This window comes from Halobellus rarus (assembly GCF_024494595.1).
GTDB classification, from domain to species: domain Archaea; phylum Halobacteriota; class Halobacteria; order Halobacteriales; family Haloferacaceae; genus Haloquadratum; species Haloquadratum rarum.
Genome location: NZ_JANHDI010000006.1, coordinates 1 through 230,686, shown reverse-complemented (window position 1 = coordinate 230,686; position 230,686 = coordinate 1). Strand labels below are relative to the sequence as shown.

201 protein-coding genes, 1 tRNA gene and 1 pseudogene (1 of these 203 cut by a window edge) are annotated in these 230,686 nt (G+C 64.2%); 109 read left to right on the top strand and 94 right to left on the bottom strand.

Features of this window, described 5'->3' with window-relative positions; all coding sequences use genetic code 11:
- The 4 genes from glmS to NO876_RS07985 all read left to right on the top strand — a co-directional run.
- A protein-coding gene (gene glmS / locus NO876_RS08000; RefSeq protein WP_256421165.1) for a glutamine--fructose-6-phosphate transaminase (isomerizing) crosses the window boundary here: on the top strand, window positions 1-491 show its final stretch. The gene continues 1,321 nt to the left of window position 1, outside the view; only the last 491 of its 1,812 coding nucleotides appear in the window; its start codon lies off the left edge, out of view; its stop codon occupies window positions 489-491.
- A 263-nt stretch (window positions 492-754) separates the two neighbouring features.
- Entirely contained in the window at window positions 755-1,696 is a 942-nt protein-coding gene (locus tag NO876_RS07995; protein WP_256421164.1) for an NAD-dependent epimerase/dehydratase family protein, read from the top strand.
- Window positions 1,697-1,956: 260 nt separating this feature from the next.
- Window positions 1,957-3,171, top strand: a complete 1,215-nt coding sequence (locus NO876_RS07990) for a glycosyltransferase family 4 protein (RefSeq protein WP_256421163.1) — start codon at window positions 1,957-1,959, stop codon at window positions 3,169-3,171.
- Complete coding sequence (locus NO876_RS07985; RefSeq protein ID WP_256421162.1) at window positions 3,168-5,012, top strand: alginate lyase family protein; 1,845 nt, start codon at window positions 3,168-3,170, stop codon at window positions 5,010-5,012. The genes NO876_RS07990 and NO876_RS07985 overlap by 4 nt, the downstream gene beginning before the upstream one ends.
- A 131-nt stretch (window positions 5,013-5,143) precedes the next feature.
- On the opposite strand, the gene NO876_RS07980 is transcribed toward NO876_RS07985, so the two are convergent.
- Entirely contained in the window at window positions 5,144-5,455 is a 312-nt protein-coding gene (locus NO876_RS07980; RefSeq protein WP_256421161.1) for a DUF8044 family membrane protein, read from the bottom strand.
- Between the two features lie 969 nt (window positions 5,456-6,424).
- On the opposite strand from NO876_RS07980, the gene NO876_RS07975 reads away from it, so the two are divergent.
- Window positions 6,425-7,948, top strand: a complete 1,524-nt coding sequence (locus NO876_RS07975) for a hypothetical protein (protein ID WP_256421160.1) — start codon at window positions 6,425-6,427, stop codon at window positions 7,946-7,948.
- A gap of 179 nt (window positions 7,949-8,127) precedes the next feature.
- On the top strand, window positions 8,128-9,216 hold the full coding sequence (locus NO876_RS07970) for a DUF1616 domain-containing protein (RefSeq protein ID WP_256421159.1): 1,089 nt from the start codon (window positions 8,128-8,130) through the stop codon (window positions 9,214-9,216).
- Between the two features lie 92 nt (window positions 9,217-9,308).
- On the opposite strand, the gene NO876_RS07965 is transcribed toward NO876_RS07970, so the two are convergent.
- The gene (locus NO876_RS07965) at window positions 9,309-10,652 is read right to left on the bottom strand and encodes a right-handed parallel beta-helix repeat-containing protein (protein ID WP_256421158.1); all 1,344 of its coding nucleotides are present in this window, start codon (window positions 10,650-10,652) and stop codon (window positions 9,309-9,311) included.
- A gap of 436 nt (window positions 10,653-11,088) precedes the next feature.
- Here NO876_RS07965 and NO876_RS07960 point away from each other — a divergent pair, with 436 nt between their 5' ends.
- Entirely contained in the window at window positions 11,089-12,051 is a 963-nt protein-coding gene (locus NO876_RS07960) for a glycosyltransferase family 2 protein (protein ID WP_256421157.1), read from the top strand.
- Window positions 12,052-12,209: 158 nt separating this feature from the next.
- Here NO876_RS07960 and NO876_RS07955 read toward each other — a convergent pair whose 3' ends face one another.
- Window positions 12,210-13,391: a glycosyltransferase gene (locus NO876_RS07955; RefSeq protein ID WP_256421156.1), complete on the bottom strand. Its 1,182-nt coding sequence runs from the start codon at window positions 13,389-13,391 to the stop codon at window positions 12,210-12,212.
- An 82-nt stretch (window positions 13,392-13,473) separates the two neighbouring features.
- Entirely contained in the window at window positions 13,474-16,200 is a 2,727-nt protein-coding gene (locus NO876_RS07950) for a glycosyl hydrolase family 28-related protein (RefSeq protein ID WP_256421155.1), read from the bottom strand.
- A gap of 627 nt (window positions 16,201-16,827) precedes the next feature.
- Here NO876_RS07950 and aglF point away from each other — a divergent pair.
- The 4 genes from aglF to NO876_RS07930 all read left to right on the top strand — a co-directional run bounded on the left by aglF (window position 16,828) and on the right by NO876_RS07930 (window position 20,669).
- Window positions 16,828-17,589, top strand: a complete 762-nt coding sequence (gene aglF, locus NO876_RS07945) for a UTP--glucose-1-phosphate uridylyltransferase AglF (protein ID WP_256421154.1) — start codon at window positions 16,828-16,830, stop codon at window positions 17,587-17,589.
- A 161-nt stretch (window positions 17,590-17,750) separates the two neighbouring features.
- Window positions 17,751-19,163 (top strand): sulfatase, encoded by a 1,413-nt coding sequence (locus tag NO876_RS07940; protein WP_256421153.1) that lies wholly within the window; start codon window positions 17,751-17,753, stop codon window positions 19,161-19,163.
- Window positions 19,164-19,284: 121 nt separating this feature from the next.
- Window positions 19,285-20,445: a prenyltransferase/squalene oxidase repeat-containing protein gene (locus tag NO876_RS07935; protein WP_256421152.1), complete on the top strand. Its 1,161-nt coding sequence runs from the start codon at window positions 19,285-19,287 to the stop codon at window positions 20,443-20,445.
- Window positions 20,442-20,669, top strand: coding sequence for a hypothetical protein (locus NO876_RS07930; RefSeq protein WP_256421151.1), 228 nt, complete (start codon window positions 20,442-20,444; stop codon window positions 20,667-20,669). Before NO876_RS07935 ends, NO876_RS07930 begins: the two co-directional genes overlap by 4 nt.
- 194 nt (window positions 20,670-20,863) lie before the next feature.
- Here NO876_RS07930 and NO876_RS07925 read toward each other — a convergent pair whose 3' ends face one another.
- Window positions 20,864-21,874 (bottom strand): hypothetical protein, encoded by a 1,011-nt coding sequence (locus NO876_RS07925; protein ID WP_256421150.1) that lies wholly within the window; start codon window positions 21,872-21,874, stop codon window positions 20,864-20,866.
- A 283-nt stretch (window positions 21,875-22,157) separates the two neighbouring features.
- Between NO876_RS07925 and NO876_RS07920 the strand changes: the two genes are divergently transcribed.
- Both NO876_RS07920 and NO876_RS07915 read left to right on the top strand, forming a co-directional pair.
- Entirely contained in the window at window positions 22,158-24,692 is a 2,535-nt protein-coding gene (locus tag NO876_RS07920; protein WP_256421149.1) for a bacterio-opsin activator domain-containing protein, read from the top strand.
- 321 nt (window positions 24,693-25,013) lie between these two features.
- On the top strand, window positions 25,014-25,259 hold the full coding sequence (locus tag NO876_RS07915; RefSeq protein WP_256421148.1) for a HalOD1 output domain-containing protein: 246 nt from the start codon (window positions 25,014-25,016) through the stop codon (window positions 25,257-25,259).
- A gap of 90 nt (window positions 25,260-25,349) precedes the next feature.
- On the opposite strand, the gene NO876_RS07910 is transcribed toward NO876_RS07915, so the two are convergent.
- From NO876_RS07910 to NO876_RS07895, 4 genes are all read right to left on the bottom strand, one after another.
- Window positions 25,350-26,639 carry a nucleotide sugar dehydrogenase gene (locus NO876_RS07910; RefSeq protein ID WP_256421147.1) on the bottom strand — a complete coding sequence of 430 codons (1,290 nt, stop codon included), beginning with the start codon at window positions 26,637-26,639 and terminating at the stop codon, window positions 25,350-25,352.
- A complete protein-coding gene (gene wecB / locus NO876_RS07905; protein WP_256421146.1) occupies window positions 26,636-27,739 on the bottom strand; it encodes a non-hydrolyzing UDP-N-acetylglucosamine 2-epimerase in 1,104 nt (367 codons plus the stop codon). Before wecB ends, NO876_RS07910 begins: the two co-directional genes overlap by 4 nt.
- Complete coding sequence (locus tag NO876_RS07900; RefSeq protein WP_256421145.1) at window positions 27,736-28,851, bottom strand: glycosyltransferase family 2 protein; 1,116 nt, start codon at window positions 28,849-28,851, stop codon at window positions 27,736-27,738. Before NO876_RS07900 ends, wecB begins: the two co-directional genes overlap by 4 nt.
- 455 nt (window positions 28,852-29,306) lie before the next feature.
- Window positions 29,307-29,591, bottom strand: coding sequence for a PadR family transcriptional regulator (locus tag NO876_RS07895; RefSeq protein WP_256421144.1), 285 nt, complete (start codon window positions 29,589-29,591; stop codon window positions 29,307-29,309).
- Between the two features lie 1,163 nt (window positions 29,592-30,754).
- On the opposite strand from NO876_RS07895, the gene NO876_RS07890 reads away from it, so the two are divergent.
- A complete protein-coding gene (locus NO876_RS07890; protein ID WP_256421143.1) occupies window positions 30,755-31,276 on the top strand; it encodes a DUF7344 domain-containing protein in 522 nt (173 codons plus the stop codon).
- A gap of 128 nt (window positions 31,277-31,404) precedes the next feature.
- Here NO876_RS07890 and NO876_RS07885 read toward each other — a convergent pair whose 3' ends face one another.
- A complete protein-coding gene (locus NO876_RS07885) occupies window positions 31,405-32,025 on the bottom strand; it encodes a DUF7344 domain-containing protein (protein ID WP_256421142.1) in 621 nt (206 codons plus the stop codon).
- Between the two features lie 489 nt (window positions 32,026-32,514).
- On the opposite strand from NO876_RS07885, the gene NO876_RS07880 reads away from it, so the two are divergent.
- The 6 genes from NO876_RS07880 to NO876_RS07855 all read left to right on the top strand — a co-directional run bounded on the left by NO876_RS07880 (window position 32,515) and on the right by NO876_RS07855 (window position 40,660).
- On the top strand, window positions 32,515-33,669 hold the full coding sequence (locus tag NO876_RS07880; RefSeq protein ID WP_256421141.1) for a Gfo/Idh/MocA family protein: 1,155 nt from the start codon (window positions 32,515-32,517) through the stop codon (window positions 33,667-33,669).
- A 120-nt stretch (window positions 33,670-33,789) separates the two neighbouring features.
- On the top strand, window positions 33,790-34,266 hold the full coding sequence (locus NO876_RS07875) for a hypothetical protein (protein WP_256421140.1): 477 nt from the start codon (window positions 33,790-33,792) through the stop codon (window positions 34,264-34,266).
- On the top strand, window positions 34,263-34,547 hold the full coding sequence (locus NO876_RS07870; protein ID WP_256421139.1) for a winged helix-turn-helix domain-containing protein: 285 nt from the start codon (window positions 34,263-34,265) through the stop codon (window positions 34,545-34,547). Before NO876_RS07875 ends, NO876_RS07870 begins: the two co-directional genes overlap by 4 nt.
- A gap of 625 nt (window positions 34,548-35,172) precedes the next feature.
- The gene (locus tag NO876_RS07865; protein ID WP_256421138.1) at window positions 35,173-36,399 is read left to right on the top strand and encodes a glycosyltransferase; all 1,227 of its coding nucleotides are present in this window, start codon (window positions 35,173-35,175) and stop codon (window positions 36,397-36,399) included.
- A gap of 1,401 nt (window positions 36,400-37,800) precedes the next feature.
- Complete coding sequence (locus tag NO876_RS07860) at window positions 37,801-39,600, top strand: asparagine synthase-related protein (protein WP_256421137.1); 1,800 nt, start codon at window positions 37,801-37,803, stop codon at window positions 39,598-39,600.
- Between the two features lie 478 nt (window positions 39,601-40,078).
- A complete protein-coding gene (locus NO876_RS07855) occupies window positions 40,079-40,660 on the top strand; it encodes a metal-dependent hydrolase (RefSeq protein ID WP_256421136.1) in 582 nt (193 codons plus the stop codon).
- Between the two features lie 127 nt (window positions 40,661-40,787).
- On the opposite strand, the gene NO876_RS07850 is transcribed toward NO876_RS07855, so the two are convergent.
- Window positions 40,788-41,678 (bottom strand): sugar phosphate isomerase/epimerase family protein, encoded by an 891-nt coding sequence (locus NO876_RS07850; protein WP_256421135.1) that lies wholly within the window; start codon window positions 41,676-41,678, stop codon window positions 40,788-40,790.
- Window positions 41,679-41,813: 135 nt separating this feature from the next.
- Window positions 41,814-42,905 (bottom strand): glycosyltransferase family 4 protein, encoded by a 1,092-nt coding sequence (locus NO876_RS07845; RefSeq protein ID WP_256421134.1) that lies wholly within the window; start codon window positions 42,903-42,905, stop codon window positions 41,814-41,816.
- A gap of 330 nt (window positions 42,906-43,235) precedes the next feature.
- Between NO876_RS07845 and NO876_RS07840 the strand changes: the two genes are divergently transcribed.
- Window positions 43,236-44,738, top strand: coding sequence for a lipopolysaccharide biosynthesis protein (locus NO876_RS07840; protein WP_256421133.1), 1,503 nt, complete (start codon window positions 43,236-43,238; stop codon window positions 44,736-44,738).
- A 186-nt stretch (window positions 44,739-44,924) separates the two neighbouring features.
- Complete coding sequence (locus NO876_RS07835) at window positions 44,925-45,182, top strand: DUF5789 family protein (RefSeq protein ID WP_256421132.1); 258 nt, start codon at window positions 44,925-44,927, stop codon at window positions 45,180-45,182.
- Here the strand turns inward: NO876_RS07835 and NO876_RS07830 are convergent.
- Window positions 45,179-46,789, bottom strand: a complete 1,611-nt coding sequence (locus tag NO876_RS07830; protein WP_256421131.1) for a hypothetical protein — start codon at window positions 46,787-46,789, stop codon at window positions 45,179-45,181. The two genes, NO876_RS07835 and NO876_RS07830, sit on opposite strands and share 4 nt — an antisense overlap.
- Window positions 46,786-47,580: an ABC transporter ATP-binding protein gene (locus tag NO876_RS07825; RefSeq protein ID WP_256421130.1), complete on the bottom strand. Its 795-nt coding sequence runs from the start codon at window positions 47,578-47,580 to the stop codon at window positions 46,786-46,788. Before NO876_RS07825 ends, NO876_RS07830 begins: the two co-directional genes overlap by 4 nt.
- 244 nt (window positions 47,581-47,824) lie before the next feature.
- Between NO876_RS07825 and NO876_RS07820 the strand changes: the two genes are divergently transcribed.
- Complete coding sequence (locus tag NO876_RS07820; RefSeq protein WP_256421129.1) at window positions 47,825-48,823, top strand: DUF7544 domain-containing protein; 999 nt, start codon at window positions 47,825-47,827, stop codon at window positions 48,821-48,823.
- Between the two features lie 27 nt (window positions 48,824-48,850).
- Here the strand turns inward: NO876_RS07820 and NO876_RS07815 are convergent, their stop codons facing one another.
- Window positions 48,851-50,191, bottom strand: a complete 1,341-nt coding sequence (locus NO876_RS07815) for a cyclic 2,3-diphosphoglycerate synthase (protein ID WP_256421128.1) — start codon at window positions 50,189-50,191, stop codon at window positions 48,851-48,853.
- A 110-nt stretch (window positions 50,192-50,301) separates the two neighbouring features.
- Between NO876_RS07815 and arcC the strand changes: the two genes are divergently transcribed.
- Entirely contained in the window at window positions 50,302-51,243 is a 942-nt protein-coding gene (arcC, locus tag NO876_RS07810; RefSeq protein ID WP_256421127.1) for a carbamate kinase, read from the top strand.
- Between the two features lie 81 nt (window positions 51,244-51,324).
- A complete protein-coding gene (locus NO876_RS07805; RefSeq protein ID WP_256421126.1) occupies window positions 51,325-51,762 on the top strand; it encodes a universal stress protein in 438 nt (145 codons plus the stop codon).
- Between the two features lie 186 nt (window positions 51,763-51,948).
- Here NO876_RS07805 and NO876_RS07800 read toward each other — a convergent pair.
- Together NO876_RS07800 and NO876_RS07795 are read right to left on the bottom strand one after the other, a co-directional pair.
- Window positions 51,949-52,032: transfer RNA gene (locus NO876_RS07800), tRNA-Ser, on the bottom strand.
- Window positions 52,033-52,077: 45 nt separating this feature from the next.
- Window positions 52,078-52,518: a DUF2267 domain-containing protein gene (locus tag NO876_RS07795; protein ID WP_256421125.1), complete on the bottom strand. Its 441-nt coding sequence runs from the start codon at window positions 52,516-52,518 to the stop codon at window positions 52,078-52,080.
- A gap of 237 nt (window positions 52,519-52,755) precedes the next feature.
- On the opposite strand from NO876_RS07795, the gene NO876_RS07790 reads away from it, so the two are divergent.
- From NO876_RS07790 to NO876_RS07755, 8 genes are all read left to right on the top strand, one after another.
- Window positions 52,756-53,400 (top strand): phosphoribosyltransferase, encoded by a 645-nt coding sequence (locus NO876_RS07790; protein WP_256421124.1) that lies wholly within the window; start codon window positions 52,756-52,758, stop codon window positions 53,398-53,400.
- A 142-nt stretch (window positions 53,401-53,542) separates the two neighbouring features.
- A complete protein-coding gene (locus NO876_RS07785; protein WP_256421123.1) occupies window positions 53,543-54,766 on the top strand; it encodes a CBS domain-containing protein in 1,224 nt (407 codons plus the stop codon).
- A 202-nt stretch (window positions 54,767-54,968) separates the two neighbouring features.
- Window positions 54,969-55,415, top strand: coding sequence for an Hsp20/alpha crystallin family protein (locus tag NO876_RS07780; protein WP_256421122.1), 447 nt, complete (start codon window positions 54,969-54,971; stop codon window positions 55,413-55,415).
- Between the two features lie 92 nt (window positions 55,416-55,507).
- A complete protein-coding gene (locus tag NO876_RS07775) occupies window positions 55,508-55,726 on the top strand; it encodes a YgaP family membrane protein (protein WP_256421121.1) in 219 nt (72 codons plus the stop codon).
- Between the two features lie 340 nt (window positions 55,727-56,066).
- Window positions 56,067-56,960 carry a HEAT repeat domain-containing protein gene (locus tag NO876_RS07770; protein WP_256421120.1) on the top strand — a complete coding sequence of 298 codons (894 nt, stop codon included), beginning with the start codon at window positions 56,067-56,069 and terminating at the stop codon, window positions 56,958-56,960.
- Between the two features lie 131 nt (window positions 56,961-57,091).
- Complete coding sequence (gene proC / locus NO876_RS07765) at window positions 57,092-57,865, top strand: pyrroline-5-carboxylate reductase (protein ID WP_256421119.1); 774 nt, start codon at window positions 57,092-57,094, stop codon at window positions 57,863-57,865.
- Window positions 57,862-58,692 (top strand): glutamate 5-kinase, encoded by an 831-nt coding sequence (gene proB / locus NO876_RS07760; protein WP_256421118.1) that lies wholly within the window; start codon window positions 57,862-57,864, stop codon window positions 58,690-58,692. Before proC ends, proB begins: the two co-directional genes overlap by 4 nt.
- Entirely contained in the window at window positions 58,689-60,044 is a 1,356-nt protein-coding gene (locus tag NO876_RS07755) for a glutamate-5-semialdehyde dehydrogenase (protein ID WP_256421117.1), read from the top strand. Before proB ends, NO876_RS07755 begins: the two co-directional genes overlap by 4 nt.
- 29 nt (window positions 60,045-60,073) lie before the next feature.
- Here NO876_RS07755 and msrA read toward each other — a convergent pair whose 3' ends face one another.
- On the bottom strand, window positions 60,074-60,610 hold the full coding sequence (gene msrA, locus NO876_RS07750) for a peptide-methionine (S)-S-oxide reductase MsrA (protein WP_256421116.1): 537 nt from the start codon (window positions 60,608-60,610) through the stop codon (window positions 60,074-60,076).
- Between the two features lie 277 nt (window positions 60,611-60,887).
- The gene (locus NO876_RS07745) at window positions 60,888-61,373 is read right to left on the bottom strand and encodes a dihydrofolate reductase (protein WP_256421115.1); all 486 of its coding nucleotides are present in this window, start codon (window positions 61,371-61,373) and stop codon (window positions 60,888-60,890) included.
- Window positions 61,374-61,490: 117 nt separating this feature from the next.
- Between NO876_RS07745 and NO876_RS07740 the strand changes: the two genes are divergently transcribed.
- Both NO876_RS07740 and NO876_RS07735 read left to right on the top strand, forming a co-directional pair.
- Window positions 61,491-61,820 carry a rhodanese-like domain-containing protein gene (locus tag NO876_RS07740; protein WP_256421114.1) on the top strand — a complete coding sequence of 110 codons (330 nt, stop codon included), beginning with the start codon at window positions 61,491-61,493 and terminating at the stop codon, window positions 61,818-61,820.
- 280 nt (window positions 61,821-62,100) lie between these two features.
- Window positions 62,101-63,339: an MFS transporter gene (locus NO876_RS07735; RefSeq protein WP_345780735.1), complete on the top strand. Its 1,239-nt coding sequence runs from the start codon at window positions 62,101-62,103 to the stop codon at window positions 63,337-63,339.
- 51 nt (window positions 63,340-63,390) lie between these two features.
- On the opposite strand, the gene NO876_RS07730 is transcribed toward NO876_RS07735, so the two are convergent.
- Window positions 63,391-66,510 carry an FAD-binding and (Fe-S)-binding domain-containing protein gene (locus NO876_RS07730; protein ID WP_256421113.1) on the bottom strand — a complete coding sequence of 1,040 codons (3,120 nt, stop codon included), beginning with the start codon at window positions 66,508-66,510 and terminating at the stop codon, window positions 63,391-63,393.
- Between the two features lie 100 nt (window positions 66,511-66,610).
- Entirely contained in the window at window positions 66,611-68,380 is a 1,770-nt protein-coding gene (locus NO876_RS07725; protein ID WP_256421112.1) for an L-lactate permease, read from the bottom strand.
- Window positions 68,381-68,745: 365 nt separating this feature from the next.
- On the opposite strand from NO876_RS07725, the gene NO876_RS07720 reads away from it, so the two are divergent.
- The 3 genes from NO876_RS07720 to NO876_RS07710 all read left to right on the top strand — a co-directional run bounded on the left by NO876_RS07720 (window position 68,746) and on the right by NO876_RS07710 (window position 71,983).
- Complete coding sequence (locus NO876_RS07720) at window positions 68,746-69,384, top strand: HTH domain-containing protein (RefSeq protein ID WP_256421111.1); 639 nt, start codon at window positions 68,746-68,748, stop codon at window positions 69,382-69,384.
- 85 nt (window positions 69,385-69,469) lie between these two features.
- Window positions 69,470-71,425 carry an Nramp family divalent metal transporter gene (locus NO876_RS07715; protein WP_256421110.1) on the top strand — a complete coding sequence of 652 codons (1,956 nt, stop codon included), beginning with the start codon at window positions 69,470-69,472 and terminating at the stop codon, window positions 71,423-71,425.
- 150 nt (window positions 71,426-71,575) lie between these two features.
- On the top strand, window positions 71,576-71,983 hold the full coding sequence (locus NO876_RS07710; protein WP_256421109.1) for a desampylase: 408 nt from the start codon (window positions 71,576-71,578) through the stop codon (window positions 71,981-71,983).
- A 136-nt stretch (window positions 71,984-72,119) separates the two neighbouring features.
- Here the strand turns inward: NO876_RS07710 and NO876_RS07705 are convergent, their stop codons facing one another.
- From NO876_RS07705 to NO876_RS07695, 3 genes are all read right to left on the bottom strand, one after another.
- Entirely contained in the window at window positions 72,120-73,244 is a 1,125-nt protein-coding gene (locus tag NO876_RS07705; RefSeq protein WP_256421222.1) for an MFS transporter, read from the bottom strand.
- Between the two features lie 124 nt (window positions 73,245-73,368).
- The gene (locus NO876_RS07700) at window positions 73,369-74,865 is read right to left on the bottom strand and encodes a TrkH family potassium uptake protein (RefSeq protein WP_256421221.1); all 1,497 of its coding nucleotides are present in this window, start codon (window positions 74,863-74,865) and stop codon (window positions 73,369-73,371) included.
- Window positions 74,866-74,926: 61 nt separating this feature from the next.
- Window positions 74,927-75,724 (bottom strand): SDR family oxidoreductase, encoded by a 798-nt coding sequence (locus NO876_RS07695; RefSeq protein ID WP_256421108.1) that lies wholly within the window; start codon window positions 75,722-75,724, stop codon window positions 74,927-74,929.
- 115 nt (window positions 75,725-75,839) lie between these two features.
- Here NO876_RS07695 and NO876_RS07690 point away from each other — a divergent pair, with 115 nt between their 5' ends.
- The gene (locus NO876_RS07690) at window positions 75,840-75,998 is read left to right on the top strand and encodes a hypothetical protein (RefSeq protein ID WP_256421107.1); all 159 of its coding nucleotides are present in this window, start codon (window positions 75,840-75,842) and stop codon (window positions 75,996-75,998) included.
- Between the two features lie 26 nt (window positions 75,999-76,024).
- On the opposite strand, the gene NO876_RS07685 is transcribed toward NO876_RS07690, so the two are convergent.
- A complete protein-coding gene (locus NO876_RS07685; RefSeq protein ID WP_256421106.1) occupies window positions 76,025-77,407 on the bottom strand; it encodes a hypothetical protein in 1,383 nt (460 codons plus the stop codon).
- Window positions 77,408-77,495: 88 nt separating this feature from the next.
- On the opposite strand from NO876_RS07685, the gene NO876_RS07680 reads away from it, so the two are divergent.
- The 3 genes from NO876_RS07680 (at window position 77,496) to NO876_RS07670 (ending at window position 78,644) form a co-directional block, all read left to right on the top strand.
- Window positions 77,496-77,828: a hypothetical protein gene (locus tag NO876_RS07680; RefSeq protein ID WP_256421105.1), complete on the top strand. Its 333-nt coding sequence runs from the start codon at window positions 77,496-77,498 to the stop codon at window positions 77,826-77,828.
- Window positions 77,829-77,913: 85 nt separating this feature from the next.
- Complete coding sequence (locus NO876_RS07675; RefSeq protein ID WP_256421104.1) at window positions 77,914-78,342, top strand: cupin domain-containing protein; 429 nt, start codon at window positions 77,914-77,916, stop codon at window positions 78,340-78,342.
- Window positions 78,339-78,644 (top strand): cupin domain-containing protein, encoded by a 306-nt coding sequence (locus tag NO876_RS07670; RefSeq protein WP_256421103.1) that lies wholly within the window; start codon window positions 78,339-78,341, stop codon window positions 78,642-78,644. Before NO876_RS07675 ends, NO876_RS07670 begins: the two co-directional genes overlap by 4 nt.
- 92 nt (window positions 78,645-78,736) lie before the next feature.
- Here NO876_RS07670 and NO876_RS07665 read toward each other — a convergent pair whose 3' ends face one another.
- The 3 genes from NO876_RS07665 to NO876_RS07655 all read right to left on the bottom strand — a co-directional run bounded on the left by NO876_RS07665 (window position 78,737) and on the right by NO876_RS07655 (window position 80,736).
- On the bottom strand, window positions 78,737-78,949 hold the full coding sequence (locus NO876_RS07665; protein ID WP_256421102.1) for a hypothetical protein: 213 nt from the start codon (window positions 78,947-78,949) through the stop codon (window positions 78,737-78,739).
- Between the two features lie 182 nt (window positions 78,950-79,131).
- A complete protein-coding gene (gene nirK, locus NO876_RS07660; RefSeq protein WP_256421101.1) occupies window positions 79,132-80,208 on the bottom strand; it encodes a copper-containing nitrite reductase in 1,077 nt (358 codons plus the stop codon).
- 261 nt (window positions 80,209-80,469) lie between these two features.
- Window positions 80,470-80,736: a DUF2249 domain-containing protein gene (locus NO876_RS07655; protein ID WP_256421100.1), complete on the bottom strand. Its 267-nt coding sequence runs from the start codon at window positions 80,734-80,736 to the stop codon at window positions 80,470-80,472.
- 124 nt (window positions 80,737-80,860) lie between these two features.
- On the opposite strand from NO876_RS07655, the gene NO876_RS07650 reads away from it, so the two are divergent.
- Window positions 80,861-81,988: a TIGR04053 family radical SAM/SPASM domain-containing protein gene (locus tag NO876_RS07650; protein ID WP_256421099.1), complete on the top strand. Its 1,128-nt coding sequence runs from the start codon at window positions 80,861-80,863 to the stop codon at window positions 81,986-81,988.
- A gap of 240 nt (window positions 81,989-82,228) precedes the next feature.
- On the opposite strand, the gene NO876_RS07645 is transcribed toward NO876_RS07650, so the two are convergent.
- Both NO876_RS07645 and NO876_RS07640 read right to left on the bottom strand, forming a co-directional pair.
- Window positions 82,229-84,511: a nitric-oxide reductase large subunit gene (locus NO876_RS07645; protein WP_256421098.1), complete on the bottom strand. Its 2,283-nt coding sequence runs from the start codon at window positions 84,509-84,511 to the stop codon at window positions 82,229-82,231.
- 207 nt (window positions 84,512-84,718) lie between these two features.
- Window positions 84,719-85,873, bottom strand: a complete 1,155-nt coding sequence (locus NO876_RS07640) for a multicopper oxidase domain-containing protein (protein ID WP_256421097.1) — start codon at window positions 85,871-85,873, stop codon at window positions 84,719-84,721.
- 210 nt (window positions 85,874-86,083) lie between these two features.
- On the opposite strand from NO876_RS07640, the gene NO876_RS07635 reads away from it, so the two are divergent.
- Complete coding sequence (locus NO876_RS07635) at window positions 86,084-86,452, top strand: winged helix-turn-helix domain-containing protein (RefSeq protein ID WP_256421096.1); 369 nt, start codon at window positions 86,084-86,086, stop codon at window positions 86,450-86,452.
- A gap of 97 nt (window positions 86,453-86,549) precedes the next feature.
- Here NO876_RS07635 and NO876_RS07630 read toward each other — a convergent pair whose 3' ends face one another.
- The gene (locus NO876_RS07630) at window positions 86,550-87,263 is read right to left on the bottom strand and encodes a halocyanin domain-containing protein (RefSeq protein WP_390277830.1); all 714 of its coding nucleotides are present in this window, start codon (window positions 87,261-87,263) and stop codon (window positions 86,550-86,552) included.
- 123 nt (window positions 87,264-87,386) lie between these two features.
- Between NO876_RS07630 and NO876_RS07625 the strand changes: the two genes are divergently transcribed.
- Both NO876_RS07625 and NO876_RS07620 read left to right on the top strand, forming a co-directional pair.
- On the top strand, window positions 87,387-88,028 hold the full coding sequence (locus tag NO876_RS07625) for a helix-turn-helix domain-containing protein (protein WP_256421095.1): 642 nt from the start codon (window positions 87,387-87,389) through the stop codon (window positions 88,026-88,028).
- Between the two features lie 168 nt (window positions 88,029-88,196).
- On the top strand, window positions 88,197-88,469 hold the full coding sequence (locus tag NO876_RS07620; protein WP_256421094.1) for a DUF7521 family protein: 273 nt from the start codon (window positions 88,197-88,199) through the stop codon (window positions 88,467-88,469).
- Window positions 88,470-88,504: 35 nt separating this feature from the next.
- Here the strand turns inward: NO876_RS07620 and NO876_RS07615 are convergent, their stop codons facing one another.
- Both NO876_RS07615 and NO876_RS07610 read right to left on the bottom strand, forming a co-directional pair.
- Entirely contained in the window at window positions 88,505-90,325 is a 1,821-nt protein-coding gene (locus NO876_RS07615; protein ID WP_256421093.1) for a cbb3-type cytochrome c oxidase subunit I, read from the bottom strand.
- Between the two features lie 69 nt (window positions 90,326-90,394).
- Window positions 90,395-90,547, bottom strand: coding sequence for a hypothetical protein (locus NO876_RS07610; RefSeq protein WP_256421091.1), 153 nt, complete (start codon window positions 90,545-90,547; stop codon window positions 90,395-90,397).
- Window positions 90,548-90,688: 141 nt separating this feature from the next.
- On the opposite strand from NO876_RS07610, the gene NO876_RS07605 reads away from it, so the two are divergent.
- The gene (locus NO876_RS07605) at window positions 90,689-90,922 is read left to right on the top strand and encodes a DUF2249 domain-containing protein (RefSeq protein ID WP_256421090.1); all 234 of its coding nucleotides are present in this window, start codon (window positions 90,689-90,691) and stop codon (window positions 90,920-90,922) included.
- Window positions 90,923-90,931: 9 nt separating this feature from the next.
- Entirely contained in the window at window positions 90,932-91,363 is a 432-nt protein-coding gene (locus tag NO876_RS07600) for an SRPBCC family protein (protein WP_256421089.1), read from the top strand.
- 268 nt (window positions 91,364-91,631) lie between these two features.
- Here the strand turns inward: NO876_RS07600 and NO876_RS07595 are convergent, their stop codons facing one another.
- The 3 genes from NO876_RS07595 to NO876_RS07585 all read right to left on the bottom strand — a co-directional run bounded on the left by NO876_RS07595 (window position 91,632) and on the right by NO876_RS07585 (window position 93,931).
- Window positions 91,632-92,363: an IclR family transcriptional regulator gene (locus NO876_RS07595; protein WP_256421088.1), complete on the bottom strand. Its 732-nt coding sequence runs from the start codon at window positions 92,361-92,363 to the stop codon at window positions 91,632-91,634.
- 69 nt (window positions 92,364-92,432) lie between these two features.
- Window positions 92,433-92,816 (bottom strand): Rieske (2Fe-2S) protein, encoded by a 384-nt coding sequence (locus NO876_RS07590; protein ID WP_256421087.1) that lies wholly within the window; start codon window positions 92,814-92,816, stop codon window positions 92,433-92,435.
- Window positions 92,813-93,931, bottom strand: a complete 1,119-nt coding sequence (locus NO876_RS07585) for an amidohydrolase family protein (protein WP_256421086.1) — start codon at window positions 93,929-93,931, stop codon at window positions 92,813-92,815. The genes NO876_RS07590 and NO876_RS07585 overlap by 4 nt, the downstream gene beginning before the upstream one ends.
- Window positions 93,932-94,585: 654 nt before the next feature.
- Here NO876_RS07585 and NO876_RS07580 point away from each other — a divergent pair.
- From NO876_RS07580 to NO876_RS07565, 4 genes are all read left to right on the top strand, one after another.
- Entirely contained in the window at window positions 94,586-94,936 is a 351-nt protein-coding gene (locus NO876_RS07580) for a CGCGG family putative rSAM-modified RiPP protein (protein WP_256421085.1), read from the top strand.
- Window positions 94,937-94,991: 55 nt separating this feature from the next.
- Complete coding sequence (locus tag NO876_RS07575) at window positions 94,992-95,585, top strand: DUF7998 family protein (protein ID WP_256421084.1); 594 nt, start codon at window positions 94,992-94,994, stop codon at window positions 95,583-95,585.
- Between the two features lie 186 nt (window positions 95,586-95,771).
- On the top strand, window positions 95,772-96,401 hold the full coding sequence (locus NO876_RS07570; RefSeq protein ID WP_256421083.1) for a TetR/AcrR family transcriptional regulator: 630 nt from the start codon (window positions 95,772-95,774) through the stop codon (window positions 96,399-96,401).
- Complete coding sequence (locus tag NO876_RS07565) at window positions 96,398-97,864, top strand: MATE family efflux transporter (protein WP_256421082.1); 1,467 nt, start codon at window positions 96,398-96,400, stop codon at window positions 97,862-97,864. Before NO876_RS07570 ends, NO876_RS07565 begins: the two co-directional genes overlap by 4 nt.
- Window positions 97,865-98,055: 191 nt before the next feature.
- On the opposite strand, the gene NO876_RS07560 is transcribed toward NO876_RS07565, so the two are convergent.
- Both NO876_RS07560 and NO876_RS07555 read right to left on the bottom strand, forming a co-directional pair.
- The gene (locus NO876_RS07560; RefSeq protein ID WP_256421081.1) at window positions 98,056-98,295 is read right to left on the bottom strand and encodes a DUF7120 family protein; all 240 of its coding nucleotides are present in this window, start codon (window positions 98,293-98,295) and stop codon (window positions 98,056-98,058) included.
- Window positions 98,296-98,351: 56 nt separating this feature from the next.
- A complete protein-coding gene (locus tag NO876_RS07555) occupies window positions 98,352-99,899 on the bottom strand; it encodes a TrkH family potassium uptake protein (protein WP_256421080.1) in 1,548 nt (515 codons plus the stop codon).
- A gap of 106 nt (window positions 99,900-100,005) precedes the next feature.
- On the opposite strand from NO876_RS07555, the gene NO876_RS07550 reads away from it, so the two are divergent.
- The 6 genes from NO876_RS07550 to NO876_RS07525 all read left to right on the top strand — a co-directional run bounded on the left by NO876_RS07550 (window position 100,006) and on the right by NO876_RS07525 (window position 105,817).
- Window positions 100,006-100,515 carry a hypothetical protein gene (locus NO876_RS07550; RefSeq protein ID WP_256421079.1) on the top strand — a complete coding sequence of 170 codons (510 nt, stop codon included), beginning with the start codon at window positions 100,006-100,008 and terminating at the stop codon, window positions 100,513-100,515.
- A 246-nt stretch (window positions 100,516-100,761) separates the two neighbouring features.
- Window positions 100,762-101,391, top strand: coding sequence for a rod-determining factor RdfA (gene rdfA / locus NO876_RS07545; protein WP_256421078.1), 630 nt, complete (start codon window positions 100,762-100,764; stop codon window positions 101,389-101,391).
- Window positions 101,392-102,001: 610 nt separating this feature from the next.
- Window positions 102,002-102,325 (top strand): Rieske (2Fe-2S) protein, encoded by a 324-nt coding sequence (locus NO876_RS07540; RefSeq protein ID WP_256421077.1) that lies wholly within the window; start codon window positions 102,002-102,004, stop codon window positions 102,323-102,325.
- 58 nt (window positions 102,326-102,383) lie between these two features.
- The gene (locus NO876_RS07535) at window positions 102,384-103,448 is read left to right on the top strand and encodes an amidohydrolase family protein (protein WP_256421076.1); all 1,065 of its coding nucleotides are present in this window, start codon (window positions 102,384-102,386) and stop codon (window positions 103,446-103,448) included.
- Between the two features lie 111 nt (window positions 103,449-103,559).
- Window positions 103,560-104,255, top strand: coding sequence for a triose-phosphate isomerase (locus tag NO876_RS07530; protein WP_256421075.1), 696 nt, complete (start codon window positions 103,560-103,562; stop codon window positions 104,253-104,255).
- A gap of 83 nt (window positions 104,256-104,338) precedes the next feature.
- Window positions 104,339-105,817, top strand: a complete 1,479-nt coding sequence (locus NO876_RS07525) for an AMP phosphorylase (protein WP_256421074.1) — start codon at window positions 104,339-104,341, stop codon at window positions 105,815-105,817.
- A gap of 58 nt (window positions 105,818-105,875) precedes the next feature.
- Here NO876_RS07525 and NO876_RS07520 read toward each other — a convergent pair whose 3' ends face one another.
- The gene (locus tag NO876_RS07520) at window positions 105,876-107,255 is read right to left on the bottom strand and encodes a nicotinate phosphoribosyltransferase (RefSeq protein WP_256421073.1); all 1,380 of its coding nucleotides are present in this window, start codon (window positions 107,253-107,255) and stop codon (window positions 105,876-105,878) included.
- Window positions 107,256-107,595: 340 nt separating this feature from the next.
- Here NO876_RS07520 and NO876_RS07515 point away from each other — a divergent pair, with 340 nt between their 5' ends.
- Entirely contained in the window at window positions 107,596-108,000 is a 405-nt protein-coding gene (locus tag NO876_RS07515; protein ID WP_256421072.1) for a secondary thiamine-phosphate synthase enzyme YjbQ, read from the top strand.
- Window positions 108,001-108,161: 161 nt separating this feature from the next.
- Here the strand turns inward: NO876_RS07515 and NO876_RS07510 are convergent, their stop codons facing one another.
- From NO876_RS07510 to NO876_RS07425, 18 genes are all read right to left on the bottom strand, one after another.
- Window positions 108,162-108,701 carry a hypothetical protein gene (locus tag NO876_RS07510; RefSeq protein WP_256421071.1) on the bottom strand — a complete coding sequence of 180 codons (540 nt, stop codon included), beginning with the start codon at window positions 108,699-108,701 and terminating at the stop codon, window positions 108,162-108,164.
- Between the two features lie 62 nt (window positions 108,702-108,763).
- Window positions 108,764-110,029, bottom strand: coding sequence for a site-specific integrase (locus tag NO876_RS07505; protein WP_256421070.1), 1,266 nt, complete (start codon window positions 110,027-110,029; stop codon window positions 108,764-108,766).
- 379 nt (window positions 110,030-110,408) lie between these two features.
- Window positions 110,409-110,972, bottom strand: a complete 564-nt coding sequence (locus NO876_RS07500) for a DUF2238 domain-containing protein (protein ID WP_256421220.1) — start codon at window positions 110,970-110,972, stop codon at window positions 110,409-110,411.
- A gap of 230 nt (window positions 110,973-111,202) precedes the next feature.
- Window positions 111,203-112,174, bottom strand: a complete 972-nt coding sequence (locus tag NO876_RS07495) for an alpha-ketoacid dehydrogenase subunit beta (protein WP_256421069.1) — start codon at window positions 112,172-112,174, stop codon at window positions 111,203-111,205.
- A 6-nt stretch (window positions 112,175-112,180) separates the two neighbouring features.
- The gene (locus NO876_RS07490; protein WP_256421068.1) at window positions 112,181-113,329 is read right to left on the bottom strand and encodes a thiamine pyrophosphate-dependent enzyme; all 1,149 of its coding nucleotides are present in this window, start codon (window positions 113,327-113,329) and stop codon (window positions 112,181-112,183) included.
- Between the two features lie 310 nt (window positions 113,330-113,639).
- A complete protein-coding gene (locus tag NO876_RS07485; protein WP_256421067.1) occupies window positions 113,640-114,662 on the bottom strand; it encodes an ABC transporter substrate-binding protein in 1,023 nt (340 codons plus the stop codon).
- Window positions 114,663-115,091: 429 nt separating this feature from the next.
- Window positions 115,092-116,024, bottom strand: coding sequence for a VOC family protein (locus tag NO876_RS07480; protein ID WP_256421066.1), 933 nt, complete (start codon window positions 116,022-116,024; stop codon window positions 115,092-115,094).
- A gap of 105 nt (window positions 116,025-116,129) precedes the next feature.
- Window positions 116,130-116,915 (bottom strand): HpcH/HpaI aldolase family protein, encoded by a 786-nt coding sequence (locus NO876_RS07475; protein WP_256421065.1) that lies wholly within the window; start codon window positions 116,913-116,915, stop codon window positions 116,130-116,132.
- Between the two features lie 177 nt (window positions 116,916-117,092).
- Window positions 117,093-117,458, bottom strand: coding sequence for a VOC family protein (locus NO876_RS07470; RefSeq protein WP_256421064.1), 366 nt, complete (start codon window positions 117,456-117,458; stop codon window positions 117,093-117,095).
- A 127-nt stretch (window positions 117,459-117,585) separates the two neighbouring features.
- Window positions 117,586-119,157, bottom strand: coding sequence for a class I adenylate-forming enzyme family protein (locus tag NO876_RS07465; RefSeq protein ID WP_256421063.1), 1,572 nt, complete (start codon window positions 119,155-119,157; stop codon window positions 117,586-117,588).
- A gap of 7 nt (window positions 119,158-119,164) precedes the next feature.
- Entirely contained in the window at window positions 119,165-120,247 is a 1,083-nt protein-coding gene (locus NO876_RS07460) for an amidohydrolase family protein (protein ID WP_256421062.1), read from the bottom strand.
- Window positions 120,248-120,600: 353 nt separating this feature from the next.
- Window positions 120,601-121,833 (bottom strand): ABC transporter substrate-binding protein, encoded by a 1,233-nt coding sequence (locus NO876_RS07455; protein ID WP_256421061.1) that lies wholly within the window; start codon window positions 121,831-121,833, stop codon window positions 120,601-120,603.
- Window positions 121,834-122,127: 294 nt separating this feature from the next.
- On the bottom strand, window positions 122,128-123,090 hold the full coding sequence (locus NO876_RS07450; RefSeq protein WP_256421060.1) for a branched-chain amino acid ABC transporter permease: 963 nt from the start codon (window positions 123,088-123,090) through the stop codon (window positions 122,128-122,130).
- Window positions 123,087-123,974, bottom strand: a complete 888-nt coding sequence (locus tag NO876_RS07445) for a branched-chain amino acid ABC transporter permease (protein ID WP_256421059.1) — start codon at window positions 123,972-123,974, stop codon at window positions 123,087-123,089. The genes NO876_RS07450 and NO876_RS07445 overlap by 4 nt, the downstream gene beginning before the upstream one ends.
- A 431-nt stretch (window positions 123,975-124,405) precedes the next feature.
- Window positions 124,406-125,116: an ABC transporter ATP-binding protein gene (locus NO876_RS07440; RefSeq protein ID WP_256421058.1), complete on the bottom strand. Its 711-nt coding sequence runs from the start codon at window positions 125,114-125,116 to the stop codon at window positions 124,406-124,408.
- Window positions 125,109-125,831, bottom strand: a complete 723-nt coding sequence (locus tag NO876_RS07435; protein WP_256421057.1) for an ABC transporter ATP-binding protein — start codon at window positions 125,829-125,831, stop codon at window positions 125,109-125,111. The genes NO876_RS07440 and NO876_RS07435 overlap by 8 nt, the downstream gene beginning before the upstream one ends.
- A 357-nt stretch (window positions 125,832-126,188) precedes the next feature.
- Window positions 126,189-127,043, bottom strand: coding sequence for a methylenetetrahydrofolate reductase (locus NO876_RS07430; protein ID WP_256421056.1), 855 nt, complete (start codon window positions 127,041-127,043; stop codon window positions 126,189-126,191).
- Between the two features lie 267 nt (window positions 127,044-127,310).
- Window positions 127,311-128,657 (bottom strand): hypothetical protein, encoded by a 1,347-nt coding sequence (locus NO876_RS07425; protein WP_256421055.1) that lies wholly within the window; start codon window positions 128,655-128,657, stop codon window positions 127,311-127,313.
- A gap of 124 nt (window positions 128,658-128,781) precedes the next feature.
- Between NO876_RS07425 and NO876_RS07420 the strand changes: the two genes are divergently transcribed.
- Complete coding sequence (locus tag NO876_RS07420; RefSeq protein WP_256421054.1) at window positions 128,782-129,177, top strand: acyl-CoA thioesterase; 396 nt, start codon at window positions 128,782-128,784, stop codon at window positions 129,175-129,177.
- Between the two features lie 205 nt (window positions 129,178-129,382).
- On the opposite strand, the gene NO876_RS07415 is transcribed toward NO876_RS07420, so the two are convergent.
- The 5 genes from NO876_RS07415 to NO876_RS07395 form a co-directional block, all read right to left on the bottom strand.
- Window positions 129,383-130,144, bottom strand: a complete 762-nt coding sequence (locus NO876_RS07415) for an IclR family transcriptional regulator (protein ID WP_256421053.1) — start codon at window positions 130,142-130,144, stop codon at window positions 129,383-129,385.
- Window positions 130,145-130,925: 781 nt separating this feature from the next.
- Window positions 130,926-131,885 carry an NAD(P)-dependent oxidoreductase gene (locus tag NO876_RS07410; protein ID WP_256421052.1) on the bottom strand — a complete coding sequence of 320 codons (960 nt, stop codon included), beginning with the start codon at window positions 131,883-131,885 and terminating at the stop codon, window positions 130,926-130,928.
- 111 nt (window positions 131,886-131,996) lie between these two features.
- A complete protein-coding gene (locus NO876_RS07405; RefSeq protein WP_256421051.1) occupies window positions 131,997-133,349 on the bottom strand; it encodes a hypothetical protein in 1,353 nt (450 codons plus the stop codon).
- Window positions 133,350-133,475: 126 nt separating this feature from the next.
- Complete coding sequence (locus NO876_RS07400) at window positions 133,476-135,029, bottom strand: class I adenylate-forming enzyme family protein (protein ID WP_256421050.1); 1,554 nt, start codon at window positions 135,027-135,029, stop codon at window positions 133,476-133,478.
- A gap of 370 nt (window positions 135,030-135,399) precedes the next feature.
- Complete coding sequence (locus NO876_RS07395) at window positions 135,400-135,975, bottom strand: DUF1684 domain-containing protein (RefSeq protein ID WP_256421049.1); 576 nt, start codon at window positions 135,973-135,975, stop codon at window positions 135,400-135,402.
- Window positions 135,976-136,193: 218 nt separating this feature from the next.
- On the opposite strand from NO876_RS07395, the gene epsC reads away from it, so the two are divergent.
- From epsC to yqeC, 3 genes are all read left to right on the top strand, one after another.
- Entirely contained in the window at window positions 136,194-137,057 is an 864-nt protein-coding gene (gene epsC / locus NO876_RS07390; protein WP_256421048.1) for a serine O-acetyltransferase EpsC, read from the top strand.
- A gap of 90 nt (window positions 137,058-137,147) precedes the next feature.
- Window positions 137,148-137,519, top strand: a complete 372-nt coding sequence (locus tag NO876_RS07385) for a CBS domain-containing protein (RefSeq protein ID WP_256421047.1) — start codon at window positions 137,148-137,150, stop codon at window positions 137,517-137,519.
- A gap of 120 nt (window positions 137,520-137,639) precedes the next feature.
- On the top strand, window positions 137,640-138,413 hold the full coding sequence (gene yqeC / locus NO876_RS07380; protein ID WP_256421046.1) for a selenium cofactor biosynthesis protein YqeC: 774 nt from the start codon (window positions 137,640-137,642) through the stop codon (window positions 138,411-138,413).
- 3 nt (window positions 138,414-138,416) lie between these two features.
- On the opposite strand, the gene mobA is transcribed toward yqeC, so the two are convergent.
- Window positions 138,417-139,031: a molybdenum cofactor guanylyltransferase gene (gene mobA / locus NO876_RS07375; protein WP_256421045.1), complete on the bottom strand. Its 615-nt coding sequence runs from the start codon at window positions 139,029-139,031 to the stop codon at window positions 138,417-138,419.
- 132 nt (window positions 139,032-139,163) lie between these two features.
- On the opposite strand from mobA, the gene NO876_RS07370 reads away from it, so the two are divergent.
- Window positions 139,164-139,742, top strand: a complete 579-nt coding sequence (locus NO876_RS07370; protein ID WP_256421219.1) for a hypothetical protein — start codon at window positions 139,164-139,166, stop codon at window positions 139,740-139,742.
- Between the two features lie 39 nt (window positions 139,743-139,781).
- Here the strand turns inward: NO876_RS07370 and NO876_RS07365 are convergent, their stop codons facing one another.
- The 3 genes from NO876_RS07365 to NO876_RS07355 all read right to left on the bottom strand — a co-directional run bounded on the left by NO876_RS07365 (window position 139,782) and on the right by NO876_RS07355 (window position 142,364).
- A complete protein-coding gene (locus NO876_RS07365) occupies window positions 139,782-141,002 on the bottom strand; it encodes an iron-containing alcohol dehydrogenase family protein (RefSeq protein WP_256421044.1) in 1,221 nt (406 codons plus the stop codon).
- A 169-nt stretch (window positions 141,003-141,171) separates the two neighbouring features.
- Window positions 141,172-141,891, bottom strand: coding sequence for a hypothetical protein (locus tag NO876_RS07360; RefSeq protein ID WP_256421043.1), 720 nt, complete (start codon window positions 141,889-141,891; stop codon window positions 141,172-141,174).
- On the bottom strand, window positions 141,888-142,364 hold the full coding sequence (locus NO876_RS07355; protein ID WP_256421042.1) for a hypothetical protein: 477 nt from the start codon (window positions 142,362-142,364) through the stop codon (window positions 141,888-141,890). Before NO876_RS07355 ends, NO876_RS07360 begins: the two co-directional genes overlap by 4 nt.
- 108 nt (window positions 142,365-142,472) lie before the next feature.
- Between NO876_RS07355 and NO876_RS07350 the strand changes: the two genes are divergently transcribed.
- Window positions 142,473-143,381: an AEC family transporter gene (locus NO876_RS07350; protein WP_256421041.1), complete on the top strand. Its 909-nt coding sequence runs from the start codon at window positions 142,473-142,475 to the stop codon at window positions 143,379-143,381.
- Window positions 143,382-143,421: 40 nt separating this feature from the next.
- On the opposite strand, the gene NO876_RS07345 is transcribed toward NO876_RS07350, so the two are convergent.
- Together NO876_RS07345 and NO876_RS07340 are read right to left on the bottom strand one after the other, a co-directional pair.
- A complete protein-coding gene (locus tag NO876_RS07345) occupies window positions 143,422-144,273 on the bottom strand; it encodes a CDP-alcohol phosphatidyltransferase family protein (protein WP_256421040.1) in 852 nt (283 codons plus the stop codon).
- Window positions 144,270-146,288, bottom strand: coding sequence for an aldo/keto reductase (locus NO876_RS07340; RefSeq protein WP_256421039.1), 2,019 nt, complete (start codon window positions 146,286-146,288; stop codon window positions 144,270-144,272). Before NO876_RS07340 ends, NO876_RS07345 begins: the two co-directional genes overlap by 4 nt.
- 136 nt (window positions 146,289-146,424) lie before the next feature.
- Between NO876_RS07340 and NO876_RS07335 the strand changes: the two genes are divergently transcribed.
- Together NO876_RS07335 and NO876_RS07330 are read left to right on the top strand one after the other, a co-directional pair.
- Entirely contained in the window at window positions 146,425-147,546 is a 1,122-nt protein-coding gene (locus NO876_RS07335; RefSeq protein ID WP_256421038.1) for a glycosyltransferase family 4 protein, read from the top strand.
- A gap of 26 nt (window positions 147,547-147,572) precedes the next feature.
- Window positions 147,573-147,941 carry a DUF7475 family protein gene (locus tag NO876_RS07330; RefSeq protein ID WP_256421037.1) on the top strand — a complete coding sequence of 123 codons (369 nt, stop codon included), beginning with the start codon at window positions 147,573-147,575 and terminating at the stop codon, window positions 147,939-147,941.
- Window positions 147,942-147,954: 13 nt separating this feature from the next.
- Here the strand turns inward: NO876_RS07330 and eif1A are convergent, their stop codons facing one another.
- The gene (eif1A, locus tag NO876_RS07325; RefSeq protein WP_103992336.1) at window positions 147,955-148,239 is read right to left on the bottom strand and encodes a translation initiation factor eIF-1A; all 285 of its coding nucleotides are present in this window, start codon (window positions 148,237-148,239) and stop codon (window positions 147,955-147,957) included.
- A 219-nt stretch (window positions 148,240-148,458) separates the two neighbouring features.
- On the opposite strand from eif1A, the pseudogene NO876_RS07320 reads away from it, so the two are divergent.
- A pseudogene (locus NO876_RS07320) lies at window positions 148,459-149,115 on the top strand (PD-(D/E)XK nuclease family protein); the annotation flags it as partial.
- 176 nt (window positions 149,116-149,291) lie between these two features.
- Here the strand turns inward: NO876_RS07320 and NO876_RS07315 are convergent.
- Window positions 149,292-150,218, bottom strand: a complete 927-nt coding sequence (locus NO876_RS07315; protein WP_256421035.1) for a DUF1641 domain-containing protein — start codon at window positions 150,216-150,218, stop codon at window positions 149,292-149,294.
- A 3-nt stretch (window positions 150,219-150,221) separates the two neighbouring features.
- The gene (locus tag NO876_RS07310; protein ID WP_256421034.1) at window positions 150,222-151,397 is read right to left on the bottom strand and encodes an NAD(P)/FAD-dependent oxidoreductase; all 1,176 of its coding nucleotides are present in this window, start codon (window positions 151,395-151,397) and stop codon (window positions 150,222-150,224) included.
- 420 nt (window positions 151,398-151,817) lie between these two features.
- Here NO876_RS07310 and NO876_RS07305 point away from each other — a divergent pair, with 420 nt between their 5' ends.
- The 3 genes from NO876_RS07305 to NO876_RS07295 all read left to right on the top strand — a co-directional run bounded on the left by NO876_RS07305 (window position 151,818) and on the right by NO876_RS07295 (window position 155,884).
- Window positions 151,818-153,242, top strand: a complete 1,425-nt coding sequence (locus tag NO876_RS07305) for a sodium-dependent transporter (protein WP_256421033.1) — start codon at window positions 151,818-151,820, stop codon at window positions 153,240-153,242.
- 247 nt (window positions 153,243-153,489) lie between these two features.
- Complete coding sequence (locus NO876_RS07300; protein WP_256421032.1) at window positions 153,490-154,920, top strand: DUF8147 domain-containing protein; 1,431 nt, start codon at window positions 153,490-153,492, stop codon at window positions 154,918-154,920.
- Window positions 154,921-154,930: 10 nt separating this feature from the next.
- On the top strand, window positions 154,931-155,884 hold the full coding sequence (locus NO876_RS07295) for a hypothetical protein (protein WP_256421031.1): 954 nt from the start codon (window positions 154,931-154,933) through the stop codon (window positions 155,882-155,884).
- 83 nt (window positions 155,885-155,967) lie between these two features.
- Here NO876_RS07295 and NO876_RS07290 read toward each other — a convergent pair whose 3' ends face one another.
- On the bottom strand, window positions 155,968-156,975 hold the full coding sequence (locus NO876_RS07290; protein ID WP_256421030.1) for a CPBP family intramembrane glutamic endopeptidase: 1,008 nt from the start codon (window positions 156,973-156,975) through the stop codon (window positions 155,968-155,970).
- 137 nt (window positions 156,976-157,112) lie between these two features.
- Here NO876_RS07290 and NO876_RS07285 point away from each other — a divergent pair, with 137 nt between their 5' ends.
- Window positions 157,113-159,098, top strand: coding sequence for a serine hydrolase (locus NO876_RS07285; protein ID WP_256421029.1), 1,986 nt, complete (start codon window positions 157,113-157,115; stop codon window positions 159,096-159,098).
- 101 nt (window positions 159,099-159,199) lie between these two features.
- On the opposite strand, the gene NO876_RS07280 is transcribed toward NO876_RS07285, so the two are convergent.
- The 3 genes from NO876_RS07280 to NO876_RS07270 form a co-directional block, all read right to left on the bottom strand.
- Window positions 159,200-159,880: a LiaF transmembrane domain-containing protein gene (locus tag NO876_RS07280; protein ID WP_256421028.1), complete on the bottom strand. Its 681-nt coding sequence runs from the start codon at window positions 159,878-159,880 to the stop codon at window positions 159,200-159,202.
- A gap of 264 nt (window positions 159,881-160,144) precedes the next feature.
- A complete protein-coding gene (locus NO876_RS07275) occupies window positions 160,145-160,726 on the bottom strand; it encodes a flavodoxin domain-containing protein (protein WP_256421027.1) in 582 nt (193 codons plus the stop codon).
- 148 nt (window positions 160,727-160,874) lie between these two features.
- Window positions 160,875-161,774 carry a CPBP family intramembrane glutamic endopeptidase gene (locus NO876_RS07270; RefSeq protein ID WP_256421026.1) on the bottom strand — a complete coding sequence of 300 codons (900 nt, stop codon included), beginning with the start codon at window positions 161,772-161,774 and terminating at the stop codon, window positions 160,875-160,877.
- A gap of 96 nt (window positions 161,775-161,870) precedes the next feature.
- Here NO876_RS07270 and NO876_RS07265 point away from each other — a divergent pair, with 96 nt between their 5' ends.
- The 4 genes from NO876_RS07265 (at window position 161,871) to NO876_RS07250 (ending at window position 166,127) form a co-directional block, all read left to right on the top strand.
- A complete protein-coding gene (locus NO876_RS07265; RefSeq protein ID WP_256421025.1) occupies window positions 161,871-162,299 on the top strand; it encodes a universal stress protein in 429 nt (142 codons plus the stop codon).
- Between the two features lie 129 nt (window positions 162,300-162,428).
- A complete protein-coding gene (locus NO876_RS07260) occupies window positions 162,429-164,606 on the top strand; it encodes a heavy metal translocating P-type ATPase (RefSeq protein WP_256421024.1) in 2,178 nt (725 codons plus the stop codon).
- Window positions 164,607-164,949: 343 nt separating this feature from the next.
- Window positions 164,950-165,543 (top strand): helix-turn-helix transcriptional regulator, encoded by a 594-nt coding sequence (locus tag NO876_RS07255; RefSeq protein WP_256421023.1) that lies wholly within the window; start codon window positions 164,950-164,952, stop codon window positions 165,541-165,543.
- 227 nt (window positions 165,544-165,770) lie between these two features.
- Window positions 165,771-166,127, top strand: coding sequence for a four-helix bundle copper-binding protein (locus tag NO876_RS07250; RefSeq protein WP_256421022.1), 357 nt, complete (start codon window positions 165,771-165,773; stop codon window positions 166,125-166,127).
- Between the two features lie 106 nt (window positions 166,128-166,233).
- Here the strand turns inward: NO876_RS07250 and NO876_RS07245 are convergent, their stop codons facing one another.
- Window positions 166,234-167,019, bottom strand: coding sequence for a sulfite exporter TauE/SafE family protein (locus NO876_RS07245; RefSeq protein WP_256421021.1), 786 nt, complete (start codon window positions 167,017-167,019; stop codon window positions 166,234-166,236).
- A gap of 302 nt (window positions 167,020-167,321) precedes the next feature.
- On the opposite strand from NO876_RS07245, the gene NO876_RS07240 reads away from it, so the two are divergent.
- The 8 genes from NO876_RS07240 to NO876_RS07205 all read left to right on the top strand — a co-directional run bounded on the left by NO876_RS07240 (window position 167,322) and on the right by NO876_RS07205 (window position 177,535).
- Window positions 167,322-169,106: a bifunctional metallophosphatase/5'-nucleotidase gene (locus NO876_RS07240; protein WP_256421019.1), complete on the top strand. Its 1,785-nt coding sequence runs from the start codon at window positions 167,322-167,324 to the stop codon at window positions 169,104-169,106.
- A gap of 73 nt (window positions 169,107-169,179) precedes the next feature.
- Window positions 169,180-170,328 (top strand): MBL fold metallo-hydrolase, encoded by a 1,149-nt coding sequence (locus NO876_RS07235; RefSeq protein ID WP_256421018.1) that lies wholly within the window; start codon window positions 169,180-169,182, stop codon window positions 170,326-170,328.
- On the top strand, window positions 170,318-171,745 hold the full coding sequence (locus NO876_RS07230) for a multicopper oxidase family protein (RefSeq protein ID WP_256421017.1): 1,428 nt from the start codon (window positions 170,318-170,320) through the stop codon (window positions 171,743-171,745). The genes NO876_RS07235 and NO876_RS07230 overlap by 11 nt, the downstream gene beginning before the upstream one ends.
- Before the next feature lie 229 nt (window positions 171,746-171,974).
- The gene (locus NO876_RS07225; protein WP_256421016.1) at window positions 171,975-172,295 is read left to right on the top strand and encodes a hypothetical protein; all 321 of its coding nucleotides are present in this window, start codon (window positions 171,975-171,977) and stop codon (window positions 172,293-172,295) included.
- A 57-nt stretch (window positions 172,296-172,352) separates the two neighbouring features.
- Window positions 172,353-172,622 (top strand): SHOCT domain-containing protein, encoded by a 270-nt coding sequence (locus NO876_RS07220; protein WP_256421015.1) that lies wholly within the window; start codon window positions 172,353-172,355, stop codon window positions 172,620-172,622.
- A gap of 348 nt (window positions 172,623-172,970) precedes the next feature.
- The gene (locus tag NO876_RS07215) at window positions 172,971-174,038 is read left to right on the top strand and encodes a pyridoxal-phosphate dependent enzyme (RefSeq protein ID WP_256421014.1); all 1,068 of its coding nucleotides are present in this window, start codon (window positions 172,971-172,973) and stop codon (window positions 174,036-174,038) included.
- 328 nt (window positions 174,039-174,366) lie between these two features.
- Window positions 174,367-176,370, top strand: coding sequence for an SLC13 family permease (locus NO876_RS07210; RefSeq protein ID WP_256421013.1), 2,004 nt, complete (start codon window positions 174,367-174,369; stop codon window positions 176,368-176,370).
- A gap of 421 nt (window positions 176,371-176,791) precedes the next feature.
- The gene (locus NO876_RS07205; RefSeq protein WP_256421012.1) at window positions 176,792-177,535 is read left to right on the top strand and encodes a universal stress protein; all 744 of its coding nucleotides are present in this window, start codon (window positions 176,792-176,794) and stop codon (window positions 177,533-177,535) included.
- 275 nt (window positions 177,536-177,810) lie between these two features.
- Here NO876_RS07205 and NO876_RS07200 read toward each other — a convergent pair whose 3' ends face one another.
- Window positions 177,811-178,830 (bottom strand): DHH family phosphoesterase, encoded by a 1,020-nt coding sequence (locus tag NO876_RS07200; RefSeq protein WP_256421011.1) that lies wholly within the window; start codon window positions 178,828-178,830, stop codon window positions 177,811-177,813.
- Window positions 178,831-179,015: 185 nt separating this feature from the next.
- A complete protein-coding gene (locus NO876_RS07195; protein ID WP_256421010.1) occupies window positions 179,016-179,435 on the bottom strand; it encodes a universal stress protein in 420 nt (139 codons plus the stop codon).
- A 296-nt stretch (window positions 179,436-179,731) separates the two neighbouring features.
- Here NO876_RS07195 and NO876_RS07190 point away from each other — a divergent pair, with 296 nt between their 5' ends.
- The 3 genes from NO876_RS07190 to NO876_RS07180 all read left to right on the top strand — a co-directional run bounded on the left by NO876_RS07190 (window position 179,732) and on the right by NO876_RS07180 (window position 183,841).
- Window positions 179,732-181,357 carry a potassium channel family protein gene (locus NO876_RS07190; RefSeq protein WP_256421009.1) on the top strand — a complete coding sequence of 542 codons (1,626 nt, stop codon included), beginning with the start codon at window positions 179,732-179,734 and terminating at the stop codon, window positions 181,355-181,357.
- A gap of 316 nt (window positions 181,358-181,673) precedes the next feature.
- The gene (locus NO876_RS07185; RefSeq protein ID WP_256421007.1) at window positions 181,674-183,104 is read left to right on the top strand and encodes an APC family permease; all 1,431 of its coding nucleotides are present in this window, start codon (window positions 181,674-181,676) and stop codon (window positions 183,102-183,104) included.
- Window positions 183,105-183,106: 2 nt separating this feature from the next.
- Window positions 183,107-183,841: a universal stress protein gene (locus tag NO876_RS07180; RefSeq protein ID WP_256421006.1), complete on the top strand. Its 735-nt coding sequence runs from the start codon at window positions 183,107-183,109 to the stop codon at window positions 183,839-183,841.
- Between the two features lie 60 nt (window positions 183,842-183,901).
- Here the strand turns inward: NO876_RS07180 and NO876_RS07175 are convergent, their stop codons facing one another.
- Entirely contained in the window at window positions 183,902-184,555 is a 654-nt protein-coding gene (locus tag NO876_RS07175) for an AIM24 family protein (RefSeq protein WP_256421005.1), read from the bottom strand.
- Window positions 184,556-185,087: 532 nt separating this feature from the next.
- Here NO876_RS07175 and NO876_RS07170 point away from each other — a divergent pair.
- Both NO876_RS07170 and NO876_RS07165 read left to right on the top strand, forming a co-directional pair.
- A complete protein-coding gene (locus tag NO876_RS07170; protein WP_256421004.1) occupies window positions 185,088-185,963 on the top strand; it encodes a ParA family protein in 876 nt (291 codons plus the stop codon).
- Window positions 185,960-186,343, top strand: a complete 384-nt coding sequence (locus NO876_RS07165; protein ID WP_256421003.1) for a DUF7970 domain-containing protein — start codon at window positions 185,960-185,962, stop codon at window positions 186,341-186,343. The genes NO876_RS07170 and NO876_RS07165 overlap by 4 nt, the downstream gene beginning before the upstream one ends.
- A 305-nt stretch (window positions 186,344-186,648) precedes the next feature.
- Here NO876_RS07165 and NO876_RS07160 read toward each other — a convergent pair whose 3' ends face one another.
- From NO876_RS07160 to NO876_RS07150, 3 genes are all read right to left on the bottom strand, one after another.
- Window positions 186,649-186,825: a hypothetical protein gene (locus NO876_RS07160; RefSeq protein ID WP_256421002.1), complete on the bottom strand. Its 177-nt coding sequence runs from the start codon at window positions 186,823-186,825 to the stop codon at window positions 186,649-186,651.
- A 54-nt stretch (window positions 186,826-186,879) separates the two neighbouring features.
- Window positions 186,880-189,027 (bottom strand): catalase/peroxidase HPI, encoded by a 2,148-nt coding sequence (gene katG, locus NO876_RS07155; protein WP_256421001.1) that lies wholly within the window; start codon window positions 189,025-189,027, stop codon window positions 186,880-186,882.
- 430 nt (window positions 189,028-189,457) lie between these two features.
- Window positions 189,458-190,048, bottom strand: a complete 591-nt coding sequence (locus NO876_RS07150) for a TetR/AcrR family transcriptional regulator (RefSeq protein WP_256421000.1) — start codon at window positions 190,046-190,048, stop codon at window positions 189,458-189,460.
- A 295-nt stretch (window positions 190,049-190,343) separates the two neighbouring features.
- Between NO876_RS07150 and NO876_RS07145 the strand changes: the two genes are divergently transcribed.
- The 3 genes from NO876_RS07145 (at window position 190,344) to NO876_RS07135 (ending at window position 193,125) form a co-directional block, all read left to right on the top strand.
- Window positions 190,344-191,843: an MATE family efflux transporter gene (locus NO876_RS07145; protein ID WP_256420999.1), complete on the top strand. Its 1,500-nt coding sequence runs from the start codon at window positions 190,344-190,346 to the stop codon at window positions 191,841-191,843.
- 147 nt (window positions 191,844-191,990) lie between these two features.
- Window positions 191,991-192,692 carry a YqjF family protein gene (locus NO876_RS07140; RefSeq protein ID WP_256420998.1) on the top strand — a complete coding sequence of 234 codons (702 nt, stop codon included), beginning with the start codon at window positions 191,991-191,993 and terminating at the stop codon, window positions 192,690-192,692.
- Window position 192,693: 1 nt separating this feature from the next.
- On the top strand, window positions 192,694-193,125 hold the full coding sequence (locus tag NO876_RS07135) for a thiol-disulfide oxidoreductase DCC family protein (RefSeq protein ID WP_256420997.1): 432 nt from the start codon (window positions 192,694-192,696) through the stop codon (window positions 193,123-193,125).
- 63 nt (window positions 193,126-193,188) lie between these two features.
- Here NO876_RS07135 and NO876_RS07130 read toward each other — a convergent pair whose 3' ends face one another.
- Window positions 193,189-193,620, bottom strand: coding sequence for a hypothetical protein (locus tag NO876_RS07130; protein ID WP_256420996.1), 432 nt, complete (start codon window positions 193,618-193,620; stop codon window positions 193,189-193,191).
- 176 nt (window positions 193,621-193,796) lie between these two features.
- Between NO876_RS07130 and NO876_RS07125 the strand changes: the two genes are divergently transcribed.
- From NO876_RS07125 to NO876_RS07085, 9 genes are all read left to right on the top strand, one after another.
- Window positions 193,797-194,606, top strand: a complete 810-nt coding sequence (locus NO876_RS07125; protein ID WP_256420995.1) for a M55 family metallopeptidase — start codon at window positions 193,797-193,799, stop codon at window positions 194,604-194,606.
- 141 nt (window positions 194,607-194,747) lie between these two features.
- Window positions 194,748-195,836: a metal ABC transporter substrate-binding protein gene (locus NO876_RS07120; protein ID WP_256420994.1), complete on the top strand. Its 1,089-nt coding sequence runs from the start codon at window positions 194,748-194,750 to the stop codon at window positions 195,834-195,836.
- A complete protein-coding gene (locus NO876_RS07115; RefSeq protein ID WP_256420993.1) occupies window positions 195,833-196,576 on the top strand; it encodes a metal ABC transporter ATP-binding protein in 744 nt (247 codons plus the stop codon). The genes NO876_RS07120 and NO876_RS07115 overlap by 4 nt, the downstream gene beginning before the upstream one ends.
- The gene (locus NO876_RS07110) at window positions 196,573-197,598 is read left to right on the top strand and encodes a metal ABC transporter permease (protein ID WP_256420992.1); all 1,026 of its coding nucleotides are present in this window, start codon (window positions 196,573-196,575) and stop codon (window positions 197,596-197,598) included. The genes NO876_RS07115 and NO876_RS07110 overlap by 4 nt, the downstream gene beginning before the upstream one ends.
- 281 nt (window positions 197,599-197,879) lie before the next feature.
- Window positions 197,880-199,073 carry an MBL fold metallo-hydrolase gene (locus tag NO876_RS07105; RefSeq protein ID WP_256420991.1) on the top strand — a complete coding sequence of 398 codons (1,194 nt, stop codon included), beginning with the start codon at window positions 197,880-197,882 and terminating at the stop codon, window positions 199,071-199,073.
- A 202-nt stretch (window positions 199,074-199,275) separates the two neighbouring features.
- Entirely contained in the window at window positions 199,276-200,451 is a 1,176-nt protein-coding gene (locus tag NO876_RS07100) for an inorganic phosphate transporter (protein WP_256420990.1), read from the top strand.
- Between the two features lie 508 nt (window positions 200,452-200,959).
- Window positions 200,960-201,133, top strand: a complete 174-nt coding sequence (locus NO876_RS07095; protein ID WP_256420989.1) for a DUF7512 family protein — start codon at window positions 200,960-200,962, stop codon at window positions 201,131-201,133.
- Window positions 201,130-202,167 carry a sulfite exporter TauE/SafE family protein gene (locus NO876_RS07090; protein WP_256420988.1) on the top strand — a complete coding sequence of 346 codons (1,038 nt, stop codon included), beginning with the start codon at window positions 201,130-201,132 and terminating at the stop codon, window positions 202,165-202,167. The genes NO876_RS07095 and NO876_RS07090 overlap by 4 nt, the downstream gene beginning before the upstream one ends.
- Before the next feature lie 90 nt (window positions 202,168-202,257).
- Entirely contained in the window at window positions 202,258-202,659 is a 402-nt protein-coding gene (locus NO876_RS07085; RefSeq protein ID WP_256420987.1) for a helix-turn-helix domain-containing protein, read from the top strand.
- 157 nt (window positions 202,660-202,816) lie between these two features.
- Here NO876_RS07085 and NO876_RS07080 read toward each other — a convergent pair whose 3' ends face one another.
- The 6 genes from NO876_RS07080 to NO876_RS07055 all read right to left on the bottom strand — a co-directional run bounded on the left by NO876_RS07080 (window position 202,817) and on the right by NO876_RS07055 (window position 211,919).
- Entirely contained in the window at window positions 202,817-204,736 is a 1,920-nt protein-coding gene (locus NO876_RS07080; RefSeq protein ID WP_256420986.1) for a beta-CASP ribonuclease aCPSF1, read from the bottom strand.
- Between the two features lie 383 nt (window positions 204,737-205,119).
- Window positions 205,120-206,232, bottom strand: a complete 1,113-nt coding sequence (locus NO876_RS07075) for an NAD(P)-dependent alcohol dehydrogenase (protein ID WP_256420985.1) — start codon at window positions 206,230-206,232, stop codon at window positions 205,120-205,122.
- A 278-nt stretch (window positions 206,233-206,510) separates the two neighbouring features.
- A complete protein-coding gene (locus NO876_RS07070; RefSeq protein WP_256420984.1) occupies window positions 206,511-208,106 on the bottom strand; it encodes a phosphohexomutase domain-containing protein in 1,596 nt (531 codons plus the stop codon).
- A 522-nt stretch (window positions 208,107-208,628) separates the two neighbouring features.
- A complete protein-coding gene (locus NO876_RS07065) occupies window positions 208,629-209,888 on the bottom strand; it encodes an orc1/cdc6 family replication initiation protein (protein WP_256420983.1) in 1,260 nt (419 codons plus the stop codon).
- A gap of 1,216 nt (window positions 209,889-211,104) precedes the next feature.
- Window positions 211,105-211,272, bottom strand: coding sequence for a hypothetical protein (locus NO876_RS07060; RefSeq protein ID WP_256420982.1), 168 nt, complete (start codon window positions 211,270-211,272; stop codon window positions 211,105-211,107).
- 215 nt (window positions 211,273-211,487) lie between these two features.
- Window positions 211,488-211,919, bottom strand: coding sequence for a VOC family protein (locus NO876_RS07055; RefSeq protein WP_256420981.1), 432 nt, complete (start codon window positions 211,917-211,919; stop codon window positions 211,488-211,490).
- Between the two features lie 444 nt (window positions 211,920-212,363).
- On the opposite strand from NO876_RS07055, the gene NO876_RS07050 reads away from it, so the two are divergent.
- On the top strand, window positions 212,364-214,118 hold the full coding sequence (locus tag NO876_RS07050) for an anthranilate synthase component I family protein (RefSeq protein WP_256420980.1): 1,755 nt from the start codon (window positions 212,364-212,366) through the stop codon (window positions 214,116-214,118).
- The gene (locus NO876_RS07045; protein ID WP_256420979.1) at window positions 214,115-214,708 is read left to right on the top strand and encodes an anthranilate synthase component II; all 594 of its coding nucleotides are present in this window, start codon (window positions 214,115-214,117) and stop codon (window positions 214,706-214,708) included. The genes NO876_RS07050 and NO876_RS07045 overlap by 4 nt, the downstream gene beginning before the upstream one ends.
- 30 nt (window positions 214,709-214,738) lie before the next feature.
- Here NO876_RS07045 and NO876_RS07040 read toward each other — a convergent pair whose 3' ends face one another.
- Window positions 214,739-216,604, bottom strand: coding sequence for a BCCT family transporter (locus tag NO876_RS07040; protein WP_256420978.1), 1,866 nt, complete (start codon window positions 216,602-216,604; stop codon window positions 214,739-214,741).
- A 102-nt stretch (window positions 216,605-216,706) separates the two neighbouring features.
- The gene (locus NO876_RS07035) at window positions 216,707-217,942 is read right to left on the bottom strand and encodes an NAD-binding protein (RefSeq protein WP_256420977.1); all 1,236 of its coding nucleotides are present in this window, start codon (window positions 217,940-217,942) and stop codon (window positions 216,707-216,709) included.
- Between the two features lie 265 nt (window positions 217,943-218,207).
- On the opposite strand from NO876_RS07035, the gene NO876_RS07030 reads away from it, so the two are divergent.
- The 3 genes from NO876_RS07030 (at window position 218,208) to NO876_RS07020 (ending at window position 221,034) form a co-directional block, all read left to right on the top strand.
- A complete protein-coding gene (locus NO876_RS07030) occupies window positions 218,208-218,618 on the top strand; it encodes a DMT family transporter (RefSeq protein ID WP_256420976.1) in 411 nt (136 codons plus the stop codon).
- A 97-nt stretch (window positions 218,619-218,715) separates the two neighbouring features.
- Window positions 218,716-219,096, top strand: coding sequence for a Rid family detoxifying hydrolase (locus NO876_RS07025; RefSeq protein WP_256420975.1), 381 nt, complete (start codon window positions 218,716-218,718; stop codon window positions 219,094-219,096).
- A 114-nt stretch (window positions 219,097-219,210) separates the two neighbouring features.
- Window positions 219,211-221,034, top strand: a complete 1,824-nt coding sequence (locus tag NO876_RS07020; RefSeq protein ID WP_256420974.1) for an aldehyde ferredoxin oxidoreductase family protein — start codon at window positions 219,211-219,213, stop codon at window positions 221,032-221,034.
- 103 nt (window positions 221,035-221,137) lie between these two features.
- On the opposite strand, the gene fdhF is transcribed toward NO876_RS07020, so the two are convergent.
- Together fdhF and NO876_RS07010 are read right to left on the bottom strand one after the other, a co-directional pair.
- Window positions 221,138-223,252, bottom strand: coding sequence for a formate dehydrogenase subunit alpha (gene fdhF, locus NO876_RS07015; RefSeq protein WP_256420973.1), 2,115 nt, complete (start codon window positions 223,250-223,252; stop codon window positions 221,138-221,140).
- Between the two features lie 329 nt (window positions 223,253-223,581).
- Window positions 223,582-224,523, bottom strand: coding sequence for a VOC family protein (locus tag NO876_RS07010; RefSeq protein WP_256420972.1), 942 nt, complete (start codon window positions 224,521-224,523; stop codon window positions 223,582-223,584).
- Between the two features lie 269 nt (window positions 224,524-224,792).
- Here NO876_RS07010 and NO876_RS07005 point away from each other — a divergent pair, with 269 nt between their 5' ends.
- Entirely contained in the window at window positions 224,793-225,353 is a 561-nt protein-coding gene (locus NO876_RS07005; protein ID WP_256420971.1) for a hypothetical protein, read from the top strand.
- An 80-nt stretch (window positions 225,354-225,433) separates the two neighbouring features.
- Here NO876_RS07005 and NO876_RS07000 read toward each other — a convergent pair whose 3' ends face one another.
- The gene (locus tag NO876_RS07000; RefSeq protein ID WP_256420970.1) at window positions 225,434-227,155 is read right to left on the bottom strand and encodes a formate--tetrahydrofolate ligase; all 1,722 of its coding nucleotides are present in this window, start codon (window positions 227,153-227,155) and stop codon (window positions 225,434-225,436) included.
- 365 nt (window positions 227,156-227,520) lie between these two features.
- Between NO876_RS07000 and folP the strand changes: the two genes are divergently transcribed.
- Complete coding sequence (gene folP, locus NO876_RS06995; RefSeq protein ID WP_256420969.1) at window positions 227,521-230,001, top strand: dihydropteroate synthase; 2,481 nt, start codon at window positions 227,521-227,523, stop codon at window positions 229,999-230,001.
- Window positions 230,002-230,091: 90 nt separating this feature from the next.
- On the top strand, window positions 230,092-230,686 hold a 595-nt coding region (locus NO876_RS06990; RefSeq protein WP_256420968.1), incomplete at its 3' end, for a hypothetical protein.

Sequence of the window (230,686 nt, the reverse complement as noted above, 5' to 3'; positions counted from 1 at the left end):
TCCAGCGTATCCTCGACGAGTCGACCGCGAAGTCGGTCGCACAGGCGTACCACGACAGCGAGTCGTACTTCTTCATCGGCCGCGACATCGGACACCCCGTCGCGTTGGAGGGCGCGCTGAAGTTCAAGGAGATCACGTACGACCACGCCGAGGGGTTCTCCGCCGCGGAACTGAAACATGGCCCGCTAGCGCTCGTCACCGAACAGACCCCCGTCTTCGCGATTTTCACCGGCCGAAACGACACGAAGACGCTACACAACGTCAAGGAGGTGCGCGCCCGCGACGCTCCGGTGGTAGCGGTCGCCGCGGACGGGTACCACGAGGTCGACGACTACGCCGATCACGTGCTCCGGATTCCGGACACCCACCACGACGTCTCCGGCATCCTTGCCAACGTTCAGCTTCAGCTCGTCTCGTATCTCGCCGCCGACGAACTGTCACGACCGATCGACAAGCCGCGGAACCTCGCCAAGAGCGTCACCGTCGAGTGAAGAGACGGCGTGCGGACGTCCGTCAGCTTGATAACACCTGCGCCCGTGGGTACATATGGGACCTGGTCGCGAGATAGTAAACAGCTTGTGTGCCAGCAACTGTGCCCTACGGTCCGGGTCCCGATTTCACTCGCCGAGCGATTGCCGCAGCGATCGAGCGGCGGGTCGGTCCATCCTTCACCCGCCGGATTTCCGGCCGCGAGAACGGCCGTCGCCGTATCAGGCTCCGACTACTAAACCCACTGTCGCCCGGACTGCCGCGTATGGAAGCACGACGCGTCCTGATCACTGGCGGTTCCGGGTTCATCGGCGGTGCGCTCGTCGACGCCTTCCGGTCGGAAACCGACGTTCGAGTCCTCGATATCGATCCCGAAAAGACGCCTCCCGGTGACGTCGAACTGATCGAGGGCGACGTTCGCGAACGGGAGGTGGTCGAAGAGGCCATAGACGGCGTCGACGTGGTCTTCCACCAGGCGGCGCTGGTGAGCGTCGCGGCCTCGGTCGACGATCCAGTCGAAAGCCACACGGTCAACGCCACCGGCACGCTCAGGGTCCTCGAGGCCGCTCGGCGACACGACGCGAGGGTCGTCCTCGCGTCGAGCGCGGCGGTCTACGGCGATCCCGACAGCGTTCCAGTCTCGGAGACCGACCCGCTCGTTCCCACGTCGCCCTACGGGTTGGATAAGTTAGCCTCTGACCACTACGCCAGACTGTATCACGACCTCTACGGGCTGGAAACCGTCGCGCTCCGCTACTTCAACGTGTACGGTCCCGGGCAGACGGGGGGCGACTACGCCGGGGTAATCCAGGTATTCCTCGAACAGGCCAGGAACGGCGATCCGATCACGGTTCACGGGGACGGTGGGCAGACGCGGGACTTCGTCCACGTCGACGACGTCGTTCGGGCGAACCGGCTGGCCGCCGAGACAGACCACGTCGGGGCCGCGTACAACGTCGGGACCGGGACGTCGACGAGTATCACCCGACTCGCCGAACGCGCCAGGGATGCCGTCGGAAGCGACTCGCCGGTCGTCCACACCGAGGCGCGGGATGGCGACATCCGGCACAGTCGCGCCGACGTCTCTCGGGCCCGGGAGCGGCTCGGATACGAACCGACCGTCGGTCTCGAAGCGGGACTCGAAACGCTCGTCCGCGCGGAGTCGCCGACGGATTCGGACAGCGCCGGTAATGAGCGACAAACGTAGCGGTAGTCGAATCGTAACAATGGGCCCCTCGGCGGTACGTCGCGGTAGTGACTCGTCCGAACCGAACGGGAACGCAGCGTCGACCGCGTGGTTCCGTGGGCCGTACCGACCCCCCACTCGAGCGGGAGCGAAGCGTGTCTGGACCCTGCCCTCCGAGCGGTGGGCGCCCGCGTCGAACAGTTCCGGTTCCGGTCCGAGCCGGGGTGGATCGACGTCGGTGGAAGGGTCAGGGGTTCGGTCCCGAATCGATCAGGTAACCTATGTCTGAAGACAACTCACGCGTCGTCGTCGTCTCCCAGCACTATCCGCCCGATCGGTCGGGGAACGCATCTCGGGTCCGCGACACGTGTACGCACCTCAGCGAGGCCGAGTGGGACGTCACGGTCCTCGCGCCCCCGCCGGCGTTCCCGCACGGACAGTTCTCCCGGACGTGGACCCGGCGGACTTCTCACAGGACAAACGGGGTCACGGTCCACCGCCTGTGGTCGTGGCAGCCGACGTCGACCGACCCGAGTTTCTGGAGTCGGATGGCGTATTACCTCCTCTTCCCGCTGCACGCGATCCTGTGGCTGCTGGTTCACTACCGGGAGTACGACGTGGTCATCACGTCGTCCCCGCCGATATTCACCGGCCTCGCCGGGCTCCCGCTCGGCCTCCTGACGGGGAAACCGTGGGTCGTCGACGTCCGCGACCTCTGGATCGACGCCGCTGTGGGCCTGGATTTCATCGACGATGGCGGGCTCGTCGAACGGGCGAGCCGGTGGTACGAGCGAGTCGTCCTTCGGACGGCCGATCGGATCACCGTCACGACGACCGTCCTCGGAGAGCGGCTCGTCGAACGATACGGAGTAGACGAGGGAATCGTCCGCCACATCCCGAACGGCGTCGACACCGACCAGTATCGACCGACTGGGGGCGAGCCCGACCCGACGATCGTCTACACCGGGAACGTCGGCCACGCACAGGACCTCGACGCCTGCGTTCGAGCGATGGCGTCGATCGAAACGGCCGATGCGACGCTCAAAATCGTCGGTGACGGCGACATAACGGATCGGCTGAAGCGACTGGCTGCCGAGGAGGGCCTCGAGGACCGCGTGGAGTTCACCGGGCTCGTCCCGAGGGAGACGGTTCCGGACGTTCTCAACGATGCGATGATCGGCGTCGCCCCGTTGAAACGCGACTCGACGCTCGAATATGCGGTTCCGACGAAGGCGTACGAATATATGTCGTGTGAGCTCCCCGTCGTCGCTACCGGCGTCGGCGAGATCGAATCGCTGATCGAGGAGTCCGGCGGCGGCCTGTTCGTCGAGAACGACGCCGAACGACTCGCGGCGGTGTTCGATTCGCTGCTCACGGACGCAGAGCGTCGGGAGACCTTCGGCGCGAACGGCCGAGAACACATGATCGAACACTACGACCGCGGCGTCGTCGCCCGCAGGTTGAGTTTGGTTCTCGACGAGGTGCTCGATCGATGACTGATCGGACCGAGACGCCTTCAAACCGGGTTCTTTCCGATCCGATCGGGACCGTCCGACAGTCCGATCGATTGGTGACGACCCCCGGCGACTGGCCGTTGGCGTACCACACGGTCCGGAATATGAAACCCGTTCAGATCGCAGGAATCATCGAACGTCGCCTCCGTCACGCTGTCGTCCCCCGCCTGCCTGTGGACTTCAACGCCCGGTATGAACGGCGGGTCCCCGACGAGCTCTCCATCACGCCGGAACCGATCCGTGCCAACCTCACGAAACTCAGAGAGAGTCTAACTGAAGCCGAGCGGGCGCGTTATCGCGAGGCCGCATCCGAGGCAGCCAACGGCCGATTCACCTTTCTCGACCGGGCGATCGACTTCGGGGATCGGATCGATTGGAATCACGAGCGGATCGACGAGTATCCCCGTCTCTGGCGACTCAAGCTCGAATCCTTTCAGGGGTTCGAGTGGCTGGTGTTGAGCGAGGAGTCTGCCTCGACCGTCGACGACCACCGGGCGGCGCTGGAACGGCAGGCGTTCGAGTGGGACGCAGCGAACCCGATCGGCGAGGGTCCGTACCTCCGTCGCTCGTGGATCCCCCACGCGGTGTCGCTACGGGTACTACACTGGTGTCGCTACGCCGCCTGGTGTGCCGGCGACACGGTTACCGTGCCGGATCGGCTGCTGCGTCTCGTCTACAAGAACGCGTTGTTCCTCGAGAACCACGTGGAACACGACATCGGCGGTAACCACCTGATCGAGAACGCCGTCGCACTGGTCGCCGCCGGCGTGCTGTTCGGAGACCACGACACGGGGTGGGAGTCGATGGGTCTCGATCTGCTCGAGGAGGCTGCACGGAAGCAGTTCCTCGCCGACGGCGGTCACTTCGAGCGAAGTCCGATGTACCATATTACGGTGCTTCGCCGGTACGCTACGGCATACGACCTCCTTTCATCGAATGAGCTCTCGACGACTGTTATCGAGACGACTGCGGAACTCGCGCTGGGATTCCTCTCTCAACTTATCAAACCCGGTGGGAAGATCCCGCTTTTGAACGACTCCGCGTACGGGGAAGCGATCGAAGCGACCACGTGTCTCGCGTACTGCCGGGCCTGTTCGTTGACACCGACGGAGCGCTCACTCCATCACCCCGACGGCACGGGCTATCGAACGCTCTCCACGGACACGGGGACGCTCCTCTTTGACGTCGGTGACGTCGGCCCGACGCACCTCCCCGCGCACTCCCACAACGACCAACTGAGTGTCCTTCTCTGGGTGGACGGCGATCCGGTCCTCGCTGACACCGGCGTCTACGATTACGAAGCGAACGAACGTCGACAGTACGCACGGAGCGTGGCGGCACACAATACTGCACAGTACGGCGGGATCGAACCGATTCCGATCGGTGGGAGCTTCCTGATGGGAAAGCGCACGTCCGTTTCAGTCGTCGACGACGACCCCGGACGGATCGAGGCTCGGCACTCTCGGCGCTCCATTGCTGGCACCTCCTACGAACACCGACGGACGGTCGCGACAATCGACTCGGGGTGGGAGATCGCTGATACGGTCACGGGGGATCCCGCCGCGACGTACACCGTTCGGTATCACTTTCATCCGACTACGGACGTCTGTGAGTCGTCCGACGACGCCACCGAGTTCTCTGTGCGTCGCGACGGCGACCGGATCGCGTCGGTTCGGTTTTCCGGGACTGATCGGGTTCGACTCACGCAAACCCCATACTTCGAGGAGTATGGGCGTGAGCAATTCAGGGCGATGATCGCCCTCAAAGCGTCAACGGGGAGCGATGTCGTCACCCGGTTCTCGGCCGACACGGTATCAGGCTGAGCCTCGACTGAAGCGGTGGCGCGGGGTTCCCTTCTGCTCACGGCTTCGCCGTTCGCACGGTCGGTGGACCCGAAGGTTCCGCTCTTTCCTCGAGCGCGTTCGGTCGACCCGGCATCGGATCGGACTGCGGTTCAAATCCCCAGTTCCTGTGCCCGTTGGAAGACCCAGTATCCGAGGACCACGAACCCACCGCGAGAAATCCACACAGAGAGTCTCCACCATCGGCGATTCGATTCAGCAGGTTCAAACAAGAGACTCCCGGAGAGAAATCCGACGAACGCGAGGACGAACACTGATTCTATTGAGGCCATCCCGAACGAAGCGACGATCGGAACCGACACAGCGAGCCACCCGACCTGCGTTGCAATGAACAGTCGGAACCTGTCTATCTCGGATGTTTCGTTATTTCGCATTCGGAGTAGGGATTCCGTGTATTCACCCATCGTGTGTCACCCATTCGTGGACAACGGGCCGCCAAAACCTGATGAGGAGTTTGTACCTGGTCGGCCCGTATAGACCTCGATGGGACACATCGAAATCAGCCACCTGTCTCGTCCTATCCGGGCGATAGCGGAAGTTCTCTCCCGAGCGACGGTGTTCATCGATGATCCTGAGTTGGCATACAGACCACTTAATTAATGAGTTAAAAACGTGTGAACTCACGGGTCGACCCTCCTCGTCCTGTGCTGTCGACGACAACACACTCCCGCCTCTCGAGTACTGGAACGGATGGCTGTATACTACTGGATACAACTGTTTATGATTGCGTGTGTCCACGAGGTAGCGATAACCACTGAGTATCGTAGCCGTTGGAACCGTTTGCACAACCGCTCGTGTCACTGGTCGTAGGAGCAGACTAACAAACCCCCCGCAGCACCAGCATCGACTGAAGAGACCCACTACAATATGAGACGAAAGCGTTGCACGACGACCGGAGGTCGCTCGTTTACCTCACAGCCGAGAGTCCCCTCGGTACCGCGTAGCCAGGATGGATCTGTGGGAGCGTCGTTGGGCCGTGTCTTCTCGCTTGCGGAGCACGGCTGGGCGTCCGAACTGGCGTCTCGTAGGAATCTCTCCGCGCAGTTCGAGCAACCGTCTCCGGGCCAGTTAGGACACCGAACCGATACACGGAGCGAATCGTCGTGAGGCGCATCCCCTCGAAGTTGCTCGTCGGTGGAGGGTTCGGAATCGTCTCGATACTAGCGGGTATCATTTTGCTGACTCCTCCCGCTAACCAGTACGAGATATCGATCTATCGGGTGTTCCCGTGGTACTTTTGGGCGATGCTGATCGCCTCGACAGTTATCGGTCAAGTGCTCATTCTTCGGAGCGCGTTTACCGACGGGAAATCGAGATCGGACTGGCAGTTGGGTGTCCTACTGATACTCCTCTGTAACTCGATTCTCGTCTTTATGCCATACCTTCGAGGCTACACCTACTTCGAGCGAGCAGACGTCCTCACCCACCTGGGACTCATACGAATCATCCAGACTACTGGGACGTTCAGCACCGAAAACATCTATCCGAATATCCATCAACTCGTCCTCAGCCTCTCGTACGCCACGGGCCTCGAACCGATGCGCGTGATCAACGCCGTCTCGGGCGTCATCAGCATCTTTTCGATACTCTCGGCTATCGCATTGGTCGCGACGGTGTACGACAGGCGACGGGCACTGTTCTGCATCCCGTTCGTCTGTCTGTTGATCGGCGGAACGGCACATATGAACGCGTCCCCCTTCGCGCAGAGTATGTTGATTCTCCCGTTCGTGCTCTATTTGTTCGTCAAAGAACAGCAGACGCAGGCGTTCGGTATTCGGCTCGCATTAGCCGTTTCGCTCGTGGCTCTCGTCATCTATCACCCGCTGACGACGCTCTTCGCGCTGATATTCTTCATAATCTACGCCGGTTTCCAGACGTCGATAGTCCGCAATGCACTGTTGTCTTCAGACGGCGCCAACTCCGCCCCAACCGGATCGGGAACTGTTCGTCGCCTCACACTGGGGATGTTCATCGTGTGGTACTACAACTTCGCGGGGATGCTTATCCGAGCGGAGTCGGTTCTGACCACGCTGTTTGGTTCCTCGGGTGGCGAGTCTCCACTCGACGCGGCCAGTTCCACCGTTTCTCGGACGTCTCCTGCGTTAGTCGATCTGCTCAGGATTCTGTTATTAGAGTACGGGATCTCGATGATTCTGCTGGGGGCCAGTGGACTCCATTTCTCGAAAATGCTCGTCAAACGCGCTCGGGGTCGGATCTCGAAGAACGTCTTCGAGCTCTCGTTTTCCGCAACTGCGATGGCGTTCGCCGGCGTCGCCGTTCTGTTTCTCCTCTTCGACCTCATTGTCGGGTTCGGTCGTCCGCTGATGGCCGCGCGATATTTCGCCGTGCTTGTTGTCGGCTCGTTTTTCTTCGACCTCTACAAGCGTGTTAACTGGAATCCAAACGTCCCGCGAGCGATGGTTGTTGTTCTGACAATACTGGTCGTCTTTTCGGTACTCGGGGCTCACCACTCCCCGCTGACGATGCGAACCAACCAGCAGGTGACCGATATGGAACTAGACGGCGCAGGGTGGCACCTGACATCTGGCAGCGAAGATATTCCACACACGGAGTACGGAATTAAACTATATCGATTTGAGGACGCCCTGATCGGATTCCAGTCCGACAACGTCACGAAGGATCCCGATCCACCGCCGGATCACTTCGGATACGCCGACGGTGAGACCCTCGGTGCCAAGTACAACGAAAGCCACTACCTGGTGATCACGTCTGCCGGCCGTCAGTTCTATCCGGAAGTCTGGCCGGATTACCGTCAGTTCTGGCGGTACACGGCCGAGGACTTCGATCGACTCGAGACCGATCCGACGGTCTCGCAGGTGTACGCCAACGGCGGGTACGATACGTATCTCGTCAACGGGACAAACACTCCCGCCTGACTGGAGCGATAGAAAATGCTCAAACCTGTTAGAGACGGAGTAACAATCAGCTCACTAGGGAATTCTCGAACAATAATGACCAGTAGGAGCCACCGCCGGGGCCGGACAGTCGATCGATATAACACGCGTGAGCAACTTCGAACGGAGGACCGCGTTCTAACTCGTGGACCGAGTCGAATATGACCAGGAGCCACTCTTCGAGGAGGACGTTCGCAACCTGGCTGGATCTCGTGGCAACCGTCGTGCTGGCTCTGCTCACGATCGTCCCTGTCTTGATCCCGGGAGAACAGGGCCTCTTGGGACTATTGCGAGTTCCGCTCGGGTTCGTATTCGTGTTCCTCTTGCCCGGGTACGCGGTCCAGTCGGCGCTGTATCCCGCTAGTAGCCTCGACACGCACGACCGGTTCTCTGCGGGGATGGAGAACGCGGAAACGAAGCGTGGACCCACTCCGTTAGAGCGGCTCGTTCTATCGGTCGGATTGAGCGTCGTCACCGTTCCACTAGTCGGCCTCGTTTGGAACTTCACCCCGTGGGGAATCGCGATTCAGCAGGTGCTCGGGAGCCTCGCCGCCGTTGTCGTCGTTGCAGTGGTCCTCGGCGCGTATCGACGGGCTAAACTCCGGCCCGAGGACCGTTTTCGTCTCCCGCTTGAACGGATATCGACGGAGTACTGGCCGGCGCTCGAAGGGAGGACAACTCGCGAGAAGAGGCTCAACATCGCGGTCGCCCTCCTCGTCGTTTTCGCAGTCATCGCTGTGGGAACGGCAATCGCGATGCCCAAGGGGGGCGAAGAATACACCGAACTGTATCTGCTGAGTGAAGACCCCGAATCCGGAACGCTGACTGCCAGTGAGTATCCTGAAACATTCACCCCTGGCGAGCCACAGGAACTCCACGTCGGCATCGGGAATCGCGAAACCCACTCGGCTACGTATACGGTAGTCGTGAAACTCCAGGAGATCGAACCGGTCACCGGCGAACGAAACGTCGTCGAAGAAACGGAACTCGACCGGTTCAGTACGACCGTCGAATCCGGCCAAAGCGAGCGGATTTCGCGAACTGTCACGCCCGACTCGAGCGTGACGGGTCAGAACCTTCGGTTGGTATTTCTCCTGTATGAGGGCACACCAGCTGCCGATGCGTCCGTCGCGAACGCGTATCGGGAGGTCCATCTCTGGGTGACCGTATCACCGTCGAATAGCGAGGACGTTCCGAACGTCGAAGCCGTCAGTCCGTATCCCGCCGACCGGCGCGTAACCGGCATCTAGCAATGAACGACGCGCCGATGACTTCGCTCACAATGCCGTCTCAAACGAGACGAAGTCTTCATTGAGGATTACGTCTTCGGGAGGGTAGCGGTCTACAGCGACGCGCCGACATCGATAGCTCTTGGAACGTCTACTGCCATCGAATCGTCATTGGCGATCGTGTCCACCGCCACGTCGCTGAGCTGTCCCAGGCTGTCGTCGGGACCGTCGTGAACGAGTCGGTCGATCGAACCGGTGCAGTTCTCCAAGTGCATCGCCGATCCGGTGCCCGTCTCGTACACCGCCAGCTCTCCGACGTCGAACTTCCTGCCCTCGTCCGTGACAACGACTGCGGCGGGCTGCGACGCTTCGGTGTTCGTATTTTTGATGAGTATCTGATCGCCGGTGATGGTTCCTCCAGCTGGAAACAGGAGCCCCGGATCGGTCGCGTTCTCGATGCAGACGTTGTTGAGGACCAGGTCGCCGCCGGTTCGGTCTGGGGGAATGTTGTACACCCCGGGCTCAGTTCGGAGGTTCGAGATCCGCGTGTTCTCGATGATCTGTTTATTCGTCGTATCGTTCTGTTTGACGCCGTAGCCGCAGTCGTCGATGACGCACCCGGTTATCACCATATTCCCGCCGCTGTTATCCGCACCCGCGCCGGTGTTTCCCTGCAGGAGGCACCGCTGGATCAGCGTCTGCCCGTTCGGGTTGTTGCCGATAGACGTGGCGACGCCGTGGCCGTCCCTCCCCGTCTCGGCCTCCTGCTTGCGGCCGTTCAGCAGGATTGAACTATCGTAGATACTGGTTCCTGGCTCCCGTAGCTGCAGCCCGTTCGTCGCCCAGTCGTATATCACGCAGTTCCGGATCTCGACGGGGTAGCCGTTCCCGTTGGCGCTCTGAACCTCGATCCCGTTCGCGATGTTGTAATCCTGTTTGAGGCCTTGCCCGTCGAGCATAAGGTCACGAATCGTTATGCCGGTTATGTCGTCTCTCCGGCTCGGCGTGATAACGATACCCCGGTGAACAGAGTTGTGACCCGGCGCCATTTTCAACCGGGTCGCGTCCGGGCCCTCACCGGCGATCGTCACTCCCCGGTGGCGGTGCACTAAGAGGATGGCGTCGGCCAACCCGCTGCCGATGAGTATTTCCCCCTCCGGGAGACGGACCGTCCCGTCCGGGGCCGCTTCATCCAAGGCTGCCATCAGCGCCTCCGTATCGTCCGTCTCTCCGTCGGCGATGCCACCGTGGTCTTCGAGGTGGACTCCCGGTTTAGGTTCCGGCGTGGCGGTTTCCTCCGAGGCGTGCGGCTTGTCTGGGTCCTTCTCTGGCAGTACTTCGCGCGCATCGTCGGTACGGCTGTCGAGGATCGAACTCAATTGATTTATTGCTGTGGCTCCTCCTGCCACCGCGAGGAGAGCGATAACTGCACGGCGGCTGAGGTCTTCGTCGTCCATCGTTCGAGAGTATACGTGCATCCGCGCCCAGAGTATATATTTATACCACTGCTACCTCTCGGGCACCGCATAGGCAACCTTCGAGAAGTGATTAATAACCTCGTAACGGCAGTCGACGTCGCCAGCTAACCGGGACGGGACCGCCTTGCCACCTCGCCGCTCGATGTCCGATACTGTCGGGCGTAACTGTGTGAATCGATTCGACACCACGTGGTTCCGAATCACCCGCGGACGTGCGTCCGACCGTATGAGAGCGGACGACTGGACTCTCTCACCGACGTGCGAAGCCGTGAGTGGGTTAGAATCGATATAACAAACCGGACGACACGCGATCACCGAGCCGTATGTACCCACTCACCACCACGTATCGACCCCGCTGGATAGCTCGCCCGCCGGCGCCTCGACGACGATGACGCGTCGTTCGGGCTCCGATAACGTGGCGGATCGTTCCGACTCGCCGGACGAGGCCGACCGGCCGACGGTGAGCGTCGTCATCACGACGTACGATCGGCCGTCCTACCTCCCGGGGGCGGTCGAGACGGTAGCCGAACAGACGTACGACCCCGTGGAACTGATAGTCGTCGACGACGCGTCGCCGACGATGGCCTCCGAGGTGGTCTCGACGGACGCCCACGGGTTCTCGTCGTTCGAGATCGTTCGCCACGACGAGAACAGGGGGCCGAACGCCGCACGAAACACCGGCATATCGGCCGCAAGCGGCGAGTACATCGCGTTTCTCGACGACGACGACAGGTGGATGCCGGAGAAACTCGACCAGCAGGTCGCCCGATTCGAGGCAGGTGACCCCGATCTCGGTGTCGTCTCGACGGGATGGAAGCGGGTCCACGACGGCTCGATCGAGGAGGTCTGGCTGCCGCCCGATGTCACGGGAGACGTCACTAAAGCGCTCCTGTGTGAGAACGTCGTCGGGACCCAGTCAGCCGTGATGGTCCGCACGTCGATCGCGAAGCGGGTTCCGCTCGACGAGCGGTTTCCCCGCTGGGCGGACCAAGAGTGGTACGTCTCGCTGTCGACGGAGTGTGCGTTCGATCGTATCCGCGATCCGCTCGTCATCCACGAGTTCGAGACGCACAACCGGATCTCCTACGACACGGCGAAACTGTACGAGGGGCACCGGCTTTTCGTCGAGAAGTACCTGCCGCTGGCGGCCGAGTACGGACCGGTGATGAAGCGGAAGATGCGGGGCTGGGCGGACTTCCGCGCCGGCAAGTCCCTGCTCCATATGGGCGAGTACGGGATGGCCCGCCGGTTCCTGATCAGTGCCGTTCGGTGGTACCCACTGGAGCCGACCTTCTACGCGTACGCCGGTTCGTCGCTCGGCGGACGGTGGACGCACTCTGCCGCTCGATCGCTGAACGAGATCACGCCGCTCGGATAGCCCGCTGACGCGCCCTCCCGGACCTTCTCGTCTCTCCTTCCCTTTGGTCCCGGATTAGATCCGTTCTCCGCCTCGGGTTCGTACTGCTGGACCCAGTCCGTGAGACCGCTAGCCATCTCAGGGGCGGCGAGAGTATGAAACAACACTGTGCGAGAGTGTCATTCGATCGCCGCTAGGTGGTGCCGCCGGACCCGTTCGGCGTGGGCTTCCCACGTCCACCCGCGTTCGCGGAGCCGTTCCAGCCCGCGCTTTCCCATCGCTCGGACCCGCTCTCGATCCGCGAGCAGCGACTGCAGCGCCCGGTGGAGCTCGTCGGCGTCGCGTGGCGGCACCAGCAGTCCGGTCTCGCCGTCGACGACTTGTTCGGGAATACCTCCGACCGACGAGGCCAACACGGCGGTCTCGCTCGCCATTGCCTCGTAGATGACGGTCGGCCGTCCCTCGGTGTGGCTCGGGAGCCATAACACGTCCGCGAGGGCGAACCAGCGACGGAGTGCGACCGGGGGAAGGCCGTCGAACACGAGACGCGGCGAGCGGCCCACCGCAGTGAGTACGCGACGCAGATCGTCGTCGAGATCCCCGCCGTGTCCCACGAAGACGAAGACCGTGTCCGGATCATGTATCCGGGGAATGACGTCTATCATCTCCTGAACGCCTTTCCGTTCCAGGAAATGGCCAACGAACAGGACGACGGTCGCGTCCGCCGCAACGCCGAGCTCCCGACGGAGCGTGTCGCGCTGATCGACCGGAAACCGCTCGGGGTCGGCACCGAGCGGGACCGTCGAAACCGTCGATGAGTCAGTCAGTTCGCGGGCCCGTTCGGCGAGTGCATCGCTCACACAGAGGACGCCAGTAGCCTCGTCAACCGTTTCACGGACGTTCCGGCGGACCTCCCGCGAGAAGTCCTCGTAGGAGTTGAGGATCGTCCCGTGGGCGACGACGAAAAGCGGCAGGTCGTGCTCGCGAACGTACGGGAGCATCCCGTACCCGTCGAGGTAAACGTGACAGGCGTGGACGACGTCGGGGACGTCGAAGGTGCGGTTGGCGTACTGCGGAACCCGCTTTCCGAAGGAGTCACCGGCGAACCCGTAGAAGAGCCGTTTCGGAAGCAGATACCAAAATCGGGGATGGTGGACCGCATACGCGCCCCAGTCTTCGACGTCCGGGAGCGAGCGATACGCCGAATACGGACCGATCGGCGGGGCGAACGGTCGCGGGGAGACGACACTCATCTCGACCCCCGTCTCCGCGAGGGAGCGAAGTATCCGGTGGTTGAACAGCCCGTTGTAGCGCTCGATCGTGTCCGGATGGTTCACCGCGCTCGCGAGTAGGGAGTACATTTGAGACGAGTCGCTCCCTACTCCGCGGACCCGGGATAAAATTATACCCCGGCTATCGACGAGCTACTCGGCTCTCGACGAGTTATACGTCGATGGCCTCGCTCACCGTCTCGTTCGACGTGTCGTTAGCCCACAGTCGGACGGTGTCGACGTCGCCGCGGACGCGGAGGATATGGGTGTAACTCGCGCTGCTGCCGCTCACGCTGGTGCTTTCGGCTGCGACGGGCTGTCCCTCGTACTCCAGGGTGGTGATCACCGTATTGAGGTCCTGTTCGTCGTCGCTGACCGTCCAGTCGACGTCGAAGCGTGTCCATTTGGAGCCGCTCCGATCGGTGACGTCCAGCTTCTCGACGGTCGGCGCACTGTCAGGCGCAGGGACAGCAAGGGCCCCAAACTCCACGACGTCTCCTTCGACCGTCTCGCCGTCGGCGTCGGCCACCGCTCGGAACTCGTATTGAGTGTCCCCTTCGAGGCCGGAGACGGTGTGTGCAAACTCCGTCGGAGAATCGAGCGACTGTTCGCCCGCTTCGGTCCACGCGCCTCCGTCGGCCGCTCGCCACTCGAATCGGACGTCCACCGCGTCCGCACCGCCGAGTTTCCGGAGATCGCCGCGCAGGGTCGCTGTCTCCGAAGTCACGTCCTGCGGTTCGAGGGTCGCGACCGTCGGGCCGTTATCGACGACCACTTCGACCGCTGTCTCGGCCGTGTTGTCGTCGGTGTCGGTCACGCGCGCTTCGAGGGGGACCGTTCCGTCGTCGAGGACAGTCGAATCCCACGTCGCCGCGTACGCGCCCGTGTCGGCATCGTATGTCGCCGGCGACCAAGAACCGTCGTTAACGCGGCACTCCACGTTCAGCGCGCTTGCGCCGTCGCTTCCGTCTTCGGCGTCGATCCGGACGGATACGTCCCCGCTGACAGACTGTCCATCCGTCGGGGTCCGGAACGAGGCCGTCGGTCGGCCGCCCGGAATCAGCGGGGCCGACTCACCGCCCGTCGCGACACTGAAGACGTCCGTCTGGACGGTTCCCGTGTCATACGAGCCGAGGCCGACCCAGCCGTCGGTGAGGTCTGAATCCGTGATTTCTGCGTCCCACCCGGCCGGTTCGGACTCGGAGGCCGGCCACGCCTTGGCCTTGAGCGTCTCATCTTCGGCGCGGAAGCGCCGGTAGAAGAAGGTGTTCTCCTGGGGCGTCCCGAAGCGTAGCAGCGTCGCAAACCCGTCTTTGGAGTACTTCCCCAGCCGAAACGAGCTCGCCGCGCTTTCGAGTTCCAACCAGTACCCGAGTCGGTCGCCGTTGTGAGACGATGAGCGAATGTGGACTCTGGCGTGGTAGCCGCGGTCGACACCCTCGGTAAACGCCGGCACCCGGACCTTGTCGAGCACCTCGACGTCGGCGGGTTCGCCGACGGCGTCCCACGAGATGGCTCTGACGGTTCGATCTGTGCCGTCGTGTTCGTGCTCTAGGGCATATCCGCCGTCGAACTCGGAACCGGAGACGACGGCCCAGTCATCCGTCCCCGATTCCCATCGAAGCGTCCACGCGCCGTCGTTGGTGTCGTCCGCGGGAGTCGAGTCCTCACTGTTCGACTCCGTCTCGGTGGTCGTGCTTCCGCTCCACGCGCCGACTTCGTCGGCCGTGGGCACCCCAGAAATATCTGTCTTGGAGCCCGTGTTCTGAGTGTTGTTCGTCAGATTTCGAGCCCGGTAGAGAGCACCTTCGGTGTTGTTTTCGTGGGTATAGACATCGACGACCGAAGTCTGATCTGAGTCGTGATCGAGCCCTTCGCCCTGATTATTATTCGACCAGATCGTGGCGTTAGAGGCGTCCAGTTTCCCGTTGTTTATCACCATCAACGCCGGACGATTGTTCTCTGAGTTGTTACCGGTGATGACGAGTTCCGAATTGTCAACGATGGAGTAATCGAGTTCGGATAACTGCATAATCTCCCCATTGTTCGGCCCGATCACCACATCCTCAAAGGACATAGTGCCGTTGGAAAGATTGACTCCATCGTTCGTTGAACCCGTAGTGTTGATGAACGACTCCGCGTTGCAGTTCTCGATCCTGACCCGGCGATACCTTCCATTGACAGAACCGAAGTCACCTTCCGTCGAGGTCTTCCCTCCTCGACCGCAGTTCTGGATCACGGTATCCTCGATTAGGAAGTCACCATACGCAGAGTCGATCCCATAGAAGTTGTTATATTTCTTGCCGCAATCGTCTGCCAACGAGTTCCGAACAACGATCGAGTTCGTACTCATCTCATCATTCTTCACGCCTATCGAGACACCGTGCTGTAGATTGCTTTGGAAGGTACACCGGTTAAGCTCTACTCCCTGAACCCATATCTGCACTGCGTTTCCGAAGGAGTTGCGGAATACACAATTTTCAAAGTAGTAACTGTGGTTGCCGGGATCTCCTTCGTCAATGTCGATGAGATTCTGGTAGTTGACGCCTGAGACGATGGATTTGTTCCCGTCCCAAACCATATTCTTCATCCGAAAGTTCGACGGACCACCGAGAATCTCAAACATGAGGAACCCGCTGGTGTAGGACCCGCCGTTGTATTTGACCACCGAATCCGCTCCGTCACCACGGTACAGGATATCCTGCGGAGCACCATCAGCGACGTGATGCGCTAAAACCTCTCCGTCACCGGAAGATTCGATAGCGTAGTAGTCGCTCGTCGCGGGGAAGTATATCTCATCCCCTTCAGTGGCTTCGTCGATCGCTGATTGGATCGCATCTCGGTCGTTCGTGGAGCCGTCACCCTTCGCGCCGAAGTCTTGGACGTTTAAGACCGTCATAACTGCCCCGCGCTGAAGTTCGTCCAGTGGACGTTCGTCGCCTCGGTTTCGTCAGCAGCAGCGCTGCTCGCCGCTCCACCGAAGATGAGTGCCGCCACCGCGGCTCCCCCGGCTTTGAGACAGCTCCGCCTGTTAATACGCCATTTACCGCTGCTGTCCATCGAATCCCCGGTCGAGTGGTCGTCACTCTGGGGTCGGTCGCTGCGTACCAGCCTGTGTGCCATGCAATTGGTAGTGAATCGTTAACCGGGATAAGTGTTTTGTTGTTTACATATTCACGCTTCAATGAATTTCAGCTCTGTTTACCAGAGTAGACGTGAACATCGTTCGGAACACGAATCGGGCATCACGCTTCCGTCAGCTAATTATTTCCCTATTATCGCCTCGTTAACACCGTGATAACGGAGGGGACGTCGGTGCGATACGAGAAGTCCGGCCGCTCGATCGTTACCCGGGGCAAGATGGGCACTATCGATTTCAATTCTTTACGTAACCTCGTGCGCAGCGTGCGATCGAATGACGGATCCGTTGCAACCGCTACGACCGGTTCATCGGTGATCGATGGACTCAGCGATACCCTTGATTACGACGTCTATAAACTTACGCCGCAGCGTCGACAGTCCCCGTATGCAAGCAGTGGTACTCGCGGCTGGAAAGGGGACGCGACTTCGCCCCCTGACCGACGACAAACCGAAGGTCCTCGTCGAAGTCGACGGGAAGCCCCTCGTTGAGGACGTCTTCGACAACCTCCTCGAGTGCGGGGCGACGGAGTTCGTCGTCGTGGTCGGCTACAAGAAAGAACAGATCATCGACCGCTACGGAGACGCCTACGAGGGCGTTCCGATAACGTACGCACACCAGCGTGAGCAACTGGGCCTCGCCCACGCAATCCTCCAGGCGGAGCCCCACGTCGACGACGACTTTATGCTGATGTTGGGAGACAACATCTTCCGAGGAAACCTCGAAGACGTCGTGAACCGCCAGCGGGAGGAGCGGGCCGACGCCGCGTTCCTCGTCGAGGAGGTTCCGTACGAGAATGCGAGTCGCTACGGCGTCCTCGACACCAACGAGTACGGTGAAATCATCGAAGTCGTCGAGAAGCCCGACGACCCGCCATCGAACCTGGTAATGACAGGGTTCTACACGTTCACGCCAGCAATCTTCCACGCCTGCCACCTCGTCCAGCCGTCCGATCGCGGCGAGTACGAACTTCCGGACGCGATCGATCTCCTTATTCAGTCCGGTCGGACGATCGACGCTCTCCGTCTGGAGGGTTGGCGCATCGACGTGGGCTATCCAGAGGACCGTGAAGAGGCGAGCGAACGATTGGCAGCGAAACACGGTACCGAAGCCGATCAGGAAGATGAGGACGTAATCGTCGATACCTGACATCGACGAGGCACGTCTCGGTGCAGTACCTGCTACGTTACGCTCGTTCGCTACGCCGTCATTGTTCCTCGGCCAGCCCCTGGCCGTTATATGCGTATTAACTACCCGAGTCCCTCACGAAGGCACTGTACGGACTACTACAGTCCCTGTAAAACTCACTCATGCGACAACACGTTCTCTACATCACTGTCGACTCGATCCGGGCCGACCGGATGGGCTATCTGGGGTACGATAAGCCGACAACCCCAACACTGGACGGGCTCGCTGCCGACGGGACCGTCTGGACGCGGGCGATGGCCAGTGGAATCCCGACCTACTTTTCGTTCAAGTCGCTGCTAGGAGGAGTCTATCCGCTCAGTCACACGTCGGACCTCGGCCTGCCGAGAGAGGTGCCCGCACTGGCGGAAGCGTTCCAGAAGCTGGGCTACCGGACTGCTGGATTCAATTCGGGCAACCCTTGGCTCACGGACGCGGACGGGTACGACCGGGGTTTCGAGACGTTTCGCGATTTCCTGACCGACGACCAGGATGGGTACGGTATCGCTGAACGACTCCGGGAACTGCAGCGGTTTGTCCCCGATCACGATCTCGTCAGGGACTGGGCCGGACGCGTTGCCCGGACGGGGTGTGCACTCACCGGGCAGGTGCCGCTCGAACCGGCGGAGCGGGTGACCGCGGCCGCGACCGAGTGGCTCATTGACGAGGTCGACACCGACCGACCGACGTTCCTGTGGATCCATTATATGGATCCCCACTACCCGTGGGTTCCACCCGCAGCGCTGCTGGAGCGGTTTCACGACGAGCCCCTGTCTCGTCTCGACATTGGCCGACTCTGGCATACAGTCGCAGGGCGGCACGGGGGGGCGGCCGAACAGTCGATCCCCGACAGCGACCTCGAGGCCATCAACGCACTCTACGACGCCGAACTGCGCCGGACCGACGACGCTATCGAGGATCTGTTGACGGTCGTCGACGACACACTCGGCCTCTCAGAGACAGTCGTCGTCGTCGCGGGCGACCACGGAACCGAACTGGCCGACCACGGGAACTTCAGTCACGCACCGCGGTCACTGTACGACGAAGTGGTTCGGGTCCCACTCCTGCTGCGGGGGCCCGGTGTCCCATCGACGACGATGACCGAACCGGTTTCGCTCCTCGATCTGCCTCCGACGCTGCTCAACTATGCCGCCCCGGAACGCGAGGACGCAATCCCGGACGACTTCGAGGGGACGTCCCTATTTGAAGCGGAGGGCGATCCCACGTTCACGAACGTCATATACGGATTCAGCCCGGCGACCAGGGACGCAGGGAACGGCGAGATGCTGACCGCCTGCCTCGATTGGCCTTGGAAACTCGTCGATAGGGAGGGGACGGACGAGCAGGAACTGTATAACCTGGAACGGGACCCGAAAGAACAGCGGAACCGTGTGGCCCAGCGGTCGACGATCACAGACGAGTTACAGTCGAAGATCGAAAATCACCGTGTGGAGACCAGACAGTGCCAGCGAACCGTCGCAGAGAAGTACCGGATCCGCGATAGGGTGGCGATGCTCCACCGGGAGGGAGCGATATAATGCGCGTGAAACGGCGATTCGGGCCTGTCGGATGTACCTGGGACGCGATCGCGAGAGAATCGAGCGACGAGTCCCAAACCGAAGCCACCCTCGAGGCGAGGATACCGGAGGGATCGGTCGTATGAGAGCCAGGGTGCTGGCCGAGGCACTTCGTCGCGACCTGACGCACACGGAGACGACGCCGCGTGCGGACGACGTTCACCTGCGATCGGCCATCGAGTGGCTCTTTCGGTCACAGGACGTGGCGGAGTCAGACGGCTGTTCGGCGACGTACAACCTCGTTCTCGGGTGGGAACGCGCATACCCCGAAACGACCGGCTACATCGTCCCGACGCTGTACGACTACGCGACCCACGCCGACGATTCCGAGGCACGACACCGTGCCGAACGGATGGCGCGGTGGCTCCTCGACGTCCAGTTAGACAGTGGCGCGTTCCCGGGCGGTACCGTCGGTGGGACTCCCGAGCCGAGCGTTTTCAACACCGGCCAGATCCTGTTCGGACTGGCGAGAGCGCACGCCGAAACCGGTGACAACGCGTTCGCGACCGCGCTCCGTGACGCCAGCGGGTGGCTGGCCGACGTTCAGGAACCGGAAGGGTACTGGTCCTCTCACACGTACGAGAGTATGGTCCACGCGTACACGGCCAGAGTCGGATGGGCACTCCTCGTCGCCTACGATGTGACCGGCGAGGACAGAGTCCGGGATGCGGCGGTCCGTAATCTCGAGTGGGTCCAGCGGATCCAGCAGGAGAACGACACGTTCAGACACTGGGCCTTCACTCCGGACGACGACGCGTTCCTGCACACGATCGCCTACACCATCCGTGGACTCGTCGAGGGCGGTCACTATCTGGGGAATCGGGCCATTGTCGAAGCGGGACAGCGGGCTGCGGACCGGCTCATAGCAGATCAACGACGCAACGGAGCACTGGCGGGTGCCTACGACGACGGGTGGAACGGAGTTGACTTCAGCTGTCTCACCGGGGTCGCACAGACGGCAATCATCTGGATACGACTGGCCGAGCTGACCGGTGAGGCCGACTACGCGGACGCGGCGCGCCAGGCGATCCAGGAGCTGAAACTCGCCCAGCCCCTCGACGGGGCTGCGCCGATCCGGGGCGGGCTCGCCGGCTCAAAACCGGTATGGGGGCCGTATATGCGACTTCGGTACCCCAACTGGGCGCCGAAGTTCCTGGTGGATGCGATCCTCACCGCAAACCGACACGACTGTGATACCGACCAGTCGCGTGCGGTTATTACCAAACGTAAATCACAACGATGACTGCAGAAGACACCGAGATCCGACTCCGAGGGGAGATCGTCGAACAGTGCGAAGTGCGCATCGAGGGAACCGAGTTCGAGAGTGTCGAACAGTACGTTGAGTTCGTGATGGAGACCGTGATCGCGAGCGATGATCGGGAGGTAGATACTCGGGACGACCGCGATTCCGACAGGGAGGTCTCTCCGGACGTCGAGGACCGACTGGCGTCGCTCGGTTACCGGTAGCGGGGTCGTCGTACCTTTGAGAAGGACTGTTGTACCTGTGTACCGGTGCTCGCCCTACCCGGTAACGGTGAGTCCGGGAGCGGTTCACTGACGTCGAGATCCGGGGGTGGCCATTCGCGGCGAGGAAACTCCCGAATCTGATCTACTCCGTCTCGGCGCGGAAGGGGTGGACTCGGCCGCCTTGGAGTCCGCCGTCATTTGTACCCTTCACTCGCCAGGTGGTGATTCATCACCGCCTGGATCCCGTCGACGAACGCGTCGGCGTCGATACTCTCGACCTCGGAGGTCCGTTTGCGAACCGTCTTGTTGCGGATCTCCCATTCACGAACGAACTCCGACTCGATGCCGCGTGATTTGATTCGGTCGACCAGCCCGCCGACCGTCGACTCGTCCGCCCCGGATACTTCCTCCGGAGTGATCACGCCCCGCCGGAGCGCACAGACGACCACACCCGAACTGAGGTCCCCCTCCGCGAGTTCGCGTTCCCAGGTCGTGATCCAGTTGCCGATTCGCGCCATCTGCTGCAGATCGCAGATAAGACTCCGGAGCGCACCGTACTCGCCCGGGTCGAACGACGGCGAGTGCATCAGATCGATTCCCGCGTACGGAAACATCGCCATATTGTAGGCGTCGTGTCGCTCCGCTTCGGTCCGGTTCGCGATCATCGGGTTGTCGTTCAGCAGCCCCGAGTACGCCATCGCGTCGAACGTCTGTCGGAGGTCGTACTCGAACACGTCCGAGAAGGCCGTGTGTCGTGGTGCCTCCCGGAGACCACGGTCGATCTCGCCCCAGAGGTCGGCGAGCAATTCCAGAACCGATAGATCGACGCCGGAACGGTCCATCCCGGCGGACGCCTCCTCGACGCCGAAGGGAACGCGACGTCCGATCTCGAAGGTAGCCCGGTCACCGCCTCGTTCCGCGAGGTCGTCCAAGACCGTCACGAAGATCGTTAACAGCGTCTTATGCTCGTAGACGTCCGTCAGAAGATCGCTTTGGACCGATGAGAGCGTGAACTCCTCGAAGAGGTTATGGATCCATTTCCAGAGGAAGCGGTCCCGATCGCCGATGATCCGGTCGTACCGGTTCGCGAACTCACGAACGCTCGATGGGAGTTCGACGTTCTGGACCGTGCGCATGTACTCTCCCCGGTTCACGTCCGCTCCGCCACGGATTGCAGCGACCTGGCCGCGAGCCTCGTGTGCCATACCGAGTTAGTATCACAATAACCCAGTTAAGCCTTTTGTTCATACTTTAATCATAGGCAAAAAAGTACGAATTCGTGACTGTCATTGGTTTTCTGGTAACTTTTGTATCATTATCGGAACATCCGAGTCGCTGAGTTATGGGGTCGATCCGAATTGGTCTCCACGGTCCCGTTTCCCCAGTATCTGTCACCAAAACGTATAATGAGGCGTGAATATGACGGAAAATTTATAAATATCGGCCGGTACTGAACGACGTGTCACGACAACGGACCGGAGATCCGCAATGAGTGGCGATGACGACGGGACGGGGCGTTCGATGAGTGTGGGGTCGTTTCTCGACCGAGCGGTCACGGGATTTCTGTTGATCGACGAGTCCTCGACGGTCACTGCAGCAAACGAGTCCGGCGTCCGCCTGCTCGATATCGACGGTGACCCCGTCGGAACTGACCTGAAAGCGGTCGATCCGATCGTCGGACCCGAACTGGCCGAGACCGTCGAGGAAGTCGCCCGAAGGGGACGTATCGTCGAGAGCGAAACGATGCTTCCCGAGGGAGCGACAGTCGAGGTTCGGGCTGTTCCGACGAGTGGAGGCGTGGCTCTTCTCGTTCGAGACGCCAGCGACCGCGTCGCGATGCGTCGGCGGCTCCAGCGGTCGAATCGTGTCCTCGAAACGCTCGAAGACGGCGTGTACACGCTCGACGAGGCGTTCGTCATCACGTCCGTCAACGAGGCGGTCACGTCGATGACGGGGTACGATCGCGACGAGCTCGTCGGGTCACACGCGTCGATGCTGGCCGGCGAGGAGACGCTCTCGATGGCCGGCGAGATCATCGAGCAACTCCGTGGTGACGACTCCGACGTCGGGATGATCGAGTCCTCGATCCGGACTGCGGACGGGGACTCGCTTCCGATCGAGACGCACTTCTCGTCGGTCGAGTTCGCGACTGGACGCCAACAGCGCGTCGGTGTAATCAGGGACGTGACCGACCGCAAGCAGAACGAACACGCGCTCAGAGAACTCAACAGATCCGCACGTCTGCTGTTGGGCACGGAGGACGAACGGGCGGTCTATCAGACGACCGTCGACGTCGCCACGTCGGTGTGGCCCAGCGCGACGGTCGTCGCCTACTCGCTCGACCGCTCGGCGTCGGTGCTCGAACCCGTCGCAGCGTCGATAACGGATCCCGAGGTGTGCCCGCCCGGGAGTGCGGTCTGGAAGGCGTTTTCGACCGGGGACGGTCTGACTGAACCCCCCGATCAGACGGGTGAACCGGCCGACTCAGCGACGGGCGGGCCGGCCGATCAGTCCCCGACCTTTCACCGTATCAGTTCGCCGTCGTCACTCGAAGAACCCGAAGATCCCGAAGCGGGGACGACCCCGACCGGACACGTGGTCGAACGCTCCGACGGGACGGAGTCGACCGGAACACGAACGCTCTATGCGACGCTCGGCGAGTACGGACTGCTACGAATCGAGTTACCCGACGAGGAGGTCGCCGGCAACGTCGCGGAGTCCGCGGAGTTACTGGCGGCGAACGCGGTCGCGGCGCTCGATCGGGTGGACCGAGAGGCGGAACTGTCCCAGCACCGCGAGACGCTCAGCGAACGGACCCGGCAGCTACAACGGCTCCACGGGTACCACGACCTCCTCCGCCGCATCAACGGGGCGCTCGTCGAGGCCGATACGCTCGAAGGGATCGCGACCGCGGTCTGCGATCCGCTCCTCGAGGCCGAGTCCGTCGCGTTCGCCTGGATCGGAGAGACGTATCGAACGGGCGGAGCCCTGCGACCGGTCGCTTCGGCGGGAGACGGCGAGGGCTACCTCGACGGACTACCGGCCGCGGAGGGTTCCGGAAACGTCCCCGCCGGCCAATCCGACGGAGAACCGAGCCACAGAGCGCTCGGTTCCGGGTCCCCGATCTACGTTCCGGACGTTTCCGACGGCCTCCGCGCGTCCCCGTGGCGCGAGCGAGCACTGGCTCGCGGGTTCGGTTCGGTCCTCAGTGTCCCGCTCTCGCACGACGATCTGAAGTACGGCGTCCTCTCGGTGTACGCCGACGAACGGGGGGCGTTCGAGGGAGAACTCCGCGAGTTGCTCGCAGAACTCGGTGACACCGTCGCCGACGCGATCAGCAGCGTCGAGACCAGGCGGTCGCTACAGAGCGAGTCCGTCGTCGAACTCCGGGTACGGATCGACGGGTCGAATGCGATCCTCTCGCGGATCGCGTCCACGGTCGGCGAACCCCTCCACGTCGACGGAACGGTGAGACAGACTGACGATCGAGCGCTGGTGTACTTCACCACCGAGGCTGACCCGACGGCGCTTTCGGAGACCGTCCACGCAGTCGAGTCGGTTCGATCGCTCGACGGCGACTCGGACAGTCGGATCGAGGTGTCGATCGCGGCGACGACCGTCATCGACAGGGTGACCGCGCACGGGGGCAGCGTCGACCGCCTGATCGCGGACTCCGACGGGTTCGACGCGACGATCACGCTGTCACCCGCCGTCGACGTGCGAACCGTCATCGAGAGCCTGGCCGACCGGTACGAGTCGGTCGAACTCCTGGCGCGCGGTGACCGCGAAGCCGCCGGCGACGACGTCTCCGGTTCGATGGTTACCGAAGCGCTCACCGACCGGCAGCGGGAGGCGGCCCGAACGGCCTATCTCGGCGGGTACTTCGAGTGGCCACGCACGAGTACCGGCGAGGACGTGGCGGCGGCAATGGGGATCACGCAGCCGACGTTCAACCGGCACCTGCGGACGGCCGAACGGAAACTCTTTGCCGCGCTGTTCGACTCCCCTGCGGGCGTCGAGTGAGACGCCCGGACGAGTCCGTTCGGGATTTCGGCACCCGGGGCTACCGAGACTCTTCGTCGGGGCACGTTCGAACGTGCGAGCTGCCGGTTCCTGCGGCACGCCAGTTTCGGTACTAACGTCGAATGGTTCTCACGTCGAGTGTGGGAGGTGGTCGGGAACCCACGATCGACGATGGGACCTGGCATTGGTGCCGGGGCGACCGTCCCACTGTGAGACGTTTCCGGCACCCATACTACACACGTAGTACCCGAACAGTTGACATACGATACGCATCGAAACAAGGTCGATGCCCCCGTATCCGTAGTGTATAGATGGAGCATCATGACACCGGACTTGGCCGACGACCTCTGCTGGCACATCGTTTCGACGGTCGCCGACGAACGCGGCGTCGAGCCCGAACAGATCGAGGACCGTCTCTACGACGTGATCGACGTCGAGTCTCTGGCACGGCTCGTCGATCAGGCGTGCGAGTCGGAATCGATCGACCTGTCCGTCTCCTTTCGGATGGCCGGGTGTTTCGTCACGGTGACCGGCGAAGAGACCGTCCGGGCGACTGCTCCGAACTAACTCGCGACCAGGAAGAGGGAGGGAACGCGCGCGTCGGTGGAATTGCGTCGATAGAACGTCGGGAGGGGAAGAGTCGACGGGGGGAAGGCATCACACTCGCCGCACGTCGAATCCCGCGTTTCGCCACCGATCGACATCGAGCATCCCTTTCGTATCGACGACGTTCGGCTCCGCCATCAGCCCTCGCAACCGACCGGGATCGAGTTCGGTGAACTCGTCGTGGTCGGCTGTGATCACGACGGCGTGAGCGCCCGCCACGGCGTCTTCGGCATCCAGGAGTCGCAACGTCGAATCCACGACGTGGGGATCGTGGATCGCGACCCCCGGCGTATCGGGGGCACCGCCGTCGGTCGCGGGCGTCGACGGCTTCTGTTCGTGCTGTAACTCCCGGACCAGCTCGAGGCCCGGGCTCATCCTTGTGTCGTCGACGTTCCCCTTGTAGGCGACGCCGAACACGGCGATGCGCTTCCCGTCGAGGTCGGAGAGCAGTTCCTCGAGGAGTTCGACGACGAATCCGATCATTCCGTCGTTCACCGCCCGTGCGGTCGGGACGAGATCGAGCGAGTCGGAGCCGACGCCGAGGAACCACGGGTCGATCGGGAGGCAGTGGCCGCCCACGCCTGGCCCCGGCTGGAGGATCTCGACCCGCGGGTGCGCGTTGGCCATCGCGATCGCCTCCCGCGAATCGATCCCGTAGTCGTGTGCGATCCGAGCGATCTCGTTCGCCAGCGCGATCTCGACGTCGCGAGCGGTGTTCTGGATCAGCTTCACGAACTCCGCGGTCGTCGGGTCCGCTGCCGTCCGTATCTCGCCCTCCACGAACGACTCGTAGAGCCGGACCGCCGCGGTCGCGGACCGGTCGTCGACGCCGCCGATGATCCGGTCGTTCTCACGGAGTTCGGCGATGATGTTCCCCGGGAGGACGGTCTCGGGACAGTATGCGAGTCCGAAGTCGCGACCGGCGACCAACCCGGACTCCTCGAGGAGCGGACGAAGGTGTTCCTCGGTCGTCTCGGGCGGAACGGTCGATTCGAGGATCACAGTGTCGCCCTCGCGAAGGACGGACCCGACCGCCTGCGCGGCGTCGGCGACGTAATCCAGATCGGCCTCGCGCCGTTCCTCGTCGAACGGCGTCGGGACGCAAATCACGTGATACTCCGCGGCCGCGACGTCGTCGACGGCCCGCAATCGCCCCGACTCGAGCGCTCGAACGACGAGCGCTTCTAATCCCGGTTCGTCGAGTTTGACGTCGCCTTCTCGAAGTGCGGCCGTGAGGACCCCGTCCGTATCGTATCCGTACACGTCGTGGTCGTGTGTGGCCAGCATCGCAGCCGTCGGCAACCCGATATAGCCCAGTCCGTGGACGCAGACCGAACTCACTGTGCGACCTCCCGGGACTTGATTTCGAGCGGTAGCGCCCGAAGGATCCGTTCGGCGGCGTCGCCGTCACCGAAGGGGTTCTCCCAGTCGTTGCCTTTCAGCAGCATCTCCGTCGCGCTCGCGACGATCTGTCCGGGATCGCACGAACTGAGTCGGTTCGCGCCGACGTCGATAGTCTCCGGTCGTTCGGTGTTGTCCCGCATCGTCACGCACGGGACGCCGAGGATGCACGCCTCCTCTTGGACGCCGCCGGAATCGGTCAGGATCAGGTCCGCCATCGACGAGAGCCGCAGGAAATCGAGGTACTCCAGTGGCTCGATCGTCCGAATCCGATCGGGGACGTCGAGGCCGAAGGCCTCGAGACGGTCACGGGCGCGGGGGTGTACCGGATAGATCACCTCGGCGTCGTGTGCCTCCGCCGCCCGTTCGACGCCTGCGAGAAGCTCCCTGAACCGTGCTTCGTCGTCGACGTTCTCCTGTCGGTGTGCCGTCATCACGAAGAATTCGGTGCCTTCGAGGCCGAGATCCGCGATAACGTTGCTCTTCTGTCGTGCGATCTCTCGGTTCCGCAAGAGCGCGTCGACCACCGTGTTTCCCGTGACTGTGATCCGGTGCTCGGAGAGCCCCTCGTCGAGGAGGTACGTTTTGCTCTGTTCGGTCGGCGCGAAGAGGTACTCAGACACGTGGTCTGAGACCACTCTGTTGGTCTCCTCAGGCATCGATCGATCGAAACTCCGCAGGCCGGCCTCGACGTGGCCAAGCTCCGCGTCCATCTTGCTCGCGGCGATCGCGCCGGCGAGCACGCTGTTGGTGTCGCCCTGTACCAAGACGACGTCGGGTGCAGTCTCGGTGAGCGCCCGCTCGATGCCGATCAGCATCTCACCGGTCTGTTCGCCGTGAGACGAGGATCCGACACCGAGGTTGTAGTCGGGCTCCGGCAGTTCGAGTTGGTCGAAGAAGACCGAATCGAGACTGTCGGAGTAATGCTGTCCGGTGTGGATGATCGTGTAGTCGACCTCGAAGCGCTGACAGGCCTGGACGACCGGCGCGAGCTTGATGATCTCGGGTCTCGTCCCCAGGACGAACGCGACGTCGGTCATTCTGGATCACCCTCCGCCGACGTGGCAGTCGTCCCGCCGTCCTGGTACACCTCGAACCCGGACGGCACCTCCGGAACCTCGTCGGCCTCCGTATCCGGGACCCTCCGTCTCGAGTGTTCGACCTTTCGGACGAGTCCCTCGTTCTCGGAGACGTCGAACCACAGTCCCAGCACGAGCAGCAGCGTGCCGAGCGTTCCGGCGGTGACTGACACCATTCCGCCGAGGAACGTGTTCACGACCGGTGAAGAGAGCGCGTACACTCCGCCAGCGACTCCGGTAACCGTCGCGAGGGTTCCGATCACGTAACAGACGACGAGCGGGTGGAACCGGCGGACGACGTACGAACGAACGAGCCGTTCGAGGAAGTTCCGGCCCAGGAGTAGAGAGACGCTGGGGATGAACGTCCAGTAGTTGATGCCGCTCATCTCGTCCGCGTAGACGGCCGGGTGTGAGACGTCGGCGATCGGCTCTCGGTTGATGTTGAGCGCGAAGAGGACGTGATTCAAGAAGCCGTACTCGTCGTAGAGGCGCTCGAACCCGATAGACCGAAGCCCTTCGTTCGAGATCGCCGTGAACCCGTTCTGCGGGTCGGAGAGCTCCCAGTAGCCGCTGGCGACCCGCGTCAACAGCGTGAGCGAGACGTTTCCGAACAGCCGCCAGTTCGACATCGATTCATAATCCTCCCGGGAGGCGAGCCGATTCCCTTTCGAGTAGGTTACCTCGCCGCTGGTGACGGGTTCTAGTATCCGATCGAGCTGCGCCGGGTCCATCTGTCCGTCGCCGTCCATCACTGCGACCACGTCGATCCCGTCCTCGAGCGCGCACGCGTATCCAGTCTTCACAGCGGCGCCCGCTCCCCGGTTACGCTCGTGCTGGACCGTGACGACGCGCGACGAGTGATCGCTGTCCACGTTGAAGACGTCCTCCTCCCAGGTCCCACCGTTGACACGCCGGGCGGACTCCCGCATTTCGTCCCAGGTACTGTCGGTCGATGCATCGTCGATGGCGTAGATCCGATCGACGTAGGCGGGCATCGTCTCGATCACGTCGCCGACGAGGTCCGCCTCGTTGTGCGCCGGGACGACGACGCCGATCGTCTGTCCGTCGTACATCGTCAGTTCGTACCCTCTCGAAGGGTCGAAAGCGGCCGCAACGCTCGGCCACTAAGCAGAGGGCGGTACAAGCGGTCGGTCTGTGTGCTGAATAGGATCATATAGGATCTTCCGTTGCTACCCGGCGTGCTCGGTGTGGTCACCGGCCGCACGGCGGGGCGTGTCCGTACAACCGCTCTATGTAGGTTTTGTTATACACTGCTTGAGTGTCCACCCCTAGGGACCGATGTAGCCCCTCGGAACGGTGACAAAACCCATCGGATCGCGAGAGTGTGTAGCCGTCATTTGCCACTATCAGGCCACAATAACGGGTCTCGAACCGGTTAACACGCCACTTACTGTGCGGAGCCGCAGCGGACAGATCGACACCCGACCCGGGCGACCGCCGGTGTCGGCGTCGATGGCCGCTTCCCCGAGAACGGGTTCCGCCGATCGTCTCACGGGACGAACGGTACCTAGAGGTTCGCGTACTGGTCTTCCCACTCGCGTCGGGTCCTGAGACTCTCGATCCCTTTTTCGGTGATCTCGTAGACGTTTGTTCGACGGTCGCTCTGTCCCTTTTCCACGTATCCCTTGTTCACGAGCGTGTCCAGGTTCGGATACAGTCGACCGTGAGTGATTTCGCCGATCACTTCCTGGAGTTCGGCTTTGATCTCCTGGCCCGATGGGTTCGACAGCCCTACGATCACGTAGAGCAAGTCCCGTTGGAAGCTGGTGAGTTCGAAAAGAGGCTTGGACATACTCTTGTTCTGTGCCCCCCGACCGTTTTGTTATAAAGAACTAAACGTCCCAACGGGTCGTCAGACGACACGCGCGGTCGATTCGCGCGGAGGGGCGAGAAACAGACCACAGTCTCCTCGGGCGTTGTCGTTACCGCGAGCGACAGTACCTGACCGGTCGCAGCGCGTGGTCGGACTGATGATTGAATAGCCGTCTGCCCCCAACGTGGGGGAGACGGCCGGACAACCTCGGTCGGGATCGACGGTGCGGGCGACCGCGGTTAGCAGCTTATTAAGTACTTGTTGATGCGAGAAACCCAGATCAAATGACCGAGTTCGTCTATCTCTGTGGTCGGAGGAGGAGACGGACGTCTACACCGACACGGACCTCAAACGAGTCGATGGAGATGTGGCGACATAGACTGTATCATTCGTGTCAACTTCCCGAGATGCATAGCGCTCCTACCGCGCTACAGACCCCGTACGTCGAGGTCTCCAACCCGCTCGTCTCCTGGGATAATCCTCAAGACCGTTTGGACGCTCGCGGACGACGTTCGGACGCGAAAAGAGCTGTTTCGCGAGTACATGATTGCCAAGAACCCGCCACTTCCGATCGCGGCCCGAGCGGCGAATCCGGACGACGCATCCGTTCTCGGCCACGAGCTGTCGCGCGGATTCCTGCACCGCGGACTGGATACGACTCATGCTCGGTCCGTGCTCGGGGAGGAGATCGTCGACTACGCGCTCGATGCCATCGATTCATCTCCCGGTCCGGGGACGGAAACACTGTCCGCTGACTCCTTCGGGAACGCGCTGGACGACGTGAAGCGGGTGGGTGGACGAGTCCACCCTCCGTCACTCGTCCGGGGCGTTGAGAGGTACACCAGTAAGTCGACCCGCTGGCACCCTACCTGCCAGGCGCGTGGCGTTCCGTCTGTACGTCGTCCGGTCGACGCTCGATCGATTGACCGTGACCGCTGTCGAACGTCGGCCGGATCGCGAGTGGCGGCTGCCTCCGGAACGCGGCGGCGAGGCCGCCGGCCGCCCGAACTTGTCATCGATCAGTCGGAGCATATCCACGATATGGACGTGATAACAAATTGAATGAAGCCCAATGTGTGTATATTCGGATCGCGCTGCCACAAAGGAGGCGAGCAACCCGCTGTTGGATAACGAGACATGTCATGAACACGACGGAGGAACTCACAAAGGACGAGGTATTCGAGGTGCTGAGCAGCTCGCGACGTCGACGAATACTGTATCATCTACACCGACGTGGCGGGGTCGCTGATCTTCGAACGCTCGCTCGGGATACGGCAGTCGACGAGACGGGAGAACCGGTCGAAGACGACGTCGTAAAACGGTTCTACATCTCGTTGTATCAGACACATGTCCCGAAACTCGAGGAAGTCGGGATCGTGGAGTACGACAGCGACGATAAGTCGGTCTCGTTGACGGACCGCGTCGAGGAGATCGCGCGCGTTCTTAACCACGACGTCGGCCCCGACCGACAGTGGGCGTATTACTACGGCGGGCTGGCGCTTCTCGGTGCGCTCCTCGCGATCGGACAGATCGCCGGGGCGCTTCCGCCGGGAACCAGCCTGCTGTTCGCGGGAGCCGTCTTGGTACTAGCGCTGTATCAGTACTACGAGACGAGGGTCAAAGCGAAGGAGTACTCGTTTCTCGAACACCTCATCAACGACTGATTCATACACCCCCGACCGGTGGTACGGCGGTGGTTATAATCGCGGAAATCTTCACTCGCTCGAACGCTGTCGGGCGATTGAGTCCGCAATCGGTTGCGGGCGCGACGAGAGACGAACGCCCAGCCGTTTCACTCCAGGTATTGAATTCCGACGATGACAGCGATACCGACGACGCTCACCAGCGTCCATCCCGTCGGCGGAACCGCCGAAAGCGGACCGATCCCCAACGTACCCAGAGAGACGACGACGACGAGGCACGCGGCGACCGCCGGAACCGCCCAGTTCCACTCCAACCCCTCGTCTTCTTCCACCGGTTCGATGTACTGAAGCAACTGGGTCACCGAGTCTTGGAGCTCGATCGTTCCGCGATTCTTGTCGTACTCGACGACGCCGAGTTTGTCCATCTTCGGGAGATGACACTGATACAGTCCGATATACACGCGCTTTCGCTGGTCGGAGGAGAGCTGTCTGACCGTCGTGTCGTTCTCTTCTGCCGCGATGTGTTCGGCGATGTCTTTCAGTTCCGCGTTGCCCCCGTGCTCTCTGAGGTACCGAATCGTACTCCGCCGACGGCTGTTTTTCAGCAGATCGAAAATCTCGCCTTTATCCAGACTCGAACCGTTCGACCGGGATGACTGGCCGATCATCTCCAAGTTGGAATCATCGTCGGCGTTCGCCTCTTCTCCGCTCGACTCTTCTGTGCGACCGAGCGAGCCCTCGTCGATTGACCCCGTTTTTCCCGCGCTCATAGAACCCCTTAATCATCCGACTACTATAGATATAACGAACTTAATAGTTCAGAAACAATTGAGAGGGGTTCTCATATCCCGGGAACGCGGCCAACGGAGGAGCCCGAGAACCGGGAGCAGTACTGCACTTTAACGAGTATATGATCTGATTAACGAGCGAGCGACCAGGATCGTGACCCCAACCGGTCCATCATAGCAAGGTTCCGACAAGGCAGATCCTCACCGCGCGACGGTTCAACCGACGTTAGATCGGGTAAAGCGATAATACCGGCGCTATTTCGGTATTAACCGGCGAGGACATCGCTCGTGGTCGTCTCGAGGCCACACGCCGTCGTGGACCGTCGAAGAAGGCCACCGGTTCGGACATCCCGCCAAGTACTCGTAAACGGAGGAAGACGCCGCCCGTCACTCGTCGTCCGTGGGGCCCGATCGCGATGTCAGGGAGTTAGCAGACGTATACTATTCTTTCGACCCGGCGAGCATCCGATAATGACATACCGTGTGGCGATTATCGGAACGGGACCGGATCCCGAGACGAGAGACCGCGACGGATACGCGATGGCGTACCGACACGCCGGGGGATACCGACGACTGGATTCGTGTTCGCTCGTCGCCTGTGCGGACATCGTCCCCGAGAACGCCCAGGCGTTCGCCGATCACCACGACCTCACGGCGGTTTATGAGGATCACGAAACGATGCTCAAGGAGGTCGAACCGGACATCGTGAGCGTCTGTGTTCCCCCGGGGGTTCACGCCGACCTCGTGGTGGACAGCGCGGAGACGCCCTCCGTCGACGCCGTCCACTGTGAGAAACCGATGGCGACCACGTGGGACGACTGTCGCCGGATGGTCTCGACCTGTGACGCGGAGGACGTCCAGTTGACGATCGACCACCAGCGGCGGCTATCCGAACCCGTGCAACGCGCCAAGAAGCTCCTGAAAGACGGCGAGATCGGCGATCTCAAACGCTTGGAGTGGTCGGAAGTCAACCTCTTCGACGCCGGGTCGCACCTCTTCGACCTCTGTGATTACTTCGTCGGCGGTGCGCGCGCCGAGTGGGTACTGGCCGGGATCGATTGCTCGCACGAGAACCGGTGGTTCGGGGCGCTCAACGAGACGCGCGCAATCGCGCGGTGGCGGTACGCCGACGGCACCGTCGGCTTCGCCTCGACCGCCGAGGACGGCGATACCGTCGTCGATGCGTATCTCCGGATCGTCGGCGAGGACGGTGTGATCGAGATTCAACCCGATGACGGGCCGGCGCTCCGGGTCCGTACGGACGGGGGGTGGAAAGAAATCGACACCGACGAGAACGTCTACGGGCCGACGCCCGGCCTCGTCCGTCTCGGACTCGACAAGGTCGCGAGTCTGATACCCGGAGCCCCCTCGCTCACACAGCCACCGACCCACTACGAACAGGCGATCGAACACCTCGTTTCGTCGTTGCAGAACGGAACGGAGCCTATTTTCTCCGGTCGACGGGTCCTCCGCGGAACGGAGTTGATCTTTGCGAGCTGGGAGTCCGCTCGACAGCGCGGCCGCGTGCATCTCCCCATCGACATAGCGGGGAACCCGCTCGAAGAGATGTACGAGGCCGGACAACTGGGTGGAGGGCAACTGGAAGCGACTCCCTCAGCCGAGTAGCCGGCCGCTACGCGCCATAGAGGCAGTAGTCTTCACCTATCGAAGAGAGAGACATTCAGTTAACGGTGAATATATAAAATGCCGAATACTTATTGCGGTTAATTGCACATTAACAGTCGCATGGCACGCAAGCTGGCACACGACCGAAAGTCCGACGAAACTGAAAGGGAATCGAACGGGGACGATCCGCCCGCGGCGCGAGGGGTCAGCGGGCGGATACTGGAACGCCGAACGTACCTCCGACTCGGCGGCACGGTGGTCGCAGCGGTCCTCTCCGCCGCTGGGGCCGTTCCGACGGTCGTAGCGGCCGCCGTCGGGAGCGACGACGACGTACATCGCCTGCGGATCAGCGGCTCGGGGACCGCATCGACGTACGAACTCACCGTCGACGGGAACCTGACGCCCGGCGCGGACGCGAGTCGGGACGCCGAGGCCCGCATCTCCGAGTGCACGGCGGAAGGAGCGATCACGACCGGCGAGCGGCGGTACCGATTCAGCGGCGAACTCCGCGACCTGCAGGTTGATGGCGATGTCGCCGTCACGCTCGACGGCGACAAGGTACGCCGTTCCATCGCTTCGAACGGGGGGCGCCGATGAGCGTCGGCAAGAGCAGGTGGGACGAGGTCGGGTACGTTATCAGTTCGCGGTACAGAGTTCTCGTCCTAGAGCGACTCATCGAGGGTCCGGCGACGCCATCGCGCATCGCCACCGATTCCGGCAGTTCGATTACGCACGTCTCCCGCGCGCTACAGCAACTGCGCGAACAGTCGCACGTCGAGTTGTTAGTGTCCGAGGACCGGAAGAAGGGCCGCATCTACGGCATCACAGGCGTGGGACGTTCGCTCTGGGAGACGGTAAAGCAAAAGAACCTCGGCTAGTTCGCGCGAGTATCTGTTCTCGGGGATCTCGTCAGCGCTAAGAATATATCACCCTCCGGTCTGGCGGGGGATCCGTCTCTCCTCGGATTAACGTTCGAAGCCGGTCTTCCGAGCCGCGACTGCGCCGAGGGGGCCGCTGGTCTACGGGCGAACGTTGAACGCTCACGAGGACTTCTGGTACGAGAACCCCCGGTGGAAGCGCCACGAGGTGGCGGACTAACGGACCTCCGCCTCCTCGAATGCCCTCGCCGACCTCAACGGCAACGGGTCGGAAGATCTCGTCGTCGGACAGGGTATCGGCTTCGGGGTCATTATCTGGTTCGATCGGCCCGACGACCCGCGCGAGCGGTGGACCAAGCGCGTCGTCCAGAGCGACTTCGGAAACTGTCACGACCCCGCGTTCGGTGACGTCGATTCAGGGTTTTCAAATTCGTTCGAGGCTGATGACTAGCATTCCGTTGACGACGGTGCCGAACGGGCGCGACGGCGTCGGTAGCACGTAGTTTCCGATTAACAATGACATAGAACGCAGTACGAAAATCTAATGGATTTGCCTTCGAACGGCTTCCGAGATGGTAGAACGCCTCGGGGACTCGCGCACCGATTCCTCGATTGGGCCGCGAGAGTGTCCGGTGGGGGCTCGCAGGCGACGGAGAACGCAAACGGCGTGACCGGTCCGGAACACTCGGGGCAGGACGGCAAGAGTGACCGACCCCGACTGGCCTTTTACATCCCGAACCTCTCGGTGGGGGGCGCAGAGCAGGTGACCGTCGACATCGTCAACGGTCTCGCGGCACGCGGCCAAGACGTCGAACTGATCATCTCGCACGCCACGGGTGAACTGCTGCCTAAGGTGTCCGACGAGGTGAGGGTAACGATACTTGGATCGACTCGATTGCCGGTGGTGGGTATCGTGGCGCACGTCCCCGCTCTCGCGCGCTACCTCCGCCGGGTCGAACCGGCGGCCATCTTTCCGCAGATGACGCACGCGAGCGTCACCTGCCTCGCCGCCCGCCGATTGGTGGACGTCGAGACGGCCGTCTTCCCGACGAAGCACTGCGCGTTCGGCGAGTCCGACGAGGTGACGCTGAAGTCCGAAGCGCTCAGGCGCTTGGCGACGGCGCTCTTCCCGACGGCTGACGGCATCATCGGCGTCTCTCGGGGCGTCGCCGACAGCCTCATAGAGAAGATGGACCTCGACCCCGACCGGGTCAGCGTCCTACACAACCCTGTCGAAATCGAGTCGATTCGAGAGCGAGCGAACCAACCGGTCGATCACGAGTGGGTTGAGGACGACGACGTCGATATCGTGCTGTTCGTTGGACGGCTCGAACGGCAGAAGGACCTCGAGACGTGGCTCAGGACGTTCGCACGCGTCCAGGAGCAGAATCCCGACACGAGAGGTATCGTGGCCGGGAAGGGGTCCCAGCGCGAGGCGCTCCAATCTCTGGCCGCCGAACTCGGTATCGAAGACGTAGTGTCGATCCCAGGGTATGTCGAGAACCCCTACCGATTTATGCACAAGGCCAGCACCTTCCTCCTCACCTCGCGGTACGAGGGACTCCCGACGGTCATCATCGAAGCGCTCGCCTGCGGGTGTCCCGTAGTGGCGACGGACTGCCCCAGCGGACCCCGAGAGATACTCGCCGAGGGCGAGTACGGACAGCTGGCGGCAGTCGGCGACGTGGACGGACTCGCCGACGCTGTCGTCCAGACACTCGCGGATCCGCTTCCCGCGGCGGTACTCAGAGGTCGGGCAGAGAACTTCGCGCCCGACCCGATACTCGACGAATACGAGCGGTTCATCCGGACGCACGTCCTTGAGAAGCGTCCGGTACCAGAAGCAGCGTGAGTAGACTCGAAAACGGCGACGGTGTCGAATCGAAAACAGACCGGAAATCGGTATCGGGCGGAGTCGGCCGCGCTACTCAAACTGTTCCAGCCACTGTCCAGTTTCAGTACGTCGTCTTCGATCTTCTCGAAGCTCTCGTTGAGCGGGACAGCGGGACGTGTCAGTTGACCATCCCCGTCTCGGACTGGACGTATCCGCCGTAGTTCGCGGTGGAGTCCGTCGAGTTCGGGGAGTCAGTGGTTGAGGAGGCTGTGGCGCCGACTTGATCGGCGGTGGGAACGGAGACGCTCAGCACGCTCCCGGGCTCGACGCTGCTGATGGAAATACCGCTCGCCGGGGCGATATTTCCGTCGTTGCCGCCGTTGACGAGTCGGTCGATGGAAGCCCGGTACAGTTCTGGAAGTAGACGCCAGACCCGCCCACGGTATCCGTGACGTACGCCTCTCCGGGGTATCGTCGTTCTGCTTGACCGCGTAGCCGCAGTCGTCGATGACGGAGTCGCGGATCGTCATCTTGCCGCCACCGTTGTCGGCGCCAGCGCCAGTGTGACCCTGTATCAGACAGCCGTCGATGACAACTTCGTCCGACGTGTCGGCGTCGAGACTGCTGTCGATGCCGTGGCCACCCGTGTCACCCTCGCGCTTCCGGCCGTTGAGCGAGATGGTCGAGTCGTAGATTCGGACACCGGGGGCGCGGAGTTTGATTCCGTCGACCGTCCAGTCCCGGACGACGCAGTCCCGACGGGGTGGTCGGGACTACCCGTGTCCTTGACCTCGATGCCCAGACCGATAGCGTAGTTCCGTTTGAGACCCTCCCCGCCGAGGGTGAAGTTCTTGAACCGAAGCCCCGAGACAGCCGTACCGGACGACGGCTTGACGTAGATACCGAAGTGGGTGTCCGTCTGACCGCCGGCCATCAGGAGTCTCGTCTACGTCGGGCCAGCGCCCTAGCAGTTCAATCCGCCCTGAGCCTCCGTGAGACGGATTGGAATCCGGTCATACTCCCCGCGATGAGGATGTCGCTCTCGGAAAGGTACACCGTCCCGTTCGGGGCCGCGGCGGCTCGCGCGGTTCGCTCTTCGTCTCGTCCCCGTCGTGCGGGGCTTCGTGTAAGTCCTCATCCCGTCCGAATCCGACACGTTCCTCGGTCTTAACCGTAGTTTCGACAGGGGGCAGCGATACTGATGCTTTTTTTACAGAAGGTGTGATTCGCTTTCCAGTTAGTTACTAGATAGGCGTAATTTGTTCTCCAATCGGCTACCAGATAGGTATCTACGTCCGGATTCGCGGAGAGCCTGAGGAGGGAAAACTCACGTTACAACGGCTCGAACAGTCGTCGTCAGTTATTTGTCGATTATTATGAGGCGTATTATTATCCACGTTGTCGGCGAAGGCCGAGCGTATGAGTGGAACCTGCGGCGGCGAGATGGATTCGGGCGAACTCGCCGATACGATCTCTCAACTCGACGGGTGGAACGCAGAGACGAGGTGGGAATTCGAAGTCGCCGACGGCGCGCTCGGAACCACCAACCCGTCCGTCGATTCGAACGGTTACACGACGTGGAGCGACGGGAAACACGCGGGGGTCGTGTACGGAGCGGTCACGAACCTCGACGAATTCGGCTACGACGAGCGAGCGCTGTTCACCGCAGTGCTGTCGGACCCGGTGACGATAGCGGCGGAACTCGAAGGCGAGTTTCTAATCGCCTGTTATGACGGTGCCGAGGACCGCCACGTCGTGGTAACCGACAAGTTGGGGGCTCGAACCTGCTTTTACGCCACCGGCGGCCGGTTCCTGTACTCGACGTCGATGAATTCGCTGGTGCCCCTCCTCGACGACCCGACCGTCGATCTGCAGGCTGTGAATGACATACTGCTTATGGGCCATATGTGGGGCGAACGGACGCTCCTTGAGGAGGTGCGGGCGATGCGGCCCGCGACCGTACTCGAAGTGGCCGACGGAGAGCGGTCGACGACCCGGTACTGGAAGCCGGATTACGAGGCGCACGGCGGCGACAGCGACGGCTACTTCGACGAACTGGCCGACCGCTACGAACAGGCCGCGAGGCGAGTGACCGGGACACTCCCCGAAGAGGTCGGAATCTGGCTGTCCGGCGGGCTCGACAGTCGGACGACGGCGGCAGCTCTCCTCCAGAACGCCTCACCCGGCCACCTCGACCGCCTCATCGCCTACGGGTACGACGCGAACCCGCCGACGGAGGACAACCCGAAGATAGCGTCGCAGATAGCCCGCGAGTTGGGCATCGAGTATTTGCAGATCCCGCTGACCGCGGAGACATTCGCCGAGGACATCGAGCGAGTCATCGACGTGACCGACGGGATGCTCCAGTGGAACACGACGGCGAACCTCTCCCCGTCCTACCACATCGAACGCGACGTGCCGGTGCTGATGGAGGGCGTGCAGGGGGAACTCATCGGCGACCATCTCCTGCGGTACCACTTCGACGAATCCCGGTCCATCGTTGAGACGCAGTTCGCGAGCGAGGCGTCTGCCAGCAAGAAGCAGGTGAACAACCTGCTCACCGAAGACGTTGATCCGGTGAGGACGTTCAAACAGGAGGCCGAGAGGAGTCCCGAGACCACCCACCGCGGGAAGGTACTCGATATCCACTACCAGAACTACTACGCTCGTGCCGGACTCGAAAGCAACCGGGTTATGCGCGACCGGACGGGAAGCCGTTCGATGCAGGTGGACGGCGACTACCTCGAGTGGTGTGCGAAAATGCCCCGTTACTACCGGAAGGGATCGTTCCCGCTGTCGCACCACGTGTTCAAGTCCGACGCAGGCGGCGTTCCGTACGGGACGTCGATAGCGAAGTTGGAGCTGTGTCGACGAGTATCTCCGACCCTCTCCGAGATACGGTACGAACGGACGAAGACGAAGCCGGCGCGGCCGTACCGGTTTCACGTCGCTGGATTCGTCGGCAACGTCGTCCTCAGCCGCCTCCAGTCGAAAGCCACCTACGCGGGCGGTCAGCTACAGGACTTTTGGATTCGGGACACCGATACGTTCGTCCACGAGTGGGTGTCCCAGTACATCGCCGACGCCACAGACCGGTCCTTCTTCGACGCCGACGCGGTCGAGGCGGTGTTTGAACGGCATATGAACGGCAGCAACAACGCCTCAATGCTTGCACGGATAACGACGCTGGAGTACTGGCTTCAAAATCACCTCGACTGAGTGCGAGAGAGAAGCGACCTACGCCGAGGGGTCGAACGCTCCGACGTACGCCCGCGTCGAACAGCCCCCGCCTCTCCGTTGGCGACCTGTTCGGAAATCCCGCCGACGCGCTAAGTGATGGTGGGCGTTGCACTCGCCATCGCCTCGTAGAGCACCGTCGGCCGCCCCTCAGAGTGACTGGGAAGGACGAACCACCATCGGACCGTACGGGGCCCGCTTCCAGAGGACGCGGCTACGGATCCCCGTCTCGCCGTAGGGCGGAGACGATTCCCTACCCTCGTGGCCGGTGAGGTGCGGAAACTGAAACGGCACATAGAGACGCTTTACGAGTTATTTACCGGACGTTACCACCCCAAATAACTGGTTCAGACAATTCGCCGGGGTCTGGATGTCTGCCTAACTTAGCGGTGCCGAGACGAGGAAGAGACAGGCCACGGCAGTCGACAGGCTATTATTTCTGCGAGCGCCCTACCTTCGTATGTGGCCCTGGGAACATGTCTTCTTCGCGTACGTACTATTCTCGCTGTACGTGCACGGCAGGCACCGGCGTCGACCGACGGACCCGGCCGTGGTGGCGCTCGCGGTCGGAGCGGTGCTTCCGGATCTGATCGACAAGCCGCTCGCGTGGCAGTTCGGCCTGTTCGAGACGGGATACGCGGTCGCGCACTCGGTGTTCGTCGTCGTTCCCGTCCTGTTCGGCGTCGCGCTTCTCGCGCGTCGGAGGGGGTCAGAGACCCTGACCGTCGCGTTCACCGTCGGATATCTCCTCCATCTCGTCGGCGACGTCCTGCCCGCCTCACTGTCCGGGCGAACGTTAGATCTCTCACCGGTCCTGTGGCCGATCTCGAACCGACTCCCGATCGATGCGGGGGGAACGTTCGCCGAAAGCACGGGCACGTTACTGGTCCGGTACCTCACACAACTGCTTACCCTCGATCTCACGCTGGTTGTCGGGCTCCAACTCGGATCGATTCTCTTCGGAACCGCGCTGTGGCTCCTCGATGGGCTTCCCGGCCTCGCAGTGTTCACAGCTCCGATCCAGCGGTTGCGCAAGGTGTGAGGGGTCGATTCTCCCGGCTGCAAAGGTGAGGTACTGATTCTCCGGCCCGCAAGGTGACGAGACACCGATTACCCAGACTGTGCCACCCTTTCGGGGTCTGGACGGAGGGACCGCACTGCCTCGTCGGCTAGCGTTCGAGCACCGAGCGACCGTGGTCGATCGCCGCTTCGGGGCTCCCGGGCTCGTCGTTCTCGTAAACGAGCCAGTCGACGTCAGTCCGGCGGGCGGCGTCGAGCACTCGGTCGAGGTCGAGAATTCCCTCTCCGGGAGGAACAGATCGGAAGGCGGGCGGGAATCGTCGCGTCCGTCGGACATCAGCGATGTGAATCAGCGGCATCCGGTCGCCGAGGTACTCGAAGATCGCCACCGGGTCGTAGCCGCCGGCGGCGACCCAGCCGACGTCCACCTCGAACGTCAGATCGTCCGTTCGGGAGACGAGTCGATCGAATGCCGTGACCTCGACTGTGCGAGACGATCCCCGGATCGTGAGATCGAGGACCTCGGCGGCGAGTCGCCAGACGATCCCGGGCGACGGGAGGCGCACAGGCGTCGCGAGTCCGTATCGGTCGAACAGGGGAAGAAACGGCTCTCGGGAGACGTGATACGAGAGCTGTATCCCGTAACTGTCGAGGCGGTCCGCGAGTCCTTCGAGACGCAACGCGAGCGCGTCGACGTCGTCCTTGGTCCGGAAGTACCCCCCGCTGAGGTGCGGAACGATGGCGTGGTTACACCCGACGTGACGCATCCGGTCCGCGAGGGCCTCGACGTTCGCTTCGATCCTCGTGAGATCCACGTGGGCGGCCACGGGGGTCACGCCGGTATCGTCGAGCGCCTCCCGGACGGCGTGCGGATTCGATTCGAGGAACGCGCCCGCGAACTCGACGCCCTCGAAGCCGGCGTCGGCGACGCGTCGGATCGTCTCGGGCAGCGGAGTGTCGATGTCGCGAAGCGTATGCAGTTGGATCGCCGACCGAGGCTGCGACCCGGAGACGGACGTCGGAGCGGTGACCTGAGCCATTACTGGCGGTTCGACGGAACGCGAATAGGTAATAGACCGCATATCCGGTCGGTAACCACCGCCTATAGCCGCGCTCGGGGCAAATGGCGAGATCGATGGGCTGATCCGCGAAACCGCTGGGCGCGTGCCCTCGGTTCACTCCGCGTACACGTCGAGCAGTAGTTCGCACGTCCGGTCCCAGTTCAGCGTGCGAGCACGCTGGTGATTCGCCCGACCCACGCTGTCGAGATCAGGTGATTCGTAGGCCCGTCGCAGCGCTCGGACCAATCCGTCGGCAGCGGGATCGTAGAGGAGGTCGTTTTCGGGCGGGATCGTCTCCGGGAGACAGCCGATCTTCGGAGCCACGATCGGCGTCGCGAACGACAGGCCGAGGTGCGCCGATCCGGAATTGAGTATCTTCCGATAGGGGAGTGTGAGGACGTCCGCCGCGTTCAGGTAGTACTGGATGCGGTCGTCGGGGACGTACGATAGTCTCGTCTCGATTCGCGGGTCCGCTGCGGCGAGAGTCGTAATCCGGGCTTCGATGTCGTCGGTGTACGGACTCCCGACGATCCAGAGTTCGGCGTCCGAAAAATCCAGCGACGAGAACGCCTCGACGAGTTCGGGAACTCCCTTGTACGGACGGACCTGCCCGAAAAACAGGAACACGAATGACGCGTCGTCGATCCCGAGATCTGACCTGGCCGTTGCCCGTGAAACGTCGTTCTCGTACGCGTCGATGTAGTTCCCGTCCGGAACAACGGATAGCTCTTCGGCCTCGGGGACGCGGTACGCGGCGGCGATTTCGGCGGCGGCCGCCGAGCACTTGACTGTGATCGCGTCGGCGACCCAGAACACGCACTCGCTGACGATCCGTTCGGTCCGGGGGTAGATCCCCTCGTGGCTCCGCTTGTTGTGAACCGTCCGTACGACCCGCACGTCCAACAGTGAGACAGCGAGGAGGTCGAGGAGGAACGCGGCCGCCCGCAGGTACGACACCAGATCGTTCAGGCGTCGGGACTCCAGATCGCCCGTCGCGTAGTAGTCGTATATCCAGTCTAGTTGCATCACGTCGGCGTCGCGGTTTCGGAGCACCGTCCGTGTGAGCGGAAAGAAAAGGAGCAGATCCGGGGTTCGCACCTCGATCCCGTGGTCTCGGAGTGCCCTCGATAACAACGTCATATACGCGTTCTCCTCGTACCAGCTGCCGCTCATCAGGAGAACAGTGAGTTCGTGGGTGGATTTCATCGGAGCGAGCGGTGACTGAGAGCGAGTCGTGACGGTCGGGGGTCGCTCTCGTGTCTCGGACCAGTTACTGTTCCGGTGCGTGCAATGATCATCGTATGACGGAGACGGGTGAGAGTCGGATAATTATACCCTGGATACCGGAGTTCGTGCACCCTCGTTCCGGTCTGGAGCCGATCTTAGTAATGATACTCGTTGACTCGATCCGGCGGGAGCGACCTGTGTCGAGGCGTTACCCACGGAATAACAATGCTCACTTCCGTCGGTGTGGGGAGTAATGGAACCTCGTGGTAGGAGCGTATCACTGATCGGTAATAGACGAACCACACGGAGATGAGAGATCGGCTTCGGGAGTTCGTGAGACGCCTCGTTCCGTCCGGCTCCGTCGTCCAGCGGACGATGAAGAGCGGCATTTGGGTGTCGATGACGACGGTCTCGGTCCGGTTCTCACAGATATTGATGCTCATCGTCCTCGCGCGGCTGCTCTCGCCGCGGGACTTCGGGTTGATGGGTATCGCGCTCCTGACGGTCTCCGCGACGAGGCGGTTCACCGACATCGGGATCAACGCCGCACTCGTTCAGGACGTCGAGGAAAACGTCGACAAGTACCTCAACACGACCTGGAGTCTGGAGGCCGGTCGCGGCTTCCTCATTTTCGCCGTGCTGTTCGTCGCGGCACCGTTCATCGCGGACCTGTTCAGCGAACCGGGCGCGACGATTCTCATTCGGGCGCTGGGACTCAGCCCGCTCCTGATCGGAATGCGGAACCCCGGGGTGGTGTACTTCCAGAAGGACCTCTCCTTTCACAAAAACTTCGTCTGGCAGAGCAGCGCCGCCCTCGTGCAGTTCGTCGTCGGCGTCGGGTACGCGCTGTACTCTCCCACTGTCTGGGCGCTCGTGTTCGCCTCCCTGAGTCGGTCGTTCGTCAAGTTCGCCCTCTCGTACGTCCTCCACGACTACCGCCCCTGGCCCGCGTTCGAAGTCGAGACGGCGAAAAAGCTCATCAACTACGGGAAGTGGATCACCGGCGCGTCCATCGTGGGCTTCATTTTCAGCGAGGGCGACGACGCCTTCGTCGGGTGGTTCCTCTCCGCGACGGCGCTGGGGTTTTACCAGTACGCCTATCGGCTCGCCGATACGCCCGCCTCGGAGTTCTCCGGGATTATCTCAAAGATCACGTTTCCCGCGTACTCGCAGTTGCAGGACGACCTTGACGAGTTGCGGGAGGCGCTCATTCAGACGACCCGTCTCACCGCGTTCGTTGCCTTCCCGCTCGCGTTCGGGATCGCCCTGGTCGCGCCGAGTTTCGTCCCGGTCGTCCTGGGCGAGGAGTGGGAGCCGATGATCGTGACGATGCAGATCCTCGCGCTGTACGGACTGATGCACGCGATCACGCGCAACTTCGGTGCCGTCTGGAAGGCGCTCGGGCGGCCCGACTACATCGCGAAGCTCGGGTTCCTGCGGGTGTGCTGCATCGCGCTCTTGATCTGGCCCGCCACGGCCAGGTGGGGCATCGAGGGAACGGCGCTCGTCGTCGTCGCCGTGTACATCGTTCCGATGTTACCGATCGACGTCTACCTCGCCGCGCGGATCGTGAACGGCCGTTCGATGCAGCTCTACACCGAGTACGTCTACCCGTTCGTCGCCGCCACCGTGATGTTCGGGTCGCTGCGGTATGCGACCTCGGTGACCAATCTCCCCCCGCTCGTCGAACTCGTCGTGCTCGTCCCGACCGGCGCGCTGCTGTACTTCGTCGTCGCCTACCTGCTCGAACGGCAGTTCGACTGGGGCATCGAGCACAACCTCCGGATGATCAGGGACGGACTCAGAGGGTGAGATAGTGGCGTTTGCACGCCTTCGCTCACTCGATCGCACGCCGTCATACGATCGGGTGAGCAGCGGGTCGCAAATGCTACTGTACTGTCCGCTGTCGACGTGGGGAGTGGCACTGAACCCAAAGCCAGGTGTTCAGTTTTCTTCTCGCCGCATAGCTTGAAGTAGTCAGTTCGCGTATAGTACGGTATGAGCCGCGAAGTACACTTCAGCGACGTCAACGAGGCCCTCGAAGAGCTAGAGTATCCGATCGAGCGGTCGGAGGCCGGTGCGGAACTGGCCGACGTCACGCTCGTTCTGGCGGACGGACGCGAGGACTTCGGTGACCTAGTCAGCCAGACCAGCAGCGACGTCTTCGAGTCGGCCGAAGACCTCGAAGCGGAACTGCACAACACGCTCCCGCGGGGAGCAGTGGGCGAGCCGTATCAGTCCGAAGGCGACGCCTAATCGAACGCATACCGACGGTATCGCCGGACGGCGTACCGATAGGACCCGTAGGAGACGCCCGCCGTCGTCAGCACGTACACGGAGAGCCCCCCGGCGACGAGCGGCGTCGCAGTCAGCCGTCCTGAAGCGACGAACCACGTCGCGAGGAGGCCGATGACCGTGCCGCCGCCGACGACGAACAGGTACGCCACCATCACCAGCGTCGAGGGAACGACCGTCTCCGCGCCCCAGAACTCGCGCTCCTCGTAGATCGGATACGAGGCCCCCAGCCCGACGGAGAAGAGCGACGCGGCGACGCACATCGGGAGTCCGACAGCGGCGAACGCCCCCGCCAGTTCCGGGGCGGCACCCAGGCCGAGAGCGGCCGCGGGAACGAGAGCGGCGACCGGCGCGGAAACCGCGACGCCGGCGGTGACTCGACCGCGCACGAGTGTTCGAGGGGTCGTCCCGCTGAGAAGTACCAGGGAGAGTTGCGGCCGATCGTCGCCGAGAGGATTCAGCCCGAACGTCGCGCCCGCGAGGTACGTCGCGAGGCCGACGCCGGTCGCGGCCGCGAGCGCTCCGAGCGCGTCGCCCGAGGACTGGACGAACGTGGTTCCGACCGGACCGAGGAAGAAGACGATCATCACCAGGTGGCTGAACTCCTGGGGGTGTCGCACGGCGCGGACCAGGTGCCCCCACGCGATGCGTCCCGGTTTCGTCGCCGCGAAGGGACGCGGGGCGGCGAACCCGCCGGACGACGTCTTCGATCGCGTCGCTCGCTCCGGTTTCGACGCGTCGGTGAACCAGAGCGTCTTCGCCGAGCGAGCGGCGACGGCGGTCCCGAGGGGCGTGAGCGCGACGAACAGGAGCAGGATTCCGGGACCTACCGGCGAGAGCGATCGGGAGAGCGGCGTGCCGAGGAACGCGACGGCGACGTACTCAGTCAGCGGGCCGATCGTGACCGCGTCGAGAGCCCCCCGAACGGAGAACGATCCGTCGGCGACGAGGCGGCCGATCGACTGCGACGCCAGGACGAGCGCGAGCATCCCGAGGAAGCCGCCGATCTTCGCCGCGCGACCGAGCGCGGGGAGCCACCGGAAGAGGCGGAGGAACCCGATGCCCAGCGCGTACCCCCAGACGGCCGCCCAGCAGACGAGCGGGAGCACGACGACCGCGACCGTCAGCGGGAACGTCGCCGAACCGAGCCCGAGCGCGAACGCGGCGACGACCGCGGCGATCGGGAGCCCGAACCATATGGCCAGCCGTGCGATCTCGGCGCAGATAAGGCCGATCACGGCCGCACGCGGGTGGACGGTCGAGAGCAGGAGTTCCTCGGCCTCCGGGCGTCCGATCCGTTCGAGCGTCCGCAGGGCGGCCAGTGCGACGAGAAGAAACGGGAGTGCAGTCGCCGCGGGGCCGAGAAACGGGATCGCGTCCGCCGACCGAACCGTCCGCCCCAGCAGGTACGCCGTCGGGAGCGAGAAGAGGAGGTTGCCGCCGAAGAACAGGACGGCCACGGCGAGACCGAGGAGTCGCCGCCGGTCGCGGGCGTACCCGCGGACGCTGCGGACGAACTCGGCGCGAGCGATTCGCAGACCGTGTCGGAGGTCAGCTCGAAGGCTCATACGCGCTCGGAGCCGGAGTCGGTTTCCTCGGCGTCGACGACGTCCTCGCCGCCGCTCGTGACCGCGAGGAAGGCGTCCTCAAGCGACCCGCTGTCTCCCGTCGCCGCCCGCGACGTCACCGCGTCGGGCGGGCCTTCGGCGACGAGTCGGCCCTCGTAGAGGACGCCCACCTCGTCGGCGACGGCCTCGACGACCGGCAGGATGTGCGTCGAGAGAAAGACCGTGGTCCCCGCGTCGGCGAAGGCCAGGATCGATTCCCGGATCCGTCGCGCCGCGCGGGGGTCGAGACCGGAGGTCGGTTCGTCTAAAAAGAGGACGTCGGGGTCGTGGAGGACGCTCTGCACGAAGGCGGTCTTCTGTTTCATCCCCTTCGAGTACTCGCTGATTCGCCGGTCGGCGTCGTCGAGCAACTCGAACTCGGCCAGGTATCGATCGATACGCTCGTCGGCGACTTCGCCGGCGATGTCTCGGAGGTCTGCGACGTACTCGAGTTGTTCGCGCGCGCTGAACTCCTCGTACAGCGGCGGCGTCTCGGGGAGGTAGCCGACGTGACGGGCCAGCGCGCGGCGGTCGGCGACGTCGACGCCGCAGACCCGGACGGTCCCGCTCGACGGTCGCGAGAGTCCGGTGAGGATCCGCATCGTCGTCGTCTTTCCCGCGCCGTTCGGCCCGAGGAACCCGTACACGGTGCCGGTCGGGATCGAGAGCGAGACGCCGTCGAGGGCGACTTCCGACCCGTACCGCTTCCGGAGGTCGTCCGCTTCGATGGCGGCGGTGTTCGTGGAGGGCATCGCGTGCGTGGTCCTTCGAGGGCCACCGCCTAACGGTTGTGGATCGCGGGAACCGCCTCGCTGTCTCGATCGAAATTGTTATTTCACTGTGAGATACCAGTAGACAAACGATGGCCCGAATTGGTCCCTCCCCCCGCAGACGTGCACGAAGCGACGCCCACCGGCGAACCCGCGATGCCGACTCCGGAGATCCGTACCGGGTCCGTTTCGCCCGCGATGGATCAACGCCGCGAGGTCGCGGGCGATGACGCTGTACGCCGTCGAAGCGATCGACGACGCCATCGACGCGACGCGGGAATTCCTCTGGCCGTTCGACCTCGGCCGGTGGGCGCGACTCGCGCTCGTCCTGTTTTTCGTCGGCGGCGCAGGCGGGACGCCGCCGTTCCAGTTCGGCGGCGGCGGGCCGAGCGGAACGGGGTCACAGACGCCAAACGTCTCCGGAATCCCCGAGACAGTCCCCCCGCCCGGCGGCGCGGAATTAGCGGTGATCGCGGCGATATTCGGGACCATCCTCGCCCTCGGTCTCGCGTTCGTCTTCGTCGGATCGGTGATGGAGTTCGTCTTCGTCGAATCCCTCCGACGCGAGCGCGTGACGGTCCGGCGGTACTGGAGCGAGCGCTGGCGACAGGGCGCTCGGCTGTTCGGGTTCAGGGTCGTCCTCGGGGCGCTCACGCTCGGAGTTATCGGTGGCACCCTCGCGGCGATTCTCTGGCCCGTGTTCGTCGGCGAGGCCGCTGTCTCGGTGGGGCTGCTGTTTCTCGCGATCCCGGTGTTCGTGGTCGTGAGCGTGATCAGCGGCCTCGTCGGCGGCTTCACGACGATGTTCGTGGTGCCGGTGATGATCGCCGAAGACAGGGCGCTCCTCTCGGCGTGGCGACGGTTCTGGTCGACGCTGACTGGACAGTGGAAGCAGTACGCCGTCTACGCCGTCCTGAGCTTCGTTCTCCAGTTAGTCGCCGGGATTCTGTCGAGCATCGTGACGGTGCTCGCGGCGGTGGCAGTCGCGATCCCGTTCGGGATGGTCGGGCTCCTCGGCGTGGGGCTATTGAGCGTCTCCGAAATCGCCGGCTGGGCGCTCATCGGACTGGCAGTCGCGCTCTTCGTCATCGCGGTGATCGTCGTCGGGCTGTTCGTGGCCGTGCCGGTCCAGACGTATCTCCGCTACTACGCGTTGCTCGTGCTCGGCGACACGGAGGCGGCGTTCGACCTGATCCCGGAGCGGCGAGCGGCGATTCGGGAATGAGCGCTACGTAACGGACGAGGGGCGCTTTCAGAGGCCCAATGCGTCGGCGTGGCGATCGAGGACGGTCCCGAGATCGAGATTCTTCGGTTCGAGTTCGTAGCGGACCCGCACGACCGGCATCTCCACGTCGATCAGTCGAGCCAGGTCGTGGGGTGTCCCGGCGACGACGACGTCCGGGTCGGCGTTTCGTATCGTCGCTTCCAGGTCCGCTAGCTGTTCCTCGCTGTATCCCATCGCCGGCAGGACCGTATCGAGGTGCGGATATGCGTCGAATACGTCCCGCAGCGATCCGACGGCCGCCGGTTCCGGATCGATGATCTCCGCAGCCCCGTACTCGCGGGCGGCGATCAGCCCCGCCCCGTACGAGGCGTCTCCGTGAGTGACCGTCGGGCCGTCTTCCACGACGAGGACGCGCGTTCCGGAAATCGCCGCTCCGTCGGCGGTGATCGTGGAGTTCGCGTGGATGATCTCCGCGTCGGGGTTCGTCCGGCGGACGTTCTCTTCGACTTCTCGAATGCCTGCCGCGTCAGCGGTGTTTTCCTTATTGATGAGCACGTAATCCGCGAGTCGAAGATTGGTTTCGCCGGGGTGGTACCGCAGTTCGGACCCGGGACGGAGTGGGTCGGCCAGGACGACGTGCAGGTCGGGGACGTAAAAGGGCAGTTCGTTGTTGCCGCCGTCCCAGACGAGTATCTCGGCCTCGCGCTGGGCCTGCCGCAAAACCGCCTCGTAGTCGACCCCCGCGTAGACGACGTGGCCCCGTTCGAGGTGGCTCTCGTACTCCTCGCGCTCTTCGATCGTGACCCCACTCCTGTCGAGGTCGGCCATCGTCTCGAAGCGCTGGACTCGCTGTGCGGCGAGGTCGCCGTACGGCATCGGTTCTCTGACGACGACGACGTCCCTGTTTCGGTCGCGAAGGAGGTCCGCAAATCGGCGCGCGGTCTGGGACTTCCCGCAGCCGGTTCGGACAGCGTCGACAGCGACCACCGGGACGGATGCATCGAGCATCATCCGATCCGGGCCGATCAACCGGAAGTCGGCCCCGGCGGCGAGCGCCCGCGAGGCCTGGTGCATCACGTGTTCGTGGGAGACGTCCGAGTACGAGAACACCACGGTGTCCACGCCTTCCGTATCGATGATCGCCTCCAGTTCCGACTCCGGGCGGATCGGCACGCCATTGGGGTACGAGTCTCCGGCGAGTTCGGGCGGATACCGGCGGTTGGGCAGTTCGTCGAGTTCACCCACGTTTTGCGTGGGGGTGTGGGTGAAGGCGACGACCTCGGTCGCCTCGTCGTCTCTGAAGACCGTGTTGAAATCGTGGAAGTCGCGTCCCGCCGCGCCCATAATAACGACTCGAGTGGAGCCCATCGTATCAGTACAGTCCGTCGGACACGGGTAAACGATTTTCCACGATGCGGACGGAGCGATGCTCCGACCGGGAGAGCCAACGATAACTCCACGGGGGGTGAAGCTTTCGTATGGACGGTTCCGCCTCCGATCCGAAGGCCGGTCCGATCGTCGTCGCGCTCGGTGGGAACACCTTACTGGGTAAGGACGCGCCGTGGACGGTCGACGAACAGCTCTCGGCAATCGAACGGACGGCCCGACAGGTCACAGCCGCCGTCGAGGACGGGTTCGACGTCGTACTCACCCACGGGAACGGGCCACAGATCGGAAACCGCCTGCTACAGCAGGAGAATACGGCCGAGACGCCACAACTGCCCCTGGACGTTCTCGTCGCCGAGACGCAGGCGCAGATCGGCTATCTGCTCCAGCAGGCGCTGGATAACGAACTGGACGGGCCGACGGACTTCTTTACGGTCGTCACACAAGTCGTCGTCGACGACGACGATCCGGCCTTCGAGAACCCGACGAAACCGATCGGTCCGTTTTACACCGAGGCGGAAGCGTCGGAGGTAGCGTTCGAGACCCGACGTGTTACGACTGGCGAGCGGCCGTTCCGTCGCGTGGTACCCTCTCCCGAACCCGTCGAGATCGTGGAGGGAGACGAGATCACCCGTCTCGTCGAGCGGGGGAATCTCGTGATCGCCGCGGGCGGTGGAGGCGTTCCTGTCGTCCGCGACGACGGTCTCGGCGGCGTCGAAGCGGTCGTCGACAAGGACAAGGCCTCCCAACTGCTCGCCGCCGAACTGGGAGCGGCGACGCTCGTGCTGCTAACCGACGTCGAGTTCGCGTACCTGAATTACGGGGAGCCCGAACAGCGGCCCCTTCGGGAGGTCGCCGGTGAAACGCTTCGCGCACATCTCGAATCTGACGAGTTCGACGAGGGGAGTATGCGGCCGAAAGTCGAAGCGTGTCTCAGATTCATCGAGCAGGGTGGCGATCGGGCCGTGATCACCTCGCCGGATCGGTTCTTGGCGGCACTAGCCGGCGAGACCGGAACGCAGGTCCGGGCGTGATTCCGACGACGAGGACCGACAGCGCCGCTTTTTTTGTACTCGGAGGAGTACCCTTGGTTCCCGAAATATAACGGTTCAAATATGTACGAACAGATACTGGTTCCGACGGACGGAAGTGAGGAGACGCAGGACGCGGTCGACCACGCGGTGGACCTGGCCGTGACGTACGATGCAACGCTGCACACGCTGTACGTCGTCAACACGAACGTCGGTGTCGATTCCGCGGTCATCGGCACGCTGGAGGCGCTCGAAGAGTCGGGTGAGAACGCGATCGAAGCGGTGATCGATCGAGCACAGGACGCGGGAGTCGGCACCATCGAAGGGTCCGTCGCCCGGGGAGCACCCCATCAAGCGATCCTCGATTACGTCGACGAGAACGACATCGACCTCGTCGTGATGGGCACGCACGGGCGTTCGGGACTGGACCGATACCTGCTCGGAAGCGTCACCGAAAAGGTCGTCAGGCTGTCAGACGCACCGGTGATGACGGTCGGGACGCCGACCGGTTCGGTCGAATAGCCCCCTGGAGCCCACAGAGCGACGTTTTCACAGCGTAGCAATGAGGGCTATCGGTTACGTTTCGTCAGAGGGACTTCCGTTCGAGTGATGAACTCGGACTAATCCGCTCGATTCGGGAAGTCTATAGAACTGACGGCCGAGGACCGACTCTTATCGAAGGCCTCCCGGGACTGGTCCCCGTTCGGACGGTGGGAGTGGGATTCGAACCCACGAGGCCTCTCGGCCACCTGCTTTCTAGGCAGGCACGTTAGTCCACTCTGTCATCCCACCAACGCGGCAGGTCAGACTGATTCACCGCTCATCGTGGCACGCAGGTTATTCACCGCCCTCTGCGGGTGCATCCCCGGCCTCGTCCCATCCGCCGGCGTCGACGACCTCGAAGAGTTTGCTCCACTTTTCTCTCTCCTCGGGCAGGGAATCGCGCAGTTGCTGGAAGTCCGATTCGGGGACCAACGAGTGAACGAGGTCGACGATGACACGAGCGTGGTAGGCCGCCCCCGATGGATCGGTTTCCTCGATGTCGGCGACGCGGTCGACGAACTCGTTCCAATCGAAGTGCTGACCGTGTTCACCGACCGCGCCGGTCAGATACCACTTGATCTCCATCGGGAGCGAGGCGGCGAGGTCGTCGGCGTGTCCGGCGGGGAGCCGCTCTCCCAGCGTCAGCAACGTGGCTCTGATCGCGCGTACCGTCTCGCCGGTCCCGGGAAGTTCCAGTCGGTGTTGCACTGTTCCGGTGAATTCGTCGAATTTCATATCGATAAAGAGCCGCTCGACGTACTTTTACGATGGTGATATTTCTCACCGAGTGACAACGTCCGGGGGTATCCGTATCGACACGGAGTACGGAGACGTCGAACGACTGGCCTCTCGTCGGTCCGCCCGTCGGCAGGGACGAACGCATCTGTCGGTGTTAGTGCGACGGCCGTTCCTGCGACGTGGGAATAGCCGGGAGATACAGACCGCTGGAATGCCACAGTTCACACGGTACCTATGGCCGAATCTCGTCGATTCGAAGACCGGACCGAGGCAGGTGAACGGCTCGGGGAAACGCTCCGGGAGCGGAACGTCGACGCGGATATCGTGCTCGCGATCCCTCGTGGCGGCCTCCCGCTCGGACGGGCCGTCGCGGACGCACTCGACGTGCCGCTCGACGTCGTCGTCGCGTCGAAAATCGGCGCGCCGGGCAACCCGGAATACGCCATCGGGGCCGTCGCCAGCGACGGGAGCGTCTGGCGCAACGAACGGGCCTTCGAGGGGGCCGGTGCCGACGAGGAATACTTCGAACGGGAGCGGAGGAGCGAAGCGGAGAACGCCCGCCAGAAGGCCGAACGGTACCGGAACGGGCGGGGCGAACCGGATCTGACCGGAAAGAACGTCGTGGTCGTCGACGACGGTGTCGCGACGGGATCGACCGTCAGAGCGTGTCTCCAGATGCTCGCCGCCACGGATGCCGAACGAATCACGCTGGCGGTGCCCGTTGGCCCGCCCGACACGGTCGCGGAGTTACGAACGATGGCCGACGAGGTGGTTTGTCTGAAAACGCCGAGAGGTTTCAGGGGCGTCGGCCAGTTTTACGACCGGTTCGACCAGGTTTCCGACGAGGAAGCGATGGCGTATTTGAGTGGACAGTCGTGAACGCCGTGCGGAAGCCGCACCGAGACGTTCTACGAATTCGAGAACGACCGGCGGTTACTTGGAAATCGAACGACAATTGTGGAGCGTAGGCAGTTCCGAAGGCATCGCGTCTCGATCACCGAAAACAGCACTCCCCACACCGATGGACATCACCGATATCGTTTCAGAAGAGTACGTGGAATTATCCCCGGAAGCGACCGTCTCGAAGCTTGCCGGCGCGTTCGAGGACCCGAGCGTCACCGGCGTCGTCGTGTACGGTGACGAGTTCGAGGGCGTGGTCACCAGGCGGCAACTCGCCACCTCACATCACCAGCCGAACGAGAAGCTCGGCTCGCTGGTCTGGCACGTCCCCCGGCTCACCCCCGACGAGGACGTTCGGAAGGTCGCCCAGCTGATGATAGACAGCGACTCGCATCTGCTTCCCGTGTTCGAGGGAACGGAGCTGATCGGCGTGGTCGGTGTCGACGACATCCTGGAGACCGTGCGACCGTTTCTCGACGCGGCGACGGTCGCCGAGGCCGCCAGCGCCGACCTCGTGACGGTCGGCCCGGCGTCGAGTTTCGGCGAGGCGCTCCACGTCTTCCGCGAGAACCGCATCACCCACCTCCCGGTCGTCGACGAGGGCGCGGTCGTCGGGATTTTGAGCCTCTACGACGTGACCGACTTCACCGTTCGATCGTTGGACAGAAGTCAGGGCGGCGACGCTGGCGGGACCGATTCCCACGGCGGCGCGATATCCGACAGTTCGGGGCGCACGCGCGGGGGCGGGTTCGGCGCCCGCGAGGGGGAGTTGGCCCGTCTGTTGGATCTCCCGGTCCGCGACGTGATGGTCTCGCCGGTGCGGACGATCCGGCCGGAGGAAACGCTCGACACGGCGGTCGAGGAGATGTTCGAGATCGGTGGATCGTCGCTCGTAGTCACCGAGAGCGGGAGCGTTCACGGGATCGTCACGAAGACCGATATCCTCGATTCGCTCACGTGGGAGGCCGGGGGAAACCGGGCCGTGCAGGTTTACGGGGTCGACCTGATCGACGATATGGCGTACGAAGACATCGTCGCCATGGTCGAGAAGTTCGACGACAGGGACCACCAGATGAACGTCTTAGACGCGAAGGTCCACCTGCACAAACACGACGAAACGCTTCGCGGGACGCCGCTGTTGCTCGCCCGCATTCGGCTGCACACCGATCGGGGGTTGTACGTCGCCTCCGGAGAGGGATACGGAGCGAAGCACGCGCTGAACGAGGCACGAGACGTGCTGGAGCGCCAGATCCGAGACAAGAAGACCTACGGACGGAGTAAGAAACCGCGGGACGAGGAGTTCTGGGAGAAGCGGTTCGGCTGGTTGCTGGAAGTCGAGGATTGACCACTCGTTCCCGGCGACCGTGGCTGGCCGTTCCGGAGACGGACGTCCTCACCGTCGCCTGTCTGTGACGGTGCGGGCGTCCGCGGCCGTTAGGTGGTAGTTGCCCTCGTCTCCAGCACCGCGACCGCCGACGCACGTTCTCCAAAGTCGAGAACTGTTGACAGGAATTATTACGTTGCTTGTCGTAGCTTCGAACGGACTTATGACCGACCGAAGAAACCCGTTTCGTGAACTCGACCGGTTGTTCGAGCAGATGCAGGAGAACGTCGAAGAGGCCAGTCGGTGGTGGGAGTCGGAGCCGCTCGTGCGGAACGACGCCGATGCGGCCTCGACCAAGGTGGATCTCAGAGACGCCGGCGACGAGTTCGTGCTGACCGCCGAACTGCCCGGGTTTGACAAAGAGGACATCGACGTCCGTCTCACCGACCGAACCCTCCAGGTGTCCGCCGAACGCGAGGAGGAAGAAGAAGCGGAGAGCGGAGAGTACATCCGCCGCGAGCGCCACCGGAAGTCGATCAGTCGATCGATACCACTCCCGGAGGCGGTCGACACCGACGGTGTCTCGGCCACACACAACAACGGGGTTCTGACCGTACAGATGCCGAAGACCGAACCGACGGCGGAAGGCACCGAAATCGACGTGAACTGAGACTGTCGGCCACAACCGGACACGGGCCTGTCGGGCCCCGAGTGGCTGCCATCGGCAAGAACAGTTATGCGTTCACAGCCCAATTCTGTCGTATGGAACAAAACGTCGGCCAGACAGACAGCGTCGTGCGAATCGCGCTCGGAGCGATCGCTGGAGTGATATCACTCGGGATCCTCGGCGACGCCGTTTCCGCCCCGACGATCCTCTCTCCGGTACTCGGAATCGTCTCGGTGATGCTTTTGGTGACGGGCCTGACGGGTCGGTGCGGGCTCTACTCCGTGATCGGCGTCGACACGTGTAAGGCCCGGTAGACGTCCCGAGGCGGTGACCGACGTCGTCCTCCCCACTGCGTTCTCGATGTCGTGAGCTCCGGGCTCAATCAATGAACACATTTGATGAACACATTTGATGAACACAACTGCCGAATACTTTTAGCCGAGTATCAACGCGGCCGTTTTGCTGGCTTTGATGAGGGAGTGGCGCTCGCGAGGGAGTGCTCCGCCCGGTGACGCCCCCAACGCGTGAGGGGGCGCGCCCACGCGAGAGACGGTCCAGGTCGTGGGCGAATGGATATCTACGGGTCTCACGCGACCCTCGAAGAGGGGCGATTCGGCAGGTACAACTAAACGATCGTCGCGTGTCACGACACGTATGACCGAAGCGGACCGGGCGTCGCGGCTCAGCGACGCCGCCCGCCGGGAACCGATGGCGGTGGACCTGGACGAACTCGGAGCGTGTCTCGCGGCCGACTCGCGTGCGGCCCGGAGACACGCCGCCGAAGCGCTCGGCCGCCTCGCGCTCGCGGGTCGCGACGTCGAACCGTATGCGGACCGGCTCGACCGACTCCTCGCGGACACCGAGCTACTGGATGCGGGGGTACAGCTGTCCGTCGATCCGGACTCCGAGGGGTGGTTTCAGCCGCGCGTCGTCGCGTTCGCCGCGGCGGCGCTCGTCGTCACGGGAACGGTGAATCGACCGGAAACCATCGGGTCAGCGGTCCGCGCCTACGAGCGGGCACACCCGGAGTTCGACGCGGAGACGCGGACGATCGAGGCGGTACGGGAAGTCGGGTGGGCGCTCGCGTCGGTCGCGATCTACACCGACGGCTACGTCGACGTGCTGGTCGGACTCACCGAGCGGGACGACGACCTCGTCCGGCGGGTCGGCGCATCGGCGCTGTCGGACGTCGCCGAGGAGTACCCGCCGATCCGCGAGGAGTATCCCGCCGAGACGCCTCGGCTCGTCGCCGTCGCCGCGGGGTTGCTCGCGTCGGATCCGCACCCGCGAGTCAGATACCACGCGGCGTTCGCGCTCTACGAATACGCGCTGGGACGGCCCGAACTCGTCGGTGAGCGGTCCGACGTCCTGGCGGCGGCGCTCGGGGACGACGCGGAGCTCGTCCGCAAGGACGCCGCGGGGACGCTGGGCCTCGTCGGTGCCACCGACCCGGTGCCTGTATTGCGTGAGCTGTCCGAAACCGACCCCTCCGAACGGGTTCGCGACGCGGCGGCCAAGGCCCTGAACTCGCTCACGGACGGGTCGTGAAATGCGCAGGCACCCGTTTTGCCGGTGTGCCAGACGTCCCGTTCCGGCGTATCGATCGGCTGGCCAAGACAGGGAATCCCGACCGGAAACCAAAGTTCGTATATCGGCGGCCTCGCGTAGAGAGGTACAAGATGATCGACGTGAGCGTAATCGGCTGTGGAAATATGGGCGGAGCCCTGATAACGGGGCTCGCCCAGGCCGGAAACTACGACATCACCGCCTACGACGTGGACCCCAATGCCTTCGAGGCGATCGAGGAGTACGCAGATCGGACGACGACTGACCTCGACGACGTTCGGGACTCGGCCGTCGTCGTTCTCGCGGTGAAGCCGGACATCGTGCCGCTGGTGCTCGAGGACCTCGATCTGCGCCCCGAACAGACGCTCGTCACGATCGCGGCGGGCGTCTCGACCGACGTCGTCGCCGCCGAAACGGACGCCACGGTCGTCCGCGTGATGCCGAACTTAGCGGCCAGAACGCGAAATATGGCCGCGGCCGTCTCGTGGGCGGAATCCGATGAGAACGTCGAACAGATGCTCTCGGACCTCGGGGAGTTCGTCGTCATCGACGAGGAGCTGATGGACGTCGCCACGGCGCTGAACGGGAGCGGCCCGGCGTTCGTGTTCTACCTGATCGGCGCGATGCAGCAGCGGGCCGTCGAGGAGGGACTCGACGCCGACGACGCGCGCGTGCTCGCGGCGCAGACGTTCAAGGGCGCGGCGGAGACGGTTCTCCGCTCCGAGGAGTCGATCGAGGACCTGATCGACGCCGTCTGTTCGCCGGGCGGCACGACGATCGAGGGGATGGAGGTCCTGTGGGACAGTGGCGTGGAGTCGGACGTCGGCGACGCCCTGAGCGCCGCTCGGCGGCGCTCCGCCGAACTGGCCGAGGACGCCGAGCGATGAGCGGAGCCGTCGCCGCGGCGGAGGTCGACGAGGCCAGACGGCTCGCCGCCGAGGCCGGACGGGTCGTCGTCAAGGCCGGGACGAACTCGCTCACCGACGAGCAGTCGAACCTCGACGACGGCAAACTGGACAAACTCGTCGACGACGTGGCCGACCTCGTCGAGCGCGACAAGGAGGTCATCTTAGTCTCCTCGGGAGCGATCGGCGCCGGCAAGGGTCGGATCGGGTTCGCCCCCGACGACACGGTCGAGGACTCCCAGGCGCTGTCGACGATCGGCCAGAGCCACCTGATGCGCCGCTACACCGAGAGCTTCGAGCGCTACGGGCTCACGGTCGCGCAGATCCTCGTGACCGAACACGACCTCGGGGATACCGACCGGTTCACCAACTTCAAGAACACGATCGAGACGCTCTTAGAGTGGGGTGTCGTCCCTATCGTCAACGAGAACGACGCCGTCGCGACCGAGGAGATCCGCATCGGCGACAACGACATGATCTCCTCGTCGATCGCAATCGGCGTCGATGCCGACCTGCTCGTCACGCTCACCGACGTCGGCGGCGTCTATACCGGGAACCCGAAGGAAAACCCCGACGCGGAGCTGATAGAGGCCGTCGGCCGCAACTACGACGAGGTCGAGCGGATCATCGAATCAACTGCCAGCGGGTCGTTCGGCGGCATCCGGACGAAGGTACAGGGGGCCCGCAGAGTGAGCGAACACGGACGACCGGCGATCATCGCCCGCTCGACCGAGCCGGACGTGCTCGAACAGATCGCCACCGAACAGCCCGTCGGAACCATCTTCGTCCCGATCAACGACCACCAATGACCGAAGACACCACGGCGGCCGAGAAATCGGCCGACACGAAAGTGACGGAAGCACAGTCCGCAGCGCTACAGCTGGCGAACCTCTCGGAATCGACCCGGAACGACGCCTTACACGCCATCGCCGACGGCATCGAGGCGAGGAACGAGGAGATCCTCGAAGCCAACGCGAAGGACGTCGCGGCCGGCGAGGAGCTGCTGGAGGCCGGCGAGTACACCCAGGCGTTCGTCGACCGGCTGAAGCTCTCGGAATCGAAGTTAGAGAGCATCGCCGAGATGGTCCGCAGCGTCGCCGGTCAGGAGGACCCCCTCGGCCGGACGCTGGAAGCCCGGCGCCTCGACGAGGACCTCGAACTGTACAAGGTCGCCGTCCCGATCGGCGTGCTCGGAACCGTCTTCGAGTCGCGGCCGGACGCGCTGGTGCAGATCGCCGCGCTCAGCCTGAAGTCGGGCAACGCCGTCGTCCTGAAGGGCGGCAGCGAGGCTGCGCACTCTAACCGGGTCCTCTACGACGTGATTCGCGATGCGACCGACGAGATCCCCGACGGTTGGGCGCAGCATATCGAGGCACGCGAGGACGTCGCGACGCTCCTCGAACGCGACGACGCCGTCGACCTCCTCATGCCCCGCGGCAGCTCCGAGTTCGTCAGCTACGTCGAGGACAACACGAAGATCCCGGTGCTCGGTCACACCGAGGGGATCTGTCACGTCTACGCCGACGAGGACGCGGATCTCGCGATGGCCGCGGACGTCGCCTTCGACGCGAAGGTGCAGTACCCCGCGGTCTGCAACGCCGTCGAGACGCTGCTCGTCCACGAGTCGGTCGCCGAGGATCTGCTGCCCGACTTGGCCGCTCGGTACCGCGAGGCGGACGTCGAACTCCGCGGCGACGAGCGCGCACGCGGGGTCGTCGAGATGAACGCCGCCAGCGAGGAAGACTGGTCGACCGAGTACGGCGATCTGATCCTCGCCGTGAAGATCGTCGACTCCCTCGCGGACGCCATCGACCACGTCAACACCTACGGCTCGAAGCACACCGAGTCGATCGTCACCGAGACCGCAGAACACGCGGAGCAGTTTATGCGGCAGATCGACGCCGCGAGCGTCTTCCACAACGCGTCGACGCGCTTCGCCGACGGCTACCGCTTCGGCCTCGGTGCCGAAGTCGGCATCAGCACCGGTAAGACTCACGCCCGCGGGCCGGTCGGCCTGGAGGGGCTGACGACGTACAAGTACCACCTCGAGGGCGACGGCCAGCTCGTCGCGACCTACGCCGGCGAGAACGCGAAGCCGTACCTCCACGAGGACTTCGAGGGCGAGTGGAATCCCGGCCGGCTGTCCGGCGAAGGCGAATAGCGTACTTCGGTGCGAACCGGAGAACCGGCTCAGGCAGTCGACTTCACGCGGTCTTCGAACTTCTCGCGGACTTTCTCCACCTTCGGCTGCGCGTGCATCCGGCAGTAGGCGTCTGCGGGGTTCTTTTCGAAGTAGTCCTGATGGTGGTCCTCGGCGGGCCAGAACCGCTCTAGCTCCTCGATTTCGGTGACCACGTCGCCGTCGTACTCGCCGTCGAGCGCGTCGACGTACGCCTCTGCCTGCCGCCGCTGCTCGTCGTCGTGATACAGGACGATCGAGCGGTACTGCGAGCCGACGTCGGGGCCCTGTCGGTTCAGTTGCGTCGGGTCGTGCGTGGCGAAGAACACCTCCAGGAGGTCGGCGTAGTCGATCACGTCCGGATCGTACTCGACCTGTACGACCTCGGCGTGCCCGGTCGTTCCGGCGCAGACCTCCCGGTAGGTCGGGTTCTCCGTGTCGCCGCCGGCGTAGCCCGACGTCACGGACGCGACGCCGGCGAGTTCCTTCATCGCCGCCTCGGTACACCAGAAACACCCGCCGCCGAACGTGGCCGTTTCGGTCGTCATAGGTGTCTGTTGGGCGTCGAATCGTATGTAGCTGACGCGCCTCTGGAGCCCGCGACGCCGACCGCCGCGTTCGACCCGCTGGGCGTCGGTTTATATACCAGGGCGAGGCCAGGGGGCGTGTGAACTGAGAGAGACCCCACGTCGGGTCGCGGGAGTTCGGCACGTCGACGTGGGTACGCGACGGCAGGGAGCGTCTCCGTCCTCCGCCGGTGTGCCGGCTGTTCGCCATTGTTTCGATGGGATAGCGATCGCCGACCGGAAAAGCCCCCTTCCGGTCTCACGCGGCCGACCGCCGAACCCACTCCTCCAGCGTGAACCCCTCTCGCGCCTCCGACGACGCCAGTCGCCACTCCGTCTCCTCCCAGGCCGGATACCGGACGTCGCCCTCGTACTCGCCGTGGACGCGACTCAGGACCATCCGATCGACGTGGGGCTGAAACAGTTCGTAGATCGTCGCCCCGCCGAGAACGTAGGCGACCTCGGCACCGAGCGAGTCCGCGACCGCGACCGCCTCCGAGACGTCGCTCGCGTGAAACGCGGTGTCGACGTCGTACTCGCGTTCGCTCCGGCTCAGGACGATCTGGTGAGTCCCGGGGAGATCGCCCCGCATCGAGTCGAAGGTCCGTCTCCCCAAGACCACGGGCGCGTTCGCGACTCGATTCCGGTACTGTCGCTTGTCCGCGGGGATGCTCTCCCACGGGAGTTCGCCGTCGCGGCCGATGACGCCGTTTTCGGCGACGGCGGCGACTGAAACGAGTTCCATACCGCCCGTGTACGGCCGGGAGGTACAAAACGGGACCGCCGGGTGGTCCGAGTGGATCAGACGAGATCCCCGGACAGTCCGAAATCAGTTTGTGCGGGGAGCCAGTACGCAGGAGGGATGACTGTCGACGAGATCAGCCCCGAGGAACTCAAACGCAAGCTCGACGACGGCGAGCCCGTACAGGTGATCGACATCCGCTCGCCGGCGGAGTTCGCGTCCGGACACGTTCCGGGGGCGGAGAACGTCCCGATGCACGAACTGCCGAGCCGCGTCGACGACATCGAGTGGTCCGACGAGGTCGTCGTCGCCTGTCCGATCGGCCAGTCCTCGGTACAAGCCGCCCGGCTCATCGGGAGTTACGAGGGCGTCGGCGAGGAGACGAACGTGAAGAGTATGGCCGGCGGCTACCAGGCCTGGGCGTACGAGCTCGAAGCCGAAGACGAGTAGGTCGGGGTCGAGGATGAGTAGGTCGGGGTCGACGACGAGTAGATCAGAGTCGACGACGAGTAGGGGCTCGCCCGATCGATCCGGCTAGAGTGCGGCGTTCGCCCGGGGAGTCGCTGTCGGCGACGACCGCCTCGCGGGAACAGCGGAAAGCTCGCTTCGTTCGCGTTTTTGTCCCCGCTCGAATACAGGACCCTCGCCGATCGGTCAGATCGGCTGGCGGTCTCACGGGAACGGCGGATCGCAGCCTTCTATATCCGGAGGCCAACACGTTTCCGTACTGATGACTGGAGGACGCGGGGCCGACCGGTCGGCCGGCGAGAGCGGAGACCAGCGCAGTGGACGCGACTGGCGGACCGTCAGTCTCGTCGCGGGAGCGAGTCTGATGTCGACCGGGCTCGCCGCCTACGAGATCGTTCCGGCGAGCGTGACGCCGCTGATCCGCGACTCGCTGGGCGTCGGGTCGTCGGCCGCGGGCCTCCTCGTCGGGATCATGTTCGGCACCGCGGTCGTCGCGAGCCTCCCCGCGGGGGCGGTCCTCGATCGAACGGACACCAGACGGGTGATGACGCTCGCGGTGCTCGCGCTGTTCGTCGCCGGCGTCTGGGGGTGGAGCGCGGGGCGAGACGGGAGCTACTGGTCGGTGATCGCCTCGCGAGCGGTCGGCGGCGTCGCCTACGTCGTCGTCTGGAACGCCGGCATCGACATCGTCAGCCGGGCCGTGACCGCCGACAACCGGGCGACAGCCGTTGGGATATACACCGCCAGCGGGCCGGTCGGCTTCGCCATCGGGCAGGGGACGGGACCGCTCGTCGCCGCGCGGTTCGGGTGGCCGGCGATATTCCTCGCTTTCACCGGCGTCCCGCTGCTCGGACTCCTCCTCTTCTTGCCCGCGAGTCGGGGCCTGGGCGGGGCCCGCGGCGACGCCCCCTCGCTCGCCGAGTTCGGGACCGTCCTCCGAAACAGGACGGTCTGGCTCGCGGGCACGCTCGGCTTCCTCAGCTACGCGCTGTACCTGTTCATCAACAGCTGGGGGTCGTCGTATCTGACCCGGGAAATCGGGCTCTCGCTGGCGGCAAGCGGCCTCCTGGTGTCGGTGTTCCCCGCCGTCGGCGTCGTCTCCAGGATCAGCAGCGGCCTCCTCTCCGACCGCGTCTTCGACGGCCGGCGACAGCCGGTCCTTCTCGGCTCCTTTCTCGTCGCCGCGCCACTAATGCTGGTGTTCACGCGACTCGGTTCGATCCCCCTGCTGGTCGCAGTGTTGCTCCTCTCGGGCTTCGCCATCCAGCTCACGCTCGGCCTCTCGTTCACGTACGTCCGGGAGGTAGTGGAGTCCCACGTCGCGGCCACGGCGGTGGCGTTCCAGACGAGCGTCGGCCTGGCGGGGGCGTTCCTCTCGCCGATCGCGGGCGGGGCCGTCGTCGACGCCGCGGGCTTCGACGTCGCGTTCCTCCTCGCGGGGGCGCTCGCCCTCGGTGGTGTCGCGCTCGCGTGGCGCGCGCCGGAACCGATGGCCCGCTAACCGACGTCGAATTGAACGGTGCGAACGGGAAAAACCGAAGCACAGCCGCGTTCAGACGATCGCGTCCGCGAGCGCCTCGACCGGATGTGGCGGCTCCTCTTTCCCCTCTCGATCGCCGAGTTGTGACCGGCACGACGCGCCGGGCGCGATGACCGTCTCGCCCGGGGAGGCGTCGATCTGCTCGAAGAGGGTGCTCGCGACCGCCTGCGACATCGAGTAGTGTTCGGCCTCGTAGCCGAAGGAGCCGGCCATTCCGCAGCAGCTCGAATCCAGCGGGTCGACCTCGTAGCCCGCCCGGCGCAGGACGCCGACCGCGTGGTGGTCCTTCGTCGTCGACTTCTGGTGGCAGTGGCCGTGGTAGGTCAGCGACCGCGGCGGAGCGGCAGCGGTCACGCCGCCGCGCTCCAGCAGGCGGAACGCGTCGAAGTACTCCAACACGCCGTAGGTGTTGTCGGCCACCCGCTCGACGTCCGCACCCGACAACAAGTCCAGATAATCGTGCTGGAGCATCACGGCGTCCGAGGGTTCGACGACGACCACGTCCCACTCGCCGTCGACCAGCGGGGCCAGCGCGCCGACGTTCTGCCGCGCCTTTTCGCGGGCCAGGTCGACGAACCCCTTCGAGTGCGGCGGTCGACCGGAGCCGGTGACGCCGTCAGGAATCTCCACGTAGACGTTCACCGCCTCCAGTGCCCGAACCGCCGCCTTGCCGGCCTCCGGATGGTTGTAGTTCGTGTACGTGTCCGGGAAGAGGTAGACCTTCGAGTCCGCTTCCGACTCGCTCACGGCCGCCCCGCCGCGGGCTTCGAACCAGTCGACGAGGGACGTGCGGTGGAACTGCGGCAACTCGCGTTCCCTGGCGATTCCGAGCGTCTTCTCCATCGCGAGGCGGGCTCCGGGCAGCCTGGGGAGGAGATTCGAGAGCGGCGCGAACGCGCTGCCGAGTTTCGAGAGCGCTCCCACGTTGGCGAAGAGCTTGTCCCGGAGGCTCGATCCGTTTCGCTGGTGGTACTCGTGGGTCACCTCGGCTTTCATCTTCGCCATATCGACGCCGCTTGGGCAGTCCTTCAGACACCCCTTACAGCCGATACAGAGGTCCAGCACCTCCTCGACGAACTCGTCTTCGAACTGTTCGCCGTCGGGGAGACCGCCGCTCATCGCCTGGCGGAGCATATTCGCCCGGCCGCGCGTCGACTGGATCTCCTCCTCGGCGGCGCGGTAGGTCGGGCACATCACGCCGCCGGTCGTCTCCTGCGGGCCGCGACAGCCCGCACAACCGTGGCAGAGTTCGGCCATCCCCCGAAACCCGTTCTCGTTGTCCCACTCCAGGGACGGGTCGAAGTCGGCGTCGAACTCGTACTCCGGGGAGAACCGCAGGTGTTCGGTCATCTCGTGGGCCGACGTCCCGGCCGCACCGTCGGGACGCACCTCGTCGGGGGCGTAGCCGCAGACGTTCCCGGGATTGAGCAGCCACTCGGGGTCGAAGGCCGTCTTCAGCTCTCGGAAGGCGGCCCAGAGGTCGTCGCCGTAGAGCTTCCGGTTCCACTGGGTGCGCGCGCGGCCGTCGCCGTGTTCGCCCGAGACCGACCCGCCGTACTTCACCACGAGGTCGGTCACCGCGTCGGCGATGGCCTCGAACGTCTCGACGCCCGCCGCCGTCTTCGTGTTGACGAGCGGGCGGATGTGGAGGACGCCGGGACCGGCGTGAGCGTAGTAGGAGGCGAAGGTGTCGTGTTCCGCGAGGATCTCCTGGAAGTCCGCGACGTACGCCGGGAGGTTCTCCGCCGGGATCGCGGTGTCCTCGATGTAGGCGATGTGCTTCTCGTCGGTGGTCCGCGACAGCAGGATCGGAAGCCCGGACTTCCGCATCTTCCAGAACTTCGCGCGCGTCTCCGCGTCGTGGGCCGCCAGCGCGTCGACCGCCGTCCGAGCCTCCTCGGTCGTCACCACGTCGTCGCTCGGCGAGCGGTCGACAGAGGCGTCGGGCACTCTATCGGCGACCAGATCTGCGACCTGCTGGCGGCCGTGGTCGTCGTCCTCGGCGTAGAACTCCACGAGCAGCACCGAGTCCGTCCCCTCGGGAAGCGCCTCGACGACGTCGGCGAACTCCGGCGTCTCGCGGGCGAGATCAAGCAGCACGTCGTCCATCACTTCCACCGCCGCGGGGTCGTGTTCGAGGATGGGCGCGACGTCCTCCATCGCGTCGAGGACGTCGTCGTACGTCAGTAGCGCGACGGAGGCGGTGTTCGGAATCGGCTCCAGCGACACCGTCGCCTCGGTGACGACGCCGAGCGTTCCTTCCGAACCGGCGAGGAGCCGCGCGAGATTGACCGTCCCCGGTTCGCTGTCGGGGTCGACGCCGGAGTCGTCCGGCAGGCGGCGCTGCCCGCGCATCTCGTCGACGAGCATATCGAGGTTGTACCCCGAGACGTTGCGTTTCAGATCGGGGTACCGCTCGGCGATCTCGTCGGCCTCCTCGTCGAGCACGCGGGCGACGGCGGCGTAGATCCGCTCTTCGAGCGTCCCGTCCGGGTCGCCCTCCTCGCGGAGGGTGTCGACGGCGACCTCCCCGAAGGTCGTCACGGTCCCGTCGGCGAGGACCACCTCCGCGGAGTCGAGGTAGTAATCCGTCTTGCCGTAGCGCAGCGAGTGCGCGCCCGTCGAGTTGTTGCCGATCGCCCCGCCGAGCGCGGACTTGTCGCCCCACGCGGGATCGGGCGCAAATTTCAGGTCGTGCGGCTCCAGCGCCGCGTTCAGGTCGCCGAGTCGGATGCCGGCCTGGGCCGTCGCGGTGCCGGCGTCGGGATCGACGTCGGACAGCGATCCCATCTCGGGGACCAGATCGAGGACGACGGCCTCGTTGACCGTCTGGCCGGCGAGGCTGGTCCCGCCCCCGCGGGGCAGGACCGGAATGCCCTCCTCGGCGCAGTAGGCCACCGCGTTCGCGACGTCCGCGGTCGACGTCGGCATCACGACGCCGATCGGCGTCTGTTCGTACGCCGAGGCGTCGGTGGCGTACAGCTGCCGGGAGTAGGTGTCGAACCGGACGTCGCCCTCGACGACGGATTCGAGGTCCGAGACCAGGTCCGGACGCTCGACGTCGTCGCTGACGTACTCGTAGTTCCCCGCCGTGGCGGGATCGGTAGCGTGCTCGCGCGAATTCGAAGCCATGTTGTGAGTCTCTCGTTGGGGTGGAACCCGCGTCGACCGCGGTCGCACCTGCAATCGGAAGCGGTCGGTCGTGAGCCGATACGACTGGACGGCGTCCGGATCAGAAGACGCCCGGGAACAGCACGTAGCTGAACAGCAGCGTCAGCAGTCCGGTGGCCGTCCCGTAGTAGAGCAACGGGATCAGTTCAAGCCGGATGACGCGCCCCTCCTCGCCGACGAGGCCGACGACCGCGAGCGCCGCGACGACGTTGTGAACGGCGATGAGGTTACCGATGGCCCCCCCGACCGCCTGTGCGCCGAGCATCAGGGTGTGGGAGGTGCCGATCTGATCCGCGACGCCGTACTGGAAGGTCCCGAACAGGATGTCAGAGACCGTGTTGGATCCGGCGAGGAAGGCACCGAACGCCCCGACGAACGCGGCGAAGAACGGGTACGCGCCGCCGGCGACGCCGGCCATCCCCTCCGAGAGGACGATGAGCATACTGTCGGTGCCGGTCGCCGACCCCGACTGGAGCATAATCTGGACCGTCGCGACGGCGAACAGCAGCGCCACGACCGCCGGCGCGACCTTCTCGATCGTCTCGGCCCAGGCGGCCTTGATCTCCGTCCCGTTCATCCCGTGGAGCGGGATCGTGACGAGGTGGACGGCGACGAACACCGCGCCCGGCAGGTACAGCAGGGCGAAGTCGTTCGTGAGCCCCGTCCCGAGGATCGTCTCTTGGACGAACGGCAGGACCGCGAGGTCGCTCCAGGCCAGCGTGAACACGTCCATCGTGACGAACGACTGGACGGGGTCGACGACGCGCGTGATCACGAGCAGGAGCGCCACGAGGGCGTAGGGCGTCCAGGCCTTCCAGAGCGCCATCCCGCCCGTGGGGACGCTCGACTGAACCGTCCCGCCGTCGGCGGCGACGGCGACGTCGTCGCTCGTCGACTCGCCGGGCTGGATCTCGCCGACCCAGTGGTCGGGCCACGCCTCCTGAGATTCGAAGTCCCACTCCTCGTCGGGGTGGAAGAACCCGGCCTTGAGCGCGCTGACGGTGACCAGCAGTCCGATCATCGACCCGAGCAGGCCGGGGAACTCCGGCCCGAGGAAGTAGGCGGTCAGGAAGTACGGTACCGAGAACGACGCCCACGCGAACAGCGTGAGGGGCAGCACTTCCAGCGCGGGCCGGATCGACCGCTTCTCGCCGAAGAAACGAGTCATCATCGCGACGCCGATGAACGGGAGCACCACGCCCACGATCACGTGGTAACTCGCGGCCCACAGCGCGATGTCCGCCACCCAGGTCGCGATGTCCGGGTACGTCCCGCTGCCGACGACGTCTGTCGTGATCGTCTCGACGCTCTCGAAGATGTCGATCATCCCGATGATGAGCGGCGTGCCGACCGCGCCGAACGTGATCGCCATTAAATTCCCGGTGAGCGCGACGACGACGGCCGCCAGCGGCGGGAAGCCGAGTCCCACGAGGAGCGGGCCGACGATCGCCGCGGGCGTGCCGAAGCCGGCCGCGGATTCGATGAACGACCCCATCAGGAAGACGAGGAGGACAACCTGCACGCGGCGGTCCTCGCTGATGGAGGCGAAGCCCGCGTTGATCGCGTCGAACGCGCCCGTCTGCTTGAGCGTGTACAGCAGCAGGATCGCGCCGAAGACGATGTAGAGGATGTTGGCCGCGGTGATGAACCCGTTAATCGTCGCCGCGGCGATCCACGTCGCGTTCATCCCCCAGCCGACGACGCCCGCGCCGATCGCGACCACCCACGCCACCGGCATCGTCCGCGTCGCGGGCCAGTAGAAGCCGACCATCAGGACCGCGATGGTCAACAGCGGAAGCAGCGCGACCGTCACGTCGACTGCGCTAACCATGTCGTTCAACTCCGTGTTCGTTGCCACTCGATTCCGTTCCAGGACCGTTCCTGTTTCCGTGCATCGTGAGCTATCCGACCCAACTATTGTTATATATAGCTATCGTTGGTCGTGTTTGCGACCGACGCCGTCGACGACGAATCGACGCCAGTTCAGTCGTGTGAAGTACCCGTGATATTGGATCTCAAAAACCTCGTTTACCGCCGGTAGAGCCGATTTTTACTCGTTTTCGGCTGATATTCCGGGACCGGCCTCAGCGACCGTAACGGGATCCATTATACACGTGTATAGTGGATGTGTGCACGTATGTCGTGGGTGTTCCCACGAGTGCAAAGGCTTATACTCTCGTGTGAAGAGGTCGAACCGTGGCCGACGACGCTCACGCGCGCACCAGGAACGAACACGGGCAGTACGTGGACCGGATTCCGCTCCACCGCGTCCTGGCGGTCTTCGAGGAGCGCGAGGACCGCGCGAGACCCCTGACGGCCTCGGACGTGATGGAGGCGCTCGACTGTTCCAGACGGACCGCGCACAACAAACTCAACGAACTCGAAGAACGGGGCGATCTCGAGACCCGAAAGGTCGGAGCGCGGTCGCGTGTCTGGTGGATACCGATCACGGGACCGCCCGACTCTTCGGACACTAGATCCGAGAGCGCGCAGAACCGAACCGACGAGAGAGGTGAGAACGGGTTCGGGGAGAGCGACGACGGCCCCGGGGAACGACGCCCGGCCGTCTCCGACGCGATCGCCGACGCCGACCTCCCGGGGAGCGGTCCGATGCTCGACGCGCGTCGGGAGGCGCTGTCGGCGGCCTACGAGTACCTCTCGGAACACCCGGAGGCGAAGAAGGCCGACTTCCTGCGAGACGTCTACCACGAGTACCCGGCGGGGTTCGAGTCGGCCGAGGGCTGGTGGAACGCGATCCAACCCGCGCTGAAGCAACTGCCCGGCGTCAATCCCCCGAAAGAGCGCGGGCACATCTGGCACTTCCTCGGCGGTTAGCCCCCGACGTACCGTGGCGTTCCTCGCTCGGCCGTCAGCCACCGCATTTATCATCGGGTGGGTCGGAGTACCGATCGACACAGCGATGGACCCCGACCCGAGCGACGACGAGCGGTCCGCCGCTCCGACCGGAGGCGATCCGTCGCGGTGGGGCGACTCCGGGTCCGACACGTTCGCGAACGCCGGCGGTGAGACGGCGGCAGACGACGAGGCCGCTCCCGGGGAGGACGACTACGGAGCGGCAGGCGAGGAGACGGCGGACGGCCAGGGCGGTCCGGGCCCAGACCGAGACGGCGCCGACCCCGGGAGCGGCCCCGCCGCGACGTCCGACGGGGACGACGTATACGCGCCCGAGGTGGAGGGCCGACAGTACCGGGGGACGTGGTATCTCCCCCTGCGCTACGACGAACTGAAGCGGGCGGGCGACACCGACGATCACCCCGATCGGGGCGAGGGCGGGGCGTTCCGGCTCACGGACCTGCCGCGGGTGCCCCGCGTCGGCCACATCGTCGGGCCGTCGGCCATCATGCTCGGGGCGTCGCTGGGGAGCGGCGAGACGCTCTTCTGGCCGGTCCTGAGCTCGCAGTACGGGTGGACGCTCCTGTGGGCGTTCGCCGTCGGCGTGCTGACGCAGTTCGTGATCAACACCGAACTGCAGCGGTGGACGCTGGCGACGGGCGAGAGCGTCTTTCGCGCGTTCGCCCGCGTGGCGAACTACTGGCCGTGGCTGTTCCTGGCGGGCGGACTGATCAGCCTCGGCTGGCCCGGGTGGGCCGCCGGCGCGGCGCGGGTCGGGACGACCGCGCTGGGGCTGAGTGGGCCCGTCAGCCTTCTCGGGACCTCGCTGGCGACGTGGAAACTCGTCGCCGTCGGGCTGATGGTCCTCATCTGGCTCTCGTATCAGGTGTCGTCGGTGATGTACACCGCCGTGGAGGTGTTCCAGATCGGCCTGCTGTTCGTCTCCATCGTCGCCGCCGTCCTGCTGGTGGCCGTGTCGGGATCGTGGATCGAATTCGCCGACCTGCCGACGGCGGCGGGGTCCATCGGAACGCTGCCCGCTGATCTCGGCATCGCCGTGTTTCTCGGCGGCCTCGCGTTCGCCGGCGCGGGCGGGTATCTCAACCTCTCACAGAGCCTCTGGGCCCGCGAGAAGGGCTACGGGATGGGGAACTACCAGGGGCGCGTGAAGAACCCGTTCCACGGCGAGGACCCCGAGCCGATCGAGCGCGACGGGTTCAGCTTCCCGCCGACGACGACGAACCTGAAGCGGTGGCGCGAGTGGTGGCGGGTCGTCCAACTGGAACACCTCCTGACGTTCGTCGTCGGCCTGTTCGTGGTCGCGCCCGCGCTGATGAGCGTCGCCATCCGCTACGCCCCGGGGACCACCTCCGACGCCCTGCAGATGTGGCTCACGGACGTCGCGCCCGCGCTGGGGCCGATCGGGACCGTCCTCGTCTTCCTGGTGCTCTTCGTCGCGCTGTTCACCACCGAGTACGCCATCGTCGAATCGTTCGTCCGGAACAGCGTCGACGCCATCTACGAGGCGTACGGCCGGGAGGCCGGCTGGGACCTCGAAACGCTCTTCTGGCGCGTTCTGACGGGGTTCTGCCTGTGGGGAATCGTCATCATCCTCGTGTTCACCTCGCCCTTCGAGGGGCGGGAGCCGTTCTTCTTCCTCGTGGTCGGCGCGGCGATGTCGGGCGTGATGATGTGGCCCTACACCGCGCTCGTCCTCGTGATGAACACGACGCGGCTGCCCGAACACCTCCAGCCGGGGTGGGCGCGCGTCGTCGCGCTGTGGTGGGCGTCGGGCTTCTACGGCTACTTCAGCGTCCTGCTAGTCGCCGATACGCTCGTCGAGTTCGGGCTCGCCGGATTCGACGCCGCGCCGCTCGTCGCGGGGAGCGGCGTCGGCGGGTACGCGCTGTGGGTCGTCTTCCTCGTGGTCCAGTCCTACGCCGTGGCAGTGTCCGCGGGCGCGAAGCGCCGCGCCGAGGGGACCGTCGAGAACGCCGAGTTGGCGGCCGGACGGTTCTCCTAGGGAGTCGTGGCCGCGGTGGCCGCACGAAGGGCGGTTCGAGCGATCGACCGCCGCTCGTACCGGCGAGGCGATCGCCGAAAAAGATCACAGCAGTCCGTAGGAGCCGGCCGGACCCACCGGTGTTTTGACGACGCGACGCGTACCCGCGGTATGCTCACGATCGCGCGGCGGGCGTACGACGACATCGTCCACCAGGGGTACGAGGGCGGGGACGAGGAGGTCTGCGGCGTTCTCGCGGGGAAGCACGGCGACGAGAGTCGCGTCAGCGACGCCTTCGGCGTCGAGAACGTCGCCGAAACGCCGCAGATCCGGTACGCGATGGATCCGGAAGCGCAACTGGCGACGCTCGACCGGATCGAAGACGCCGGAATGGAGGTCGTCGGATTCTATCACAGCCACCCGACGGGACCGCCGCGCCCGAGCGAGACCGACGCGGAGCGGGCGACGTGGCCGGGGCACTCCTACGCGATCTGCGCATTCGACGGGTACCCGTACCTGGGCTCCTGGCGGTGGCGCGGCGACGAGTTCGAACGCGAGACCGTCGTCGTCGAAGAGTAGGCCTCGCCGGCCAGAGATCATCGGTCCGGATCGGAGCGTCTGCCCGAGGCAGGTCGAAGGTGTCGCGAGACAGGACGATGCGGGATGGGGGAATTCGAGACGGGGCGGGACGGGGCGGAACAGACGGGACCGCGTGTCACCCGGCGCGGAACAGGAGCGCGGCCGCGACGAGCAGACAGACGACGAAGCCGCCGAAGGCGGCGTCGTAACTGCCGTAAGTCGCGACGATCCCCACGTAGGCGGGGCCGACCGCGTTCGCGCTGAGGAATATCGCCCGCGCGGCGCCGAGGTCCGCGCCCATCCCCTCCGCCGGTGCACCGTCGAGAATGATCGCGTCGGCCAGCGGAAAGCCGGTCTTGTAGCCCAGCGCCAGCAGGCCGACCGCGAGCCAGATGGCGACGTTCGAGCCGGCGGCGACCAGGGCGACGAGCGCGGCCGCGGCGACGAGCAGTCCGGCGACGGCGATGCCGCGCCGGGAGAACCGATCACCCAGCGTGCCCGCGACCGGTTTCACCGCGAAGCCGACGGCGAACACGATGGCGAACGTCAGGCCGGCGAGGCTCTCGGAGAACCCCTTCGCCTGGGCCAGATACGTCGGCGCGAAGTTGATGAACCCGCCGACCATGAAGTAAAACAGCGAGAAGGCGACGAGCGTCTCGCGCTGGCGGCTGCTCTGGACCAGCCGCCCGACCGTGCTTCGGAGTTCGAGCGTCGGACTCCCGACGCGGTATCCCTCGCGGGTCTGCGACGCGTAGACCAGCGTTATGACCGCGAGCGCGACGGCGACCGGGAAGAAGGGCGTCCGCCAGGACGCGTAGGTCAGCGCGAGCACGGCGATCCCCGAGGAGAGGAGTCCGCCGAGGTCGGTTCCAGCAGCGTAAATTCCCAGCGCTCGACCGCGCCGCTCGGTGAAGAGATCCGAGAGCAGGGCCCGCGAGGGGATCGCGAACAGCCCCTTTCCGACCCCCACGACGGTCGCGGCGACGAGAAACGTCGCCAGCCCGGTCGACAGGCCGAAGAGCGCGAACCCGACCGCGAGGATGACGAGGCCGGGGACGATGAGCGTCGTCCGGTTCCAGCGGTCGGAGTACTCGCCGCCGGGATACTGGACGAGCGCGTACGCCCCGCCGAAGATAGAGAGCGCGATGCCGGCCATCGCCTCGGAGATGCCGAGGTCCGTGATGATCGTCGGCAGAAGCGGCGAGAGGAGGAACCGGCCGGTCTGCAACAGCGCCCACCCCAGCGAGACCGTCACGAGCATCCGACGAGCGTACTGCGACGTCTCGGTCGACGACTCCGTCACGGCTCGGGGTCGGAGACGGACGGTAACGTGCGTTGCGATTCCCGTCTCCCGATTCGCTCGGAGCCGAGGGATCCGACAGAAGCTACGATCGCCAGAAAGACGGCGTCAAAAGCACCAGAACGGGGATTATCTCGATCCGTCCGACCCACATCAGTAGCGTCATCGCGAACTTCGTCGAGGGGGGAAACGGCTCGTAACTCGCCAGCGGGCCGGCGATTCCGAAGGCGGGCCCGACGTTGAAGAACGTCGCCGCGACCGCGCTCATCGCCTCGAACTCCGTGACGGCGACCTGGGCCCGGGAGGCGTCGATCACGACGAAGACGGTGCCGAGGATGAAGAACACGAGGCTGACGAGCGTGTAGGCGTAGATATCCCGGACGGTCTCCTCGTCGACGACGTTGCCGCTCAGACGGACCGGGCGGATCGCGCTCGGCGTCGTCGCCACGAACAGGTCCCGGCGGAACGCCTTGATCACGACGAGCCAGCGGAGCGCCTTGATCGAGCAGGTGGTGCTGCCGGCCATCCCGCCGATGAACATCCCGACGAAGAGCAGGTGCTTCGCCGCCGGCGACCAGAGATCGAAGTCGATGCTCGCATAACCCGTCGTCGTGACGATCGAGACCACCTGAAACAGCGAGTGACGGATCGTCTCCTCGACGGTCAGCGCCGGCGACGCGTCGGTAAAGAGGACGGCGGCGACGGCGGCGGTAAACACGCCGAGAATACCGGCGTAAAACCGGAATTCGTCGCTCTCGCGGAGGCGATCGAAGTCCCCCTGCAGGACGAAGTACAGGAGGACGAAACTGGTCGCGCCGAGCGCCATAAACGGAATCACGGCCCACTGAACCGCCGGAGAGAACGTCGCGATACTGTTCCCTCGTGGCGAGAAGCCGCTCGTCGAGACCGCAGTGAACGCGTGAGCGACGGCGTCGAAGAGGGTCATCTCCGGGGCCAGACCGATGACTCGCAGCAGCGAGAGCACGGCAATCATCAGAACGGTCAGTCCGATGTAGAGTTTCCACAGCAGCCCCGCCGTCTCGGAGATACGGGGGGTGAGCTTGTTGACGTCCTGCGTCTGGGATTCGGTCTCCATCAGTTGCGCGCCACCGACGGAGAGCTGCGAGAGCAGCGCCGTCGCCAGTACCAGAATGCCGAGGCCCCCGATCCACTGGAGCGTCGAGCGCCACAGGTGGATCGCCCGGGAGTGCTCGTCGAAGTCGACGATGACGGTCGCGCCCGTCGTCGTGATTCCGCTCATACTCTCGAAGAGGGCGTTGACGGGGTCGGCGAGTGTCCCGCTTCCGGCGAGCAGGAAGGGGACCGTTCCCACTAGCGCGATGGTCAACCACGTGAGTGCGACCATCAGGAAGGCCTCTCTGGCCTGTAAGTCCCGGGTGTCGGGGAGACGTTCGAGCCCCGCGCCGACCAGCAGCGTGCCGATCATCGGGAGGAGAAACGGAACGATCGGCGTGCCGTCGTACAGCGCCAGCGCGAACGGGAGCGAGAGCGGTACCCACAGCCACTTGAGGATCGTCCCGACGAGCCCGACGCTGACGCGCCAGTCGACGCGAAGCGTCACCGAGGCGGCCTCCCTTGCCGCCTCGTCGACGTCGTCACCCGACCCCACTTCGCGCCGCCGGTCATAGGTTCGACGCGCTCGCCCCGCCGTCGATCGGAAGGGCGACGCCCGAGATGAACGACGAGGCCGGCGAGGAGAGGAACGCGACTGTCCGGCCCAGTTCCATCGGATCGCCGATGCGACCGACGGGAATCTCACCCGCCCAGTCGTCGAGTCCCGCCTCGTAGGAGTCGTACTCGCCCTCTTGAACTCCCTGTTCGACCAGTTCCTCGACGCGAGCGGTCTCGTGAGTCCCCGGGAGTACGGCGTTGGCTCGAACGTCGGGGGCGAGTTCCGTCGAGAGCGTCTTCTCGAGGCCGACGACGCCCGCTCGAACCGAGTTCGAGAGCACCAGGTCGTCGACCGCCTCCTTGACGCTGACCGAGGCGATCGTCACGATCGTTCCGCCGTCGCCCGCCCGGAGGTGGGGCTCGGCCGCTCGGACCGTCCGAACGACGCTCATCACGAGGAGGTCGAAGGCGTTGTCCCACTCCTCGTCGGTCGTGTTCAGGAAGGATTTTGCGGGCGGGCCGCCGGCGGACGTGACGAGGTGATCGAGGCCGCCGAACTCGTCGACGGGGCGTCGAACGAGTTCCTCGACCGCGTCGGGGTCGGTCAGGTCCGCGGCGTGACCGATCACGGTCGCGTCGGCGGCGGCGTCACCCCGAACGCCTTCGACGGCGGCGGCGAGGCGTTCCTCGTCGCGGCCGTTCAGCACCACGTTCGCCCCCTCGGCCGCGAGCGCCCGAGCGGAGGCCCTCCCGAGACCGCTGCTCGACGCGGTAACGAGCGCGGCGTCGCCGGCGAGTTGCAGGTCCATACGGGTGCGTACGGCGGCAGGGACAAAAGCGTTGACAGCATACGCCCCCTCGCGCGATGTCGAGACCGATGTCCAGGAGACATTTACCGCTGGAGGCCCTCATAGCCGGGACGCTATGAGCGATTCAGACAAGGTTGAGAAAGCGATCGAGCGCGTCCGCGAGGCCTTCGACGAGGCCGCAGACGAGACCGAACAGATGACCGAAGAGGCCCGTTCGGAGGTCGACGAGGCGATCGACAGCCTCGAAGAGCGGATCCAAAAGCTCCGGGACTGAGCGCTCGCCAGCCGTTTCCGAATCGATCACCGATCGCTTTGTTTCGAGTGATGTGGAGGCCGGTCGCCGCCGGAATCCCCCACTCCACCGATCGACAGCACCGACTGCGGGCTGTGTCGGCGAACTGTCCTGCCGAGGTTGACCGCGAAGACGGCGAATCCGAGGGTCGAGACGGTCCCGCCGAAGAGTGAGAGAGTCGTCAACACGCCGGTCTCGACACCCGTAGTCGATAGGACCTCGGCGACGACCAGCGCCAGGCCGCCGATCAGGAGCGCCACGAAGTCGAGCCGCGCCAGTCGGTCGTCGTAGAGGTCGTCGATCATCGGTACGGCCTCGAGTCCGAGTCGGTCGCTGTAGCGATTGACCCACACGATGAACGGGACGACGTGGTACAGCGTCCCGGCGACGACGAAGCCGACGACCCCGAACAGCAGGAGGTGAGTCCCTGCGGACGAACCGAACGTCGCGCCCGAGTCGAGGGGCGAGGCGTACCAAGCGGGGACCGTCAGGGCGGCCCAGGAGACCATCGCGGCCGCGGCGACTGCGTACCGGCGGAGCATCGGGTTCCACGCCACCGCGGTCTCGAGGAGTCGACGACCGAGGACGAGCCCCATCGCCCCGATGCCGATGGCGACGAGGAGCGCGCCGATCCGGCCGATCGCGACGGCGTCAAACAACCGCCCGCCGGCCAGCAGGAGGACACCGACCGGGTAGCCGACCTCCTCGACCCGCCTGAGATGGTGGTCGGCCCCGTGGAGTTCGGTCTGAGTGAACATCGTCCCGAGCTGATACAGCGCGCCGAACACCGTCGTCAGGACGGCCCCGAAGACCGCGAGCGTCGCGTGTGAGCCCCGAAGCGCGCTCCGCGAGATCGGGAGATCCGCGAGTAGCGGCCGCGTATACCCGAGGGCCAGGACGAGGCCGAACAGCGTCACGAGGATGAAGAACGCCAACGCGATCGCGAAGTGTCGTTCGGTCACGTCCCAGGGCCGAACGCCGAGAAGCGTCCGGCCGACGTTGTAGACGAAGATCCAGAAGCCGAGCAGGAGGAGGGTACCGAAGAGGGGGAGCCACGCGTAGAATCCGCCGAGGAGACAGAAGACGAATCCCGCGAGACCGCCGGTCACGGTCCAAAGCTGGATCCTCGAAAGCAGGCGCGAGTGCAGGGTCGTCCCGGACCACACCGGGACGAACTGCGTCATCGCGCCCATAATCGTCACGCAGACCCACCCGGCGAGAAGCAGGTGAACGTGTGCGAGCGCCGGCGCTCCCGGTATCACTCCCAACGGGCCGAGAGTCCCGACGAGCGCCCCGGCGAGGAGGAAGAGCAACCCGACGAGGAAGTGCCGAAGCGGGATCGCTATCGGCGGTTGCGTTTCTGTCTCGATATCGCCCGGAATCGCGCTCATACGAACGGCTTGCGGGCGGATCACCCTGGACCTGAACGCGAATATGTTCGCCTGTAGGGTTAGGCGGACGGCCCGACACGTTCCGACGATGAGCGAGACGAACGCGGCGGACCGAACCGATCGGGAATCCGAACTCCGGCGGCTGGCCGAGCGAGCGCGAGCGCACGAGGCGGTCGCGGACGCCTTCGTCGCGAAGAGTTTCACTGACCTGCTGGTCGTCGTCGATCTCGGAGCCGACACGGAGCGGGTCCCGCCCGAACTGCTCTCGTTGTTCGAGTCCCACGGCTGTGAGGGGGCCAACGACGTGTACGACCGCGACGCCGAGGACGGGTCGTCCGCCGGCGCGCTCCACGGGGCCACGCGACACCAGTTCGTCGACAGCGAGACGCGCGGAGAGCACCAGTCCTACGTCGTCGACTGATGCCCCCGGAACGGGGGACTGATCGGCACCCAGACGAACATATTCGTGCCAACGCCGAACCGACGCCGCCGCGACCGTTCGTACGATGCCACGAATCGACATCGAAGACGCGCGAGCCTACGAGGACGACGGCTTCTCCGCGAACGGCGTGTTTCGGAGCGAGCGTTCGAAGGTCGTCTACGCCTGTTTCGAACCGGGTCAGTTCATCCCGGTTCACGCACCCGAGAGCGACGTCGTCGTCGACGTCCGATCGGGGAGCGGACTGGTCCGAGAGGGAGAGGCCGAACACCGCGTCGAACCCGGCGACGTCGTCGCCGTGGAGGCCGGAACCCGACGCGGGATTCTCGCCGACGACGGGGAGCGCCTGGAGGCACTCTTGGTGACCGCGCCGCCGCCGACCGACGCCGAGCACGACCCGGTCCGTCGCGGTCTGAAGAACGACGAGTTCGAGCCGCGGCCGTCGGGGGCGGATCCGGATGGCGAGTCGGTGGACGGTAAGGAGGTGTCACGATGACGGAGATCACGACCCTCTCCGAACTCGACGGCGAGCCCCACGCGAACGTGTTCCCGGAGTCGGAGCCGAAGACCGTGCGCCTCTCTCTCGGCGCCGACGAGCGCGTCGCTCCCCACACGCATCCGGGTCGCGACGTCGTTCTCTATCTCCTCGACGGCGCGATAGACCTCGAACTCGACGAGGAGACGCACTCGCTCGTGGCCGGCGACGTCGCGCGGTTCGACGGAGAGCGGGAGATCTCTCCCGTCGCGAGGGAGCCGAGCACCGCGCTGATCGTCCTGGCGAACCGCAGCGCGGAGTGAGACCGCCCGCTGTACGTCTATGAAGAATTTCACGACTGGGGGTCGCGAATAGCTACTTTCGACAGTACGAGCGCCCGGCGCTTCGTTCCGGGCTATCGGCGTCGCTCGGCGACGGTGTCCGGAATCCGGAGCCGAGTGAGCCCCACCAGTAATTCGCCGGTCATCTGTGCGAACGTCGCGACGACGGCGACGGCGAAGACGCCGATGGCGGCGGTTACGAGCAGTTGGCTGGCGAGGAGTTCGCCGGCGAGCGCGGCGAGGATCGCGGCGATCTGGGTCACGAACAGGAGGTTCAGTCGTGTCATCTTCTTATTCGGAGTTACGTCTCGACGGTAATAGGCCGTGCGCGAGACGTGTCGGCAGGGGGTCTGGTGCCGTGGCTTACGGTGACAAGAGCCGCAAACGCAACCGCGACGTGGGACCAGAGTCGGGTCGAAAACCGATCACGCTCCGGCCGGCGGCCGGAACGGGCGAGCGGGAGCGGAACCTACTCCGGATCCGCGTCGAAGATCTCGGGGCGCTCTTCGCCCTCGGCGCGAACGACGGCCATACAGCCCTTGCGGGCGACTCGCGAAAGCGAGTGATCGACGAGTTTGAAGTCGCCCGGGACGGGCGAGTTCATCGTCGCGATCGTGGTACTTCCCGGCGGCACCTCTCGCGTCTGGATGTGGGTCTGCGGGTCCATACTGAGCGAGCCGTCGGGGTAGAGCTCCTCCCAGACGCTCCCGATCGGGTGGAAGCTGCTCGCGAGGTTCGGCCCGCCGTCGACGAAGAACACCCGGACGGTCTCGTCGGTGTCAGCGGTCACGGCGGGTCCGCGCCCGGCGGGCGTCCACGCGTACTTCTCGCCGTTCATCAGCACGTACGTGGGCTCCTCGCTGCGCATCGACGCCATATCGAACTCGTGGTGACCCTCCTCGCCTGCGGAGCTGTTCGTGTAGAGTTCGTGTTGACCGAGGTAGATCTCGTGGTCGACTTCGGGCATCCCCTCCGGCGGCTCGACGAGGATGATGCCGAACATCCCGGCGCTGATGTGCATATCCATGTTCGCGACCGCGCAGTGGTAGATGTACGCGCCGGGGTACGTGGCCCGGAACCGCAGTTCCGCCGACTCTCCGGGAGCGGTCGTCGTCGCCTCCGCGCCCCCGCCCGGACCGGCGACCGCGTGGAAGTCGACGTTGTGCGGCAGCGAGTTCGACTCGGCGTTTTCGAACGTCAGATTCACCGTGTCGCCCTGCCGTACCCGGATGAACGGCCCTGGGACCTGCCCGTCGTAGGTCATGTACGTGAAGGTGACACCCTCCTCGACCGCCGCGGTCACCTCCTCGGAGCGGAGCGTCACGTCCACCTCCGCGGGCGAGTCCCGATCGATGGGATCGGGTATGTCCGTCGGATCCGCGGCGATCCGATCCGTGTCGACCGGCTTCGGTGTCGTCGTTTGGGCGGGTGCGTCCGTCGCCGTCGATCCTTCAGCCGTCGGTGCGTTGGTTGCACAGCCGGCGAGCGATGCCGCGCCTCCGAGGCCGAGCGCCTGGAGCGTCCGTCGTCGAGTAGTGGCGAACATCTGCCTTCATCCTCCGGTTGGACGAAGGGACCCACCTCGGGTATAACTGAGAGACGGTTACTTCATCGGTGTACACCGGACGAACATATTCCCAGCCGGTTGTTAAGGGAATCCGGAAGACAGTAGACGGATGGAGACGGCGGTGCGTGTGGGCGGACGGTGCCGACCGCGTCGACTCGAGAACGGCCCCGCCGCCGAGGGCGGCCGCTCACGAGGGCGTCTCGAAGCCGGAGCGAATTCTCGAGGTCGTCGCAGAGACTATTACGAGGAGGGTCGCCACATCGCGGTGACGACGCCGTCGTCGGTTTCGACGGTCTCGTAAGCGATGCCCTGATCGTCGAGTTTCGGGAAGAGAAACCGCGGAACGCGATCGTTGAGCTGGACGAACACGGTCGACTCGTCGAGGTCGGCGAGGCGGTTCATCGTCTGTTGGAGGGGCTCCGGCGGCGGGAGTTCGCGCGCGTCGAGGAAGTCGATCGTCCGGTCCGACGAGACGTCGATGTCCGCCAAGTACGCTTCCGGGTTCATACTCGAAGTGACGGTGGCGATCGGTAGATAACCGACGCCGAATATGTTCTGTCGACGACGGCGTCGACGGGCGAACGTGTTCGGCGCATCACCCTGGGCGGAGGCAGCGCTATCGTGACGTACGATGGCCCGACCGAACCACGCCGGACCGGCGAGCGCCGCACCGGACCCGCGATCGATCGACACCGACGACCGGCCGTTCGTCCTCATCTGGGAGGTCACGCAGGCGTGTGACCTCGCCTGCGACCACTGTCGCGCGGACGCACAGCCGGCTCGACACCCCGAGGAGTTGACCACCGAGGAGGGAAAGCGGCTGCTCGATGAGGCGCGGGAGTTCGGCGAGGGGCAACTCGTGGTCCTCTCCGGGGGCGACCCGCTCGCGCGGCCCGACCTGCTCGAACTCGTCGAGTACGGCACGGAGATCGGCCTCCGGGTGACGCTGACCCCGAGCGGGACGTCGTCGCTCACGCCGGCAGTCGTCGGGGACCTCGCCGACGCGGGCGTCAGACGGCTGGCGCTGAGTCTCGACGGCGCGTCGGCCGAGAGCCACGACGACTTCCGCGGCGAAGCGGGGAGCTTCGAGCAGACTGTCGAGGCGGCGGCGGCGGCGCGGGAGGCCGGACTCCCGCTGCAGATCAACACGACCGTCTGCGCGTCGACGGCCGACGAACTGCCGGCGCTCCGGGACCGCGTCGCCGACCTGGGTGCGGTCCTCTGGTCCGTGTTCTTCCTCGTCCCCGTCGGACGGGGGCAACTACTCGATCCGGTCTCGCCCGAGCGCGCCGAGGAGATACTGGCGTGGCTCTCGGAGGTGAGCGAGGAATCCCCCTTCGGGGTGAAGACGACCGAGGCACCGCATTACCGTCGCGTCGCGATCCAGCGCCGCCGCGACGCGAGCGAGGCGCCGCCGGAGGACGGAATCGGTCGTCGGCTGGGCATCACCGCCGGCGACGGTTTCGCGTTCGTCAGCCACACCGGGGAGCTGTACCCCTCGGGATTCCTCCCGGAGTCGGCGGGATCGGTCCGCGAGGAAGACCTGGTCGGTCTGTATCGCGAGAGCGACCTCTTCCGGTCGCTCCGTGATCCGGACGCACTGAGCGGGAAGTGCGGCGCGTGTGAGTTCCGGCACGTCTGCGGCGGGAGTCGGTCGCGGGCGTACGCACACGCCGGCGATCCGACGGCGAGCGATCCGCTGTGCGCGTACGTTCCCGAGGGGTACGACGGGCCGATGCCGGCCGGTCGAGTGGACTGACGGCGACGGTCTCGTTCTGGCGAACAGTCGGCACACGTGGTGGTCGGTCGCTGTCGACGAGCGTGCGTGACGGCGACCGGTCCGGTTCCCCGCGTCGACGTGCCGAGCAACCGCGGCCCGACGCGGGGCGTCTCTCAGAGCACAACGCGAGTGGTCGCCCCCTCTAATATAAACGCTCGCGCCGGCGATGATCGGGTCGCGGTCGGAGATCTGAAACGAAAAACCGGGGCCGGTCAGCTCTCAGTCGTCGCTCAGCACGCCCTCCGCGACGGCCATATCGTCGACGGACGGATCGTCCTCCGAGCGCCGGAGGACGAACCGCTTTCTGACCAGGTCGGCGGCGTAGATCGCGGTCCCGATAATGATGAGCGTGTCGCCGGGGAGCCGCGCCCAGAAGAGGTTCTGGACGATCGGCTGGTTGTAGAACGCGAGGCTTCTGCCCGCAGCGTAGCCCTGAGTGAACACCGCCTCAAGTTGCAGGAACCCGACCGGGAGGACGGAGACGAACACCATCAGCGCGAGGCCGACGTTCCAGCACCAGAAGGCCGCGCGGAGCCAGGAGCCGTCCCAGCGCTCGGGATCGATCGAGAGCTGGAGCATGTACGTCACCATCCCCAGCGCCAGGAAGCCGAACGCGCCGAACATCGCGGCGTGGGCGTGGCCGACGGTGAGGTACGTCCCGTGCTCGTAGTAGTTGATGAGCGGGAGGTTGATGAAGAAGCCGAGCACGCCCGCGCCGACGAAGTTCCAGACCCCGCTGGCGACGATGAACAAGAAGGGGAGCCGGTAGGGGAACTCGTCGACGGTCATCGCGCTGTACTGGCCCAGTGCCTCGTAGAGGATGAACACCAGCGGGACGAGTTCCAGCGTCGAGAAGACGCTCCCGATCGGGATCCACATGTCGGGCATCCCGACCCACCAGTAGTGGTGGGAGACGCCGATGACGCCGGTCCCCATCACGAGCAGCGCCTGGAGCATCACGGCCTTCTCCGCGCTGCGCCGCGAGAGGAGGTTCATCGAGACGAGCGTCAGCCCGATGATGGCGACGATGAAGAACTCGAAGGCTCCCTCGACCCACATGTGGACGACCCACCAGCGCCAGAACTCCGTGACGGCGATGTTCGTCGAGGGGGTGAAGAGGAACCCGGCGGTGAACAGCAGCGCGATCGATCCGCCCGCGTAGAGGATCATATGCGCGAGGCCATAGATCGGCTCGCGGTCGAGGAGCGGCTTCAGTCCCCGGACGGCCAGCACCGCCCAGATGAGGAATCCGAGGAGGATGCCGCCCTGCCAGATCTTGCCGACCTCGAGGTATTCGAGCCCCTCGTTGCCGAGGAGCCACCAGAGCTGATCGCCGATGTAGCCGTTCGAGCCGAGCCAGATGCCGGCCATACCGCCGACCACGACGACGACGATTGCGATCAGGAGCCCGTTCACGTACGTCGACTGTCGTTTCGGCTCGTGACCGGTCAGGAGCGGCGGGAGGAACAGCCCCGCGCCGAGCCACGTCGCCGCGATCCAGAGGATCCCGAGGTCGATGTGCCAGGTCTTCGCGATGGCGAAGGGAAGTATCTGGAGAATGTGAACGCCGAAGATCTCTTCGATCCCGAAGAACCCGGCGCGCTCGATGTAGAAGTGCGCGAGCAGGCCCCCCAACAACACCTGTGCGAGGAACAAGCCCGCGGCGACCGGGATGAACCGAAGCGCGGCGCGCTGACTCGGGAAGACGCTCACGTCGCCGGGTTCGGGGACGGAGATCCCCGCCGCTTCCGGTTCGGGGAGTTCGACCGAGCGATAGAGCCAGATGGCGGCTCCCGCGCCGGCGACCAGCAGCACCATCGCGATGACGCTCCAGGTCATCGCGGCGGGCGTGGCGTCGTTACCCGCGCCGGGCTGGTACGGCCAGTCGTTGGTGTAGGAGTGGGAACTCCCCGGGCGCTCGGTGTGGGAGAACCACGCGGTCCACATCGCGAAGTCCGCGAACTGGCGGGCGTCGGACGCGGAATCGATCGTCCCCTCGCCCACGCCGCGCTCGTGAGATCCCTCGTGGTACCGCTGGACGTACTCCTCACGGACCTGCTCGTGGGCGTATATCTCGGCCGCCGAGTACCGGATCTCGCCGCCCTCGTAGGACTGATCGAGGTCCTGCTTGACCACGTCGGCGATGGCGGCTTGACGCTCGGAGCTGAGCTCGGCGTAGGCGTCGCCGTAGCGCTCCTCCGCGTAGTAATTGCGCATATACTGGACTTTCAACTCCAGCGCGTCGGCGGTGTAGTCCGCGCCGTAGTACGCGCCGTTACCCAGAATCGACCCGTGGTTCATCAGGCCGTTCCGCTGGAAGGTCCGCTTGCCGTCGCGGATCTCCTCGCCCGTGACGACGACGTCGCCGTCGGGGCCGACCACCTGCTCGGGGATCGGCGGTGCTTCCTCGTAGGCGAACCAGGCCCCCGCGCCCATCACGACGAGATTGAAGATGAACACGACGGCGATTACCTTCGCGATCGTTTTTCGTCGTATCTGCATACACGGCGACGTTCGGGAGCACCCCAAACAAAAAGCGCGTCAGTTCTCGAAACGATCGAGACGGGACGAACATATTCGACGGAAAGTCCTCGACCGGTTCACGCACGGGAAGTCCTCGACCGGTTCACGCACGGGAAGTCCTCGACCGGTTCACGCACGCTTCAGAAGCCGCCGTCAGGTCGGAGTTCGCCAGCCCTCGTCGACTGTCTAGACCTCGTAGCCCGCGTACTCCATCAACTGCGCGAAGATGTCGGTGTCCATCACGTCCTCGTAGACGACGCCGCCGAGCATTCCGCCGGGGTAGAAGCCGCCGTTCATCACGTGGTTCACCTTGTGGCAGTGCAGCAGGTAGATCCCGGGCTCCGCGTCCGCCGTGAAATCGATGGTGTGTCGCTCGGCGGGCGCGACGTTCGTGACGTCCATCTCGTGGCGCGCCGCCTCCGGAATCCGCCCCCCGTCTTTCTCAACGCGCTCGAAGCGGTGGTTGTGGATGTGGATCGGGTGGCTCATGTAGCCGTTGTTGGCGAGGTGGAGCCGGACCCGCTCGCCCTCGCTGACGATGATGGGCGAACCGTCCTCCGGGTGAAGGGTCCGCGGCGCGCTCTTGCCGTTGATCGTGAAGACGTCGGGGTTGCGGTTCCGGGGATCGTAGCGCACGTCTTCGCCGGCCATCTGCCGCGGGAGCCGGGAGTCCCAGTCCTTCAGCGTCATAAAGTACTCCCGGTCGGCGGGTTCGTAGCCCTCGGGGTCGACCCGGAAGATCCCGTACATTCCCATCTCGATGTGTCGGTGGGTCTGATAGTGACAGTGATACAGGTGCGTGCCCGGCACGTTCGCGGGGATGGTGTACGTGTGCGTCTCGCCGGGGTCGACCCGGATCCCCGTCGTCGTCGGGACGCCGTCGTCCTTCCAGGCCTTCCGCACGCCGTGGAAGTGCAGCGTGTGGGGTCGCTTCCCCTCCGTGTTGTCCAGGGTCACCTCCATATCGTTGCCCTCGGTCGTCCGGAGGATCGGCCCCGGGACGCTCGGATCGCCGTCGCCCGCCTGGAAGGCCCACACCTGCGGGAGTTCGACGGGGCCGCCCATCGACTCCAGCGGGTGGGCTGAGTGCTGCGCCGGCAGCGATTTCAGCGTCACCGACCCGCCCTGTTCGTCGACGTTGACGACTTCCGGGGGGCTCGTCGAGGGGAGCGACCCCTGCTGCGCCGCCGCCGTCTCCGCGCCGTCGTTCAGCGCGGCTTCCGTCCGCTCGTTCGTCGGCGCGGTACAGCCGGCGAGTCCGAGAACGCCCGCTCCGCCGGTCGCAGCCAGGAACTCGCGGCGAGACATCGTCGAACCGGGTGCGCCTACGTAGTTGCTCATTACGGTCGAAGCTGGGAGTGTGACGGTGGTATAAGGTCGACGCGGTTCCAGCGCCGCCGGACCGGATCGAACATATTCGGGGCAGATCGGAACTTCGATGGTCCACTACGGTCCTCGTGCGACGGAATCGATCGAGCGCAGTGTTTAGAACGGTCCGTCACCGAACGACGGATGCGACGCCCGGTCGTCGGGAGGAGCCTAACAGTACGAATGTCTTCGAATCCACTGTCTGACGCGCTGGAACCGGACTTCGACGCCGTCTTCGGCGCACTCACGAGCGAGCAGTGCTGGGACGTCCTCCGCACGCTCGATCAGCCGAGGACGGCCGCTGAGATCGCGAGCGCCTGCGACCTCCCCCGGTCGACGGCGTACGCGAAACTCGAATCGATGGTCGAGGCGGGGCTGCTTCGGAAACAGAGCGGGGAGGACGCCGCGCGATACGCGATCGATTTCGAGGAGGTCGTCGTGACGTGCCCGAACGGCGACCTCGAACTCGACGTCAGGCCGCCCGCCCGGTCCGCGTCCGATCAGCTCTCGGATCTGTGGGGCGAAGTCAGAGCCGAGACGAGTACCGACTAGATCGGGGGCACGAGGCGTCGCCGGTGCCGGTAAATCGAGTTCGGCGCTTCTGCGTGAACGTCACGGGTGCGACCGCGCTTCGGGTCCCGGGCCGCGGTCACTTTCCCTCGCGTTCCGTGAACCAGAGGAAGGCGCCGAACAGTCCCGGAGAGGCGAGCGCGGCGGCGAAGACGCCGCCGAGGGCGAGCCCGCCCAGACTCCGCGTTCCCGAGTCGCCGAACGGCGCGGCGATCCCGGCGTTGCTCCCGCCGTCGTCGCCCTCACCGCTTCCGCCGTCGCTCCCTCCGCTCCCGCCGACGACGATAGCACCCTTCATCCCCAGCGTCTCGTGGGGGACGCACGAGTACGTGTAGGTGCCCTCGCTCTCGAAGGTGCGTTCGAACGTGTGGCCCGCCGACTCGACGAGGTCGGACTCGAAGTCTCCCTCGGTGTCGACGACGTTGTGAGAGCTGCCTTTGCCGGTCCACTCCCACGTGACGGTCGTCCCCGGCGAGATCCGGATCGCCGCGGGGCCGAAACCGAACGCGCCCTGGTTGGCCTCGACGCCGACCTCCACGGTCACCGCGTCGCTGCCGGTGCGGTCGACGACGCCGTCGTAGTTGGAAACGCCCTCGAGCCACGCGTCGACGTCGCCACCCGATGACTGTGCCTGTGCACCGGAAGCGGCGGTTCCGAGCGTCGCACCGGCGGCGACGACGCCCCCGAGAGCCCGAAGTGTTGCTCGACGGGAGACGGGACGTCCGATGCCGTGGTCAGTCGGCTCGACGTCTCTATTCGTCCGCTCGGCCGCGTCGGCGTCCGTAGTGGTCATAGTACAGTCGGGAGGACGATCCCGCCGAAGAAAACACGTCCCGGCGGTTCCCGAGGCGGTGCGTCGGGGGCGAACATATTCGCCCGTGCTTATGTTCCCGCGCTCGAAAAAGGCCTGATAACGATGCCCCGAGCGACGCTCTCACTGCAGATCCCCGAACAGGTGTGGGTCTCGGCGCTCTCGAAGCAGTACCCCGACGCCGAGTTCACCGTGCTCGCGGCGATGCCCGCCGACGACACCGGCGTCGGCCTCGTCGAGATCACCGCCGAAGACATCGAACCGATAGTGCGGACGATCGACGGCTACGACACCGTCGTCTCCGTGACGATTCTGGAGGCGCAGGCCGACCGCGCCCTGGTGCAGTTCGAGACCACGGAACCGCTGTTGATCCGCTCGCTGAGCGAGGCGGGTATCCCCTTGGAACTCCCGATCACCATCGTCGACGGCGAGGTGACCCTCGAACTGACCGCGCCGCGCGAGAAGCTCTCGGAGCTCGGGACCCTCCTGGACCAGTTCGGAATTCCGTTCGATCTGCTGTCGATAACCCAATCGATCGACACCCAGTCGCTCCTGACGGACGAGCAGTACGACCTCCTCGAAACGGCGATCGAGAGCGGCTACTACGACACGCCGCGGACCTGTACGCTGACCGAGCTGGCCGACGCCGTCGGCCTCGCGAAATCGACCACGAGCGAGAAGCTCCACCGCGCCGAGGGGAAGGTGATCAAGGAGTTCGTCGCGGGCGGGGACGGGAACCTCGAGTGAAGTCGTCGACCCGGACCGAGCCGAGCGACGGGGCGAGCGGCCTCGGCGTTGTCGATCCGGGACAACTGCCCCGAATATCTTCGGCGGGATATCCAGGATCGATCACCGTGTACCGACGGCCACGATGACGAGACGCTTCGGACACGCGCCGCAGGGAGGGAGAGGCAGATGACCGTTACGATGACCGCCGTCGCGCTGAAGACGCTCACGCTTCTCTTGGGCGGGTCGATCACCTTCTACTCCCTCCGCGCGTACCGACGGGCGGGTTCGTCCGCGCTCCGCGCGCTGACGATCGGCTTCGGCACAGTCACAGTCGGCGCGCTGGTCGCGGGCGTCGTCGACCAGTTCTCGCCGCTCGATCCGAGCGTCGCCCTGGTGGTCGAGAGCCTCTTCACGACGGTCGGGTTCGCCGTGATCCTCTACTCGCTGTACGTCGACTAGCGGGCCAGAGCTCGCCGCGCGAGGCACGTCTGCGACTACTCGGCTCTGTCGTCGGTATCGAGGCGGCCGAGGCCCTCAGAGGTCCCGTCAGCACCGCTCTCGGCCCCGCCGTCGTCAGCGGGGGGTTCGGTTCCGCCGTCCGCGAGCGCGGTCTGTCGGGTGTCCGCGAACCACTGCCACTCGTTCGTCAGCAGGCCGTCTCTCGCGAGGTTCCAGGGGTCGTCGTCGTCGACTGTCGGCCCTTCGAGCCACGAGGAGACCAGGTTCCAGACGAAGACGAGTTGCCCGACGGTGAGGACGAACACGCCCAGCGTGGCGAGTTGGTGGAGGTCGGCGAAGTACGCCACCGGACCCACGGTGAGGTCGTAGCCGGCGTACCGGCGCGGCATCCCGCCGTAACCCAGGAAGATCATCGGGAAGAAGGTGAGGTTCGTCCCGACCATCGTCAGCCAGAAGTGCGACTTCCCGAGCGTCCGCTGGTACATCCGGCCGGTGTACAGCGGGAACCAGTAGTAGATCCCCGCGAAGACCGCGAACGCGATCCCGCCCATAATGACGTAGTGGAAGTGCGCGATGACGTGGTAGGTGTCGTGCAACACTAAGTCGATCGGGATCGCCGCCTCGAAGACGCCGGTGACGCCGCCGATGATGAAGTTCGCGATGAAGCCGACGCAGAAGAGCATCGGCGTCGCGAGCCGAACGCGGCCGCCCCACATCGTCGTGATCCAGTTGAACGTCTTCACCGCGCTCGGTATCGCGATCGCGATCGAGACGGCCATGAACGAGGCGCGGAGTCGCGGATCCATTCCCGTCGCGAACATGTGGTGCGCCCAGACGCCGAACGAGAGGACGCCGAGCGCGAGCGTGGAGTAGACGACGAACTTGAACCCGAACAGCCGACGCCCGGAGAACCGCGGGATGATGTAGCTGATGAGCCCCATCGGCGGCAACACGAGAATGTAGACCTCGGGATGGCCGAAGAACCAGAACAGGTGCTGCCAGAGGATCGCGCCGCCCTCGCCGGAGAAGAACGCCGTCCCGAAGTTGCGGTCGAACAGCAGCATCACGATCGCGCTGCCCAGAAGCGGGAACGCGAACAGGATCTGTCCGGACTGGACGAGGACGGTCCACGAGAAGATGTCGAGGTTCGCCCAAGAGACGTCGTCGCCGCGCTCGGTGAAGATGGTCGCGATGAAGTTGATCGCCCCCATCGTCGCGGAGACGCCCGTGAGGTGCAGTCCGAGCAGCATCAGGTCGATTCCGGGGTTCGCCTGCTGAATCGACAGCGGCGCGTACATCGTCCAGGCGGTTTGTGCGCCCTCGATGCCGACGCCGAGCGGTTGGAGAATCACCCCGGCCCAGATAAGGAGCGCTCCGGGCGGGAGCAGCCAGAACGCGATGGCGTTGATCCGCGGGAACGCCATGTCGTCCGCGCCGATGAGTAGCGGGATCAGATAGTTCGAGAACGCCGCGAGAATCGGGGTTCCGAACAGGAACAACATCGTGATCCCGTGGGTTGTCAGCAGCGCGTTGTAGGTGGCGGCACCCACCAGATCGACCGGTGGCGTCAGGAGTTCGGTCCGCATAATGACCACCGCGGTGCCGCCCCAGGCGAACGACAGGACGGCGAACGCCCCGTACATAAGCCCGATGTCCTTGTGATCGACCGTCGTCAACCACCTGAGAAGCCCGCCCGGCTTCTCCCCGTGCCCCGTCCCGGTTCCGGTCTCGCCGGCACCCCCGCCGGCGGGCGTGTACGATCGCCAGGACTCGATCCGCGCGATCCAGGCGACGACGACCAGTAAGAACAGTCCCATTACGGCGGTGAGTGCGAGTTGACTCGTCCCGATCGGCATACGGAGTTCCTTTTGCAGAAAGGGACATCGTCCTTACCGGGAACATATTCGATCCGACTGGACAACGCGTCAGTGTCCTTTCGGGCCGTTGCAACAGAAGCGGAGCCGGACCGGGAGGTTCGACAGCCAGGCGACCGGTCGTTCGCTGGGGCTCTCCGGGACGCGCACGACGTCCCAGCCCAGTTCCGAACGCCCGTGTTCGTCGACGACGTGGCGGCTCATCGCGGCCGAGTGATCCCTCCGCGTTCCGCAGCGACGACAGCGAAATCGCATCGGCCGAGATAGTGCGCGTTCGATAGGGAGCGTTCGGGCGAACATATTCGTCCGAAAAGGTTCATCCGGCAGGCGAGGATGGGAAGATGTATGGCAGCCACGAAACTCGATCTCAGAGAAATTCCGCCGGCGGACCGTCACCCGAAGATCCACGACGCCTTCGAGTCGCTCGACAGCGGAGAGACGCTCGAACTCGTCAACGATCACGAACCGAAGCCGCTCTTCTACGAGCTGCAGGCGGAGGTCCCGGAGTTCGACGCGGAGGCGTACGAGGTCGAACAGCGCGGTCCGGCCGAGTTCGTCGCCCACCTGCCGAAGAAGTAAGCCGAGTCGATGACGAGCGTCTCCGTAACGGAAGTCATCGACGAGGACGCCGAAACGGTCCGAGAGCGGATGCACGACGTCGAGGCCTTCGTGCGTGCATCGGGGTTCGACGAGGTGCGCCGCGACGGCGACCGCGTCGAGGTCGCCAACCAGGTCGGTCCGGTCACCATCGAACTGGTCTTCGAGCTGTACGACGATCCCGACGCCGAACTGGCGTACCGACAGCGGGAGGGGATCTTCGAGGAGATGGTGACCACCTACACCATACGGGCCGGAGACGGGGAGACGGCCGGCGACGACGCCACGACCGTCGAGGCAGTGACGGAGTTCTCACTCGACGTCGCCTTCGTCGGCTCCTTTCTGGATGCGACGGTGATCACGCGACAGCGACGACGGGAACTGAACGCCCAACTGGCGTATCTCGAGTCCGGAGACGTCTGAGACGGTCGGGTGGCAGCTCCTCCCGACGATCGCCGTACCGAGGAAGCGACCACCGGGATAACGAACGACCGGTCGTCGAAGACACCGCGTCGTTCGACGGATTCTGAACGGCGGGGAACGCGGCCGCAGTCGCGCGCCAATCGAACAGCGACAGCCAAGTTCTGTCGTCGATTTCGACCCACACGACGAACGAGAGAATTCGAGTCCGATGGTCGTCGAGTGTAACTGCGATTCTAGGAGGGCTAGTATAAAATATAGATAATAAAAGTTATTCTGATAGTTTTTCTCGGACGCTGTCAACCGCCATCGACAGCGCCTCCAAAACCGGCTCGCGGTCGTCGGTGACCAGGTCCTCGGATGGACTTGCCACGGAGAGCGATCCGAAGACGTCCCCCGCAACGACCACCGGCATTCCGATGGCGTAGATGCCGGAGATGTCCTCACCCTGGTTGATCGCGTATCCGCGAGACCGCACGTATTCCAGTTCCGTCTGCAGGGCGGCGGCGGCGTATCGCTCGTCCGCGTCGTTGTCGTCGACGATCGCCGCCACGCGATCCGCCGGGAGGTGAGCGAGGATCGCCTTCCCGGCGGCGGTCTGGGTGATCGACGACCAGTCGCCGACGAGCAAGTCGGGGTTGTGCGTCGGGTTCGCGCCCGCGCCGTCGACGAACATCAACCGCCCGCGTTCCTCGATAGCGCACCAGGCCGTCTTCCCCGTTCGTTCCGCGAGCGTCTTCAGCGCCCCTCTGGACGCCAAGTAGAACGGTCGGCGGGACTTGACTGTCGTCCCGATGTGGAACCATTGATGCGAGAGGCGATAGGTCCCGTCCTCGTTGATCGCGTAGCCGTGTGCCGCCAGCGTCTGGAGGTGACGATGTGCGGTGCTCTTCGTGAGATCGAGTCGCTCGGCGACTTCCGTGACGCCGACGGGCCCACTCTCGGCCATCGCCTCGACGATCCGAAAGAGCGTTTCGTCGGCCCCGACGAGATTACCGGTCATACTCGGGAGACGCGAGGGTGGGCGATAAATCTGCGGTCCGATCCAGGGGAGTGCAGCCCCGCCCCGCGGTCAGGGCTGCTTCAGATCACCGACGTAGACGACGCCGTCCTCGACGACGACCTCGTACGTCGGCAGCGAGAGGTCCCCGTTGCCGAGGTGGTCGCCGGTCTCGATGTCGTATGACCACCCGTGCCAGGGGCAGGAGACGACACACTCCTCGTCAGTGTACGTCCGCTCGACGCGCTTGCCCGGTTCCGTGAACTCCCCCAGGAGCTTCCGGTGGGTCTTCCCCTCACAGACCGGACCGCCGTCGTGGAGACAGTAGTTCTGCAGCGCGTAGTACTCGCCTTCGACCTGCAGGACGCCGACCTCCGTGCCGTCCACCCGCACGAACTCGCGGTCCCCGTTCTCGAACGCGTCGTCGGGTTTGACTTCGACGAGCCCGTCGCTCATAGCCCGAACACCTCGGCGGCGTTCTCAGAGAGGATGCCCCGCTTTTCCTCCTCCGAGAGGAACGGGAGGTCGATGACGGTCGTCGGGCGATCGTAGTCCCAGTGCGGGTAGTCGGAGGCGTACATCAGTTGCTCCGGGCCGACCATATCGACGCACTTCTCGAGGAACTCCGGATCCGCAGAGACTTCGAGCGGTTGGGTCCCGTAGTAGAAGTCGGTGATGTACTTGCCCGGCTCTTTCTCCAGGAGCGGGGCCTCCTCCGGGCGCTTGAGGTACTCCTCGTCGAGGCGGGTGATGAGCGAGGGGAGGTACGTCACGCCGGACTCCATGAACGCGACGTCGAGATCGGGGAACTTCTCGGGGACACCCTGAACCACGAGGCTGACGATCTGGGACATATTCGATTCTAAGAACCCGAGCGTGTGGGTTTCCAGCATCTCCTGGTAACCGCCGCGGACGTATTCGTCGAGCCCGGCACCGCCCGTGTGGAACACGGCCGGCAGTCCCATATCTTCGCAGCGTTCGTAGAGCGGATCGTACTTCCGGTTACCGAGGGGCGGGGTGGCTCCGGCCGTAACGAAGCACGCCCCGGCGTACGCCTCGGAGCCCTCGATCCGGTCGAGGATCTCCAGCGACGCGTCGATGTCTGCGTACGGAATCGGAGCCAGCCCGTAGATGCCGTCGTCGGGGTCGAGCACCTCCTCGCTCATATACTCCACGTAGGCCTTCGCGAAGGCCGACTGCCGGGTGTCGTCCGCCGTCGTTCCGGCACCCGCGAGGATCAGATGCGAGATGAGCAGCGTCTCGTCGACGCCGATAGAGGACATCCCCTCGCGAATCCGTTCGGGCGTCTCCGGTGAATCGGGATACGAGGAGTGTTCGCGCGTGATCTTGCCGTGCGCCTGCCGATCCCCGGTCGAGAACGGGAAGAACGAGCTCAGGTTCTGTTTGGCCCCTTTCTCGTCGAAGTTGCTGCCCTCGAATTTGGTCTTCCAGGGTTCGTCCATATACTCCGCGACGTCGGTGAACGACTCCATATAGTGGCAGTCGCAGTCAATGACGTGGTACGAATCGAGATCGTCTGCTCTTCTCGATTCGGTGTCTGGTTGTGACATACTTCGAAGGTATCATACTACAATATAAATTTTTTGTTTTAATTCGCTGTCCGAGCACTCTCTTCCGGCTTCGATAAAACTCCGATATAGTTCCGTTTTACTCCCTAATTAGCCGGATTAGCGCGTTTAGAACTGGGTTGAATGATCCCATCGGAGATGGATCTCCTATCCCAAATAGCAGGACAGAAATATGCAGTCGTAACTGGTTAATCGTGTCGAATTCGTGAGAAGGTTGGTCGAACGTTGCGGATCCCGGTCGCCAATCGTGAAACCGAAACAGCGCCAGTGCGAGATGTCGAGTGATCCCGCAGGAACGGATATCGTCCCTCAATACGGGACAGCAATCTCGGTCGCCGTGATTCAAAAAATAACAAGCGTACTTTTGTTCGTACCGACCCGTTTCCAGACCGGTCGTAGTCGATCCAGAATATAATGGATCGCCAATAGAAAGTATTATTTATCAGATAATATATTTATATCGAGGTGGCCAGTGGACGCTGCGAACCGCGCATCGGCGGCGCTTCCGACGGGACAGCCACCGGAGACGGCCGCGACAGAAGTCGTGACCAGCGGGACCCGGAGGGGTGGAGAGACGGGCATCGGACGAACATATTCGTCGTGTCGCCTACCCGGCAGGGGAACCGATCCCGACGTATGACGACAAAAACGTCGGCGGACAGCGCGACCGACACTGACGAGGGGTCCCACGACCTCGACGCAACGCCTGTGACCGACCGCGTCCACGACAACTCGTGGTCCGCGAATTTGGAGGGTCCTGAACACGCCGAGAGCCGGAGCCTCGTCGTCGAGCAGGCGATCTCGGCCGTCGAACACACCGCGCCGGGGAACCACGTGAATCTCGTCACGCACGGCGACCACGGTCACCCGGAGACGTACCTCTACGACGCGCTCGACGACGCGTACGGCGACGACGCCGAGTGGGAGTACGTCGATCAGTGCGGGTGCGGCGGCCACGTCGTTCGGGTGCGTCTCTACCGACGCTGAGGTCCCGAACGTATTCGGCACGAACGCTACCCGCCGCCGGACTCAACTACCGAGTATGGTCGGAATCCCATCACCGTTCGGCGGCGACGACGAGGGGCTCTTCGACGAGCGTGACGCGTTCGTCCCCGAGCATCTGCCCGAACCGGGACCGTTCCTGGCCGACGCGTCGCTCCTGACCGGGGACGACCACGTCGCCGTCCACGGCGTGGCCCGAGAGGTGTTCGAAGAGCGGGGCGTCTACGATATGACCTTCGGCTACAATCTCGCCCGCTTGAACGCCGACACGCGGCATCCGAACGCCGGCTACCGGTACGCCGAAGAACAGGAGGCGAACGCCTTGCGGGCGGAGTTCACCCCGACGACGCCGTTCTGTCCGCAGAGCCACACGCTCACGATCGGCTCGTTCCGCGCGTGGAACGGTCTCGACGAGCGGCACGGGTACGATCTGGTTCGGATCCGGGTGCACCCGATGCATCACGAGTCCGAGGCTATCAATCAGCAGTTGGCCGAGTTGGAGGAGACCTATCGGGAGACGGGGTCCGTTCCGGACGACGCCGGGGACGGACCATCGCTGTCCGGGCGGGATCGAACCAGGAGCGACGAGTTCGATCAGAGTGAGAACGAACGCGGAATCGACGCCCCATTCTGATCGCTGACCGGGCTACGAGAGGGTTCTCGTGACCGCGAAGAGACGCGGGAGTCTCCGGAGTCAGGCTCCACCGATACCGATCCGCGGGACGCTCGCCGGCGAGCAGCTATCTAACGTGTTGTGACGAATGCCGATTCGAACTATTTTTGACTGACCAGCCAGTCAGCTAAGGTACTCACACACTCGATGACCGACGCACCAACCGAGATCCTCCACGCGACGCAGTGCGCTCTCTGCGAACACGGCTACGCGGACCTGACGATGCAGGACATCGCCGACGAGACGGATCTGAGCAAGGCCTCGATCCACTACCACTACGACTGCAAGCACGACCTGCTGTTGGCGTTCCTGGATCACCTCTACGAGCGGTTCGAGGAGCGGATCGACGACCCGGACGGCGAGACCCCCGCCGAGCGGCTCTGCGCACTCGTCGATTCGATCGTGACGGAGCGTTCGGACGCGCCGGCGTTTCAGACGGCGCTGCTGGAAATCAAGGCACAGTCGCCCTACGACGAGGCGTTCCGCGAGCGACTCCAGCGGTTCGACGACGCCTACGTCGAGGCAGTGCGGGAAATCGTCGAAGCGGGTGTCGCCGACGGCTCGTTCCGCGAAGGCGTCGATCCCGACGTCGTGGCGTCGTTCCTGGCGACGTTCGTCAACGGGGTCCAGACGCGCCACGTCGGCGTCGGACACCCGCTCGACGAATCGGCGGAGGCGGTCCACACGTACATCGACGAGACCCTTCTGGTCGAATCGAGCACCGGGAACGCCACCGGATCGAGCGGCGGCGTCGAGATCGGAGGCGCGTCCGAATGAGCCTCCTCGACCGAATCGATTCGCTGCTCAAGGGACCTGAGGAGTTGGACCTGACGAGCGGTGGAATCGCCAAGCCGCTCTTTTACCTCTCGCTGCCGATCGTCATCACGAACCTCCTCCAGACGGCGTACAACCTCGCCGACACGTTCTGGCTCGGGCAGTTCAGCACCGAGGCGCTGGCGGCGATCAGTTTCGCGTTCCCGATGGTGTTCCTCCTGATCTCGCTCGGGATGGGTCTCTCCGTCGCCGGGAGCGTCCTCGTCGCCCAGCACATCGGGGCGGGCGAGGAAGACGAGGCCGAATACGCCGCCTCCCAGACGGTCGCCTTCTCGATCATCGGCTCGGTTCTCCTCGGTGCGTTCGGTTATTTCGCCGTCGGGCCCTTCATCGGGTTCCTCGGGGCGTCGCCCGCAGTGCACCCGCTCGCGACGGGCTATATGCAGGTGATCTCCGCCGGGATGCCGTTCATGTTCGGCTTCTTCGTCTTCATCGCCCTGATGCGCGGGTACGGCGACACCGTCACGCCGATGCTCGTGATGTTCGGATCGGTGGTGTTGAACATCGCGATCGATCCGATCCTCATCTTCGGGTTCGACGGCAACCCGCTCTTCGGGATGCTCGGGATGCGCGGCCTCGAAGCGTCGCTCCTGGCGTCGACCGGGTACACGGGGTCGGGGATCACCGGTGCGGCCATCGCGACGGTGTTTTCGCGCGCGCTCGCGTTCGTCGTCGGTATCGCGGTGATGCTGCAGGGCGTCCGCGGCGTGATGATCCACCCGGCTCAGATGCGGCCGAACGTCGCGTACCTCCGGAAGCTGCTCGACATCGGCTTGCCCGCATCGGTGGAAGTGACCGGCCGATCGCTCTCGGTGAACCTGCTGCTGCTCGTCGTGGGGATGTTCCCGACCACGGTCGTCGCCGCGTTCGGTATCGGCGTTCGGGTCTTTTCGGTCATCTTCCTCCCCGCTATCGCGGTCGCGCGGGGCGTCGAGACGATGACTGGGCAGAACATCGGCGCGGAGAAGCCCGACCGAGCGGGGACGGCGGCGGACTTCGCCGCGAAGACGATGTTCGTCGTCCTCACGGTTCTGGGCGTCGTCGCCCTGCTCGCCGCGGAGCCGATCGTGGCGATATTCACGAACGATCCCGAGGTCATACGCGAGGGCAGCAACTTCCTGCGTTGGGTCGCACCGAGTTTCGGTTTCATCGGCGTGATGCGCGCGTACTCGGGGAGCTTCCGCGGGGCGGGGAAGACGCTCACCGCCGCCGCGATCTCGGTGATAATGCTGGGACTCATCCGCATCCCCGTCGCCTACTTCGCCTCGCTCAGTTGGGGCTCCGACGGAATCTGGCTGGCGTTCCCCATCTCCAACGTCGCGGGAGCAGTCATCGCCTTCGCGTGGTACCGTCGGGGATCCTGGCGGACGGGATCCGTTCGACGGCCGACACCCGCGGACGACTGATACGGGCGGCATAATCTCTCGGACCGGCGGTCGCGCGGCGAGAGGGTTGTCGCCGGAAAACAGGTGTGACACTCCTTTTCGACCGGGGCTCCCGCTAGGGACACGATCGCGACTTCGGTCGCGCTCCGATAGCGCCGCTCGGCGATCGAGACTCCGAGACCGCACCGTTCGCGACGGATACGAATGAGACCTTACAGCGTGTCGTCGTCGAGGCCGCCCGGATCGGAGGCGGTGTCGAAGAGGTTGTTCTCCGCGCCGTCCATAAAGTCGTCACCGGGTTCGCTGTCGTCGACGACTTCGACGTTGTAGGCGTCGATACCCATAGTCAACAGTTCCTCGACGGCCTGTTCTTCGGTCACGAACTCCTCGTCGACCAACTGTTCGAACTCGCTCAGCAGTTCGTCCGGGAGCGTCACTTCGACGATTGGCATTGGAACCCCCTTCGTCCTCAGGGTACTTGAGTGGCAGGCTTCCGGGAGGGGGCACCTCACTGCTGCCAGAACGACGGGGAGAGGATCACCAGTACAGAGAGCACCTCCAGACGCCCGATCCACATCAGGAAGATCATGTAGAGCTTCGCGGCGTCGGAGAACGGGAGGAAACTGTTCATCGGACCGACGACACCGTAGCCGGGGCCGACGTTCCCCAGCGTGGCGATGGCCACGCTCATCGCCTCGAGTCCGGACAGCGAGACCGCAGGCGTCCGGAAGCTGTCGAGATACAGGAGGATCGTCGAGAGCACGAACAGCGCGACGAAGAGCCCCACGAACACGAAGACGTCGAGGATCGTGTCCTCCTCGACGGCCTCCTGATTCAGCCGGATCGGCCGGATCGCCTCGGGGTGAACGGCCGTGAACAGCGACCGACCGATGGCCTTCTTGACCAGCACCCAGCGAATGATCTTGATGGATCCGGCCGCCGATCCGGCCGATCCACCGAGGAAGTACGCGAACAGGAGAATCGTCTGCGCGGACGCGTCCCAGGCGTTGACGTCCATACTCGCGTATCCCGTCGTCGTCACGATAGCGATGACCTGAAAGAGCCCCTGGCGGAGAGCGTTCCCGAAGTTTCCAGGGATGAGACCGACGTTCGCCGGCGTCTCGGCCAGCCCGATCCCGAAAAAGAGTACCGCAGAGATGACGGCGCCGAACCCGGCGGTCGCGAGTAGGTATCCGCGGACCTCGCTGTTGTCGGTGAGCCGTCGAGGGTCTCCCCTGAGAACGTGCCAAAACAGTGCGAAGTTCGTCCCTGCAACGAGCATAAACGGCATCACTGCCCACTGTACGATCGGTTCGAACGCTTCGACGCTTCGGGCCTCTGGGGAGAAGCCACCCGTGGGCAGGGTCGTGAGCGCGTGTGCGACTGCGTTGTAGAGGTCCATATTCGGGGCCAGATTGGCCAGGTGAAGCCCGTAGTAGACGAGAGCGGCGAGGACAGTGAAACCGGCGTATATCACCCACAACGCGCGGGCAGTCTCCTGAATACGCGGCGTCAGCTTCTCGATCGAGAGCCCCGGTGCCTCCTGGTTCATAATCTGTGCGCCGCCGACCGAGAGCTCCGGCAGAATCGCGACCATCAACACGAGGATGCCCATACCACCGAGCCACTGAGTGAGCTGCCGCCACATCAGCATCGCGTGGCCGTGGCGGTCGACCGAGATATCACCGAGTACTGTCGCCCCCGTCGTAGTGAACCCGCTCATACTCTCGAAGAGCGCGTTTACCGGAGTGGCGACCGTTCCGGTCCCCGCGAACAGATACGGAACCGTTCCGGCAAGCGGCACGAGGAGCCACGCGAGGCTCACCAGGAGAAACGCCTCGCGGTTGCCGAGGTCGTTGCTCTGATCGAGTTGTTCGAGAAGCGCCCCGACACCGACCATCACGACGCCCGTCGCCACGAAAGGGAGCGGGTCCTCGCCGTAGTACAGGGCGAGGACGAGCGGAAACACCGGCGTCACTCCGAGGTACTTGAGTACCGTTCCCACGTAGGCGAGACTCACCCTGTAATCGACGTACGTTTCCGGCATGCGAACCATCGGACGACTGTAGTACTCAGTGGGAGCCACATTGTCGTTTCGGCATCGGCGAGGCGTCGCTCACCGGGGCCCCAGGATTTTATTCGCCCGGCTGTTCCTGTCGAGTATGCTCCGTCAGGCTCGAGAGTTCGGTCCCGTGGTATTGATTCCCCTCGCGTGGATCGTCGTGATCGCCACTCATCTCGGAGTGATCGCCGGGGACACCCTCTTCGTTGCGCACGTCGTGATGTCGGTGCTGCTGGCGGTGTTCGTCGTGACCGGGCGGGCGGAGATGCGCACCGGGACGCTCCGCGTGTGGTGGCGGATCATCGCCGTCGGGCTCGTCGTAACGCTGCTGGGAGCTATCGGATTCCGGATCGGAACGGGCAGGAGGCCGCTGCAGGCGCTCGCGCTCTTCGGCTGGATGATCCTTCCGTCGGTCGGTTTCGTCGATATCGCCCGCCGAAAAACCGAACCGGCCTGGGTCTATCTCGGTGCTGCGGTCGTCTCGCTACTCGGCGCTGTCGTGTATGCTGGCGGCTTTCTCGGTGCGCCACCGTCGGTGTCCATCGTCGGCCTCGTCCTCGTGGGCCTCGGACAGACGGTTGCGATCGCCGACGCCGCGTTCCGATACTGACTCCGCTCTCCACGCCGTCGACGCGACGAGGAAAGTATCTCGTCCATCTCCGATCACTCCCCTGTCGACGCCCGGAGAAGCAGACCGGTACCGGCTGACCATCGGCGCTAATTATAAGATAGAAGGATATCAAATATAGCTGTTATTTATCGGTGAGCACACGGCCGGCAGTCTCCAGAGCGGCACCCGCGGGACCGCTCTCAGGGCGATTGATATCTTTAACAGGGTCCAAACGAATCACGAGATATGACTGCGGATTCCGATCCGGCCCGTTCGAAGGTCGGACGACTCATCGAGGTCAACGAGATGTCGACCGTGGGGCAGGAACTCGAGGACCGATGGCTCGGTAACGGCTACGAGAGCCAGAGCCTCCGCTCTCTGGCGGACTGGTTCAACGAACGGTTGCTCGCGGCGAAACTGGAAGACGCGGGGGAGAACCCGATCGACGGCGAGGTGGCGAACCTCTATCGGTTACTCACGGACGACGACGTCACGGCCGGAATGCGCGTCGACGCGGAGGCGACCCTCGAACAGCGCGGCGTGGACCTCGAGAGCCTTCGCTCGGAGTTCGTCTCCCACCAAGCGGTGTACACGTACCTCACGGAGTTCAGAGACGTCTCGAAAGGGCGCTCGTCGGGAGATCGCTTAGAGAGCGTCCGGACCACGATCCAGCGTCTCCAGAGCCGGCTCATCGCCGTGGTCGAGAACAACCTCGGTCAGCTTCGGGGCGGCGAAGAACTCGTACTCGGGGAGTTCAACGTACTGCTGGACGTACAGGTGCTCTGTGAGGACTGCGGAGCGAGCTATCCGGTCACGGAACTGCTCGACCGCGGCGGGTGTGACTGCCAGTCGGCGACCGACGGCCGCGGGGACTGAGACCGCCAGCTGTGGTCTTTTTCGGTGATTCGCCCGCTTCGTAATCACAGACACCGAGCACGGGTATCGTAGCGTTGAAAATCGATCTGCGTAGGGCCCGAGCGTTGATTCAACGGGAGAGGCTCAGTCGACGAAACCCATCCGAGAGTATCGATCTCGGATTGGCGGGTGACAGCCCTCAAAACCCCGATCTGGGAGTCAGTCGCCTTTCGGGAGCGAGCGGAGTCGATCGCCACGTCGTCAGTCGGCTATCTGTTACAAGACTAATAGCGTCATAGTAGTGCTAACGAGCGACGTTTCACGAAATATCGTCCGATAGTCTCGAATATGCGGTCGGTGGGATCTCCCCGTCGCCTGTGTTCTGAGAAAAGAGGCAGGGAACCGCCGGTACCACGAGACGCTCTCAGATCGGTGGCTTCAGCTGTCACGGGCGTTCAGTGAAGTCACCAGTCTTCAGCAATCAAGAGAAGAGGACTGCCGTTCACCGTGATCTGGCGAGAATCGGTCCGGTTTTTTCGGATGTATTGCGATGGCCGGTATCGGGTCCGCGGCCGTGGAGCGGTCCCTCACAAAAGAAAACGTAATATATGTGGATTCCTTCCCCCAGGGTATGACAGACACCAGCGCGGAGGAACCGTCGCTTCACAGAGTCGCTTCCGTCGGAGAAATCGAAGCGGGAGAGGCCTCGGTCGTCGACGTCGACGGCGAGCAGATCGCACTGTTTCACGTGAACGACGCGTACTTCGCGCTCAGTAACGTCTGCCCCCACCAAGGCGGTCCGTTGGGGCAGGGCCGTGTCGAAGACGAGTGCGTGTACTGTCCCTGGCACGGGTGGCAGTTCGACGTCGAATCCGGTGAGCACGTCCAGGGCGACGACACCGTACCGACCTACGAAGTTGTCGTTGAAGACGACGAAATCCACGTCCGGGTGTGAGCGGTTTTTGACACGATAAATCGGGATTGTTAAGTTCCGATCCTGTATTGGAAGCGCTATGGACCACGCGGTAATTGATGGCGAGTGGCACAGCGCGGAGTCCGGAGCCGACATCCGAGAGTACATCTCGGACGACGAGATGCGCGAGAACGAGAAGGCGGGCTACCTCGCAGGGCCCGACGAGTGGGGGCCGATTCAGTGGGACGGCTGGGACCGAAGCGCCGGCGGTCGGACCGAGATAAACATCCACTCGCCGGACATCACAGACGCCGAAGACGTAGACCCCGTGCGCGAACAGTTGGGCATCGATACGGTCGTGTTCTCTCCCGGCCAGTTCCGGATGACGACGATCCCCGCCCAAGACAAGCAGGTGATGTACATGCGGGCGTTCAACGACCTCACCGTCGACCGGTTCGCCCGCGGCGACGGAACGTACTACGCGAAGCTCTACATCTTCGGCGATCACCCCGAGGAGAGCGCCGAAGAGATCGAACGCCACGGGGACAAAGACGGCGTCGTCGGCGCGATGATCACGGACGTCGGCCCCACGTTCCCGATGGGCCACAAGAGCTACGAACCGATCTACGAGGCCGCCGAGAAACACGACCTCCCGATCATCCTCCACTCGACCACGGGGATCGTGCCCGGGTTCCCGATCGCCGGGATGCAGCCGAAGAACTTCGCGGAGTTCCACACGCTCGGCCACACGATCCCGAAGATGTGGCACGCGAACAGCCTGATCCTCCGCGGGGTCGTCGAGAAATACGACGTGGACTTCGGCTTCTGGGAGGGCGGCCTCTCCTGGATCCCGGCACTGGGCGAGCGACTCGATCGGGAGTACCTCGAACGGTCCAGCGAGTTCGCCGACCTCTCGCAGCTGCCCAGCGAGTACCTCTCGGAGTTCTACTACGGCACGCAACCCCTCCCAGAAGAGGCGACGAAGATGGTCGACGTCGTCGACCTCATCGAACGGGCAGACCTCGAAGACCAGGTCCTCTACTGCTCGGACCGTCCGCACCAGGACTTCGACGCCCCGGCGGCGGTCGATAATATCGAAGGACTGACTGACACACAGAAGAGTAAGATATTCGAGGAGAACGCACGCGAGCTGTTCGGTATCTGAGTGTCGGCGTCGTGTTCGACTCCGATCGCGACAGCACTCCGGAAAGGGCACCCTCGGGTACAGGCGGTCGAGGCAACGCTGAAACCGATCGGCCACGTGGGTGTTGTATCGATGGCACTCGAGTACCCGACGTTCCTGATCAACTTCAAGCGTTACGAAGGGACGGCCGGCGGCGACGGTCTCGAACTCGCGAAGACGATAGAGACGGTGCAGGAGCGGACCGACACGTCGCTCGCTGTCGCCCCGCAGACGCCGGATCTCTCCCGGATCGCCTCGGAGGCCGATCTACGGGTCGTCGCACAGTCCGTCGACGCGGCGGAACCGGGACGCGGCACCGGCGAAATCGGCCTACCGGCCGTCGATGCGGCGGGGGCCGACGGCGTCCTCGTCAATCATCCGGAATCACCACAGACGCTCGCGGACGTCGAAGCGATCGTGGGGGGCTGTCGGGAGCGCGGCCTCGAATCGATCGTCTGCGTCGACAGCGTCGAGATGGGCCGCGGGGCGCTCGCGTTCGACCCCGACTGTCTCCTGTTCGAGAACCCCGACGACATCGCGACCGGCCGGTCGCTCGCTGAAACGGCTCCCGAGCGCGTGGAGACGTTCGTCTCGATGGTGCGGGAGGAGAACGTCCGAACTCGTCTCCTCCTCGGCGGTGGAATCACAACCGGAGTCGACGTGGAAGCGAGCCTGAGGCTCGGTGCCGACGGGGCCGGTGCCGCGTCGGCGTTCGTGAATGCGGCCGACGGGGAAGCGTGGCTGGCGGATATCGCCGAGAGCCTGGCCGATAGTAGCGTTCAGGACTGAAACGGTCTGTGCGGATGGTCGAGACCTGAGAGCACCCGGTGCAACACCCACTCTTAAGCGGGGAGTGATCAAAGCGACCACATATGCAACTCACGGCCCGCGAGATCGACATCGGCACCCGGACGCCGACGGTGTTGCTCAATTCGACCGACGCGAGCGAACTGGGCGCACACCCGCTCGACCGCGTTCGGATTCAGCACGGTCCAGACGTGGCGACCGGAATCGTCGAGATAACTGACGAACTCGTGGATCCGGGGCTGCTCGGTGTCACTCGACAGATCAGCCACATCACGGGCGAGGTCGAAATTGCGCTCGCCTCGAAACCGGACTCGGCGGCGCACATCACGAAAAAGCTCGACGACATCGAACTCGAACGCGAGGAGATCGACGCCGTCGTCCGCGACATCAACCGCGACCTGTTGAGCGACGTCGAACTCGGGGCCTTCGTCTCCGGCGTCTACGCCCACGGGCTCTCACGTGCCGAAATCATGAGCCTCACCGAAAGTATGGTCGAAATCGGTGAGACCATCCAATGGGACCGAGAACCGATCGTCGACAAGCACTCGATCGGCGGCGTCGCCGGCAACCGCGTCACGCCGATCGTCGTCCCGATCGTCGCCGCAGCGGGAGTGACGATTCCAAAGTCCTCCTCCCGGGCAGTGACCTCGGCCGCCGGAACAGCGGACACGATGGAGGTGTTCTGTGACGTTTCGTTCTCCGTCAGCGAGGTGCGGGAGATCGTCTCGGAGACGAACGGGTGTATGGTCTGGGGCGGTGCGGTCAACCTCTCACCCGTCGACGACAAGATCATTCGCGCGGAGACGCCGCTCTCTCTGGATCCGCCGGGCCAAGTGATCGCGTCGGTCCTCTCGAAAAAGAAGAGCGCCGGGGCGACCCACGTCGTCATCGACCTGCCGTACGGTGAGGGGGCGAAGGTCGAAAGCCTCCACGACGCCCGCGAGATGGCCGAGGACTTCACTCGCGTCGGCACCAACCTGGGAATGGAGATCGACTGTGCGATCACGCGTGGCGAACAACCGATCGGGCGGGGAATCGGGCCGGTGCTGGAGGCGCGAGACGTCCTGGACGTCCTGGAAGGGAACGGACCGACGGACCTCAGATCGAAGAGCGTTCGACTCGCACAGATCCTTTTCGATGCCGCCGGGGTCGACGAGACGGCGGATGAAATCCTCGAAACCGGCGCGGCGGAATCGAAGTTCCGCGAGATCGTCGGCGCACAGAACGGCGACCCCGACGTGTCGTCGAAGGATCTCACGCCCGGACCCCACGAGGAGACGATCCACACCGACCGGGAGGGCGTCGTCACGCACGTCGACAACAAACTCGTGAACGAACTCGCCCGACGGGCGGGCGCGCCGAAAGACCACGGGGCGGGTGTCTATCTCCACTGTCGCACGAGAGACGAACTGACCGACGGCGACCCACTGCTCACGCTGTACGCCGAAAAGCGAGAGAAGCTGGAGCAGGCGCGGACGTTCTGGACGGAGAACTCTCCTATCAGAGTCCACGAATCCGGAGCGGTCCTCATCGAGCAGTGGTGAAAGCGGCGTCGGGGTACGTGCGACCGTCGTATCGATTCCGACCCACTGGTGGTGGGCGCTACAGATCCATCTCGGTCCGGAGGTCCGATTGGACGCGTTCCGCGGTCGCGTCGAGGGACTCGCTGATGTCGACGGGGTACGTGGCAGGGTTCTCGATAGCCCGAATGTCCTCGGGCAGTCGTTCGAGAGTCTGAATCGTCCGATCTCTGATCTCGTCGACCGTCGGAAAGTCGTAGACGACTTCGCCGTCCGCGACGACGTCGACGAGCAGTTCCCGCCCGCCGACCTCCTCGTCGGCCCGCGCTAAGACGTCCCGCCTGAACGTGTCGTCGCCGAACCGGTGGACGCGCTTCGCGCCGGGATAAGTCACCTTCCCCTTCGAGAGCTTCATACTCGGCTGCATCTCGCCGTCGGCTTCGACGGCGACGAGTTTGTACACCGGGTTCAGCGTCGGAGCGTCGTCGCTCGTCGTCAGCGACGTACCCGGGCCGAACCCGTCGGCGACGCCGTCGTTCTCGAAGAACTCCCGGAGGAAGAACTCGTCGACCCCCGAGGAGACGAAGACGTCCATACGCTCGGGGAGAATGCCTCTCACCTCCTGAGATAGCGAGGCGAGGTCGCCCGAGTCGAGCCGAACGCCCCGGATCGCCTCGTCCCGTTCCCCCGCCACCTCCAGCGCAGTCTTCGCGCCGGTGACGGTGTCGTAGGTGTCGATCAGGAGCACCGAGTCCTCACCGTACACGTCGACGAACGCCTCGAAGGCCGCTCGCTCGCTGGGGAAACTCTGCACCCAGGAGTGCGCCATCGTTCCGTAGACCGGGACGTCGAACAGGGACCCGGCAGCCTCGTTGGCCGTCCCGTCGAACCCGCCCACGTACGCCGCGCGAGCGGCTTTCACACCGGCGTCGGTGCCGTGCGCTCGCCGTCCGCCGAAATCGACGAGCCGCTGATCGGCGCCGCGACGGCGGACCACGTCTCGCATCCGGGCGGCTTTCGTGGCGATCAGGCTCTGGAATCCGATCTGATTGAGCAACAGCGTCTCGAACAACTGCGCCTGATCGATCGGTGCCGTCACCTCCAAAAGTGGTTCGTTCGGGAAGACGGCCGTCCCCTCGGGCACGGCGCGGACGTCACCGGTGAACTCGAACTCCGCGAGGTACCTCAAAAACGCCTCAGGAAACCCCTCTTTTCGGAGGTGATCGAGCTGCTCGTCTCCGAATACGAGTTCCCGGAGGTAGGCGATGGCCTGCTCCAGTCCGGCGGCGATCACGTACCCGCGATCGGTTGGCAGCGAACGGAAGAACAGCGAGAACGTGGACTCGGGGGTGTGCTCTGTCTCCCGGTACCCGCGCAACATCGTCAGCTCGTAGCGGTCCGTGAACAGGCCCAGATCAGCCGGGGACAGGTGTCCGAACCGAGGGTGTCGATCAGTTCCCATAGTAGGATATACGAATACGCTGACAAGTTTCTGTCGCAGGAGGGAGGCAGACTCCGTCCGCATCGCGATTTGGAGTGCCGTCGCCTCTCACCGGTGATGCGGAGAAATCGGATCACCGATCGGTAGGGACAGCACCCGTGACAGTGACCGGTAACCGACGCGACACCGAGTGGCTCCCGAGAAGGTGGAAAGCCGAACGACCACGCTGCCGATCGGCTCTCGGTTCAACGCCGGAGAAAACTGCCGAGGGGTCGACCTCCGAGCGACGGAAATAGATCTCAGAACGGACCCGGCGCGCGCGACAACCAGACTGATCAGCCTCGCTAGCGTACGGTGACGTATGTCTATCCAAGTGAAAACGGAGGAACGCGTGGCCGTTCGCGACGTGACCGCGGAGGTTTCAGAAGCAGTCCCGGATGACGTAGTCGACGGTGTCTGCACGGCGTTCGTCCCGCACACGACCGCCGGTATCGTCGTCAACGAGGCGGAGGGGCGGCTTCTCTCGGATATCGAGAATGCACTGGAACGGCTCGTTCCGAGAGGGGAAGGATACGACCACGACGCGATCGACGACAACGCCGACGCCCACCTTCGTGCGATGCTCCTCGGAGGGAGCGTCTCGGTCCCGATCGAAGCCGGCGAACTCGCCCTGGGAACCTGGCAGTCCGTCCTGTTCGTCGAGTGCGACGGACCACGAACCCGCAGCCTCGAAGTGGTCACCGCGTCGGCAGAAGCGGTGGAATAAGTCCGTTCCTAGTCGCGAGGAGAGGACGGCACTCCTCGGCACCACCGCGGATGAATGGTGAGGTCCACACAGTAACGAATCGTATCGCCGTTATCGCTTTATTTCCGAACGGAAGTACAGTAGACGGTCTCTCCGGAGCGACGCGCGAACGAACCCGTCGGTTAGAAGTTGCCAAGGAAGCTGTCTGTCGATTCCTCGTCGTCTTCGGACGTCTCAGCGTCGTTACGAGCTGATTCGGTACTGCCGTCCTCGTCTTCGACCTCGGAAATAGACGGCGTCTCCGCACGACAAGTGACCGAGACGGCCTCGCCGTTTCGAGCGGTTTCGAGGGCCCACATTTGTCCGCACCCGAGGACGGTCCGCCAATCTTCGCCCTCCCGTCGAGCGACGGATACGAGAATCTCATCCGTTTCAGCGTCGCGGCCAGCGTACTCGATGCGGAAGAGGTCGCCGTAGATCTTCAATCCCGAGGGAGTGTCGAGTCTGACCGGCGTGGTGTCGGTCGACTCTCCCGGCCCCTCGACGACCACCTCGACGATCGGAACGTCCTCCTCTGGCGTCGAGAAAGCGATTTCGAGCGTTTCGCCGTCCAGTGCCACGCCCGTCACGTCGACGAACGAGGCCGACCGTCCCGTCGCTTCCGCCACGCGCTGCCGGAGCGGTTCGAGCGGAAGCCGGACGGTATCGCGTTCCTGAGTCATCTCTCCGGAGGCCTACAAGGGGGAGACGTATGACTTCTCCGACGTCGCTGTGACGTGTGATTCTACAATCGTGGCTCGAAAACCGCCGCGAGTTCCTCGCGAACGAGTTCCCGCATCGCTTCGGCGCGTGCCTCCCGCCGCGTCCGCTCGTCGAGGTAGTTCCGCTCGGAGACGGCCGCATCGCGACTGCCCTGTGCGGCCGCGACAGCCGCCGTTCCGGCTTCTATCGACGGACGTTGCTGGCGATAGAGCCGGTACCAGGTTCGTCGGCCCATTTTCGGGAGCGGATGGCTCCCGTCGATTTCGACTCCCGCCCGCGTACCGAGATCGCGGAGCCATCGCCGGGCGGTCGCGGTCGATATCGGACGATCGATGGACTGTCCGGGCAACAGGTAGCCTGTCCAGCCGTCTCGGTCCGCGAGGTCGTCGACGCGTCTTCGGACCGTATCGGTCCCGACGAGGAGTTCGACGGTGTTTCGCGTTCGACGGGCGTTCTTCCGTTCCCCAGCAGCGAATTCGACGTACGGGACGGATCCCTCGTCGGGTTCGGGATCGAGCACTAACTGCTCGAGGTGGAGTTCACAGGCCTCGACCGGCCGAAGCCCCCAGCCGGCGAGCGCGAGGAGGAGGAAGCGCTCGTCGGCGTCCGCGACGTCGAGCAACGCCGCGAGGTCGTCACGTGAGAGCGCCGGATGGTCGTATTTGGGATCTTCGTCCCAGCCGAACCGATTCAGGAGGTTCTCGGCCGGATTGTACAGTCCACGACCCATCTCGACGACGAACGTGTACCAGTTCCGCACTGCCGAGACGTACTTCTTTTTCGAGGCGAGCGTCCCCAGGTGATCGTCGAGAACGCGGAAGGTATCGCGGACGCGTGCGATTTCGTCGGGTTTCGCGGTCTCGTCGAGAAGCGGCGAGAGCAGGTCGCCTGTGCCGTTGACCCCGCGGTACGTACTCGCGTACGTCTTCAGGCGGGACCTGCGTGGAGCGACCGTCGTGTCGGCCCGTCCTCGATCCCGTTCGAGTTCTTCGAGGTAATCTTCGAGCGCTCGAACGGTGGGTTCGTGATCGAGGCCCCATTCGTCGTTGTCGACACCCGATTCGGGCGGCAAGCCGACGGCGTCGTAGAACTGCCCGGGCGAGAGGTCGTACTCCCGACGCAGTCGTTCGACGAACCCCGAGTAATTCGACTTGAGCCACGCGTACGTCGGGGTCTCACGGGCGGGATCGATCTCCATATCCGGATCCGCACGGATCGCCGGGAGGATCACCTCGCGGTAAAACCGCTCGTAATCCGTCAGGTCGTCGAAGTGCGCGTACGCCGGCATTATACTCCGGCCGCTGAGGGCCGGTGTAACTCGTGATCTCTATCGTCCGGTGATTCGAAGTCCATCGATTTCGGTTGATAGCGCATTTCTGTATGTTTACTTAGTGTTTGTGGTGTGTCGTTGTCCCGGGCAGACAACGAAACAACACACGAACAGGGAGTGGATCCTCGATTTTAGTGTAAACCTCATAATGCGATATCAAATTCCGCAGGAGTTCTCTCCGTTCTCGAACCGTTTCAGCCACGTTGAACCGCTGGAAATTGACTCGAAGCATTCACCACCTGGCGCAATGCGCAAAACCACACACTACCTGCTGAACGTACCGGGAGTTCGATAACGCCGACGGTGTGTGTCAATCACCAGAGTGCACGAGAGACAGTTACGACTCACCAGAGTAGACGAGATTACCGAGCAGATGTTCACCGAATACGAGGACGAGGAGCGCGCCAACGAGGTTGAAGAGGAGATCCAGCACCGTGTCCCTCGTGCTGTAGACCACTAGGATCGGTTCGATTCCGAGGCGGTCGGCTACCGCGTGAATTACGTACTCGATCAGCTCCCAGAGCAGTCCACCGATGACGACGGCTCCGAGGACCCGGGGCCGCGGATTACGCCCACGGCGTTTGGCCGCAGTGAAGGCGAATCCACCGAGAATGCTCGCGGAGAGAGTGTGCGTGAGGTGGTCCCACCAGCCGATAGAATCGTACGAGCCGAGCATCCCCACCGCGTGTGTGACCATAGCGACGCCGATATATACACGCTGCCAAGGCCTGAATTCGACGTCGAACCATCGTTCGGCGGCATCAGGAAGGTACGTCCCCAGTAACGCGAAGATCGAATTGACGACTGCTCCCGGGTTACGACGGCGGATACCGATAACGAACACGGCCACGATAGCCTGTCTGATTCCACGTTCGATGTCTCGGTCTGTGAGTGACCACACGGAATTTTGCCCAACCTCGACGGAACCGACGGGTCTATCCGGAAAATAACTTGTGTTCCACAAGCGGACGTACAGAGAACGACGTCTCGGCCGAGGAACCGATCACGGACCGTCGGTCGCGGCGCGAGTTCGGTCAGGGTGCCTATCGCGACGCGAAGTCGATCGCGTAAACGTTACAGCAGCACGCGATCGCGAGGGGGCGACAGCCGACACATCAGGGGCAGTCGTTGCTACCCGCCATCGCTCGCAACCCGCTCGATCGCCTCGGCGATCCGGGGTGGATGAGGGATGTAGTAGTCCTCCATCGAAAGCAGTGGAACCGGGATGTCGAATCCCGTCACGCGCTCGATCGGCGCTTCGAGGTACATCAGCACCTCGTCGTTGATCGTCGCGATGATCTCGCTGCCCCAGCCGCCAGATTTCGGGGCCTCGTGAACGACGACGCAACGGCCCGTCTTCTTCACCGATTCGACGATCGTCTCTCGATCCATCGGCGAGATGGTCCGGAGATCGATCACCTCGGCGTCGACGTGGAGTTTGGAGACCGCCTCCAGCGTCTGTTGCATCATCGCACCCCAGGAAATCACCGTGACGTCTTCGCCCTCGCGGCGAACGGCGGCGTCGCCGATGGGAACCTCGTAGTCGTCCTCGGGGACGTCCTCGCGAATGGACCGGTAGACGTGTTTCGGCTCCATAAACAGCACCGGATCCGGGTCGCGGATCGAGGCCTTCAGCAGTCCTTTGGTGTCGTACGGCGTGCTCGGGATCACGACCTTGAGCCCCGGAACGTGTGCATAGGCACCTTCGAGACTCTCGGAGTGGTGTTCCAGCGCGCGGATGCCGGCCCCGTACGGCGTCCGGACGACCATCGGCGCGCTCCACTCCCCGCGGGTTCGCCATCGCATCCGACTGGCGTGAGTGACGAGTTGGTCGAACGCCGGGGGAAGGAACCCCGAGAACTGGATCTCAGCGACCGGGCGAAGTCCGAAGACCGCCAGACCGACCGCGCCGCCGACGATGGCGATCTCCGAGAGCGGCGTGTCGACGACTCGCGTCGATCCGAACCGGTCTTTCAGCCCCTCGGTCGCCCTGAAGACGCCACCGGTCTCGGCGACGTCCTCGCCGAAGACGACGACTCTGTCGTCCTGCTCCATCTCCTCGGACAGCGCCATATTGATGGCGTCGATGATAGTTTCAGGCATAGATACTCACCCCTTCGGCCGCCGCACGATGTACTCCTCGAGGTCGTCCAGTTCGCGGAGGCTTCGCTCCAGTTCGTGGAGTTGCGATTCGAGTTCGGGCGGCATCTCCTCGTAGAGGTACGCGAAGAGCTCCTCGACGTCTCGCGGCCCGTAGTCGTCCGCGGCTTCGATGGCCGCGTCGAACTCCGCGTCCACCTCGTCGACCATCGCCTGTTTGTCGACTTCCTCCCAGAGGCCCTCGGATTCGAGGAACGACTCGTACCGCTCGATCGGATCCCGGTCTTTCCACTGGTCGACTTCCTCGCTACCGCGGTACTTGGTCGGATCGTCACTCGTGGAGTGACCCTCCGTGCGATAGGTGAGCGCCTCGAAGAGCACTGGATTCCCCTGTCGGGCGAGTTCTCGCGCCTCGCTCATCGCGTGGTACACCGCGAGGACGTCGTTGCCGTCCACGCGGATCCCGTGGACGCCGTACCCGACGGCCCGCTGGGCGATCGAGTCGGCGTTCGTCTGCTTCTCGAAGGGAGTCGAGATGGCCCACTGGTTGTTCTGACAGTAGAAGATGGCCGGCGCGTTGAGGACGCCCGCGAAGTTGACCGCCTCGTGGAACGCGCCGGTGCTGGTCGCGCCGTCGCCGAAGTGCGCCGTCACCACCGAGTCGGTGTCGGTGATGTTCATCCCCCACCCGATGCCGGTGACCACGGGGAGGTAGCCGCCGACGGAGATGCCGATCATACAGTTCTGCTGGGCGAGGTACTTCTGGGCGTCCTCGATGCCGCGCCAGAAGAGCAGGATGTCCCGGAGCGATACCCCTTTCATCAGCATCGCGCTGGTCTCGCGGCCCATCGCCAGCAGGTAGTCGTCATCGGCGAGGGCGTAGCCGCTGCCGACGATGCTCGCCTCGTGGCCCCGACTCGACCCGACGGTCCCCATCTCGCCGCGCCGCTGGAGGTTGATCATCCGCTCGGCGTAGCGCTTCTCGACGAGCATCCAGCGGTACAGATCCAGGAACTCCTGCGTGTCGAGATCCGGAACCGCCTCGGCGTCGTACCCGCCGTTCTCATCGATTATTTGATATTTTGTGACGGGGAGGTCGTTCTGGGTGATCCACGGAGCGTCCAGTTCGACAGTCCCCTGTGTGGTGTTTTCGGTCATGTGTCGTTCGATCCGTATCGGTTGACTTATCGGGTCGATAATAAATATACCGAACGGGTAGACGCCGTACGGCGATCAGCAGTGTCAGATCCGCTGCGTGAAACCTCAGAGGAGACGTGCAGTTGATCGAAACTTCCGGTGAGCGAGGCAGTGTTCGGATAAGCGATTGCTGACTGAGAGACCACCGAGGATGGGGCTTTCGAAGACCCCCCGTATCGGTTTCCGACTGTTCCGCTCTTATCTGAACAGTACCGCAAAGAGGTCCGAAGAACGAAGACGGAACGCAGCGTCGATCGGGCGGGCGAACGCGTCAGTTCGAGGGGATGTAGTCGTTCGTCGCGTACTCCGTGACGTCGAAGCTCTCCTCGACGAATCCGAGGTTGACCATCTCGTCCATCGTGAACTGCAGGCGGTCCATATCGATCGTGAGGTCCTGTCGGTAGTAGTCGTTTTCCGTGAGGAAGAAACCGTCGACGAGCGGTTCGGGGAGCTCGAAGTACTCGGCCGCGAGCGAGACGACCTCGCTCCGGTTGTCGTAGGCGTAGTCGACCATCTCGCGGAAGTCCTCGCCCCACGCGGCGATGGCGTCGCCCTTCTCGTCGAGGGAACTGTTCGCGGCGACGGTGTAGGCGAACGGGTACTCCTGCTCCCAGGTCTCTTGGGAGGTGTACACCTCGTTGAACCCCTCGCCGCGAGCGGAGACGGCGAAGATTGCCGGGAAGACGCCGGCGTCGATACGGCCGTCGTTGATCGCCGAAACGAAGGTCGGGAACGGCAGTTCGACGATTTCGGCGTCGTTCTCGGGGTCGAGGCCGACCTGCTGGAACTTCTTGACGATCATCGCGTGGACGCCGGTCCCCTGCGCGTTGACGCCGATCGTCGCCCCTTCGAGGTCCTCGGGTTCGGTGATGTCAGAGTCCGCTCCGGAGAAGATAGTGATCCCGTACCAGTCGGGGTGGGCATCCCAGAAGTCCGTCGCGATCATCGAGATGTTCCCCGGAACCGCCTCCTGGCGAACCGCCGACGCGTAGCTCACGGTCGACAGCAGCGCCAAATCGGCGTTTCCGGACGCCATCTTGTTCAACGAGTCGGGCGTACTCTGATCGCGGGTGACCTCGAGTTCGTACTCCGAGCCGAGATTCGTGAGTTGGTCTTGAATGTCTTCGATCGCGAACAGGGACGCGATGTTCTCGACGGGCACCGTGAACGCGAGGCCGAGTTCGGGGGTCCCGCCAGTGATGCTCGAGCAGCCGGCGAGGCCGGTGAGACCGACCGTCCCGACCGCTGCGCTGTGCTTCAGAAACGATCGGCGATCCGATCTCTTGAATGACATCGTAACGTGAGGAACAGAACCAAACCAGATAAATGTTTGTGAATTTGTGTCAATAACCACCGCAACGCGGCGATCGATGGAAAAACGAGGCGGAGGTAGCGGAGACAGGACGCGTTCGGGTGCCACTAGAAGTGGTCAAGGGCTCGAGTGCCGGTAACGCTCGATCCGTTCTTCGGACACCGGTGACAAGGGATCCGTAGACGGTTAAGAACACGATAACCGTGCTGACAGCGGGTAGCGCGCGATCCGTCGACCCGGGAGACCGGTTCCTCAAACCGCGAGACGGGGGTCCATCCGTCGTTTTTGACGATTCGAGGGCAGAACGCGACCGGAGATACCGGGACGGACGTGGCACACGGCCGGTTACAACAATGTACAGCGATCACGACATCGGTGGAGCGATCGCGAAAATTACGACAACCGATCGTATCAGTAGTCGACGCGAGCCTTCGACTCGATCTGGCCGATCCACTGGCGGTCCTCGAGATCGCCCTCCTGCCACTCGATCGTCTCCCACTCCGGATCGAAGACCAGGTAGCCGCCGGCGTTGAACTCGATTCGGTGGCCGCTGACCGGATCGCGCACGTAGAGGAACTTCCCGCGGGAGATCGAGTGCTGGCCGATCCCGTCGGTCGGGATGCCGTGCTCGTTCATCGCGTCGTGGGCGTCGAAGAGGTCGTCTGCGGTGTCCACCTTGTAGGCGATGTGGTGCAGCGCGGGGTCGTTCGCGGCGTTCTCGTCTTCGATGACGGCGGCCTCGATCTTGTTGCCGTTGGCGCTGAGGAACGTCCCCCACCGAGAGCCGTCTTTCCGGTCGTATCGCTCCTGCACGCGGAAATTGAGCGCCTCCTGGAGCCACTCGCGGAAGTCGTTGGCCGCGGGGTCCCACAGCTGAACGTGGTCGATTCGCTTGGGTGCGATCGGGTTGGTCGTCGTCCGCGAGTAGGTCTTGTTCTTGAGCTTCGAGCGCCGCTCCGCCGGCGGGTCCGGCTTCTCCATCTCGTAGTAGAACTCGAACTCGTGGCCGGTCGGCGTGGTGAAGCGGAAGGCCTCGCCCTGACCGAGTTCCTCGCCGGCGTCGATCCAGGTCACGTCGATGTCCTCTTCGTCGAGGATCTCTTCGAACTCCCCGAGGTACTCCGGCTTTCGTGTCTGCCAGCCGATATGGTCGACACCGGGCTCGTCGGCTTCCGAGAGGGCGATCGAGTGGTGATCGAACTCGTCGACGGCGCGCAGATACGACGTGTCGCCGTTGCGTTCGACTTCTTCGAACCCGACGGCGTCTCTGAAGAACTCCAGGGAGCCGTCGAGATCGGGCGTTTCCAGCGCGACGTGGCCGAGGCGAGCGAGCTCAGGATCCATTGCAACTCGATCCACGTCCGTCTACGATAATAAATTATTCTTCCGGCGTCTGTTCCGTTTCTCCGAATGTCGGCTGGCGAAAAGGGAACGGACGGGCTTCCCGAGCTACCGGAGCGACTCGATCGCATCCATCCGATCGGAGAGCGTCGACTTGACCGACGCCAGGTCGCCGCCGACTCGGATGATCTGGTGGCCCTCGTCGACGGCCGAGGCGATGTCGTCTGGGTCCGTCTTGATCACACCCGTCGGAACGCCCGCCTCGTGGCACGCCTCGGTGATCTCTTCGATCGTCTCGACTACCTCGGGATGCGTCTTCTCTCCGGGGTGACCCATCTGCACCGAGAGGTCGGAGGGACCGATGAACACGAAGCCGAGTTCCGGAACCGAGAGGATGTCGTCGAGTTCGTCGACCGCGGTCGTCTTCTCGATCATCACACCGAGGCACACCTCTTCATCTTCGGTCTCGATGTAATCGTCGCCGGAGAGTCCCCACGTCCGGGAGCGACCGCTCGCCATCCCCCGTTCGCCGGGTTCGCCGTCGTAGACGAAGCGGGTGGCCTCCACGGCCTCGCGGACCTCCTCTGCGGTGTCGACGCGCGGGATGAAGAGGTTCCTGACACCCGCGTCCAGCACCTTGCGGATCAGCGAGGGATCGCCGCTCGGTAGCCGGACGAACAGTTCCGTGCCGCCGATCTCGGCCGCGCGGGTCAGTTCCTCGAAGACGGTACTGTCCCACGGGCTGGGACCCATATGTTCGAAGTCCAGCCACACGAAGTCGATGCCGAGTTCGCCGTAGATCTCGATCACCGTCGGCGAGAAGGTCGACGACCGAGCGCCGAAGACGACCTCGCCGTTCTCGATGGCTCGACGGAAGCGGTTGCGCTGGTCCATTGTGGGATCGACTGCGGGAGCAGAGAGGTTATACGTTCCGATCGGATCGCTCGACCGATCGAACCGGCGGGCGGCGGAGCACCACACACGTGCACCCACCGGGGCCGGAGCGGCGGCTACCGCTCTACCGGCGTGGAACGGAAAACGTGGGGAGGGACAGACGCGGCGACGGTCGCGTTACTCGTCGTCCTGAACGACCTGGAAGCGGCGGCCGTCGGGGTCGCGGAAGTTGGTGATCGTGCGGCCGGTCTTCTCGACGTGGTACGGGCCGACGATGGAGTCGACCTCCTTCTCCTCGAGATCTTCGGTGAGCTCTTCGATGTTGTCGACGGCGAAGGCGATGTGGTTGATGCCGGGGACCTCCTCGCCTTCGACGGTGTGAATCTCGAAGAGCGGGCCGTCGCCGTCGCCGGGGACGAGCTCGAAGGACTGGCCGTGGTGTTCGGTCTCGCGGTGTTCCTCGTAGCCGAGTTTCTTCAGGAAGTCGGCCATTTCGCTCGCGTCGCTCGCTTCGATTTCGATGTGGTCGATCTCACCGATCATACCCGAAATACGCCGAGCAACGATAGTAAGTATTCCGATATAGGCACCCGAATCGGGGAGTATTCGACGGTCTTTGCCAGAGGGAGAGCGCCGGTGGCGCTGAGTCACTCCGCGACGGAACGCCGAGTCACTCCCCGTCCGGGATCACTCGCGAACGGATCTCGGCGCGGTCGAGTTTCTCCGTGGCGGTCCGCGGGAACGACTCTTCGACGAAGCGGTACTCGCGCGGGCGTTCGAAGCGTGCGACCTCGTCGCTCTCGAGACACCACGCTTCGAGTTCGTCGCGATCGACGTCGGGGTCTGTGCGGCGAATCACCGCCACCACCTTTTCGCCGTACTCCTCGTCCGGGACGCCCACGACCGCCGCCCGTTCGATCGCCGGGTGCTCCAACAGCCGCTCCTCGATGGGCGTCGGGAAGACCTTGATCCCCTTCGATTTGATCATGAAGTCGGTCCGGCCCTCGACGTACAGGTAACCCTCCTCGTCCTTGTACCCGAGATCGCCCGAATACCACCACCCGTCCTCGAACATATCCTCGGTCTTTTCCGTATCGTTCCAGGCCCACGACGCGCGGTCGGGGCCCTTGATGATGATCTCGCCCGTCTCCCCGGCCGGTCTGACCGAGTCGGGTCGCCCACCGGGTTCCACGACGCGGACCCGAGTTCCGGGGATGGGCTTGCCGACGCTGCCGGCGCGGTCGTCGGTCAGCTCCGCCGCGCTGATTTCGGTTCCCAGGACCTCGGTGGCGGCGTAGCTGTTGTACACGTCGTCGCAGATCTCCTCGCGCATCGCCGCGAGCGTGCGCTCGTCGAGGTACTCGCCGCTCGTGACCACCCGGTTCAGCGAACTGAGGTCGTATTCGGAGAGCGAATCCAGCCGGAGCACTTCCTGCCACATCGTGGGAATCAGATCAGCGGTGGTCAGTCCCTGTTCGTCGATCAGCCGGACGTACGCCTCGGGATCCCACTCCGAGAGGTAGTACGTGGCCGCGTTCGACGACAGCGCGGGGAGAAACAGCGCGTACCACGCGGCGAACGACGGGGTGAACACGTGCGCCTGGGCGGCGGTCCGGTCGAGCGCGAGGAGCTTTTCGAGATGGAGCGCCTTGTGACAGAGCGCTCGGTGGGTGTGACACCAGCCTTTCGGTCGCCCGGTCGTGCCGGACGTCCACTGGATGGACGCGACGTCGTCCTCCCGAACGCGGACGTCGGGGGCGACGGCTTCGTGCGATTCGAGCAGCGGTTCGTGTGACCGCTCGTAGTCGGCGCGTTCGGTGCCGGTCGTGATGACCGCGCTGAGGTCCGTCGTGATCTCGCCGTAGAGATCGGATTCGACGATCTCGGAGAACTGCTCGTCGATGACGAGCACGCGGGGTCGGATCGAGTCGAGGCAGTACCGCAGTGTCTCGGCCGACGCGCGCGTGTGGAGATTTGACACGACACAACCGGCCTTCATCGCGCCGTTGAACAGGGCAGTGTGTGCGATCGAGCAATCGCAGAGGAACGCCACTCGATCGCCCTGCGCGCAGTGATCGCGCAGGGCGTTCGCGGCGCGGCAACTCCGCTCCTCGAACGTCGACCACGTCACCTCCCTCCCGGTCGTCGCCTCGCCGTACGCGACCCGGTCGGGGTTGTTGGTCGCCGCGATCGCCGACAGTTCGTGTATCGGCGGCAGGCCGGGGGTGGATGTCGTGTGCATCGCGCGTTCAGAGGTCGATGTAGTTCCGGAACATCCGGTCGTCCTCCACCTCGATGTCGAACAACCGCACCGCGTTGCCGCCGAGGATCAGATTCAGGTCCTCCTGGGTGAGGTCGCGCTCCATCGCGAACTTCTGGAGCTGTCGAAGGCTCGGGCCCCAGAAGTCCACCTGGTGGGCCGGAAGCCCGCGGTCGGCGATCTGGTCCCAGTAGTACGGCGGGTCCTCGTTCGGCTGGCTGATCTGCGGCATCGACGCCCCCCAGTCGGTCCCCCAGAGCAACTGATCGACGCCGACGTTCGGGTCGTTCATCGGCTTCTTCATCAGGTCGGCCCAGTACAACCCGATCTCGAGGTAGACGTCGTCGAAGGAGGCGGCGACCTGACAGCACTGATCGACGTGGTGCTCGCGCCACGTGGCCTGCATCCCGCCGTGGTCGAAGATGATCGGGACCTCCGGATATTCGGCCTTCATCTGTGACGCCAGCGTCGGATCGCTCCAGTCGGGGAAGTGATCGAAGATTCCGAGGCCGGTGGCGTAGCCGGAGACGTAGCCGGTGTGCCAACGGATCGGGACCTCGTGCTTCGCGGCGACGTCGAAGAACTCCCGGAGTTCGTCCTTCCGCTCGGACCACTCCATCGGCTCCTCGGTCGTGGGGTCGTACGGCATCCCCTCGCCGATCATCCGAAAGCCGTCCTTCCCCAGCCACTCGTCGACCTCGGCGGCGGCGGCCTCGGCGGTCCACTCCTCCTCGCCGCGCTGGGCCGCCTTCATCGTCTGGACCGGGTAGGCGGCGGCGACGAACTTCTCGGGGTGTTCGGCCATCATCTCGGCGTGCATCTCGTTCGTGAATCCGAAGGTTCCGGGGAGCAACACGCACATATCGACGCCGTAGGTGTCCATATCACGGAGGACGCGATCGGAGTTGTCGTAGACGATGACCTCGTCGTCTTCTGTGGCCTCGTCGCCCGGGACCGCGGTCACCATCTTCTTCGCGAGCTCGCCGTAGTCGGCGTCGCCGTCCATCTGGATGCGGGCGGCGTGACGCTGGGCGTGGCAATGCGTCTCGACCAGGAATCGACCGAGTTTCATACCTCACCATCCCGCTATCTTTTAATAAATGTATGTGTGAATCCGGTCGCAGCGACGCGACCGTTGGACACGTCGCAGATCGACGCCGTGTTTCGATCGAACGGAGACGGACGTCGACCGATCGTGCCGGTGATGGAGATTATCCGAGAAATCACGATAGTAGCAGAGGGCCGCCGTACTACCTACGACGTTCACCGCGAGGCGAGCCGGGCGGGACCGAAGGTCCCGCTGGAAGCCGGCGCGTAGCGCCGGCGACGAACGCGAGCCTCGCGGCCTTTTTTGGTCCAGCTTTTTTGCGGGGGTTCGAGGCGACGGCGAAGCCGTCGCCGAGGACCCCCGATAAAAAAGCTGGGTTAGAGGCTGCAGCGCGCGTCCGGAATGACGTCCGGATACTCTTCGAACACTTCCACCTCGGTGGCGTCTCCGTCGGACGCGACGCGTCGGCCACCGAAGAAGTTGAGCGCCGCCTGATGGTCTTCCTCGCGGAACTGGATCGGCCCGAAGACCGAGTCCCACTCCAGTCCCTCGAGCCCGGAGATGATGTCGTCCGTGGCTGTCGAGCCGCTGTCTTCGATCACCGTCGCGAGCGCTCGCATCAGCTCGAAAGACGCACCCGCCGTCGAGTTCGGCAGAAGCGAGCTGTCGAGTTCGTTGTAGAGGCTCTGGAACTCGTTGTTGACGTCGGTGTCGAGTCCGGGGTTGTAGAAGTGCGTCCCGAACCAGCCGTCGACGGTGACTTCGTCGGGCATCGTCGAAGCGGCGAACTGGCCGATCGGCTTCCCGGAGTTGAACATCATCACCTTCTCCTCGGGCAGTCCGAAGGAGTTGGCCTGCGGCATCAACTGTGCGGCCGCACCCCACGTGAGGACGCCGGTGACGACGTCGGCCTCGCTGTTGGCGATTTCGGAGATGTAGGACGACCAGTCGGTCTCCCCGAGCGGGACCAGCGTGCTGCCGGTGACTTCGCCACCGACTTCGTTCATCGACTCCTCGACCAGTTCGAGACCGTTCTGGCCGAGCGCGTAGTCCTGTGAAACGTAGTGGACCCGGGAGGGATCGAAGTCGCGGTCGATGTGGTTGGGGAGATCCTGAATGAACTGCGTCCCCGTCGGCGCGAGGTGCCGATTGCTGGGCCAGATGAAGAACCCGTACTCGTTACAGTTCTCCGGGTTCTCACGGGCCTCGACGGACGAGGCCGTGGTCATCAGGTGGGGCACCTGCCCGTCCTCTTTGATGTACTGCATCACGGAGATGGAATTACCACTGCTCACCGGGCCGATGATGGCGTCGACGTCCTCGTCTTCGACGAGCGTGCGGGCCGCCTGGATCGACGCGTTCGGATCCGACTCGCCGTCCTCGATGATGAGCTCGAATTCGCTGTCGAGGATCTCGCCGTCGAGATAGTCCTCGGCGACTTCCAGTCCGCGCTGATTTTCTTCGCCAGTTCGTGCGAACGGACCACTCAGGGCCATCACCGCACCGATCTTGACCGAATCGCTTCCGCCGCCGCCACCGCCGAGACAGCCGGCGGCCGAGGTGAGTCCCGCGACGCCCGCAGCTTTGAGGAACGATCTTCGTTGAATCATCGTATACCTGTACTGTTTGTTACCAGTATTCATAATAAAATTTCGGGTCGAATAGCGGCGAATTTAGCGGGGTTCGCGACGGACGACATCGGCTGTCGGGAAAACGGACGACTTGTCGCCCCAGCAGGGAGCATCTGAGGAGTACGCGACTGAAACGTCTCCCGTGATCTGAAGCGGTATGCGACTGAGGCGTCCCCGTGACTGGTCACGCGTCCACGGGCGACAGGACCGACCGACGAGAAACGGATGACGTCGCAAAAGCAGGCCGATCGAGCAGAGAACCGAGGGAGGGGATTACTCCTCGTCCCGGAGAAGCCCCATAAGCCCGTCCGGGAGCACGAAGACGAACACGACGAAGAGGATGCCGAGAAGCAGTCGGTAGCCGCCCTGCCACAGGTTCTGCAGGAGTTCCTGTACGAAGACGAGTCCGATCGCCGCACCGAACGGTCCGAGGAGCGTTCCCGTGCCGCCGACGATGATCCAGATGATCACGTCGCCGGTCAGGGCGAACGAGACGAGCGACGGCGAGGCGATTCCGACGAGTCCGACGTACACAGCCCCCGCGAAGGCGGAGACCGCGGCGGAGACGAGCCACGCGATCATCAGTTCGCGGTTCGTGTCGTAGCCGAGATACCGCATTCGGAGTTCGTTCTGCCGAGTGGCGTGCAGGATGTCGCCGTAATCGCTCTTGATCAGGAGATACAGGCCGTATCCGACGATTGCGACGGTGACGAGCGTGAAGTAGTAATATTCGGTGTTACCACCGAGGTCGATCCCCAGGACCTCCGGCGGGCCGAAGAAGCCGAGTCCGTCGGAGCCGCCGGTCAGCCACGTCGTGACGAAGGTGAAGTCGTGTACGATCGCCCCGAACGCGAGGGTGAAAAGCACGAAGTAGACGTTGCCGATACGACGCTTGATCGGCACGTAGCCGACGACCAACGCCAGGACGAGCGCGAGAACGATCGCGAGGGGGAAACCGAGCCAGAACGACTGTCCGTAGTCGACGACGAGTTTGGCGACCGTGTACGAACCCAGCCCGAAGAAGGCCGCCGGCGCGAGCGAGAGCAGTCCGGCGTAGCCGAGCACGATGTCGACGGAGATGGCGAAGAGACCGAAGATGAGCGCCTCGGTCGCGAGATCCGACTGGCTGGGGAACAAGAAGGGAACGGCCAGTAGTAAAAGCACGCCGACGGCGAGCAGGGGCCGCCGAGGCAGTCCCCGAACGAACCCGCGAACGTCCGACAGTCTGTCGCTCATTCGTGCACCTCCGCCTTACCGAAGAAGCCACGCGGCTTGTACAGGATGAACACCATCGCGGCGGCGAAGACGAGGATGCGGACGTACGTCGGAGAGAGTACCAGCCATCCGAAGGCGATGATCTGTCCGACGATCATACTGACGACGAACGAGCCCTTGAAACTCCCCATCCCGCCGACGATGATGACGAGAAACGCCATCGTGATGTAGTCGAGACCGATCGTGGGGTACATCGACGTGATCGGTGCGGTGAGAGCGCCGGCGAGCGCCGCGAGCGCAGTCCCGAGGACGAACGTGATGGTGTAGATCCGCGCGGTGTCGACGCCGAGGATCTCGGCCGTCGGCTGCATATTCGCCGTCGCGTGGATTTCCAACCCCAGACGCGTTTTCACGAGGATCAGGCCGATTCCGAGAGCGACAACCGCTCCGACGAGAATCACGAACAGGCGATACGACGGGTAGCTTACCCCGAGTACCTGAACCGACTCGGGAAGCGGCGAGGGGACCGTGTACGATCGACTCCCGAAGTACACGGCGAGGGCCTCTTCGATGACCAACCCGATACCGAACGTCGAGAGAAACCCGAGCAGCGGCTCGTCGTAGATCCAGTATAAGACCTTCCGTTCCAAGGCGAGTCCTAATACCGCGACGAGAACGACGGAGATCACGAGTCCGAGCCAGAAGTTCCCCGTCGCCTGGATCACGACGTAGGTCCCGTATCCGCCCAGCGCCAGCATCGCTCCGTGGGCGAAATTGATGAGCCCGATCAACCCGAAGATGAGCGAGAGTCCGCTGGCCACCAGAAAGATGATCATCCCCCGACTCAGGCCGTTCAGTGCGTAGGTAATAAAGTTCTCAGTGGTTATAAGAGGAATTTCTAACATAGCCGTTACACGAGAGCGGTGTCCGAGCGGTAGTAGTTAGGTACTCGACTACTGTGCGAGGTAATGTTCGTCATCGATAACACACTATACGGGATAATCCACATCATAATATAATTTTTGTAAGCCGAACGACGGTACGCGGCCGGGGAGCGTCGAAACGTGCCGGTTTCAGAACGAAGGGGACCTCAGCCAAACTGCCCGCAGCCCGACAAATCAGCCCTCGCCGGGTGAGACGACGGCGGTTCGAACGGCGGACGCCGCACCGCAGTCAGTGGATACGATCGCGTATAGGATGGTGAGCGAGACAGCGTGTAGCGTAGTGAGAGGGACGCTTCTGCCGCCTCAGACGCGAACCGAAACGGCGCTGAACGATGTCCCCTGACTCCACGGGGGCCTTCGGCGGGGAATACCGTGAGTGCGGGTGAAGACGGTTATACCGTCAGGTACTTGTCGTGAATCGCCTCGTCACTGAGGTGGTCAGAATCTCCCTCTTCGACGATCCGGCCGGTCTGGATCATGTATCCACGGTCGATGAGCGGGAGCATCCGATTGATGTTCTGTTCGGCGATCAGCACCGCCCGATCGCCGGTCACCAGCGATTCGAGAATGTCGACGACGTCGTCGATGATCGCGGGCGCGAGTCCCTCCGTCGGTTCGTCGAGGAGGAGCAGGTCCGGATCGGTCACCAGCGCACGTCCGATGGCGAGCATCTGCTGTTCGCCGCCGCTCAACGTTCCGCCACGCTGTTCCTGTCGCTCGCCGAGCCGTTCGAACTGCGTGAAGACGTTCTGTATCCGTTCCTCACGGGCGTCGTCGCCGATGTCCGACGTCATCGCCAGTTCGAGGTTCTCGCGGACCGAGAGCGCGGGGTAGATCTCTCGTTCTTCCGGCACGTACGCGATCCCCTCGCGGACGATCTCGTGTGGAGACCACGCAGAGACGTCCTGCCCGCGATACGTGACGGTCCCAGTCTTCCGGTCGATCCGGTTTACGAGACTGTTCAAGAGCGTCGTCTTTCCCATTCCGTTCCGGCCGAAGATGCCGACGACGTCGTTCGTGCCGAGTTCGATCGAGACGTCGAAGAGGACCTGACTGTCGCCGTAGAACGCGTTGAGGTCCTCGACGGTTAGTAGTTCACTCACCGAGATACACCTCCTTGACCTGCGGGTTCTCGACGACGTTTTCGGGCGTGTCCGTGGTGAGAACCGATCCGTTGTGCAGGACGGTGATCCGATCGGAGATCGAGCGTACGAGGTCGACGTCGTGCTCGACGATCAGGACCGTGTACTCGCCGCGGAGATTCTCCAGTATCGCCTTGACCTCGTCGGTCTCGGACTGATTGAGCCCGGCGGCGGGTTCGTCGAAGAGGATGACCCGCGAATCCATCCCGAGCACCATCGCGATGTCCAGGAACCGTTTTTTTCCGTGCGCGAGGTTCTTCGCGACCGTGTCGAGGTCGTCTTCGAGATGGACCCGCTCGGCTACCTCCCGTATCTGTGGACCGTAGTCTTCCTGCCGGTTGAAGACGCTCCTGACGGTCTCCGTCGAGTCGCGGACGGCGAGTCGGAGGTGTTTTCTGACGGTCATTTCGGGGAAGTACTGGACGACCTGAAACGATCGGCCGATCCCCTGTCGGGCGATGGCGGAGGGCGAGCGACCGACCAGGTCGGTTCCGTCGAACTCGATCGTTCCGCTCGTCGGGGTCAACTCTCCCGTGATGAGATTGACTGTCGTCGTCTTCCCGGCCCCGTTCGGGCCGATGAGCCCGTGAATCTCGCCGGAGCGGAGTTCCATATCGACGTCGTCGACGGCGACGACCGAGTCGAACTTCTTCGTGAGTCCCTCGACCGACAGCATACTACCTCCCTCTGGACCGACGGGCGTCTGACGTTCGATCCGAATCCGACCCGTTCGGGAGGTGTGAGATGTTCTCACTCATTCTGGTTCCTTACCGTCAGGTCATCCCCGATCAGTATAATCCTTTTGTCTACTCGGTGACCGCCGTCGGACCAGATCCGGAGATCGATCGGCTCCCGCGCGCCGGGCCCGACGAATGCGGTCCACCCACCACTGTAGCCTCGGGCGCGAAACGACAAAGCAGCGACTGAAATCCCCACGAGGGTCGAGTCGTGCATCGACAGTGATGGTCAGGCCGTCCGCCAGCCCGTCCACACCACCCGGAGAAGTGCTCTCCGAGCGGAGTCTCACAGGGGGCTACTGTAGTCGCCCCGTCCGCCACTCCTCGGTGTCGGGGACCTGATTGAAGGTGTAGACGTGGAGGCCGCGGATGTTGTACGTCGGATCGTCGGCGTACGGTGCCAACCCGTCGACCAGTTCGTCGGGTCGGTATCGACCTCGGGACCCGATGAACTGCTTGACGAAGCCCACGAGACCGGTCGTCTTCTTCAGGAACCGGACCGAGTCGCCGACGCCCACCTTCTGAGAGATGCTCAGGAGTTTCTCGTACTTCATCACGCCCGGGATGCCCACCTCGATCGGAAGGTCGACACCCCGGTCGCGGACCGTCTCGATCCATTCGAGGATGGTGTCGGGATCGTAGCACAGCTGGGTGGCGATGTACGTCGCGTAGGGCGCCTTCTTCTCCATCGCCTCCGCGAGCGTCTCCTCGGAGAGGAACTCGTGCCCCTCGGGATATCCGGTGATGCCGACCTCGTCGAACTCGTACTCGAGGTCGTCGAGCGCGGTGAGCATATCGTAGGCGGAGGTGAACTCGCCGATCGGTTCCTCGCGGTCGCCGCCGGGGACGAAGATGTCGGAGATCCCGACGGCTTCCAAGCGCTCACAGATCTCGGCGAGGTGCTCGGAGTCGCGAACGTACCGCGCCGAGACGTGCGGAACGACCTCGTAGCCGGCTTCGGCGGCCTCCTCGGCCGTCTCGATCGTCGCTTCGAGTTCGAGCGCCGGCGAGGCGGTGATCGTCACTGTCGCGCCGTCGGGGAGGTGACGGACCTGTTCGTCGAAGCTGTCGAACGGCATCAGTTCGAACCGCGGCGATTCGAGGAGCGCAGACGCCGTTCCGGTCGCCGAGGGGCGCTGACTGGACGTCATCGACGATCCTCCGCGTGGGGGGCTCGGTCCGTCGTTCCCGTGCGATCGACAGCGACGGCTCCGCCGGACAGACTGCCCGCTGTGAATCCACTCATTACCTACACTCAGTGGTAAGTGACTGATAAAGGTTGTCCTGCGCTCCAGAGGAGGAGGTGAGAAGGAGGAAATGAGGAGGAGATGGAGACCACCACCTCCCCACAGAGGACACCGTCGAGACCGCTCGGTGGCTACAGCGTCTCGTACTCCACGTAGGTACCACCGACAGTATCAGCGGTTGTCCGACGTGTACGGCACCGGTGCGACCGTCGCCGAGATTTCCCTGCGCGCGTGGCGCTCGACGGCCGGATTCCGACGTCCGTCGGGTTCGCCCCAGACGAGCGTGAGTTCGGTGCCCGGATCGGCGACCGCGAGGTCGACGACCGCGAGCGAGATCACCGTCCGCTCGTTGTAGGTGTAGGCGGCCCACATCGACGTGCCAACCAGGTCGTCGCCGTCGCGGACGGCGTCGTGATGCGAAGTCGAGCGCCACGGGACGGGAAGGTCGAGGGACTTCGCGGGTCCGCCCTCGAAGAGCGACGCGAAGACGTCGACGACGTCTGCGTCGGCCCACTCCAGCGTGACGAGCGTCCGCGAGGGATCTTCGGCCTCCGCCGCCAGGGCCTCCCGCCCGACGAAGTCGTGATCGAAGTCGATCAGGCGGTCGTAGCCCAGTTCGATCGGCGTCACGTAGTAGTCGGTGACGTCTTCGGCGTCGAGGCTGCCGGCGATCGAGTAGTGCGCTTCGAGGCTGTGCGCGCTGAGCCACTCGCGGTAGTCGGACATCGCATCGCCGTCGTAGACGGCGGGCAGCGGCATCCCGACCCAGCCGGAGACGACGGCGGAGCTCCCGTAACTCTTCGCGCCCAACTGTCGAATTCCCCGGTCTTCGCCCGCCTCGAGGATCGTCGAGTGGATCGCCTCCGCGTCGTCCCAGGGACCCCAGAACTCGAAGCCGGCCTCGCCGGCCATCCCGTGGCGCAGGAGCGTCACCTCGCGGCCGTCGATGCTGACGTCGTCGAAGCGAAAAAACCCCAGATCCGGGAGGGGCTCGTCCGTCACTTCCGCCATCAGATCGACGGCGTTCGGTCCCTGCAACTGATACCGGTAGTTCTGGGGCGGACCGTCGCGGACGCCCGACGTCTCGTCTCGGTCGGTTCGGACGTCGTAGTCGCCGGTCTCGACGTGGTACTGGATCCAGTTCGCCGTCTGTGGCGGCCCGACGAGCGCCAGTTTCCCGCGGTCGAGGTACAGGAGGATACCGTCGCCGATGAAGTAGCCGTCCGGGTTCGCGACGACGAGCTGTTTGGCCGTCCCGGGCTCGAAGCGGTCGAAACCGTTGATCCCGAGATCGGAGAACAGATCGAGCGCGTCGGGGCCCTCGACCCGGTAGTCGACCATATGGTGGGACTGATCCGCGAGGGAACACGCCTCGGCCCAGGCCCGCTGCTCCTCGATCCAGTGGGTGTGCTCGTCTGGGACGTTCGGGAACCCGGCCCAGCCGGTCCCGCGATTCCGGAGGAGATCCACGACCGAGTCGCTCGATCGGACGACGTCCGCGAGAGTTGATTCGCTCATCTATGGAGGAGAGACGCGCTCCCCGTAGGTTAACTGTTGTGTAGCCCCCGACGGGTCGCTCCGATCGACCGTTTTCGATACGATCTGAGTGAAATATTTATACGGGTGGAGGGATGCCGAAGTGATGTTCGAGTACCAATGGAAGTGCGCCTGGGGAGACGCCGATCCCCACGGCATCGCCTACTATCCGAACCTCGTCGACGCGATGCACCGCGCCGGGGAGGAGTTCATGGACGACCGCGGCGTGGCCTACTGGGATATCCCCGAGGAGTACGGCGTTCACCTGCCCATCGTGTCGATGGACACCGATTTCACCCGTCCAGTGACCGTCGGTGACGTGGTCACGATAACCGTGGAACCGGACGTCGGAACCAAGAGCCTCGGGATGGAGTTGACGGGGCGCGACGCCGACGGCAACGCGCTGTTCACCGGAGACGAACGGCACGTCTGCGTCTCGAAGGCTGACAACGAGCCGCAGGCGCTTCCGGACGCGGTGAGAACGGCTGTCGGCGACGACTGACACTCTCGACCGAAGAAGGGACGATCGACACCGGGCACACCGAAGCAGTCGGAAACACCAGTCGGGCAACCCCCACATCCGGGAACCAGCAGCCAGGCACCCCAACGACCGTCGTCGAGGGCTCGCGTGATGACGACGGTCGCCCGGACGTCGGAGCCGAGACCACGAAGGCGTGCAAACGCTGCGGGAGGTGGATCCGACGGGATCAGTCTCCGTACTGGTAGTTGATCGTGACCTTGTTGGTCATCTCCTGAAGTTTCTGGACGATCTCCTCCTGGTAAGTCGAGTCCCGGATCCGACCGGTCGGGACGACGATTCCGAACGATCCGAGGATTTCCTCGTCGATGATGATCGGGACCGCCGCCATCCCCATTCCGATGACCTGTTCGTCCCAGTCGATGGCGTAGCCGTCCTCACGGACCTGTTCGAGTTCCTGCTTCAGAACCTCGGGGTCGGTGATCGTCTGGTCGGTCCGTTTTTCCAGTCCCCGCTGTTCGATGATCTCGTCGATCCGCTCCTCGGGGAGGTACGCGAGGATCGCTTTCCCGGTGGCTACGGTGTGAAGCGGAGTGGTCGCCCCGGAGTACGTTCCCAGGTTCAGGGCCTGTCTCCCCTCCTCTTGGTGATATACCAGCGCTCGCCCGTCGCTTTCGACCGTCAGTCCAACGAGTTCGTCGGTCTCGGAGACGACCTGTTTCATCTCCGGCTTCGAGACCTGGTAGAGGCGGTTCCGGTATTTCATTTTCCCGCCGATAGTGATGAAATACGAACTGAGGTGGTACTCGCCGTCGTCCCGAGATACGTACCGTGTGTCGTTCAGCGAGCGCAGGTAGTCGTACACGGTGCTGTCCGGGAGGTCTAACCGCGAGGCGATCTCGGAAGGGCCGGCACCGTCCAGTTCCCAGAGAATGCTCAAGATCTCGAACGCCCGCGCGACGGTGGTGAGCGGCGTGCGGTCAGTGGGCATACTAGCGAGAGGCTACGAAGCCAGTTGAATATTCCGGTCTTTCCGGATACATCTGGGAAGGTGACGGTTGTCACCGTGGCTACCGCTTTCGCGCGTGGCGTCGACAGGGTCGCAACGAGTCCGAGATAACAACCGCTCGAAAACGGGCGACGAAGCCATTTCGACCGAGCACGCGTACCCACATTGTATCCCGGCTATCGGTGCGGGGGAGCCACTTCGGTCGAACGAGCGACCGCCGACTCGCGCGTTCGTTCGATTCTCGCTCGCACTGGGTGAGTTACGGGCATATCGGACGGACCCGGATTAATAATTGTGATATTCAAGCCGTCGCGAGGTGCGAACGAGCTGAAACCGGCTGAGATGACGCTACACAACTCACAAGATCCATACACCGAATATCGGCCTTCGAGATAGGGGGCTCACTCAGTGGGACCCCAACGTTCACTGCGGCACGGTGGGATCGTGGGTACCAGAGACGGGGATCAAAATAACACAAGTACGACTGTGATATTCAGCGTAAATCGGGGAGAGAAGCTCGAAATACGGGTCAGGATGAACGAGAATTGTCCCGGATATATCGGATCGTCCCTTTGTTTTACATTTCATATAGTCGAGTGAAAGCCTCGACCTGATGGCGACCCACGGAGGAGCGGTCGCTCACCGTTTCCCGACCATACCGGACATTACGAGTGGAAGACAGGGATCAGCGACAACCCGTCGAGAGCGGGTCGAAACCGCATCGAAGACGGACTGCGACGGGTTCAGAACCGCGTGTGGAGCATCACTCGCCCCTGACCGGAACGTACCGATCGAGGACCGACTCGCCGGCGAACAGGCGGGTCACATTTTCGGCGAGTTGATCGATGTTGCCCCGTCGGCACGCGCCAGTCATCGCGGCGATGTGCGGCGTCGTCACGACGTTTTCGAGCGCGTGAAGCGGCGAATCGGACGGAAGAGGTTCGGTTTCGAAGACGTCGAGTCCCGCGCCGGCGATCTCGTCGGAGCGGAGGGCGTCGACGAGCGCCGTTTCGTCGACGACGGGACCCCGAGAGACGTTGACGAGTATCGCGGAGTCTCGCATCCGACGCAGTTCCCGAGGGCCGATCAGATGACGCGTCTCGTCGGTCAGTTCCGGCGTGAGGATCACGAAATCGCTCCGTTCGAGCAGATCATCGAGCGCCTTGATCTCGGCATCAGCGAGTTCCGCGTCGATGGTCGGAACGTACGGATCGTGAACCAAGACGTCGACGTCGAACCCGGAGAGGAGTTTACCGACCCGCTTGCCGACGTTGCCGAAGCCGACGATGCCGACCGTCGTTCCGGACACCCGCGTCCCCAGCGGATACTCGTCGCGCCACTGACCCGCCGAGAGGAGGTCCTCGGCGGTCGGGAGTCGGCGGGCGCACGCGAGCGTGAGACAGAGGCCGTGTTCGGCGACCGACAGCGCGTTGTGACCGGGCGTGTGCGTGACCGTGACGCCGTACTCCCGTGCGGCCTCGAGGTCGATCGAGTCGATTCCGGTCCCCAGCTTTCCGATCAGTTTCAGGCGGTCGGCCGCCGCGATAACGTCGCGAGTGAGCGGGACACGAGAAGTCACCAGAAGCACGTCGTACTCGCCGACGACCTCGAGAAGAGCTTCCTCGTCCCCGTCGATGCCGACGGTCGCCTCCCAGTCGTCGTCGAGATAGTCGAGCAGTCGGTCGGTGGGCGTGATGTCCTGATCGATCAGTACGCGCGTCATACGTCGGCCGACGGGCCTGGGGTACTTTGCAGTTATCACCTGAGGCGGAAGCGAAAAACGTGGGCTGCGCCGGGCGGCGAAGTAAGGTGGGTTGGTCAGTCGGTGGCCGGCTTACCGGCTGTCTTCGGTGTACGGAGCCGTCGCGACGGTCGCGCGGATCTCGGTCTGCTCGTGGCGTTCGACCCGCTTGTTCGTGTTGTCTTCGGGTTCGCCCCAGACGAGCGAAACCTCGGTTCCGGGTTCGGCGTACTCGCTGTCGACGACGGCCAGAGAGATCAGCTCACGCTGATTGTAGATGTAGGACTTGTCCGTGGAGACGCCGACCTGTTCGCCGTCGTCGAGGACCTTGTCGTAGTGGCACGCCGACGAGCGCGGGTGCGGAAGCCGCATAAACTTCTTCGTCGGGCCGTCGCTGAACAGCGACGCGAAGACGTCGACGACGTCCTCGTCGTTCCAGACGAGCGTGACCTTCTCGCGGTCGGGATCGCCGGCTTCCGCCGCGAGGGCCTCGCTGCCGCAGTAGTCGCCGTTCGTGTCGATGATGTGCCCGTAGCCGAGCTCCGTCGGCGTGAAGTAGTAGTCGGTGATGTCGTCGGACTCGAAGCTGCCGCCGATCGAGAGCAGGCCGTCGCCGACGTCGAGCCATTCGAGGTAGTCCTCCATCCCCTCGTCGAAGATGGCGGGGACGACGAGCGGGATCCAACCGAGGATCGCGTTCGGCGTCTGGTAGCTCTCGGCGCCGAGGTGCTTGATGTCGTACTCCTCGCCGGCGTCCATGACGATCTCCTTGATCTCCTCGCCCTCCTCGTAGGGGCCCCAGAACTCGTATCCGGCCTCGCCGGCCATTCCGTGGCGGAGGATGTTGACGTCGTGTCCCTGGATGGAGACGGCGGTGTGGTTGAAGAAGCCGAGGTCCGGCAGCGGCTCGTCGGCGACGTCCTGCATCACGTCGACGGCGTCGGGGCCCTGCACCTGGAAGCGGTAGTAGGTGGGGTCCTCGTCCATCGTGACGGGCCGGGGCTGCATCTCGGCCTCGAGGTCGTAGTCACCGGTTTCGGCCTGGTACTGGAGCCAGTTGTGCGCGGCCGCGCCGCCGACGCTCAGGAACTTGTCCTCTTCGAGGTGGAACCAGATCGCGTCCCCGATGAACTTCCCGTTGGGGTTGGCGACGACGAGCTGCTTCGCCTTGCCGGGCTCGGTGTTGTCGAACTTGTTGACGGCGTAGTCGCGATAGAAGTCGAGCGCGTCGGGACCCTCGACGTACTGATCCGTCATGTGATACGACTGGTCGGCGAAGGCGACCGACTCCCGCCAGGACCGCTGCTCTTCGATCCAGTTGGTGATCTCGTCCGGGACTTTAGTGAATTTCCCGACACCGAGATCGCGCATAAGTTCGACCGGACTGCCCGCCTTGTCGGCGGCCTCCGCCATACTGTCGCTGAAAGACCACGATCGTTCGCTCATAGTAGTGCAGCCTAAAGGAGAGACGTATTGTACTTAAGGTTTAGGTAAAATAGGCGCGTTCTCAGGAGAATATTACCGCCAATAGAGAGGCCCCAACACGGGAGTAGAATAGATATATAAAATCTTCTATTCGTCTTTCGCGCTCAGCCGGTCCAGTTTGCCCGTCGAGGTGCGCGGAAGGGACTCGTCGACGAAGCGGTACTCCCGGGGACGTTCCATCCGGGCGAGTTCGTCGCTCTCGAGGCACCACTCGTCTAACTCTTCGGCCGTCAGTTCGGGGTCGGCGGGGTACACGTACGCCACGACCTTCTCGCCGTACTCGTCGTCCTCGACGCCGACGACCGCCGACTCGTTGACGTCGGGGTGCGCGTTGAGTCGCTCCTCGACGGGGGCGGGGTACACCTTGATCCCCTTCGAGAGGATCATCAGGTCGGTTCGACCCTCGAGGTAAATGAACCCCTCCTCGTCCTTGTATCCGAGGTCGCCGGAGTACCACCAGCCGTCCTCGAACACCTCCTCGGTCTTCCGCGTGCGCTCCCAGGCCCACACCGGACAGTCCGGAGCTCTGACGGCGAGTTCGCCGACCTCTCCCGTCGGCTTGACGTCCTCGTAGGTACCCTCGTCGTCGACGACGCGGATCTCGACGCCGGGGACCGGCTTGCCGACGCTCTCGACGCGGTCCTCGGTGAGTTCGGGGTTCTCCATCACCGTGGCGTACGCCTCCGTCGCCGCGTAGGAGTTCTTCACCACGTCGCAGACGCTCTCGCGGAGCCGCCTGAGCGTCGTCGCGTTCAGGACCTCGCCAGCCGACATCACCCCAGACAGCGAACTCAGATCGTACTCGTCGAACGAGTCGAGGTTGAGGATCTCCCGCCACATCGTGGGCACGAGGAGCGCGCTGGTCAGGTCGTGCTCGTCGATCATCTCGAGATACGTCTCCGGGTCCCAGGAGCTCAAGAAGTACGTCGTCGCGCCCGAGACGAGCGCGGGAAGCACCACGGAGTACCAGGCGGCAAAGGAGGGAGTGAAGACGTGCGGCTGGCGGGCGGGTCGGTTCAGTTCGTAGACGCTCACGAGCGTGGTAGCGCGGAAGTACAGGCCCCGGTTCGTGTGACACCACCCCTTCGGTTCGCCGGTCGTCCCAGAGGTCCACATCACGACGGCCGTGTCTTCCTCTCGCACGCGAACGTCGGGGTCGGCGGTGGATTGCCCGTCCAGGAACGGCTCGAAGGACTCCTCGTAGTCGGTCTGTGCCTCGCCGACGTTGACGATCACGTCGAGGTCGGTGTCGATCTTGTCGCGGAGACGCTCCTCGAAGAACTCCGAAGTCTCCTCGTCGACGACGAGCGCGCGGGGTCGGAACGAGTCGATGACGTGTTCGAGCGTGTTCGGCGACGCTCGGACGTGTAAGTTCGAGACGGTGCAGCCCGTTTTCAGCCCGCCGTTCCAGAGCACGGTGTGTTCGAGGGAGTTCTCACACAGCAGCGCGATCCGATCGCCCTGGCCGACGTGCTGTCTGAACGCGTTGGCGGCCTGATTACTCCGGCGGTCGAACTCCGACCAAGTCATCGTCTCACCGTCGACGCCGTTGCCGAACGCGACCTTGTCCGGGTTGTTCTCCGCCGCGATTCGAGACAGATCTTTGATAGGAGGCACCTCTACCGTCGACGTGTGATGCATAATAACGGGGACGAGATGATCTAACTTATAATTTGAGAAAGACCCGCAATGACGTCCGTCGCCGGATGCTGACGGCACGAGCGGTTGTCTGAACATATCTCAATAGTATTTATATCAATAAATTTTCTATATTTTGATTATAATTCTATCTAACCATTTTAGATCGTTGTGAAGGTAGTTAACTTATTTAAGTCTATATTTATCTTATTATGTTTCTTCCATTATATCAATTATTAGTACTAATCGCAGCCGCGTGGAGTCACGAGCACCGAAACGGAAGATACGGCCCGTATGGGGTCGACGCCGTAGACACGGTCACCCGTGTTCCCGGGGAGACCAGTCGGCGGTCTTTTGCCAGGGCCGACCGCGCTTACTCGTGGGCGTGGACTTCGACCGGGAAGTCGCGTTCGCCGGCCTCGATGGAGACGTCCAGCCAGTTCGACGCCGGGACGAGTGGACACTCGTACGCCGGGTTGTACGCGCAGGTCGGGTTGTACGCGCGGTTGAGATCGAGTAGCCAGGTCCCGTCGTCGCGGCGGTCCTCGGCGGGTTCGAGGTCGATGTACCGACCAGCCCCGTACGTCTCCTCACCGCTGGTCGCGTCGCGGAAGGGCACCCACAGCCGATCGCTCCCGTCAGTCGGCTCGAAGGCATCGAGGGTGACCTCAGTCCCGTCGACCTCGAACCGGAACTGCCCCACGCGACGGTACGTCTGCTCGCCGTCGGCCGTCGTCTCGACGGTGACCGTCTCGGGGTCGTCGTAGCGGTGAAGCGCCAGCCCGAACCGGTAGTCCGGATCGACGTCGTAGTGGTCGAGGCCGGGGAACGCCTCCCCCCGCAGTTCGGGCGGAATCGGGGAGCGCTGGTTCTCGCGGAAGTACCGCTCTTTCCGTTCGCGATTCCGCTCGACCGCCTCCTGCCAGTTGCTGTCGTCGTGTGTGCTCATAGGTTGAAATCGGGTCGATCGACCCGTTGGTCCGACAATCACGGTAATATTGTTTCCAGCGGACAATAACACTTGCGCGGTCGCAGGGGCGGATGCACGGGCGAGGCGATCGCTTCGCACGCCGAGATCGAGCGGCGGTCCGCACCACAGCGAGAGACAGTGGGTGAGAGAATCCCTGCAAACGCTACTATAATACGGGCCTGGCGCAAACGCGGGATATGGACTACCGATACGCCGGCGACGCCCACGAACGACTGTTCGCCTCGTATCAGGACGACACGGAACCGTTTCCGACGAGCGTGACGGCGTGCTTCCCGGATCGGGACCACCGCCGAGAGGAGATCGCGATCCTCCAGGAACTGTTCTTCCCGACGTGCTGGAACGCACCGGAGCTCGTCCGCGACGAACTGGCCGTGCTGGACCGACTCGACGACCTGGGAAGCCTGTTCAAGGCCGGGATCTGTCCGTACTCGGACGGCCGACCGAACGAGACGGTGGCCGCAGTGCTCGACAGTCTCCCCCGAGTTCGAGACCTCCTCAAACGCGACGTCGAGGCCGCGTACAAGGGCGATCCGGCGGCGAAGACGTACATGGAGATCATTCGATCGTACCCCGGGTTCCTGGCGATCGCGGTCCAGCGCGTCGCACACGTGCTCTACGACATCGGTGCGGGCGAGTACGCGCGGGAACTCACCGAGTCCGCGAAGACACAGACCGGCATCGACATCCACCCGGGCGCGGAGATCGGCGAACACTTCTTCATCGATCACGGGACGAGCGTGGTCATCGGCGAGACGGCGACCGTCGGCGAGTGGGTCCGACTGTACCAGGACGTGACGCTCGGCGCGCTCCACTTCGAGGAGGAGGAGGGCGACGAGCACGCGTTGAAGAAGGGATACAAGCGCCACCCCGACATCGGCGATCACGTCGTCATCGGGGCCGGGACCAAGGTTCTCGGGGCGGTGACCGTCGGCGACCACGTGAGCATCGGCGCGAACTCCTGGATCACGGAGGACGTCGACGATCACACGAAGGTGTTCATCAAGGACCATCCGACGCAGGAGCGCAAGCGGTACGATTGAGCGGCGTCGGGGAGATCGTACTGTCGGCAGGCGAGAATCGTGGGCGACGATGACGAAAAGCCGAAGCCCCTCGACCGCGTCGGTCGGGGTATGTCAACCACTCAGACGCTGGTGCGAGACGTAATGTCGACGCCGCTCGTGACGATCAGCCCCAAGGCGACGCTCGTCGAGGCGGCGACGCGGATGCGAGAGGAGAACGTCAGCGCCCTGCTGGTGCCGACGACCGAACTCGCGATCGTCACCAGCACGGACGTGCTCGACGCGGTCGCCGCCGAGCGCGACCCGGCGACCGTCACCGTCGCCGACGTGATGACCGAATCGGTGGAGACGGTGCCACCGGACCTCCGACTCACCGAGGCGGCCGCGATGATGGAGAACTTCGGGATCAGCCACCTCCCGGTCGTCGACGACGACCTCGTCGGGATGGTTTCCTCGACCGATATCACGGCGCAACACACCTGATCGGGGAAATCCCGGGTGAAAACGGTCGGTCCCGAACGGCCGGGGCGGACGGTCTCTCGTCGCGACCCCCGACGCCCTCGAAAGCACACGATTCAACTGCCCGGGCCGCCTTCGGCGCGTATGGATCTCGTTGCTGCACTGAACGCCGATACCGGGATCACCTGCGTGGTCGGTGCCGGCGGCAAGAAGACGACCCTCGCGGCGCTCGCTGCGCGACTCGACCGCGCGGTCGTCACCGCGACGGTCCGAATTCCCATCTTCGACGACTGGGTGGAAGAAGTCGTCGTCACCGACGATCCGGTCGACGTCGCCCGCGAGCGGCTAACGGTTGACGCGAACCGGGCCGACGGCGCGGCGATCGACGGGTGGCCGATCGGCCTCGTCCCCGAGCGGGAGCGCGAGGATCGCTATCGCGGGTACGAGCCGGAAGTCGTCGACGCCCTCGGCGAACTGGACGTACCCGTCCTCGTGAAGGCCGACGGCGCGCGGATGCGGCGGTTCAAAGCGCCGGACGAGTGGGAGCCGCGGCTCCCCAGAACAGCGGACACGGTGGTGTCGATCGCGAGCGTGCACGCGGTCGGCGAACCGCTCTCGGAGTCGCTGGTGCACCGGGTCGACGAGGTGTCGAAGCTCACCGGGCTCGAACCCGGCGAGACGATCGAGGCGGCGGACGTCGCCGAGGTGCTCGCGAGCGACCGCGGCGGGCTCAAAGACGTCCCGGAGGGGGCGACGCCGATTCCGTTACTCAATATGGTCGACGACGCCGACCTCGAAGCGACGGCCCGGGAGGTCGCGAGCGAGATACACGAGCGCGCGGACGTCCCGCGAGTCGTGCTCGCGGAGATGCGCGCGGACGATCCGGTCGTCGACGTCGTTCGGTCGGCAGATCTGTAGCCCTCACTCCGCTCGAATCCGTTCCTTCGCGGCCTCGAACTCCTCGGGCGTGTTGACGTTCTCGAAGGTGTCCAGCGAGCCGACCGACTCGATCTCGTCGGCGTCGACGACGACCTCCTCGAGGTCCGAGAGCGGCGCGACGATGCGGTCGTCCCCGCGGTCGAGCGCGCGCCGGCAGGCCGCCGCCATCGCCTCGGTCCGGTAGACGGCCTGCGTCGTCTGGTACCACTCGTCGGGACGGGGGACCGCTGCGTCGGCTCCCGCCGCGCGCTCGAAGAGGAACTCGACGACGTCGGGGTCGACGAAGGGCATATCGCAGGCGACGACGACGGTGTACTCGGCGGTGACGACCTCCAGTCCGCGAGCGATGCCGGCCATCGGACCGGCGTCTGGGTCGCGGTCGATCGCGAACGTCGGGTCGAACGAGGCGTCGGAGAACGCGTCGGCGACGGCGTCGACCTGGTCGTCCCGGCAGTTGACGACGACCTCGTCGACGACGGGCGCGAGGCGGTCGACGACGCGGCGGATCATCGGCGTGCCGTCGAGGTCCGCGACGGCCTTGTCCCGATCGCCGAAGCGGGTCGAGCGCCCGCCGGCGAGGACGAGTACTGCGCGCATACCTCCCGTAGGAGAACGAGGATCAAGAACGTGGCGAGAGCCGATCGGGACCGGGACGCTGGGACGGGTCGATCGGACGGGACGGTCGGCGGAGCGGAGCGCATATATCCCGCCGGGCAGTCCATCGAACCGATGCGGGAGGACGAACTGGCGACGGCCGCGGTCGAGCACTTCGAGGCGGCCTTTGAGGGCCCCGAGATCGGTCTCGAAGAGCCCTACGACCACTACGGCAATCGTGGGTCCGTCGACCTCTACGTCCGGACGAAACCGCCCGAGCGGATCGAGTACCTCGTCGAACTGAAGGCGGACCCGGCCGTCCGGATGGCCGGCGGCGCAAACGAGATCCTCAGACAGTACCGACGGATGGAGCGGTACTTCTACGAGGACGACGCCCACGACCTCCGGAAGCGGCTCGGTCGCGAGGGGCCGGCCCTGTACCTCCTATTGCTCTTCGCGCCCACGGCGCGCTGCGTCGAGCACGTCCACGAGCACCGGCGGCTCTACGGATCGATCGACGCGGATGTGTCGGTCGACGGCGTCCCCGCGACCCGGAAGGTCGCGTTCCTGACTAACCTCGACGACGCGGCGGCCGGGGGGCTCGGCTTCCTCTCGGTCAACGGCGGGGTGGAGATCGGATCCACGGCGTTCGAAGACGCCGTTCCCGACGGCTCGCGGTTGGCCGAGGCGCTACGCGAGGCCGACGTCGAATAGTTCCCCGCGGAACCGCCGTCTGTCACCCTCTGGGACCGCTCACCACGCCCGTTCGAGGATCCCGACGATCCCCTCGATCGTGGGGTCCACTCCCTCAGGAGCGACGTCCAGCAGATCGTCGTCGGCCACGGCGGCCGCGATCTCGGGGAACTGCGCCTGTTCGACGCCCTCGACGTCTCGGAGGCGGTTCGGCAGCCCGAGGTCGTCGCGGACGGCCGCGACGGCGTCGATGACGCCCGCGGCGACGGCGTCGGGCGATCGTCCCGCGGTGTCGACGTCGAGCGCCTCCGCGAGCAGATCGCGTCTGCCGTCGACGGCGTCGAAGACGTACCGCAGCACGTAGGGCGCGAGGACGCCGTGAATCGTGCCCTGATGGACGTCGTGGCCGTGGGAGAACCCGTGGCCGAACGCGTGGATGATCGAGGCGCGGTAGCCGTCCGCTCCGGCCAGGCCGTACTGGACGCTCACGATCCCGGCCAGAACGTCGCCGAGGCGGTCTTCGTCCATCGGATCCTCCCGGATCGTCCCGAGCCCCGACTGGAGCAGGCGCAGGCCGCGCCCGGCGGTGCCGTCGGTGATGGGCGTCGCGTTCGGCGAGTACAGCATCTCGATGCCCTTGTCGAACCCGTTCATCGCCGACGCGGCGAGCACCGACTTGGGCGTCGTCCGGTACAGGTCGGGGTCGTAAAACAGCGCCGCGGGCATCAGTCGGGGGTCACCGACGCCCCCGCTCTCGTAGGTCTCTCCGGCCGAGACGTCGCGGTCGAGCGTGAGCGTCGCGCCCGCGATGTCCGAGAGGTCCGCGCCGGCGAGCGTCGTCGGCACGGCGACGATCGGGAGCGGGTCACCCCCGTCCGCGACGGATACCTCGCCGGTTTCGAGGGCGCGCTCGGCGACCGCTTCGCCGTCGCCGTGCGAGGAGAGCGCGGCGAGTACCTTCGCCGTGTCGAGTGTGCTACCGCCACCAACGGCGACGACGACGTCGACGTCGCGGTCGCGGGCCAGGCGGAGTCCCGCGAGCGCGGTGCCGAGCGTCTTCGCCGACGTCGTCTCCGGGAACTCCGAGACGAGTCGGCCGCCCAGTCCCTCTCGGATCGGGTCGACGACCGCCGGGGTCGTACCCACGGTCCGACCGCTCACGAGCATCGCGCGCTGTAGTCCGCGTCGATCGAGTTCGTCGCCGAGGCCGTCGACACAGCCGGTATCGACGACGATCCGTCCGGTGCGGAAGTCGAACGTGAAGCCCCGTGTCGGTGTCATACTCGGGGACACGACGCGCCGGGAGAAAGGTCTACCCCGGTCCTGTGTCCCACCGGCCGCCACGCCCGTGTGTCCACAATGAACGCCACGCTCGCCCGTCCACACTGAACCCTACGCTCGCCCCGCAGCAACGATCTCCACGCTCACCCGTCCACACTGAACGCCACGCTCACCCGTCGCCGTCGACCGCTTCGAGCGTCTCGATCGCGTCGTCGAACGCCTCCCGAGTCGGGTCGTCGCCGTCTTCGCCGGGATGAGACTCGCGAAGTGCCGGCAGGACGTCGGGATCGCCGAGCGCGCCGAGCGTATCGGCGGCCCACGAGGGATAGCCGTTCCCGCGACCGCGGTCTAACAGCTCACACAGTTCGCCTTTCAGCCACTCTCTCGGGACCGTTCCCGGCGCGGTCGCCTCCGCGTAGCCGACGACGAACAGGAGCGATCGGGGGTAGTTCGCCTCGCTTCGGAGGCGATCACGCAGGTCGTCCGCGTGCGGAACGAACAGCTCCGGCCGTTCCTGGGCGACGCGCGCCAGCGAGTCGGAGACGTAGACGAGCGCTCTGATCTCGGCGGAGCCCATCCACTCGATCGGCGCCGGGATCCCGTCGACTCCCTCGGGATACGGCTCGACGGCGGCGAGGATCGCTTCGACGAACGGCGCGAACAGCTCCGGTCGGTCGTGGAGGTGCTGGAGCGCCTCCGCGGCGGCGACGCGACCGTCCGCGTCGTCAACTGGGAGGAGCGAGGCGATGGTCGCCAGCTCCTCGTGCGTGATCGATTCGGGGTCGTCCTCGGCCCGATCGAGCAGTCGCTCCGCGAGCGCTCGCCGGTCGTCCGGATCGGCGGAGAGCGAGATCGAATCGGCCGACTGCGGCGACTCCTCACCCGTCATCGTCCGAGGTCGAGGTCCAGTTTGAGCGAACCGAGAACGCGGTGGTAAACCGCCCGCTTGTCCATTCCGGTGCGCTCACAGAGCGTGTCGATTTCCCCTGCGGTGAACGTCGGGCCGAGTTCGACGAGGAGATCGTAAAACGACGCCGAGTAGCGAGGCCGGTCCTCGCCGGTTCGGGCGATCAGTCCCGCCCGGACGAGTTCGTCGAGGACGATCTCGAAGTCCGGCTCCGTCGCCGGCGCGGCCGGTCGGGACCCGTACTCCGGGTGATCCTCGAACTGGTAGAAGTGGTCAGCAGCGGGTCGAACCGACGACCCGTGTTCGGTCATAAACTCGTACACCCGATCTCCGGCACTATCGAGCGACTCCGGGTCCGGAGTATCGACGTCCGCCCCGTACCGCCACAGCAGCGCCTCGATCAGTTCCGCGTCGACCTCGTGGCTGTCGATCAGGTCGTGGGCTCGTTCGGACACAGGCGGTCTTCGGAACCGCCGTAAATAAATCATCACACGGAACGGGAGCCGCGGAGAAGAGAGCGGCGAGTCGAACAGCGTAAGTCGTCGTGTCGACTCGGGAGACCTATGGAGGTCCTCGCCCGGTTGCTCGGACTGCTCGCGCTCCTCTTGGTGGGGACCGGACTTCGGTTCTCGGGCGTCCTCGATGCGGCCAGAACCCAGCGGCTCAACGCCCTCGCCTACTACGTCGCTCTGCCCGCGCTCGTCTTCGTCTCGACGTACGATCGGGCGATCGGCGAACTGCTCACCGCCGACCTGTTCGTCGGGCTGCTGTCGGTGGTCTTCGCGACCGCGGGCGTCGCGTGGCTCCTCCACCGGAGTCGGGGGCGGAGTGGCCGACAGAGCGTCGCCATCGTCCAGTCGTACCACTCGAACCTCGGTTACCTCGGACTCCCGCTCGTCGCGGCCACGTTCGACGCCCGCGTGACGGCCATCGCGAGCGTCGTCCTCGGCGTGGTGTCGCTGGCGCAGATCCCGCTCACGATCGTCGTGCTCACGACGATCAACGAGGCGGACGCCCCCATCGCCGAGGAGTTGGGCAGGCTCGTCCGCAATCCCGTCCTCGCGACGCTCGTCGCCGGACTGGCCGTCGGATCACTGGGACTCTCGGTTCCCGGGCCGCTCACCGCCGGTCTCGACGTCCTCGGAGCGCTTGCACTGCCGATCGCGCTGCTGTGCGTCGGCGCGTCACTCCAGATCGATCTCCCGAACGTCGACGTCGGCGCGAGCGGCGCGGTGGTCGCGACGAAGATCGCGATCATGCCGGCGCTCGCGTGGGCGGCGTTCTCCGTACTCTCGGTCGACGCCGCGACCTTCACGGCCGCCATCGTGATGCTCGGGACGCCGACGGCGGTGTCGACGTACGTGTTCGCGAACGAACTCGGCGGCGACGAGGAGTTCGCCTCGCTCAACGTGTTCCTCACCACGCTCGCGTCGGTCGGAACGCTGTTCGTGCTCATTCGAGCGGTCGGATGAGAGAGCGGGCCAGGGGACTGACCGCCTGTCGTTGCGGGACTCACGCGAGGTCTGACTCACCGTACCAGCCCGCGACGACGAGGTAATCCCGGAGGAAGACGGCGAGCGACGGGGCGAGCACGATCACGGCGAGCGGGCGGGCCGTCGCCGGCGAGAGCAGCGGTGAGAGTGCAACCGTGATGAACGCCATCTGGACGCCCGCGAGGGGGCGGCGGACGACGCTGTCCGGCAGGTCGTAGACGGGTTTCCCGCGGCGGCGACGCAGTCCGCGGCCGAGTTTGAACAGGTAGCGCGCGGCCGACAGCGACAGGTACCAGACGGGGAGCTGTCCCCAGAGCACCGCCACGACGGGCGCGACGAGGAACCCGGTCGTATCGAACGCGAGGTCCAGTTTGGCCCCGAGAAGGGTGCGGCGATCTCCCCGTCGCGCCAGAAACCCGTCGACGGCGTCCAGCGCACACCCCGTTCCGTAGAGGAGCGCGGGCAACCACGCGATTCCGGGACGCGGCGCGAGCGCGCCGAACCCCGCCAACGCGGCGAAGAGCGCCCCGCGGGCCAGCGTCACGAGGTTCGGCGCGCCGAGCGATTCGTAGACCGTCGCTCGCGCGTCAAGGCTGTCGGTCTCGCTCCCGTCGTCGTCGCTCTCCGGCCGGTTCGCGCCGAGGTACCAGAGGCAGAACCACAACTCGAAGGCCGCAACAGTCGCGGCGGGCAGCAGCCACCGGACTCCCACGCTCGTCATCCCGGACGCGCCGGGTCCGAGGATGGGGCCAGCGCCGGCGACCGCCACGGAGAGCAGCGCCGCGCCGCCGAGCAGGAGAGCCGAGACGGCCGTCGCCACGGCGACCCACTCGCGCCGGAGCGCCGACGGGACGTTGCGGACCGTCGTCACCGTTCGAACCCCGGATCTTCGAGCGTTGCGAGCCCCTCGCGGTCGTCGGCGGTCAGCCGGACGCGCGCGGCCGCGAGGTTCGATACGATGTGGCCTGAGTCGTTGCTGGCGGGGATGGGGACGACGCCGCGGTCGACGTGGAACGCCAGGGCGACGACGGCCGGCGCGACGCCGTGCGCGTCCGCGACGTCGCGGAGGACTGGCTCGTCGAGGAGCCCCGGCGCCGACAGCGGCGAGTGCGCGACGACCCGGACCCCGCGCGCGTGACACCACTCGACCAGTTCCGACCGGGGCCGGTACGGGTGCGACTCGATCTGGACGATCGCGGGGGGTACGCTCGCGACGTCGACGATCCGTTCGAGTTGCTGAATCGAGACGTTGCAGACGCCGAGCGTCCGCGTGAGCCCCCGCTCGTGGAGCCGTTCGAGCCGCTGCCACGTCTCTTCGAGTCGGTGATCGACGGTCTCGGGGTCTCCGTTCGAGTCGGTGGGAAACGTCAGCGCCTCCTGGGCTTCCACGGGCTTGGACGCCAGGTCCGAGAGCGGCCCCTGGTACGACCACGCCTCGGGCCAGTGAAGCAGATACGAATCGAAGGCGTCGATCCCGAGTTCCGCCAGGCTGCCGCGACACGCCTCCGCGACGTGCCCGTGGTTGGTGTTCCAGACCTTCCCGATCAAAAAGAGCCCCTCCCTGTCGGGCGACCCCGGCGAGTCGAGCAGCTCGCCGATCCGCGTCTCGTTGCCGTACAGTTCGGCCGAGTCGAACAGCCGGTAGCCGGCGTCCAGCGCCGTCGCGACGGAGTCGATCCGATCGACGTACTCGCCGTCGCGGTACCGCGAGCAGCCGAACCCGACCGGCGGCAGGCGTATCGCGGCGTCCCGGACGGGAGGAGATACCGAGTCTGCCCCGGTGTCCGGTTCCCGTCGAGTGGTCGCGTCCCCGGGCGGGGGGCGAATCGCCGGCGGCCGGACGTCGTCGGGATCGAGCCCCCCCGAGGCCGCCTCGGAGAGGTGGACGCGTGAACCCGCCGACGCGGCGCGCTCGATGGCGTTGCAGACGGCGACGACGTGCGCGGCGCGGCGGGCGCCGCGGGTCGGAGCGCGGCCGTCCCGAACCGCCGCCGCGAGCCGCTCCGGGCCGGCGAGGTACCGGCGCTCCCGGCGCGGCTGCGGGTGCGGGGCCGCGACGTACGGCCGCCCCGCGCCGGCGACGGAGACCGTGTCGCGCTCGGCCGCGAGCGCACCGCTGTCGGACAGGTACAGCGAGCCGTCGTCGCCGTGGAGTTCGAGGCTGTTGAACTCCCGCGACCGGTGGGGCGCGTAGAGGCTCGCGGTGAGGCGGACGATCGGCCCCGACGCGAACCGGATCGTCGCTTCGGTATGCGTCGGCCGCTCGGGCCTTCGATTCTCACGGTCGGGCCAGACGTCGAGCGCGTCGGCGCTCCGAACCGCTTCGACCGGTCCGAACCAGGAGACCAGAAGCGACAGCGGGTACACCGCGCCGTCGTACAGCGGCCCGACTTCGAGGAACGAGTCGGGGTCGTCGTGCCACTCGGTCACCCGACCGACGTGGGCGTGGGCGTACCCCAGTCGGATCGGGCCGAATCGTCCGTCGCCGAGGAACGACCGGGCGTGTCGCTGCGCGTCACAGCGGTGGTTGATCGGCGCACAGCCGAGCGCGAGCCCGCGGCGGTCGGCGGTCCTGACGAGGTCCAGCGCGCGATCGGCGTCGAGTGCGAGCGGCTTCTCGCCGAAGACGTGGCGGTCCGCTCTGAGACACGTCCCCGTGACGTCGGCGTGGGCGGCGTGGCTCGTGAGGTTCACGACCAGCGGCGCGGACTCGGCGGCGAGCAGGTCGTCGAGGTCCGCGTACGGCGTCGCGCCGTGGTCCGCCGCCAGGCGCTCGGCGCGGTCGGCGTCGAGGTCGCAGACGGCCGCCAGGTCGAGGGGCGAATCTCCGAGCCCCGAGGCGTACTTCTCGGCGACCGCGCCCGCGCCGACGAACGCACACTTCATCGGCGGTAATTCGCCCGCGGGGATCAAAAGCGCGCTGGCAGGACGGGATCCTCGGAGCCGAGGGTAGTGCGGGTCACCGACGGAGAGTCGCCCGCGAGGCCGACGGAGTAAACACGGGGCGCGCCCAATCATCGGTATGGCACGGGTCGCCGTCGTCCACAACACGCTGGACTTCCAGGGCGGCGCGGACATCGTCTGCCTCACCGTCTGTGCGGCGCTTCAGGGGGCGCACGACGTCACGCTGTACACGCTCTCTGAGACGGATCCCCGGGTTCTCGTCGAGCGGTTCGATATCGATCTCGACGCCGAGGCGCTGACCGTCCGAATGCCGACCGGAGCGGTCACCGCGGCGCGGGCGCTGTCGTCTGTCGCGCCGGTCCTCGGGCCGCAGTTGCCGCTTCGGAGCGTCCTGATCCACCGCATCTTCGAGCGCGACGCCGACGCGTTCGACCTCGCGGTGAGCACCGCGAACGAGTTCGCGTTCTCGATCCCGTCGGTCCAGTACGTCCACTACCCGCAGTTTCACACGGGACGGCTCGCGGACGGATCGTCGGGGCCGTCGAATCGTCTCTGGAGTCGGCTCGCCGGACCGAGTCGCGCGGGGCTCGCCAGCGACGCCGTCACGTTGCTCGCGAACTCGGCGTGGACGGCCGGTGTCGTCGGGGAGATCTACGGGCTGTCTCCGGGCGTGCTCCACCCGCCGGTCGATCCGATCGACGGGGGAGAACGCTGGGACGAGAGAGAGGACGGAATCGTCGTCGTGGGACGAATCGCGCCCGATAAACGGACGCTCGACGCTATTCGGGTGGCCGACGGCGTCCGCGAGCGGGGGCACGACGTTCACCTCCACGTCGTCGGCGCGGCGCCGAGAGCGTACCGACAGTACGTCGAACGCGTCGAAGCGGCCGCCGCAGAGCGGCCGTACGTCACCGTCGAACGCGACGTCCCGCGGTCGCGGATCGAGGCGCTGCTCCGGACACACAGGTACGGGCTGAACCTGAAGCGAGAGGAGCACTTCGGGATGTCCGTCGCGGAGTACGTCGCCGCGGGGATGCTCGCGTTCGCTCCGGACGGCGGCGGACAGCGTGAGATTCTCGACGGGCGCGACGATCGACTGTTCGAGTCGGTCGACGGCGCGGTCGACCTGCTGGCCGCGGCGATCGACGAAGGCGAGTCCCCTGACCTGTCGCCGGAGCGGTTCAGTAGCGCGCGGTTCCGCAGGGCCTTCCGTCGGGCCGTGACCCGAGCCCTACATTAAAGACGATATGCGGTGATTGTCAACCTATGGCAACACAAACCTCGGACGGAATCAGTCTCCGCACGGAGACGCTGACCGGTCTCCACTGGGCCGGAGTCGTATTGGCAGCGATAACCGGCGTGATCCATCTGTGGCTCGGCGTGAGTTTCGCTCCGAGTCCGCTCGGAATCGCCTTTCTCGTGGCCACTGTGGGATTCTTCGGCGGGGTCGCCGCCGTACTGGTGGACTATCGTCGGCGGCTGATGTATCTGCTCGGAATTCCGTTCACGGCCGGACAGGTCGTCCTCTGGTACGTCGCCAACGCTCCCGACTTCGGTCCGCCGGGGATCGCGGACAAAATCGTTCAGGTGCTTTTGATCGCCGTGCTGATCGTCCTGTATCGGCAGTCGGCGTAACGGCGGCTGAGAACTACTCGATGTGGCCTTCTTCGCGCAGTTGCTCGGCGTCCTGCTCGGAGTAGCGCCACTCGATGTTCGCCTTCTCGTCCTGCCAGTCCCACGGTTCGACGAGGACGACGTCGCCCTCGTTGATCCAGGTGCGGTACTTCATTCGGCCGGGGATCCGGCCCATCCGATTCTTTCCGTCTGCACACCGAACGCGAACGTGGTTGCCGCCGTTGTGTTCCGTTACAACAGCGAACAGCTCGTCACCGTGGGGCATCCGTAGGTTCCGACGCCCTGATTCTTCAGTCACAACGGAGATACGTCGGCAGGGCTCATAAATGGCCGGTTCCCTGGACGGGCCACTGTTCAGTCAGGCGTGAAATCGTCGGACCGGCCCGGAGGTGCCTCGAGTAACCAATTACGATGAAGTTCGTTCGGGAGTGGTACGAGGACCTTCAGGGACCGGTCCAACCACTCACCGGGCAGTTGAACCGCCGGCTCGCGGAGTACGCGCCCGATAGAACCACGGCCGAGACAGCGGGTTCTCTCGCCGGCGAAACGGGTCGCTGCGACGACTCTCGTGAATGCGGTTACAGCCGTCGTTGAGGACGACCACAGACGCTCGCGAAGCGGTGGCTGGTCGGGTCTGAGCCCGACGACGTTCGGGACGGTAGTGCACCGACTCGCCGAACTCCGGCCGCCGAGAGACGAGTGGTCGACACTCGTTCGTCGTCTGAGTCGGATGGCCGATGAGGGGCCGACTGAGACGGATCTCCGCGATGCCGTGGAACACGCAGCCGATGCGGTGGGGTTTGTGGATCAGGTTGAGGCCGGCGTCCAACTCCAGGCGACCCACGACGAGTTCTCCGTCGTCGCCCGGCTGGGGAAGTCGCGAATCGTCGGTGATATCGACCGACTGCTCGTCGCTCCGGACGCCTACCACATCGTTGACTACCAGACGAACGATCTGTCATCGACGTCGACTGCCGATCTGGCCGACCACTATCGGCTGCAGATGCTCGCGTACGCGTTGGCCCTCCTCCAGCACAGCCCCGACCGCAGTGTTCGTGCCTCTCTTCGGTTCACCGACGCCGGTGTCGAAGAGCGGTTTGAATGGGACTCGAGCGAGTACGCTGCGATCGAATCTGAACTCCGTTCTATGCTGGCGTCGCTGTCTGAATGTTGACGCTCTGGTGGCGCGGAAGTCCTCGCCTGGGCCCCACCGTTTCCGTCCTCGTCACCACGCGGTGTGAGCGGTCTTTCATCGTGACGGACCGCTAGAAGCGAACAAACCGCGCGACACGGACAGTCGATGGACCGGATGAGAGACGGGCGGACACTACCGGTCGCATCACGGTCAGGTCACCGGTCGGGGCCCCGGGTGCGCCCGGCGCGCTCGGCTGCCTCGACGACCGTTCCGAGGAGCCGCTGAACGTCGTCGTTACGGAGGGCCGAAAAGAGGCCGAAGAGGCCGACCCGCCGGTCGGTCGTCTCGTCCGTAAAGGCCCCAACGCCGGCATCGAGCGTCTCGATGACCTGCGGATCGCTCGCGTGCTCGGCCACGTCCGCAGCCCGTCCCAGCCGTTCGCCGAGCCGGTAATATTCCTCGGTGCTACGGTCGGCAGCGTCGCCGAACCCCTCCACTAGCGCGAGTAGCCCGCGGACGGTCTCCATATTCTCACCCAGCGCGACGAGTGCGTCGACGGATTCCGCGCGGTCGAAGGCCGCAGCAAGTCGGCGTACGTCTCTGCGTGCGGCCGCGGCCGCTGCCTCGTCTTCGGGGGCGGCGTCCGCGAGCGCGTCGCTGGCTACTTCGAGCGTCGACAACAGATCGAGGAACGTGTCAGTGTTGTCGCCGATCTGGCGCAACAGCACCAGCGTCTGCTCGTGCTCGAACGCCATACGAAGTTGTGCGATCTCCCCGCGGTTCTCGGCGGCGACGGTTCGCAACTCGGGGACGAGTTCCGCAGCGAGTCCCTGCGCGACGACAACTAGATCGAGCAGATCGGCCAGCGGATCGGCGTTGTCGCCGACGTGTTCGATGAGCCGCCTCGTCTCTCCGTTCTCCAGGGAGGTCCGTAGATCGGCCAGCGGCTCGCGATTTTCTGCCACGGCCGTGCGCACTTCCGGTACCAACTCCTCGCTCAGTCCCCGCACCACAGTGAGCAGGTCTAACAGTGCGATCAGGTCGTCTGCCCGCGCGTCGACGCGGGCGGCCAACTCCTGCATATCGGCGTCCGCATCGGCACTCGTCGAGAACGCGTCGACGTCTGATGGTGTCTCACTCATCGTTCAGGGAACCGGGTCGTACCCACGCATCCAGACGTTCCAGTACAGCGACGGGATCACGTTGACGTCGAGAATCCAGTTGAGTCGGCTCACGACCGGCGCGGAGATGGAGTTCTCGTAGTCGAATTCCGCGATCATCGCCTTGCCTTTCTCCACGAGGATCGGACAGGCGGTATAGCCGTCATAGTCGGGAGCTGGCGGCCGATCCTCGAGGTACCGCTCGACGTTGTCGACGACGACGTGCGACTGCTTGCGCGCCGCTGAGGCGGTCCGCGAGGTTGGCACGTCGGCGTTGTCACCAAGGGCGAACACGTTCGGATACGTCTCGTGTTGGAGCGTGTTGTCGTCGACAGAGACATACTCGCCGCCGTCGGTCAGCGGCGAGTTCTCGACGACGAACTCCTGACCATACTGGGGCGGGACCGGCGCGTACAGGTCATACTCGAGCGTTTCGCCCTCTTCTGCGTGGACAGTCCGATTCTCGTAGTCGACCTCGGAGACGGTGAACTCGGGAACGAACGTGATATCACGCTCGGCCCAGATCTCCTCGATCCGCTCCTGGTAGGGCGCCTTCGGCCCCGTGCCGAAGACCTCGGGTCCGGGCTTCGTCATCACGACCTCCGCGTCGTCGCGCACGCCGCGCTTGCGGAGGTACTCCTCCATCAGCATCGTGAGCTTCAACGGTGCGCCGCCGCACTTGATCGGCGTGTCCGGGACCGTCACTAAGAAGCGCCCACCGTCGAATTCGTCGACTGCGCCGCCTAACGCTCGCGCCGCGGATGCGTGGTAGAACGGGTACACCGAATCGGTTCGATTCCACCCCTCGAGCATCCCCGGGATCGCCTCCGGTCGGCGGTCGTTCCCGACCGCGGAGATGAGGATATCGTACCTGTAGGAACCGCCCTCTCCGGCGACCGTCTGCTCGTCCGGATCGATCCCGACGACTTCGTCTTGGACGAATTCGACCTCGCCGTGGAGCAACTCGCGTGTGTCGCGCTGTTGCTCGTCGAGGTCCATGTAATCGAACGGGATCAGATAGTAGGCGGGCTGATAGCTGTGCGTTCGGCTCTTGTCGATCACGGTCACATCAGCGTCAATTCGCCGACGGAGCGCGTTCGCTGTCATCGTCCCCCCGGTGCCGCCGCCGAGAATGAGGACGTTCGGTCGTGTTGCTGTCATCGTGGATCGGTGTCGGTAGTCATTTGTCGCTCGTTCCGACGTCTTTCGCCGTTTCGCTCGGCTCCAACTTCTGACCGGAGTACGACGATCCGGCCACGTTCACCGATACGTCAGCTTCGAGTTGTGCATCGATCATTCAATATCGCGCCGTGAGTGACACTAACGGCCGATGCACATCTGTATTGAGTTGTCGCACGACAATCTCGTCGCCCGTGCCTCACTGCGGTCGAGGTCTTCGTTCGACGGTCGGATACGCGGTTGCGGCCCGAGGCCTCGACAGTTCCGAGGGGCTAGTCCGGAACCCGTATTCTCGCATTGGGGGTGGCTGAGCCGGGGGACGTTGCTACAGTGGTCCCCAGTGCGAGTGGTCAGAGTGTCGGACAAACCGCATTTAAGCCCTCGCTGGACGTATGCCGGAATATGACTACGGCACGGTGGTCGTCCGGATTCGGATTCATTCTCGCGACGGTAGGGGCGGCCGTCGGTCTCGGCAACATCTGGCGGTTCTCCGCTGTCGTTGGCCAGAACGGCGGCGGTGCCTATCTCGTCCCCTACCTGTTCGCGGCGTTCGTCTGTGCAGTGCCGATGCTCGTCTTGGAACTCGCCATCGGACGCCGCCTTCGGACGGACGTGGTCTCCGCATTCCGTTCCGTCAAGACCGAGTATACGGCACTCGGGTGGCTCATCCTCGGTGGCGTCCTCCTCATCCTGAGTTACTATCTCGTCCTCAGCGGCTGGGTACTCGGATTCTTCCTCTCGTGGCTCGCCGGCTCACAGACGACGTTCGCGCCCTTCACCGCGAGCTGGCTCCCCATCGGGTACTTCGTCGTCGCGACGGCGATGACTGGCGGCGTCGTCTCGATGGGCGTTCGCGGCGGGATCGAACGGATGGCGAAGATCGTGATGCCGACCGTGTTCGTTCTTCTCATCGCACTCGCGCTGTACGCGGTCACACTGCCTGAGTGGGAGCAGGCCGCTGCCTTCCTGTTCACCCCGGAGTTTTCGGTGCTCGCGGACCTCGGCATCTGGAGTGCGGCCTTCGGACAGGTCTTCTTCTCGATGTCCGTCGGTCAGGGGATTATGCTCACCTACGGGAGTTACGTCGAGGAGGGGACGAATTTGTTCAGATCGTCGCTCGTGATCACGGTCGCCGATATCGGCGCGGCCATCATCGCCGGGCTGGTCATCTTCCCGATCGTGTTCAGCTTCGGTCTCCGGCCGACCCTCGGGACCGAACTCGCGTTCACGACGCTTCCGACCGCCTTCGCGACGATGCCGTTCGGGCGAGTCGTCGCGGTCGGCTTCTTCGGACTGTTGTTCTTCGCCGCGCTGTCCTCGTCCGTGGCCCTCCTCGAGGTCGGCGTCGCCGCCGCGGAGAACACGACGCGACTCTCTCGTCGACGCGCGACACTGCTGTTGACGGGTGGGGTGTTCGCGGCTGGCGTCCCCTCTGCATTGAGTTACAGCCCGGTCAATCTCGCGGTCGCGGGGCGGCCGGTTCTGGACTTGGTCGACGAGTCGGTCGGGACGTTCGCGCTGCCCATCTCGGCGCTCTGTGTCGTGTTCGTCTTCGTCTGGGTCGCTGATCTCGAGACCGTCCGACAGGAGCTCGGACGGCTCTACCCCCTCGTTCGCTATCTGATCCCGGTCGTGCTCATCGTCGTCACCACCGCCCGGGCTGTCGGGATCGCTCGCCCGGCGTGGCGACTCGTCGTCGATCACGCTCGAAACGGGCCGCTCGGCCTGCTCGTCGCTGTCGCGCTCCTGCTCGTCTTTGCGGTGTTCGGGTGGGAACTCCGGAATCGACTCCCCGCTCCCCCTCGGCTTCGGGGTCGACGACGCTAGTCGGAGCGCTGTCCACTCGCACGGTTCTCTCCGGTCGAGTAAACGAGCGACCAGCGGTCGCTCGTGCCAGTGAACCGCCGCGAACCCCTGCGGGCGATTCGAGACGACACGCGTGGTGACCTCTCTCCCGCGTTCGGCCCCGCTGAACTAGATCCCAGACGTCCCGGCGCGGACCCCCGTTCGATTCGTCTCCGTCTATCGGGTGAGTATCCATATATGATGACGGCGTATCATATGGCAGCCACCGATGATCTCTCGTCGAACGATACGCAGCGGAGCGATCGGGGCGGTAGTCGGGAGCGCGCTGGGGTTCGTCCCGCTCGTGCTGCTGGTCGCGCCGGTGGTCGGCGGGGGAGTCGCGGGGTATCTCGAACGTGACGGCGCCGAATCGGGCGCGGTCGCCGGCGTCCTGATGGCCGCGCTCACGACCGTCGTCACCGGTACGATCGCGTTCGCCCGGTTGGGCGATCTGCCGTTCGCGTCCCCGGACGTCCCCCTGGAGGGGCTTGCACTCGCGGCGGCCCTGTCGCTGCTCGCCGCGATCGGACAGATCGTCGTCGCGGGGGTCGGTGGCGCGCTCGGAGGAATCCTCGAAGCCGACCGACGGCGGGCTGCCGACCGCGAGCCAGTGACGGGTGAGGACCGTCCCCGTCCGTGGCCGCGGGTCCTCGGCAGTCTCGTCGCCGGATCGGTCACCTTCGGTGTCGTCGCCGTCGTACTGACCGTCGTTTTGGACCCCCTGGTCTGGCCGTCGCTGCTGGTGAGCCTTCCCGTCGGAATCATCGCCGGTCTCGGAGTCGCGGTCCTCGCCAACCACTACCTCGCTCGAGCGGCCGAGGGGCGCGTCGACTGGCGACCGGTCGCCGTCGGAGCGGTTGCCGTGATACTCGTGTTCGGCCTCGTCGTCGGTGGCCTGTCGGTGCTCGGTCAGCAACGCCAGGCCGCGACGACCGAGAGCACCTACCAGTACGAAGTGACGATCGCTGCCGACGAAACCCTCGAGAACGCGACGTTCTACGTCCCGGTGCCGACCGAAGGCGGCTCTTCCCGCCTCGGAGAGCGCTTCGTCGAGGACGTCCGGTACGACCGGTACGCGCCGGCGGTTCGAGGGGCCGATCCTGATCCCGCGCCAGTGAACTTCTCGTACGAACTGGTCGAGACCGAACGGGGACAGATGCTCGCGATCACTGCCGACCGGATCGAGGTCTCGAAGGTCTACTACCGTGAGGTGGAAAACGAGACGATGGGCTGGTACGAGCGGATTCCTGCCGAGGAATACGATCCCGACAATCCGGATATGGGCGTCCAAAACGACGGGAGCTTCGCGTTTACCGTCACGCTCGTCGCCGACGAACCGATCGACACCGCCGACCCGTTCGACGACGAACCGCTGCTCGCCCCCCAGGCCGACCGAACTGAAGTCGAATGTGTTACCGGGGACTCGGCGACGCATCGCTGTTTCGAGTACGAGGGTCAAATGTACGCCGACTACGAGACGAACGAGGGGGCGACCGTCTACGTCTCCGCGCAACTCGACGGTCGTAACGAGTGGTTCTCCGGGGGGTGGACCGGCAACGAGTACCGCGAGTGGTCGCGGATCGAACTCCGCGGTCCACAGTCGGGGTGGGTCCTCACGGACGGCGAACTCGAAATCGGGAGCGGCAACTACCGGGACTGACGACCCAGAGATGACGAACATCCACGAACTCATAGATATCGGGACCATCCGGGTCAGCGCAATCCTCCTGCAAAATGCGAAGTTCTTCGCGCGGTCGCTCGAGTCGCGACCGCTCGTCGAGGTGGCGAGCGAGTCCGAGGCCAGTGTCGACGGTCTCAGTAGTGCTGGTGAGCGGACCGTAACGGTCGACACACCGATCGGGGCGTTCGAGGCGGCGTACATGCCCTGGCAATGGCGCGGCCCGGACTATCCGACGCTCATCTATCACCACGGGAGTGGCGAGCGACCGTTCGACTTCGGGCGGTTCAGTTCGAACTCGTTTCGGCGGTTGTTCGTCGCAACCGACGAAGCGATCCCGGCCAACGTCCTAGCCGTCAGAGCACCGTTCCACGACGGGTCGAGTATGGATTACGCCCGGGCGATGGGCGAACTCGAGAACTTCGTCGGGATGCTCGCCGCCTCGGCCGCCCTCATCGACGCGCTCGCGACACGGGCGGACGATCGAACCAGTAGCCCGGTTTTCGCATCGGGTATCAGCCTCGGTGGCTGGGCCGTCAACCTCCACCGGGCCTGCTTCGACACCGTCGATCGGTACGCCCCGATCTTCGCCGGGGCCGCGCTGGGCGAGATGTTCGTCTCGTCCGTCTATCGGAAGATGACCGCCGGGGCGGCCGAGAGACGGGCGGATCACCTCCGTGAGGTGCTCGACTTCGCGGGGGAGTTCAGGGCCGTCGAGGCGGCCAACTGTGCGCCGCTTCTCGCCCGGTACGACCGCATCATCGAGTACGACCGCCAGCGACCGAGTTACACCGATATGCCGCTCGCGGTGCTGAATCGGGGGCATATTACCGGCGCGCTCGCCGCAGCGACCCTGCGGGAACACGTACTCGGTGCCATTCCAGACACGGACGCCGGAACGGATGTTCCGCGTACCGGCGGCAAGACGGAGACGGACGATCAGTAACGAGCACCGTCAACGACACCGTGTCGTCGGGGGGCTTCGAGCGCTCGTCGCGGGCAGCCATCGGTATGTTCGACGATCGACCGCTATCGACGTCGGAGTTCGGGACGCGTAAGCGACAGATCGAACTGAAGATCACCATCGCGCCACTTGACCCACAGAGTAGTGAGGCCGAGGCCGATTCCAGTCGCAGCGATTCCGATGAGGCCTGCTTCCGGGCCGAACCCCCCTCCGGTGAGTAGTCTGGGACCGGATTGCTCGATGGCCACGAGCGAGACGCCGTTGTTCGTCCCGCTGACAGGGAACCCGTAGACTGTCCCCTGAAAGAAGTTCCACGTCGTGTGGAGGCCGATCGGAATCGCGAGTTCGCCGGTCAACACGTAGCCGGACGCAAGCATAAGTGCCGCAAGGACGATACCGGTTGTACTCGCGAGCGTCGCGTTCGGGTTCCCCGCGTGTGCCACCCCGAAGACGACGGAGGTAAACAGCGTTGCAAGCCCGACCGCGGTCGTACTGTGAACGCGCTCGAACCACGTAAGTCCCTCCGCGATATTCGTGATGAGGTATCCCCTGAACAGGAGTTCCTCGTACACACCCACCGCCACGAACGTGACGAACCCCCAGAGGAACCACGGCCAGAAAGCGAAGTCAGCACGCGCGACGAAAAACAGTTCTCTGACAGTGATCCAGCCCGCCAGTAACTCGACGACGAACACCCCCGTCATCAGCATCGCCCCCAATCCAAAACCGAATCCGAGGTCAACCCACCAATCTCGGTTGAACCGAAACCCGAAATCCCGGAACCACCGTCGGTCGAGGAATCGCCCGGCCAGATACACGCTGCCGGCCATCACGATCAACTGTGCCGACACGAAGATCAGGTTCCGGGCGGCAACCAGGGTTTGCTCACCCGGCGGCTCCGGCGTGAATAGTACGAGGACGGATTCGATCGACCGGCTGGAGAGGATGCCGACGGCTGTCGTCACGAAGATGCCGAGGACTACCAGCAGGGCAAGCCACAGCACCAGTCGCCACGGGACCCGCAGTCGCCGCGTCTGTTCGTTCCAGAGGATGGCTTTCCCGCGTTCGAGCATAATGTACACAAGTGTCAATTTTATTGATAATGCTATCGGGACAGCTGGATCCACGGTGGTGTTTATGCCGCCTCGCGGTGAATCGGGAACCAACCTGCAGCGGCGTCAATCGAGCAGTTCCGGAACGAGGCCGAGCAATGTCCCGATCACAGCCAGCGAGCGATCCCGACGCCTTCGAACGTGCTCACACCCCGTCTCGCCGCACTGTGCTCCGCGGCTTCGCGGCCGCAGGTGCTGCGGCCGTCGCTCTCGGAGACGTGCCCGGAAGCACGAGCGCGACGGGTGCTACCCAGCAGGGCCAATCCAACGGCCCGCTATCCGATCCGGAGTCCTTCGAGACGTTCCTCAACGGCGTGGTGAACGCCCAGCTCGAGGCCCACGACATCCCCGGTGCGACGGTCGCAGTCGTCGACGGTGATTCGACGTTCACGAAGGGATACGGCGTCCGGGACGTCCGGACCGATGCGCCGGTTAGGGGGGACGATACGCTCTTTCGAATCGGATCGACGTCGAAACTCTTCACCTGGGCGGCGGTTATGCAGGGGGTCGAGGCTGGCCGGCTCGATCTCGATACCGACGTGAACGAGTACCTCGATGGTGTCGCGATACCTGATACGTACGGCCAGCCCATCACGCTCGACCACCTTGCGACTCACACTGCGGGATTCGAGGAACGTGCTCGTGGGACGTTTGTCCTGAGCGAATCGGATCTGCGCCCGCTCCCGACGATGCTCAAGAACGAGCGACCGTCGAGAGTCCGGCCGCCGGGTGAGTTCACTGCCTACTCGAACTACGGGGCCGCGCTTGCCGGTCACATCACCGCCACGACTGCCGGGTCGTCGTTCAACGACTATGTCGAAGCGGAGATCTTCGAACCGCTCGGTATGGACCAGAGCACGTTCGACCAGCCCGTCCCGGATGCTATCGACGGGACGCTCTCGAAGGGATACACGACCCCGGACGGTCGGTATCAGGAGGGTGATTTCGAGTACGTCGGTATGGCGCCGGCCGGATCAATAACCACGACGGCGACCGACATGGCGCGGTTCGTTCGAGCCCACCTGCGGGGTGGAGCAATCGCCGAGGGGCGCATCCTCGAACCCGATTCAACAGCGACGATGCACCAGCGGCGGTTCGGCAACGACGACCGACTGAACGGGATGTGCTTTGGGTTCTACGAACTGAGCCGGAAAGATGTGCGTATCGTGGGGCACGCCGGCGACACCGAGCAATTCCACAGTTTAGTGGCCCTGCTTCCGGAGCACGGGGTCGGGCTCTTCGTCTCGTACAACAGCCCGGGCGGTGTCGAAGCCAGAGACGAACTGTTGGACGCACTGATCGACGAGTACTACCCGAGCGAAGAGAGCACACCCCAGCCCGATGGCGAGCCAACGCGGGCGAGCGACGTGACCGGCACGTATCGCACACTCAGGTCTCCGTATACCACGTCGGAAAAACTATTAGGCGTGCAGTCGAACGTCGGTGTCTCCGTCGATGACCGGGGGCGACTCGTCACGACTGGTCCGGGCGGATCGACGCAGTGGATCGAGGTGGACGAACTGTATTTCGAAGCGGTCGATGGGTCGGATGCGCTCGCCTTCGGCGAGACGGACGGTGAAATAACCCACCTGTTCTTCGACAGCAGACCGCCCTCGGCCTACGAACGACTCACGGTCAGCGAGCGACCGGCCACGCACGCAGCCATCGCCGGCGTGAGCATTCTGGTCTTTCTCGGAGCCGTCCTCGGATGGACGGCGACGGGTCTCTGGCGATGGTACCGTGGTGAGACGCGAGAAGGACCGACCTCCCCACTGCGGCACACTCGGCAGATCGCCGGCCTCGCAGCGGCGAGCTATCTGGTGTTCGTAATCGGATCCGCCGTCGTGGTGTTGAGCGATCCACGGGCGGCCCTTCTCGGGGATCCGCTGCCGCTGCAGATCGTCCTGCTGTTCCCGCTCGTGGGGGCCCTCGCGAGTCTCACGACGCTCGTCCTCACCGGGTTCGCCTGGCAGCGGGATGTCTGGAGTCGCCTGACGCGAGTTCAGTATACCGTAGTCGGCCTCGCAGGTGTCGTCTTTGCGCTCGTGCTCGCGTACTGGAATCTCCTGTGGTATCAGATGTAGCGGCGTACAGTTCTCAAAAAGGCGTTACACTTCCGAGAGTGAACAGCGGGAGTTGGGGAGTCGATGTCGAAAGCACTCGAATATCAGTGGTAAGAGCTGATTCAGTCGTTCACGCTGATCCCGCCGAAGGCGACGAAGCCGGTCACAATCAGATCGATCTCCTCGTGTTGCTCTTCGCGGCGCGGGCGCTCGTCCTCTGCACCACCGAAGATCGGTAACACGTCTAGGCGGACGTTCCAGCCCCGTGGAACGATGATATCGACGCCTCCGAACATGGCGACAGCGCTGATCCGCGCCGGACGCTCAGCAATCCCGGCATCACGCAGATCGAGTTCGTACCCGCCGAAGAGCGCGGTTAGATCCGCACCCGTGAACCGCGAGGAAGTCACGCGCTGGTTCCGGCCACCGAAGACGGCGAGGCCGTCCACGCTTTGCTCGCCGACTTCCTCCGCTTTCGTCCGCAGCCGACCCAGAAGCAGTGAGACGCCAAAGAGAATGATGAGAGCGGGCCAGAAGGAAGCCAGGTCGGCTCCCGGGACGAGGTCGAGCGCCGCTATTTGCCAGGCACCGGCCAGCACGATTACCAAGAGGGGACCGAACAGGTTGCGGAACCCGCTCGTGACCAGCGCGTACAGACCAAGAAGGACAAAGAGCGACGGCACGTAATTCAGGAGCGGTCCCGTTTCGGCGACCCCGGTCGTGTCGAGCAACAGTACGGTGCCGACGATCACGACGACCGCACCGAGCAGTTCCTGCGTCGACACTCGGTTCGATACTGGCATACCTACGGGTACTCAGAGAACAGATATGAATGTTGTCTATAGTTGTCATAACCGCGGTTTGAGCGTGAACAGCGTCAGTGCGAACAGGGCAACGTAGACGAGAGAGAGTTCGTTGAATGTCGGAAGCAATGCGTACGAGGCGTACGTGTAGAGGAGGTAGCCGGGACGAACAGCCCGACGCCGGTCGCCACGACCGCGAGCAGGAGGGCAAGCGTCGACGCAACAAGATAGGCCGAGTGAGGCGTGGGGAGGTCTGCGTGGCGGTCACATCGCTGAGTCCTCGGTGGTGTCCGGGGTATCGCCGAGGCGGCCTTCGACGAACGCGGCGACGTCCGCTGCGAAGGCGTCGACAGCGTCCCAGTCGGTGAACTCGATGTCACTCTTCGGTTTCCGCTCCTCGGTGAGCAGGTCTTTTGCGATTTGCTTCATCATAAGACGTTTGAGGAACCCGTACTCGGAGAACCGGAGCGCGCCGCCGAACTGCCCGATCCGATCGGGATGCCACCCGGTTTCCGTGACGAACGACTCGACGTATCCCGCGGCCTCTTCGCGTTTCTCCTCGTTCGCCGAGGACAGCGAGACCTGGAAGAACGCGGTCGGCATTCCCGATAGGACGTCTCGATTCTCAGAGACGAAATCGCGAACCTCGCCCTGGTGTTTGCCGACGTGGATCGACGCACCCACGACGGCGGCATCGTACGCTTCCAGGGTGAACGAGTCCGGTCGGTCGCGCACGTCGATCGCGCTCGCCTCGTGGCCGCGCTCGCTGATCGTGGCCGCGATCCGCTCTGCGATCTTCGCCGTTTGGCCTTCGCCCGTCCCATATAGTATCAGGAAGGAACTCACGTGTTCTCACACCTCAGTACATTCGTTCGCTACGGTACTCAATAAATACTGGTCAGACCCGCAATCCCGTCCGAGTCACGGCCTGTAGAGTTATCGGGTCGAGACGTAGCACCTCAGAACTCACGCTGAGTCCAGCGTTGGTGCGTGCTCACTCGACGGCGTCTGATTCGGTCTCCGGTGGCAGGCCGGCGTCTCGGGGGGTTGGTGGGTCGCGGTTCGCGAGGCGGTCAGCGCCGTAGACGACGACCAGGAGGATCGCGACCAACACGAGGGGAACGGCACCGGTGACTTCGGCGAGCAGGTTCAGCCAGGGGTCCGGCGCGCCGTTCGGGATGAGCGCCTCCGGGTCTGCGGGGTGGAAGATCCCCATGACGTTAATCCCGGCGTGGAACACCGCGACGGCGAGAACGCTCCCGCCGGTGCTGTTGTACATCCACGTCCAGAGGATAGAGCCGGCGAGGATGGAGACCAGCCAGAGGAGTTGCTGGGAGAGCGGCCAGCCGCCGTGTGTGGTCGTGGCGTTCAGAAACAGCGGGAGGTGCCAGGCGGCCCACGTGACGCCCACGATGGCACTCGACACCAACGCGCTGTAGGAGTCCTGAAGGATGGGCAGCATGAAGCCACGCCATCCGAGATCTTCTTGGCCGCCACCCCACACGGTCCCCCACGCCATCGCGAACAGGTAGATGAACGGTGATTCGAACTCGGTGAGATCGATCGGGCCACCGCCGGCGACGAAAAGCAGGACACCGAGCGAGAGGATGATGAACGGGAGACCGAGCGCGAGCGCCCACCACTTCGCGCCGATCCGCCATTTGAACATCTGGCCGACCCAAGTGCGGAGGCTACCGCCGGAGGCCCAGATGACGACCGCCGCGCCGATCGGCGGGCCGAACGCGCCGAAGCCGATCAGGATCGAGTGCGTCCAGGACGCTTCCATACCCGAATACGCGAGTGCACCCTGAACCGTCCAGGTGAACGCGTACGCGATTGCGACGAAGCTCAGGAGGCGGTGTCGATCGATCCACGCACGGGTATTGCGATTCATCACCAAGGGTTGTGACGGAGATCGTACTTAACAGTACTCCCAACCACGGTGTTCTGGGCGGTACACTCTTTTCGATTCGCATCGATTTCTACTCGTATGCCGGACAACGTTCTCATCGCCTTCGACGGGTCTCCGCTTTCCGAGGGTGCGCTCACGTATGCTATCGAGAACTTTCCGGATGCGACCCTCACCGCGATCTACGTCATCAATCCGATCGACTCGGTTATCGACGTGGAGGCTGGTGGCTTACCGGTCGCCGAGGACTGGTACGACGATGCCCGAGAGCGCGCGACCAGCATCCACACGACGGCCACGGATCTCGCGGCAGAACACGATATCGACGTCGCTACCGTCACGGAGGTCGGGAGACCCGCCCGAACGATTCTCGAGTATGCCGACGACCGCGATATCGATCAGATCGTTATGGGAAGCCACGGCCGCTCGGGAATCGACCGTGCGATCCTCGGAAGCGTCGCCGAGACAGTTACCCGTCGAGCACGAATTCCGGTGACGATCATCGGATGACCACCAGTACAGAATGGGTACATATCCGTGGGTCCGTGGAGTCGGGAGATCGGACTCGCACTGCGTCGAACGGATACGTATGAGCGACCCCCAAACGTCAAATATCGTCGACTTATCGGTATAGAGACCGTGCCCGTTACTGAATCACCCCCGCTTTCGACGTGTACTGTCCGCATCGAACGACGGGGTGGTCGCGGCGAGGCGGGAGCGCGGGCACTCAAACGACACCTCCGGAATATCTCCGGCGTCCACGACGTCGATGTCTCCTTCCGGACGGGGAGCGCCCGGGTCACCTACGACGAGAGCGTCACGTCCGAGGAAACGATTCGAGACGCAGTCCGTGACCGTAATGTCTCGATCCAAGCGGACTCCGAGACGGACACGGATGACGTGAGTTCCCGCTCGGAACTCAGGCGAGAGGCGGTGTTCGTCGGGCTGACGCTGCTCGGAATGGTGACCGGCCTGGCGGCGGGGTGGCTCGACGGACCGCCACTCCTCACGTGGGCCGGCTACGGCGTCGCATACGTTTTCGGCGGCTGGTACGGACTCAAAGGCGCAGTCGCGACGCTCCGCCACGGCGCGGTCGATATCGATCTCCTGATGATCGTCGCCGCGCTCGGTGCGCTCTCGATCGGCGCGCCGTTCGAGGGCGCGATGCTCCTCTTTCTGTTTTCGCTGTCGAACACGCTCCAACACTACGCGATCGGCCGCTCGCGCCGGGCGATCAAGTCCCTCGTCGAGATGCGGCCGGACGAAGCCCAGGTACTCCGCGACGGGGAGGAAGTGACCGTTCCCATCGATGACGTCGCCGTCGGCGACGTGTTCGTCGTCCGCCCCGGCGACCGGATCCCACTCGACGGCGTCGTCACATCGGGCGAAGGGACGGTCGACCAGGCCTCGCTCACCGGCGAGTCCGTGCCCGTGCCGAAGGAGTCCGGCGACGAGGTCTTCGGCGGGACGATCAACGAGAGCGGGAGCCTCGAGATCGAGGTCACGCGGCGGGCCCACGAGTCGGCGATCAGCCGTCTCATCAATATGGTCGAAAACGCGCAGGGCGAGAAGGCGCCGACACAGCGGCTCATCGACCGCCTCGAACAGCCGTACGTCCTCGGCGTGTTCGCACTCACGGTCTCGGCGATCGCGATTCCGCTCGCGCTCGGGGGCGAGTTCACCAGCACGTTCTACCGCGCGATGACGCTCATGGTGGCTGCCTCACCGTGTGCGGTCATCATTTCGACGCCCGCGGCGGTCCTGTCGGCGATCGCCTCCGGCGGCAGGCAGGGCGTCCTGTTCAAGGGCGGCGAGCACGTCGAGGCGGCAGCGAACATCGACGCGGTCGCGTTCGACAAGACGGGGACGCTCACGCAGGGCGATACGCAGTTGACGGACGTCTTCGTCCGCGAGACGGCGGCCGACTCACTGACCGACGAGGGACTGCTCTCGCTCGCGACCGCAGTGCAGGCCCGCTCGGAGCACCACCTCGCTCGTGCGACGGTGGCGGCAGCCGAAGAGCGGTCACTCGACGTCCCCGACGCACGGCGGTTTCAGTCAGTCGCGGGGAAAGGCGTCTGCGCCGATGTCGAAGCCAGCACCATCCACATCGGGAATCGGAGTTACTTCGGGACCGTCCTCGGAGACGCAGCGGTCGAGGGGCTCGAACCCGGCCTCGACCGGCTTCGGACGCTGGAGGCCGAGGGGAAAACGAGCGTCATCGTCGCCCGAGAGGACGGCGGCGACGTCACCGTGTTGGGGTGGCTCGCGTTCACCGACACGGTTCGTCCCGGGGCCGCCGAGATGATCGGGGACCTCCGCGAACTCGGCGTGGAGCACATCGTTATGCTGACGGGCGACAACGAGCGAGTCGCACAGCGGATCGCCGACGAGGTCGGTATCGACGAAGTACAGGCGGAACTGCTGCCTGAGGAGAAAGTGGCGACCATCGAGGATTTGGTCGACAGGCACGAGAACGTGGCGATGGTCGGCGACGGCGTCAACGACGCCCCGGCGCTGGCGACCGCGACACTCGGGATCGCGATGGGCGGCGCTGGGACCGACGTCGCGCTCGACACCGCCGACGTGGTATTGATGGGCGACGACCTCAGCAAGATCCCCTACGTCCTCGGTCTCGGACGCGCGACCCGTCGGACGCTCATCGTCAACCTCGCCATCGCGTTCGGTGCGATCGCGCTCATGGTCGGCACGATTCTACTCCGTGGGATCCCGCTTCCCCTCGCCGTGGTCGGCCACGAAGGCTCGACGGTTCTCGTGTCCCTGAACGGCCTCCGATTGCTCGGATTCCGTGGTTAAGGACGCTGGGTTCTGCTACATTGCTTCGACGGCGAACAGCGAGGCGTCGCTGAGGACGGCAGACACATGACCAGAGAGACAACGTACGAGACGTCCGTTCTGTTGGCTGCACTCTGACGGACATTCGGTAGTTCTCACCGAACGCCTGATCTTCCAACTCCCTCCCTGTCACCGGAGACACACCTCAGGTCGCTGTTCGCGTGATCCGGCGAGGCCCCTCGTATAGCTCGCGTTTCGCGGCCAGGCCGCCCCGTGTATTGCGTTGGCCAACCAAAACTGGTACAGCGATGTCTCGCAAACGCTCCTGTATGAGCAAGTGTCTCGGCGGATCGAGGTGGGGGAGATGAACCGACGGCGAGCCGATACAGTGGTCGGTGGCCTGGTCGCTGTCGTCCTCGTCGTCGGCGGTGTGCTCAGCTGGCAAGCGTACCAGCAACAGCGGGCCTTCGATCAGATGGGATCGATGATGGGCACGTCGATGGGAGCGGTCCACGGAACGAATCCGCTCTGGTACGTCCTCGGGACCATCCTCGTTTCGGCTGTCATCGGTGGCGGATACCTCGTGGTTCGGGACGACCTCAGTAGCACAGACGTAACCGACCGCCCACAGAACGAGATGGAACGTCTGACCGATTCTGAGAGTGTCGAACCGCCGGAGGGGGACACCCAATCAGCAGGGGACATCAATCCGGAGGCTCAGCCACAGGCTCGCGTATTAGACCTCCTACCGGACGACGAGCGCCGGATCCTCGAACCGGTCCTCTCCTCGCCCGGTATCACACAGATCGAACTCAGGGATCGGTCGGACTTCTCGAAGAGCAAGGTCAGTCAGACGGTGAGCGCGCTCGAGAAGCGCGGCCTCCTGTACCGCGAGCGCCAGGGGCGGACGTATCGCATCTATCCGAGCGACGATTTGCAGCAGAACCAAGCGGAGTAACAATCGGTACTGCAGATCCAGACCTGTTTGGAACCGTGTTCGTGGGTGCCCGCACGCTTCGACGCCTTCTGGCGATCAGACATATCGTAGCGTTTGCAACTGATTGCACACCCGATCGCACGCCGGCGTGCGATCGCGTGAGCGACGACGCGAAAACGCTACGATAGTATGGCCCTGCAAGGGCAAGCAGGCCAATGAATTAGAGGGGCCTCGTACGGTGAGGTGTTATGTCCCTTACCGAAACAGTCTCCAAGATCGATCATCTGAGCGAGGAAGAGCGCGAGTGCATCGAGATCTGCAACGAAGCCGCTGCGGTCTGTGAGTGGTGTGCCGACGAGTGCCTCGGCGACGAGGAGATGGAAGAGTGTGCTCGGCTCTGTCGCGACGTCGCAGACCTCACGTCGCTGCACGCCCGATTTATGGCTCGCGACTCCAACTATAGCGCGCAATTGGCCGAAGCCTGTGCCAGCGCCTGCGAGGAGTGTGCCGGAGAATGTGAGCGCCACGATGCCCAGCACTGCCAGGTCTGTGCCGGGGTCCTCACAGAATGCGCCGAGAGCTGTCGCAACATGATGAGCACCTGACCAACGTCCGAATAGCACACGAATCGGCGTCGCTGCGGTGCTGTCTTTTGGTTCCAACCGGTGTCACGAGAGGCCGGAACCCTCTACAGAGAACTGCTGAACACGCTTAGAGTTCCGGAACCGACGTGAACAGCAGGACGAACGCGTTCACGGTCAGCAGCGCCAGCACGACCCACTGGAAGATGCGCTCGGGGATGTGGTCGAAGATGTACACGCCGATCCAGGCACCGAGGAACACCATCGGAATAGCGACGGCAGCCTCGATCATCAGCGGCGTCGTCACGTCCCCCGTGTAGGTGAGACTCCCGAGGCGATACAGCATGAGCGTCCCGAAGAAGGCGGTGAACGTGGCCTTCATCTCCTCGCCGCTCCAGAACCCGCTCGCCGACATGAATGCCCCGTAGACGATCATCGGCGGGCCGGGGACGGCGACGGCGCCGCCGAGAATCCCCGCGAGCAACCCGGCCGTCGCGCCAATTATCTTCCCCGGCCGGTAGTCATTCTCCTCGATCCAGTCCGTGACGACATCGAGTTGCTGGGTCGCGCCGACGACGATGACCGCTAACACGAGAACCCCCCCGATGGCGACGCGCATCTGTGCCGCGTCGAGCCCACTGAACACGTAGATACCGAGCGGCATCCCGACGACGAGTCCGCCGACGGGAACGATCCAAATGCGCCAGTCGAACGCGTCCCGGACGCTCCACCAGACGCGGGCGTTGGCCACCACCGCCGTTGCCGTGAAGATGATCGACGCGCTCGAGGGCGACCGAAACAGCGGCAGTATGCCCATCGACACCTGCGCGAAGCCGAACCCGGCGATACCGTGAACGGCGGCCGCGACGAGGATGACGACCGCGGACAACCCCGTCGTCACCCAGTCGCTCGTCATCGATACCGCCTCCATTCCCCCGGTAGAGTACGCATCTGAATGCGCAATACTTCGACTGTACCTTGTATTGTAATTCTCAACCCTGAAGCAGTAAGTGAAGCTTAAATGCAGTTCGTATCTGAGACAAAAACCGGTTCACACGTTCCGTGCTCCACACTGACGCCGCCGCCGGGGCCGGCCTCTGTGACATTGACAGTAAGTTGTGATCGCTGGGCTCGCGCGCTTCGATATTTGTGTATCGTCTGAATAACTATACCCGGACATTCCGAACGTTCGATGTCTGTAACGACAGTCACATCACGATGAACGAGCATAAAACGGATATCGGCGAGTGGCGGTCCCTCGGCGGCGCCCCTGTCGGAGACGGCGATGATGACACCGACGCAGTCTTCGCTCACGTCAGCGACCTCCACGGGCAGCTGACGCAACGCTACCAGGTCTACTACGACAACCCGACGTCGGCGCCGGACTTCGACTTCGGAGACGACGACCGCGTCGTCGAGCGCGGCGGCGGGGTTTCCCTGCTCGCGGCCAAACTAGCCGAACTCCGCGGGGACCACGACGTCTGTACGCTTATGAGTGGGGACACGTTCCACGGCTCCGCCGTAACCACCTACACCGACGGGCGAGCGATGCTCGATCCCATCAACGAACACGTCGCGCCCGACATCTACGTCCCGGGGAACTGGGACTACTCGAACGAGGCCGCCGAGGACGGCAACTTCGTGGAACTGATGGACGGTCTCGACGCCCCGGTTCTCGCGAACAACCTCTACGACTGGGAGACCGACGAGCGGTTGTACGACGCGTACCGTCTCCTCGAGGTCGGCGGACTCTCCGTGGGCGTCGTCGGGATGACGAACGTCTACGTCGATCGGATGGCACCCGCGTTCTCCGAGGGGAAGTACCGCTTCGGCAAGCACCCCGCACTCCTCGAAGCGTCCGCACAGGCCGCCCGCGAGGACGGCGCGGACGTCGTGGTCGCGGTCACCGAGATCGGCCTCCCGTGGATGGTCCAAGCCGCCAAGGACTGTGCGAGCGTGGACGTGATGTTCAGCGCGCACACCCACGAGTACACCTACGACCCGGTCGTTATCGAGGAGACAGAGACGGTCGTCGTCGAGTCCGGGATGGGCGAGGCACTCGGCCGCGTGGACCTCCGCGTTCGGGACGGGGAGATACAGTTCCGTCACCACCTCTACTGTCTGACCGAGGACGGCGAGCACACGCCGGAACCGGACGCCGATGCGGCGGAGACAGTCGAAGCCGCGCGTGCGCCCTTCTTCGAGGACGACCCGGGGTTCGAGCGGGGGGCCGGCACGCTCGACCGTCCGCTGGATACGGTCGTCGGCCGGACAGAAGAACCGCTCTACCGGCAGTCGTTCCTCGAGAGCGCGTGGAACACGCTGTTCAACGACGCACTGCAGGCGCACTTCGACACGGACCTCGCCGTCTCGCACGGGTTCCGGTACGGGACTGCCATCCCACCCGGAGAGGTCACGCTCGGAGAGCTATACACGTTCTTCCCGATGACGGCGCCCGTCGCCCGCGGTGTCGCCTACGGCCAGCAACTCACGAGCCACATGGAGGAGTTCCTCGAGGACAACTTCACGCCGTACCCCTACGACCAGGAGGACGGTCGAGTCCGGAACTTCTCCTCGAACGTCGAGGTGACCGTCGACCCGACGGCCAAGCGCGGCCGTCGCCTCGTCGAGATGCGAATCGACGGCGAGACGATCGACCCGGAGGAGACGTACTCGGTGGCGACGTTCCGCCGGCCCGGTGATCCCGAACGCGACCTCGGCAACTGCGGGTTCCCGTTCAGGGACGTCGAGGTCGAGGACGGGACGATACCGGTCGACGTCATCGTCGGATACCTCGAAGAGCATTCGCCGGTCGACTACGAGGTGATGGGGCTGATCGAGACCGCCGACGACGGCGGTCGAGCCCAGAACACGCCCGCGGACGGACCGTATCCGTTCATCCAGCCGGGCGTCGACTACGCGGACGGCGAGGCGTACTGCGAGACGGCTCTGATTCCGCGCGGGAACGCTTTCCCCGAAGAAGGGCGTAATCGAACGCGCTAGGGGGCGACGGCGCACGCGACAGCTGCGTCGAGCGACGATCTCGAAGGACACCACACGACACAGGTGAGATACGATGGTCAAGAACATCACTGCGGAACGACTCGCGGAGCAGCTCGACGCCGACGAACAGTTCACGCTCATCGACGTGCGTCCCGAAGACAGCTACGAGGCCTGGCACGTGCGCGACGCGGAGAACGTTCCGTACGACCCCGACGAGGGGTTGAGCGAGGACCAACTGAACGAGGTGAACGCACTGGTCGACGGGGGGCCGGTCGTCGCGATCTGCGGGAGCGGTATATCGTCGACGCCGTTCGCGTTCGACCTCGAAGAACACGGCTACGACGACGTCTCGGTCGTCACTAGCGGGATGGAGGGGTGGAGCAAACTCTACGAGGTCGTCCCCATCGAGACGTCCGGCGACGACCTCGTCGTGCGGCAGGTCCAGCGCCGAGCGAAGGGCTGTCTCGGCTACGTCGTCGGCTCGAAGGAGGCGGAGGAGGCCGCCGTGGTCGATGCGACCAGACAGACCGACCAGTTCAAAGTCGCCGCCCAGGACGCTGGCCTCTCCATTTCGCGTGTGCTCGATACGCACGTCCACGCCGACCACATCTCGGGCGGTTCGGCGCTCGCCGAAGAGGTCGGCGTGCCCTACCACCTCGGCGACGCCGCCAGCGAGCGCGGTGTCGAGTACGAGTACGAGCCGCTATCGGATGGAGACGTCGTCGACGTCGGCGACGTCGAGATCGAGGTGCTGCACACGCCCGGCCACACTTCGGAGATGGTGAACTACCTCGTCGACGGCGAACTCCTGTTGACGGGCGACACGCTGTTCGTCGACTCCGTCGGACGGACGGAACTCCAGTTCGGCGAGGAGGACGCCTCGCGCGGGGCGGAACTGCTGTACGACTCGCTCCACGAGACGGTTCTCGACCTCCCGGACGACACGACGATCCTGCCGGGCCACCTCACCGTCACGAGCGACGGCCGCTACGAGAACGGCTCGCCGGGCGAACCCCTCGAAGCTCGGCTCGGGGATCTCCGCGAAGAACTCGACTTCCTCGGGCTGGACCGCGAAGCGTTCGTCGAGCGCCTGACCGAGGACGCCCCGGAGAAGCCCCCGAACTACGAGTCAGTCATCGCTATCAACACCGGCAAAGACATGGTCGACGACGAGAACGAGGCGACTGAGCTCGAACTGGGGCCGAACAACTGTGCCGCGTAACCAGCGCCCGCTCTCCCGTCGCAGTCTCCTCCAGCTGACGGGGGCGACCACTCTCGGCGCGCTCGCGGGCTGTGCCGGTCAGCTACCGGGTACCGACGGTGGTGGGGATCGCGAGGTGACGCCGCGCTCGACCGTCTCGGTCGAGCCAGATACCTCCGTCAGCCTCACCGCGGCGTCCGGAACCATCCGACCGGCACCCGAGACGTCGACGACCAACTGGATGTACGAGGGTCAATTTCCGGGACCGGAGCTACGCGTCCAGGAAGGGGACGTACTCAGCGTCGACCTGACCAACGACCTCCGAGCGGAGACGACGATTCACTGGCACGGAGTTCCTGTCGCAAATCCGATGGATGGCGTGCCGAACGTAACGCAAGACCCGGTCGCTTCCGGCGATACGTTCACGTACACGTTCCGCGCCGAACCCGCAGGGACGTACTTCTACCACAGTCACGTCGGGCTCCAGCTCGACCGTGGATTGCTCGGCCCACTGATCGTGGAAGAACGTGACCCACACGTCGAGTACGACCGCGAGTACGTCGTCGTGATCGACGATTACCTCCCCGGGGAGCCGAAACTTCCCTCGGACGGGGGAATGGGCGGCGGTGGAATGGGTGGGGGAGGCGGGATGATGGGAGACGTTCGGCCGTCGTACGAGGGTCTCCTGATCAACGGTCGGCTTCCAGAGGATCCACCGAGGTTCGAAGTGGCAGAAGGGGAGCGGGTGCGCCTCCGGTTCGTGAACGCCGCCAGCGCGACCGTCTTCGGTGTCCGCATCGCCGGCCACGAGATGACGGTGACCCACGCCGATGGGCGCCCTGTCGAACCCGTCGACGTGGACTCGTTCGTCTTCGGGGCCGGTGAGCGCTACGACGTCGTGATCGAGGCGACGAACCCGGGCACGTGGGCCCTTCAAGCGGATGCGCTCGATGGAAACGAACCACCAGCTAGAGCCGTCGTCGAGTACGAGTCAGCGGACGGGGAGGGCCCACAGCGCCCGTCGTCGGCCAGTAACCGGCTGCAGTACGGGGACTTGCAGGCGATCTCCTCGCTCGACGGGGTGAGTGGGGAGCCGGATCGAACGTTCGATCTGACGCTCTCACGCGGCAGAGGCCAGTCCTACACGTGGACGATAGACGGGCAGGCCTACCCGGACGCCGACCCGCTCCGGATTCGGCCCGGGGAACACGTCCGAATTCGGATGACCAATCAGAGCCCGGTCGTTCACCCGATGCACCTTCACGGTCACTTCTTCCAAGTCGGCGACGCGATCAGAGACACGGTCATCGTCCCCGGACGGAGAGGGCAGGTAACGATCGACTTCCACGCCGACAACCCCGGTCGGTGGTTGTTCCACTGTCACAACCTGTACCATCTCGATGCCGGGATGGCGCGTGTCGTGAGATACGTCGAGTGACTCGGTCGAGGACCTGTTTCGGATCGCTCATACCGTCGTTCGTGTGGTCTCGGTGCTGTCTCGGGAGGAAGGTTGCGTGCCAATCCGACGAATTCGAGCCGGATGAACGATTCTACTCCTGAAAAACGTTTAGATCGCATTATAAACGTTCTCGAACGTTCTCCTGTGTGAATTCACACCCACGTGGATAACTCCCGAGCAGTCCTACGAGTAACCGAGGAGAAAGACGATGACCAACTTCACACTCGGCCGCTGGCTGCTCGTGGCCCTCGCGATTGTCGGACTCGCGTTCGCCGCCCCCGTGGTCAGCGCACACGGCGACGAAACGGCCGCTGACGACGCGCCCGCGGACGATACCACCGCAGATGAATGGGCCACTTGGATGGAGGCACAGATGACCGAACACATGGGCCCTGGTAGCGTCGAGTGGATGGGGTCGCATACGGGCGTGACCGTCGACGAGATGGCTCGGGATATGGCTGACGAGGAATATCACGACGGGGCTGACGACAGGTACCACGGCGGGATGTACGGGCAGGGCCACTGCTGACGGCCCTGACCGTTTCGATCGCTTCGACAGAACACCGCGGTTCACCAACGCAAGACAATGACGCAACTCACCACTCACATCGGACGCACGGCTCGTCGACTCGTGATCCTCGCCGTCCCGCTGCTGGTCGCGGCGACTGGAATGGCTGCTGCCCACGGTAGTGGGAGCTACGGCGGCGGTATGATGGGCGGGAGCGGCTGGGGCCTCTTCGGCGGAGCGATGGGGCTCTGGGGACTCCTCTGGATGGGGCTCCTCATCGCCGTCCCGCTCTACCTCGTCTATGCGCTCTTCGACCAAGGATCCGGCGGGAACGGTGAACAGTGCTGAAGATTTCGAACCTGACTGTGTCATTAAAACTATGCTATCATCCTGAGTGGGAGAAATATTAGGGGGAGCGACACGGCAGCACAATCACAGAATTCCGGGTTTCCGTCCGTTTTCTGGCTTTGTTCGCCCCATTCGGCTGAAATCGCCTCGATGAGACTCTTCGAGCAAAGAAGATATATCTCGGAGTGAGTGCTGTAAAAACACGTGATGAGTTCTTCTTTGGTCTGTTTCCGGTGTGGGGAACGCTACGACGACGAAACGCGAGTCCGATGTGCGTGCGGTGAACCACTCTGGTTCGACACGCCCAGTACCGATTTTGCCTGGTCAGACTGTCCGGATATCGAGAGTATGTGGCGCTACGAAGCGCTGCTTCCGGTCGAGCAACCCACCGGCGTCGCGCAAGCCGCGGGACGGACGCCGCTCATCAGAAGTCACGCACTCGACGACGCTGCCGGGTGCCGAGTGTACGTCAAAGACGAGAGCGAAAACCCGACCGGGGCGTATAAGGATCGCGGCAGTGCTGTGGCGGTTCCACACGCCATTGAGACAGGCACCGATGTCATCGGTACGATCTCGTACGGAAATATGGCGGTCAGCACCGCCGCCCACGCAACCAGCCTCGGCCGAGCGTGTATCGTGTTGGTCCCCGACGAGATCCCGTCGGCCCGCCTGGAGCTTATCGCGCAGTATGAGCCGACGATTGTGCAAGTCAGCGGCGACTACGGGGCCCTGTACGCCGATGGGATAGCACTCTCGGAATCGCTCCCGATTTCGGTTCTCGTCAGCGATGCGCCGGCTCGCATCAGCGGGTACAAAACGGTCGTGTTCGAGATCTACGAATCACTCGCCCCGGACACACCTGATGCGATCGTGCTGCCGACGAGTTCTGGGGGGTTTGCGTCGGGGGTCTGGCGTGGGCTCCGTGATCTCGAGACACTCGGGCTGCTGGAGGAGCCCCCGCGGCTGTATCTTGTCCAGACCGCCACCGCCGATCCGATAACGCAAGCATTCGAAACGGGGGCGACGGAGCCAACGGCCCTCTCGCCCGACGAAACAGGGGAGACAATCGCCCACTCGATCGGAAATCCGGATCCCCCAAGTGGCACTCGTGCGCTCGCGGCGGTCCGTGAAACCGACGGGGCCGTCGTGTCAGTTAGCGATGCAGAGATTCAGAGCGCTCAACGGCGGTTCGCTGTCGATGGTGGGTTCTGTGTCGAGCCGGCGGCCGCGACACCGTTAGCGGGGCTCACGCGTCTGTCCGAGCGCGGCGAGGTCGCTTCTGATGAGTCCGCGGTGGTCGTGCCGACCGGGACGGGATTCAAAGAGCTCGGGACCGGAAATGAGTCGGTCGACACCGAGCAGACGAGTCGGACGGAGCTGCCGGAGTTACTCGACGCCGTACTTGCTGCACACTGACGCAGCGCAAAACCGATCGGCGCTTTTGAAAGCCCCAGAGATCGATAGAACTGGTCGCTGAATATCGAATATACCCCCTCACAGAACGCCCATTCGTTTCTGGGTCTATCGATCTGAATGAGGGGCGGGTTTGGCTGCGCGTTCGCTCCCGTCAACCGGGAGCAGAGTCGAATCGCACACATCTCTACGGGGAGTTTCGACGAACAGTCACAGAGCAGTTCCCACGCCACGTGCCCCACCGTATCGATGGACGCCACCGGCGTTCGGCGACAGAGCGGCGAACCGTACTTCTATATATGCGCCACGAGGATCCACACGTAATCGAGTCGTGACGAACGGACTGCACACTCTCGCACTGGCGACGCCGACACTCCTCCAGGGACTCCCGGTGGAGTTGCCGGTCTCGCTCGACGTGGCCGTTGTACTGGTGATCATCGCCGTCGTCTTCGTCCTCTTCGTCACCCAGCCGGTTCCGATCGACGCCACCGCGGTCGGCCTGGTGGTCGCGCTCGTCCTCCTCGGCGAGTGGACCGGCGTGTCGCCGGAGCAGGCCGTCTCGGGGTTCTCGAACCCCGCGACGCTCACCGTCCTGGCGATGTTCGTCCTGAGCGAAGGCGTCCGACGGACCGGCGTCATCCAGATCCTCACGCGGAAGCTGATCGCGTTCGCCGGGGACAACGAGTTCCGGCAGTTGCTCGCCACGGTCACGCTCTCCGGGCCGCCGGGCGGGGTCGTCAGCAACGTCTCGGTCGTCGCCGTGTTGATACCCGCGATAATGAACCTCGCTCGACAGACGAAGACGTCGCCCTCGAAGCTTCTGATACCACTGTCGTTCGCGTCGATGCTCGGCGGTATGCTCACCGTCGTCGGGACGATAACGAACCTCCTGGCGAGCGAGGTGTGGGTCCAAGTGGGCGGTCCCGACGCACAGCCGTTCGCGCTGCTCGAGTTCACGCACCTGGGTGCAATCGTCCTGCTCGTGGGGATCGTGTACCTGCTCACCGTCGGTCGATACCTCACACCGGCACGGATCGAGCCGGCGGGGTCGCCCACCGACGCGTTCGGTATGACCGACTACCTCACCGACGTCGTCGTCATGGAGGACTCGCCGCTCGTCGGTTCCCGGGTCGGGGAACTGGGCGAGGAGGACCTCGATCTCGACGTGTTCCAGATCGTTCGCGGCAACCGGACGCTCGCTCACGGACTCGGCTCGGAACGTATCCAGGCCGGCGACGTCCTCTCCGTCAGGGCCGACCAGGAAACCCTCCAGGAGGTCATCGAGCAGGGTCACCTGCAGCTGTTACCAGAGGTCATGGAGGCGGCCACAGAGGACGATGCGCCCCTCCCGCCCGGCTTCTCACCACAGCGTCACGGCTGGGAGTCGCTTGACACAGAGCACAGTGGCTCTCCCGCCGAGGACGAGGCGTCGAGCGAAGACACGGAGGAGGACGGCGACGAGACGGAGGAGACCTCCGACGAGGAGATCGAGCTTACCGAAGTCGTGCTATTGCCAGGGCCCTGGTCGAGTCGGCGCAGCGGTGTCACAGACTTCGAGCGCGACTACGACGTGACAGTCCTGGCGCTCCGGCGCGGCGACGAGGTGATCCGCCAGCGCCTCCGGGAGGTGCGGTTGCAGGCCGGCGACGTCATCCTCGTCCAGGCGTCCGACCAAGTGCTCGATCGCATCGCGCGGGACACGAACGTCGCCATCGCGGGCGAGGACAGGTGGGAGGAGTTCGACCGATCGAAGATTCCCATCGCGCTGGGGATCCTCGCCGGCGCCCTCGGACTCGCGGCACTCGACGTCCTCACGCTCATGGTGAGTGCGCTAACGGGCGTCGCGGCGATGTTCTTCACGGGCATCCTCACGCCCGAGGACGCATACGAAGCCATCGACTGGGAAGTGATCTTTATGGTGGCGGGGGTCATCCCGCTCGGCATCGCAGTCGAGGCCTCGGGCACGGCGGACCTCATCGCCGACCTCATCGTTTCCGTCAGCGTCCTCCTTCCGGTGATCGCGGTCCTGGGGCTGTTCTACCTCGGCACCGCGATCATCACGGAGATGGTCAGCAACTCCGCCAGCGTCGTGTTGATGTTACCGATCGGAGTCGGAGTCGCGAGCCAACTCGGCGCCAACCCCTTCGCGTTCGCAATGGCCGTGACCTTCGCGGCCAGCACGCCGCTACTGACCCCTGTCGGCTACCAGACGAACCTCATGGTCTACGGCCCAGGCGGGTACAAGTTCACCGACTTCGCGCGCGTCGGCGCGCCGCTCCAACTCATCCTGACCGTCGTCACGACGGCTGGCATCGCGTACTTCTGGGGACTGTAGTGCCGACGGATCCGGGAGCCAAAAGGCGTCGAGACAGTATCTGCGTTGTCTGCGCCGGCGATGGATGCCCGGTGCACACGCGCCGAGGAGTATCGACGTCGACACGGAGTCGGCTCCGACTCGCTCAACCAGGCGAACAGACCGGTGAAACATATGGCGATGCCGACCGGGTTGAAAAGGTGTGTCGTCATTCTGATGGGTAGCCGGCGAGCCTCCTCGGGGATCTCGCACAGTTGAAGAGGCACCTCGATTCCTGTCGAGCGTTTACCTGCACAGTGTACCTCCAACCGACTACATAGAAGGTTTCAGACCCGGATTACGCTCGTCTGAATACCCGTACTAGACGGTTATGCACTGGCTTTATTGTCAGCGCGAATCGATTTTCGACCAGCCAGTTCAGACTCGACTGGAAGTTCAGACAATGCCCGACAAACCTAGCATCTTAGTCCCGTTACGTGTTCTCGAGGGGGAATCAATTCCGGAGGGTATTCCCGAACTCCTTACGAACGCACACGTCGTCCTGCTTGGCTACCACGTCGTGCCGGACCAGACCGCGACCGATCAGGCGCGATATCAGTTCGAAGATCAGGCCAACCGCCGTCTCGACGATTTCTCGGCGATACTCGAACACGCGGGGGCGACGGTCGAATCCCAGCTCGTGTTCACTCACGACGGGCAGACGACGATCGATCGGGTGACAGACGAGCGTGACTGCCTCGCGGTACTGATTCCAAACGCGACGAGACCGGTGGAGAACGTACTCGTCGCGATCCGCGGGGTCATCGGCGTCGACCGGTTTGCTCGCTTGGTTGCGGGGCTGTTCGCGACGGTCGACGTCGACGTGACACTCTATCACGTCGCTGGCGAGGACGAAACTGACGCGGACATGGAGACGCTGCTCGACGGGGTTGCGACTCGGCTCTCAGAGGATGGGGTCTCCTCGGACGCGATCGATATCCAAATCTCGCGGGAGGGCTCTCCGCAAGAGATGATCGTCGATACTTCCGACAACTACGACGCGGTCGTGATGGGGGAATCCGACCCATCAGTGACGACCTTCCTGTTCGGGATGACCGCAGACCAGGTCGCCAAGCAGTTCCTGGGCCCGGTGTTCGTGATCCAGCACGGGGAACTGGACGATGCCGAGGAGACTGACACCGAGTGAGTGCTCCGGCAAACCGCGCGTGAAAGAGCGTGGGAGGCCGAGTAGCCGCGCAGTACCTTGTTCTTCTGCATCTACCGCCTCTCGTGATAGCTGCCCGCAGTTCGTACTGCATTCGCGCGGTGCGTGCAGCAGTAGCCGGATCAGGTCATCAAACCCTGTCAGAAGCGCGGTGACCGATACAGAGCATTCAGCGAGGTATCCCGCATACAGACATAGAGTCAGCAGCGTGTCACCGACCACGATAACACCCGTGCCGGGACGCGTGGTGGTACGTGTTACTCCGCTGCCTCTTCGGAGAGATTGAGTTCCGCGAAAAGGCGTGCGGTGATGATCTGTTCGATCATATCGAGCAACTGGGCGTCGTCGGACGTGTAGTCAGCAAAGATACCGAGCGGGATTTCACCGCCCGCGACGTCGTGATGACCACCGCCACTCCCGACATCGTCGAACGCCTCGTTCAGTATATTACCGACGTTCACCCGCGCGTCTGGTGACCGAGCGCTGAGGTGAATAGCGTCGTTGACGAGTCCGAAGACGATGGCGGTTTGAACGCCCTCTAATCTCACAAGATAATCGACGGCTTGGGGAAGCGCATCTCGCTCGGTCGTCCGACCGACGTGAGAGACGAGTACCGCGCCGTTTATTCGTCGATTGTCGATCGCGGTGGAGATGGCGTCAAGAGTCCCCCCAGAAACTGACGGGGTTGACAGTTGCCGGATCATCTCTTGATCCGCGTACTCGTGAAGGTACCCAGCCGCATCATACTCCTCGTTGGTCGCTCCGCGGAGAAAGTCGAGAGTATCCGAACGGATGGCGAACAGGAGTGCCGTCGCAAGATCCGCGTCCAGATCGACGTCGAGAGCGCGCACGTACTCCGTAAGAATCGTCGCAGCGGCACCCAGCTCCTCACGATGATCGACGAACCGGGCGTCAATCTCCTCGGCGGGATGATGGTCGATCACGATATCTACGTTCGTCTCCGGGGGAACCGTGTTGTTCTCGCCCGGGGTGGAGTGATCGACGAATGCGAGTAACGAGTCCGGTTGGCGGTTCTGGACGACCGTGGGTTCGAACGGTCGGAGGTCGATATCGAGGAGATTGACGAATGCCCGGTTCTGCTGGTGGGAGATATCGCCGCTGTAGAGGATCTGCTGTTCGTCGATCCCAGCCGCAGCCGCGATCCGGCCCAATGCGAGTGCGCTCGCGAGGCAGTCCGGGTCTGGGTTATTGTGGCAGACGATGTTGATCTTGCTGCCCTCCCCGAGAAGTTGGTGAAGTTGTTGTGCGTGGCTCATCTCCCCACATCTACGATCTCTATACAGTTACAGTACAGGATATGTAAGCGCAGCTGATACGTATGTCATTCATACGGGACGGTCTACAGAGTTGGATCGAGTTAGAGCAGATGGTGTAATACTGCCACTCATACACCGTTAGCTGTGTCCGGTCCCGTCTTTCCAGCGTTGTCAGTGAAAGCCACTCACCGAGCAACGATTACGGGAATGGGCGACCGGCGGAACACTTTCTGGGCGACGTTCCCGACGACCAGCCGATCGGCCAACGAGCCGCCGTGGCTTCCGATTACGATCGCATCGAAGTCATCGGCCCGGTTCAAAATCGCCCGGGCCGGATGCCCCAGTTGAACCTCGGTGGTGATGTCGACATCGTACTCGGCAGCGAGTTCCCGGGCACCATCGGAGACCTCCTTCGCGCGCTCCTCGGCGGCCCCTTCGAGATCCACCTCGAGAGCGAGTCCCGTGGCTTCGCCCCCCCACGGTGACGGTCCGCCCACGACGTGCAAGACGGTGATCTCCGCGTCAGGATGGTTCTCGAGGGCGTACTCGAGCGCTCGCTGAGCCATCTCCGAGTCGTCCATCGGTACGAGAATTCGTGAGATCATACGATGAGTACGGACGTGAGCTGAATAAAACGGCAGGTCGCTCGTTCGGATTTACGGGTTGTATTGTTTCTGCTGCACCCGCGCGCTATATCCCACACGTTGGGAGAGATATCAGGTACTCATTAATTCCGAGCGGGCGATCCCGAGTTTAGCAGTCCACGGGTAAGGGTGCCCCTCTCGACCGAAATCTCTCACTGGTTCCGCGACCGGTGTGATCTCTGCCGGTGTCTGGCGCTATCCGAGGACTCGTCACTCTGGAGTGAATATTATGGTTTTGACACCTAATGCTGGTTAGTATGAACCGGCGAACACGTCTCAGTATCTATTACCTCGTTATCGTCGTCAGCGTGCTCTCCGGGTTCGTGGTCCTCTACAACTACGGGATGGCCACGTGGGAGGGGCGGCCGCAGCCGCTGTATCGATCGATCGAAGTCGTCGTCCAGACGGTCACCACTGTGGGCTACGGGGGGGACGCCCCCTGGTCGAGCCCCCAGATGAACTACCTCGTCTCTCTGATGGCTCTCTCGGGGCTCGTGCTCATCTTCGCTGCGCTCCCGGTACTCGTCGTGCCCCTCTTCGAGGACGCGTTCCGATCCAACGCCCCCTCGTCGGTTCGTGGGATCGATGATCACGTCGTGCTCTGTAACTACGGGCCTCGTGAAGAGGTCCTCATCGACGAACTCACCGAGCGAGGCGTCGAGTACGTCATCATCGAGGACGACCGGGAAGTCGCGAACGACCTGTACACCTCGGGTTACACCGTGATCTTCGGAGACCCCGAGTCAGACGCGACACTCCGCTCGGCCCGGCTGGAGCACGCCGACGCGCTGATCGCGAACGTCGACGACGAGACGAACCCGAGCGTCCTCCTCTCCGCGCTGGAGGCCAATCCTGACGTACGGACGATCAGCCTGACCGAGGACCCGACCACCGCGGACTATCACCGGTACGCGGGGGCCGACCACGTGCTCTCGCCCAGGCGAATTATGGGGGGGCAACTCGCGAGCAAAGCCGTCGGCACATTCGATCCGGAGGCCACCGAGGCCGTCGAGATCGACGAGGGCTTCGACATCGCGGAGTTCCCCCTCCAGAACGGGAGCGAACTGATCGGCCAGACCATCGCGGACAGCGGCGTCTTCGAACGGACGGGAGCAGCTATCATTGGGGTGTGGATCCGGGGGGATTTCCAGAGTCCACCCCCACCGGATGCCCGGTTCGATGCCCGAAGTGTTCTCGTTGCGACCGGCAGAGAGGTGGAACTCGACCGACTGAAGGAGATGACCCTTTCGGAGGGACGTCACCGGCGGGGAGACGTCGTCGTCGCGGGGACGGGTATCGTCGGACGGGCCGTCACGAGCGCACTCACCAGTGCCGGGGTCGCGTACACGACCATCGACCTCGCGGACCGCCCGTCCATCGACGTGGTCGGCGATGCGACGGACCGAGACGTCCTCCGCGAGGCGGGAATCACGGACGCCGGTACCGTCGTGCTCGCGTTGCCGGACGATACGACGGCGATCTTCGCGACGTTTGCGATTCGTGAACTAAATCCCGGGATTGAGATCATCGCCCGAGCGAACGAGCACGAAAGCGTGTCGAAGCTGTATCGCGCCGGCGCGGACTACGTGCTGTCGTTCGCGGCCGTGAGCGGGCGGATGCTCGCGTCGATCGTGCTCGGTGAGGAGATCCTCTCCACCGGGACGCAGCTGAGACTCATCCGGACGACGGCTCCGGGTGCTGCTGGCGAATCGCTCGCTGACGCGGACATCCGTAACCGGACCGGATGTACCGTCGTCGCCGCCGAACGGAACGGGAGCGTGATCACCAATCCCGAGGCCTCGTTCGTGGTTGAATCCGGGGACGAACTCGTGGTCGCCGGGACCGACGAAAACATCACCCGGTTCCAGGCCGAGTTCGTGTAACTGGTCTTCGGCCGGCTGACGATGGGCCGGGCGTCCGGGAGTTCTCCAGCTCACGTGGAGAACCGGTCGGGAGGTCGGCTCACAGCAGGAGGCCGGAGAGGAGGTACGAGCCGACGACCGAGAGCGACGGCGTGAGGATCCAGAGAATGACGATTCGGCTCGTCGCCGCCGGATCGAACAGGCTCTCGGCGATCAGTTCCTCGATGTCCTCCTCGCCGATCGGGTGATTGATTGGGGGTTCGAGCTGTCTCGCCCGTAAAGGAGGCCGTGAAACCGGTCGGCGGTTTTATTTGACAGCTGAAACTACCCTTGTCGTATGACCGAACGGCCCGTCGACGTCGAGCCAGGGGGTCAAAACGTTGCCGGCGAGACACCCGTCGAGGAGCCAGAAGCCGTCACTGACGACACAACCGTCCACGACGACGACGTCGAGCTCGAACGGACCATCGGGCTGGTCGGCGGGCTGGCGATCGGGATCGGGACGATGATCGGGGCGGGGATCTTCGTCTTCCCGGGACTGGCGGCGGATAACGCGGGGCTGGCTGCCACCCTTTCGTTTGCAATCGGGGGACTGATCGCGTTGCTCGTGGCGCTGCCGACCTCCGAACTCGCCACGGCGATGCCCCGGAGCGGGGGCGGCTACTACTTCATCTCGCGGGGAATGGGGACGGCCTACGGGGCGATCGTCGGCCTGGGGCTGTGGCTGGGCCTAATGTTCGCCTCCGCGTTCTATCTCGTCGGGCTCGGCCACTACGCGAGCGCCGTCTTCGCCGAACTCGGTGTCGCGCTCCCGTTCAGTCCCGTCATCGGGATCGGACTGTTGTTCGGCGCCGCACTGACGGCATTGAGTATCGGCGGCACCGAGAACACCGCGAAGATCCAGAACGTGGTGGTGGGGGTTCTCCTCGTGGTGCTCACGGGCTTTCTCTCGTACGGCGTCCTCGACGCCGTGGGCGTGTTCGGTGGGGGATCCGTTCCGGAGCAGTTCTTTTCCAGGGGCTACTTTCCGGTGTTGACGACCGCGGCGCTCGTGTTCACGTCGTATCTGGGGTTCGCCCAGGTCGCGACCGTTGCCGGCGAGATCAAACAGCCGGGACGGAACCTCCCGCTGGCGATGGTCGGGTCGGTCCTGATCGTCACCGTCTTTTACGTCGTGACGATCTTCGTCGCGACCAGCGCCTTCGGTGCCGACCGGTTGGGACAGTTCGGGGAGACGGCGATGGTGGAAGTGGCCCGGGACTTCCTCGGGCTACCCGGCGCGGTCGCGATCCTGGGTGCCGGGCTGTTGGCGACCTTCTCGAGTGCGAACGCGTCGATTCTCAGCGCCTCGCGGGCGGTGTACGCTCTGAGCCGCGACGCCCTGCTCCCACGGAAAGCGAGCGAGGTGAACCTCAGGTACGGCACGCCACACGTCGCGCTCCTCGCCGCCGGTGGCCCGATTCTGGTTCTCGTCGCGACCGGCCAGGTCGAACTGCTCGCGGAGGTCGCCTCGTTCCTCCACCTGATCATGTACGGGCTGATGTGCGTCGCCCTGATCGTGTTGCGGCGGCGGAATCCGGAGTGGTACTCGCCCAGTTACCGGGTCCCGGGCTATCCAGTGGTTCCAGCCGTGGGTGCGCTGGCGAGCTTCGGACTGATCGCCTTCATGCAGCCCGCGTCGATAGGGATCGGCATCCTGGTCATGCTCGTGTCGTACCTGTGGTACCGTTATTACGCTGGGGACGTCACACTCAAGGGGGATATCTAACCATGACGGACCGACCATCGATACTCGTCCCGATTCGCGTGCTCGAAGGCGAATCGGTCCCCGAGGGGGTTCCCGAACTCCTCGCGCACGCCCACGTCGTCCTGTTGGGATATCACGTCATCCCGGAGCAGACGGCGCCCGGACAGGCGCAGATGCAGTTCGAGGACCGAGCCGGGGAGCGGCTCGACGAGTACGAGACGATATTCGAGGCGGCGGGCGCCACCGTCGAGCGGCGACTCGTGTTCACCCACGACGGCCAGAAGACGATCGACCGGATGACGACCGAGCACGACTGTAGGGCCGTGCTCGTTCCGAACGCCACCGGGCCGGTCGAGGACGTGCTCGTCGCCGTTCGTGGTGCCGTGGGGGTCGACCGCCTGGCGCGCGTCGTCGCAGGTCTGTTCGGGGAGACGGACGCGTCGGTGACGCTGTACCACGTCGCCGGGCCGGACGAGACGGACGAGGACGTCGGGACACTCCTGGAGGGGATGGTGAATCGGCTGGAGGAGCAGGGCATAGACGCCTCGAGAATCGAGACGCGTATCGACCGTGATCAGGAAGCACTCGATGCGATCATCGAGACGGCCGACACGTTCGATACCGTCGTTATGGGTGAAACTGATCCGTCGTTATCGACGTTCGTCTTCGGTATGCCTGCCGATCAGGTTGCCGACCGGTTCCTCGGCCCCGTTTTTGTCGTGCAACGCGAATCCACTCTCAACGAGGAAGAGGGATGAGGTGAAATCCCCTCATAACTCTCCGTATCGGGTACGGGGGCGACCGGTCGTCGTACCGTGCTACAGTTCCTCGTAGGGTTGCACGACGACGAAGCCCTCCGTTCCCTCGAAGTCCATCTGGTAGCGCTCGCCCGACTCCTGGCCGACCATATCCGAGAGGCTCCGGTTCACGCTGACGTTCGGACTCGTTCCGCTCCAGGCGACGGTCGCGCTCGGGTCGGTCGCCACCGGCGGTTCCAACACGAGCGGGTCCCCGTGGGTGGTGAGCGCCACGTAGCCGGGACCCTGCAGGAAGACGTTCGTGAACCCGCCCGCGAACGAGCCCGCGAGGCTGTCGATCGTACTGATCTCGTAGGAGACGTCCGATTCGAAGGCCAAAATGTCCTCGCCGTTGACCGTGATCGAGTCCTCGGCAGCGAGTTCGAGCACCTGGACCTTCTTCTGGTGATCGGCGAGGTACACGTGTCCACTGCCCTCGACTTCCATCACGGGCGTCCCTTCGCCGGTCGCCGCCTCCTTGATGAAGCCGGTGATCCCGCCCTCTGCAGAGGACCGTCCGGTGAACGACAGATCGCCGGTGTACGCGATCATCGACCCGGCCTTCGCCGTCACCGATCCGTCGACTGCCACGTCGAGGGTATAGCTGTTCTCCAGTTGGAACGATTCGTCGGACGTCGTGGGTACGTGCTCGGATTTGAACTGTTGGACGTTCATCGTGGGACTGAGTCGATTCAGGGCGACTCGTCGAGGACGTCTCGCTGGGAGAAAAAGAAACTACGGGTCGTCGATCACTCGATTCCCCAGACAGTGTGCGAGCCGGTTCGCAGTCCGTTGCAAACGCCGCGGTAGGGTCCCACCGGAGAGGGTGAATCCCCCGACGAAAAAGCCGCAAATTTGTTCAGTACAATTATTCATCATATGTATTCACCAATAGTGTTCATTAGTGTTGTTCACGAACAAGTCGTGTCGAGGGGTTGGTCCGGTCGTGTTCCGAATTTAGTGTCATAGCAACCAAAGTGTACACCCATCAGTGACGAAAACGATTTGTATCAATGGTTGAAATCCATTGTATGCGTTCATTTCCTTTGTTCATTGAAGATATCCATTAGTTGTATTCATTATCTATGTTCATTTGTTCTGTTAATTAATTGTATTCATTACACACACTATTTGGATTCACCCGTTTTGTGAATCCAAGAACTGGGCCGGCGAACATTCAAGATGGAGGGCTCCGTTGAACACGACGATGCTCGCATACTCGACCTACAGCGAGGCCGGTGGGGTCGGAAAAACCACGACGGCCGCGAACCTCGCGGTCGCCCACGCGAGAGCGGGGCTGAAACCCCTGGTTGTCCCGCTCGACCCGCAGGACGGCGACCTCTCGCGCCTGTTCGGCGTCGACGATCGGCGAACCGAATCGGTCGACACTCTCGTCCGCCACATGATCCGACGGCCGAAGGGCGACTTCGGGGACCTGGTCCGGACCGTCGAGGGCGTCGACATCATCCCCGAACACAATATGCTCTCGGACCTCGCGGAGTATCTCCAGCGAGAGAAAGAGCAGGCCGAGGCGATGGGAGAGGCGTTTGGGGTCCACGCCCAACTCCTGCGCGTGCTCCGGGAGGCGGGCGTGCCCGACGAGTACGACGTGTTGATCTGTGACCCGCCGGCGACGGAGGGACCGCACCTGTACAACGCGATCAACGCGACCAGATCGCTCGTCATCCCGATCGAACCGAGTGCGAAAGGCCAGGCTGCCGTCGAAGGCTTAGAGGAGCTCGTCGCGGGATTCGAGGAGCAACTCGACGTCGAGGTGGGGGTCCTCGCCGCGATCCCGATGGGATTCAAGAACACGCGAGACCAGCGCTCGATCCTCGAGGCGATCGACTATCCGATCCCGGAAATCGTCGGCGAGCGAGCGTCGCTGATGGAGGGATGTTGGATGCAGCAGTGCTCGGCGTTCGAATACGTCCGCGAACACCGAAACCGCCGCCGCGATTACGAACTGGAGACGCTGGCACAGTTCGACCGATTGGCCAGGTACTTGGAGCGGGAGGTCGGACTCGAGGCCCCGAATCCCCCTGAACCGGGGGACGTCGACCACGAGGTGATGACGGCATGACGGGGATGAAACAGGGAGCCGGCGAGAACCCCTTCGCAGACGATTCCGTCGACGACGAGACGACCGAACCAGTCGCCGAAGACGCACAGAGTGACGATTCCCCCGCCGAGACGGAGGAGCAGACAACCCAAAAACCGATGCAGATCCCCTACAAGTTTCGACGCGACGGCGTCCAAGAGGGTCGAAACCGTGTGCCGCTCTTTCTCCAACCGGAGACGAAGACGGCGGAGCGAGAGATGCTCCGGGACCTCGAGGACCACTTCGACGACGACGTCTCTCTGACCGACCTTCGGGAGGCGCTCGTGATGGTCGGACTCGAGCACCGCGAGGAGATAGAGGCACAGCTAGAGGAGTGGGGATACGGGATGACGTTCGAGTAGCCGAGATCTGTGGCGGCTCCACAATCGGGATGAATCATATACTGATATATTCAGTTCAGAGAGACTCGAAGTTTCAGCGGAGATCGTCACCGACTCGTAATTCGTTCACCGACGGGAGATCGACCTCAGGCGGACCCGATCGTGGCCATCGGGAGAACTTCGTGAGACGTTCGGTACCGCTGAGCCTGAACAGATCGGATACGGCGAAACCACACCGAGAGAACCGAAGCGGGACCAGACCGAACGGCCCCGACGTCAGGCTGTACGCGGCGATACCGAACCCGGAGTATCTATCGGACGAGATATTATTCGGTCCCGGGCGGACCATCCTCCGAGGTTGAATCGACCGGTTCGATAGCAGCACGCGAGGAGTCGACCCACTCGTCGATGTTCTCGGCGACGTAGTCCTGTCGGCCGAGGCCGACGGCGAGTCCGATCCCGATCGCTAATGCGATCGCGAGTGCGCCGAAGAACGCGACCACGAAGGCGGTGAACAGGTTGGTGAGGACGGCGATCTCGAAGCCTCCCGGCTCAGCTCACTCGAGGTCGAAGCGATCGAGTTTCATCACTTTGCTCCACGTGTCCACGAAGTCCTCGACGAACTTCTCTTCCCCGTCGTCGGCTCCGTAGACCTCCGCGACGGTGCGGAGTCGGGAGTTCGAACCGAAGACGAGGTCGACGCGCGAACCTTTCCACTCGACCTCGCCCGTCTCGCGGTCGCGCAGCTCGAACACGTCCTCCTCGTCGGAGACCGCCTCCCACTCGTAGTCCATATCGAGCAGGTTCACGAAGAAGTCGTTCGTCAGCGTCCCCGGTCGGTCGGTGAAGACACCGAGATCCGATCCCCCGTAGTTCGCGCCCAGCGCTCGCATACCGCCGACCAGAACCGTCATCTCGGGGACTGTCAGGTCCAGCAGTTCGGCCTTGTCCACGAGCAGCTCCTCGGCGGATTGGTCGGCCTCGTCGCCGAGGTAGTTGCGGAAGCCGTCCGCGTCCGGTTTGAGCGCCTCGAACGACTCGACGTCGGTCTGCTCCTGTGTGGCGTCCGTCCGTCCCGGCTCGAACGGGATCTCCACGTCGTATCCGGCGTCCGCGGCCGCCCGCTCGACGGCCGCGTGACCGCCCAGGACGATCAGGTCCGCGATCGAGACCCGCGTATCGCCGGACTGCGAGCTGTTGAACTCCTCCTGGATCTCTTCGTAGGTCTCCAGGACAGTGCTCAGCTCAGCCGGCTCGTTGGCTTCCCAGCTCCGCTGGGGTTCGAGTCGGATTCGGGCTCCGTTCGCGCCGCCGCGCTTGTCGCTGTCGCGGTACGTCGACGCCGACGCCCAGGCGGTCTTGACCAGCTGGGAGATCGACAGTTCCGACTCGAGGATATCCGCTTTGAGCTCGGCGATCTCCGACCCGCCAATCAGGTCGTAGTCGGCGTCGGGGAGGGGGTCCTGCCAGACCAGCGTCTCCTCTGGGACCTCCGGGCCGAGGAATCGGGTCGGCGGACCCATATCGCGGTGGATCAGCTTGTACCACGCCCTCGCGAAGGCCTCCTGGAACGCGCGCGGATCGTCGCGGAAGCGTTCGAGGACCTCGCGGTAGTCGGGATCCTTCTTCAGCGCGACGTCCGTCGTCAGCATCATCACGTCTTCTTTGTCCGCCGGGTCCTGGACGCCCGGAGCGGCGTCGTCGAGTTCGCCCCCTTCCGTGGTCCACTGCCACGCGCCACCGGGGCCTTTCTCCGGCACCCAATCGTAGGACAGCAGGTTGTTGACGTAGCTCATGTCCCACTGGGTCGGCGTGGTGTTCCACGGACCCTCGATACCGCTGGTGATGGTGTCGGGGCCCTTCCCCTCGCCGAAGTCGTTCTCCCAGCCGAAGCCCTGCTCCTCGATGGGGGCGGCCGCGGGCTCGGGACCGACGTGCTCTTCGGCGTCGTCGGCGCCGTGGACCTTCCCGAAGGTGTGCCCGCCGGCGATGAGCGCGACCGTCTCCTCGTCGTTCATCGCCATCCGATCGAACGACTCCCGGATGTTCTTCGCGGAGCCTTCGACGTCCGGTTCGCCGTTGGGTCCCTCGGGGTTCACGTAGATGAGACCCATCACGGTGTTCCCGAGGGATCCCAGGATGCTCCCATCCTCGTCGAAGCGGTCGGGCGAGGTGGTCTCCCACTCGTCTTCGGGACCCCAATCGACGGCTTCGTCGGGCCTGAAGTCGTCTTCACGTCCACCGGCGAAGCCGAACGTCTCGAACCCCATCGATTCGAGTGCGACGTTGCCTGCGAGGACGATCAGATCGGCCCACGAGAGCTTGTGGCCGTACTTCTCTTTGACCGGCCAGAGGAGTCGGCGGGCCTTATCGAGGTTCACGTTGTCCGGCCAACTGTCTATCGGTGGGAGACGCTGTCGGCCGCCGGACGCGCCGCCGCGACCGTCAGTGGTGCGGTACGTGCCGGCGCTGTGCCAGGCCATCCGAATGAACAGCGGCCCGTAGTGTCCGTAGTCGGCGGGCCACCAATCCTTCGAGTCGGTCATCACCGCTTCGATATCCGATTTTACCGCCTCGAAGTCGAGTTTTTCGAACTCCTCGGCGTAATCGAAGTCTTCGCCGTACGGACCGACGTCGCCGGCGTTCTGGTCGAGAATCTCCAGTGGCAGCTGATCCGGCCACCAGTCTCGAGTGGTCTTACTCATCAGTAGCCGATTGTTGCGTTAGCATATTAATGCTGTCCTATTCGGTAAGGAATTCTTCCCTGTTGCTTACGCACTTTATCGTATCCACAATTTTTTTCAGTTGAGGGTTCACGATGGATCCAGCACGATCCGTCGAGACCATCGGTATGTGATAGTACGAGCTAATTAGTCAGTAAGTTCTGGAGGAGGAGAACGAACTGGATGCCTCGGAAGCGCCCCCGACTCCCGGCGGTGTTCCCGCGGCCACAGTGGGACTCGGACAGCTTCCCCCCGTCGGTGCCAACGGCCGACACTCGTCGCGGGAGCGCTCGGCGGGGGCCGAGTCGTGCTGTCACTGCTGTCCCGTCGGCGTGTCCGTAGCAGATACCGGTGCTTCCGAGTTCGACGTGGAGAGCCCACGAGACACGTCACGGGCGTCCGTCCGACAGTGTCACCGGAGCATCGCGTCGACGTACTCGCTCGCAGTCCGCCGGGCCGTCTCGAGACCCCCCGGTTCGTCCAACACGACCGCTCGCGTCCGACCGCCGTCGACGATCGTCATCAGCGCGCGGGTGGCGTGGTCGGCGTCGACGTCTTCGAAGACTCCCTCGTCGATACCGTGGTTGATGACCGCCTTGAGCATATACCGGATGTACTCGTCGTTCTGCTGGAACCGTTGACTGAACGCCTTCTTGTAAGGTGCCTGACTCCGCATCTCTAGCAGAGCGATCGAGAGATCGGGGTTCTCCTGGGGTTTGACGAGCAGTTCGTCGAGCAGCAGTTCCAACCGTTTCTCGGGGTCGGTCGTCTCCACCTCGTGGATCGAATCGACGAACCGTTCGAGCAGGTAATCGAGGAAGGCCGCGAGGAGGTCCTCTTTCGTGTCGTAGTAGTAGTGGATCGCAGCGGTGGACTTGCCGTATTCTTCGGCGATCCGTTTGATCGTGAGATCGGCGTACCCGTATTCGCGAAGGGCGCGATAGGTGGCCTGCATAATCGCCTCGTTCGGCTCCGAGAACTCACGATCCGACGGGTCAACCATTACGTGAGAGTCCTACCTACTGTTGGATAACGGTTTTGCCCTGTTCCGGGTTCCGAAACGACGTTTTCTTCCGATAACGTCATACCGGTCTCCCAGTTCTGTCTGTCGTTTCGTTCCGTCATAGCGTACCACGGAACGCTTTTTACTGACTAGTTAGTAAGTTTGGTATCAACGAGATGGACGACGGCCGGGTGGCCGACATATCGGAGGCGACGCACAGCGCGCGCTGTCGGTACGGGTACGCGAACCTCCCGACAGGATATATCGCCGACGAGTCGATGGAGGGCACGCGCTGATGGGGGTCCGGAGCCGCATCGATTCGCTGTTCAAAGGCCCCGAGGAGTTCGACCTCACGTCGGGGAGCATCGGGAAGCCGCTGTTCTTCCTGTCGATGCCGATTGTCGTCACGAACCTCTTTCAGACGGCGTACAACCTCGCCGACACGTTCTGGCTGGGTCAGTACAGCACGGACGCGCTCGCGGCGATCAGCTTCGCGTTCCCGATGGTGTTTCTCCTCATCTCGCTCGGGATGGGAATCTCGGTGGCGGGGAGCGTCCTCGTCGCCCAGTACACGGGCGCGAACGAGGAGCGGGAGGCCGAGTACGCCGCCTCTCAGACCGTAACGTTCGCCGCCATCGCCTCGCTCACCCTCGGAGTCGTCGGGTTCTCCCTCGTCGAGTGGTTCCTCGGGATGCTGGGGGCTTCCCCGGACGTCCTACCGCTGGCGACGAATTATATGGAGGTCATCTCGCTCGGACTGTTCTTTATGTTCGGTTTCTTCGTCTTCATCGCCCTGATGCGCGGGTACGGCGACACGATCACGCCGATGATGGTGATGTTCGGTTCGGTGGTACTCAACATCGTCCTCGACCCGTTCCTCATCTTCGGCTTCGAGGGGAACCCGCTGTTCGGAATGCTGGGCGCTCGCGGACTGGAAGCGTCGCTGCTGGCGGCGACCGACTACACCGGTTCGGGGATCACCGGCGCGGCTATCGCCACCGTGTTCTCGCGCGCGCTCGCGCTGGTTGTCGGCCTCGCGATTATGTTTCGGGGAGAGCGCGGGGTCCAGATCCACCTCCGCGATATGGCACCCGATCTTTCGTACCTCCGCCGCCTGGGTCGGATTGGCCTGCCCGCGTCGGTGGAGGGGACGGGTCGCGCGCTGTCGATGAACCTCCTCTTGGTCATCGTCGCGCTCTTCCCCGACACGGTCGTCGCCGCCTACGGCATCGGAACGCGCGTGTTCTCGGTCATCTTCCTCCCCGCGATCGCCGTCGCCCACGGTGTCGAGACGATGACCGGCCAGAATATGGGGGCCGACAAGCCCGATCGCGCCGAGCGGGCCACCGGGCTCGCAGCGACGGTGCTTTTCGGCGTCCTCACCGCGGCGGGGATCGTCGTGTGGTTCACCGCCGCGCCGATCGCGGACCTGTTCACGACGGACGCCGAAGTCGTCGAGATCACGACGCAGTTCCTCCGATACGTCGCGTTGACGTTCGGGTTCATCGGGGTTATGCGGGCCTACACCGGCAGTTTCCGCGGGGCGGGAAAGACGCTCACCGCCGCCGCCATCTCCGTGCTGATGCTCGGCGTGGTCCGCTTCCCGATCGCGTGGTTCGCGGCGGCACCGCTCGGCGAGACCGGGATCTGGCTCTCGTTCGCCGTCTCGAACGTCGTGGGTGCGGCGATCGCGTACGCGTGGTACCGCCGCGGAACGTGGCGCGAGAGCGACCTCACCGAATCGCGAGTCGACCTCGACGACCCCGTGCTCGATTCCGCGGCGGACGGCGACTGATTCCGGACGGCCGGTAGCGTGTGTGTCACTGTCCGTTCCAATTCGATGTTGCTGTTCGGTAGTTTCACTACCGACGAACAGTCACGAGACACCCTATGAGACCCAAGACAGCGAGAGACTCTTGTCTAAGACGGGTCAACGGTCGGTATGGTCGTACGGTTAGCGATGGGATGGCGGCACCTCCTCTTCGAGAGCTGGCCCGTGGATCCGGAGCTGATGGATTCACATCTCCCGGCGGCGCTCGAAGCGGACCGACACGACGGGTCGGCGTGGCTCTCGGTCGTGCCGTTCACCAACGTCGCCGTCAGACCCGAGCGACTGCCGAAGCAGGTCGGCATCCGGTTACCGGAGGTCAACGTCAGGACGTACGTCACTCACGACGACGTTCCGAGCGTCTACTTCTTCAGCCTGGACGCGCAGGGATTGGCAAGCGTTGTCGGCGCGCGCCTGTTCCATCACCTCCCGTACTACTACGCTCGGATCTCACTGGAGCAGACGGACGGACGCGTCCGGTTTTCCAGTCGGCGACGACATCCCGGTGCCCGCCCGGGACAGTACGAAGCGACGTACCGGCCGACCGGTGAGCCGTTCGACGCACCGTCGGACCCACTCGCGGAGTTCCTCGTCGAACGGTATCGCTTCTACACTGAGGCACCGAACGGATCGATTCGATACACGGACGTGCGTCACGAACCCTGGACGCTGTATCCGGCGGAAGCGAGCGTCGAGACCGATACCCTGCTGCGGGCGGGCGGGTTTGCCCGGCCGGATTCGGCCCCGGTGTACTACTACAGCCCCGGAGTAGACGTCGTCGCCTCCCGGAGTAACGAACTGGAGGGACGTCGGTGAGATGAGGTCCGAAACGGACGACGGGGCGGAGGTACCGGAAACCCCCGTCGTACTGTTCGACGGCGTCTGCAACCTCTGTAACGGGGTCGTGCGGTTCCTGCTCCCCCGAGACCCTGCGGGTCGGTTGCGATTCGCGTCGTTACAGTCCGATGCCGGACGGAGACTCCTCGAACGGCACGGCCTCCCGACGGAGGGGTTCGACTCGATCGCTCTCGTCGACGGCGACCGGGTGTACACGAAATCGGGGGCGGTGCTTCGGATCGCCTCGCTCCTCGGCTGGCCCTACCGGGTTGCGACCGTCGCCCGGGTGATTCCGACGGGCGTCCGGGACCGCGCCTACGACGTCGTCGCCGAGCATCGCTACGAGTGGTTCGGGCAAAGGGATCAGTGTATGATACCCGACGAGGACGTCAGCGACCGGTTCCTCGAGTAGCACCCGTAGTCGGATCGCGACGGGAGTTCCGAACGCACGCGGCCCCGCGAGAGCATCGCCAACTCACAGAACGGCGACGGCGAGGTGAAACAGCCCCAACAGCGAGAACCAGATCGCGACCAGCCGGTCCCCGAGTCGCGATCCCATATTGTGCTGTGTCGCCGCCCGGAGGAACCACCAGCCGGCAATCCATCCCAACAGATACGGCGCGAACCACGTCGAGAGCCACCGCGCGGCGAGGAGATCGAGCACTCCGATCGTCACCAGCGCGTAGGAGACGGCATGATTCATAATCTGGGCGATACCGCGGATATCCGAACGTTTCGTCTGATACGAGAATGCCAGCAGATTCAGCGGTCGCAACGGCTCACCGTCGGTCGGTATCGCGCCGTCGAAGTCCAGTAACCACGGCATCGCGAAATGAACGAGTCCGAGGGCGACGGTGAAAACGCCGCAGGCGGCGAAGGCAACTTGGAGGAGGGGATCAGACGCCACGAGCTATCGACCCTGGGAAGAGAACGGTCTTAAAGTAGGCGGATCCCCCCACTTGATCGGAACCGTTGGTTCGCGTCGGATCGAACCCGTTGGGAGCGAATCGAGACGGGCAAGAGAGCCGCAGTGTCACTACAGGGAGAGTACATTTATCGGGCACTGGGAGAGACGGTCGAACGATGACAGCGCCGACCGTATTCATCTGTGCAGACATCGAAGGAGTCTCGGGATTCGTCGACTGGGCGCAGGAGGACGAGGAGACAGAGCGGGTTCGCCTCGCGATGACCGAAGACGTCAACGCCGCCATCGAGGGCGTCTTGAGCGAACGCGACGCCGACGTCGTGGTGAACGACTCCCACGGCGGCAAGCGGAACATCGTCATCGAGGAACTGCACCCCGACGCGAAACTGGTCCGTGGGGGGCCACGCCCGTACGGGATGATCTCCGGCGTCGACGAGGACACCGACGTCGGCTTCCAGATCGGCGCGCACACCCGGCCCGGGTTCGGCGGCGTGCTCGAACACACGTTCTCCTCCTCGTCGATGGCCGACGTCACGCTCAACGGCGACCCCGTCGGCGAGGTCGAACTCAACGCGATGGGGATGGCCGCCTTCGGAACGCCGACCGCGCTGGTGACGGGCGACGACTGCCTCCGCGACGAACTCGAAGACGTCCTGCCGGAGACCGAGTACGTCGTGACCAAAGAGGCTCGAAGTATGCGCGCGGCGACCTGCTATCACCCCGATCAGGTGAGAGAGGAAATCGCGGAGACCGCCGCGAGCGCGGTCTCGGAACCGATCGGCGAGTACCCGCTGGAACTTGACACCGGCGGCGCGATTTCGGCGACGGTCCGGTACCATCAGGCCGATACTGCGGAAAAGGCCGCGTTGTGGCCGGGTATCGAACGCCAGACGAGTCGAACGATCGGCTACGAGAGCGACGACCCGCTCGAAGTCTACTCGTTCCTGCGCGCTGCGAGCAAAGTGTAGGCCGTCTCGACGCTTTTTTCGAGCACGACAGCCGTGGCGCGATTCGTGAACGGCCGTGCTTTCATACTGAATTAGACTAGTCTAAAATTTAATTTAGAGAGGAAAGAGTAATGTATTAGCCTCGCCCATACACAGTCGAGTATGAACGAGACGGTGCAGTCAGGTCATCACCCAACCCTCTCCCGGCGGCGGGCGATCCTCGCCGGATCGAGCGCTCTCGCCGCCTCGCTCGCCGGTTGTTTGGGAAGTGCGACCAGCGACTCCGCAGAAACGACGACGGGGGCCGGAGCGGAGAGCAGTTCGGATCACCCGGTCGTCGTCGCGTCGTTCTTCAGTTTCTACGACTTCGCCCGGACGGTCGCCGCGGATACGCCGGTCGAGGTCCGCAACCTCGTGCCGATCGGTCTCCACGGCCACGGGTGGGAACCGAACGCCAGAATCACCCAGGAGATCGTCGACGCGGACGCGTTCGTTCACGTCGGCGAGGACTTCCAGCCGTGGGCGGACCGAGCGATCGCGACGCTCGAAGCCGACGGCGTCGACACCGAACTGATCAACGCCCGGGAGGGTATCGAACTGGTCGACCTGGCCGCGAGCCTCGACCCCGAAGAGGAAGGAATCGGCGAGAACAGAGGCAAGGATCCCCACTTCTGGCTCGACCCCCAGCGGGCCAAGCAGTCCGTCGACACCATCACGGACGGGCTCGTCGCCCTCGCGCCCGACCACGAGGAGACGCTCCGAGACAACGCAGAAGCCTACAAGAGCGAGGTCCTCGACCGAATCGACGCCGACTACCGGGAGATATTCGAGTCCGCCGAGCGCGACGTCGTCCAGTTGGCCGCCCACAACGCGTTTCAGTACGTCGGCGTCGCCTACGACGTCGAGATGCGGCCGCTCGTCACGAACCTGGCCGCCAGCGACGACATCAAGCCGTCCGACATCACCGACGCGAAGGAGACGATCGACGAGTACGGGATCGAGTACATCGGCGCGGCGGTCTTCGAGACCCGCCGACCGGCCCAACAGCTGCTCCGGGAAACCGCCGTCGAGGCGTACTTCCCGGTCACGCCGTACGCCGGGGTGCGCGAGGAGTGGGTCGACGAGGGGTGGGGCTACGAGGAGATCGCCTACAACATCAATATGCCCACGTTCGAGGTCGTGCTGGGGAACAGGCGACCCGAGGAGGCGGGACCGGAGGGCTGGGCCGAGGAGTGGAGGAACTTCGAATGACGGCCGAACCGGTCGCGGAACTCCGCGACGTCGAGTTCGGATACACCGCCACGCCGGTCCTCGAAGACGTCTCACTCCGGATAGACTCGGGCGAGTACGCCGCCATCGTCGGACCGAACGGCTCGGGGAAGTCGACGCTGATGAAACTGATGCTCGGACTACTCCGACCCGATACGGGCGAAGTTCAGTTGTTCGGGGAGCCCGCACACAGCTTCGACGACGGCTCTCGAATCGGGTACGTCGCACAGCACGCCAGCGCGTCGAAGGAGATGCCGATCACCGTCCGCGAGGTGGTGAAGATGGGTCGGTTCCCCCACGTCGGGTTCCGTCGGCTCTCCGACGACGACTGGGCGATCGTCGACGAGGCGCTCGAAACGGTCGGGATGAGCGCGTTCGCCGACAGGCGCGTCACGCAACTCTCCGGCGGCCAACGGCAGCGCGCGTTCATCGCCCGGGCGCTCGCCGGCGAAGCCGACCTGCTCGTCCTCGACGAGCCGACCGTCGGCGTCGACGCCGAGTCGGTCGACGCGTTCTACGAACTGCTCGAAGCGCTGAACGACGACGGGATCACCGTGGTCCTCATCGAGCACGACCTGAGCGCCGTCACCGACCACGCCGAGCGCGTGATCTGTCTCAACCGCGAGATCTACTTCGACGGGAAAACCGAAGAGTTCGTCGCGGGCGACGCCCTCGCGAGGGCCTTCGGCACCGCCGCGAGCCCCGCGGGTGATTCGGGATGATCGACGGCCTCCTCGTGCTGCTACAGACGGGCGTGCTCGAAACCCTTCTCACACCGCTGTACTGGGTGCTCGACGGCTGGTACTGGGTGATGGTCCGCGTCCACCACCTCACCGGCCTCGAAATGCTCAGCCCCGACTACAGATTCATGTACAGGGCGATACTGGTCGGGCTCTGTATCGGGATCGTCGCGCCGGTCATCGGAACCTTTCTCGTGCACCGACAACTCGCGCTCATCGGCGACGCGCTCGCGCACACCGCCTTCGCCGGCGTCGCCGTCGGACTGTTCCTCAACGCGGTCATCGACCTCGGCGTCTCGCCGTATCTGACCGCCGTCGTCGTCGCCGTGATCGCGGCGCTGGCAATCGAACTCATCTCGGAGGCGACCGACGCGTACAACGACGTGTCGATGGCGATCGTCCTCTCGACCGGCTTCGCGCTCGGATCGACGCTCATCAGCATCAACGCCGGCGGGCTCTCGGTGGGGATCGATCAGTACCTCTTCGGGAACCTGTCGACGGTGTCGCCGACGAACGCGGTCATCCTCCTCGCGCTGTTCGTCGCCATCGTCGCGACGGTGGTCGTCACGCGAAACCAACTCCTCTACGTGACCTTCGACGAGACGGCGGCGGCCGTGTCGGGAATCTCGGTGAACTGGTACAATCGGATAATGGTGATGCTCACCGCGCTCGTCGTCGTCGGCGCGATGCAGATCATGGGCGTCATCCTCGTCGCCGCAATGCTCGTCGTCCCCGTGGCCGGGGCGACGCAGATCTCCCGGAGTTTCACGGAATCGATATTCGTCTCCGTGATCCTCGCCGAACTCGCGGTGCTCCTCGGGATCGGGTTCGCCTTCTACGGGCGGGCGACCGGCGGCCCGGTCATCGTTCTCGTCGCCGTCGCGATCTACGTCGTCGCCGTCGTCCTCGGAAAACTCCAGACTCTCGTCGGCGCGCGAGCGACGCCGGAACTCGAAGCGATCGAGACGGACGACGCCGGGGCGGTCGGTTCGCGCGAGTCGTGAGGTTCGTACGGCGCCATCGGGAGGGATCCGTCCACACAATAGTTGTGTGGATTGTACAATATAGATCTGCTGTATATTTTCTATGTGCGGGCCGACTGTGCACTCCGATCTCGGTTTTATAGATATTTACCACCTATAACCGGTGAATAGGCCGTTTAGCGCAATTTCAGTAATTTGTGTGGGTAGTAGACTCGAATCGCTGAGCGAGGTTGTATTGTGCTATAGTTGAATTACTTTGCAAACTTTTTTGTGTTCCCACCCAGTAGGATTGGGTGTACAACATGAACCCGGAAGACTTGCCGACGCCCGAGGCGGAGGTCGACTCCGTCTCCCCCGAAGCGCTGAAGGACCGCATCGACGCCGGCGAGGACGTCACCCTCCTCGACACCCGGATGCAGTCCGACTACGAGGAGTGGCACATCGACGACGACACCGTCACCACCATCAACCTCCCGTACTTCCACTTTCTGGAAGACGACATCGACGACGACGTCCTCGAACAGGTCCCCGACGACCGCGAGATCACGGTTCTGTGCGCGAAGGGCGGCGCCAGCGAGTTCGTCGCCGGCGCGCTCAAGGCCCGCGGCTACGACGTCAATCACCTCGAAGACGGTATGAACGGCTGGGCCGAGATCTACGAGCGCGTCGAAGTCTCGGAGTACGACGGCGCTGGAGACCTCTACCAGTACCAGCGGCCCTCCTCGGGCTGTCTCGGCTACCTGCTGGTCGACGGCGGCGAGGCCGCCGCCGTCGACCCCCTGCGCGCGTTCACCGACCGCTACCTCGAGGACGCCTCCGAACTCGATGCCGAGCTCACCTACGCGTTCGACACCCACATCCACGCCGACCACATCTCCGGCGTTCGCGACCTCGACGCGGAAGGCGTCGAGGGCGTCATCCCCGCCGCAGCGGTCGACCGCGGCGTCACCTACGCCGACGAGGTGACGACGGCCGAGGACGGCGACACGTTCAGTGTCGGAGAAGCGACGGTCGAGACCGTGGCCACGCCGGGGCACACGACGGGCATGACGTCGTACCTACTCGACGAGAGCCTGCTGGCGACGGGCGACGGGCTGTTCATCGAGAGCGTCGCCCGCCCGGACCTCGAAGAGGGCGACGAGGGCGCGCCCGACGCCGCACGGATGCTCTACGAGTCCCTCCAAGAGCGCGTGCTCTCCCTGCCCGACGACACGCTCGTCGGCGGCGCGCACTTCAGCGACGCGGCGGTGCCGGCTGAGGACGGCACGTACACGGCGCCGATCGGCGAGCTGAAAGCGGAGATGGACGCGCTGACGATGGAGGAAGACGAGTTCGCGGAGTTGATTCTATCCGATATGCCGCCGCGGCCGGCGAACTACGAGGAGATCATCGCGACGAACCTCGGACAGAACGCCGTCGACGACGAGGAGGCGTTCACGCTGGAACTCGGCCCGAACAACTGCGCGGCCAGCCAGGAATCCCTCGCCGGTGACTGAGGCTGTCGGACGTGGGTTCGTGAGCGGTACCGACACCGTCGGTGCCGAATATCGACACAGGGTCACGTCTGACAGAGAGAACCGGGATGCGCCCGCCGAACGGCCGGCGGGGATCCCCCGCGTCGCCGACAGTTCCAGAGGCACCCCGTCGGCGACCGGATCGAGCCACGTCGCCAGTCCCTGATCCCTCCCCCGCATTCATATGGATACCACAGTCATCGCGTTGTTCGTCGTCGCCAGCGTCGCGAGCCTGTTTATGGCGTGGGTCGTCGGCGCGGGTTCGAGCGGTGCGACGCCGTTCGCTCCCGCCGTCGGTGCCAACGCGATCTCGACGATGCGTGCCGCGTTCGTCGTCGGGATCTTCGGCTTCCTCGGCGCCGTACTGCAGGGAGCGAACGTCTCGGAGGCCGTCGGGCGCGGCCTCGTCGAGGGGGTCTCACTCCCCGCGACGGGAGTGATTCTGGTCCTGCTGATCGGGGCCGGACTGATGGCGATCGGAATCTACACTGGGTACCCGATCGCGACGGCGTTCACGGTCACCGGTTCCGTCGTCGGCGTCGGTCTCGCGCTCGGAGGCGCGCCCGCGTGGGCGAAGTACCAACAGATCGGCCTCGTGTGGGTCGCGACGCCGTTCGTCGGCGGGGGAATCGCCTATCTCATCGCCAGCGTGCTCCCGCGTGAAGACGTTCCGGAGCGCTTCAGCGTCCCGCTACTCGCGGGAGTCGTCGGGGCCGTAGTCGCGAACCTCGATTTCCCGAGACTCGGCGTGAACGGCGGCCCGGGCTCCGTTTCGAGAGCGGTGGCTCGTACGGTTCCGTTCGACCCGTCCGTCGCGGTGGGCGGAACGACACTGCTCGTCGGGGTCGCCATCGCAGGCATCGTTTACTGGGACGTGGCTCGCGACCACGAGGGAGGACTGCGACGGGTTCTGCTCGCACTCGGATCGCTCGTCGCGTTTTCCGCCGGTGGAAGCCAGGTCGGTCTGGCCGTGGGACCGTTGCTCCCTCTGGCCGATCAGATCGACGCCGTCTCGACGTTCGCCGTCCTGTTCGGCGGGGGACTCGGGATTCTCGTCGGGTCCTGGACCGGCGCTCCACGGATGATCAAGTCACTCTCACAGGATTACTCCTCGCTCGGACCGCGTCGTTCGATCGCGACGTTAGTGCCGTCGTTCCTGATCGCACAGACGGCGGTGTTGCTCGGCGTGCCCGTCTCGTTCAACGAAGTGATCGTCAGCGGGATCGTCGGGAGCGGGGCGGCTGTCGGCGGGAGCGACGTCGTCGACACGCGGAAGATTCTCGTCACTGTGGGGGCGTGGATTGGCTCACTTCTCCTCGCGTTCGTCGTGGCTTACGTCACGGCGATGGCACTGATGTGACCGCCCGACAACACTGACACGGTCAGTCGTTCGATGAGATGGCAGCATCAGCCGTAAAACGGAATTTCTGTCCGGTATCTACGACACATACGTGTTGATTACGTCCACAGTCGTAGCAGGATCACAACTGAGTGCGTTGACGGTCGTCCGATCGTGTGAGTGAGAGCCGGTGGACCTGCCGGAGCGCGAGCGGCGGTGATAAACGAACCGGGAGAAGTGTCGAGGGTCGTGTTTCCGTTTCGAGTCGAACGACCGCGACGTGGAGTCCAAAGCGCGCGTTCGACGTCGCGAAGCCGGGGCGAGAACGTGATCGGAACCGAATCCGGACGAGAAGTCTCGAAGGCGACGGGCTCGATCCGGTCGATCCGTTCTCCATAACTTATCGATGTGCGCCGAATATAGTATTGTACTGTCGTCCCAAAAGCGTTATTAAGCACAAACGGATATCTGGAGTCGAGTAGAATAGTATGGAAAGTACACAACCACACAACTCGAACGGAGAACACAGATGGCAGATATCGGAGCAGTGTTAGGAGCATCGGGAGGGGGAACGACGCAGGCGCTCAGTCTCGTCGGGGCCGTACTCGTGGAGGCGATAATCCTCTACATCGGCTACGGTGCGCTCACGAACGCGCTCGAACCGACGGTCCGGCGGTTAATCGGGGTGGAATCCAGCGAATGATGGAGGTCATGGGGGTCGGAATCGGCATCCTGGCCCTGTTCATCGGGTTCGGCCTTCTCATCGGCATCCTGTTCGGATTCTTCGGGATGGGTGGCTCGTTCCTCGTCACGCCGGCGCTCCTGGTGATGGGCTACCCGTCCCGCGTCGCGGTCGGGAGCGGCCTCGCGTTCGTCTTCGGGACGTCCGTCATCGCGACGCTGAAGCACCGTGATATGGGGCAGGTGGACTACAAACTCGGCGTGCTGATGATCGCCGGGACCACCGCGGGCATCGAGGTCGGGAAGGAGATCGTCCTGCACCTCGAGACCCTCGGACTCGCCGGGAGCATAATCAGCGTCACCTACGTGGTCCTCCTCGGCGGCATCGGTCTGTTCGTGACGTACGAGGCGATGAAGGGCGACGGCGGTGGTGGTGTCGACCACGAGGCCGAAGCCGACGCCGAAATCGACGCGGACGACATCCCGGACATCGCGAAGAAGATCCAGTCGTACAACGTCCCGCCGATGATCAGCCTCCGCGGCGGGATCCGCGTCTCCCTGTGGATGATCCTGAGCGTCGCGTTCGCGACGGGTCTCCTGTCCGGTTTCCTCGGGGTCGGTGGCGGGTTCATCCGGATGCCCGCGCTGTTCTACCTGATCGGCGTGCCCGTGCCCATCGCCGTGGGAACCGACCTGTTCGAGATCGTCTTCTCGGGCGGGATCGGGAGTTTCACCTACGCGATGGACGGCGGCGTCGACCTCTCTATCGTGCTGCCGCTCCTGGCCGGGAGCGCGTTCGGTGCCCGTCTCGGATCGGCCGCGACGAGCATCGTCGACGAGAGCGAAATCAAGGTCTACTTCGGGCTGATGCTCTTGGGCGGGTCGGTCGCCGTCGCAGTTCGTGAGGTCGGCAACTACCTGAATATGCCCGTCCTCGATATGGTCAGTCTGGTGTTGATCCTCGGGTCGGCGCTACTGGTCAGCGGGATGGTCGTCTACAGCAGCCTCGTCGAACTGCGGAGCGAATCGGCACGGCAGTCGCCGACCGCCGACTAACCCCGCTGTCACGTTCGATTGTTGTAGCGCAAGATTGTACGAACTCCACACAAGCCTTTTAATCGTACGGTTCCTACCGTGCGGTAACAGATGCCAGATTCGATGTCCGAACAACTGAAGCAGGATATGGAGTGTGAGGGGCTACTGGAGTGTTTCCACGGCCTCAAGCAACTCGACAAGCAGTGCTTCCAGGTCTTGGTGCGGGCGGGAGAGCCGCTGACCGTCGACGAGGTCGCCGAAATCGTCGAACGGGAGCGGTCGACGGCGTACCGTTCGATCCAGCGACTGCTGCAGTCGGGGTTCATCCAGAAAGAGCAGGTAAACTACGAACAGGGAGGCTACTACCACGTCTACTCGCCGACGGACCCGGAGAAGATCTCAGACAGTATGCAACGGATGCTCAACGACTGGTACGCGAAGATGGGGCAGCTGATCCAAGAGTTCGAGGACAAGTACGAGCGTCCGGACGCCGAAATGGCCGTCGAAGGCTGACGGAGAGAACGGGGATTTTTTCGCACGATTGATCGCCTGACAGCGACCGCGACCGACGACATTCGACGACGCCTCCTCGAGCGCCTCACGACAGCCTGACGGGTCCGACCGGCGAGAACGCGAAGCGGCTGAGAGAGACGGCCCGCTCGAAGTGCAGTCAGTCGAATCGGAACGTTTCGAGGTTGCGCGGCGCGTACGTCCGCACGTCGAACTTCTGATAGAGACCCGAAGAGAGTTGGTCCGTCGAGGCCTCGTCGCCGTGGACGCAGATGATCTCCTCGGGCCGCGGGTTCATCGTCCCGACGAAGTTCTCGAGGCCGTTGCGGTCGGCGTGCCCCGAGAAACCGCTCACGGATTCGACGTCGAAGCGGAGCGTCAACTGTTCGGACCGGCCGCCGCGGTCGCTGAACGGGATCTCGCGTCGCCCGCTCTGGATGCGCCTCCCCAGCGTCCCCTGCGCCTGGTACCCGACGAAGATGAGCTGATTCTCCTCGTCGCTGCCGAGGAGTTCGAGCCACGACATGATCGGGCCACCGGTGACCATCCCCGACGTCGAGAGGATGATACAGGGCTCGCCGCCGGCGACCTCCTCGCGCATCTCCTGGCCGCCGTCGACCTGTTGGAACTGTTCGGCGAGGAAGGGGTTCTCGTCCTCGTGGAGGATGCGGTCTCTGAGTCCGTCGCGGAGGAACTCGGGATAGGCGGTGTGGATCGCGGTCGCCTCGCGGATCATCCCGTCGAGGTAGATCGGCATCGTCGGGAGCTTGCCCTCCCGCATCGCCTCTTCGAGGACGAGCATCAGTTCCTGGGAGCGGCCGACCGCGAAGGCGGGTATGACGACTTTCCCGTCGCGGTCGTAGGTCTCCTGAATGAGTTCGATCAGCTTCCGCTCGGAGTCCGCCTGGTCGGTCTGGTAGTCGTCGCGACGGCCGTACGTCGACTCCATCACGAGCGATTCGACCCGCGGGAAGTCGTTCGACGCGCCGTTGAACAGACGCGTGTCGTCGTAGTGGACGTCGCCGGAGAAGACGACGTTGTGGAAGCCGTCACCGATATGGAAGTGCGAAACGGCGCTGCCGAGGATGTGACCGGCGTTGTGGAAGGTGAGCTTGATGTCGGGCGCGATGTCGGTGACGTCGCCGTAGTCCAGCGTGATCGTGTGTTTGAGCTCCTCGCGCACCATCTCGGACTCGTAGGGCGGCGTCCGCCCCTCCTTGGCGGCGACGTCGAGGTAGTCGAGTTGGAGCAGCCCCATCAGGTCCCGCGTCGGTTCGGTCGTGTAGACCGGGCCGTCGTAGCCGTACTTGAAGAGCAGCGGCAGGAGCGCACTGTGGTCGAGGTGGGCGTGCGTCAGGACGACAGCGTCCAGATCGGCGATCGGGTTCGCTTCCGGGACCTGGAGGTAGGGGACCTCGCCCTCTGCACCGGGTTTGTCGCCGCAGTCGATGAGGATTCGGGTCTCGGGCGTACTGAGGACGAAGCTCGCGCGTCCGACCTCTCGACAGCAGCCCAGCGTGGTCACGCGGACCCAGTCGGTCTCGTCGGTCTGTTCGCGGTGGATCCGCTGGCCGACGCGTTCGAGAAAGTCCCGGCGGTCGTCGCGCTCCTGCATCAGGAAGTTCCGAACGTTGTCGACGGTGGAAGACTCCATCGGCGGGGTCCGGAGAACGTCCGGCGTCCACCCGACTTCCTGGGTGATCTCCCGGAGCGTGCTCGCCCGACGGCCGATGACGAGGCCGGGCTTCTCGGCTTCGATGAGAACCTCACCTGTCGCCGGGTAGAACTGGAGGTTCGTGATTCCGGCGTCCTCGGGGATCAGATCGAGGATCTTCGGCTTCGCTTCGGCGGGGTTCAGTTGGGTTCCCGCGGCCGGACGGACCGTGATCCGCTTGCGGAGCGTGCTGGCGAGGCGACGGATCAGGCCGTCGCGCTCGGCGAACTCCCGCGGCGTCTCGGTGTAGATGACCAGTTCGGGGCCCTCGTAAGCGACGCGCGAGACGACCAAGTCGTCGGGAATCTCGTCTTCGAGTTTCGTTCTGACCGCTTCGATCGGATCCGTCGTGTCGTTAGTGCTCATACATATCTTGAAAGCCGTGGGCAGGAGCCACAAAATCCGTGGCCCGCACCACCGGAGTCGTGGTTGATGGGTCGGCGTCGAAGGGCGACCCGACCGAACGGACGAAATCGTTCGTCTGTGTCTAATCCGTAGTGTATATAAACGTTTTTCGCTGTCAGAGCCGAGACCGAGTCGGATAGTGCTCACCTCCCCGCTGAATTGGACCCGAATAACGAGGCCGAACGGCGGCGGAGAGAAAACGTATCGGCGGCCGGAAGACGACGTGGTGCGAGCACACCGCGTCAGTACACGAACCGAGGAGCGCGTTCCGTGACGCTCGTTGCCCGCAGTTCAGCACAGAGCGCGAGGGCACAGTCTATCACGACTCGCGAGCGCGCAGTCCGTTACGGCTCACTGACGCGCAGGATCGGCTTGATCGTATCCCCGCCTTCGGAGTCAGCCACGGCCTGTTCGATGTCCTCGAAGTCGTAGTAGGTGACGAACTCGTCGAACGGGAACTTCCCCTGTCGGTACAGTTCGATCAGGTCGGGGATGAACTCCTTCGGATTGCTGTCTCCCTCGACGACGCCGGTGATCGACCGTCCGTTGAGGATGAGATCGTTGACGTCGTAACTCGCCCGCGTGCCGAGCGCGGGCGCGCCGACGACGGCGAGCGTGCCCCGCTGCGTGAGCGTCTCGACCGCCTGTTCGGCGACGTCAGCGACGCCCGTCGATTCGACGGCGTAGTCGACGCCACCGTCCGTGACCTCCCGTACGGCCTCGACCACGTCGTCGACGTCGCCGGGGTTGACAGTCGCCGTCGCGCCGAGTTCGTCGGCCTTCGCCAACCGATTCTCCTTGAGATCCACCGAGACGATGTCCGTGCAGCCTTTGATGTCCGCCCCGAGCACGGCCGAGAGTCCGACCGAACCGGCTCCGAAGATGGCGATCGACGAGCCGGCCTGCGGGTCGAGCGTGTTTATCACCGCGCCCGCGCCGGTCTGGACGCCGCAGCCGAGCGGACCGAGCAGTTCGAGCGGGACGTCGTCCTCGACGGCCACGACGTTTCGCTCGGTGGCGATGGCGTGCGTCGCGAAGGAGGACTGACCGAAGAAGCGGCCGCTGAGGTCCTCGTCACCGCGCGAGAGCGGGGACGTCCCGTCTTCCGGACGGCGTCCGCCGAAGTTGTGCGCGAAGAAGTCCTCGCAGTACGCCGGATGTCCGGCGTGGCAGCTGTGACAGTCGTCGTCGTAATCGAAACTGAGGACCACTCTGTCACCCGGCTCGACGTCGGTGACGTTCTCGCCGACGGATTCGACGATGCCGGATCCCTCGTGGCCAAGCACGGCCGGGAGGGGAGTCGGGTACAGCTGATCGCGGACGATCATATCGGTGTGACAGACCCCGGCACCGACGACCCGGACCAGGACTTCGTTCGCCTGGGGGTCATCCAGTTCAACGGTCTCGATCGTGAACGGGCCACCCTCCTCGTTGACGACGGCAGCATCGATTTCCATTACGGTGGTCTGTACGCCTGGATACGTGGTAAAGATTCGTGATTATAGTAGGGTTTGCCACTGATCGCACGATGGCGTGCGATGGAGTGAGTGAAGGCTTGCGAACGCCACGATAGTTATCGTGGCTATCGCGAACTGAGTCCCGAACCGGGAGACACCACTATGTCCGCGGTAATAAGAGAGCGATTCAAAGTTCTGATTTTCGTGTTTATTCGGATTCACACTTACATATACTCAGACGTCTACTACGTCACGGGTGTACTTCGGCGTCTACTACGTCACGGGTGTACTTCGGCGTCTACTACGTCGAGTGCCGAGTCGAGGAGATCGTCAGTGAGCGACTCATCACGCGCTTCGGCAGTCACCCGAACGAGCGGTTCGGTGCCGCTGGGCCTGACGAGGAACCACCCGTCTCCCGTGTCGACCCGAAGGCCGTCGATGGTATCGATGTCGTCGTAGCGCTCACGGAGGACGCGCTGGATCGCGGCCATCGCCTCGGATTTGTTCTCGACCGCGACGTTCGCGCGGCGTGTGACGTACTCTTCCGCCGGGATGGAATCGAGGAGTGTCCCGAGCGAGCCGTTTTGTGCCACGAGGGTCGCGAGCTGGAGCGCCGCGTAATGCCCGTCGGGGGCGAGTGTCTCCGCCGGCCATATCCACGCTCCGGAGGGTTCACCGCCGAAGACGAATCCCTCCTGCGACGCGGCGTCCGCGACGTGGACGTCTCCGACGGGCGTGTACTCCACCGACCCGCCGGCTTCGGAGACCGTATCGGCGACAACCAGACTCGTGTCGACCGGAACGGCGACGCGGGGGGACGAAGTGCGGGAGTCGGAATCACCGCCGTCGTCGAGGCCGTTCGTCTCGACGGCATCGCGAGCGAACAGCGCGAGCAGGAGATCACCGGGAACGTACTCGCCCCCACCGGAGACCGCGACCATCCGATCGGCGTCGCCGTCGTGGGCGATGCCGAAATCGGCGTCGAGTGCGGGAACGGCGGCCTGGAGGGCAGTGAGGGTTTCGGCGTTCGGTTCGCTCTTTCGCGCCGGAAATCGTCCGTCGCACTGGGCATCGAGCGTGTGTACCGTCGCACCGAGTTCGTAGAGCGCGTCGACGGTGACGCGACCGGTTCCGTTGCCGAGGTCGACGACGATCGATAGGTCGTCGAACGGTTTCGGCGCGGATTCCCCCTCCGCCTCGCCCGACGAGTCATCGGTGCGGTTCGTTGGAGATGGCGCTTCGGTGTCGGAGAAGGACGCGACGAGACGATCGAGGTGTCGCGAGGAGACGCCTTCTTCGATCCGCTCGGTTCCGAACGCGTCCCAAGATGCGGCCCCGACGTCTTCGGACAAGACGGCACCACTGGTGTCGTCGGGGGTGCTGTCGTCGATATCGTCGGTGAGGCTGTCGTCGGTGAGGCTGTCGTCGGTGGGGCTGTCGTCGGTGGGGCTGTCGTCGGTGGGGCTGTCGTCGATATCGCTCGAAGGGTCGTCGACCTCGCCGGTCGAAAGTCGACGTTCGATCGTATCGGTCTGTGCCGGAGTGAACGCCTGTCCCGACGGGTTCCACAGTTTGATTCCGTTGTCCGGGGCCGGGTTGTGTGAGGCAGTGATCCCGATGCCGGCGTCGGCACCGAGCCACCGCACGCTCCTCGCCAGCGTAGGTGTCGAAACCACGCCGAGTCGTATCACGTCGGTGCCGAACTCGCGGAGACCGACCGAGACGGCATCGGCGAGGACGTCACCAGTGTTCCGAGCGTCGCGTCCAACGACCACCGTATCGGTATCTACACCCACCGCCTGGCCGACGTCGAGGGTGAGTCGAGCCGTGACGACGTCTCCGACCGGTCCGCGAATGCCGCTCGTCCCAAACATATGGATAGAACAACCGTGGGGGTATTTCGTTATAAGACACCTGATCGGGACCACCGGCACACCGACGCTGTGTGTGAGGGCGAAATCCAGCGGGCGAGTAGCGGTGGAATGCAATCTAACGACAAATTAAAACACAAAACAGCGGACGTAGTGGTGTCAGGAAGAGCTACTGGACACCACGATGTCCGGAGCAACCGCGGACATAGCATCGAACAGCGGACACGGTGGTGTGTCAGGGCTAGATAGCGACGGAAAAAGAGAGTAGTTGGCGGAAAGGTGAGAACAGCGCCGCAAGTGGCCACCTCGTGCGGCGAGCAGCGGACATAGTGGTGTGGGGCAGATGTTTGCAGGGATGCGTCGAGTGACCGCAGAAAATGGGCGCGGCGAGTATTCCGGGCAGAGACGTATTAAGCGAACCACTCGGAGAGAGACGGGTCGAGAAAATCGCGAAAGCAGGAGTCAGAATCGTAGAAGCAGCGAGTCGAGCGGCCGCGATGACCGTCGTGCGTTCAGTAGTCGCTATCAGACATTGGAGAAATCCTGGAGCGTTGGGGCCGCATCGTCGTCATCGCTGTCCACGTACGGGGAGATGGAATCGTGGACACCGACGAGCTCGACTGTTTCGACCATCGCAGAGAGGATGAGTTCGACGTCCATATCGAGCGCGTACTCCCGGTAAGTCCCGCCACGACGGCCTTCGTTGCGTTCTGTGACGGAGACGATGCCGAGCATCGCCAGCTCGCTCAGGTGATCGCGCATCCGCCGTGGGACGAGCGGATCGCGGTTGGCGAGTTCCGCGAATCGCGTGTAGCGCGGGCGGACGTCGCGAGAGCGGACCGGAGCCTCCCCTTCGAGGTCGAGGGTCAACAGCGCGTACAGAACGAGGTGACCGTGTTCTGTGAGGCCGTTGATCCCCTCCTTGATGCGCCCTCGCTCCAGTGCGCGTCGACCGCGCCGGACGTGTTCTTCGGTCACGGTATCGGTCTCTTCGTCGCGAGCGAGGTCGCCGGCCTTCATCAGGAGGTCGATCGACTGTCTCGCGTCGCCGGCGTCCTTCGCACCGTAGGCCGCACACAGTGGGATCACTTCGTCGCTGAGAACGTCGTCGTGGAACGCAACCTCGCCACGCTGTTCGAGGATCGCACGGAGATTCTCTGCGTTGTACGCGGGGAAATGGATCTCCTGTTCACACAGGGAGCTTTTGACCTTCGGTGAGAGATCGTCTCTGAACGAAAAGTCGTTAGAGATGCCGATGAGTCCGATCTTCGCATCCTGCAAATCGTCGTTGGCACGCGCTCGCGGGAGTTGATAGAGGATGCTGTCGTCGTTCACGTGATCGATCTCGTCGAGGACGACGAGGACGGTTCCCCCACAGGTGTCGAGGTCCTCCCACAGCATCTCATAAACGGAGGCCAGCGGGTAGCCCGTCGTCGAGATCTGATTAGCTTCCGAGCGGAGATCGTTGACGAGACGAGTCGCGATCTGGTAGGAACTCGTCAGGCCGTCGCAGTTGAGGAAAATCACCGTGAGATCGATGTCGTCGTACTGTGCGGCGTCTTCACGAAGGTGTGCGAGCAGGTACCTCGTCGCCGCCGTCTTTCCGACGCCTGTTTTGCCGTACAGGAAGATGTTGTTCGGCTGTTCCCCGTTTATGACGGGTTGAAGCGCTGCCTGATACGTTTGGAGTTCTTCGTCGCGGCCGACGAGCTCCTCGGGCTGGTAGTCCTCCCGCAAGGCGTCGCGATCACGATAGATCTCGTTGTCCCGCTCGAAGAGGACCATACGACTATGCCATCGGACAGGTGACTAATAAAACCACCGTGTCCGCAGTGTCCGCTGTTCTGCTCTATTATAAATAGAGCATCCCACACCCCCCCTCCACTATGTCCGCTGTTGTCGCCATATACGGTGGGGGGTGTGCACTAAATTGACCAACCCTCCCGATAGAAAGATTTATCAACGATATGCGCTAATTGGTCCGTAGAACAAACTAAAATTAAAGTAAAGCTGGTTTGGATTAACAAACCAGTTTCGTGTATCGATCATCTGGCTCCGAGAGTCGGGCCGCTTCCGACGGCTGTTTTACTGAGCTAGCAAGAGCGGCGTCAAGGACTGCGAATATCGTTACGTTGTGTTGGAACTGCAGACATCGTAGTGTCAAGAACTGCGGACATTGTGGTGTCGGTCTCTACGGTTCTCGTTCTCGAATATCTCAGCTATCACCTTCGGAGTGACGCACGAAATACCACCAGCTAGTTTCCTTCTTCGACGTACTATTCCGCGTTATCAACCCCTCTGAAACAGCCATTTTTGCAATACTCTTCAGCCAGCTTGGTTCGTCCTCTCGAACCACTCGAAAACGATCGGTCTTCGTATTAACCAAGAACTCCGGACAAAGTGGAGGGGGAGGGGGAAGGAGCCGACCTCGAACTTTCACCGTGAAATCTCCACGGTCCGAACTCGTATCTGGGTGAATTCGTCCTGGACGGGCTCTATCCGATTGGCACATCTCAGGATTTTGATCGACTCGTTCCTTCAGGATTTGACCGACCCGTTCCTGTACGTTCCCCGAAATCGTCTGCGCGGCTGGTAACAGCGGACATCGTGGAGTGGCTTAGTTCCCACTTCCCAGAACTATCCGTAAGAGAGCGGCTATACTATCCGTATTCGACTGTTGACCTGTGAACAGCGGACGAGGTGGTGTGGGTGTTCCGTCCGAACGAGTCCGGGGTTCCCTCCGGAATCAAAACTCGTGGTCGAGGTAAGATGACACACATCGCGACTTGGTGAACCGGAGGGGCCAACCGCCACGTATCTCCGAAGTGTCGCGTCCGCGGCCTGGAACAGCGGACATAGTGGAGGGGGAGGGGTCGTCGACGTATCCGGGGGCGTCTCACTGAATGCTCCCTGATCACTTTGACAACGGAACAAAACATCCACCGGCGAAAACAGCGATGCCGATATTTTCGCCATCGACGCGCCTGCCTGACGTGCGCGCTTACTTGTTGTACGTGTCGGGAATCAGCACGCGTCCGTGTCTTCCGATAGTCCGTCCGACGATCGACCCAATTCGGTCGAGAGTCGCCGAAATGGATGCGGCGGGGAGATAGAAATCGGTCTCTTTGGGTTCGGTGCGATCCTGCTTGCGGTTGTCGACTGTAGCCATCGTAATTACGTATACGATAGGGTGCCGTATGAGGGTTTGTTAGTACTCGTCCTGGTATTTTTATTCTTCACTCCTATTTCGAGGGTATATCCTGAATTCAGTTCCAGAGTAGGGACAATATATCGAATTTAATCGTGTTCTTTTATGAACGATGCGACCGTCGGTCTCCGCGGAGTGGATCGGACAGCGGTCGGGATTTGGGTCGAACGACCCAATCAGGTCGAAAGCACTTCAACCAGGTTCCCCTCGGGGTCACGTACGAAGAAGATCGTCGTCCCGGTCTCCGTCGTCTGTGGTTCGCTCAGAGTCTCGACGTCGTCGGGGAGCTCGGAGTAACAGTCCTCGACGTCTTGGACGGTGAGACCGACGTGTGTCGTCCCAACTGTGTCGATTCGTGATTCCGATCCGATTTCGGACGCCGCTTGGGACGTCGAGTCGTACGTAACCAATTCGAGTCGTGTCCCTCCGGCGTCGAGATGGGCGAATTCAGCGTGAGCCTCCGGGAGGCCTACGCCGGTCGCGAAACCGTCACCGCCCACCTCGAACCGAGTCAGGAGATCCAGCCCCAGTTTATCGCGGTAGAACGAAACGGATCGGTCGAGATCAGAGACGGTTATGCCGACGTGGTGAGCGGTGAATTCGGGCATATGCAGTGGTGGGTATGGACTTCCGAAAGAGCCATCGAATCCAGTCATCATCGAATCCAGTCATTCGGCTGTCGGGTATCCCCACTCGTTCGGTCACACGGAAGTTTTCGACCGGACGCGAGCCCTGCCGTTACGAGACACCGGACGCGAAATCACTCGTTACGTACGACGACGTCGGTAACACGAATGGATCATCCACGGCTGTAGGCCGCCCGATCACGATCGATGAAGCAAGTACTATGATTCATAACTCGATACTGTCAAATATCGAATTTGTTCACTTCGCGTCTCCTCCGACAACCACTGAATACCAGTAAACGGGCTATAGCTGTCGCCTCGAGGCGGCAGTATTCCCATTCGCGCAAGGTTTTTGCCCGCTCCCGACCCAGTTGTGATCGATAGCGCTGAGCCCTGAGTGGTTTCGGCGGGAGCAACTCGTATCAGATGAGCGAAATCACGGTCATAACCCAGCGAGACGAATTCGTTGAGACTGCGGCGTCGGAACCGACGGGGGTACGAATCCCCGTCGAGGTTCGAACCGTCGTTCGGGACCCCTTCGAGGCGTATCGACGTGTCCGAACGGAAGACGAGGGCGGCGTGTATCTCGAAACGACAGGCGGGCAGTCCGGATGGGGATACTTCGCCGTCGACCCGGTCGAACACGTGTCCGTTCCGAACTCGGCAGTAGATCAGAACGCGTCTACGAGAGATACGTCGACAGGAGGATCCGAAACCGCCACACCGACGCTCGAGGCCATCGACTCGCTGCTCGACCGCGAGCGGCTCGTCCGTGGGAACTGCGACGTTCCGTACCCCTGCGGCGCGTTCGGGTGGCTCTCTTACGACGTCGCACGCGAACTCGAATCCCTGCCCGATACGACGGCGAACGACGGCCTGCCCCAGCTACAACTCGGCGTGTTTGACGCCGTGGTGGCGTGGGAAGAACCGAGAACGAACTGCGACGACCGCGCGACGAGAGGCGACGATCGTACTCCGGAAAACGACGATCGTACTCCGGAAAACGACGATCGTACTCCGGAAAACGACGATCGTGTCGGCACGCTCGACTCCGTGCAGCCGGACGGCGGGGTCGAACTCCGAATTACGGTCTGCCCAGTCGTGGACGAATCTCCCGAAGCGACCTACCGAACGGCCCTCGATCGGGCAACGTCGCTGGCGGAGTCCGCCGTCTCAGATCCGATCTCGACGCCGCCCCCGCCGATCGACGCCGACCGTGCGACGTTCGAGAGCGAGTGCGGAGAAGACGAGTTCGCCGAGCGCGTCCGAACGATCAAGCAGTACATCCGAGACGGCGACACTTTCCAGACGAACGTCTCTCACCGACTCGTCGCCCCGGCGGCCGTCCACCCGGTCCGGGCGTTCGACGCCGTTCGACGCGTCAACCCCGCACCGTACTCCGGGCTCTTGGAATTCCCCGGTATCGACCTGGTGAGTGCGAGTCCCGAACTGCTCTTGGAGGTCGAAGGCGACCGCCTGCTCACCGAACCCATCGCGGGAACGCGCCCGCGCGGTGACACGCCCGAGGCGGATGCTGAACTCGAGGCGGACCTGCTCGCCGACGAGAAGGAACGGGCCGAACACGCGATGCTCGTCGACTTGGAACGCAACGACCTGGGAAAGGTCAGCGAGTACGGGACAGTCGACGTCTCCGAGTACCGACGCGTCGACCGCTACTCGGAGGTGATGCACCTGGTGTCGCTCGTCGAGGGGACCCGGCGCGAGGGCACGACAGTCGCCGACGCCGTCGCCGCCGTGTTCCCGGGCGGGACGATCACCGGCGCGCCGAAGCCGCGGACGATGGAGATAATCGACGAGGTCGAGCGGACGCGGCGGGGCCCCTACACGGGGAGCATCGGCATTTTCGGGTTCGACGACCGGGCGACGCTCAACATCGTCATTCGGACGCTGGTCCGTCGCGGCGAGGAGTATCGACTCCGCGTCGGTGCCGGTATCGTCCACGACTCGATTCCCGCCGAGGAGTACCAGGAGACGCTCGACAAGGCGCGGGCCCTTATCAACGCGGTCGACGAGGCCCTCGGCGAACGAGCATCGTTCGCGGTCGAACACACCGAGGGCGTCGACGTCGAGAACGAGCGGGACGAACCACGAACCGTCGAAGATGAACGGCGGAGCGTCGAAGATGAACCGCGAGCCGTCGAAGCGGAGGACCAGCGTTGATCCTCATCGTCGACAACTACGACTCCTTCGCGTACAACCTCGTCCAGTACGTCGGGGAGTTCGACGACGTCGTCGTTCGGCGGAACGACGCCATCGACGTCGGCGGCGTTCGCGACCTCGACCCCGACGGAATCGTGGTCTCTCCCGGACCGGGAACGCCACAGGAGGCGGGTATCTCTATGGACGTCTTCGCCGAGACTGATCTCCCCGCCCTCGGTGTCTGTCTCGGGCACCAGGCGCTCTGTGCCGCCCACGGCGCGCCGGTCGGTCACGCCCCGGAAGTCGTCCACGGTAAGCCCTCCCTCGTCCGTCACGACGGAAGCGGACTGTACGACGGCGTCGAGGACACCTTCGAGGTCGGCCGGTACCACTCGCTGGCCGTCGAACCCGGCCACGTTCCGGACGTGCTCATCGAGACGGCTGTGACCGACGACGAACAGGGCGTCGTGATGGGTGTCGAACACGTCGACAAGCCTCACTACGGGGTCCAGTTCCACCCCGAGAGCATCCTCACCGACGCCGGGAAACGGATCGTCGAGAACTTCTGCCGGTCGATCGCCGGTCCCGGAGTGCCCGCGGCGGACGCGTGAGTTTGCGACCCCTCACTGTCCGGAATTCCGCTACTTCTCGCGGTCCGGCGGTTCGATGTCGTGGTGGGTCTGAATGTCGGGCAGTCGATCCAGTACGAGACGAACGAGCGACGTGTGCCCCTGCCCGCGTTCCTCGCGGTAGAGCGCGAGTGAGAGCCCGATCATCGCGACGACGGCTAACACGGCGAACGGCGCACCGGTGAGTACCGCGAGTGCCTGTAGAGTCTCGCCACCGCCGACGAGGATCACCGCGAGTGCGACGCTCGCCTGCACGCCTCCCCAGAGCGCTATCGTCCCGCGAGAGGGAGCGATACCGCGCCGAGACGCGAGGAGCGCCGCGATCAGTGTGGACGTATCAGCAGAGGTGACGATAAAGACGACGATGAGCGCCAAAAAGAGGAACAACAGGAGATCACCTAACGGTAGCGCCGAGAGGATGGGATACCCGGCGACGGCCTCGCTGCCGCCGCGTGCCTCGATCGCGGCCAGGACGTCCGTGGTTCCGGAACGCTGCATCGAGAGCGACGTGCCGCCGAAAACGAGGAACCACGCGCCCGTCGCGGCCGAGGTGGCCCCGACGCTGGTCAAAACGATCGTCCTGATGCGCCGCCCGCGCGAGAGCGCGGCGAGAAAGAGGCCGGCGAACGGCGCCCACGAGAACCACCACGCCCAGTTCCAGACGGTCCACTCGGTCACCCACGACCCCGACGAGAAGAGGCTCATCGGGACGAAGTGGAGCAGGTACGCTCCGACGGCCTCGGTCCCCCGATCCACGACGAACCCCCGCGGACCGACGGCGAAGAGGAGAACGCCGAACAGTCCGAACAGGACGACGTTGAGTCCCGCGATCCGACGGATCCCGCGATGTAATCCCGACACCGCCGAGAGGACGAACACGGCCGCCAGTCCGCCCACGAAGAGAACGGGTCCGACGCCGCCGGGCGGCACACCCCACTGAAACTCCACGCCCGTCAGGAACTGCTGTGAGACGAGCGCTATCGACGTCGCGATGCCGCCGATGGTCGCGAAGACCGCCAGCGTGTCGACGAGTCGGCTCCACGGCGAGTCCAGGCTGTCGGCACCCAGGAACGGAGTCAAAATCGACGAAACGCGGAGTGGCGCTCCTCGCTCGAAGACGAAGTACGCGATGGGAATCCCGAGAACCGCGTAGGCGCTCCACGCCGAGAGCCCCCAGTGAAAGAGCGCATACACGAGCGCTGCGCCGACCGCCGCGTCAGATTGCGCCGGGACATCGAAGTACGGCGGCGGTTGCCGGTAGTGAAAGAGGGCCTCTGCAGGCCCCCAGAACACGATGCCGGCGGCGATGCCCGCGGTGAACACGAGCGAGAAGTACGTCGGGTAGGTGTAGGTGGGTTCGACGTCGTCGCCGCCGAGTTTGACGTCGCCCCAGGAACTCAAAAGCAGCACTGCACAGTAGGCCACGGCCAGTAACACCGCACCGAGCAAGACAGGGCCCATCCCCCGCAGCACGCTGTCACTGAGGCCGTTGACCAACTCCACCGTGGTCTCGGGAAAGAGGATTTGCAGGACGAAGTAGAGCGCGAAGACGAGTACCGGCACCCCAAGTGTGATCGGATTCTGGAGCGAGACGAGGTTCGACAGGAGCGACCGCAGAGAGCCGCGGCGGACGCGGAGTAGTGATGCCGCGTACGTCTCGTTGGCTTCGACGCCCTCGTACGGAAGCGCCGCGAGATAGCCCAGCCCGGAGCCGAAAAACAGCAATGAGAGGCCGAGCCAGGCCCGTCCGCCGAGTGCATCGCCCACGAACGACGGGAAAAAGAACCCGACGAGGACGATGGTTCCGGACCCCACGAACGCGACGAGGAGCGCGTCCGAGAGCATCCTCGCCGGTTCGGATTCGGCACTCCCACTCATAGGTATTCGTTAGCACGGGCCGATATTATTCTGTTGACTGTGCGGCCGCTGCTTTTTGCCGACTGTTTCGCCGCTGCTTGTTGGTGACCGTTCGGTCGCTGATCACGACTCCGCTTGCTCACTTCGATCGGATCGGGAACGCTCGGAATCGGTCTCATCGCCACTGAGAAGCGACTCTCCGAGCAGTCGCCCACCGATCGCGCGCAGATCGATGATCTCGTCTGCGCCGACCGCATCCAGTTTCCTGACGTGGGTTTCCTCGTTGGCAACGGCGACGATCCGCACGTCGGGGTTCACGTTCCGGGCGGCGAGCACCGCGAGAACGTTCTCCGCGTCGTCGTCGCCGGCGACCGCGACGCCGCTCGCGACGTCCACCCGCGCGTCTCGCAGCGCTGACTCGTCTGTGGGGTCATCGGTCAGTACCTCGATCCCCCCACCGGCCAAACGCGAGGCGGCGTCGGCGTTCTCCGTCACCACTACGAGGTCCGTTTCCTCGTCCATCAGGTCGAGGAACGATTCGGTCACGTCGCCGTACCCGAGGACCACCACGTGATCCTCGAGGAGTGAGAGTTCTGATACTGTCATGGTTCCGAACGCCGCCGCCATCCGCGATTCGATCGCCGGGCCGATCAGCGCGCCCACCGCGACGGTGAACGCGCCGGTTCCCAGGAGGATCACCGAGAGCGAGAACAGTTTCGCCTCGGTCGTGACCGGAGTGATGTCGCCGTAGCCGACCGTCGCGATGGTGACGATCACGTAGTAGAACGCGTCGCCCCACCCGTCGAGTTCCAGGAACTGATCTCGGAGTCCGTAGGCCCCCACCGTTCCGTACAGGCCGACCCCGAGAATCGACGTCAGCGCCGCGATCTGCAGCGAGGACAGATCGAGCGACTGACTGAACACGTCCCGGTTCGTCGCGAGCAGCGGCACCGCGGCGAAGACGAGCAGAAGCAGCGGTATCTCGGTCGTCCGACCCGTGGTTAGCGGGAGGAGTGTCAGACCAGGCAGTAACGCCATCGCGGCCACCCAGGCGACTCGCTTTCGTCGCTGCAACCCGACCGTGACGAGTCCGAGAGGGAAGGCGAACAACACACCCGCAAATCGCACGAACGTCCGCGAAAGCGGGAGGACGGCGGCGAGCGGCCCCTCCACTACAGGCTGCGGTTGGCTCAGGTTCGAGAGCCCGGTCACGAACGCGAGGACGGTGATCGCGGCCATCACCGCGACGGTCGACTTCGCGCCGGAGAACTCCCGCCACTCTACCAACGGGACCCGGTCCGTCGGATAGAAGACCTCCTCGAACGGGCGCCTCTCCGACTCTCCCTGTGAGTCAACCACTACCGATGATAGTCGGAGCCGAAATAAAACTGTACTGTTAGACAGCTGATCTGTTGGGGAACGTCGGCAGTCTCAACACCCCGGTGATTCTACGGCCGTGTATGCTCTGGATTCGTCTCACGGCGGAGCCGTGGCGAACGCAGAACCGTTCTGGACGCCTTCGGTCACCCGGAATCGACCGGCTGCGACCCGGCCCACCGGACGGAGATCGACCGTCGAAGCGCGACTGTCCCCGAGAGCCGCGGCCGACATCGAGAGGTGACGAATGAATCCGGCAATCCTCTTCGGTCTCGGAACGATGCTCGCGTGGGGGTTCTGGATCACGTTCGGAAACGTCGCCTCCAACAGCATCGATCCGGAAACGGCGGCGTTCGTCTCTTACCTGACCGCGACGGTCGTGACCGGCCTCTACGTCATCGTCTCCGATGCGTCCCTCGCGGTGACGAACCGCGGACTACTCTACTCGGCCGTCGCCGGCGTCGCGGCCGCCATCGGCGTGATCTCGACGTTCGTCGGCGTCACTGTCGGTTCTACGGCCGTCGTCTCGACGATCGGCGGGATGTACTTCGTGACGGCCGCCGTGATCAGCGTCGCCGCGCTCGGCGAACCGCTCTCGCTCCAGAAGGTCGCGGGGATCGGCCTGGCGCTCGTCGCCATCGTCGTCATCAACCAGTGACCGGCGAGACACACAACTATTCGATACACCGACACGTTGAGCCCGCGATATCAGAGCTACTGACTTTTAAGATGCCGTCGGAAGTATCCCCTATCGTATGAAGCGAACCATCAGCACCGACGATGCACCTGCGGCGGTCGGCGCGTACAGCCAGGCGACGACGAACGGCAGCCTCCTGATCACGGCCGGACAGCTCCCGCTGACGACCGACGGCGAACTCCTCGACGACGAGTCCGTCGCCGACCAGACGCGACAGTGTCTCCGGAACGTCGAGGCGATCCTCGAATCCGAGGGCCTCTCGCTGTCCGACGTCCTGAAGACGACGGTCTTCCTCGACGACATCGACGACTTCGACGAGTTCAACGAGGCCTACAGCGAGTTCTTCGATGCGGAGCCACCGGCACGCAGCGCCGTTGGCGCCGGGGCTATCCCGAAGGGTGCGGCCGTCGAGATCGAGGCGATCGCGACGACTGAGTAACGCGGTCCGAGATCGATAGCCGAAGAAACCGGGCGGATTCCCATTCCGTCCGAGACGGCCGGTATGAGAGCGGAACAAACCCTTAATGATTCTCGGGGCGCTACCCTGTACCGTATGACTGACGGGGCCCCCACGGACTTGCTTCACGTCGATCTGAGCGCCGGCTCCGTCGAACGCGAGCGACTGCCGGACCGGTGGCTCTCAGAGTACGTCGGGGGCAAAGGTCTGGGGGCACGGTACCTGTACGACCGCCTTGAACCGGGAACTGATCCGCTCGGTCCGGACAACTACCTCCTGTTCACGCTCGGCCCACTCAGCGGTTTGCTCCCGGGCGAGCCCCAGTTCGCGGCGATCACCCGGTCGCCGCTGACGGGCGCGTTTCTCGATTCCTACAGCGGCGGCGAGTTCGCCGCCGCCCTCGTCGGCGCACTCGACGGCGCGCTCGGCGTGGCGATCACGGGTCGGGCCGAGGAACCGACGGTACTGGAACTCGACGACGGGACGGCGACGCTCTCGTCCGCGAGGGACCTCTGGGGTCGGGACGTCGTCGAGACCTGCGACGCGTTGGCAGATCCTGTCGCGTGCGTCGGGCCGGCGGGCGAGAACCGAGTGCGCTACGCGACAATCGCGTCCGACGGCGGCGACCACCACGCCGGCCGCGGCGGCGCGGGCGCGGTGATGGGGTCGAAACGGCTGAAGGCGGTCGTCGCCCGCGGACCGCGACCCGACCCGTCTCCGGCGGTCGCGGCGCTCCGGGACGAGTACGAACGTCGGTACCGCGAACACGACGTCGGCCGCTGGCACGCCGCGAGCGCGACGCTCGAAACCGTCGACTTCGCCGACGAGGTGGGCGTCCTCTCGACCCGTGGCTGGCAGGAGGGCTCCTTCGACGGCGCGGCGGACATCGGCATCGACGCCGCCCGCGACGCCGCGGTCGAGCGAGAGACCGACGGAAACTCCGAGATCCCCGGCGGGTTCCGCGTCCGGACGGAGACCGGCGAGTCGGTGCCGCGCGGAGCCACGCAGATGTCCCTCGGTGCGGGCCTCGGAATCGACGACTTCGACGCGGTCGCCGCCCTCGGTCAGGTCTGTGACCGGCTCGGCATCGACGTCATCAGCGCCGGAAACGCCGTCGCCTGGACCGTGAGGGCCGTCGAGGCCGGCATCGTGGACGCACCGGACTCCCTCGGTTCGGACCCCGACTTCGGGGACGAGTCGGCTGCCCGAGAGCTCATCGCGTCGATCGCTCGCCGGGAAGACGGCGTCGCGGCCGCCCTCGCCGACGGCGTCGAGGCCGCCGCCGACCGACTCGGTGGCGCGGAGCTCGTGCCGACGATCAAGTCGATGGAACTCCCGGCGTACGACCCCCGGGGGTCGCCGGCGATGGCACTCGCGTACGCGACGAGCGACCGCGGCGCGTGCCACAGGCGCTCGCTCCCGGCCGAGACGGAGGTGTTCGAAGGGGATTCCTGGGACGACACCGATCGGGTTCGACTCGTGATGCGCGAACAGACGATCACCTCGGTCCTCTGGAGCCTGATCGCCGACGACTTCGCGGGTGCGGTGCTGGAGGACGACCTCGGCGCGGAGTGGCTGTCGACGGCCGACGCCACGGCACCGACGGACGCTGCCGAACTGCTCCGCGTCGGCGAGCGGACCTGGACGCTGACCCGCCTGTTCAACGTCCGCGAGGGGTTCGACGCGTCGGACGAGACGCTCCCGTCCGTGTTCGAACGGCCGCTCGCCGGCGGACCGTCGTCGGGCGACGCCATCGACACCGACTGGTTCGACGGTCTGCGCCGCCGGTACTACGCCGCACGCGGGTGGAACGAGGCGGGGATTCCGACCCGCGACCTCCTCGATCGGTTGAACCTCCTCGACGTCGTCGACGACGACACGCCCGTCGCTCGCGAGTCTGCCGTGCGCTGTAGCGACTGAAAAATAGCATACACCGAGCGTTCAGTCCGACCGTCCGGTCGATCTCTCCCGAACCGGCTCCGACGGTCGAACGTCTCTTTCGAACGACGGCTCCGGCGAGCGATCAGTCGTCGGCCGGCGCGTCGCCCGCGTCGGACGGCTCGACGCCGACCTCTATCTCAGCGGCTGACGCCTTGTACTCGGGGATCTTCGCCCGCTCGTCGAGCACGTCGTTCGTGAGCAGGTTCGCGGAGGCGGCCGCGAAGTGCGGCGTCGTCCAGACGACGCCCTCCTTGATGTCGTCGGTGACGTGGGCCTCGACCTCGATCTCGCCGCGTCGGGACTTCAGGGTGATCTTCTCGCCGTCCTCGATGCCGTAGCGCTCGGCGTCGTTCGGGTGGACGTCGACGAAGTTCTCGGGGTACTGCTTGTTGAGCCGCGGCGAGCGCCGGCTCATCGTCCCGGTGTTGTAGTGCTCTTCGAGGCGCGCGGTCGTGAGGATGAGCGGGTACTCCTCGTCGGGCACCTCCTTCGGCGGCTGGTGGGTGACGCCCTCGATCTGACCGAGGCCGCTCTCGGTCTCGAAGCCGTCCTCGTAGAGGTACTGATCGCCCTCGTCGCCCTCCTCGTAGCAGGGCCAGTGGATGCCCTCCTCGCCGAGCGCGTCGTAGGTCATCCCGTGGTAGCTGGGGCAGACCTGACGGAGCTCCTCGAACGCTTCCTCGGGCGTGTCGAAGTCGAAGCCCTCGCCGAAGAGCCGCGTGCCGACCTCACAGAGGATGTCGAGGTCGTGCTCGGTGTTCTCGTGGACCTTCTGGACGCCGCGCATCCGCTGGACGCGCCGGTCGGTGTTGGTGACGGTGCCGCCGCGCTCGGCCCACGTCGTCGCCGGCAGCACGACGTCGGCGTACTCGGCCGTCTCGGTCATGAAGATGTCCTGCACCACCAGGAAGCCGAGCTCGTCGAGGAGATCGGAGACGTGGTTGGCGTTGGGTTCGGACATGACGGGGTTCTCGCCCATCACGTACATCCCCTGGATCTGCTCGCCGATGCTGTGGGTGATCTCGACGTTCGTCAGGCCGGGCTCGTCCGGGATCTCGAACCCCCAGACGTCCTCGACGCTCTCTCTCGCCTCGTCGTCGTCGACGAGCTGGTAGCCGGGCAGGACGTTCGGCATCGCGCCGACGTCGCTCGTCCCCTGGACGTTGTTCTGTCCGCGGAGCGGGTTCACGCCCGTCCCCGGCCGGCCGAGGTTGCCGGTGATGAGCGCGAGGTTGATCTCGTTCTGGACGTTGTCGACGCCGCAGGTGTGCTGGCTCATCCCCATCCCGGTGAAGATGGCGGCGTTGTCGGCCGTGGCGTACTTCTCGGCGGCGAGTTCGATGTCTTCGAGCGGGACGCCGGCCTCCTCGGCGGCGGCCTCCTTGTCGAAGTCTTCGAGGGTCTCTCGGAGGTCCTCGATGCCCTCGGTGCGCTCTTCGACGAACTCCTCGTCGACCCAGTCGTTCTCCAACACCGTCTTCAGGACGATGTTGAGAAGCGGGATGTCCGCGCCGGGTTCGACCTGGAGGTGCTGGTGACGCTCGGTCTCCTCGATGTCGAAGGAGGTCGTCGTCTTGTTGGCGTGGGGATCGACCTGGATGACCGTCGCGCCGTCGAGGACGGCCTGTCGGAAGTAGTTGCTGTTGGCGATCGGGTGCTGTTCGGCGGGGTTCGCCCCCTGGATCCACAGCACGTCGGCCTCCGCCTCGAGGTCCTCCATACTGTTCGTCATCGCGCCCGCGCCGAGGCTCGTGCGCAGCGCCCACACCGTCGACGCGTGGCACATCCGCGTGCAGTTGTCGACGTTGTTGGTGCCGTAGCGCCGCGCGAGCTTCTGGAGGAGGTAGTTCTCCTCGTTCATCGTCTTCGAGGAGCCGAAGAACCCCATCGCGTCGGGGCCGAACTCCTCGCGGATCTCCTCCATCTCGGAGACGATCCGCTCGTAGGCCTCCTCCCAGGAGGCCTCGCGGAACTCGCCGTCCTCCTTGATCAGCGGGTCGGTGAGACGGTCCTCGTGGTCGACGACCTGTGTCGCCGCGCCGCCTTTGATGCAGACGCGCCCGTCGTTGACCGGCGCGTCGCCCCACGGCATGAACCGCATATCCCCGGGGTCCTCGCCGGGCTGTACCTGGATCCCGCAGCCGACGCCGCAGTACGGGCAGATCGTCTTCACCGGGTCCTGTTCGTCACTCGACATAACGTGCTCCCTCCGCGTGATTATTCATCTCGTTTGTAATCCTGCCCGGCCACGAGTATGAATCTTTCTCACACACTCACGCCGAGATACCCGGACGAAAGCCCAGAATAGCCGTTTTGTCCGGATACAGAGGTCGAATGGGGCACCGGCGAAGAGAGCGAGAGCGATCGGACGCGACACGCCCCCGACGACACAACGTATCAGATCACGTCGATGATCTGCGGAGCCCCGGTGAGCGTTTGCGGTCATCGGGCTGATCGCGCGACGGGCGTATTTGCCACCGACCACCCGTCGTTCGATCGGTGCGAGCGTTGGAGACGGGCGTCTCGTCAGTACGTGACGCGCTTCAGCGAGTCGATGCCGCCGATCCACTGGTGGTCGTCGCCGTCGCTGATGTCGTTTTCTTCCCAGGCGACGGGTTCCCAGTGGGGATCGAGCGTGAGGTAACTCCCCGTGTTGAACTCGATCCGGTGTCCGCTCGCGGGATCGCGGGCGTACATGAACTCGCCGCGGGAGATGCCGTGCTGACCGATGCCGTCGACCGGGACGCGGTTCTCGTTCATCACGTTGTGGGCCTCGAACAGGTCGTTCGCCGAATCGACCTCGTAGGCGACGTGGTGGACCGCGGCGTCGTCGTCTTCGTTCTCCGACTGGACAATCGCGAGATCGATCTTGACGCCGCAGGCACTCAGGAACGTCCCCCAGCGCGACCCGTCCGCCAGATCGTAGTACTCCTGGACCTGATAGCCCAGTTCGTCCTGTATCCACTCGGCACATTGGAGGGCGTCCCCGTCCCAGATCTGGAGGTGATCGATCCGGTTCGGCGCGACCGGGCCGTTGTCTGTCGGATCGTACTGGCGGTTCTTCAGCCGCGAGCGCCGTTCCGCGGGGGCGTCGGGCTTCGCCATCTCGCCGTAGAGCTCGAATCGGTGACCGTTCGGCACCTCGAAGCGGATCGCCCCGCCCTGGCCCGCCTCCGCGCCCGCTTCGACCCAGGTGACGTCCATTCCCCGGTCTTCGAACGTCTCGGCGAACGCGGCCACGTGTTCCGGCTCCTCCGTTTGCCACCCGATGTGGTCGATCCCGGACTCGTCGGCCTCGGTCAGGCTGAGCGAGTGGTGATCCCACTCCTCGACGGCGCGGAGGTACGCCGTCCCCTCGGTTCGTTCGACGACCTCCAGACCCACCGTGTCGCCGAAGAAGGCCAGCGATTCGTCCAGATCCGGCGTCTCCAGTGCGACGTGTCCGAGCCGTGCGATTTCTGGTGACATCGACAGGACGTTCCTCAGTAACGATAGTAAAGCGCCCGTGCGTTCTCAGAATCTGGGATTTCGAGCGAAGACGTTTGAGAGTGATAAGACACGGAAGTGCAGTGCGCGGAATCGGAACGGGCTTCCGACACACGACGGCGACGAACGGACTGCCATCGACTCCACTGGTGTCGGTGCGCCGGCGCGGAGAGCACACAGACCGTCAGAGACTGGAGACGACACAGGTTCGCGTCCGACAGTATGAGGTCCCTGGCGGGGCAACGATCTGTATGGCTCTCACTGCGGACCTCGTCGAGGAGAAACTTCAGAAATACCCGGAGATTCAGCCGCTCGCACACGCCGAAGAAGAGCACCTGGAGATGCTGCCGGATATGCTCGCGAGCGGGGACTACGGCTGGCGCGACCCCGAGTGGATCGTCCAGTGGTACGGCCGCCGGTTCCTGGGTGGGATGCCGAACGCCGAGCGCCGCGCGCTGGAGGACGCCTACGACGACAACGACTACGAGGACGTCCACGCGGCCATCGAAGCGGCGGTCGACGCCGACAGCGCGGCCGAGAAGCTCGCGCACCTTACCGGACTCGCGGGCGTCGACGTGCCGATCGCCTCGGCGTTCTGTCAGTTCCTCCACCCCGAGAACTACGTCGTGATCGACGAACGGCAGTGGTCGACCCTCCGCGAGTACGGTGAACTCGACGCCGCGTATCCGTCGCCGCCGGCGGTCGAGGACTACGAGCGCTATCTCGAAACGTACCGGGCGGTCGCCGAGCGGTGTGGCTGTTCACTCTGGGATCTGTACCGGGCGCTGTGGGTCCTGGCCGAGGACTCATAGGACGACCTAGCGGTTGTCAGTAATTCTCGGTTCTCGCAAAAAATATACCGCTGTCGCCGTCGAAACCGCCGACAGCGAGCCTAGAACAGGCCGCTGATGTTGCCGTCCTCGTCGATGTCCATCCCGGCCGCGGCGGGGGTCGCCGGCAGCCCCGGCATGTCGAGCACGTCGCCCGTCAGCGCGACGATGAAGCCCGCGCCCGCGGACGGGTACAGCTCGCGGACTTCGAGTTCCCAGCCCGACGGCGCGCCCTTCTTCGAGGGGTCGTCGCTGAGCGAGTGGAACGTCTTCGAGAGACAGACCGGGGCGTCGTCGAAGCCGAGATCGTTCAGCCGTTCGATGTCGTCCTCGGCGTCGCCGGTGAAGTTGACACCTTCGGCACCGTAGACCTCGGTCGCGACGGTCTCGATTTTCTCTTTGATCGGCGCGTCGTCCGGGTAGAGGTGGTCGAAGTCGTCCTCGTCGCCCTCGTCGACGGCCTCGACGACGTTCTCGGCGAGGTCGACGCCGCCCTCGCTGCCCTCGGCGAAGACGTTCGACTCGGCGATGCGCACGCCGAGGTCCTCGCGACAGTGGTCGAGGACGGCCTGGACTTCCTCGTCGGTGTCGTCGGGGAAGCGGTTGAGCGCCACGACGACCGGGACGCCGAACTTCTGCAGGTTCCGGACGTGCTTGTCGAGGTTCGCGAAGCCGGCTTCAAGCTCGTCGACGCCGGCCTCCTTGACCTCTTCGAGGTCGGCGGGCCACATCCCCATCCCGTGGTACTTCAGCGCGCGCACCGTGGAGACGAGCACGACCGCGTTCGGCGTCATGTCGCCGAGGCGGCAGACGATGTTCATGAACTTCTCCGCGCCGAGGTCGGAGCCGAAGCCGGCCTCGGTGACGAGGTAATCGCCCATCCCGAACGCCGTCTTGTCGGCGATCAGGGAGTTGGTCCCGTGGGCGATGTTCGCGAAGGGGCCGCCGTGGACGAACGCGGGCGTGCCTTCGATGGTCTGGACCAGGTTCGGCTTGATCGCGTCCTTCAGGAGCATCGCGGCCGGGCCGGTCGCGTCGACGTCGTCGACGGTGATCGGGTCGCCGTCCGTGTCGTAGGCGACGATGATGCTCGCGATGCGCTCTTTGAGATCGCCGAGGTCCTCGGCGAGGCAGAGGACGGCCATCAGCTCGGAGGCCGCCGTCAGGAGGAAGCGACTCTCGCGCGGCGTCCCGCCGGACTTGCCGCCGAGACCGACGACGATGTCGCGGAGTGCGCGCTCGTTCATGTCCATCGCGCGCGGCCACGCGACGTCGTTGATGTCGACGTCGAACTCCTCGTCCTGAGAGATCTTCGCGTCGAGCATCGCCGCGATGAGGTTGTGCGCGGAGGTGAGCGCGTGGAGGTCACCGGTGAAGTGGAGGTTGATGTCCTCCATCGGGAGCACCTGCGAGTAGCCGCCGCCGGCCGCGCCGCCCTTGACGCCGAAGACCGGCCCGAGGGACGGTTCGCGGATCGCGATCATCGCGTCCTCGCCGACGTGGTTCAGCGTCTGACCGAGGCCGACGGTCGTGACCGTCTTGCCCTCGCCCATCGGCGTCGGTGTCATCCCCGTCACGAGTACGAGGTTACCCTCTTTGTTCTCGGCGTTGTCCCGGAGACGGTCGACGCCGTCGTGGGACAGTTTCGCCTTGTAGTCGCCGTACAGTTCGATGTCGTCGTTGTCGATGCCCCACGGCTCGAGCACGTCTTTGATCGGTTCTTTCTCCGCGTCTTTCGCGATCTCGTAGTCTGTGGGGAAACCGCCGTCGTCTTCGGACGTCATACTAACTGGTGTCCCGCGCACCTCACGTAAGGGTATCGGAAAAAAGTTACAGAAATCGGAGAAGACGTGTTTCCCTCGGCGATAGAGAGCGAAAAAACCGACCGGTATGCTCGGACTGAACCGAGGCTCTCACTGTTTAAGCGTGTTCACAAACACTGGTCCGATCCCGTGTACAGGCGGATGAAACCGGATTCTCGTGATCGCCTTGCGCTATCGTCCGGAGGGACGAGAGTCGCCGAATCCGAGACCTCGTCCGATATGCTCGGTATCATCGACTCCACACTGATCGTATCATAATTCGTACTATTACCGTGATCGTCTCCGCTGCGATAAGTTAATCAGGCAACCGACGACGATACGTTGGTATGGAATACCACGTGGCCGCCGACTACCTCACCTCGTTTCAACGGCGCCGGCCGAAACTCGGCATCGAGACGACCGCCCGGATGCTCTCGCACTTCGACGACCCGCAGGACGACGTCGAGTGCGTCCAGATCGCCGGATCGAACGGGAAGGGGAGCACGGCACGGATGCTCGATAGCGTGCTCCGTCGCGCGGGCCTGAGTGTCGGGCTCTTCACCTCGCCCGGACTGAACGACTTCCGCGAGCAGGTACGCGTCGACGGACGGAAGGTCCCGAAATCGCTGATCTCGAAGTACACCGACGAACTCACGCCCTGCATCGACCGCCTTCGGGACGACGACGACGAACCGACCCACTTCGAGGTCCTCACGGCCGTCGCGCTCCGGCACTTCAGCGAGATGGACGTCGACGTGGCGATCCTGGAAGTGGGGATCGGCGGCCGGTACGACGCGACGAGCGCGGTCGATCCGGTGGCCAGCGCCGTCACGAGCGTCAGCCTCGAACACACCGAACTCCTGGGTGAAACCGTCGAGGAGATCGCACGCGACAAAGCGCAGGTCGCGCCGAAGGCCGCCCCGCTCGTGACCGGCGCGGACGGGGCGGCGCTCGCGGCGATCCGAGAGGTGACCGACGTGGTCTCCGTCGGCCCAGAACGCGGCGACGGAGCGGACGCACCCGACGTCGTCGCCGTCGAGACCGGGATGCGTTCGGCAGTCGAGAGCGAGGTGTCGATCGCCGGTCCCGGCTGGTCGCTCGAAACGAACCTGCCGCTCCTCGGCTCGCATCAGGCCTGCAACGCGGGCGTGGCCGCGACCCTGGCGCGTCAGATCGCCGACGTGGACACCGACGCCATCGCCGACGGGCTCCGGTCGGTCGTCTGGCCCGGCCGGTTCGAGATACTGTCGACCGAGCCGATGGTCGTCCTCGACGGTTCGCACAATCCGGGGGCGGCGGCGACGCTCTCGGACCTGCTCGCCCGCTACGACTACGAGGACCTCCACCTCGTGTTCGGCGCGATGGCCGACAAGGCGTACGGAGAGATGGTGGAGTCGCTGCCGGAAGTCGCGACGGCGTACGCGACTCGCCCCGACCTCGATCGCGCCGAGCACCCGGACGCGCTCGCGGAGACGCTCTCCGCGTACGCCGGATCGGTCGAGACGGTCGCGTCGGTCCCGGAGGCGACCGAGCGGGCCATCGAGGCGGCCGATCCCGACGACTTCGTCCTCGTGTCGGGGTCGCTGTACACCGTCGCGGAGGCTCGGGACCGATGGACCCGTCGGCTCGCCCCGACCGCCCGCACGCGTGGGTCACACGTCGCCTCGTCGTTCGTCGGTGCCGACTTCGAGTCCGATACTGACGCGGCGGAGACCGATTCCGCGGCCGATGCGCCGCGAGACGGCCCCGTTTCCGCCGTCGATCGTCGGGTGTTCAGAACGTATCTCAGACCCGAACAGGCCGAGCGGATCGACGAACTTCTCTCGGACGTCGGCGGCGACTGTCGACGGTCGACGGCCGGGAGCCCGGAGAAACTGGTCGCCACGGTGATCGCGGGGACGACCGGTCAGCTGCGGTCGCTCGCGACTGCGCTCTCGAACGAAGGGCTCGGACTCAGGCGCGTCGCGGCCCAACTCGACGGGCAACTGGACCCGATCGATCCCTCTCGCGAATCCGGGCTCGGGCCCCTCGCCGGGGAGGAGACCGCGGTAATGGGCATTCTCAACGTCACTCCCGATAGCTTCCACGACGGCGGCGAGTACGAGGCGCTCGACGCGGCCGTCGAACGCGCGGAGGCGCTGGTCGACTCCGGCGCAGACATCATCGACGTCGGCGGTGAGAGCACCCGTCCCGGCGCGGACCCGGTGCCCGCCGAGGAGGAGATCGACCGCGTCGTCCCGGTGATCGAGGCCCTCTCGGACCTCGACGTCCCGATCTCCGTCGACACGTGGAAGGCGTCGGTCGCCGACGCGGCGCTCGACGCGGGTGCGGACATCGTCAACGACGTCTCCGGTCTCACCGACCCGGAGATGCCGTTCGTCGTCGCCGACCACGACGCGTCGCTCGTCCTGATGCACAGCCTCTCGATCCCGGTCGACCCCGACAGTTCGCCCATCTACGACGACGTCGTCGAGGACGTCATCGACGAACTCGGGGAACAACTCCTCCGGGCCGAACGCGCGGGGATCGACCGCGATCAGATCGTCATCGATCCGGGCTGTGGGTTCGGAAAATCGCCCGCCGAGTCGTACGCACTCATCGACCGCGCCGGGGAGTTCAGAGCGCTCGGCTGCCCCGTGCTCATCGGTCACTCCCGGAAATCGATGTACAAGGCGATCGACTACGCCGACGACGGTCGACTCACGCCCACGATCGCCGGGACCGCGCTCGCGGCGGACCGCGGTGCCGACGTGGTCCGCGTCCACGACGTCCGAGAGAACGCCTCGGCCATCCGCGCTGTCGACGGCCGGATCGATCCCGACTCCTGATCCGCCCGTTTCGTCGAAGGCCGCGTTCGGTCGGTCTCACTCCCGGTCTGTACCGACACACTTTCACCACGGGTCGTGCTACAACGTAGCGTGATTTCGCAGGTCACCGCCGTCGTCGGTGTAGGGATACCCGCCGGGATTCCGGTTCAGATCCCGCTGCAGTCGCTGGATCCGGCGGCCGTCACCGAGGCACCGGCGACAGTCAGGGCGCTAATCGCGTTTCTCGCCAGCACGTTCTTCGGTGGGTTCGTTCTCTACCGCTGGGGGGGCCGCGTCTCCGACGCCGTCGAGGCGTCGGCGTCGAACCTCCCGTTATCAGTGATCTACGGCGTTTTCGCTTACGGGCTACTCTCCTTCGTCGTCGTATACGCCTACACGCAGCTTGCGAGACTCGGTGTCGGACTGGCGGCGCTCACAGTCGTTGTGGGCATCGTTCTCGGCGGGGGTCTCCTCGCCCTCGGCGGACTCGGGTTCGCCGTCGTCGGGAGCTATATCGCTGATATGGCCGCTCTCGGAGACCCGTGGCTGGGTCTAGTCGGTGTCGGGCTGGCAGCCGCCGTGGCCGTGCTTGTCCTCCCGCTCCTCCTCGGCGTGACCGTCTGGTTCGGCATCGCCGCCGTCGGCATCGGCGGTCCGGTCCGACAGTGGGTTCACGCCGACGCGGCTGACCGGCAGGCCGTGCGGG

Bases quoted from the DNA above. Each gene is read 5' to 3' on its own strand.
- NO876_RS07995 (WP_256421164.1), top strand. From the start codon at position 755: ATGGAAGCACGACGCGTCCTGATCACTGGCGGTTCCGGGTTCATCGGC.
- NO876_RS07990 (WP_256421163.1), top strand. From the start codon at position 1,957: ATGTCTGAAGACAACTCACGCGTCGTCGTCGTCTCCCAGCACTATCCG.
- NO876_RS07985 (WP_256421162.1), top strand. From the start codon at position 3,168: ATGACTGATCGGACCGAGACGCCTTCAAACCGGGTTCTTTCCGATCCG.
- NO876_RS07980 (WP_256421161.1), bottom strand. From the start codon at position 5,455: ATGGGTGAATACACGGAATCCCTACTCCGAATGCGAAATAACGAAACA.
- NO876_RS07975 (WP_256421160.1), top strand. From the start codon at position 6,425: ATGCCATACCTTCGAGGCTACACCTACTTCGAGCGAGCAGACGTCCTC.
- NO876_RS07970 (WP_256421159.1), top strand. From the start codon at position 8,128: ATGACCAGGAGCCACTCTTCGAGGAGGACGTTCGCAACCTGGCTGGAT.
- NO876_RS07965 (WP_256421158.1), bottom strand. From the start codon at position 10,652: ATGGACGACGAAGACCTCAGCCGCCGTGCAGTTATCGCTCTCCTCGCG.
- NO876_RS07955 (WP_256421156.1), bottom strand. From the start codon at position 13,391: ATGTACTCCCTACTCGCGAGCGCGGTGAACCATCCGGACACGATCGAG.
- NO876_RS07950 (WP_256421155.1), bottom strand. From the start codon at position 16,200: ATGACGGTCTTAAACGTCCAAGACTTCGGCGCGAAGGGTGACGGCTCC.
- aglF (WP_256421154.1), top strand. From the start codon at position 16,828: ATGCAAGCAGTGGTACTCGCGGCTGGAAAGGGGACGCGACTTCGCCCC.
- NO876_RS07940 (WP_256421153.1), top strand. From the start codon at position 17,751: ATGCGACAACACGTTCTCTACATCACTGTCGACTCGATCCGGGCCGAC.
- NO876_RS07935 (WP_256421152.1), top strand. From the start codon at position 19,285: ATGAGAGCCAGGGTGCTGGCCGAGGCACTTCGTCGCGACCTGACGCAC.
- NO876_RS07930 (WP_256421151.1), top strand. From the start codon at position 20,442: ATGACTGCAGAAGACACCGAGATCCGACTCCGAGGGGAGATCGTCGAA.
- NO876_RS07925 (WP_256421150.1), bottom strand. From the start codon at position 21,874: ATGGCACACGAGGCTCGCGGCCAGGTCGCTGCAATCCGTGGCGGAGCG.
- NO876_RS07920 (WP_256421149.1), top strand. From the start codon at position 22,158: ATGAGTGGCGATGACGACGGGACGGGGCGTTCGATGAGTGTGGGGTCG.
- NO876_RS07915 (WP_256421148.1), top strand. From the start codon at position 25,014: ATGACACCGGACTTGGCCGACGACCTCTGCTGGCACATCGTTTCGACG.
- wecB (WP_256421146.1), bottom strand. From the start codon at position 27,739: ATGACCGACGTCGCGTTCGTCCTGGGGACGAGACCCGAGATCATCAAG.
- NO876_RS07900 (WP_256421145.1), bottom strand. From the start codon at position 28,851: ATGTACGACGGACAGACGATCGGCGTCGTCGTCCCGGCGCACAACGAG.
- NO876_RS07895 (WP_256421144.1), bottom strand. From the start codon at position 29,591: ATGTCCAAGCCTCTTTTCGAACTCACCAGCTTCCAACGGGACTTGCTC.
- NO876_RS07890 (WP_256421143.1), top strand. From the start codon at position 30,755: ATGAACACGACGGAGGAACTCACAAAGGACGAGGTATTCGAGGTGCTG.
- NO876_RS07885 (WP_256421142.1), bottom strand. From the start codon at position 32,025: ATGAGCGCGGGAAAAACGGGGTCAATCGACGAGGGCTCGCTCGGTCGC.
- NO876_RS07880 (WP_256421141.1), top strand. From the start codon at position 32,515: ATGACATACCGTGTGGCGATTATCGGAACGGGACCGGATCCCGAGACG.
- NO876_RS07875 (WP_256421140.1), top strand. From the start codon at position 33,790: ATGGCACGCAAGCTGGCACACGACCGAAAGTCCGACGAAACTGAAAGG.
- NO876_RS07870 (WP_256421139.1), top strand. From the start codon at position 34,263: ATGAGCGTCGGCAAGAGCAGGTGGGACGAGGTCGGGTACGTTATCAGT.
- NO876_RS07860 (WP_256421137.1), top strand. From the start codon at position 37,801: ATGAGTGGAACCTGCGGCGGCGAGATGGATTCGGGCGAACTCGCCGAT.
- NO876_RS07855 (WP_256421136.1), top strand. From the start codon at position 40,079: ATGTGGCCCTGGGAACATGTCTTCTTCGCGTACGTACTATTCTCGCTG.
- NO876_RS07850 (WP_256421135.1), bottom strand. From the start codon at position 41,678: ATGGCTCAGGTCACCGCTCCGACGTCCGTCTCCGGGTCGCAGCCTCGG.
- NO876_RS07845 (WP_256421134.1), bottom strand. From the start codon at position 42,905: ATGAAATCCACCCACGAACTCACTGTTCTCCTGATGAGCGGCAGCTGG.
- NO876_RS07840 (WP_256421133.1), top strand. From the start codon at position 43,236: ATGAGAGATCGGCTTCGGGAGTTCGTGAGACGCCTCGTTCCGTCCGGC.
- NO876_RS07835 (WP_256421132.1), top strand. From the start codon at position 44,925: ATGAGCCGCGAAGTACACTTCAGCGACGTCAACGAGGCCCTCGAAGAG.
- NO876_RS07830 (WP_256421131.1), bottom strand. From the start codon at position 46,789: ATGAGCCTTCGAGCTGACCTCCGACACGGTCTGCGAATCGCTCGCGCC.
- NO876_RS07825 (WP_256421130.1), bottom strand. From the start codon at position 47,580: ATGCCCTCCACGAACACCGCCGCCATCGAAGCGGACGACCTCCGGAAG.
- NO876_RS07820 (WP_256421129.1), top strand. From the start codon at position 47,825: ATGACGCTGTACGCCGTCGAAGCGATCGACGACGCCATCGACGCGACG.
- NO876_RS07815 (WP_256421128.1), bottom strand. From the start codon at position 50,191: ATGGGCTCCACTCGAGTCGTTATTATGGGCGCGGCGGGACGCGACTTC.
- arcC (WP_256421127.1), top strand. From the start codon at position 50,302: ATGGACGGTTCCGCCTCCGATCCGAAGGCCGGTCCGATCGTCGTCGCG.
- NO876_RS07805 (WP_256421126.1), top strand. From the start codon at position 51,325: ATGTACGAACAGATACTGGTTCCGACGGACGGAAGTGAGGAGACGCAG.
- NO876_RS07795 (WP_256421125.1), bottom strand. From the start codon at position 52,518: ATGAAATTCGACGAATTCACCGGAACAGTGCAACACCGACTGGAACTT.
- NO876_RS07790 (WP_256421124.1), top strand. From the start codon at position 52,756: ATGGCCGAATCTCGTCGATTCGAAGACCGGACCGAGGCAGGTGAACGG.
- NO876_RS07785 (WP_256421123.1), top strand. From the start codon at position 53,543: ATGGACATCACCGATATCGTTTCAGAAGAGTACGTGGAATTATCCCCG.
- NO876_RS07780 (WP_256421122.1), top strand. From the start codon at position 54,969: ATGACCGACCGAAGAAACCCGTTTCGTGAACTCGACCGGTTGTTCGAG.
- NO876_RS07775 (WP_256421121.1), top strand. From the start codon at position 55,508: ATGGAACAAAACGTCGGCCAGACAGACAGCGTCGTGCGAATCGCGCTC.
- NO876_RS07770 (WP_256421120.1), top strand. From the start codon at position 56,067: ATGACCGAAGCGGACCGGGCGTCGCGGCTCAGCGACGCCGCCCGCCGG.
- proC (WP_256421119.1), top strand. From the start codon at position 57,092: ATGATCGACGTGAGCGTAATCGGCTGTGGAAATATGGGCGGAGCCCTG.
- proB (WP_256421118.1), top strand. From the start codon at position 57,862: ATGAGCGGAGCCGTCGCCGCGGCGGAGGTCGACGAGGCCAGACGGCTC.
- NO876_RS07755 (WP_256421117.1), top strand. From the start codon at position 58,689: ATGACCGAAGACACCACGGCGGCCGAGAAATCGGCCGACACGAAAGTG.
- msrA (WP_256421116.1), bottom strand. From the start codon at position 60,610: ATGACGACCGAAACGGCCACGTTCGGCGGCGGGTGTTTCTGGTGTACC.
- NO876_RS07745 (WP_256421115.1), bottom strand. From the start codon at position 61,373: ATGGAACTCGTTTCAGTCGCCGCCGTCGCCGAAAACGGCGTCATCGGC.
- NO876_RS07740 (WP_256421114.1), top strand. From the start codon at position 61,491: ATGACTGTCGACGAGATCAGCCCCGAGGAACTCAAACGCAAGCTCGAC.
- NO876_RS07735 (WP_345780735.1), top strand. From the start codon at position 62,101: ATGACTGGAGGACGCGGGGCCGACCGGTCGGCCGGCGAGAGCGGAGAC.
- NO876_RS07730 (WP_256421113.1), bottom strand. From the start codon at position 66,510: ATGGCTTCGAATTCGCGCGAGCACGCTACCGATCCCGCCACGGCGGGG.
- NO876_RS07725 (WP_256421112.1), bottom strand. From the start codon at position 68,380: ATGGTTAGCGCAGTCGACGTGACGGTCGCGCTGCTTCCGCTGTTGACC.
- NO876_RS07715 (WP_256421110.1), top strand. From the start codon at position 69,470: ATGGACCCCGACCCGAGCGACGACGAGCGGTCCGCCGCTCCGACCGGA.
- NO876_RS07710 (WP_256421109.1), top strand. From the start codon at position 71,576: ATGCTCACGATCGCGCGGCGGGCGTACGACGACATCGTCCACCAGGGG.
- NO876_RS07705 (WP_256421222.1), bottom strand. From the start codon at position 73,244: ATGCTCGTGACGGTCTCGCTGGGGTGGGCGCTGTTGCAGACCGGCCGG.
- NO876_RS07695 (WP_256421108.1), bottom strand. From the start codon at position 75,724: ATGGACCTGCAACTCGCCGGCGACGCCGCGCTCGTTACCGCGTCGAGC.
- NO876_RS07690 (WP_256421107.1), top strand. From the start codon at position 75,840: ATGAGCGATTCAGACAAGGTTGAGAAAGCGATCGAGCGCGTCCGCGAG.
- NO876_RS07685 (WP_256421106.1), bottom strand. From the start codon at position 77,407: ATGAGCGCGATTCCGGGCGATATCGAGACAGAAACGCAACCGCCGATA.
- NO876_RS07680 (WP_256421105.1), top strand. From the start codon at position 77,496: ATGAGCGAGACGAACGCGGCGGACCGAACCGATCGGGAATCCGAACTC.
- NO876_RS07675 (WP_256421104.1), top strand. From the start codon at position 77,914: ATGCCACGAATCGACATCGAAGACGCGCGAGCCTACGAGGACGACGGC.
- NO876_RS07670 (WP_256421103.1), top strand. From the start codon at position 78,339: ATGACGGAGATCACGACCCTCTCCGAACTCGACGGCGAGCCCCACGCG.
- NO876_RS07665 (WP_256421102.1), bottom strand. From the start codon at position 78,949: ATGACACGACTGAACCTCCTGTTCGTGACCCAGATCGCCGCGATCCTC.
- nirK (WP_256421101.1), bottom strand. From the start codon at position 80,208: ATGTTCGCCACTACTCGACGACGGACGCTCCAGGCGCTCGGCCTCGGA.
- NO876_RS07655 (WP_256421100.1), bottom strand. From the start codon at position 80,736: ATGAACCCGGAAGCGTACTTGGCGGACATCGACGTCTCGTCGGACCGG.
- NO876_RS07650 (WP_256421099.1), top strand. From the start codon at position 80,861: ATGGCCCGACCGAACCACGCCGGACCGGCGAGCGCCGCACCGGACCCG.
- NO876_RS07645 (WP_256421098.1), bottom strand. From the start codon at position 84,511: ATGCAGATACGACGAAAAACGATCGCGAAGGTAATCGCCGTCGTGTTC.
- NO876_RS07640 (WP_256421097.1), bottom strand. From the start codon at position 85,873: ATGAGCAACTACGTAGGCGCACCCGGTTCGACGATGTCTCGCCGCGAG.
- NO876_RS07635 (WP_256421096.1), top strand. From the start codon at position 86,084: ATGTCTTCGAATCCACTGTCTGACGCGCTGGAACCGGACTTCGACGCC.
- NO876_RS07630 (WP_390277830.1), bottom strand. From the start codon at position 87,263: ATGACCACTACGGACGCCGACGCGGCCGAGCGGACGAATAGAGACGTC.
- NO876_RS07625 (WP_256421095.1), top strand. From the start codon at position 87,387: ATGCCCCGAGCGACGCTCTCACTGCAGATCCCCGAACAGGTGTGGGTC.
- NO876_RS07620 (WP_256421094.1), top strand. From the start codon at position 88,197: ATGACCGTTACGATGACCGCCGTCGCGCTGAAGACGCTCACGCTTCTC.
- NO876_RS07615 (WP_256421093.1), bottom strand. From the start codon at position 90,325: ATGCCGATCGGGACGAGTCAACTCGCACTCACCGCCGTAATGGGACTG.
- NO876_RS07610 (WP_256421091.1), bottom strand. From the start codon at position 90,547: ATGAGCCGCCACGTCGTCGACGAACACGGGCGTTCGGAACTGGGCTGG.
- NO876_RS07605 (WP_256421090.1), top strand. From the start codon at position 90,689: ATGGCAGCCACGAAACTCGATCTCAGAGAAATTCCGCCGGCGGACCGT.
- NO876_RS07600 (WP_256421089.1), top strand. From the start codon at position 90,932: ATGACGAGCGTCTCCGTAACGGAAGTCATCGACGAGGACGCCGAAACG.
- NO876_RS07595 (WP_256421088.1), bottom strand. From the start codon at position 92,363: ATGACCGGTAATCTCGTCGGGGCCGACGAAACGCTCTTTCGGATCGTC.
- NO876_RS07590 (WP_256421087.1), bottom strand. From the start codon at position 92,816: ATGAGCGACGGGCTCGTCGAAGTCAAACCCGACGACGCGTTCGAGAAC.
- NO876_RS07585 (WP_256421086.1), bottom strand. From the start codon at position 93,931: ATGTCACAACCAGACACCGAATCGAGAAGAGCAGACGATCTCGATTCG.
- NO876_RS07580 (WP_256421085.1), top strand. From the start codon at position 94,586: ATGACGACAAAAACGTCGGCGGACAGCGCGACCGACACTGACGAGGGG.
- NO876_RS07575 (WP_256421084.1), top strand. From the start codon at position 94,992: ATGGTCGGAATCCCATCACCGTTCGGCGGCGACGACGAGGGGCTCTTC.
- NO876_RS07570 (WP_256421083.1), top strand. From the start codon at position 95,772: ATGACCGACGCACCAACCGAGATCCTCCACGCGACGCAGTGCGCTCTC.
- NO876_RS07565 (WP_256421082.1), top strand. From the start codon at position 96,398: ATGAGCCTCCTCGACCGAATCGATTCGCTGCTCAAGGGACCTGAGGAG.
- NO876_RS07560 (WP_256421081.1), bottom strand. From the start codon at position 98,295: ATGCCAATCGTCGAAGTGACGCTCCCGGACGAACTGCTGAGCGAGTTC.
- NO876_RS07555 (WP_256421080.1), bottom strand. From the start codon at position 99,899: ATGGTTCGCATGCCGGAAACGTACGTCGATTACAGGGTGAGTCTCGCC.
- NO876_RS07550 (WP_256421079.1), top strand. From the start codon at position 100,006: ATGCTCCGTCAGGCTCGAGAGTTCGGTCCCGTGGTATTGATTCCCCTC.
- rdfA (WP_256421078.1), top strand. From the start codon at position 100,762: ATGACTGCGGATTCCGATCCGGCCCGTTCGAAGGTCGGACGACTCATC.
- NO876_RS07540 (WP_256421077.1), top strand. From the start codon at position 102,002: ATGACAGACACCAGCGCGGAGGAACCGTCGCTTCACAGAGTCGCTTCC.
- NO876_RS07535 (WP_256421076.1), top strand. From the start codon at position 102,384: ATGGACCACGCGGTAATTGATGGCGAGTGGCACAGCGCGGAGTCCGGA.
- NO876_RS07530 (WP_256421075.1), top strand. From the start codon at position 103,560: ATGGCACTCGAGTACCCGACGTTCCTGATCAACTTCAAGCGTTACGAA.
- NO876_RS07525 (WP_256421074.1), top strand. From the start codon at position 104,339: ATGCAACTCACGGCCCGCGAGATCGACATCGGCACCCGGACGCCGACG.
- NO876_RS07520 (WP_256421073.1), bottom strand. From the start codon at position 107,255: ATGGGAACTGATCGACACCCTCGGTTCGGACACCTGTCCCCGGCTGAT.
- NO876_RS07515 (WP_256421072.1), top strand. From the start codon at position 107,596: ATGTCTATCCAAGTGAAAACGGAGGAACGCGTGGCCGTTCGCGACGTG.
- NO876_RS07510 (WP_256421071.1), bottom strand. From the start codon at position 108,701: ATGACTCAGGAACGCGATACCGTCCGGCTTCCGCTCGAACCGCTCCGG.
- NO876_RS07505 (WP_256421070.1), bottom strand. From the start codon at position 110,029: ATGCCGGCGTACGCGCACTTCGACGACCTGACGGATTACGAGCGGTTT.
- NO876_RS07495 (WP_256421069.1), bottom strand. From the start codon at position 112,174: ATGCCTGAAACTATCATCGACGCCATCAATATGGCGCTGTCCGAGGAG.
- NO876_RS07490 (WP_256421068.1), bottom strand. From the start codon at position 113,329: ATGACCGAAAACACCACACAGGGGACTGTCGAACTGGACGCTCCGTGG.
- NO876_RS07485 (WP_256421067.1), bottom strand. From the start codon at position 114,662: ATGTCATTCAAGAGATCGGATCGCCGATCGTTTCTGAAGCACAGCGCA.
- NO876_RS07480 (WP_256421066.1), bottom strand. From the start codon at position 116,024: ATGGATCCTGAGCTCGCTCGCCTCGGCCACGTCGCGCTGGAAACGCCC.
- NO876_RS07475 (WP_256421065.1), bottom strand. From the start codon at position 116,915: ATGGACCAGCGCAACCGCTTCCGTCGAGCCATCGAGAACGGCGAGGTC.
- NO876_RS07470 (WP_256421064.1), bottom strand. From the start codon at position 117,458: ATGATCGGTGAGATCGACCACATCGAAATCGAAGCGAGCGACGCGAGC.
- NO876_RS07465 (WP_256421063.1), bottom strand. From the start codon at position 119,157: ATGCACACGACATCCACCCCCGGCCTGCCGCCGATACACGAACTGTCG.
- NO876_RS07460 (WP_256421062.1), bottom strand. From the start codon at position 120,247: ATGAAACTCGGTCGATTCCTGGTCGAGACGCATTGCCACGCCCAGCGT.
- NO876_RS07455 (WP_256421061.1), bottom strand. From the start codon at position 121,833: ATGATTCAACGAAGATCGTTCCTCAAAGCTGCGGGCGTCGCGGGACTC.
- NO876_RS07450 (WP_256421060.1), bottom strand. From the start codon at position 123,090: ATGAGCGACAGACTGTCGGACGTTCGCGGGTTCGTTCGGGGACTGCCT.
- NO876_RS07445 (WP_256421059.1), bottom strand. From the start codon at position 123,974: ATGTTAGAAATTCCTCTTATAACCACTGAGAACTTTATTACCTACGCA.
- NO876_RS07435 (WP_256421057.1), bottom strand. From the start codon at position 125,831: ATGCTGTCGGTCGAGGGACTCACGAAGAAGTTCGACTCGGTCGTCGCC.
- NO876_RS07430 (WP_256421056.1), bottom strand. From the start codon at position 127,043: ATGACGTCCAGTCAGCGCCCCTCGGCGACCGGAACGGCGTCTGCGCTC.
- NO876_RS07425 (WP_256421055.1), bottom strand. From the start codon at position 128,657: ATGAGCGAATCAACTCTCGCGGACGTCGTCCGATCGAGCGACTCGGTC.
- NO876_RS07420 (WP_256421054.1), top strand. From the start codon at position 128,782: ATGTTCGAGTACCAATGGAAGTGCGCCTGGGGAGACGCCGATCCCCAC.
- NO876_RS07415 (WP_256421053.1), bottom strand. From the start codon at position 130,144: ATGCCCACTGACCGCACGCCGCTCACCACCGTCGCGCGGGCGTTCGAG.
- NO876_RS07410 (WP_256421052.1), bottom strand. From the start codon at position 131,885: ATGACGCGCGTACTGATCGATCAGGACATCACGCCCACCGACCGACTG.
- NO876_RS07405 (WP_256421051.1), bottom strand. From the start codon at position 133,349: ATGAGCGAACGATCGTGGTCTTTCAGCGACAGTATGGCGGAGGCCGCC.
- NO876_RS07400 (WP_256421050.1), bottom strand. From the start codon at position 135,029: ATGCATCACACGTCGACGGTAGAGGTGCCTCCTATCAAAGATCTGTCT.
- NO876_RS07395 (WP_256421049.1), bottom strand. From the start codon at position 135,975: ATGAGCACACACGACGACAGCAACTGGCAGGAGGCGGTCGAGCGGAAT.
- epsC (WP_256421048.1), top strand. From the start codon at position 136,194: ATGGACTACCGATACGCCGGCGACGCCCACGAACGACTGTTCGCCTCG.
- NO876_RS07385 (WP_256421047.1), top strand. From the start codon at position 137,148: ATGTCAACCACTCAGACGCTGGTGCGAGACGTAATGTCGACGCCGCTC.
- yqeC (WP_256421046.1), top strand. From the start codon at position 137,640: ATGGATCTCGTTGCTGCACTGAACGCCGATACCGGGATCACCTGCGTG.
- mobA (WP_256421045.1), bottom strand. From the start codon at position 139,031: ATGCGCGCAGTACTCGTCCTCGCCGGCGGGCGCTCGACCCGCTTCGGC.
- NO876_RS07370 (WP_256421219.1), top strand. From the start codon at position 139,164: ATGCGGGAGGACGAACTGGCGACGGCCGCGGTCGAGCACTTCGAGGCG.
- NO876_RS07365 (WP_256421044.1), bottom strand. From the start codon at position 141,002: ATGACACCGACACGGGGCTTCACGTTCGACTTCCGCACCGGACGGATC.
- NO876_RS07360 (WP_256421043.1), bottom strand. From the start codon at position 141,891: ATGACGGGTGAGGAGTCGCCGCAGTCGGCCGATTCGATCTCGCTCTCC.
- NO876_RS07350 (WP_256421041.1), top strand. From the start codon at position 142,473: ATGGAGGTCCTCGCCCGGTTGCTCGGACTGCTCGCGCTCCTCTTGGTG.
- NO876_RS07340 (WP_256421039.1), bottom strand. From the start codon at position 146,288: ATGAAGTGTGCGTTCGTCGGCGCGGGCGCGGTCGCCGAGAAGTACGCC.
- NO876_RS07335 (WP_256421038.1), top strand. From the start codon at position 146,425: ATGGCACGGGTCGCCGTCGTCCACAACACGCTGGACTTCCAGGGCGGC.
- NO876_RS07330 (WP_256421037.1), top strand. From the start codon at position 147,573: ATGGCAACACAAACCTCGGACGGAATCAGTCTCCGCACGGAGACGCTG.
- NO876_RS07315 (WP_256421035.1), bottom strand. From the start codon at position 150,218: ATGAGTGAGACACCATCAGACGTCGACGCGTTCTCGACGAGTGCCGAT.
- NO876_RS07310 (WP_256421034.1), bottom strand. From the start codon at position 151,397: ATGACAGCAACACGACCGAACGTCCTCATTCTCGGCGGCGGCACCGGG.
- NO876_RS07305 (WP_256421033.1), top strand. From the start codon at position 151,818: ATGACTACGGCACGGTGGTCGTCCGGATTCGGATTCATTCTCGCGACG.
- NO876_RS07300 (WP_256421032.1), top strand. From the start codon at position 153,490: ATGATCTCTCGTCGAACGATACGCAGCGGAGCGATCGGGGCGGTAGTC.
- NO876_RS07295 (WP_256421031.1), top strand. From the start codon at position 154,931: ATGACGAACATCCACGAACTCATAGATATCGGGACCATCCGGGTCAGC.
- NO876_RS07290 (WP_256421030.1), bottom strand. From the start codon at position 156,975: ATGCTCGAACGCGGGAAAGCCATCCTCTGGAACGAACAGACGCGGCGA.
- NO876_RS07285 (WP_256421029.1), top strand. From the start codon at position 157,113: ATGTCCCGATCACAGCCAGCGAGCGATCCCGACGCCTTCGAACGTGCT.
- NO876_RS07280 (WP_256421028.1), bottom strand. From the start codon at position 159,880: ATGCCAGTATCGAACCGAGTGTCGACGCAGGAACTGCTCGGTGCGGTC.
- NO876_RS07270 (WP_256421026.1), bottom strand. From the start codon at position 161,774: ATGAATCGCAATACCCGTGCGTGGATCGATCGACACCGCCTCCTGAGC.
- NO876_RS07265 (WP_256421025.1), top strand. From the start codon at position 161,871: ATGCCGGACAACGTTCTCATCGCCTTCGACGGGTCTCCGCTTTCCGAG.
- NO876_RS07255 (WP_256421023.1), top strand. From the start codon at position 164,950: ATGAACCGACGGCGAGCCGATACAGTGGTCGGTGGCCTGGTCGCTGTC.
- NO876_RS07250 (WP_256421022.1), top strand. From the start codon at position 165,771: ATGTCCCTTACCGAAACAGTCTCCAAGATCGATCATCTGAGCGAGGAA.
- NO876_RS07245 (WP_256421021.1), bottom strand. From the start codon at position 167,019: ATGACGAGCGACTGGGTGACGACGGGGTTGTCCGCGGTCGTCATCCTC.
- NO876_RS07240 (WP_256421019.1), top strand. From the start codon at position 167,322: ATGAACGAGCATAAAACGGATATCGGCGAGTGGCGGTCCCTCGGCGGC.
- NO876_RS07235 (WP_256421018.1), top strand. From the start codon at position 169,180: ATGGTCAAGAACATCACTGCGGAACGACTCGCGGAGCAGCTCGACGCC.
- NO876_RS07225 (WP_256421016.1), top strand. From the start codon at position 171,975: ATGACCAACTTCACACTCGGCCGCTGGCTGCTCGTGGCCCTCGCGATT.
- NO876_RS07220 (WP_256421015.1), top strand. From the start codon at position 172,353: ATGACGCAACTCACCACTCACATCGGACGCACGGCTCGTCGACTCGTG.
- NO876_RS07215 (WP_256421014.1), top strand. From the start codon at position 172,971: ATGTGGCGCTACGAAGCGCTGCTTCCGGTCGAGCAACCCACCGGCGTC.
- NO876_RS07205 (WP_256421012.1), top strand. From the start codon at position 176,792: ATGCCCGACAAACCTAGCATCTTAGTCCCGTTACGTGTTCTCGAGGGG.
- NO876_RS07200 (WP_256421011.1), bottom strand. From the start codon at position 178,830: ATGAGCCACGCACAACAACTTCACCAACTTCTCGGGGAGGGCAGCAAG.
- NO876_RS07195 (WP_256421010.1), bottom strand. From the start codon at position 179,435: ATGATCTCACGAATTCTCGTACCGATGGACGACTCGGAGATGGCTCAG.
- NO876_RS07190 (WP_256421009.1), top strand. From the start codon at position 179,732: ATGAACCGGCGAACACGTCTCAGTATCTATTACCTCGTTATCGTCGTC.
- NO876_RS07185 (WP_256421007.1), top strand. From the start codon at position 181,674: ATGACCGAACGGCCCGTCGACGTCGAGCCAGGGGGTCAAAACGTTGCC.
- NO876_RS07180 (WP_256421006.1), top strand. From the start codon at position 183,107: ATGACGGACCGACCATCGATACTCGTCCCGATTCGCGTGCTCGAAGGC.
- NO876_RS07175 (WP_256421005.1), bottom strand. From the start codon at position 184,555: ATGAACGTCCAACAGTTCAAATCCGAGCACGTACCCACGACGTCCGAC.
- NO876_RS07170 (WP_256421004.1), top strand. From the start codon at position 185,088: ATGCTCGCATACTCGACCTACAGCGAGGCCGGTGGGGTCGGAAAAACC.
- NO876_RS07165 (WP_256421003.1), top strand. From the start codon at position 185,960: ATGACGGGGATGAAACAGGGAGCCGGCGAGAACCCCTTCGCAGACGAT.
- katG (WP_256421001.1), bottom strand. From the start codon at position 189,027: ATGAGTAAGACCACTCGAGACTGGTGGCCGGATCAGCTGCCACTGGAG.
- NO876_RS07150 (WP_256421000.1), bottom strand. From the start codon at position 190,048: ATGGTTGACCCGTCGGATCGTGAGTTCTCGGAGCCGAACGAGGCGATT.
- NO876_RS07145 (WP_256420999.1), top strand. From the start codon at position 190,344: ATGGGGGTCCGGAGCCGCATCGATTCGCTGTTCAAAGGCCCCGAGGAG.
- NO876_RS07140 (WP_256420998.1), top strand. From the start codon at position 191,991: ATGGTCGTACGGTTAGCGATGGGATGGCGGCACCTCCTCTTCGAGAGC.
- NO876_RS07135 (WP_256420997.1), top strand. From the start codon at position 192,694: ATGAGGTCCGAAACGGACGACGGGGCGGAGGTACCGGAAACCCCCGTC.
- NO876_RS07125 (WP_256420995.1), top strand. From the start codon at position 193,797: ATGACAGCGCCGACCGTATTCATCTGTGCAGACATCGAAGGAGTCTCG.
- NO876_RS07120 (WP_256420994.1), top strand. From the start codon at position 194,748: ATGAACGAGACGGTGCAGTCAGGTCATCACCCAACCCTCTCCCGGCGG.
- NO876_RS07115 (WP_256420993.1), top strand. From the start codon at position 195,833: ATGACGGCCGAACCGGTCGCGGAACTCCGCGACGTCGAGTTCGGATAC.
- NO876_RS07110 (WP_256420992.1), top strand. From the start codon at position 196,573: ATGATCGACGGCCTCCTCGTGCTGCTACAGACGGGCGTGCTCGAAACC.
- NO876_RS07105 (WP_256420991.1), top strand. From the start codon at position 197,880: ATGAACCCGGAAGACTTGCCGACGCCCGAGGCGGAGGTCGACTCCGTC.
- NO876_RS07100 (WP_256420990.1), top strand. From the start codon at position 199,276: ATGGATACCACAGTCATCGCGTTGTTCGTCGTCGCCAGCGTCGCGAGC.
- NO876_RS07095 (WP_256420989.1), top strand. From the start codon at position 200,960: ATGGCAGATATCGGAGCAGTGTTAGGAGCATCGGGAGGGGGAACGACG.
- NO876_RS07090 (WP_256420988.1), top strand. From the start codon at position 201,130: ATGATGGAGGTCATGGGGGTCGGAATCGGCATCCTGGCCCTGTTCATC.
- NO876_RS07085 (WP_256420987.1), top strand. From the start codon at position 202,258: ATGCCAGATTCGATGTCCGAACAACTGAAGCAGGATATGGAGTGTGAG.
- NO876_RS07080 (WP_256420986.1), bottom strand. From the start codon at position 204,736: ATGAGCACTAACGACACGACGGATCCGATCGAAGCGGTCAGAACGAAA.
- NO876_RS07075 (WP_256420985.1), bottom strand. From the start codon at position 206,232: ATGGAAATCGATGCTGCCGTCGTCAACGAGGAGGGTGGCCCGTTCACG.
- NO876_RS07070 (WP_256420984.1), bottom strand. From the start codon at position 208,106: ATGTTTGGGACGAGCGGCATTCGCGGACCGGTCGGAGACGTCGTCACG.
- NO876_RS07065 (WP_256420983.1), bottom strand. From the start codon at position 209,888: ATGGTCCTCTTCGAGCGGGACAACGAGATCTATCGTGATCGCGACGCC.
- NO876_RS07060 (WP_256420982.1), bottom strand. From the start codon at position 211,272: ATGGCTACAGTCGACAACCGCAAGCAGGATCGCACCGAACCCAAAGAG.
- NO876_RS07055 (WP_256420981.1), bottom strand. From the start codon at position 211,919: ATGCCCGAATTCACCGCTCACCACGTCGGCATAACCGTCTCTGATCTC.
- NO876_RS07050 (WP_256420980.1), top strand. From the start codon at position 212,364: ATGAGCGAAATCACGGTCATAACCCAGCGAGACGAATTCGTTGAGACT.
- NO876_RS07040 (WP_256420978.1), bottom strand. From the start codon at position 216,604: ATGAGTGGGAGTGCCGAATCCGAACCGGCGAGGATGCTCTCGGACGCG.
- NO876_RS07030 (WP_256420976.1), top strand. From the start codon at position 218,208: ATGAATCCGGCAATCCTCTTCGGTCTCGGAACGATGCTCGCGTGGGGG.
- NO876_RS07025 (WP_256420975.1), top strand. From the start codon at position 218,716: ATGAAGCGAACCATCAGCACCGACGATGCACCTGCGGCGGTCGGCGCG.
- NO876_RS07020 (WP_256420974.1), top strand. From the start codon at position 219,211: ATGACTGACGGGGCCCCCACGGACTTGCTTCACGTCGATCTGAGCGCC.
- fdhF (WP_256420973.1), bottom strand. From the start codon at position 223,252: ATGTCGAGTGACGAACAGGACCCGGTGAAGACGATCTGCCCGTACTGC.
- NO876_RS07010 (WP_256420972.1), bottom strand. From the start codon at position 224,523: ATGTCACCAGAAATCGCACGGCTCGGACACGTCGCACTGGAGACGCCG.
- NO876_RS07005 (WP_256420971.1), top strand. From the start codon at position 224,793: ATGGCTCTCACTGCGGACCTCGTCGAGGAGAAACTTCAGAAATACCCG.
- NO876_RS07000 (WP_256420970.1), bottom strand. From the start codon at position 227,155: ATGACGTCCGAAGACGACGGCGGTTTCCCCACAGACTACGAGATCGCG.
- folP (WP_256420969.1), top strand. From the start codon at position 227,521: ATGGAATACCACGTGGCCGCCGACTACCTCACCTCGTTTCAACGGCGC.